This is a genomic window from Streptomyces klenkii (genome assembly GCF_003626645.1).
Classification (GTDB): domain Bacteria; phylum Actinomycetota; class Actinomycetes; order Streptomycetales; family Streptomycetaceae; genus Streptomyces; species Streptomyces klenkii.
On record NZ_RBAM01000005.1, the window covers coordinates 114463 to 345148 of the forward strand.

Consider the following 230686-nt stretch of genomic DNA (forward strand, 5'->3'; position numbering starts at 1 on the left):
ACGGCGGCGAGCCGCTGCTGCCCGGGGCCTTCCCGGTGTTCCAGGCCGCGCTGCGGTGCGGGCCGCGCTGGCTGCTCGCGGCCGCGCCCGCCGCCGACGCGAACGCCCCCGCCGGGACCGGCGGACGGGCGGACGGGCTGCGCGGCATGTTCCGGACCGTCGCGCGGGAGTACCCGGACACCCTCGCCCGGTTCGTCGAGCTGGCCCCGCAGCTGACGGCCGCCGAGATGGCGGCCGCGCTGGTGGGCGAGCTGACGTCCGAGGAGCCGGCCCCGGTGGTGCTGCGGTCGCCGGACGGCGTCCGGTCCGGCCTCGAAACCGTGGCCGCCGGCCTCGGCGCCCTGGGCGACCGCGGCGCGGGCCCGGCCGGGGACGGTACGGCCGAGGCAGCTGCCATCGGCCTGCACCGGGACTCGGTGGTGCTGCTGATCGGCGGGGCCCGGGGCATCTCCGCCCGGGTCGCCGCGACGCTGGCGGCGGCCTCCCGCTGCCGGATCGAACTGGCCGGCCGGACCGCTCTGCCGGACAACGCCCCCGAGGACCTCGAAGACGCAGCCACCCGGCAGGCGCCGGACCGGGCCGCGCTGCGGGCCGTCCTGGCCGGCCGGGGGGAACGCTCCCCGGCCGGCATCGAGCGGGCCGTCTCGGAGATCCTCGCCCGCCGGGAGGTCCGCCGCACCCTCGGCACCCTGCGGGATCTGGGCAGTCCGGTGCGCTACCACACCGTGGACGTCCGGGACCCCGAGGCGGTGCGACGCCTGGTGGCCGACGTCCACGCCGAACACGGCCGGCTGGACGGCGTGGTGTACGCGGCCGGGATCATCGAGGACCGGGTCCTGGCCGAGAAGGACCCGGAGTCCTTCCGCCGGGTCTACGACACCAAGGTCGAGGGCGCGCGCACCCTGCTGGCGGCGCTGGACGAACTGCCGCGGACTTCCCGGTTCGTCGTGTTCTTCGGCAGCGTCGCGGCCGTTCTCGGCAACCGCGGCCAGGCGGACTACGCGGCCGCCAACGACGCTCTGCAGTCCCTCGGCAGCCGGTGGGCGGAGAAGTCCGCGTCCCGCACGCTGACGGTGCACTGGGGGCCCTGGGCGCCGGACGGGGAGCACGCGGGCATGGTGACCCCCGAGCTTGCCCGGGAGTACGCGCGGCGCGGCGTCGGACTCATCGACCCCGAGGAGGGGGCGCTGTGCCTGCTGCGCGAGCTCGCCTGGGGCGAGGAATCGGCCGGCGCCGTGGTCTACACCGCAACGGGCTGGTGAGCATGAGCACGCATCACACGCCGTCCGGCCGGCCGGCCGTCGCCATCGTCGGCATGGCCGTCCTCTTTCCCGGCGCGCCGGACCTCGCGGCGTACTGGCGCAATCTGACGGCCGGAACCGACGCGATCACCGAGGTCCCGGCCGGGCGCTGGGACCCCTCCTTCTACGACCCGGCGGCCGCCCGCGGCCGCTCGGACCGGGTGTACTGCCGTCGCGGCGGATTCGTCGACGAGCTGGCCGAGGTGGAGGCGACCCGGTTCGGGATCATGCCCAGCTCGGTGCCCGGCACCGAGCCGGAACAGCTCATCGCGCTGCACGTCGCCGCTGAGGCGATCGCCGACGCCGGCGGCGAGGAACGGCTGCCGGACCGGGACCGGATCGGGGTGATCCTGGGCCGGGGCGGCTATCTGTCCCCCGGGATGGCGCGGGGCACCCAGTCCGTCCAGACGTCCAACCAGTTGGTGCGCACTCTCGCGGAGCTGCTGCCCGAGCTGGACGCCGGACTGCTGGAACGGGTCCGGCGGGCGTACACGCGGCAGCTGGGACCGGACGAGCCCGAGCAGGCGATCAACCTGGTGCCCAACCTGACCGCCTCCCGGGTGGCCAACCGGCTCGACCTGCGCGGCCCGGCGTACACGGTGGACGCCGCCTGCGCGTCCTCGCTGGTCGCGGTCGACCAGGCGGTCGGCGAACTGGCCTCGGGCCGCTGCGACCTGGTGCTGGCGGGCGGGGTCCACCACTGTCACGACATCACGCTGTGGTCCCTGTTCTCCCGGCTGCGCGCGATGTCGCCGAGCCAGCGGATCCGCCCGTTCCACCGGGACGCGGACGGCCTGCTGATCGGCGAGGGCACCGGCGTGGTGGCGCTCAAGCGCCTCTCCGACGCGCTGCGCGACGGCGACCGCGTCTACGCCGTCGTCCGCGGCACCGGCGTGGCCAGCGACGGCCGCAGCGGCAGCCTCGTCAACCCCGACCCCTCGGGCCAGGTGAAGGCGGTACGGGCGGCCTGGCGCGAGGCGGGGCTGGATCCCGCTGCACCGGGGTCGGTCGGACTCCTGGAGGCGCACGGGACCGCCACCCCCTCGGGCGACGCGGCCGAACTGGCCACCCTGGCCGAGGTGTTCGGCCCGCCGGACGGCAAGGACCGGCCGGTGCTCGGGTCGGTGAAGTCGATGATCGGGCACACCATGCCGGCCGCCGGCGTGGCCGGTCTCGTCAAGGCCGCGCTCGCGGTGCACCACGGCGTACTGCCGCCGACCCTCCACTGCGAGGAGCCGCACCCGGCCCTGGCCCGTACCCGCTTCCGGACGATCGCCGCGGCGCGGGGCTGGGAGACCGGCGACGGGCGGACCCGGCGGGCGGGCGTCAACGCCTTCGGCTTCGGCGGCATCAACGCCCATGTGGTGCTCGAAGCCGCCCCCGGCCCGGACCGTCCGGCGGTGGAGGTCCGCGAACGGGAACAGGTGCTGCGGCTGGCCGCCGGCACCCCGGAGGAGCTCGCCGCGCTGCTGGACGCCGAGGACGCCGCCGTCCGCGCACGACGGCCCGCGCACGACGGACGCACCCGGCTGGGCGTCGTCGCCCCGGACGCCAGGCGCCTCGCCCTGGCCCGGAAAGCGGTCGCCAAGGGCAGCCCGCGGGGGCGCGGCGACATCTGGTTCTCCCCGGAGCCGCTGCTCGGCGGCCCTGCGGGCGGGCGGCTGGCCTTCGTCTTCCCCGGCCTGGAGGCCGAGTTCCGGCCCCGGATCGACGACGTCGTCGAGCGGTTCGGGCTCTCGGCGCTGCTGCCCGCGGGGTTCGGCGGGTCCGGGGCCGATGTGGCGGACGTCGGACGGCACGGGGCCGGAGTCATCGCCGTGGGGCGGGTGCTGGACGCCGCGCTGCGCCGGATGGGCATCGTGCCCGACGCCGTCGCGGGCCACAGCATCGGCGAGTGGACGGCCATGGCCACCGCCGGGCTGTACGCCGGGGACGCGGTCGACGAGTTCACCCGCTCCTTCGACCCGGACCAGGTGCGGGTGGCCGGGCTGTCCTTCGCCGCGCTGGGCGCACCGGCCGAGCAGGTCACCGCCGTGCTCGCCGACCGTCCCGATGTGGTGCTGTCGCACGACAACGCCCCGGAGCAGTCGATGGTCTGCGGCCCGCCCGGCCAAGTGAAGGATCTGGTGAGGCACTTCCGGCAACGCGGCGTCATCGGGCAGGTCCTGCCGTTCCGCTCGGGCTTCCACACCCCGATGCTGGCCCCCTACGTCGAGCAGATCCGGCACTACGCGGGCCTGTTCGAGCTGCGCCGGCCGACCGTGCCCGTCTGGTCGGCGACCACCGCCGCGGAGTACCCCCGCGCTGAGGACGAGGTGCGGGAGCTCTTCGTACGCCACCTGCTGGAGCCCGTCCGCTTCCGCCCGCTGATCGAGGCCATGTACGCGGCCGGCTTCCGCGTCTTCGTCCAGGCCGGTACGGGCCATGTGGGCTCGCTCGTCGAGAACACCCTGCGCGGTCTCCCCCACCTGGTGGTGGCGGCCAACTCCCCGCACCGGGACGGGACCGCGCAGCTGCTGCGGGTCGCCACGGCGCTGTGGACGGCCGGCGGTGACCCGTCCACCGGGGTCCCGGTGGACGGTGGCAGCCACGCCCGCCGGATGCCGCCCTCGCGGCTGGACCTGGGCGGGAAGCTGGTGTCCCTGGACCGGGAGACGGTGGCCGCGGTGCGCTCGGCGCTCGCCGTCCGGCAGGGAACGGACTCCGGCACGGACTCCGGCACGGTGCTGCCCGTCCCGGACGGCTCCCCGCTGGCGGCCGAGCTCCGGGCCCTGCTGAAGGACACCGCCGACACGGCCGTCGCGGTGTCCCGCGCCGCGGCGGCGTCCACGGTCCGCACCGTACTGCGGGTGTCCACGGACGCCATGCCGTACCTGCGCGACCACTGCTTCTTCGCACAGCGCCCCGGCTGGCCCGCCGAGGCCGACCGGTGGCCGGTCGTCCCGGCCACGACCGTGGTGCACCACATGATGGAGCACGCCGAACGGGCCCGGCCCGGGACGACCGCGGTGGCGGTGCGCGAGGTGCGGCTGAACCGCTGGGTGGCCGCGGCCCCCGCCGTCGACGTGCCTGTGACCGTCGAGGCGTCCGGGACCGACCGGGCCGGTGTGACGTTCGGCGCGTACGCGCACGGCGAGGTGGAACTCGCGGACCGGTACCCCGGCGGCGCGCCCCGGCCCTGGCGGTGGGCACCCGAGGAGGAACGGGCCCCCGGGATCACGGCCGGGCAGCTGTACCGGGACCGCTGGATGTTCCACGGCCCGGCGTTCCAGGGCGTCACCGAGCTGACGGCGGTCGGCGACGCGCATGTGCGCGGCGTGCTCACCGCACCGTCCGCGCCGGGCGGCCTGCTCGACAACGTGGGGCAGCTGCTCGGCTACTGGATCCTCACCACCCTGGCCGAGCGGACCCTGGTGTTCCCCGTCCGCGTGCGGCACATCCGGTTCTTCGGCCCGCACCCGTCGCCCGGCACCCGGGTCGAGTGCCTCATCAGGATCGTCTCGGTCACCGACGCCACGGTGGGGGCGGACGTGCAGTTGCTCCTGGACGGTCGTGTCTGGGCGGAGATCCGCGGCTGGCAGGACCACCGGTTCGACAGCCGCACGGACACCAAGGCGCAGGAACGGTTCCCCGAGCAGCACGCCCTCTCCGCGGTGCAACCGGGCGGCTGGGTGCTCCTGTTCGACGGGTGCCACGACCTCGCGTCCCGCGACCTCGTGATGCGGCGGCACCTCGGCACCGCCGAGCGCGAGGACCACGAGCGGCGCCCGCCGTCCGGCCGCCGCCAGTGGCTGCTCGGCCGCATCGCGGCCAAGGACGCGGTCCGCCGGTGGCTGTGGCAGCACGGCGAAGGGCCGGTCTTCCCCGCCGAGATCCGGGTGGGCAACGACGCGTCCGGCCGGCCGCGGGTCACCGGTGCGCACGGCCGGGCTCTCCCCGCCCTCGACGTCTCGCTGGCGCACCGGGCCGAGGCCGCGGTCGCCCTGGTCCGGCCGCGCGGCACGGACGGGCACCCGGCGCCGGTCGGCATCGACGTGGAGGAGGTCGCCCAACGGCCACCGGGGACCCTGGCCGCCGCCCTCGGCCCCGCCGAGCGCGAGCTCCTCGTCGCGCTGTGCTTCCGGACCGGTGAACCGCAGCCGCTGTGGTTCACCCGGTTCTGGGCGGCGAAGGAGGCGGTGGCCAAGGCCGAGGGCACCGGGCTGCGGGGACGGCCGAAGGACTTCGCCGTGACCGAGGCACGGGCGGACGCCCTGGTGGTGGTCGTGGGCGGACGCCGATACCCGGTGCGCTGCCGCACCGTCACCAACCCGCAAGGCCTGCCGGAGAGGGAGTACGTGGTCGCGTGGACCACGGGTCCGGCCCCCGGGGACGCCCGGCAGCAAGACGAACGACAGGAGAGTCAGCAGTACTGCGTTTCCCCGGGGGACAACCCCCGGACCCCCGGCCGGAACCACAGGTCCACGGAGTGCCCTGGACCGGCAACGCGAGGAGAGTCCAAGTGAACAGCAGCGAGGCGGCGCCGACCGCCGCGACCCCCGGGGCCGTGTTCGAGGAGGCCGTGTTCGAGGAGATCACCGGCATGCTCCACACCGTCCTCGGCGAGTACGGGGGCGTGGTGAACGCCGGGATCACCATGGACACCCGGTTCCACGACGACCTGGACCTGGAGAGCATCGACCTGGTCACCCTCGGCGGCCACCTCCGGGCGCGGTACGGGGAGCTGGTGAACTTCGCCGAGTACCTGGCCGGGCTCGGGCTGGAGGAGATCATCGGCCTGACGGTCGGACAGCTCGTCGAGCACATCACCGGCTGCCTGCGGGCCCCCGGGGAGCGGTGACCCATGGCCATGATCGACGCCAACGGCCTTGCCCTGCACGTGGAACGCATACCCGCGCGGACGACGACCGGCACCGCCCCGCCGCCCACCGTAGTGCTCGTCCACGGGATGCTCATCGACAGCCTCGTCAGCTACTACTTCACCCTGGCGCCCCGGTTCGCCGCCGCCGGACTCGACGTGATCATGTACGACCTGCGGGGGCAGGGCCTCAGCGAACGGCCGCCGGCCGGCTACCGGCTGGAGGATCACCTCGACGACCTGGAGGCCCTGCTCGACCGGCTGGATCCGGCGGGCCCCGTGCACCTGGTGGGCAACTCCTACGGCGGCACCATCGCGTTCGGCCACGCGGCGCGGCACCCCGGCCGGGTGGCCAGCGTCTCGATGATCGAGTCGGAGCCGGCCACCGCCGCCTGGGCCCGCAAGATGGCGGCCAACCTCGCGCGCGGGGCGGAGGAGCTCACCCGCGACGGCCTCTTCGAGGAACTCACCGAGAAGCACGGCAAGCACGTGACCAAACGCGTCCGGTCGGCCGCCCGGCTGCTGCACTCCACGAACACGGTGCGGGACGTCCCCGCCAGCCGGGTGCTCGACGAGGACGCGATCCGGTCGGTGGGCACCCCCGTACTCGCCCTCTACGGCGCCGAGTCCGACCTCGCCGCTCAGGAGGGCTGGTTGCGGTCCCTCCTCCCCGTCTGCCGCACCGTCGTGCTGCCGGACCAGGAACACTGGGTCCTCGTCGGCGCCACGGAACCGGCCGGCGACCTGATCCTCGAGTGGATACGGGCGCACACGCCCGTACCGGCGGCCGGGGACGTGATCCGGTGAGCCGCTTCCTGTTCGTGGTGCCACCCCTGGCCGGGCACGTCAACCCCACGGTCGGCGTCGCCGCCGAGCTGGTCCGGCGCGGGCACCAGGTGGCCTGGGCCGGTCTGCCGGAGGTCGTGGGACCGCTGGTGGGCGACGGCGCGACCGTGTTCCGGTGCGCCTCCCCGGACCTGGCCGACCCCGCCCTGCTGCGGCCGCCCACGCTCCGCGGCCCGGCGGCGCTGAAGTTCCTGTGGGAGCGGTTCCTCGGGCCGCTCGCCGAGCACATGGCGCCCGGAGTGCGGGCGGCCGTCGCCGAGTTCCGGCCGGACGTCCTGGTGGCCGACCAGCAGGCCGTCGCCGGCGGCCTCGTGGCCGAGCGGCTGGGGCTGGTGTGGGCCACCTCGGCGGCCACCACGGCGGGCTTCACCTCGCTGTCCGGCCTGCCGAAGGTCGACTCCTGGATCGCCGGGCTGATCGGGGAGCTGCGGCAGCGGATCGGCGACCCCTGGAGCACCGCGGACCCCCGGCTGTCCGGCCGGCTGGTGCTGGCCTTCAGCACCGAGGCCCTGGCCGGGCCGGTCCCGTCCGCGGGCGAGCAGGTCCGGTTCGTCGGACCGTCGCTCGCCTCACGCCCGGCCGCGGACGACTTCCCCTGGCACCGGCTCGACCCCCGCACGCCCACCGTGCTGATCACCCTCGGCACGGCCAATGCCGAGGCGGCGCCCCGCTTCCTCGCCGCGTGCGCCGAGGCGGTGCGCGGACGGCCGGACCGGGCGCAGGCGGTGATCGTCGACCCGACGGGCACGGTGCCGGAGTTCGCCGACCGGGTGCTGGTCCGGCCGCGCGTTCCCCAACTGGCCCTGCTGGAACGGTGCGACGCGGTGATCTGCCACGGCGGGCACAACACCGTGTGCGAGGCGCTGTGGTACGGCCTCCCTCTGATCGTCGCACCCATCCGGGACGACCAGCCCGCCGTCGCCGCCCAGGTGACGGACGCCGGGGCGGGCGTACGGGTCCGGTTCAACCGGGCGACCGCCGAAGTGCTGGGCGCGGCGCTGGACACCGTCCTCCGCGAGCCCGGCTGCCGCGAGGCGGCCGGGAGGGTGCGCGCGTCGTTCCGCGCCGCGGGGGGTGCCACGGCCGCAGCCGTACACCTCGAAGCCCTGGCGGCGCGGGCGAAGTGACCCGCGGGCCCGCGGGCCCTGCCGAATGAGAGGTGTCACCCATGCCCTGACATGGCATGCCCCCGCCATCCCTCTTGCGGGGAGAACAACCTCCTCGCACCGATCCCCCTCACACCAATCCACAAGGAACCACTATGCGCAACCCCCGCAGGAGAGCGGCACTGGCACCAGTGCTGCTCACCTCCCTCGCCCTTGCCCTCGCCGGCTGCTCGCCGTCTGACGGCGGCCCCGCCTCGAATGAGGCGGAGAACAGCAGTGCAGCCGGCGCCCCTCAGGGCGACGTCAGCCTCCGCACGCCCTCCCCCCGGGGAACCGACCCCGGCGCGGTGACCATTCCGGCGGGCGGCGGCGTCAAGGCGCACAAGTCGGCGGTGAAGGTCGACTCCATCGACCGGAACAGCGGGCGCGCCGTCATCTCCCCGACCGCCGCGCAGGCCTCCCCGAGCCCGTCCGGCAAGCCGGGGCCGTCGGCGACGCCTGCCGCGAAGAAGCCCGTCGCCGTGGGCGACATCATCGCCAGCAAGCCCGTGGCCGGCGCGCCCCAGGGCGTCCTGGCCAAGGTCACGAAGGTGGAGAAGGAGACCTCGGCGGGCACCGAGGTCCGTACCGCCCCGGTCGACCTCTCCACGGTGCTGGGCGACTCCAAGGTCAAGAACAAGCTGCCCGTCGACCCGTCCGGCTTCAAGGCCGATTCGCTCGTTCCGGGGGTGAAGTTCTCCTGGGCAAAGCGCGGCAATGTCCACGCCGGGCCCGAGGGCCTCAAGCTGCCCTTCGGCAGCCTGCGCGTCGACGTCGACACCTCGGTCGACACGGAGAAGAGCGCGAAGGGAGAAGGGGTGGAAAGCCCCACCAAGGCGTCGTTCAAGGGCTTCGTCCAGCTCGCGCCCCAGGTCGACTTCACCTACTACGGCCGCGGTTCCGGCGACGGCCCGTCGGGGGCCGGCCTGCGGCTGAGCGGTGACTGGTCCTCGGGGTTCCACTTCAAGGGGCGGACGGCCCCCACGACCAACGGCAAGCCGCTGCGGATACCGTTCGTCGTCCTGCACGCCAACCCGACCTTCTACATCGGTGAACTTCCGGTCACCGTCAACATCGACCTCACCTGCTACGTCCTGATCGACGCCGACGGCAAGGCGAGCCTGGACGTCGAACAGGACCCGGTGAAGGGCGACTTCGCCCTCGGCTCCGCGTTCAGCCTGCGCGAGGGCTGGCAGCCGGAGGCCAAGGCGAACTTCACCCCCGCGACGCTGAAGGCGAGCGTCTCGGCCGCGGTCAACACGAAGGTCCGGTTCGGCACCGAGGCGAACCTCGGTCTCTACGGCAGCGTGGGCGTGAAGGGCGACGTCGCCGCGCCGTACGTGCGCACCGAGGTCAAGGGCCGGGCCGGCGGGTCGACCGAGGGGAAGGCCGCGGCCGAGGCCGACTGGAAGCTGTTCGCGGGAGTCGACCTGGAGGGCTGGGTCATGCCGTATCTGAAGATCGGCGGCGTACAGGCGTTCGCGGTGCGCCTGCCGATGCCCAAGGTGCAGCGCGAGGTGCAACTCGCCCACGGCAAGGGAGCCGTACAGATCCCCCAGCCGCGCACTCCGCAGGACGACACGAAGCCGGGCGACAAGGACCAGTCCGGCGGCAGCAAGCCCCGGCACAACTGACACACCGACACTCAGCCCACCCGTTCGAATCGGCGTGCACCGGACCCGTCGTGCACGCCGCAGAAAGGCATGCCCATGTTCCGCATACGAATACCGAGACCCGCGGCGCTGATCGCAGCGGGCGGCATAGGTGCCTGCATCGCCACCGTCGCCGTACCACCCGCCTACGCGGTCACCCCCACCCCGGCGGACAGCTGCACCGTCCGCCCCGCGGACAAGAACTCCGAAGCGCCGCCGAGCTGTCTCGGCGTCACCGCCTCCCTCGAGCGCCTTCCCGCCATCGGCGAGCGGACCACCCTCACCGTGGCCGTCACGGCGCAGGCCGGCGTCAAGCGCGCCGGCCTCTCCCTCCAGCTGCCGCCCGCCCTGCGGATCGTCGACCGGGACCCGGCCCTCGCCGCGCCCACGACGGACCCCTTCGGCCAGCGCACCAGCCGGACGCTGGCCCTCACGCCGGGCACCCGCACCATCAGGCTCAAGGTCGAGGCCGTCGCCGCGGGCCCCGCCCAGATCCAGGCGGACATCAGTGACATCGACCGCCCCGGCCCGCGCCGCGCCGGTCACGCCTCGGTGGAACTGACCATCGGCAAGGCCAAGGGCTCCACCACCAAGGGCATGTCCGTCACCAAGGCCGACGCGACTCCGGCCGACGGGCCCACGGCACACGACCGCCCGGTGCGCCCGGGCGCCGCCGCCCCGGCCGCACCCGGCACTCCCCCGCAGGCCACCGCCCCCGGCAAGCCCTACGCCCCGGTCTGCGTCAGCGGCACTCTGCGCAACCGCTTCCAGTCCTCCGAGGGCGGCAGCTGGAACCGCAAGGCCGACCGGGACCTGCCGGTCAGCAACGCCAATGTCACCCTCTGGGGCAGAACGACCGCAGGCGGCAGTACGCAGAAGCTCGCCACGGGCCTGACCGGCAACGGAGACGGCACGTTCAAGCTCTGCTACACGCCGAGCGCTTCCGTCACCTCCCGGGTCTGGGCGGAGTTCCAGACCCGGGCCGGCAGCATGTGGTCGGTCGTCGACGGATACAACCGCCACTACTCGACCACCTCGAACGCCCTCAGCAACGTCTCGGGCAACAAGAGCCTGGGCACCGTCTACGCCAACAGCGGCCAGAGCCGCGCCTGGCACGCCTTCGACACCCTCAACAAGCTCTGGTGGGACCGGGGTTCGACCAGCACCTGCTGGACGAGCAACGAGAAGGACGGCCGCTGCTCCCCGATCACCGTCCAGTGGTATCCGGGCTCCCAGGACGGCACGTACTGGACGAACCGCGACGACAAGGTCCACCTCGCGGACAGCGACCCCGACTCCGGCCACACCACCGTCCACGAGGCCGGCCACTCCCTCATGGGCAAGCTCTACAAGGGATGGTGGCCGAACGTCACCAACTGCTCGCCCCACTACGTCAACCGCACCTCCTCCACCACCTGCGGCTGGACCGAGGGCTTCGCCGACGCCGTGGCGTTCCGCGCCTTCAAGGACACCGTCATGACGTGGGGCAACGGCAGCTCCATGAACCTCGCCAACGACCGCACCACACGCGGCATCGACTGGGGCGACGCCTGCGAGGCCCGGGTCGCCACCGCGCTGGCCGACCTGTGGTCCCAGGTCGACGGCGGCTGGACGAAGAGCAACACCATGATGTCCCGCGAGCGCCAGTCCACCTTCCGTGAGTACTTCCTCACCGACCGGCCCGCGTACGGCCTGGACAGCGGAGCGAAGGCCCGCAACATCCTCTACCACCACACCATCCAGTACTGACCCGCCCGATCGGCAAGAGAAGAATTCCCCATGCACAGATTCCGTAGATCAACCCGCATATCAACGCACGCACACGCCGCCCCTGCGTCAAAGCGCAAAAAGGTGCTTCTGGCCACGACGGGCGCCGCCGTCCTGTCCGGTGCACTCCTGCTGAACATCTCCCCCCAGGCCCAGGCCAGTGCTACCGGCACGGTCACCGGCGGACGAGGCAATTTCAGCACCGTCAACCAGCGGTCCCAGCCGTCGCTTTCGGCCGGCATCACCGGAAAGTCGCGGGTCGGCGACCAGATCCCGATGACCTGCCGTACCACCGGCGACGCCGTCGAGAACAACTCCCGCTGGATCTGGTCCGGCAAGTACTACATCGCCGACGCGTTCATCCGGGAGAACACCGGGAAGCTGCCGGTCTGCACCTCCACTCAGCCCACCGATAAGCCCACTGACAAGCCCACCGGCAATCCCACCGGCCGGAAGGCCCTCGACATCAGCATGCAGAAGCAGGTCAAGGACCAGTGGTGCTGGGACGCCACCGGCCTGACCATAGCCAACTTCTGGGGCTACACCCGCTACAACCAGTACGACTTCTGCCGCCTGGCCGCCCAGAACAACCGGCTGGACTGCAACAACCGCCCCGCCACCCTGGGCGACATGGCCAATGCCCTCCGCAACATGGGCTTCCGCAGCAATGGCAACGACCTCTACCGCAACGCTTCCTTCGGCGAGACCCGGACCGAGATCGCGAACGGGCGTCCGTTCGCCGTCCGCATCGGCTGGAACTCCGGCGGCGGCCACATGAACGTCGTCTACGGCTACGACAGCACCAGCAACATGATCGCGATCGGCGACCCCTGGCCCACCACGAAGACCTACACCTGGTGGAACTACTCCGCCTACTCCGGAAACAACTCCTTCCGGTGGACCCACACGCGCATCGGCATACACGGCTAGAACGACCGGAAGAGACGACCCACCGTGCACCACACGACCAGACGCGCCGCCACCCTGTGTGCGGCCACTGCCGTCGCCGCCCTCTGCGGAATCGTTCCCGCGCAGGCCGCCGACGGACCCACCACCCCTGCGGCGACCGACGTCACCGCCGCTCAGAAGGTGCTGCGCTCCGGCCAGCTCCGCGACACCGTCGCCCGCTTCCTGACGGCCGCGGCCGAGCGCGGCGCACCGGAAGGCGGCACGGACGGCGGCACTGACGGCGGCAAGGCCGGCGCCCCGCGCAGCCTCGCGCAGTCGCCCGCCGCGGCACCCGGCTTCGACCTCAAGAAGCCGGTCCCCTTCTACGAGCTGTCGCCCGAGTTCGTCGCCGGCAAGACCGAGGCCACCGCCGGCGCGGCCCTGCGGCTGTCCTACCTCGCCTCCCGCGTCTCGGCCGCCGACGGCCGCCAGGCCGCCGTCCTGCTCGCCCCGGAGCAAGGCGGCCGTGACTGGCAGCTGGCCGGCATCCGCGACGGCGACGCGGACATCAGCGCCGCCGAACGTGGCACGGACCAAGCGCAGACCTTCATGGAGCCGCAGATCCACGGCTGGTACCGGCTGACCGGCAACGGCTCCGTCGAGCCCCTCAACAAGGAAGCCCGGACAGCCCTGCAAGGCAAGCCCCGCGTCCCGCTCGCGGCGTACCAGCAACTCGTCGCCAAGCGCTACGGCGACAAGCTCCCCGGCTCGGCCTACGACCGTAAGGGTCTCGCGGGCGGCTACGCCCTCGCCGAGGAGCAGACCGCCGCCACCGCCCCTTCCCGCTCCTGGCTCCCGGCCGCCTCCGGCGCGGCAGCCCTGGCGGTGTCGGGCGCGGCGGTCCTTCATCTGCGCCGACGCCGACGCTCGGCCTGATCCGGCCCGCAGCCGGGCGCCCGGAATCCTGCCCCTGGCCCGCCTGTGCGCGCCGGGGGCAGGCCGGCGCCGGCGCGGCCGGGCCGGCTAGGACGCCCGGGTTTTCCGGCAGGTGCGCAGGGGGAACACGGCCCGGACGACCGTGCCGGTGGTGTCGGCGGTTCTGGCGCTGAAGGTGCCGCCGTACGCTTCGCAGCGCCAGCGCATGCCCTGCATGCCGTACCCCTCGGTGGCTCTCGGCGGGTTCGGGCCGAGGCCGCGTCCGTCGTCGGTGACGGTGAGGCTGATGTCCTCGTCGCGACATGTGAGGGCAACGGTGATGCGCCGGGCGTCGGCGTGCTTGACCACGTTGGTGAGCGCTTCCTGGGCGACCCGGTAGACGGCAAGGTTCACACCGTTCTCCCCTGTACCCGCGTGGGGCCGGTCGCCCTGGACGTCCACGTCCACCACGAGCCCGTTCTCGGCGGCGATCTGTCCGGCGAGGAAGGTGACCGACTCGGCGAGCCCCAGCCCTTGGACGGTTGCCGGGCTCACGGTGGCGATGATGCGGCGCAGCGTACCGGCCTGTTCGTCGAGGGTGCGGGACGCGTCCTCCATCGCCGCGCGCAGCGCACCGGGGTCGTCCAGTGCGCGGGCCGCGTCGAGCCGCCGCCGGGTCAGCGCCAGCAGCTGGAGGACTTCGTCGTGCAACTCGCCCGCGAGCAGGCCCGCATGGTGCTCCTGCCGCTCCACCATGGCGCTGGCGCGTCCCCGGCTGAGGACCACTTTCATCTCGGGCCAGGCCGGGACGGCGTAGACGGATGCCGCCAGCAGGAACGCGATGGCCGCGTGGTCCGTCGCTGTGGAGTGCGCCAGCCGGTCCACGCTCAGGACCGTGAATCCGCAGCAGATCATGATCAGCAGCCGGCGGGCCCGCCGCAGCCCGCAGGTCAGCAGCGCGAGGACGCCGGTGGCCAGGGCGATGCTCGGGGTCGAGACCGACCTGGGCGGCAAGTGGCCGTCGGTGAGGAGGTTGGCCGTGTAGGACACGGCGCTGACCAGGCTCACCGCGATGCACAAGCCGCCGAGTGTGCCCAGGGCGAGCGACTGTTGTGCGGTGGCCGGCCGGGCGGTTCTGCTACACATCGGCGGAGCGGCTCTGCCGGGCGTACGCGACGAGGTCGGCCCTGGTGACCAGGCCCAGCCGGGCGCGCAGAGCGGCCCTGACGCTCTCCACCGTGCGGACACTGACCGTCAGCCGCGCGGCCACCTCACGGTTGGTGTGCCCCTCGGCGAGCAGGCCCAGGACCTGCCGCTCCCGCAGTTGCAGTTCCGGCTCCCGGCCCTGTGCGCGGGCCAGCCCGGCACCGAGCGAGGGCTGTACGTAGCGTTTTCCCGACGCCACCGTCCGTACCGCCAGGACCAGCTCGGACACGGGGCTGCTCTTCAGCAGATAGCCCGCGGCACCCGCGGCCATTGCCCCGCAGATGATGGCCCGGTCCTCGTAGCAGCTCTGCACGAGAATTCCCATCTTCGGCGCGGCGGCCTGGAATTGGGGAATGGCATTGAGCGCCAGGCCCGACTCCAGCTTCATGTCCAGCATCAGCACATCGGGCTGCTGCTCGGAAACGATCTCCAGCGCCTCGCGTTCGCAGGCGGCCTCCCCGACCACGATGAAGCCCTCAGGCTCCAGGAGCGCCCGGGTTCCAGCTCGTACGGTCGGATGATCCTCGGCCAGGACCACTCGCACGGGACCCCCCACCTTCTGCCTAGCCTTTCGGGCACGGGGAAACATGGCTGCTTTGCCGCCCCCATTGGATGCATTCACCTTCCGATGTAGTGGCCAATTTTGTCAACCGAGGGAATTCCCGCAACGGGAAGTCAAAGGTTCAATTTCCTGCGGCCGACCCGCAGAAATCTTGCGGACTTCTACGGATTTCCCGCAGCGGGCGGGCCGGGGGCGGTCGTTTCGTACTAATCACCCACAGGACATCGGCTTTTCGGGGCGATTGCACCGTCTGCACCCAAGAGTCCGAATATCCCGTCTTGGCGGGAAAAATGCGCTACTGGCGAAGAAAGACTCTCGCTCTCTTCCGGCCTCTCAGACCCACGTAACGCACAGCATATGACTCCTCATCAAAAGTGCATCACGGTAACGCGGCCGGGAGGAATTGCGGGCTATTCCTCATCGGTGTCCGGGCGTCACAGGGCCCCCGCTCGAAGCGTCATGTGGCGCGCAGGCCCAACCCCGAGGGCGGTCTCACGCGGTATCACACACGTCTCACCGGCGGTCAGGGCGTGGTCGTGGACACCACGAAGACCCGGGGGTATTTCGGGTCGTCGAGGTTGGCGGTGATCTCCAGGGAGGGCTTGGGCTTGTCCTGGTCGACGGTGGTGCCCGCCCAGTGGTGGCCCTCGCCCAGGTTCCAGCCGACCTCGGCGGCCTCGTCCTCGTCGATGGTGACTTCGCCGGCTTCCAGGTCGGCGGCGCTGGAGCCGACGTCGGAGAGCCACTTGTCGAACTTCTCGCGCGTGGTGGTGAATTGCAGGAAGAGCGAGCTCGCCTTCCACGCGTTGGTCTCGTAGGAGGCGACGTCCTCGGCGTAGGGCGGGACGGTCACCTCGTAGAGGCGGCGCTGGAGCCGGGTCGGCCAGCCCTCCTCCAGGCCGGACGCGGCGGCCTGTTCCTTCTTGGACTCGCTGCCGCCGCGGCTCTGCATCGCGGAGATGTAGAGGTAGCCGGCGGGGATCGCGATGAGCAGGAAGACGATGACGGACTTGAGGCAGCGGCGGCCGAAGCCGCCGTCCGTCCGCGGGGGGCCGGGCGGCAGCGCCGTGCGCTCGCCGCGGTGGTCGGTGGTGGTCATCAAGCGCGGCCCGCCTTCGCGTAGCGCTCGTAGCGTTCGACGCGGCGCCGGTTGGCGCGGCGGAAGCGGCGGGCGACGAGCCGGGCCAGGTCCGCGGCGCCGACCATGCCGGCCTCGGGGCCGAGCTGGGCCTTGACGATGCGGGCCTCGGGCCGGTAGCCGCGGCCGGTGAGGTGGCGGCGGAAGGCGTCCCGGGCGGGGGCGATCAGCAGGTCGTCGGCGGCGCTGACGCCGCCGCCGATGACGAAGCAGGAGGGGTCGAGGGCGGCGGCGAGGTTGGCGATGCCGACGCCGAGCCACTGGCCGATGTCCTGGAGCAGCTCGACGCACATGGCGTCGCCGGAGCGGGCCAGCTCGGTGATGAGGGGGCCGGTGATCTCGTGGACGTTGCCGCCGACGCGGTCGATGATCCCGTACGCGACGGGGGACTCGGCGGCGGCCAGCTCGCGGGCCTCGCGCACGAGGGCGTTGCCGGAGCTGTACTGCTCCCAGCAGCCGCGGTTGCCGCACGGGCAGCGGTGCCCGCCGGGCACGACCTGCATGTGGCCGAACTCGCCGGCGACGCCGAACTTGCCGCGCTTGACCTGCCCGTCCTCCAGGATCGCGCCGCCGATGCCCGTACCGAGGGTGATCATCACGAGGTGGTCCTCGCCGCGGCCGGCGCCGAACCGCCACTCCGCCCAGGCGGCGGTGTTGGCGTCGTTGTCGACCATGACGGGAACGGCGAGGCGGCCGGCGAGGCGGTCGCGCAGCGGCTCGTTGCGCCAGGACAGGTGCGGGGCGAACAGGACGCGGTTGCGGTCGGCGTCGACCCAGCCGGCCGCGCCGATGCCCACGGCGTGCACGTCGTGCCGGTCGGAGAGGTCGAGGACGAGCTCGACGATGGTGTCCTCGACGACCTTAGGGCTCTTGGACTTGTCCGGCGTCTCGGTGCGGACCTTCTCCAGGATGGTGCCGTCGGCGTCCACGACGCCCGCCATGACCTTGGTGCCGCCGATGTCGATGCCGACGGTGGGGACGCGCGGGGCGGTCAGGTGCGAGCGGCGCTCGCGCGTGCCGACGGTGCGCAGCACGGTGGCTCTCGCGGCGCCCCGGTGGAGCTCGCGGTACATGCTCATGACACCACCGCCACGGCGTGGAGCTGGGCGGTTCTACGGTCGCTCCGGCTGCGTGCTCGCAAGAGTCGTCGTCCCTGCGGTGGTCTCGGGAGGTGTCTGCCTCGTGGATACGGTCGTGGCCGATTGTGCCTCAAGGAAGCGTTCCGTACCGCATCGCCGGAAGCGGGCCCGCGCCCGGCGGGCCCGCCCGGTGAGAGCCCCGTCACTCCCCGCCGGGGCCGACGTGCTTGCCGCCGATCACGTCCGGCGCGGGGGCCCGCTCCAGCTCGTGGCTGAGCTGATCGAGCTCGCTGCCGCCCGCCATCTGGCGGGTGAGCTCGTCCAGGGCGATCTCCGACTTGGCGTGGCTGCCGGCCATCGCGCCGCGCTTGAGCAGCACGAAGCGGTCACCGACCAGATACGCGTGGTGCGGATTGTGGGTGATCAAAACCACGCCCAGGCCGGCGTCGCGCGCGGCCGCCACGTACTTCAGGACGACGCCGGACTGCTTGACGCCGAGCGCCGCGGTCGGCTCGTCCAGGACGAGCACCTTGGCGCCGAAGTGGACGGCCCGGGCGATGGCGACGCACTGCCGCTCGCCGCCGGAGAGCGTGCCGATGGGCTGGTCGACGTCGCGCAGGTCGATGCCCATGCGCAGCAGCTCGCTGCGCGTGGTCTCGCGCATCCGCTCGACGTCGAGCCGCTTGAAGGGGCCCACGCCCTTCGTCGGCTCGGAGCCGAGGAAGAAGTTCCGCCAGACCGGCATGAGGGGGACGACCGCGAGGTCCTGGTAGACCGTGGCGATGCCGCGGTCGAGGGCCTCGCGCGGGGAGGCCAGCTTCGTCTCCTCGCCCTCGATCTCGAAGCTGCCGGCGTCGTGCTGGTGCAGCCCGGCGATGATCTTGATGAGGGTGGACTTGCCGGCGCCGTTGTCGCCCAGCACGCAGGTGATCTCGCCCGCGTGGACCTCCAGGGAGACCCCTTCGAGGGCGCGGATGTTCCCGTAGAACTTGCTGACGTCGGTCAGCTTGACCAGGGCGGCCGCCTCCTGGCCGGCTTCCTGCCCGGCCCCGGCGCCTTGCCCGGCTTCCTGCCCGGCGCCCTGCCCGGCCTCTGCACTCGCGCTCACTTGCTGGCCTCCGCCCGCTTACGGACCCAGGCGTTGAGCAGCGTGGCGAGCAGCAGCATCGCGCCCAGGAAGAACTTGAACCAGTCCGGGTTCCACTGCGCGTAGACGATGCCCTTGCTGGCCATGCCGAAGATGAACGCGCCGACCGCGGAGCCGATGGCCGACCCGTAGCCGCCGGTCATCAGGCAGCCGCCGATGACGGCCGCGATGATGTAGAGGAGCTCGTTGCCGACGCCCTCGCCGGACTGCACCACGTCGTACGACATCAGCAGGTGCTGGCCCGAGATCCAGGCGCAGAACGCCACGGCCATGTAGAGGCCGATCTTGGTGCGCCGGACGGGGACGCCCACGGCGCGGGCCGCGTCCGCGCCGCCGCCGACCGCGAAGATCCAGTTGCCCACGCGGGTGCGGAGCAGGACCCAGGTCGCCACGGCCACGAGGCCGAGCCACCACAGGATGGTGACCTGGATGTCCACGCCGCCGACGGTGAAGTGGGAGGCGAAGACCGCCCGGGCCGACTCGAAGCCCTCCATGTCACCGATCGTCTTGGTGGAGACGGTGCCACTGATGAGCTTGGTGAAGCCGAGGTTGAGCCCGGTGAGCATCAGGAACGTGGCGAGCGTGATGATGAAGCTGGGGAGCTTGGTCCGGGTGAAGACGAAGCCGTTGAAGAAGCCGACCGCCAGGGTGGCCAGCAGCGAGACGCCCACGCCCACCCAGACGTTCGCCGTCATCTGATAGCTGAACATCGACGAGATCAGCGCCGAGGTGGTGACCATCACGCCGGCCGACAGGTCGAACTCGCCGCCGATCATCAGCAGCGCCACCGGCACCGCCATGATCCCGATCGTGGAGGACGCGTAGAGCACCGTCGACAGGCTGGAGGCCTGGAGGAAGCTGTCGGCGACGAAGGAGAAGAAGAGGAAGACGGCGGCGGCGCCGACGACCGCGCCCAGCTCGGGGCGGCCGAGGAGGCGGCGCAGGTACGAGCGGTGCACCAGGCGCTCGTCGGAGGGGTCCTGGACGGGGGCCGTCGCGGGGGCGCTCATCGCGTGCCCCGCTTGGCGTACTCGGCGAGCTGCTTGGCGTCGTCCTTGGTGACGATCTGCGGGCCGGTCAGGACCGGGCGGCCGCCGCCGAGCATGTCGCGGTTGTAGCGGTAGAGCCACAGCAGGTCGACGGCCTCGTAGCCCTGGAGGTACGGGTCCTGGTCGACGGCGAAGCCGAGCTTGCCGCTTTGCAGGGCCTCGGCGACCTGGGCGTTGAGGTCGAAGGTGTCGACCTCGGCCTTGCTGCCGGCCTGCTCGGCGGCCTTGACCGCGGTGGGCGCGAAGGGGGCACCGAGCGTGACGACGGTGTCGATGTCCTTGTCGGACTGGAGCTTGGCCTCGATCGAGGACTGCACGTTCGGCATGTTGGTGCCCTCGACGTAGAGGTTCTGCACCTCGCCCTTGAAGGACTTCTTCACGCCTTCGCAGCGCTGCTCGTGGCCGACGTTGCCCTGCTCGTGCAGCACGCAGACGGCCTTCTTCCGGCCGCGCTCGTTGAGCTGCTCGCCGACGGCCTCGCCGGCGATGACCTCGTCCTGGCCGATGTGGGTGAGGGCGCCGAACTCCTTGGACTTGTCGGAGCCCGAGTTCACCGTGATCACCGGGATGCCGGCCTTCTTGGCCTTGGCCACGACGTCCTTCATGGCGTCGGGCTTGGCGAGCGTGACGATCAGGCCGTCGACCTTCTGGTCGATCATGGCCTGGACGCTCTGCGCCTGCTTGTTGCCTTCGGCGTCGTGGGCGTAGAGGAAGTTGATGTTGTCCTTGACGGCCGCCTGCTTGGCGCCCTTCTGGACGATGTCCCAGAAGTTGTCGCCATCGCCCGAGTGGGTGACCATCGCGAAGGTCCAGCGCGGCGTGTCGACCGCGGCGCGGCCCTGGGCCGCCTTGGCGGCCCGCTCCTCCGCGCGCTTGCCGCCCGTAGCGCTGCATCCCGCCAAGGTGGCGCCGAGCACCGCTGCCAGCACGGCGCTCACCGCACGTACGCCTGTCCGAACCCTTGCCACGAGGAGTTGCCCTTCTCACTGTCTGTCACGGTGCGGCCGGGCCGTTTCGCGGGCCCAACCGCCCAAGTATCCGTCACCATCCGTCACCGCTGACCGCGGGGGCTTCCGGGTTCCCGCCGAGGGCTGCTGCATGTGGGTGGAGTTCTAGTGGCGGGCGCCCCACGGCGTCAAGACTTTGTCCGAACATTCTGACGGCCTGACGTACGGGGTGACGTACGGCCTGACGCACTGCCTGACGTACGGGCTGACGTTACGGGCTCGCCCGGCCCGTCGTACGCCTCCCCCTACGGGCGGACCAGCAGCTGGAACTCGAAGGAGTAGCGCGACGCCCGGTAGACGTGCGAGCCGAACTCGACGGCGCGCCCGGTGTCGTCGTACGTCGTCCGCTCCATCGTCAGCAGCGGCGCGCCTTCGGGCTCGGCCAGCCGGGCGCCCTCCTCGGGGGTGGCGGCGCGGGCGCCGACGGTCTGGCGGGCGCTGTGCAGCGTGATGCCCGCGGCGCGGATGAGCCGGTAGAGGCCGGTCTCCTCCAGCCGTGCGGGGCCGGCGTCGAGGAGGCCGGCGGGGAGGTGGTTGCGCAGGTGGGCCATGGGCTCGCCGTGCGCGAGGCGCAGCCGCTCGACGAGGAGCACCTCGCTGCCCTCGGGCACGCCGAGGGCGGCGGCGACGCGGGCCGTGGCGGGCTCGGTCTCGTGGCGCAGCACCTGGGTGGCGGGGTGCTGGCCGGCCGCTTCGAGGTCGTCGTAGAGGCTGCTGAGCTCCAGGGGGCGCCGGACCTGGCTGCGCAGCACCTGGGTACCGACGCCGCGGCGGCGGACGAGCAGGCCCTTGTCCACCAGCGACTGGATGGCCTGCCGGACGGTGGGCCGGGACAGGCCGAGCCGCGCGGCGAGGTCGATCTCGTTGCCGAGGAGGCTGCCGGGGGCGAGCCCGCCCTGTTCGATCGCCGCTTCGAGCTGCTGGGACAGCTGGTAGTAGAGGGGGACGGGACTGCTGCGGTCCAGGCTGAACTGGAGGGCCGGATGGTTCGCCACGCAGGGAGCCTAGCCCCGGGACCGGATGACGGGAAGTTCGTAGGTCAGGTTGTCCGGACATGCAACGGTACGTATCCGGCATGACCGATACGGGTGACCGGGCCGTCAACCCCGCGCCCCTCGCATGCGTCCTTGCGCAATACAGACGACAGTACTGATATCGCACTGTCACTGATTTCACCCATACCCCCGCCGTTGTGCGGGCGAGTGAGGAAGCTGGGCGGCGTCGTGGAAGAGCTGGCACTGGGGGTGGCGCTCGGCTTCAGCGCGGGGATCAGCCCGGGCCCGCTGCTCGCGCTGGTGCTGTCCGGGACCCTGCGCGGGGGTCTCGGCGTCGGGCTGCGGGTGGCGGCCGTTCCGCTGCTCACCGACCTGCCCGTGATCGTGCTGGCCGTGACCGTGCTCGCCGTGCTGCCCGAGCGGGCGATCGCGGCGGGCGGCGTGGTGGGCGGGCTCTTCCTGGCCTGGCTGGCGGTCACGACGCTGCGCGAGGCCCGGACGGCCGAGGTGCCCGAGGCCCGCGACGGCGCGGAGGCCCGGCTCCAGGGCCGGCGGACGCTGTGGCAAGGCGTGGTGGTCAACCTGCTCAGCCCGCACCCGTGGGTGTTCTGGCTGACGACGGGGGCGCCCCTGCTCGTGGCCGCCTGGCGCCACAGCCCGCCCGGCGCGGGCGGCTTCCTCTTCGGCTTCTACGGGCTGCTGGTCGGCAGCAAGGCCGCGCTCGCGCTCGTGGTCTCGCGGGCCCGGCACCGGATCGGCACCCGCGGCTACCGGATGCTGCTCGGCGGCTCCGGCGTACTGCTGCTGGCGGCCTCCGCCCTCCTGCTGGTGGAGTTCGGCTCTGCACTCACGGCGTAGACGTTCTGGCCACGATGACCGTCCCGTAACACCGCAATAAAGGTATTTTGCCCATATCCCTCAACCGCATGCGTGGTCTGGTCGGTTTTTCCGGTCACAAGGCTCTGTGACCCAAGGGGAACCACGCATGCACCACGGAAACGCGCCGTCCGGCCTCCTCGCCCGTATACGGCTGTGCGACCAGCAGGAGGCCTCCGCCCACGAGCTGCTCCGGCCCGTCGCCGGCTGGATCACCGGGCACGTCGCCCGGCCCCACCCCGGCCTCGGCCGCCGCGGCGCCGTCTGCCCGTTCGTGCCGCTCGCGCAGCGGCTCGGGCTGATCCGCTTCGCCCTCGCCGACCCGCCCGTGCACGACGAGGACGGGCTCGCGGCCGCCGTCGCCGCGCTCAAGGCGCACTGGCTGGCCATGGAGCCGGTCAGCGGCCAGCACACCATCGACAAGACCATCGTGCTCGTCCTGCCCGGGGCGGCCGCGGCGACCGTCGTCCGCGTCCACGACCGCCTCAAACCGGAGTTCGTGGCCGACGGGCTGATGCTCGGGGAGTTCTACCCCGGGCACCCGGGGCCGGGGCTGCACAACCCCGGCTTCCGCCCGCTGCACTGCGACGTCCCGCTGCTCGTCGCCCGCAGCATGGTCGGCAACGACCTGCCGTTCCTCACCGAGCGGCGCTATCCGCCCGCCCGGCGCGCGGGCTTCGTCGAGTCCTTCCTGCGGCACCAGACGGGCGCGAGCACCGGCACCAGGGAACGGGCCCGGGCCGAGCTCGAACACGCCCGCGACGAGCTGGGGCACCCGCTGCCGGAGTGAGGGTGGAAGGCACCGGAACCGGAGTGGGCGCGGAAGGCACCGGGTCGTCCGGTCCGCTCAGAAGCGGATCGGCAGCCGGTGCGGGCCCCTGATGAGAAGGCCCTCGCGCCAGGTGAGGGCGTCCGGGTGGGTGTCCAGGGCGAGCTCCGGACAGCGCTCCAGCAGCGAGCGGACGGCGATCCGGGCCTCCAGGCGGGCCAGCGGCGCGCCGAGACAGTAGTGGATGCCGTGCCCGAAGGCCACGTGGCCGCGGGCGTCGCGCCGGATGTCGAACCGCCCGGCGTCCGGGAAGCGGGCCGGATCGCGGTCGGCGTCGGCGAGCACGGGCAGCACGAGCTCTCCCCCGCCGGGTATGGACGTGCCGCCGATCTCCAGCGGCTCGGTGGTGAAGCGGTACGTGGGGGTCTCCAGCGGCCCGTCGTAGCGCAGCATCTCCTCGACGGCGTTGTCCAGCAGGCCGGGGTCGGCGCGCAGGGCGGCCAGTTGCTCCGGGTGCCGGAGGAGGGCGAGCACGCCGTTCGAGATCAGGTTGACCGTGGTCTCGTGGCCGGCGACCAGGAGCAGCCACGCCGTGCCGAGGAGCTCCTCGGGCGAGAGCCGGTCGCCGTCCTCGTCCGCGGCGCTGATCAGGCCGCTCATCAGATCGTCACCGGGCTGCTCGCGCTTGGCGGCGATGAGCTCGTTCAGGTAGGCGGTGACCTCGCGGGCCACGACCATCTTCTCCTCGGCCGGCCCCGCACCGATGCTGACGTTCGACCAGTGGCGGAAGGCCGCGCGGTCCAGGGTCGGCACGCCGAGCAGGTCGCAGATGACGCCCATGGGCAGCGGGAAGGAGAGGGCCTCCACCAGGTCGGCGCGGCGGCCGGGCGCCGCGAGCATGGCGTCGAGCAGCTCGTCCGTCATCTGCTGCACCCGGGGCGCCATCGCCTCGACGCGCCGCGGGGTGAACTCCTTGGCGACGAGCCTGCGCAGCCTGGTGTGGTCCGGCGCGTCCAGAACCAGCATGTTCGGCCCGGCGGAGGCCCGGATCAGGCTGATGTCGGAGGCGGCCCTCGCCCAGTCCTTCGTCAGCCGGGGGTCGTTGAGCGCGGCGCGCACCTCGTCGTAGCCGACGACGAGCCAGGCGTCTGCGCCCTCGGGCATGTGCACCCGGTGCACCGGGCCCTTCGCGCGCAGTTCGGCGTAGACGCGGTGCGGATGGCGGGCGAACTCCTCCCCCATTGCCGCAAGATCGACGACTGCCTCTGCTCCGGTCACTGCCATGGCGCTCCCCCTCGCTCCGGCTCACTCCGGCCCCACTCCGGGAAGATCATGATGGTTGACGGAGAGTGATCGACTCAAGGGCGATTTCCGGACAGCAGTTCGGAAGAGCTGCCCCGGCCGTCGCTCAGGACCGATTACTCACGCCACCGCTCAAGTCATCGCTCACGTCGTCACTCACGGCCACGCGCGGAGCGTGGCGACCCGGGTCCCGGCGTCGGCCGGGCCCCCGCTGTCGCCGGCGACGTGCCGGTAGGCGCAGTCACCGGCGAGCGAGACGGCGACCATGCTGTGGAGCCGCACGCCGGGCCGGCGCGGCGCCTCGAAGGCGTGGTCGGTCGCGAGGCCGGTCGCGTTGGTGAAGTGGCAGTAGCTGCCCAGGCCCCAGGCCTCGTGCCGGGTCACGGACGGGGCGACCCGGTAGGCGGGCCTGCCCGCGCCGCCGCCCTCGCTCCACGCGGCGCGGCCGGGCGGGTCGTAGGGCAGCTCGTTCTGGAAGAAGTACGTACGGCCTCCCTCGCCGTTCCAGAGGACCTGCTCCCGCTGGTAGTGCTCCGCGAAGAGCCCGTACATGGTGACGTCCCGGCCGTCGACGACGAGCCCGTCCGCCGCCGGGTTGACGGTCCATCCGACGCCGTCGCCGTGGTCGGCCCGCCACAGCCACAGGTCGTCGCCGATGACGTCCGAGCTGTGCACCACGAGGCTCCTGACGGCCCGTGCGGGGCCGGCGCCACCCACGCGGAAGTGGACGTCGTGCAGCGAGACGGGGTCGGCGGCGTGGCGCCGCCGGGCGCCGGGCGGGCCGATCTCCATCAGCACGGGCGAGGCCTTGGGGCCCGCGTCGACGAGCAGGCCCGCGACGCGTACGCCGTCGACGTCGGCGACGGTCAGGGCGGCGGTGCCGCGGTCGGGGACGAGCGTCGCGAGCCCCAGGCCGAGGACGACGGTGCCGGGGCGGGTGACGCGCAGCGCCCGGTCCAGGTGGTGCACCCCGGGCGTGATCAGCAGGTCCTTGCCCGCCGCGAGCGCCGCGTTGACGCGGGCGGCGGTGGTGCCGGGCCGGACGACGAAGAACCGGCTGAGCGGCCGGGAGCCGCCGGGCTGTGCGGCCTTGCCGGACCACGTGGTGCCCCGTGCGGCCCTGCGCAGGGCGGGGACGAAGACGCGGTAGGCGCCCGACCGGTCGACGTACAGGAAGGGCTTCTCGCGGACTACGGGGGTGCGCTCGACGCTCGTGCGGGGCGGGTCGGGGAAGGTCGTCGGCGGGGCGTTGCGGACCCCGGTGAACACCATGTTCCAGGTGGCGCCCGACCAGCCGCCGCGGAGCTCGCTGTCGCGCGTGAGCCACTGCTGCTGCGTTCCGGAGAGCACCTTCCCGTCGATCAGCGAGTCGGCGATGAAGCCGCCGCTGGACCAGCCGCCGTCGTCCAGGTGCAGGTCGCCGCGCAGGTGCATGCGGCGGTACGGGGCGGCCTGGGAGACGGCCCAGCGGTCGGCGCCGGAGGCGGGGGTCACGGAGAGGTTCTCGGCCGCGCGCCAGAAGTTCTGCGTGGCATTGCCGTGCAGCCAGTCGGCTTCGGCGTGCACCGCGCCCCGGACGGTGACGTCGTCGGGGTGCAGGCCCAGGCCCGCGACCTGGGTGTAGAAGCCGACGTTGACGTCGGCGTCGTAGGTGCCCGGCTTGAAGAGCAGTGCCTCGCGGCCGGGGCCGAACTGGGCGCTCTCCTGGCGCCGGAAGACCTCGTCCAGGGTGCGCTGGATGCGCTGCCGGGGCATCGACGGGTCGAAGACGTGGACCCCCGGTCCGAGGTCGGGGGCGCCGGGCGCGGCAGGTGCGGCGAGCGGTGCGGGCGGTCGCTCCGGGGCGCAGCCGAGGGCGAGGCAGGCGGTGACCGCGGCGGCGAGGGCGGCGGCGCCGAGGCGGGCTCGGCACCCCGCGGGCCGGGTTCCGGACAAGGCCCGGGTTCTGGACAAGGGCCGGGTTCTGGACAAGGGCCGGTCTCCTCACGCGTCGGTCGGCTGCCCGGTGATCAGCTGCTCGATGACCGGATCAACTCGTTTCCGAGCGTGAGGAGACGCTTCGCGGGCGGATTCCGCCCGGATGGCGCTTGGGTGACGACTGATCAGCAGGTGAAGTCGATCAGGTTGAACGTCGCGTAGTGGTCGCCGGTGTAGTAGTCCTCGTGGTCGCCCTCGCCGGCGACGATGCGGCGGGCACCGCGGTCGGGCGAGCCGGGGGTGATGACCGTGTACTCGTGGTAGTAGCCCGAGGACTGCTTGGGCAGGACGCCCTCGCGGTTGGAGAAGACGGTGCCGTCCTTCGGGTACGGGAAGGGGCCGCCCTCGTCGATCAGGCGCAGGGTGTCGTCGGCCTGGGAGGGCAGACCGGACTTGCAGACGCTACCGGTGGCCTTCTTGACGGCCGGGGCGTGGGCAGTGGCGGCGACGGGCGCCGCCTGGGCGGTGAGGGGTGCGGCGACGGCCGTGCCGCCGGCGAACAGGGCCGAGGTCAGCGCGGCGAGGACGGCCGCGCGGGCGAAGCGCGAAGAACGCGCCGTGCGATGGGGGGTTGACTTCATGACGCCAGCATGACGCGCGTAGCTAATGTCATGTCAATGACAATCTCGACTGTTTTCCAGGTGTTAACCGGGGGCGCGTTCCAGCCAGGCGGAACCTTTGCTTCAGGCGGGATCTTTGCCTCGTAGGCAAAACTTTTGCCTTTAAGGCAGGAACAGCCCTATACCGGAAGCATGACACCGCTGCCCGACGAGCCCGCGGCCGACCTCCCCACGGTGGCCCCGCGCCTGCGCGACCTGCGCACGCGCAGCGGGCTGACCCTGGAGGCCGCCGCCGCCCGCGTCGGCCTGTCCCCCGCCCACCTGTCCCGGCTGGAGACCGGCCGGCGGACGCCGTCGCTGCCGATGCTGCTCGCCCTGGCCCGTACCTACGGAACGACGGTATCCGACCTGCTGGGCGAGGCGGCGCCGGAGCGCGACCCCGTCGTGCGCGCGGACCACATGGAGCCGCAGCTCGCCGGCGGCTGGACGTACTGGCGGGCCGGCGGCTCGGGCCGCGCCATGCAGGCCCTGCGGCTGCACGTGCCGCCGGAGGCGGGCGGCCAGGCCGAGCTGGTACGCGTCCACCCGGGCGAGGAGTGGCTGTACGTCACGGGCGGGCGGCTGCGGCTCACGCTGGGCGGGAGCACGCACCTCCTGGATCCCGGCGACGCCGCCCACTTCGACTCGCTCACCCCGCACCGCATCGCCGCCGCGTCACGCGGCGGGGCCGACCTGCTGTTCATGCACACGCTGCTGCAGAGCGGCGCGACCGAGCTGTGCCTCGGAGGCGCCGCACCCACCCGGAGGGGAATGCCGTGAACGACGCCGCGCACCGCACCGCGAACGACGCATCCGCACGCACCGCGAAGCGTATGGACGAAGAGGACCGGGCCCCCATGGGGATGACCGTCCGGGTCGTCATCTACCTCGTGGCCGTCCACTTCTTCGCGGCCTTCCTGTTCCTCCTCTTCTTCCTCGCCGGGGGCTGATTTCGTCCTCGCCGAGGAGCTGATTCCTGCCGGGTCCGGGCCGTCCCCGGCGCTACGATCCCGGGAGGCGGCACAGGGCGGCCCGTCCCGGGCCGGGAAGGCGGAGCGATGACCCGTACGGCCCAGGAGGTACTGGCGGAAGCGGTGCGCGGCCTCGCGCCCGCCGAGGGCGCCAACCGGCTCGTCCCGCGGATCGCCGCGGGCGAGGCCCCGCGGGAGGTGTTCGCCGCGTTCGCGCTGGAGCAGCACCGGATCATCACGAGCGACCGCCGCAGCTTCGCGCACCTCGCCGGGCGCGCGGCCGGCGATCCGGCCGCGGCCCGGTTCTTCGAGTCCCTCGCCCAGGGGGAGGACCTGGCCCTGCCCCTGCTGGATCCGCTGGCGCTCGCGTGCGGGCTGGACGAGGAGGCCCTCCGCGACCACGAGCCGCGCCCGGCCTGCCAGGCCTACCCGTCGTACGTGGCCTGGCTCGCGCTCAACGCCGAACCCGTGGACGTGGCGGTCGCCCTGACCGCCAACTTCGCGGCGTGGGGCGGCTACTGCGCGACGGTCGGCGCGGCCCTGCGCGAGCACTACGGCTTCGACAACCCCGCCTGCGGATTCTTCGACTTCTTCGCCGGTCCCGCGCCCGAAGTGGAGGAACGGTCCGTGGAAGCCGTGGAGGCCGGCCTGGCGAACGGGCGGCTGTCCGAACCGCTGGCCCACCGCTACGGACGGCTGCTCCAGGCCTACGAGCTGATGTTCTGGGACGGACTCGCTGTACGGTGAAGCCATGTTGTCCGCCGCACAGCCCGCAGCCGTCGTCTACCGCCCCGCGCTCCCCGGTGAGCACACCGCGGCCGAGGCGATCGACAACTCCTTCACGACGGCGACCGTCCTCGAAGTGACGGCCTCCGACGAGGGGTTCCGGCTCCACGAGACGCCGGTCGACCCGCCCCTGCGCAAGGTCTACCCGGACGAGGACGAGGGCGGCGACGAGGACGCCCACGTCATCGTCGCCCGCTCCGGGGACGGCCTGTGCGGCGCCATCAGCCTCACCCACTCGGAGTGGAACCACCGGCTGGTGATCGCCGATCTCCGGGTGGCGCCCGGGCACCGCGGCCGCGGCATCGGCCCCGCCCTCATGGAGCGCGCCCTGGCCCACGGCCGGGAGCTCGGCGCCCGCACGGCCTGGCTGGAGGTCACGAACGTCAACGCACCGGCCGTACGGGTCTACCGCCGCATGGGGTTCGCGCTGTGCGGCCTGGACACGTCCCTCTACCGGGGGACGGCATCGGAGGGCGAGACCGCGCTGTTCATGAGCCGCTCGCTGTGAGGCTCCGCGCCCCCGCCTCCGTCAGCGAGCCGTACACGCGCAGCCGGGCCACGCCGCCGTCCGGGTAGATGTCGACGCGCACGTGCGTGGCCACCGGGGCGCCCTCCAGGGGGAACCGGTGCACGGTGTCGGGCTGGAGGCGGGTGCGGGGCAGGACCAGCGTCCAGCCGGCGGCGGAATCGGCCGGGTCGGCGCCCGCGGCGGCGTCCAGGACGGACACCTCGGCCCAGCCCGCGGCGTTGCCCTTGTAGCAGCCGGTGTCGATCTCCAGGGCGCGCAGGACGGCCTGCCCGGTGAGGCGGTAGCGGACCCAGTCGTGCCCGTCGTCGCGGCGGCGGCGCGTCTCCCAGCCGTCGTCCATCTTCTGCGAGCGCCCCGGCAGGACGCTGTTGAGCGGGGGCGAGAAGAAGCGGTCCGAGGCGTCCTCGGGGCGGCCGCCGTTCTCCAGCGCGGCGAGGTCGAAGGTGCCGAGGGCGGCGAGCCAGGCCGGGTCGGGGCGCGCCTCGCCGTGCACCCTGAGCCGGGCGATGCCCCCGTCCGGGTACTGGCACAGCCTCAGATGGGTGAAGCGCTCCTCGGCGTGCACGGCGAAGCCGTTGGCCGCGTGGCCGCCGACGGGGGTGCGCGGCACGAGGACCGTCCACTTCACCCCGTCGGCGAGCAGCTCCTCCGGGGAGGGCGTGCCCGGCACGCAGGCGGCCTCGACGGCCACGGACTGCGGGTGGTTGCCGCGGAAGTGGGCGGTGTCGACCACGATCCCGCGGATCACGCCCGGGGCGCCGAGGCGGATCAGGGCCCAGTCGTGGTCGCCGTCGGCCGGATGCGGGTGAGCGGCGTCGGCACCGCGCCTGCGGCGCGTCTCCCAGCCGTCCATGACCTTGCCCTTGTGCGCGAAGAGGTGGGGGTCGAAGTGCGCGGGGGCGGGAGTGAGGAGATTCTCGCGGTCGGCGAAGAACTCGTCGTTGGCGGCGACGACGCTGCCGCCGAGACGGCGGTCGGCGAGGTCGGGAAGACCCGCGAAGGGGAGGTTTGCGGCGCGGTAGTCGGCATACGGATCGCCGCCCGCGTACGGTGCGGCGCCGCCCGTGAAGGCGGGTATGCCGCCGGAGCCGTTGTCCGGGGAGCTGGTCATGCGCTGCGCTGCCTTTCGAGGAGGAGCCCGGCGGGCGGCTCGGCGAGGGCGCCGTCGTGGGCGATCCTGCGGCCGCGCAGCCAGGTGGACCGTACGACTCCGTGGAGGGTGCGGCCCGCGTAGGCGGTGACGTGGTTGCGGTGGTGGAGGGCGGCCGGGTCGACGGTGAAGGCCGCCTCGGGGGCGAGGACGGTGAAGTCGGCGTCGCGGCCGGGCTCGACGGCGCCCTTGCGGTGCAGGCCCGCGAGGGCGGCGGGGCCGGCGGACATCCAGCGGGCGACGTCGGCGAGGGTGTGCCCGCGGCGGCGGGCCTCGGTCCAGACCGCCGGGAGGCCGAGCTGGAGGGACGAGATGCCGCCCCAGGCGGCGCCGAAGTCGGGGACCTTGAGGTCGGTGGTGCAGGGCGAGTGGTCGGAGACCACGCAGTCGAGGGTGCCGTCGGCCAGGGCCGCCCACAGGGCGTCCTGGTTGGCGGCCTCCCGGATGGGCGGGCAGCACTTGAACTCGGTCGCCCCGTCCGGGACTTCCTCGGCGGTCAGCGTCAGGAAGTGCGGGCAGGTCTCCGCGGTGACGGGCACGCCGTCCGCCTTCGCCGCGGCGATCGCGGGGAGGGCGTCCGAGGACGACAGGTGCAGGATGTGCACGCGGGTGCCCAGGCGCCGCGAGACGGCTATGAGCCGGTTCACGGCCTCGTTCTCGGCGGCGCGGGGACGGGAGGCGAGGAAGTCGGCGTAGCGGGGGCCGCCGCGCTGCGGGGCGCGCTCCAGGCGGGCGGGGTCCTCGGCGTGCACGATCAGCAGGCCGTCCAACTCGGCGATGCGGGCCGCGGCGGCCTCCAGGTCGCCCGGGGCGAGGGCGGGGAACTCGTCGACGCCCGACGGCGAGAGGAACGCCTTGAAGCCGAAGACGCCCGCGTCGTGCAGGGGGCGCAGGTCCGCCGTGTTCGAGGGCAGGGCGCCGCCCCAGAAGCCGACGTCGACGTGGGCCGCGGGGCGGGCCGTGTCCTGCTTCACCCGCAGGTGGGCGGCGGTGGTGGTGGGCGGGATGCTGTTGAGCGGCATGTCGAGGAGCGTGGTGACGCCGCCGGCCGCGGCGGCGCGCGTCGCGGTGCGGAAACCCTCCCACTCCGTGCGGCCGGGGTCGTTCACGTGCACGTGGGTGTCCACGAGGCCCGGGAGCAGGGCGTCGTCGCCCAGGTCCGTCACGGCCGCGCCCGGCGGCGGGGCCGCCCCGTACGGGCCCACCGCCGCGATCGTGCCGCCGGTGACGGTGACGGTGGCCGGGCGGGTGCCCGCCGGGGTGACGACGCGCGTCGAGCGCAGGACCAGCGTTCCCGTGGACATGCCGGACACGGCCCCTCCCGGAAATTCAACGTTCTGTTGAAGGCGTGGGGGCAGTCTTCTGTCGCTCCCCTCACCCGTCAAGACCTCCGGCGGGGCGGCGCGGTGGGAGCCCGGTAGGCTCACTGGTTTCCTTACCTAACCTGTCCGTGGCGAAGGTAACTGTGCGGCTGGGGTCTGTGGTTGGGCATCGCGCGTGTACCGGTGCCCTCGGTCCGGTCCGATTGTCGTACGCGTATTCGTGGGTCGAATGCGTGACTTTCTCCTGCTGGGTGTCGTTGATCGGATGACTGCACAGTGCGGGCGTGGAGGGGGCAGGGACGGTGAAACGGAGGCTGCCGCTCGCCGGGGGTGAGACTGCCCGGACCGCCTGCGCGCGGGGTCTGCTGCGTACCGGGGTGGAGGAGAAGACCGGCGAGCTCCTGCCCGCTGCCATGCTGGCGGAACGTGTCAGCTGGTGCGTGGAGTTGGTGTCGGGCATGGCCGGCAGTCTGCTGGCAGAGCGCTGGAACGCAGGCGACGTGGACGTGATCGCCTCCGGCGAGGACGCCGGGGGCCGCAGGCTCCCTTCGCATGCGTGGATGGCCCTGCGCCGCCTGGGCTGGACGGTGACCGTCTCGGACGGTGTGAAGGTCAATGACCGGATCGTGCGGATGGCGCAGGAGCAGGCCGGACGCGTGTTGCGCTCCGTGAAGTGGCGGGCGGACCTTACGTCCGGGGTGCTCGTGACGTGGCCCGCCGAGCCGGGCAAGCGCACCACGCAGGAATGGGATGCCGTTCGTGCGGGGGTACCAGGCGGTGCGCATCTGCCGGGAAGCGTCATCAAGGCCCGTACCCGTCAGATCGCCGCCTTCGCTAAGGTCAACGGGCGTATGCCCGCCGGGGTATTCGAGATGGAGGCCGCGCCCAAGGTGGCGCGGATACTGCTGCTGTCGGCGTGCGACGGGCAGCAGGCCACCATCGAACGCACCGACGCACCAGACCGCGCGCTGCTGCGCATGCAACTGCCCACCCGCCCCGACCCCCGGTCCTACAGGGACTGGACCTGGGTCGCCTGTCCCATTGCGCTGCCGCCGACGATCCCCGCCGGTGCGGTGCTGCACTTGCCCACCCTGCGCATCCACAACGGACGCGTGCGCGCCGACCTTGCCTACTCCCACGCCGTCCCGAAGACCCGCCGCGCCGGCCACACGATCGTTCTTGGTGTGGACTGGGGTCTGAACACCCTGCTCTCCGCCGGGGCTGTCCGCCTGCACAGCGACGGCCGCATCGCCACCCTCGGCGCCGGGGGCATGTTCCGGGCTGCCGGTGTCCTTGCCAAGCAGCACCGACTGCGCCGCCTGTCCGAGGATCTGAACGCCAAAGCCGGCCGCTACCAGCAGCTCATCCGCCGGCACAGCGGTCATCCCCTGGCTGCCAGGCACGCGGTCCTGACCGGCGAGATCCGGGCAGTGTCCGCACGCCGCTTGAACCTCAACCAGGCCCTGGCCCGATCTGCCGCGCGCTGGGCTGTCGATCAAGCCCTCGCCGCCGGGGCAACGGTAATCTATGTCGAGGATCTGCGGTCGATGGAAGCCCGCGGCATGGGCCGCAGCATCAACACCCGCCTCTCCCAGCAGATACGCGGCCAGATCGTCGACCGCATGCGGCACACCGCCGCCGAAGCGGGCATCGCCGTGATCACGGTCCCGGCCCGTAACACGTCCAGGCACTGCCCGCAGTGCCTGACCCCACTACGGCACTCTAAGGCGCCCGACCGGCCCACTGCGCCCGGCTGGAAGTGGGCCCTGTGCCCCTCGTGCGGCTATCAGAGCGACCGTGACACGGGGGCTTGGAAACGCATCGCCGCGCGCGGCCTGACCCACCAGGCCAAGACTGTCACCGACCGTACCGACGCCACCATGGTCATCCGCTCGGTGGTGGACATACTCGAAGCCCGGGCAGTCGTCACACCGGCTGCCGACCAGACTCGCCGGGAGCGGTCCAAGACCGGGCCCACCCGGCGACGAACAGCACGCCCCGCGCCCAGGCGACGCAGGGCACCCTCCCCCGCCAGACTCACGGGTCCGGCGGGCCAGCGTCCGGAGGGACACGCTCACACGGACCGGCAACGGCTGCCCCGCGCAGCCCACCGGCACCAGGGCGCGACCACGATCAGCACACCCACCCCCGAACTCTGTCCGGGGGAATCCCCATCCGGCCACCGGCCACGAGGCGCAGCACTGGGCGCGGGCTTCCACCTGCACACCCACGCCACCTCTCCACGATGGGAGATCTCATGGCCAGACACTACGTCTAGCATGGGGTCACTTAACTGATCAGAGACGCTGCTCCCACCCCGTACCCGAAAGGACCTGCCGTGCCCCCGTCCGCCGAGCCCCGCACCCCCTCTCCCAGTGGAGGCGTCCAGTCCCTGGAGCGCGCCTTCGACCTGCTGGAGCGGATGGCCGACGCGGGCGGCGAGGTCGGGCTGAGCGAGCTGGCCACGAGCAGCGGGCTGCCGCTGCCGACGATCCACCGGCTCATGCGCACGCTCGTCGCCTGCGGGTACGTCCGGCAGCAGCCCAACCGGCGGTACGCGCTCGGGCCGCGGCTGATCCGGCTCGGCGAGAGCGCTTCCCGGCTGCTGGGCACGTGGGCCCGGCCGCATCTGGCGCGGCTGGTCGAGGAGACCGGCGAGACGGCGAACATGGCGCTGCTCGACGGCGACGAGGTCGTCTACGTCGCCCAGGTGCCCTCGCGGCACTCCGTGCGGATGTTCACCGAGGTGGGGCGGCGGGTGCTGCCGCACACCACGGGCGTGGGCAAGGCGCTGCTCGCGCAGAGCCCTGACGACGAGGTGCGGTCGATCCTCGCCCGTACGGGGATGCCGGCCGCGACCGAGAAGACCATCACCACGCCCGAGGACTTCCTGGAGGCGCTGGGGCGCGTGCGCGAGCACGGCTACGCGGTGGACGACAACGAGCAGGAGATCGGGGTGCGGTGCCTGGCGGTGCCGGTGCCGGACTCTCCCACGGTGGCGGCCATCTCCATCTCCGGCCCCGCGGGCCGGGTCACGGACGCGGCCACGGAGCGCATCGTCCCCCTCCTGAAGGAAGTGGCCGCGGCCCTCTCAACAGACCTCGCCGGCGCGGCGTCCGGCTCCGCCTGAGGGTTCCCCGGAACGTCCGGGTCACGCCGCTTCCGGCACCGCGGACGATCCCCTACGGGGCATCTTTCGGCGGCGCGAAATTGTCTACCGCTTGGTGGACCGCCGTCAGGGACGGCGACAGTGCGCTCACCGAGCCCACCGCCCCCGCGACCAGCAGCAAGGACCGCCGAAGGCGGGACAGCTCGGGGGCGCCCTCGCGGGCCATCGCGTCGAGCGCCGCGAGCTCCTCCTCCGCCGCGTCGCGGTCGGGTAACGGCGCGGGGTGCCCCGCGAGCGCCCGGCGGAGGCGGGAGACCGCTTCCCGCAGCTCGCTCACCCTCGGATCCTCGGCCACTACGGCGCCTTCCGCCACGACACTCCCCCTCCCGCCCCTCCCACGCGCTCGCGCGGATCAGTTAACGCCACTTTCCGTACAGAGCGCCATACGCTCAGCGAAATCAAGTCCGGGCGTCGCACGCACGGGTGATGGGCCGTCGTCCGCCCCACGACCGTCAACGATGCGATATGCAGGGGCCATGACACCTACCACGGACAGCGCGCCCGGCACGCCGGTTCCGTACGGCCCCGTCGCGGGCCTGCTGCTCGCCGCGGGCGGCGGAAGGCGCCTGGGCGGGCGCCCCAAGGCCCTGCTCGGCTTCCGCGGCCGCCCGCTCGTGGAGCACGCGGCGCGGGCCCTGTCCGACGGCGGCTGCGCGCCGGTGTGCGTGGTGCTGGGCGCGGCGGCCGCGGAGGTGCGCGTACACGCCGATCTCACCCACTGCACCTTGGTGGACAACCCCGGCTGGCCGGACGGCATGGGCTCGTCGCTGCGTGCGGGCCTCGCGGCGCTCGCCGCGACGGACGCCGCCGCGGTCCTCGTCTCGCTCGTCGACCAGCCGGGCGTCGGCGCGGCCGCGGTGTCCCGCCTGCTGGCCGCCCGCCGCGCGGGCGCCGGGCTGGCGGCGGCCTCGTACGGGGGCGAGCGCGGCCACCCGGTGCTGCTCGCGCGCGAGCACTGGGCGGGCGTGGCCCGGGCGGCCGGCGGCGACCGCGGTGCCCGCGCGTACCTGAGGGCGCACGCCGCCGCCGTCACGCTCGTGGAGTGTGCCGACGTCGCCGATCCGCGGGACATCGACGTCCCGGACGACCTCGGCCTGCTGAGCCGCCCGGACTGACACTGCGGGCCCGCTCACCCCATTGAACTTCCGCAATGAGGAAACTACTCTCCGAAATAGACCGTTCCTACGGCACCCCGTGCCGTTGCCCCGAGGGAGTGACCGCCCATGTCCGCACCCGCTCCGTCCTCACCGGCCACCGTCACCGCCCGGCCCCTGGAGCGGCAGGAGGAGGTCCTCACGCGGCCGGCGCTCGCGTTCCTCGCCGAGCTGCACCGCCGCTTCACCCCCCGCCGCGACGAGCTCCTCGCCCGCCGGGCCGGCCGCAGGGCCGAGATCGCCCGTACGGGCAGGCTGGACTTCCTGCCCGGGACGGCCTCCGTCCGCGAGGACCCGTCCTGGCGCGTCGCGCCGGCCCCGCCCGCCCTGGAGGACCGCCGGGTGGAGATCACCGGGCCGACGGACCGCAAGATGACCGTCAACGCCCTCAACTCCGGCGCCCGCGTCTGGCTCGCGGACTTCGAGGACGCCTCGGCCCCCACCTGGGAGAACGTCGTCCTGGGCCAGCTGAACCTGATCGACGCGTTCGAGCGGCGCATCGACTTCACCGACGCGCGCGGCAAGCACTACGCCCTGCGGCCCGCCGAAGAGCTCGCGACCGTCGTCGTGCGCCCCCGCGGCTGGCACCTGGACGAGCGGCACGTGACCGTCGACGGCCGCGCCGTGCCCGGCGCGCTGGTCGACTTCGGCCTGTACTTCTTCCACAACGCCCACCGGCTGATCGCCCTCGGCAAGGGCCCGTACTTCTACCTCCCCAAGACCGAGTCGCACCTGGAGGCCCGCCTCTGGAACGACGTCTTCGTCTTCGCGCAGGAGTACGCGGGCCTGCCCCGAGGCACCGTCCGCGCCACCGTGCTGATCGAGACGATCACGGCCGCGTACGAGATGGAGGAGATCCTCTACGAACTCCGCGAGCACGCCGCGGGCCTCAACGCCGGCCGCTGGGACTACCTCTTCTCGATCATCAAGAACTTCCGCGACGGCGGCCCCCGCTTCGTCCTGCCCGACCGCAACGCCGTGACGATGACCGCCCCGTTCATGCGCGCGTACACCGAGCTGCTGGTGCGCACGTGCCACCGGCGCGGCGCGCACGCGATCGGCGGGATGGCCGCGTTCATCCCCTCCCGCAAGGATCCCGCGGTCAACGAGGCCGCGTTCGAGAAGGTCAAGGCGGACAAGGACCGCGAGGCGCGGGACGGCTTCGACGGCTCCTGGGTCGCCCACCCCGACCTCGTGCCTGTCGCCCGCGCCTCCTTCGACGCCGTCCTCGGCGACCGCCCGCACCAGAAGGACCGGCTGCGCGAGGACGTCAGCGTGACGGCGGACCAGCTCATCGCCGTGGACTCGCTGGAGGCCCGCCCCACGGCCGCGGGGCTGCGCAACGCCGTGGCCGTCGCCACCCGTTACATCGAGGCGTGGCTGCGCGGCCTGGGCGCGGTCGCCATCTTCAACCTGATGGAGGACGCGGCGACCGCCGAGATCTCCCGCTCGCAGATCTGGCAGTGGACCGCCGCCGGCGTCGTCCTCGACGACGGCGAGAAGGTCACGGCGGAGCTCGTGCGCGCGGTCGCCGCCGAGGAGCTCGCCGCGATCCGCTCCGGGCTGGGCGAGGAGGCCTACGCGGCGGGCCGCTGGCAGCAGGCCCACGACCTGCTGCTGAAGGTCGCCCTCGACGAGGACTACGCGGAGTTCCTCACCCTGCCGGCCTACGAGCTGCTCGGCGACTGACCTCCCCTCACATCAGGGCCCCCAGCGCCACGAAACCGCAGATCAGCACCGACAGAAGCACCAGCAGCGGCCAGACGAACCGCAAGTACTTGTCGTAGCCGACCTTCGCCAGCGCCACGCCGCCCATGATGACGGCGGTCGTCGGCACCCACAGGTTCATCACCCCGCTCGCGGACTGCCAGGCCGTGACGACCACGGCGCGCGGGACGCCCGCGAAGCCCGCGAGCGGGGCCAGGACGGGCATGGCGAGCGTGGCGTGGCCGGAGGTCGAGGGGATCAGGAACGCCAGCGGCAGGTTGACGATGTAGACGAGGATCGCGAAGACCACGGCCGGCGTGCCCGACACCGTGCTCTCCACGGCGTGCAGCACCGTGTCGATGATCTTCGCGTTCGTCATGATGACGGTGACCCCGCGGGCGAGGACGATCACCAGCGCGGGGGCGATGAAGTCCGCCGCGCCCTGCACGAGCGTGGCGCTCAGCCGCTGCTCCCCCAGCCGGGCCAGCAGCCCGACGAGCACGGCGGCGACGATGAACAGCGCCGCGAGCTGGGCGAAGGACCAGCCCAGCTCCCAGCCGTACGGCGTGGCGTCGGCCTTGCCGGTGAGCGCGCTCGCCCACGGGATCACCGAGAAGATCATGAAGGCGAAGACCAGGGTCACCGCCACGAGCACGAGCTTGTGCAGCCGCGTCAGCTCCGGCGGCTCCGCGGCCGCCTCCGCCGCCAGCTCCCGGTCACCCGGCAGGAAACCGGTCAGGGAGCGGTCGGGCGCGGCCCGCACCCGGCGCGCGTACCGCAGCACGTAGCCGATGGTGACGGCCGTGAGGACGATCCACATCGCGAAGCGCAGCGCGATGCCGTCCCCCAGGGAGATGCCGGCCGCCGCGGAGGCCACGCCCGTGGCGAACGGGTTCACCGTCGAGGCGAGCACGCCGACGCCCGCGCCGAGGATGATCGCGCCCGTGGCGACCATGCGGTCGTAGCCGAGGGCGAGCATGAGGGGCACGATCAGCCCGTAGAAGCCGAGGGTCTCCTCGGCGAAGCCCTCGACGGTGCCGAGCAGCGAGAAGACGGTCATGACGCCCGCGATCAGCAGGGCGCCGCGGGTGCGCAGGCGGTGGGCGAGGCGCTCGATGCCGCGGTCCAGGGCGCCGGTGGCGAAGACGACCGTGATGAACGCGCCGATCGCGAGGACGAAGAGGAAGACGGCGGCCGCGCCGTAGAGCGCGCCGGTCGCGTCGGGGGCGACCTCGCCGGTGGCGGTGTCGCGCACTCCGTAGAGGCCGTTGACGGGGGCGAGGAAGAGGTCGCCGAGCCGGTGCACGAAGCCGCCGGGCGCCGGCTCGCGGTGGTAGGTGCCTTGCAGGGGGCGGCCGTCGGCGCTGCGCTCGTACGCGCCGGAGGGGATGACGAAGGTGAGGATCCAGACGGCGACGGTGACGGCCGCGAGGACGGTCAGCGCGCTGGGGAAGACGAAGCGGCGGCGCCTGCCGCCACCCGGCGCTCCGGGGTCGCCGGCTGCGGCGTTCTCGGCTTCGGCCTCCACGGCGGGGCCCCTCTCGGCGCTGAGGGTGAGTCACTTTGCCCCTATTGTCGCTAAGTACGGGGGTGCTCCCTAGCCGCCACGCCTCTCGCCGTCCCCGCGCCTTCCCACATGGTTGAACGCAAGGTTCAGCAGCACCGCCGTCAGGCAGCCCGCGCTCACGCCCGAGTCCAGGAGCGTCCGCAGCGTCTCGGGGACGCCCGCGCCGTCGTAGAACGTCCGCGAGACCACCGGGATCATGCCGACGCCCAGCGAGGCCGCCGCCACCAGCAGGTTGTCGCCCCGGTCCAGGCCCGCGCCCAGCAGGACCTGGATGCCGCTGGCCGCCACCGTCCCGAACAGCACGATGCCCGCGCCGCCGAGCACCGGGCGCGGCACGACCGCGATCAGGGAGGCGAACGCGGGGCTCAGGCCGAGGACGACGAACATCGCCCCGCACGCGGCCACCACGTAGCGGCTGCGCACCCGGGTGATCGCCACCAGGCCGATGTTCTGCGCGAAGGCGCTGTTGGCGAAGCCGTTGAAGAAGGGGCTGACGGCCGTGCCGAGCGTGTCGGCGCGCAGGCCCGCGGCGATGGTCCGCTCGTCCGCCGGGCGGCCGACGACCCGGCCCAGCGCGAGCATGTCGGCCGTGCTCTCCGTCATGCACACCAGCATCAGCACGCACATCGACACGATCGCCGACAGCGTGAAGTGCGGGGTGCCGAAGTGGAACGGCGCCGGGAAGCCGACGAGGCCGGCGTGCTCGACCGGCCCGAGGTCGACGGCCCCGGCCGGTATCGCGATCAGGGTGCCGGCGGCCAGGCCCAGCAGGATCGCGATCTGCCGCAGGAAGCCGCGCAGGACGCGGCGCAGCACGAGCACGATCGCGAGCGTGGTGGCGGCCAGGGCCAGGCCGGTCGGGGAGGCGGGGCGGCCGGGGGTGCCGCCCTGAATCCAGCCGAAGGCCACGGGGAGGAGAGTGAGGCCGATCAGGGTGATGACCGTGCCGCTCACGAGCGGCGGGAAGAAGCGGACGAGTTTGCAGAACCAGGGGGCGAGGAGGAAGCCGAGCGCCCCGGCCACCATGACGGCGCCGAAGATGACGGGGAGGGCGTCGCTCTTGTCGGCCTGCGTGCCGACGATCGCGGTCATCGGCGCGACGCCCGCAAAGGACACGCCGTTGACGAACGGCATCCTCGCCCCCACCTTCCAGAAGCCGATCGTCTGGAGGAGGGTGGCAATGCCCGCGGTGAAGAGGGCGGCGCCGACGAGGAACGTCGTCTGCGCCGGGGGGAGGCCGATGGCCGCGGCGAGGACGAGGGGCGGGGCGACGACGCCCGCGTAGCTCGCGGCGACGTGCTGCAAGCCCCCGGCCAGCAGGCGGCCGGGGCGGAGCACTTCGTCGACGGGGTGCGGGGCGCGGCCTGCGGCGGGGCGGTCGGTGGGGGTGGCTTCGACTTCGTCTGCGGCCACGACGTGCCTCCTTAAACAAATGGGCCCGGGCCCGCCCGGCGGCACCGGAGCGGCATTCCGGCCCCGCCGGTCCCGTCCACCGCGGCGGAGACGGAGGGCCGGGAGTGAATTTCCCGGCCCCGCAGCTTCACTCCGCCGCGACGGCGGTCAACCCCCGCGGCGGGGACCGGCGGTGCCCGGACCACCTGAGGCGAGCTCGGCACCGCCGGACGGGCCGTCAGTGGCCGATCACCGCTGCGGCGGCGAACCCGTGGTGGGCCCGGCCGAGGGCCGTCCCCCTCGGCCGGGGGTGCGGGGCGGGGGCGTCAGGCTCCCCCGGCGATCCGGGCGAGGCGCCGCGCCTCCGCTCGCGCGCCGCGGGCGATGTCGTCCTCGTCGGCGGTCACGAGCCGGCCGCCTTCGACGACGGGGCGGCCGTTGACCAGCGAGAGGGTGACGGGCGCGGGCGCGCCGAGGACGAGCGCGGCGACCGGGTCGGCGATGGACGAGTGGCCGAGGCCGTCGAGCTTCCACAGCACCAGGTCGGCGAGTTTGCCGGCCTCCAGCGAGCCGATGCCGTCCGCCCGCCCGAGCACCTGCGCACCCCCGTACGTCCCGAGCCGCAGCGCCTGCCGTACGGTCAGCGCCTTCTCGCCGCCGGCCAGCCGGTGGACGAGGAGCGCGTTGCGCAGCTCGGTGTGGAGCTCGCCGGACTCGTTGGACGCGGTGCCGTCGACGCCGAGGCCGACGGGGACGCCGGCCCGCAGCAGGTCCGGCACGCGGGCGGTGCCGGCGGCGATCCGGGCGTTGGAGGAGGGGCAGTGGGCGACGCCCGTACCCGTACGGGCGAAGGCGGCGATGTCGGAGTCGGCCATGTGGATGCAGTGGGCCATCCACACGTCGTCGCCGAGCCAGCCCGTGGACTCGAAGTAGTCCGTGGGGCCCATGCCGAACTTCTCCTTACAGTACTGCTCCTCCTCGACGGTCTCGGAGCCGTGCGTGTGCAGGCGCACCCCCTTGCGGCGGGCGAGCACGGCGGCCTCGCGCAGCAGCTCGGTGCTGACGGAGAAGGGGGAGCAGGGCGCGACGCCGACGCGCAGCATGGAGTCGAACGCCGGGTCGTGGTGGGCGTCGATCGCCTCCTCGGTGGCGGCGAGCGCCGCGTCGGTGCTCTCGACCGCGAAGTCCGGCGGCAGACCGCCGTCGGACTGCCCGAGGTCCATCGAGCCGCGCGTGGGGTGGAAGCGGACGCCCATCTCGCGGGCGGCGCGGATCTCGGCGCCGAGGAGGTCGCCCGCGCCCTCCGGGAAGACGTAGTGGTGGTCCATCGCGGTGGTGACGCCGCCGCGGGCCATCATCGCCAGCGAGCCGCGCGCGGCCGCGTACACCATGGGCTCGTCGATGCGGGCCCAGGTAGGGTAGAGGGCGACGAGCCAGTCGAAGAGGTTGCAGTCCTGGGCGAGGCCGCGGGTGATCCACTGGTAGAAGTGGTGGTGGGTGTTGACCAGGCCGGGGGTGGCCAGGTGGCCGGTGCCGTCGACGCGCCGGACGACGCCGGCGAGCCCGGCGGGCGCGGGCCCGGGGCCGACGGATTCGATGCGGTTGCCGGCGACGACGACGTGTCCCGAGGCGTACTCGGTGCCGTCCGGATCGACGGTGGCGATGGCGCAGTTCTCGATGACGAGGCGCTCGGTGCTGCCGGCACCTGCGGCCGGTGCGGGGGGTGCGACCACGGTGATTCCTCGCTGTCGGTTCAGGGAAGGTTCGTCAGGTCCACCGGGACGGCCGCCGTCACGCCGTCGCGCAGGACGGTGGCCTCGATGAGGCCGTACGGGCGGTCGGCCGCGAAGTACACCTCGTTGTCGTTGTCGAGCCCGAAGGGGCGCAGGTCGGCCAGGAAGTGGTGCTTGTTGGGCAGCGAGAGGCGTATCTCGTCGATGCCGGGCTCCTGGTCGACGACGCGGGAGCCCATGGCGTAGAGGGTCTGCTGGAGGGAGAGGGAGTACGTGCCGGCGAAGGCGGCCAGCAGGTGGCCGCGCGCCCGCTCGTAGGACGCGTCCCAGTCCGGCTTGTCCCCCTCGGGCCGGCCGGCGTGCCGCCAGCAGGCATTGACCTCGGTGGCGAGGATCCGGTCGCGGGTCTCGGGGAGGGTGGTGTAGCGGTCCTTCACGTAGCCGTGGAACTCGGAGTCGGTGGTGTTCATGACGACGAGGCCTTTGAGGCCGGAGAGGACCTGCCACTGCTCGCCCTGTCCGCCGTGTCCGTTGCTCTGCCCGTGGTAGGTGACCTGCGCGGTGCGGGTCTCCTGGCCGCGGCGGACGAAGGAGTGCGCGGCGTCGCCGTCCGCCGGTATCCGGTCCCAGCCGTACTCCTCGACGCGGATCCGGGCGGTGTGGATCGTCTCCTGCCCGGAGACGAAGTGGCGCGCGAGCCGCACGGCGAAGTCCTCGGCGGACGCGATGCCGTGCTCCTTGGCGAAGGCGAACACGGTGTTCTTGGTGGTGTCCGTGGGCAGGACGCCGGCGTTGGAGCCCTTGGTGTGGACGTCACTCATGGCGCCGGAGAGGGCGATGGAGACGTTGAGGTCCCTGATGTGGTGGACGGGGCCTTCGCGGGTGACCCGGACGACGCGGGTTTCGGCTTTGCCGTACTGGTTCTGGCCGAGAACGGTGGGCATGGTGGGTGCTAGCTCCCTCGGTACACGGAATAGCCGAACGGACTGAGCAGCAGCGGTACGTGGTGGTGCTCGCCGGGGGCGACCGCGAAGGCCACGGCCACCTCCGGGAAGAACGGGGTGTGCTTCGCGACGTCGAACCGGAGCTGGACGTGCGCCGTCCCCTCCGGCGGCGCGGGGAGCGCGGCGCACCGCCCGTCCGCGTCCGTCACGGCGGTGCCGCACACCGACCAGGGCGCGTCGTCGCCGCTGCGGGCCGACAGCTCGACGGCGACGCCCTCGGCGGGGCGGCCGGCGGCGGTGTCCAGGACGTGCGTGGAGAGGGTGGCGGTGGGCTTCACGGGCGGGGGCCTCCGTGTCGGGGATCCGGCTCGTACGCCTCGGCCGGCTCGTACGCCTCGGCCGGGTCCTCCATCAGACGCGTCAGCCTGATGCGGTTGATCCTGCCCAGTTCCGTACGTACGGTCTCGCGTTCGCGCTCCGGCGTGTTGCCGATCCGGCGGCGGATCGCGTCGAGCATCTGCGCGGCGCCGAGCCCGGTGGCGCAGATCAGGAAGACGTGCCCGAACTTCCGCTGGTAGGCGAGGTTGAGTTCGAGCATCTCGGCCCGGAGCCCGGGCGGCGCCTGCGCCATGCCGCGCTGCTCGCGCGCGGAGGCCGGGTCGTCGGGCTTCGGGCGCCCGATGGGCGGGTGCGCCGCCATGGCCTCGGTCAGGGCGGACGCCGAGAGCGCGGCCGTGGCGGCGTCGCTCGCGGCGAGGAGGGCGTCGGCGCCGGGGTAGGGGCGCCGGGCGAGGAGCGCGTCCGCCCACGCACGACTGGCACAGATGGCGTGCAGTGCGGCGCGGGCCGCGCCGTCCTCGGCTGCGTTGAACCGGGTGAGTCCCGGCGGCGAGCTCGGAGTCACGGGCGCCTCCGTGGCGGTGACGGGCTGCGGACTTCGCTGACGACTGCGCATAGCTAACGCCCCGGCGAACGCCGCGTCAACAGTTTGTTGAAGAAGTCGCCCCGCAGGAGATCCCTTGAGAGGCCCTTGGGAGATCCCTCAGGAGGCCCCGGAACCGCCTTCCCGGTTCAGGTAGTTGTAGATCGTGAAGCGGCTGACACCGAGCGCCGCGGCCACGGTCTCCACGCCGTGCCGCAGGGAGAAGGCGCCGCGCTCCTCCAGCGCGCGCACGACCGACTGCTTGGTGCGCCGGTCGAGTTCGGCCAGGGGTCTGCCGTGCCGGCGCTCCAGGTCGGCCAGCATGTGGTCCAGGGAGGCCGAGAGGCGCGGCAGCCGGACGGCGACGACCTCGCGGCCCTCCCAGGACAGCACCACGTCGCCGTCCGCGGCGCGCTCCGGGTCGATCATCTCCCCGCCCATGGCGTCGACCAGCGGCGCGACGGCCTCCCGGAGGGGGTGGGCGGCGGCTTCCCCGGTCACGGCGCCCCCTCCGCCGGCCCGCCCTCGCCGACCACGCTGACCTGGAGCGACACCCGGGTGGCGCCGGCTTCCAGCGAGGCGCTCAGCACCTGCCGCACGGCGGCGAGCACGGCGGCGCCGGCGCCCTCCGCGGTGTTGCCGAAGGGGCCGACGTCCACGGTGTCGAGGCCGGCGCCGCGCAGGGCGTCCCGGGCGGCCTCGGCGTGGGGCGGCACCCGGTCGAGGTCGAACGGTTCGGTCGTGAATTCCACTCGCAATCGCACGCCGGTCAACCTACTCGCCCTGACGCTCGCCTTGACAGGAGGCGGGAACGGCAGCACGCTTCCGTAAAACAAAATCTCTTTTCCGTAATACGGAACACCGACACGGAAGGAGAGTGCACGGGATGCCCTTCCCCCGGCACCGCTTCGCCGTCAACCTGTCGATGCTCTTCACCGGACTGCCGCTCCTGGAACGGCCCGCCGCGGCGGCGGCCGCGGGCTTCGGAGCCGTCGAGATGTGGTGGCCCTGGCCGGAGACCCCCAATCCGCCTGATCGTGAACTCGACGCCCTGCGTAAGGCGTTGGACGATGCCGGTACGCGGCTGGTGGGGCTGAACTTCTACGCCGGGCGGCTGCCCGGGCCCGACCGGGGCGCCCTCTCCGTCCCCGGCGTGGAGTCCGCCCGCTTCCGCGCCAACCTCGCCGTGGCGGCCGGGTTCGCGGCCTCGCTGGGGTGCACGGCGCTCAACGCCCTGTACGGCAACCGCGTTGCGGGCGCCGATCCGCGGGCCCAGGACGCGCTCGCGCTGGAGAACCTCGTACGGGCCGCGGAGGCGGCGGACCGGGTGGGCGCGCAGGTGCTGATCGAGGCCCTCAACCCCGCCGAGTCCCCCGCGTACCCGCTCACCGGGTCGGCGGCGGCCGTCGCAGTCGTGGACGAGGTCAACAAGGCGAGCGGGCTCGGCAACGCCCGGTTCCTGATGGACCTGTACCACCTGGCGACGGCGGGCGAGGACCTGGCCGCGGCGATCACCGCGCACGGGGGCACGTGCGGCCACGTCCAGCTGGCGGACGCCCCGGGCCGCGGCCGGCCCGGCACCGGCGCGCTGGACGTCCCGGACCTGCTGTCCCGGCTCGACGAGGCGGGTTACGGGGGCTGGGTGGGCCTGGAATACCGGGGCGGGGGCGCCTCCGGCGCGGGGGACTTCGACTGGCTGGACGAGCTGTGACAACGCTCCCAGGAACCAACCCGCCTACAACGTAAGGAGCCCCCTCATGCCCACTCCCACACCCACGACCCTCCCCCGCATCGCCTGGATCGGGCTCGGGATCATGGGGCTGCCCATGGCCTCGAACCTGGTCAAAGCCGGGTACGACGTCACCGGGCACACCCTCGAACAGGCCGGCCTCGACCGGCTGGCCGCCGTGGGCGGCACGCCCGCGCCCTCCGTCGCCGCCGCCGTCCGCGGAGCGGATGTCGTCATCACCATGGTTCCCGCCTCGCCCGACGTGGAGGCCGTGGCCTACGGCGAGGACGGCGTCCTCGCGCACGCCGCGCCCGGCACGCTGTTCGTCGACATGTCGTCCATCACCCCCCGTACGTCCGTCGAGCTCGCGGAGGCCGCGGCCGGCAAAGGCGTCCGCGTCCTGGACGCGCCCGTGTCCGGCGGCGAGGCGGGCGCCGTCGAAGGCGTCCTGTCGATCATGGTGGGCGGGGAGCGGGCCGACTTCGAGCGGGCCCGGCCGCTGCTCGGCGCGCTCGGCACGACGGTCGTGCACTGCGGCCCGCACGGCGCCGGCCAGACCGTGAAGGCCGCCAACCAGCTCATCGTGGCCGCCAACATCCAGGCGTGCGCCGAGGCCGTGGTCTTCCTGGAGAAGTCCGGCGTGGACCTGGAGGCCGCCCTCGACGTGCTCGGCGGCGGGCTCGCCGGCTCCGCCGTGCTCAGCCGCAAGCGGCACAACTTCCTCTCCCGGCACTACCCGCCGGGCTTCCGCATCGACCTGCACCACAAGGACATGGGCATCGTCACGGAGGCCGCCCGGGCCGTCGGCGCGGCCGTCCCCGTGGGCGCCCTCGTCGCGAGCCTGGTGGCCGCGGCCCGCGCCCAGGGCGACGGCGGGCTCGACCACTCGGCGCTCCTGCGCGGCGTGGAGCGGCTGTCCGGCATCGACACCGGGAGGGCCGGAAGGGCCGGAAGGTCCGGGCGCGCCGAAGACGTCGGGCGCCCCGAAGGCGCTGGGCGGGCCGAAAGCGCCGGGCAGGGAGGGCGGCGATGACGACGATGCCCGCCATGCACGCCGTCGTCCACATCCTCAAGGACGAGGGCGTCGACATCGCCTTCGGCTGCCCCGGCGCCGCCGTCCTCCCGCTCTACCGAGCGCTGCAAGCCGTCGGCGGCATCGAGCACTTGATTGTCCGTCACGAGTCCGGGGCCACGCACATGGCCGACGGCTGGGCCCGTACGAACGGCAGGACCGGCGTCGCCATCGCCACCTCGGGCCCGGGCGGCACCAACTTCGTCACCGGCCTCTACACCGCGTACGCGGACTCCGTGCCCATGCTGTGCGTCACCGGGCAGGCGGTCTCGGGAAGGCTGCACCAAGAAGCGTTCCAGGCCGTCGACATCGTGGAGATCGTCCGGCCGGTGACCAAGTGGGCGGTGCAGATCAAGGAGGCGGCACAGATACCGTGGGCGTTCCGGGAGGCGTTCCGGATCGCGAGGTCGGGGCGCCCCGGGCCCGTGCTGATCGACATCCCGGTCGACATCGCGCGCCGCGAGATCCGCTACGACCCGGCCCTGGACACCCCGCTGCCGGTGCCCGCCGCCGCCCCGCACCCGCCGCGCGTCGAGGCCGCGCTGGATCTCCTCCTCGCCGCCGAGCGGCCGCTCGTACTGGCCGGCGGCGGGGTGATCCTCTCGGGCGCGGAGGCCGAACTCCGGGAGCTGGTGGAGCTGCTGGAGGTGCCGTTCCAGGTGACGCTCATGGGCAAGGGGGCCGTCGAGGACGATCACCGGCTCCACATGGGCACCACCGGCATCCAGACCTCGCAGCGGTACGCCAACGCCTCCTTCCTGGAGTCGGACTTCATCCTCGCCGTCGGCGCCCGCTTCGGCGACCGGCACACGGGGGCGGACCTCTCCGTCTACCGGGGGCGGCGGTCCTTCGTGCACGTCGACATCGAGCCGTCGCAGCTGGGCCGGGTCTTCGAGCCGGACCTGGGCGTCGTCTCCGACGCGAAGCTGTTCCTGGCGGCCCTGCTGGAGGCGGCGAAGGCGCGCGCCGCCCGCCCCCGGCACCGCGCGTGGGCCGCCCGCTGCCGCGACCTCAAGAGGACGCTCACCCGCCGCGACGACTACGACGCCGTCCCCGTCAAGGCGCCCCGCGTCTACCGGGAGATCAACGAGGTCTTCGGCGAGGACACGTGGTTCGTCACCGCCATCGGCCTCTACCAGATCTGGGGCGGCCAGCATCAGAAGGCCCACAAGCCGCGCCACTACCAGGTGTGCGGGCAGGCCGGGCCGCTCGGCTGGGAGGTGCCGGCCGCAATCGGCGTCAAGAAGGCGCTGGAGGGCATGGGGCGGGGCGCGGAGGAAGTGGTCGGCGTGGTCGGCGACTACGGCTTCCAGTTCACGGCCGAGGAGCTCGCGGTCGCCGCGCAGTACGACGTCCCCTTCGTGCTGATCATGCTCAACAACGAGTACCTGGGGCTGATCCGGCAGGCCTCGGCCGGCTACGGCATGAACTACCAGGTGGACATCCACTACGACGAGACGGGCACCGACAACGTCAAACTCATGGAGGCGTACGGGTGTTCAGGGCGGCGCGTGACGGAGCCGTCGGACATCCGGCCCGCGATCGAGTGGGCCCGCAAGGAAGCCGTGGCGACGTCACGGCCGGTGCTGGTGGAGGTGCTGATCGAGCGCGAGGCGGACACCCCGCACGGCCCGGACATCAACGCCGTCCGCGAGACCGAACCCGTAGGGCGGGCCGAGCCCGTACGAGAGACCGAGCCCGTACGGCGGACCGAGCCCGCACAGGAGGCCGAGCCCGTGCCGGAGCGCTAGCGCACGACCGGCGCGTGCGCCCTCGCGCTCGGCGGCGACACGGGAGGCGCGGGGGGCGCACCCGCCCTCTTCCGCATTCGCTCCCCCCGCGCGCCCGCATCGTGGACGATGGGCCCCGTACGCATACCTCACGGACCCGTTGCTGGAGCCGAATATGGCCAAGAGCGTGCCGGTTCACTGCCCGACGTGCCGTCGCGAGCACTCCTTCACCCCGCCCACCTTCCCCTGCGCGTGCGGTGCGCCGCTCACGCTGCCGCTCCAGGCGGACGCCTCCCCCGAACCCGTCGCGCACCGCACCTGGCGCGACGCGTGGGTGGCCGTGCGCTGCCCCGCCTGCGACCGGCAGGACCAGTGGCCGCGGCCGGAGTTCGGCTGCGCGTGCGGCACGGTGGTGCGGCTGCCCGTACGGCCTCCCGAGGCCGGTTCCGGATCCGGTTCCGGGTCCGGGGACGGGGCCGAGCCCAGGGGCGGTTCCGAGGCCGGTTCCGAGTCCGGGGGCGGCGGGCCCGGCGCCGGTGACCGGCCCGCCCGGGCGCTGCGCCCCGCCTTCCGGCCGGTCGCCATCCGCACCGCGGGCGACGCGGTCGTGGCCGCCGAACGCTATCTGACGTGGCTGGGGTACGCGGGCGTCACCCGGCCCGGCGACCCCGAGGAGGAGGGCGTCGACCTGCGTGCGGCCGGGCTGGTGGCCCGGGTGGACCCGTCCACCGTGCCGACGTCGCTGCGGGACGTGGAGTGCCTGTGGCTGCACGGGCTGGTGGACGGCGCGCGAGGGGCGTTCTTCTCACTCGCCGGTTACGCGCGCGAGGCCCGCTCCCGCGCGGACGACCTGCGGGTTCCGCTGTTCGTGATGGACCTCACCGGTACTCCGCAGCCGCTGAACGCCCCGGCGGACGAGCTCGTCGAGCTGGGGCCCGCGTGAGCCGCCCGCATCGCCAACCTCAATTTTTCCTCTGAACAACGCCCGGACGATGGCGAGTTGAGGTGGACGGGGCGAGACTTCGTATCGGGCCCGCGAAACGGACGGGGGATCGCGGGCCCCTCCACGTTCCGGGCGGGACCCGGTCGCCTTGCCGTCTCCGACGGATCGGGGGGAGGCGACGGTTCCCGCCCGAGCGCGTGCCGCCGCAAGCGCGAACCCCGCGGCGGCGGAAAGCCGCAACGCCGCACCGCTCAGGCGTCCTGGGAGCCCGCCGCCAGGCGTTCCCGGTCGCGCAGTTCCACCTTTCTCACCTTGCCGCTGACCGTCATGGGGAACGCCTCCAGGATCCGCAGACGGCGCGGGATCTTGTAGTGGGCGAGGCGGCCGCGGCAGAAGTGGGTGAGTTCGTCGAGGCCGAGCGGCTTGGCGGGGTCGCGGAGGATCACGCAGGCCATGATCTCCTCGCCGTACTTCTCGTCGGGCACGCCGACGACCTGCACGTCGGAGATCTTGGGGTGGGTGTAGAGGAACTCCTCGATCTCCCGCGGGTAGACGTTCTCCCCGCCCCTGATGATCATGTCCTTGATGCGGCCGACGATGCGGACGTAGCCGTCCTCGTCCATCACCGCGAGGTCGCCGGTGTGCATCCAGCGCTCGCCGTCGACGGCCTCGGCGGTGCGCTCCGGCTCGTCCCAGTAGCCGAGCATCACCGAGTAGCCGCGCGTGCACAGCTCGCCGGGCTCGCCGCGGCCGGCGGTGTCCCCCGTCTCCGGGTCGACGACCTTCACCTCGATGTGCGGCAGCACACGCCCGACGGTGCCCGTGCGCCGCGCGATGTCGTCGTCGCGCCGGGTCTGCGTGGAGACGGGCGACGTCTCGGTCATGCCGTAGCAGATGGAGACCTCGGACATGTGCATCTCGCCCATGACCCGCTTCATCACCTCGGTCGGGCACGGCGAGCCCGCCATGATGCCCGTACGCAGCGAGGAGAGGTCGTACGTGGCGAAGTCCGGCAGGTCCAGCTCGGCGATGAACATGGTGGGCACGCCGTACAGGGAGGTGCAGCGCTCGCGCTCGACAGCGTGCAGCGTGGCGGTGGGGTCGAAGGCCGGGGCCGGGATGACGGCGCAGGCACCGTGGCTGGTGACGGCGAGGTTGCCCATGACCATGCCGAAGCAGTGATAGAAGGGCACGGGCAGGCAGACCCGGTCGGCCTCGGTGTAGCCGAGCGTCTCCCCCACGAAGTAGCCGTTGTTGAGGATGTTGTGGTGGGAGAGGGTGGCGCCCTTGGCGAAGCCCGTGGTCCCGGACGTGTACTGGATGTTGACCGGGTCGTGGCAGCTCAGCTGCGCCTCGCGCTCGGCGAGCCGCTCGCGGGGCACGTCCGCCCCGGCGCGGACGAGGGCGGTCCACGTGGGGTCGTCGATGTGGACGACGTCGCGCAGCGCCGGGCAGTCGGCGCGGGCTTCCTCGACCATCTGCCGGTAGTCGCTGTTCTTGTGCGCGACGGAGGCGACGAGCACGCTGACGCCGGCCTGGCGGAGCACGTAGCGGAGTTCGTGGACGCGGTAGGCCGGGTTGATGTTGACCATGATCGCGCCGACGCGGGCGGTGGCGTACTGGACCATGACCCACTCGGGGCAGTTGACCGCCCAGATGCCGACCCTGTCGCCCTTGGCCACCCCCTTGGCCAGCAGGCCGAGCGCGATCTCCTCGACGGCGCGGCCGAACTCGGCGTAGGTCCAGCGGCGGCCGCTGGGGACGTCGACGAGGGCGTCGCGGTCGCCGAACCGCTCCACGGTGAAGGCGAGATCGGCGCCGATGGTGTCGTCGATCAGCGGAACGGAGGTGCTCCCGGCCTCGTACGAGGGTGTGGTCACCGGTGGTCTTCCTCTCGGTACTCGTCCGCGCCGCCCGACAGCTCGCCGCGCGCGGTGCGTTCGCGCAGCTCGATGCGGCGGATCTTGCCGGACACGGTCTTGGGCAGCTCGGCGAACTCCAGGCGCCGGATGCGCTTGAAGGGGGCGAGGGTGGCCCGCGAGTGGGCGAAGAGGGCCTTCGCCGTGCCGGGGCCGGGCTCCCAGCCCTCGGCGAGGACGACGTACGCCTTGGGCACGGAGAGCCGCAGCGGGTCGGGGGAGGGGACGACGGCCGCCTCGGCCACGGCCTCGTGTTCGAGCAGGGCGCTCTCCAGCTCGAACGGCGACACTTTGTAGTCACTCGACTTGAATACGTCGTCGCTCCGGCCCACGTAGGTGAGGTATCCGTCGGCGTCGCGGGCGGCGATGTCGCCGGTGCGGTAGTAGCCGCCGGCCATGGCCTCCGCCGTGCGCTCGGGGTCGCCCGCGTAGCCCGTCATGACGCCCACGGGGCGGTCGGAGAGGTCGAGGGCGATCTCGCCCTCGTCGGCCGGCTCGCCCGTGACGGGGTCCAGGAGGACGACGGTGTAGCCGGGGCCGGGGCGGCCCATGGAGCCGGTCTTCACCGGCTGGCCGGGCGGGTTGGCGATCTGCACGGTGGTCTCGGTCTGCCCGAAGCCGTCGCGGATCGTCACGCCCCAGGCCCGCCGGACGGTCTCGATGACCTCGGGGTTGAGCGGCTCGCCCGCGGCGACGGCCTCGCGGGGAGGGGTGCGCAGCGCGCCGAGGTCGGCCTGGATGAGCATGCGCCACACGGTGGGCGGAGCACAGAAGCTCGTCACGCCCGCCCGGTCCATCTCCGCCATGAGGCGGGCGGCGTCGAAGCGCGCGTAGTTGTGCACGTAGACGGTGGCCTCGGCGTTCCAGGGGGCGAAGAGGCTGGACCAGGCGTGCTTGGCCCAGCCGGGCGAGGAGATGTTGAGGTGGACGTCGCCCGGGCGGAGCCCGATCCAGTACATGGTCGCCAGATGGCCGACGGGGTACGAGGTGTGGGTGTGCTCGACGAGCTTGGGCCGGGCGGTGGTGCCGGAGGTGAAGTAGAGCAGCAGGGGGTCGTCGGCGCGGGTGGGGCCGTCGGGGGTGAAGGTGTCGGCGGCGTGGGCGGAGTCGGCGTAGGAGTGCCAGCCGCCCGTGCCGTCTCCCCTGCCACCTCCGCGGTCCGCGCGCTCGCCCACCGCGATCCGTGTGTAGCCGCCCGGCACGCCGGCGAACTTGCCGGTGTCCGCGGCCCGTACGAGCACGTGGGCGGCCCGGCCGCGCTCCACGCGGTCGGCCAGGTCGGCCGTGCCGAGCAGCGGGGTGGCCGGGATGACCACGGCGCGCAGCTTCATCGCGGCGAGGGCGGTCTCCCACAGCTCGGCCTGGTTGCCGAGCATGACGATCATGCGGTCCCCGGCGCGTACGCCCTGCTCGCGCAGCCAGTTGGCGACCTGGTTCGAGCGGCGGCGCAGGTCGTCGAAGGAGTACGCGGCCTCGGAGCCGTCCTCCTCGGCGATCCGCAGGGCGGTGCGGCCGTTGCCCTCGGCGATGGTGTCGAACCAGTCCAGCGCCCAGTTGAACTCCGCCGGGCGGGGCCAGACGAAGCCCTCGCGGGCCGCCTGCCAGTCCTCGCGGTGCGCGAGGAGGAAGTCCCGGGCCGCGCGGAATGCGGTGGCGGGGGCGGGCGTTGCCCCCGTGGCGCCCGGATTCCGCGGCTTCGATGACGTCACATGTCCTCCAGATTGCGGGGCACGTCGCCGACCCGCATGGTTAGCATCGTGCGACGGTGATCTGAGTCTCACCACCCCCGAACGGGGGTGGCCGCATTTCAGGGATACGGAGGTTCCTCCTCCGTATCCGGGACGGGGAGGCAGCGATGGGAGACCCGGGCGGAACGGCCGAGGTACGGGCGGCGCTGATGCGGATGCGCAGGGGGGCCGGGTTGCCGGTCGCCTTCGGCGGTCTGCTCACCGGCGCCCGGCAGTTCCGAATATCGGACATGACGGGAACGACGACGCCGGTCCTGCGCGGGCTGGCGATCCGCACGGGCAGCGGGCTGGGCGGCAAGGCGGCCGCCCTGACCAGGCCGCTGTCCGTGACCGACTACCAGTCCTCGCACGTCATCACCCACGAGTACGACGCGGCGGTGGCGACCGAGGGCCTGCGCTCCGTGCTCGCGGTGCCCGTGGTCGTACGGGGCCGGGTGCGCGGCGTGCTCTACGGCGCGCTGCGGCGGCCGCTCACGCTCGGGGACCGCTCCCTGACCGCCGCCGTCGACGCGGCGCGCGAGCTCGAACAGGCCCTCGCCGTCCAGGACGAGGTCCAGCGGCTGCTGTCCGTGGCCCATCAGCCGACCACCGCCGACCCGGCGATGTGGGAGGAGGTCCGCGAGGCGCACTTCGAACTGCGCGCCCTGGCACAGCGTGTCACCGATCCCCTGCTCCGGCAGGAGCTCCTCGCGGCGTGCGGGCGCCTCGCCGCGGCGTCCTCGGCGGAGCCGGCGGGGCGGCGCGCGGGGCCGGACGTCGGCTTGTCCCCGCGCGAAGTGGACGTCCTCGCGTGCGTGGCCACGGGCGCGACGAACGCCACCGCGGCGGACCGGCTGGGCCTGCGCCCGGAAACGGTCAAGAGCTACCTCCGGTCGAGCATGCGGAAGCTGGGCGTGCACACGCGCCTGGAGGCCGTGGTCGCGGCGCGGCGGGCGGGGCTGCTGCCGTAGCCGTGCGGCCCCCGTCGCGCGCCCCCGGTCCCTTTCGGACCTTTCCGGCCCGTCAACGAAGCGTCAAAGGAGTGGCACTGAGGGTCAACAGGCTGTCAAGGAGGAGCTCGGCGGGGTTCGGTACGGGCATAGCGTGAACGGCGGCGCCACGGCGCCGTCAGCGACGTTCCCATCCGACACCTCCCGAGCTTCCTGAGGACCGTCATGCACCTGAGCCGTACCCCCGCCGAAGCCGCCGCAGTCGCAGCCGTCGAAAGCACGGTCGGCGACAGCTCGGCCGGCGACGGGGAACCGTCCGAACCCTCCGAACCGTCCGAACCCTCGCATCCCGCCGGGCACGCCCCCGCCCCGCCGCTGTACGTCCCCGTACGGCCCTGCGCGTGCGGCTTCGCCCTGCGGGTCTTCCGCTCCCCGCTCGGGGCGCGGACCGCCGTCGCCTTCACCACGGAGCGGCGGCTTTCGGACGTTCTGGGCCCCGATCAGCCGGCCATCCGGCTGGCGCTGCCGGCGGTACGGGCGCTGGCCTCGCCCCTCGGCGTCGAGCTCGTCTCCGTGGACCCCCAGCTGACGGCTCCCCCGGTCTCCACCACCCCACCGGGCACGCCTTTGCCGGCTCTTCCGTCCTGACCCGACCGCGCCGGGTACCCCGGGCGTCCCGGGCGTCCCGGGCGTCCCGGGCGTCCCGGGCGGGGAACTGCTCGGGGCGGCCCTGACCCGACCGCGTCGACCGCTCGGGGCGGGGAACCGCCCGGGGCGGGGAACCACTCGGGGCGGGGGCGGGGTACCACTCGGGGCGGCGTACCACTCGGGGCAGAGGTGATCCCGGCAGCGCCGATCCGCGCCGCGGGGGTTGCTCACCGCGGCGGCGGATGGGCCGGTGCCCGACACGACGGGCGATCCCCGCGGGGGCGACCGGCGGCACCGGGAACAGCCCGGGCGGCTGACGGCGCCGAAGCCGGCCGAAGGCCCGGCGCCACGCCACGCCACGCCACGCCACGCCACCGGAAGCCTCCGCCTCATCTCCTGACCGCAGACAAATCAATCCCGCCGCAACGGCGACCAGCCACAACGGTGCAACCCGGCGGTGCCAAGACCAACCCCAGCCCCCGGCACCGCCAGCAAACCCCCGCTTGCCGCAGGCAAGAAGATCGCCGGCCGCAACGGCCACCAGCCACAACAGCACAGCCCGGCGGTGCCGAAACCGGCCGGGTCGGCGGCACCGCCGGAACCGCCCCGCCCGCGCCCCTTGCCGCAGGCAAGAAAACCCCCGCCGCAACGGCGATCAGCCGCAACGGCGCGACCCGGCGGTGCCGAAATCAGCCCGGCCCCCGGCGCCACCCGGTCCGCCCCCTTGCCGCAGGCAAGAAGACGCCGCCGCAACGGCGAGCAACCCCCGCGGCGCGGACTAGCGGCGCCCAAAGCCACCCAAACACACCCCACCCCGCACATCCCTCCGAAGGAGCCCCCGTGGTCATGTCGACCGCCCCCGCATCCCCTCCCCGCCCGCCGGAGACGCCGGCGGCGCCCCTGTGGCCCGCGTCCGCCCGTGCCGTGCCGGGCGGCGGGATCGCCGTCGGCGGGGTGCCGCTGGCGGAGGTCGCCGACCGGTTCGGCACGCCCGTCTACGTCCTGGACGAGGACGAGGTGCGGGCCCGCGCCCGCGCCTGGCGCACCGCCCTGCCCGGCGCCGACGTCGCCTACGCCGGCAAGGCGTTCCTCTCCCGCGCCATGATCCGCTGGATCGAGGAGGAGGGCCTGTCCCTGGACGTCTGCTCCGCGGGCGAGCTGGAGCTCGCCGTGCACAGCGGCTTCCCCGCCGAGCGGATCGTGCTGCACGGCAACGCCAAGAGCCCCGACGACGTGCGGGCCGCGCTGCGCCTGGGCGTCGGCCGGATCGTCATCGACGGCACGGGCGAGATCGCCCGCCTCGCCGCCCTCGTGCCGCCGGGCACCCGCCAGCGGGTGCTGCTACGGGTCGTGCCGGGAGTGACGGCCGGGGCGCACGCGGCGGTGCGGACCGGGATGGACGGCCAGAAGTTCGGCCTGTCGGTGGCGGGCGGCGAAGCCGAGGAGGCGGTGGCCCGCCTTCTCGGGCAGCCCCGCCTGGAGCTGGTGGGTCTGCACTGCCACCTCGGCTCGCAGATCGCGGGCCTCGGCCCGTACGTGAGCGCCGTGCGCCGCCTCGTCCCGCTGCTGGCCCGGATCCGCGACCGGCACGGGGTGACCTTCCCGGAGCTGGACCTGGGCGGCGGCTTCGCCATCGCCTACCGCGAGGGCGACCCGGCCGTGGACCCGGACACGTACGCCGAGCGGGTCATGGGCGAACTCACGCTGGAGTGCGGCCGCTTCGGGCTGCCGCTGCCCCGCCTGACGGTGGAGCCGGGGCGGTGGATAGCCGGGCCGGCGGGCGTCGCGCTGTACCGGGTGCTGTCGGTGAAGTCCACCGGCGGCCGGACGTTCGTGGCCGTCGACGGCGGCATGAGCGACAACCCGCGCCCGGCGCTGTACGGCGTGCGCTACACGGTCCGGCTCGCGGGCCGCTCCTCCACCGCGCCGGGCCGCTCCGTGACGGTGGTGGGCCGGCACTGCGAGGCCGGGGACGTGCTCGCCGACGACGTGGAGCTCCCCGCGGACCTGCGGCCGGGCGACGTGCTGGCCGTCCCGGCCTCGGGCGCGTACCACCTGTCGATGGCCTCGGCGTACAACCTGGTGGGGCGCCCGCCGGTGGCCGCGGTGTCCGGCGGCCGCGCGCGCCTGCTCGTCCGCCGCGAGACCCTGGCGGACCTGCGCAGCCGGGACGTCGGCGAGTAAGGGTGCGGGTGCGGGTCAGTCGCCGGCCGGCCTGACGAGTACGTCGTGCCCGTCACCCGGCGCCGCCATCGCCAGGACCCGCAGGGCCTCCTCCTCCACCGGTGCGCGGTCCGCCCTGCGGATCTTCTCGAACGGCTCGACCACGAGCGTCGTGGTGCCGGGCCCCTTGTCGAGGCGCCAGACGGCGCGGATGAAGCCGTCGAGGAGGACGGTGGGCGCGGCCCGGTTGACGCGCCGGACGCGGCGCAGGTGGCCGGGGTCGACGATGCGGGCGCGGTCGGCGTGGGAGAGGGAGATGTTGTCGAACTCCGGCAGGAACCGCACCGGGGCGTCGGTGCCGGGGTCGGGCAGCGGGCCGTCCGGAAGGTCGAGGAGCTCGGTGCCGTGCTCGTCACGGAAGGTGCGCAGCCCGGGGCGGAGGCCGTCGACGACCGTGCGCAGCCCGGTCAGGCCGCACCACTTCTGCATGTCCTTGACGGAGGCGGGGCCGAAGGCGGCGAGGTAGCGCAGGAGGACGGCGCCGGGGTCGGGGCCGGGCGCGGGGCCCGGCGGGCCGCCCAGCCAGTGGTCCGCGGTCGTGTGCGCGGCGGGCCCGCTGCGGCCCCACAGCCCGCGCGGGGGCACCTGGACGAGCGGCAGCAGGGCGCGCGCGGCCATCGCGAGGTCCTGCGGGGCGCATTCCGGCCACTCCTCGGCGAGGGCCTGGCCGAGGTGGTGGAAGGTGTACGGACGCTCGGCGACGAGGCGCGAGGCGAGCCCGGCCACGCGCGCCAGGTCGGCGCCGGCGAGGCGCTTGCCGTGGTTGCCGCGGAACGACTGCTCGAGCACGGGCCGGCACAGCGCGCGCAGACCGTGGCAGTCGCGGGCGCTGACCAGGTGGATCGTCGAGCGCATCACGGGGATGCGGACGGCCGCGCGCGAGGCGATCAGCGTGGAGAGCTCCTCGGGGTCGAAGCCGTCGAGGCGGGCGGCGAGCCCGTAGTAGGGGTCCCCGGGCGACTGCGCCTGGAGGCCGACGAGGTGCTCGACGGCGCCGAGGACCGGCATGGCGCTCCTGCGGAGCAGCAGCTGGCGCTCAAGAAGCGCACGATTCAGAGCACGGTTAGCCAGAACAGGCGGACCACTAGCTGTCATGCGACCAAGCTAGGCGGCTTAACGGACAAGATCGAACAAGACCGGTCCTCGACCGCACCGCGGGGCCGAATTCGGCGCGTATATCCTGTTCGCTGGTCCAGCGAACAGCGAGAGGGAGTTCACCCGTGTCCGAAAACCCTCCGCGCCGCCAGCGCCCCACGCCCAAGAACGCTCCCAGGAGCACCCCCCGGAAGCACTCCTGGCTCCGCCCGGCGAACGGCCGTACGGATGGTGACGCCGCCGCCCCGACCGCCCCGCCGGCGGCCGGGTCCGCGGGCGGGGCGGGCAGCGTCGTGCACGCCGCGGTCTACCGCGACGGCCGGCGCGTCGCGACGCCGGACTCCCTGGCGGACACGTACCGCCTCCTGCACGAGCAGCCCGAGGGCATGGCGTGGATCGGCCTCCACCGCCCCAGTGAGCGCGAACTCCTCTCCCTGGCCGAGGAGTTCGGCCTCCACCAGCTCGCGGTGGAAGATGCCCTGGAGGCCCACCAGCGTCCGAAGCTGGAGCGGTACGGCGACACCCTGTTCGTGGTCCTGCGCGCGGCCCGCTACCTGGACGCCCCCGAAGAGGTCGACTTCGGCGAGCTCCACGTGTTCGTGGGCCGCGACTTCGTGATCACGGTCCGGCACGGCGCGGCCCCCGACCTCTCCGCCGTACGCCGCCGCATGGAAGCCACCCCGGAGCTGCTCTCCCTGGGCCCGGAGGCGGTGCTGTACGCGATCCTCGACGCCGTCGTCGACGGCTACGCCCCCGTCGTCGCGGGCGTGCAGAACGACATCGACGAGATCGAGACCGAGGTCTTCAGCGGCGACCCCGCCGTCTCCCGCCGCATCTACGAACTCGCCCGCGAAATGGTGGAGTTCCAGCGCGCGACCCGCCCCCTGGTCGGCATGCTCCACGGCCTCATGGCCGGCTTCGCCAAATACGGCACCGACGACGAACTCCAGCGCTACCTCCGCGACGTAGCCGACCACGTCACCCACACCAGCGAACGCGTCGACGGCTTCCGCTCAGCCCTCACAGACATCCTCCAGGTCAACGCCACCCTGGTCACCCAGCAGCAGAACGCAGAAATGCGCGCCCTGGCGGAAGCGGGCTTCGAACAGAACGAGGAAATCAAGAAGATCTCGTCGTGGGCCGCCATCCTCTTCGCCCCGACCCTGGTCGGCACGATCTACGGCATGAACTTCGACGCAATGCCCGAGCTCCACTGGGCGTTCGGCTACCCGTTCGCAATTCTGCTGATGGCCGTGGTGTGCACGAGCCTGTACTTCATCTTCAAGAAGCGCGACTGGTTGTGAGGCGTCGGGGTGCGGCCGTGTGTCGCCGCACCCCGACGCTTTCTAGCGGGTGATCTGGCCGCCTCGGCCCGCCACGGCGCCTGTGATGCCCATCGGGACGGCCAGGATTACCAGGGCTATCAGGCCCGTCGTCCAGGCGCCGGTCAGGTCGCGGGCCGCGCCGAAGGCTGTGGGGCCCAGGGCTGCCAGGAGGTAGCCCACGCACTGGGACATGGCGGAGAGCAGGCCCGCGTCGTGTGTGGTGCGGGCGCACATGGACATGTAGGCGATGCCCAGGGACAGCACCGCGCCCAGGCCGAGGCCCAGGACGGCGGCCCACAGCACCGCCGCGCCCGTCGGGGCCGCGATCAGGCCGGCGAAGGCGGCCATGCACAGGACGGTGCCGGCCACCGCCAGGTAGCTCTGTCGGCGGGAGCGTTGCGCCCACACCGGTACCAGCAGCGAGGTGACCATGGCCGAGCCCATGCAGACGGCCAGCAGTACTCCGGCGCCGCCCTCGCTCCAGCCGTGGTCGATGTAGAACGACGGCAGCCAGGTGGTCGCGGTGTAGTAGAGCAGCGACTGGAACGCGTAGAACAGGGCCACCGCCCACGCCAGGCGGCTCCGCCAGATCGAGCCGCCCTCCTGCTCCCCCACCGGCGGCTGCGCCCGGCCCCGGCGCAGCTTCGGCGCCCACACCAGCAGGGCCACCAGGGCCAGCACGCCCCAGATCGCCAGTCCGCCGGCCCAGGTCAGCGACAGGGCGTCCCGCAGCGGCACGGTCGCCGCGGCGGTGACGGCGCCGCCGCCGACGAGCATGGTGGTGTGCAGGCCGGACATCAGCCCGACCTGCCGCGGGAAGTCCCGCTTGATCAGCGCGGTGATGACCACGTTGGCGATCGCCACCGCGGTGCCGACCAGGAACGTACCGGCGAACAGGGGGAACAGCTCGGGGGCGAGCCGTACCGCGCTGCCGGCCAGCAGCACCGCCAGCACCGCGACCAGCGTGCGCTCCATGCCCCAGCGGCGGGCCAGCCGGGGCGCGAGCGGGGCGAAGATGCCGAAGCAGATCAGCGGCAGCGTCGACAGCGCGCCGGCGCCGCCGTTGGACAGGCCGGTGACGTGCCGGATCTCGTCGAGCAGCGGGGAGACCGCCACGATGGCGGGCCGCATGTTGATGCCGACCAGCAGCACCGCCAGCGCGTACCAGAGCAGGCGGCGGCTCCCGGGGGCGCCGCGGGCCGAACCGGGCCCTGGCTCGTCCGCCGTCCCGCGGGGCCGGCCCGCCGCGGGTGAAACCGTGGTTTCCGATTCCACCGTGGTTTCCGATTCAGGGGGTGGGGTCACGAACCATCCTTCCGGTTCTGGTCGGGCAGCGGTGTCCGCGGTCAGGCGGCAGCGGCTGCCGCGTACGGCACGGGCTTCCCGTCGCCGGGGGCGATTCCGTTGATGCCCCGGGCCCGGGCGGCCCGCAGGAAGCGCCCGCGTACGTCGTGCTGCTCGGTGTAGTACGGCGGGTTGTTGAAGAGGTCGTAGTGGATCGCGCAGGCGGTCGACGCCTCCAGCACGACCGCCGCCTCGACGGCCTGCTCGGGGGTGAGGGTGGCGGGCTGGTTGGTGGGCGTGATGCCCTCGCGGCGGGCCATCACCCCGGCGATGGGCAGGAACGCGACGTCGAAGGGCCCGTACTCGCGCGCGATCTCCCACCACTTGCCGTGCCAGATGGTGTCGCCGAAGTGGATGACGCGCAGCCCGGGGCCCTCCACGATCCACGCGACCTGGTCGTCGCCTCGCCAGTCGTGGGACGGCACGGGGATGGTGGTGAAGGGCCCGATCTGCCGCCGCTCGCCCATGTTCTGCGCGACGGCGGCCACCCCCATCTTCCCGAGGATGTCCACGATCGGGGTGTGGCAGCCGACGGTGCTGCCCTCGGTGGCGGCGAACTCCGTCAGCAGCAGCCGGTCGCAGTGGTCGGGGTGGAGGTGGGTGATGAACGCGTGGGTCGACACGCCCGGGGGCGCCTCGATGCTGGGCAGGGGGCGCCGGGGCATGCCCTGGAACCCCGCGAGGTCCGCGGGGTTCTTGAGGGCGTCGATGACGATGCGGACGTCTCCGCAGGCCACTTCGACGCCGGCCCAGGCGAGACGCCGCAGGGTTACGGTCTCGGCCGAACTCATGGTGTGCTCCTCACGCTCCTCGTACTCCTCATACGACTCGTGCGACCTGTACGCCTCGTGCCGCTGTCCGTGGTCACTGCCCCGTGACGCCGAGGCCCCGGGAGACCCGGTCGCCCAGGTCCTTGTGGACGCTGCGCCAGTAGTCGACGACGCGCTCCTTGGTCTCCGTGCGCACCTCGGGCGCCGAGGCGTGCGCGACGATGTTGGCCACCAGGTGGTCGCGGTCGGTGTCGGTCATGACCTTCTCCCACAGGGCGCGGGCCTGGCCGAAGTCGTCGTCCTCGGCGTGCAGCCGGTGGGCGCTGCGCACGATCTCGCCGGTGACGTCGTAGTGCTCGCCGGCGAGCAGCAGCGGGTCAGCGACCGGGCCGGCGAAGCTGTTGGGCGCGTAGACGGGGTCGCCGGGGTTGTCGTAGCGCATGGAGCCGTCGCGGTTGTACGAGTGGACCGCGTTCTTGGGCCGGTTGACCGGCAGCTGGAGGTAGTTGGCGCCGATGCGGTAGCGGTGGGTGTCGGGGTAGCTGAACAGCCGCCCTTGCAGCATCTTGTCCGGGGAGGCACCCACGCCCGGGACGAGGTTCGACGGCTCGAACGCGGCCTGCTCGACCTCGGCGAAGTAGTTCTCCGGGTTGCGGTTGAGCGTCAGGGTGCCGATGTCGATGGGCGGGTAGTCCTCGTGCGGCCAGACCTTCGTCAGGTCGAACGGGTTGAACCGGTAGTCCGCGGCGTCCTCGAAGGGCATGACCTGCACTTGGAGGGTCCAGGTCGGGTGGTCGCCCTTCCCGATCGCCTCGTGGAGGTCGCGGATGTGGAAGTCCGGGTCCTCGGCGCCGGCGGCCGCGGCCTCGGTGCCGGTGAAGTTCCTGATGCCCTGGTCGGTCTTGAAGTGGTACTTCACCCAGAACTTCTCGCGGGCGGCGTTGTACCACAGGAAGGTGTGGCTGCCGTAGCCGTTCATGTGGCGCCAGGAGTACGGGGTGCCGCGGTCGGACATCAGGAGCGTGACCTGGTGCGCCGACTCGGGCGAGAGCGTCCAGAAGTCCCACTGCATGTTGTTGTCGTGCAGGTGGTTGTCGGCGCGCCGCTTCTGCGAGTGGATGAAGTCGGGGAACTTCTGCGGGTCGCGGATGAAGAAGATCGGGGTGTTGTTCCCGACGATGTCGTAGTTGCCCTCTTCGGTGTACAGCTTGACCGCGAAGCCGCGCGGGTCGCGGGCGGTGTCCGCGAAGCCGAGCTCGCCGGCGACCGTGGAGAAGCGCAGGAACAGCTCGGTGCGCTTGCCGCGCCGGAAGACGTCGGCCTTGGTGAACTGGCTGACGTCCTCGGTGATCTCCAGGGTTCCGTACGCGCCGCCGCCCTTGGCGTGCACGACCCGCTCGGGCACGCGCTCGCGGTCGAAGTGCGCGAGCTTCTGGATGAGGTAGTGGTCCTGGAGCAGCAGCGGGCCGTCGGCGCCCACGGACTGGGAGAACTCGTCGCTCGGTACCGGGATACCGCTGTCCGTGGTCGTCACGGGACGACTCTCGGTCATGGCACGTTCCCTTCGTTTGACAGGCAGTCAGGAAAATGCCGTGGAGAGGCACGGCCCGGCGGGCCGTGCCTCTCCACGCGTCACAACTAAGCGAGTTCCGCGCGGAGCAGCCAGTTGCGCGCCGCTCCCTTGATCTCGCGGGGCTGGACGGCGTACGGCCAGCGGCCCTCGCCGGCGCCGGGCTCGCCCGGCTCCTTGAGCTCGCGTACGGTCCAGCCGGTGCCGGCCATGAACTCCTCGGGCTCGTCGGTCCCGAAGAGCCAGGGGATCCCGTCCTCGTTGAGGGAGGAGAGGAAGATCTGGGTGGCCGGGCTGCGCAGGAGCGCCTTGCTGAGGATGTCCACCGCGACCTGGCTGCCGGGGGCGGAGTTGGCCGCGAAGGTGCGCATCAGCGTGGCGGACTGCTCCTCGGTCAGGAAGAACAGCAGGGCCTCGGGGATCCACAGCGTGGGCAGGGTGGTGTCGAAGCCGGCGGCGCGCAGCGAGGCGGACCAGTCGCCGGCGAGGTCGGCGCCGACGCGCTGGAGCGTGACGGTCGGGGCCGGGGAGCCGAGCTGGGCGAGGCGCTTCTCCTTCTCGTCGATCAGCGCCTGGTGGTCGACCTCGTACACCGTGACGTCGTCCGGGAGGGACAGCCGGTAGGCGCGGGTGTCCATGCCGGCCGCGATCAGCACGACCTGCCGGATGCCCTTCTTCACCGCGTCGTTGATGGCGTCGTCGAGGTAGCGGGTGCGGACGGCCACGAATTCGACGAGTCCGCCGCCGCCGTAGTGGTCGAGCAGCTCGAACCCCTTCGGCTCGGCGAGCGCCCGGGCCAGCGGGTCGACGAACAGGGCGTCGCTCCGCTCGCTCTCCAGGGCGCGGGCCGCGGCGGTCCACTGCGAGGTGTAGGACACGGTCTCCATGACGGGCTCCGTTCTCGAAGGTGGTCTGGTCAGGCGTGCTTGGGACGGCACCGGAAGCGGGCGTTGAGGATCAGCGTCAGGACCTCGTCCCCGTCCGCGTTCACCAGGCGTCCGCGGTTGCGGACGATGCGGAAGTCGGGTGCGGAGAGCGAGGGGAGGACGGCGGCGATCTCGCAGGTGCCGGTGAGCACGTCGCCCGGGCGGACCGGCTGGAGGAAGCGCACCTCGTCGACGCCGGGCGAGCCCTCGACCGTGCCCTCGGCGGCGGCGTCGGGCAGCAGCGTCGTGACGTACAGGCGCATCCAGATCGCGGCGGTGTTCCAGCCGCTGGCGATCAGGCCGCCGAAGGCGGAGGCGCGCCCCGCCTCCTCGTCGAGGTGGTACGGCTGCGGGTCGTAGGTGCGGCCGAAGGCGGTGATCTCCTCGGCCGTGACCTTGTGCGAGCCGAGGTCGAAGCTGCTGCCGATGGTGTAGTCCTCGGCGTGGATCAGACGGCCCATCAGAAGTACTTCCGCTCGATGGCCTCCAGGGTGCGGAAGTCCTCGAGGTCGATGGCCTCGTGGTCGATCTCCACGCCGCTGGCCTCCTCGACGGTCAGGACGAACTCGACGAAGGAGAGCGAGTCGACGAGACGGGCCTTGATGAGGTCCTCGTCCGCGGCGATGGAGGTGCGCTCGGGGTGCTTGGCCAGCAGCCAGTTCCGCACGGTGTCAAGGTTGGACGAGGTGGTGCTCGGCATGGGGTTCCTCCTTGTGCGGGATGGGCGGGTACGTGTGCGGGTGCGTGTCCGTCTGCGGATACGCATCCACGTGCGGGTACGTGTCCGTGTGCGCGGGCGTGTGCGGGTGCGCGTGCCCGGGGCGTGCCGCCGCCGTGGCTGCGACGGCGACAGCGAAGAGTTCTTCGTGGGAGATGCTGACGTCGACGGCCTCGATGCCGGCATCGGCGGCCCAGCCGCGGGCGGGCCCGGTGAGGTGGACGAACGGCCATTCGCCGGGGCTTTTGAGGATCTCGATGGACTGCCAGGGAAGCGGCCGGCCGGGGACGTGGAGCAGCTTGAACACCGCTTCCTTCGCGGCGAACCGGCCGGCGACTCCGTGGAGGTCCCAGCCGGTGGCGGTCCGGCTCAGGGCGATCTCCGCGGGGGTGAGCATCCGGCGCAGCCGGGCGTCGTCGCCGGCGTCCGTCATGGCCTGCACCCGGGTCAGGGGGACGAGGTCCACGCCGACCCGGATCGCGGTCCCGGTCACGCGGGCGCGGCGTTGACAGCGGCGGCGTTGACGGCGGCGCGGGCCTCCTGGAGGTCGCCGCCGAACCGGTCGCCGAGGACCGCCAGCCACCGTTCGAGGCCGAAGGCGACGCATCCGGTGAAGGCGTGCTCGCCCGTGCCCTCGACGGTGATGGCGCACCGCTCGCCGAAGAAGTTGCGGTGCGTGTTGACGGAGGCGATGGCCAGCCCGTCGGCCTGGAACTCGTGCTTGACGGGGCTGAGCCGCTGGAGGAGGGCCCGGCCGCTGTCCCGTTCGAAGAACGGGTCGCTGGCCGCCTCCTTGTGCAGTTCCAGACCGAGTTCCTTGGCGAACCGCTCGATCCGGTCGGTGAAGCGGGCGATGACGTCCTGGGTGTGCTCGAACGTCCCGATGGCCACGATCTCGCGCATCTGGAAGCTGAGCAGCCGCCTCAGCCCCTCGTACTTCGTCTCGTTGCGGAAGCAGCGGTTGATGAGGGTGATGGTGGTGTCGGGTGCCACCGCCTGCTGCTCGAAGTAGAGGTAGGCGCCGTAGCAGCTGGAGTGCGGCAGCCCGAGGAACGGCGGGTCGACGTCGCGGCTGGCGAAGGCGCCGCCGACCGGGGCCGGCGGGGCACCGGTGACGTCCAGCGGGCCGCCCACGAACTGCAAGTGCGGGAAGTTGGCGTAGACGTCGAACTTCTCCAGGTCGCTCAGCGGGTAGACGGGCGGCGGCATGATCTCCCGCGCGCCGGCCTCGGCGGCCCAGCCGGTGATGGTGCGGTCCAGGTCGCGCAGCAGGTCGGTCTGGTCGGGGCCGAGGATGGTGAGCGCACCGCCCTGGGCGGTCGAGAGGGTCGCGGTCACGCCTGCCCCCGTCCCGCGGTCGCCGGGGCGCCGAAGCCGAGGTCGCGGTCCGGCAGGATCCCGGTCTTGACGAGGTAGTTCAGCGGCTTGCGGAACACCTGCTGCTGGAATTCCGCGCTGCGCGGGGAGGCCAGCAGGCGCCGCCGTACGGCGAACGGCTCGGGAATGCCGGCGTCCCGGTAGACGTGCGGGTTGAACAGGGACTCGAAGCTGTAGTTGAGATAGCGCTTGATGTAGTCCCGGACCCGGCCGAGCTCCTCCTCCGAGGCGTTCGCCGTGAGGTCCTTGAAGAGCAGGGAGACCAGTTCGCGGCCGAAGGCGATGTGCCGGGACTCGTCCTGGTGGTGAATCCGGTTGACCGCCCGGATGGTGTCGTGGAGCCGCTCGTCGGCCGCCATCGTGCTGTTGAAGTGGTCGACGAGCTCCTCGAAGAGGAGGATGCGGAGGAACACCAGGAAACTGGCGGCCTCGTCGGACCACGCACCGCCGTCCCCGGCCGGTTCCAGCTGGCGGTAGATCTTATTGCCGTACCGCAGGCAGAACTCGGCGAAGAACCACATGTGCTCGTTCTCCTCACCAATGAAATGGTGGAAGAACTCGGACGGTATCTCGAAGCCGCGGGTGTGAATGCGCCGGGTCACTTCGACGATGAGCTCGCGAATGCCGTCCACATTCAGACTGTAGAAGTTGATGCTTTCGAAGCGGGACAGCCGGTAGAGCTGTTCCGTGCTCAGTTCGGAGGCGATTTCGGTCCCGAAGGTAGTCGTGAGCTCGGGGCTCATCCACCACCGGTTCTCCGGCAGGGAATCCGGCCAGTCGAACATCCGGTAAGGGTTGTAGTAGTCCTCGACCGACTTGCGGTTGAGGCGCTCCAGGATCTCCTGGAATCGATCGTCCTTGCTGATCAGCTCGCTGATCATCCTACCTCCTGCATCCGAGGGGGGTCACTCCGGGGGCGACTTGGACGGACAGGACGGCTCAGAGTCCGGACACAAAGGAAGTACTGCTCGCATCGAATTCAGTCGGCCTTGCTCATGCCTACTCACTCTTACTCACGGCCTGCTCACTTACGCACGCTGCTGTTGCTCACGCCGCTGCTCGCGCCGCCTGATTTCGGTGCCCGTTTGCGACAGTGACGTTTCCATGCGCGGTCCGAACAGTCCAATAAAGTTGATCTATGGACACATAGACGCTCGCTAACACCGCAGGTCGGATGCCCTCCACACCGTGCTTCCAGTGGCGCGGATCACAAACCGGATGGCCCGCCTTTTATTTGACGCCCCGGCGGGCGAAGGGGCGGCCGGCGAACAAAGTGCCTGCTGAGGCGTTGACCGGGCTTCGTCCCGCGTTGCTACACTCGCGAAGCACCCGGAAAGTAAACTTTCGTAAATGGGAATAACCCTGGCGGGAGGTCGCACGTGCGGGGAGACCAGGAGCCTTTACTCAGCCTCTCCGGTCTATTGCGCCGCCTGGAGTACTTCGTCGTCGTGGCCGACGAACTCCATCTGGGAAGGGCGGCACAGCGCTGCGGGGTGAGCCAGCCCACCCTCTCACATCAGTTGAAGGTGCTGGAAAAGGAGTTGGGAGCCCAGCTGCTGTGCCGCGACAGCCGCCGGATGTCACTGACCCCTCCGGGCCGGGCCCTTCAGGAGGAGGCGCCGCAGCTCTTGCAGCGCACGTACTCCATCAAGGCCCGGATCAGGGAGGCGGCCGCGGGGCCCGGCCGGCCGGTGCGGGTCGCCTTCAGCCGCTCGGGGCACGCCCTGCGCCAGCGGGAGATGGTCGCGGAGTTCCGGGCGCGCAACGCCCTCCCGGTCTCCGTGGAATCCGGCTGGTCGGAGCGGAACATCGAGCAAGTGCGCGCCGGAAAGGCCGACTTCGCCTTCGTCCGGCCGCCCGTCGAGGCGGACGGCCTGCGGATGGCCGTCGTCGGGGAGGTGGAGCTGGTCCAGCTCCTCCCGGGCGAGAGCGTGTCCGGCCGCGCGGCGGAGGACCGGCAGGCCGCCGGAGGCTTCTCGCCCGCCGGAGATCTCTCGTCCGCCGGAGACCTTCCGCTCATCCTGTGGCCGCGCTCGCAGGCCCCCGGGCTCCACGACAAGATCCTCGGCATCGCCCGGCAGGAGCGGTCTCCGCAGGGGCCGCCCCCGTACGTGGCGTGGGAGGAGCCCGACTACATCAACGTGGCCGCGGCCGTGGCCTCCGGCGCCGGCGTCTCGTACATGGACCGCGACATCGCCGAATGGATGAGCCTCAGCCTGGACCTGCGCCTGCGCCCGCTGGGCGCGCCCGGGCCGCGGACGGACGTCGCCGTGGTCTGGCGCGAGGACCAGGACCCCGGCCTGGCGTCGCGGTTCGTCGAAGCGTGCTGCGGCGTCGGGTTCCCCGGCGGCGCGGAAGCGGAAGCGGAATGCGGCTGTCTGGTGCAGTAGGCCGCCACGGCCCGCGCGTCCCACCCCGGCCCGCGCGTCCCGCCACCTCCCGACTCGAAGGGGAACTCGCATGAACTGCTACGACTGCTACACGTCCGAGGGCGCCGAAACCGCCGCTGTCGCCGTGTGCCGCAGCTGCAACTCCGGCCTCTGCCCCGGCCATCTCCGCGTCACCCGCCCCACGGTCCACCGGGTGAACGGCACGGGCGTCTCCCACGCCCCCTCCCCCGCCCGGCAGGTGCTGTGCGCCACCTGCCACGCCGCCGCCCAGGGCGTCGCCCTGCCCGCCCCATCGGCCGAGCGAGCGGAACGAGCCGGGCGGGCGGACCGGGCAGCGGACCGGACCGCCCCGCACAGCCCCGTCACCTGATCTGGCGGCGGACCAGGTCGTGGAAGAGTCCGCCCGTGTCGGCGAGCAGCGCGGCGGGCGGGCCCTGCTGGACGACCCGGCCCTCCGCCATGACGATCACCCGGTCGGCGTCCATGACCGTGGACAGCCGGTGGGCGATCACGATGCGGGTGGCGCGCAGGGCGCGGGTGGACTCGATGACCACGCGCTGGGCCTCGTTGTCCAGCGCGCTGGTGGCCTCGTCCAGGAAGAGGACGCGCGGCTTGCGGACGAGGGCCTGGGCGATCATCAGCCGCTGGCGCTGACCGCCCGAGACGGTGCCGCCGCCGTCGGAGAGCATGGTGTGCATGCCCATGGGCATGGCCTTGATGTCCTCGGCCAGGCCCGCCAGGGCGGCGGCCTCCCACGCCTCCTCCAGGGTGAAGGTCCCGGCGCCGCAGATGCAGTCGAGGATCGAGCCGGAGAACGGCTGGGCGCTCTGGAGGACGACGCCGCACTGCCGGCGGACGGCGGTCTGGTCGAGCGCCGCGAGGTCCTGGCCGTCGTAGAGCACGCTGCCGGAGGCCGGCTTGTCGAAGCCGATGAGCAGGCGCAGCAGGGTCGACTTGCCGCAGCCGCTGGCCCCGACGACCGCGACGAACTCCCCCGGCCGCACGGCGAACGACACGTCGTCCAGGACGAGCGGCCCGTCGTCGGCGTACCGGTAGGACAGGCTCACGGCCTCGACGGCGCCGCCCAGTTCGCCCGGCTGGACGTCGGAGCCGCGCACCTCCGGGGCGGCCTCAAGCACCGGCTTGATCTGTTCGAACATGGGCTGTACGGCGGCGGCTGACAGGAGCGCGCCGGTGAGCTGGGTGACGGAGGACAGCAGCATCGTCACGGCGGTGCTGAAGGTGAGGAAGTCGCCGGCCGTCATGCTGCCCCGGGCCGGCCCGGCCAGCAGCATGAACGTCACGAGCGTGCACAGCGGCAGCGCGACGGCGTTGAGTACGGTGACGACGTTCTTGATGCGGCCGATGCGCTGCTGGAGCTCGCGTGTGCGGGCGAACTCCCGGGCCCAGGCGGCGTAGGCGAAGCTTTCGGCCGCCGCCACGCGCAGCTTGGGCAGCCCGCGCAGGGTCTGGAACGCCTGGTTGTCGAGCTTGTTGCCGAGCTTGATCAGCTGCCGCTGGTAGCGCAGCTGCCACAGCCCGAGGCCCAGGAAGACCGCGGCGATGGCGAGCAGCAGGGCGAGTGCCGCCAGGGCGAGCGGCACGCTGTAGGCGAGCAGCAGGACGAGGTTCACCGTGCCGACGGTGCCCGCCTGGAGCACGACGGGGGTGGTGCCGGACAGGACGCGGCGGATGGCGCTGACGCCCATGGCCGCGCCCGCCAGTTCGCCCGTGGAGCGGCCGGCGAAGAACTTCGCCGGGAGCCGCAGCAGCCGGTCCCACACCGCGGGTTGCAGGGTGGCCTCGATGCGGCCTTCCATGCGCAGGATCGCGATGTTCTGGAGCAGCATGAAGGCGGCCGAGACGATGCCGGCGGCCACGAGGGCCACGGCCGTCTGCACGATGAGGCCGGTCTCGGCCTCGGGCACGTACCGGCCGAGCACCTTTCCGGTGGCGACGGGCACGAGCGCGCCGAGGCCGACGGCGACGAGCCCGCCCAGGGCGAGGCTGCGCAGCTCCCGGCCGGTGCCGCGCAGGGTGAAGCGCAGGAGGGGCAGCAGGCGCGGCTTTCCGGGAGGCAGGGGGCGGTAGAGCATGACGGCGCGCGGTTCGTACGCGTCCTCGCAGGCCTTGCCGAGGCGCTCGCGCCGGCCGGTGGCGGGGTCGACGGCCTCGTACCGTCCGCGCCGCCACAGGAAGGCGACGGGCGCCCCGTCCTCCGCCCGCCGGCCGACCAGGGGGCCGCTGTTGTCGCGCCACCAGCCGCCGCTCAGGCCGACCGTGCGGGTGCGGATGCGGGAGGCGAGCGCGATGCGTTCGACGGGGTCCGTACGGTCGTCGGCGGCGCCCGCCGCGGGCGGTTCGGTCAGGGCGATGCGGGCCTCGTCGGCGACCAGGCGGCACGCGGCGAACGTCGCGTCGTCGTCCCGCGCGCCGCGGCGCGGTGCCCGGCCGGAGCGGCCGATGGAGGCCAGGAGCGCCTGGTCGGCCCGGGTGCGGGCGGCCTCGCCGGCCTCGATGCCGGCGGCCGTGCGGTCCTCGTGGGCGCGCTCGGCCTGCTCGATCCAGCGGTCGAGGGCGTAGAGCAGCCGGTACTGCTGGTCGACCATGCCCTGCCACATCGCCGGGTCGACGAGCAGGCTCCCGGCCGTGCAGCCCTCGTACGGGGCGCCGTACTGCACGCTGCCGGGGGCGAGCTGCATCCACAGGACGTCCTCGTCGGCCCCGCTCCCGCCCGGGGTCGCGCGGTTCTCCAGGGGCGCCTGGTAGAGGACGCGCAGGCCGCGGCCGATGCCGAGGGCGAAGGCGTTCTCCAGGGGGCCGAGCGTCCCGCCGGGGGTGCCGCTGTGCCACGGTTCGCCGTACTGCCAGGCGTCGCCTTGCTGCCAAGGGTCGCTGTGCTGCCGGCCGTACGGGGTGCCCCCGTGGTCCTGCCGGTGCAGCTCGTGCAGGTCGATGCGGCGCAGTGCGCAGCCCTGGAGGGGCCGGCCGAGCAGGGTGTGCTCGGGGCCGTCGGCCGGGCCGAGGAGCAGCGTGCCCGGGGCCAGCCGGCCCAGGAAGTGCCAGTGCCCGGCCCGGGCGGCGTCGACGGCGAACAGGTCGAGCTCGCCGTCCACGACGAGCCACAGGACGAGCGGCCCTTCCAGGTCCAGGCTGCGCAGCCCCGTGCAGTCGACGGGCGTGCCGAGCGCGCCGAGGGCCGCGACGACGGGGTCGGTGACGGGAGGGGCGTGGTGGGAGGCGGGCCCGTGGTGGGGAGCGGTCGCGTGGTGCGGGACGGACGCGTGCTGCGGAGTGGAAGCGTGCTGCGGGGCGGCGTAGTACGGGGTGGTCACGTCAGTGCTCCCTGACCAGTTCGGCGTACGGGCCCCCGGCCGCGGCCAGCTGCTCGTGGCGCCCGCGTTCGACGACCGTGCCGCGGTCGAGGACGAGGATCTCGTCGCTGTCGCGCACGGTGCTCAGCCGGTGGGCGATGACGACGCAGGCGCAGCCGCGGCGGCGCAGGTTGTCCATGACGGTCTGTTCGGTGACGGCGTCGAGGGCGCTGGTCACTTCGTCGAGGACCAGGACGCTGGGGCGGCGCACCAGCGCGCGGGCGATCTCCAGGCGCTGGCGCTGGCCCCCGGAGAAGTTGCGGCCGTCCTGCTCGACGCGGCTGTGGATGCCGCCGGGGCGGCGGGCGACCACGTCGTACACGGCGGCGTCCTCCAGGGCGGCGACCACGGCGTCGTCGGGGACGGAGGGGTCCCACAGGGCGACGTTGTCGCGGACGGTGCCCTCGAAGAGGAAGACGTCCTGGTCGACGAAGGATACGGAGGCGGCGAGCGCGGCGCGCGGGATGTCCTCCAGGCGCATGCCGTCGATGCGGACGGTTCCCTCCCAGGGGGCGTAGAGGCCGGATATCAGCCGGGAGACGGTGGACTTGCCGCTGCCGGAGCCGCCGACGAGGGCGATCTGCTGCCCGGGGCCGGCGGTGAGCGAGAAGTCCTTCAGCAGCGGGGCGTCGAGGGGGCTGTAGCCGAAGGTGATGCCGTCCAGCTCGACGTGGCCCTTGAGGCGGCGGGTGGCGGCCGCGGGCTCGCGGCGCGTGTGGACCGGGTCGACGGGGAAGTTCTCGACGTCCTTGAGGCGGGCGACGTCGGCGGCGAAGTCCTGGACGCGCCCGGCCACGCCGTTGAGGCGGGTGATCGGCGCGGTGAAGCCGGTCACGAGGGCCTGGAAGGCGACGAGGAGGCCGACGGAGAGGTGTCCCTCGACGGCCCGGAGGCCGCCGATCGCCAGGATCAGCGCGCTGTTGAGGGCGGCGAGGGTAGGAGCGGTGACCGCCAGCCAGGCGCTGGGCACGCCGAGCCGCTGCTGCACGTCGAGGGTGACGGCGTGCCGGCCGGCCCAGCGGCGGAAGAAGCCGTTCTCGCCGCCGGTGGCCTTCATCGTCTCGATGAGCTGCAAGCCGCTGTAGGAGGTGTTGGTGAGCCGGGCGCTCTCGGCGCGCAGCTTCTGGGTGCCGGTGGCCCGCAGGCGGACCACGATGCGCAGGGCGACGACGTTGAGCAGCGCGATGCCGACGCCGACGACGGTGAGCTGCGGGTCGTAGGTCCACAGCAGCACGGCGTAGAGGACGACGACGACCGCGTCGACGCCGGCCGCGGCGAGGTCGCGCGCGAGGGTCTCGGCGACCGCGTCATTGGACCGCAGGCGCTGGACCAGGTCGGCCGGGTTGCGCTGGGCGTAGAAGGTGACCGGGAGGCGGAGCAGGTGGCGCAGGAAGCGGGCGCTGCCCAGCGTGGAGGAGATGATGCGGCCGCGCAGCAGGTTGGCCTGCTGGAGGGCGGTGAGTGCGGCCGTGAGCACGAGGGCGGTCGCCATGGCCGCGAAGAGCACGCCCAGCAGGTCGGTCCGGCCGCCGATCAGGTACGTGTCGATGTACGTGCGGCTCAGCGCGGGCACCGCCGCGCCGACGGCCACCAGCAGGAGGCTGGAGAGGACGGCGGCGAGCATGGTGCCGGACGTGCCGCGCAGCCGGGCGGGCACGGCCCCCGCGACGCCGGGGCGGCGGCCGGCGCGGCGGAAGTCCGGGCCGGGTTCGAAGGTGAGCACGACGCCGGTGAAGGCGGAGTCGAACTCCTCCATGGGGACGAACCGGCGGCCCTTGGCGGGGTCGTTGACGTACACGCCGCGGCGGCCGAACCGGCGGCCCGTGCCGTCGTAGACGACGTAGTGGTTGAACTCCCAGAACAGGACGGCCGGGGCGCGCACTCCGGCGAGCGCGGCGAGGTCCATCTGCATGCCCTTGGCCGTCAGCCCGTAGCTGCGGGCGGCCTTGAGGAGGTTGCTGGCGCGGGAGCCGTCGCGGGAGACGCCGCAGGCGATGCGGAGCTCTTCGAGGGGGACGTGGCGGCCGTGGTGGCCGAGCACCATGGCGAGCGCGGCGGCGCCGCACTCGACGGCCTCCATCTGGAGGACGGTGGGGGTGCGTACGGTCTTCTGCTTCTGCCGGCCGGTGCTCTGCCTGCCGGTGGAGCGTGCGGGCGCGGACCGGCGGCGGCGCGCGGCGGTCACGGCAGCAGCCAGTCGACGGGCCGCTGGTCGGCGAGGTGTACGGCGGCGGTGACGGGCGTCGTGGAGTCGACGGCGTACGGGGGGCCGCTCGCCACGGACCAGCTGTAGCCGGACTTCGTGGCGGCCGAGGGCTCCAGCCGTACGAGGACGGCTACGGGGTCTCCTTGCCGGGTGAACCGGTCGGCGAGCCGGTTGTCGCCGAGGAAGCCGCCGATCTGCGCCGCGGTCTGAGGCGCGCGGCCGACGGCCTGGACGCGGCCGCGCAGCACGCCGAACTTCTCCCGGGGGACGGACTGGACGCTCAGGTCGACGGAGGCGCCCACGGGGATCGAGCCGCCGCTGCCGCCCGGCACGTACAGCACGGCGACCAGCGGATCGTCCGGCTTCGTCATCCGTTCCACGGTCGCCACGTCCGCGCCGGTCGTCACGACCGCGCCCGTCCTGGCGACCAGGGACGTCACCCGTCCCGCGGCCACGACGTGCACGGTCCGGTCGCCCCGGTCCGTGCTGACCCGGAGCAGGGGCGCGCCCGCGGCCAGCAGCTGGCCCTCCTCGGCGAGGACTCCGGTGACCTGACCCGCGTACGGGCTCTGGAGCAGATAACTTCCCTCGGCGCGGGTGAGAATGCCCGGCGCGCTCAGCCTGGACGTCACGGATCCGGTGAACGCCCAGAAAGCCGCGGCGATGACGACGGCGAGCGTGACGGCCAGCACGAGCCGCCCCTGCGGGCGCGCGAATCGTACGGGCAGATCGAGTTCTTCGGGCGATTGCAGCTTGGAAAGCGCCTGCTGGCGGAACTGCACGGACTATTCCTTCGACTGCATTCGTGACACGGGTACCGAAAAGGGCGGCGGAAATGCGGGCAGCCGTGAACCCCGGAACAGGGGAGGAGTTCCGGGATTCACGGGCACGTATTTCTGAGCGGTGCTCAGAGACCGGCGACACCGGCGTGCAGGCCGACGATGCCCTCGACCTGACCGACCGTGCCGGGGACGGCCTGAACGGTGTTCAGCGAGGTCACGGTACCGAGCACGTGGTGAACGTCGCCGGTCACGGCGCCGAGCAGGCCACCGGAAATGCTCACACCGCCGGAAACGGCGTCCAGCTCGGCGTCGGCGATCTCACGGGTCTCGAGGTTGTCACGCATGATTGCGCACCTTTCCATTTGTCTGAATATTGCTCGATGTTTCTCACCACCGCGCCGACCCGGCCGGAACCGGCCACCGTTCAAAGAGCCGTCGCGGTGCGGCAGATATAAGCACGCGAACGGGTGGCACGGCCAACCGCGTTGACGTTCTGACGCCCTTTCTGAGCTCGGGCTTTCGGATTCCTTCGCGGGATCATCACACTTCCTTCACAAGATCGAGTAACAGATACAAGGGCCTCAAGATCCCCACGGAACATAAATGGACACACGCCCATCAAGCGCGTCGGGCATAACCGGCATATCGAGGTGCGGCAATGAGGGGCTACCGCGGGTACCCGGCGGTTGTGGAGATTTTCCGGAACGACGGTGAGTGACGCGAGCAGCACCTAGCGGCAGGGCCGAGCAGGACCGAGTTCAGCGGCCCGGTTGGGCTCAGCGGCCCGCCCGGGCTCACCTCCCCGTGAAGAAGTCCCGGACGCGGCGGCGGCTGCGGGGGTCGGCCGCGTAGTCGTCGTCGGCATCGTCGTCGGGCGCCTGGAGGACGGTCCAGCTGACGGCGGAGACGGCGGGTTCGAGGGAGAGGCGGCTGACGGCCTCCTCCAGGAGGCTGTCGTCGCGCCGTTCCGTGGTGAGGTCGGCCGAGACGGTGACCTTGCCGGGGGCCTCGGCGTCCGCGCTGTAGACCGAGCGCAGGCGGAAGCCGGGGCGGGCGACGGCCTGGACGACGAGGGTGCGGACGTGGGCCTCCTCGGGCTCGGTGCACACGACCTCGAAGTGGTAGTCCGTAGCCACTTCCGCGCCGCCGTGCGGGCCCCGGTCGAGGCCCCGGGCCAGCGGCCGGAGCAGGGTGTTGGCGCCGACGACGCCCACCGTGCCGAGCGCGGCCACCACGTACAGCCCGGTCCCGGCGAGGGCGCCGACGGCGGCCGAGCACCACAGGGTCGCCGCGGTGTTGAGGCCGCGCACGCTCAGCCCGTCCCGCATGATGACGCCCGCGCCGAGGAAGCCGATGCCGGAGACGATCTGTGCGGCGACGCGGGAGCCGTCGTAGCCGGTCGTACTCGTCGCGGCGGCGAACCCGTACTGCGAGAGCAGGACGAAGAGGGCGGAACCGGCCGCGACCAGCGCATTGGTGCGCAGGCCCGCCATCCGGGCCCGCCACTGGCGCTCCAGTCCGATGATCGCCCCGAAGCCCAGGCCGGCCGCGATGTTGCCCGCCATGTGCCACTCGTTGACCACAACCATGATCCACCTTCCTCGTCGGTATCCCTATCGGCCGGTCACGGCCAGGTGTTGAGCCCGGTCACGGCCGGACGTCGAGCCCGGTCACAGCCAGGCGTCGAATCGCCGGATGTACCAGGTCTTGACCGCCTGGGTCAGGGCGCAGTACGCGAGCAGGATCGCGATCAGCCAAGGGAAGTAGCTCATCGGCAGCGCTTCCATCGAGAGCGCCGGGGCCAGCGGCGAGAACGGCAGGAGCAGGCCGAACGCCATCACCACGGCGGTCATCACCATCACCGGCGCCGAGGCCCGGGAGCCGATGAACGGCACCTTGCGGGTACGGATCATGTGGACGATGAGGGTCTGGGAGAGCAGCCCCTCGACGAACCACCCGGACTGGAACAGCGTCTGGCTCGCCTCGCTGTCCGCGCCGAACACGTTCCACAGCACCACGAAGGTGGTGATGTCGAAGACCGAGCTGATCGGCCCGATGAAGAGCATGAAGCGGGCGATGCCCTTGGCGTCCCACGTGCGCGGCTCGCGCAGGTACTCCGGGTCCATCCGGTCCCAGGGCGTGGCGAGCTGCGAGATGTCGTAGGCGAGGTTCTGCACCAGCAGGTGGATCGCCAGCATCGGCTGGAAGGGGATGAAGGCGCTGGCCACCAGGACCGAGAAGACGTTCCCGAAGTTCGAGCTCGCCGTCATCTTGATGTACTTGATGGTGTTGCCGAAGGTGGTGCGGCCCTGCTCGACGCCCTGTTCGAGGACCATCAGGTCCTTCTCCAGCAGGATGATGTCGGCCGACTCCTTGGCGATGTCGACGGCCGTGTCGACGGAGATGCCGACGTCGGCGTCGCGCAGCGCGGCGGCGTCGTTGATGCCGTCGCCCAGGAAGCCGACGGTGTGCCCCTCGGCCTGGAGCGCCCGGACGATGCGGGCCTTCTGCACCGGGTTGGTCTTGGCGAAGACCGTGGTGGCACGGACCAGGGTGCGCAGCTCCGCGTCGTCCAGGGCGTCGACCTCCGCCCCGGTGACGACGGCTCCCACGTCGATGCCGACGTCGGCGCAGACGCGCGCCGCGACGAGCTCGTTGTCGCCGGTGACGACCTTGACGGCCACGCCCTTGTCGGCGAGGGCCCGCAGGGCCGCCGCGGCGTCGGCCTTCGGCGGGTCGAGGAAGGCGAGGAAGCCGACGAGGGTCAGGCCGTCCTCGTCCGCGACGGTGTACGCGTCGCGGACGGCGGGGAAGGCGCGGGTGGCGACGGCCAGCACGCGCAGGCCCTGCCGGTTGTTGTCCTCGGCGGTACGGGTGACGCGGCGGCGCAGCTCCCGGGTGAGTTCGAGGCGGCGGCCGCTGTCGGTCATGTGGGTGCACAGCGCGAGGACTTCCTCGACGGCGCCTTTGGTGATGAGGATGTGCTCGGTGGACGCGGGCCCGTCCAGGTCGCCGCGGCTGACTTCGCTGCGGTTGGCTTCGCCGCGGCCGACTTCGTTGCGGCTCAGGACCACCGACATCCGGCGGCGCGCGAAGTCGAAGGGGATCTCGTCGACCTTCGTGAAGCGGGCGTCGACGACAACCTCCTCGGCCTCGAGCACGCGGTCGATGACCGCCCGGTCCATGAGGTTGCGCAGCCCTGTCTGGAAGTGGCTGTTGAGATAGGCGTATTCGAGGACTTCGGCGTCCTCCCGGCCGTGCGCGTCGAGGTAGCGGTCGAGGACGATGCGGTCCTCGGTGAGCGTGCCGGTCTTGTCCGTGCACAGCACGTCCATGGCGCCCAGGTTCTGGATGGCGTTGAGCCGCTTGACGACGACCTTGCGCTTGGACATGGCGACGGCGCCGCGCGCGAGGTTCGTGGTGACGACCATCGGCAGCATCTCGGGCGTGAGGCCGACGGCCACGGCGACGGCGAACATGAACGCCTCGTTCCAGTCGCCCTTGGTGAAGCCGTTGACGGCGAACACGAGCGGCACCATGACGAGCATGAACCGGATCAGCAGGAAGCTGACCTTCTTCACGCCGGTGTCGAAGCTGGTCTCGGGGCGCTCGCCGACGAGCGAGCCGGCCATCGACCCGAAGTAGGTGCCGGCGCCGGTGGCCACGACGACGCCGGTGGCGGTGCCGGAGGTCACCGAGGTGCCCATGAGGCAGAGGTTGTCGGCCTCTACGGGGTCCGTGGTCGTGGACTGCCCGTAGTCGTGGGGGCGGGTGTCGGCCTTGGCGACCGGCAGCGACTCGCCCGACAGCGCCGCTTGACTGACCATCAGGTCCTTGGCGGTGAGCAGGCGCAGGTCGGCGGGGACGAGGTCGCCCGCGGCGAGGCGGACGACGTCGCCGACGACGACCCGGTCCATCGGGATCTCGACGGTGGCCGGGGCCGCGTTGCGGTCGGCGCGCCGCTGGACGGCGGTGGTCGTGGTGACCAGAGCGCGCAGGGCGGCCGCGGCGCCCGCCGAGCGGTGCTCCTGCCAGAACCGCAGCAGGCCGCTGACCAGCACCATCGTCCCGATGATGGGGATCTTGGGGTCGAAGGGCTCCTCGTCGGCGACCTGGAGCCACTGCACGTACATGACCGCCAGGAGGACGACCAGGATCATGATGAAGGGGTTCCAGAAGGCCTTCGCGAGCTGCGCGTACCAGCGGGGGCCGGTGTCGTGGGCGACGACGTTGGCGCCGCCGCGGTCGAGCCGCAGCTCGGCGTCGTCCTGGCGCAGGCCGTGCGGGGTGGCGCGGGCGTCCTGGAGGACCTGAGCGGCGGGCCGGCCGCTGATCCGGGCCAGCCGGTCGCCGGCGGCGCGGGTACGGGCCTCCAGCTCGGCGGCCTTCCGCTCGCGGCGGGTGCGGCCCGGCGGAGCGAGCTTGCCGGGGGTGAGGGTGGTGTTGGTCATGGCGGAACCTCTCTTCCGGGCACGGCGGCATGGCGGCGCGACGGCATGAGGCACGACGGCATGGCGGCATGGCGGCATGGCGGCATGGCGGCATGGCGGCATGGCGCGGCCGCACCGGGGCCCGGAGGGGTGAAGGAACGCGGCAGGGCAGCACGAACTGCCCGGGGCGCGGGAAAGAAACGTCAGTGAGTGTCAGTGGCCGGGAAGGCCGGAATCACTGAGCGTGCACAAGGGGGAAATCCACCGCGAAAGCGGGGGGGGAATCACATCGAACGGCGCGGCCGACGCAGGCCGGACCCGCCACGGGCCCGGCAAAAGCAGGTCAGCTCAGCGCAGCGCATGCGCGAGGACTTCCCTCGGGACTCCGACTGGTCATCCCGATCACCTCCTCGCTCGTACGTACACGATGCGGCACCGCGCCAAATACCCACTAAATGCGGCCGGAGCGGCACCTTCAGCGTCTAGCTTGCCATATGACGTCAAGCCGTCCGCAATCAGAAGGTAATACCGGGGTCAAAACCATGGAGGGGACCGCCTCGGCACCGCCCGGCCCCGAGGGCCCGCCGCCGCGCGTGCGCCGCAAGGCCGCCCGGTGGGGCGCGGGCCTGCTCCTGGCGCTGGTGAGCGGGCCGCTGCTGTGCCGGGCCTGCGACGTGGACGGCGTCACGCCGATGCCCCAACTGCTGGCGTTCCTACCCTGGTTGCTCGCTCCCGCCGGGGCCGCACTGGTGCTCGCGGCAGGCACGCGGTGGGTGGTGGGCTGCGCGTGGGGCCTGGCGGCGGTCCTCGGCACGCTGTACTTCCTGCCCCCGTACGAGGCGGGAGGGGCGGCAGCGTCCGGCCCGGAGGTGGCCCGGCTGCGCATCCTGACCGCGAACCTGGAGTTCGGCGGGGCCACGCCGGGCCTGCTGGAGGCCCTGCGGCGCGAGCGCCCGGACCTGGTCTCGGTGCAGGAGTGCTCCCCGGAGGAGTGCGCACCGGCGCTGGAGAGCCCGGGGCTGCGGGCCGCGTACCCGTACCGGATCGTCGTGGGCGGCGGCAGGGCGCAGGGCTCGGCGCTCCTCAGCCGCTTCCCCCTGGCGCCGGACGGCTCGGTGCGCGGGACGCTGGCGATGCCGCGGGCGCTGGTGCGGGTGGCGGGGGCGCGGCTGCTGTTCCAGGTGGCGCACCCGATGCCGCCGGTGGCGGGCGGGGTGGAGCTGTGGCGCACGGAGCTGGGCCGGGTCCGCGCCATGGCCGCGGCGCGCGGCGAGGCTCCCACGGTCATCGCCGGCGACTTCAACGCCTCGCAGGACCACGCGGCCTTCCGCGCCGTCCTGGACACGGGCGTCCGCGACAGCGCGGCCGCCGTGGGCCGCTCCCGCACCCCCACCTGGCCGTCCCTGACCGCTCCCCCGCTGGGCGCCCAGATCGACCACGTCCTCCTCAGCCCGTCCCTGGAACCCCGCAGCGCCCGCTTCCTGGACCTGACGGGCACGGACCACCGGGGGCTGGTGGTGGACGCGGTGCTGCACAGGTGAGGCGGGGGCCGAGCGGACCCGACCGGTCTCGCCGACGCGGTCCGGCGTTCCGTGGCTCCGGGGCCGCGGAACGCCGGACCGGAGCGCATCAGCCGTTGTTCACCAGCGGCGTCCACGCGCCCGGGCCGTCGGCGTTGAGCCCGTCGTAGCGGGACGTCTCGCCGTCGGACCAGCGGACGACGAGGGCGTCCGGGCGGCCCGAGGCGGTGAGGTCGCCCGTGGTCATGGCGGTGTCCGTCCAGGACGGGTTGGGGGCCTGGAGGCGGGTGCCCTTGCCGAGGTCCGTACCGGTGGTGGCGTACGAGCCGAGGGAGCCGTCGGACCAGCGGACGAGGAGGGCGCTGCGGTCCTGGCCCGCCGGGCGGGGGCTGCTGAGGGCGGTGGCGTACTTCCAGTACGAGCCGGCGTCCATCAGACGGCGCTCCGTGCCGGGGCCGGAGGGGCCGGCACCCGCGTACACGCTGAGGCTGCCGTCGACCCAGCGGACGGCCAGGTCCGCGGAGCGGTCCGTGGAGTCGTAGCGGCCCGCCGTGATCTGGGAGGCGTACTTCCAGAAGGAGCCGCCCGCGCCGAGGGTGTACTCGGGGCCCGAGCCGCCGGCCTGGAAGTCCTCGTAGTACGAGAGCTTGCCGGTGTCCCAGCGGACCATGAGGTCGGGCTTGCCGGAGCCGCTGAACTCGCCCGCCGTGACGGTCACGGCGCGCTTCCAGAAGCTGTCGGACCGCGCGAGCTGCTGCTCGGTGCCGAAGCCGCCGCGGCCGTCGCCCGGGTAGAGGCTGACCTCGCCGTCGCTCCAGATCGTCAGCAGGTCGTCGCGCCCGTCGCCGGTGAAGTCGGCGGAGACCAGGTGCTTGGCGTGCGTCCAGGTGGTGGCGGCGCCGGGGAGGCGGGCGCTGTCGGAGGGCCGCTGGTAGGCGGTGCGGACGGGCGTGCGGTCGGCGATCGCGTCCTGGTAGAGGGCCTGTATCTCGCTGCCGAAGACGGGCGCGTAGCTGATCCAGTCCTCGCCGGTGAGGGTGCCGCCGCCGTTCCAGCCGCCGAGGCTGCCGACGATGTCGCCGGTGCGGGCCGCGGCGTCGTAGTTCGTGATCCACGGGCTGCCGGACGTGCCGCCGTAGAAGCCGCCGCACTTCATCTGGAGCTGGTGCTGACCGGACAGGCGCGACGTCGGCACGGTGCAGCTCAGCGCCCGCTGGTCGGTGTTGTGCGAGCCGGGGTAGCCGACGACGGTGACGGTGCTGGTCCAGCGGGGCGTGGGGGTCAGCCGGAGACCACCGGTGCGGGTCTCGGCCTGCTCGCCGCGGGAGTTGGGGCCGAGGCGGGCGAAGCCGGCGTCCAGGTCGGAGTCGGGGCCGGTGCTGTTGCGGGTGTACCGCGGGTCGCTGAAGACGCGCTCCACGGGGAAGACGCCGTACGGCTGGTGGGCCGCGTCCAGGCCCTTGCGGTACTGCGGCACGAAGATCTGCTGGGTGCGCCCGGCGAGACCCTGGGCGCAGTGCCCGGCGGTGAGGACGAGGTTGCGGCCGGGGCTCTGTACGACGCTCGCGGTGCAGTACGTGGTCCCGGTCGGGTCGCTGCTGAAGAACGTGCCGACCATGGGTATGCCGTCGCCGTACGTTCCCTGGGGCGTGCCGGCCGGTGGCGCCGCGGCGACCGACGTGCGGGGGGCGGCCGTCAGCGCCCGCCCCGCGGACGGCGCCTTCCCCGCGTCGAGGGACTTCCCCGCTTCAACGGGCTTCCCCGCGCCGAGGGGCTTCGCCCCCGCCATGCGCTCGGCCGTCCAGTACGTCTCGGCCTTGCGGGCTGCCGCGGCTGCGGAGGGGGCGGGGGACGGGCCGGCCGGGGAGGGCGCGGCGGATGCCGTGGCGGCCGTGCCGCAGGTGACCAGGCCCACGGCTATGGCGAGGGTCCAGATCCGTCTGGAGGGCGACAACTGTCTGGAGGGCGACAAAGGGCCTCATCGTGCTGGTGGGACAGGAACATGAACAGCTCAAAATGCGACTCATGTTCTACCAGAGGCCTCCGACAGCGGCGCCGGGGCACCGGCCTCAGCACACCGGGTTCAGGACACCAGGCTCAGGCCACCGATCCCAGGCCCCGCCCCTTCCCCAGCTCCCGCTCCCGCCGCGGTTCGTGGTGGATCGGCGTGTGCGCGCCCGTCAGCGGGACGCCCGTGCCGCCGTGCCGGGCGGCGACGATCTCCGCCACGATGGACAGGGCCGTCTCCTCCGGGGTACGCGCGCCCAGGTCGAGGCCGATCGGCGAGCGCAGCCGGTCCAGCGCGCGCTCGGCGACTCCCGCCTCGCGCAGCCGCTCCAGGCGGGCCTCGTGCGTGCGGCGCGAGCCCATCGCGCCGACGTAGGCGACGGGCAGCCGCAGGGCGCGTTCCAGCAGCGGTACGTCGAACTTCGCATCGTGGGTCAGCACGCACAGAACGGTCCGGGCGTCGAGCGCCCCCGCCGCCTGCTGGGCGTCGAGGTAGCGGTGCGGCCAGTCCACGGCGACCTCGTCCGCGCCGGGGAAGCGGCCCGTCGTCGCGAACACGGGCCGCGCGTCGCACACCGTCACGTGGTAGCCGAGGAACTTGCCGGCCCGTACGAGCGCCGCGGCGAAGTCCACCGCCCCGAAGACGATCATGCGCGGGGGCGGCAGGCACGACTCCACCAGGACCGTCACCGGATCCCCGCAGCGAGACCCGTTCACGTCGTCCGTGCCCGCCACGACCGTGCCCGTCCGGCCGGCGGCCAGCAGCGCGGCGGCCTCCGCGGCGACCGTACGATCCAGAACCGTACGGTCCGAATCCGTACGGTCCGAAGAGGCGGAGCGGCCCAGAGAGACGGAGCGGTCCTCCGGCTCCGTCCCCGCCAGCGTTCCCGCGTACGTCCCGTCCGCCCGGACCAGCAGCGCCCGCCCCAGCCACCCGTCCGGCCCGTCGGCCACGCGGGCCAGCGCCACCGGCTCCCCCGCCGTCACCGCTGTCAGCGCCTCGGCCAGGACCGCGCGCCCGCACCCGTCCGGCAGCACCGGGACGACCAGGACGTCGAGGGCGCCCCCGCAGGTCAGGCCCACGGCGAAGGCGTCCTCGTCCGAATAGCCGAATCGTTCCCGCACGCTCTCGCCGCTCTCCAGCGCGGCGCGGCACAGCTCGTACACCGCGCCCTCCACGCACCCGCCCGAGACCGAACCGACCGCCGTGCCCTCGGTGTCGACGGCGAGGGCCGCGCCCGGCTGCCGGGGCGCGCTGCCCTCCACGGCGACCACCGTGGCGACGGCGAACGCCCGCCCTTCCCCGCACCAGCGGTGCAGATCCTCGGCGATGTCCAGCATGACGGCCCACTCCTCACGCGACGTACACGAGCTACACGACGTACCTGACCTACATGACCTACGCGATGTACATGACCTACACGACGTACATGGCTTACGCGATATACATGACCAGCACGGCCTACTTCATGTCGGCACGGCCTACTTGACGCCCAGCCAGCTCTCGATCGGGTGCAAGGCGAAATACGCCGTGAACACCGCCGTCAGCACCCACATGAACACGCCCGGCTCGCGCCACTTCCCCTGCGCCGCCTTGATCGCCGTGAAGGCGATGACGCCCGCGCCGACGCCCGCCGTGATGGAGTACGTGAACGGCATCAGCACCACGGTCAGGAACGCCGGTACGGCGACGGCCCGGTCGCCCCAGTCGACGTGCCGGGCGTTGCTCATCATCATGGCGCCGATGACGACGAGCGCGGCGGCGGCGACCTCGCCGGGCACGATGCGGGTCAGCGGGGTGAAGAACAGGCAGGCGGCGAAGAGCAGCCCGGTCACGACGGACGACAGCCCCGTGCGGGCGCCCTCGCCGACCCCGGTCGCGGACTCGATGAAGACGGTCTGGCCCGACGCCCCGGCGACCCCGCCGATCGCGCCGCCCGCCCCGTCGACGAACAGCGCCGTGCTCAGCCCCGGCAGCCGGCCGCGGTCGTCCGTCAGCCGGGCCTCCGTCGCGACGCCGATGATCGTGGCCATGGCGTCGAAGAAGCCGGCCAGGACCAGCGTAAAAACGATCATCGCGACGCTCATGACGCCCAGCGACCCCCAGCCGCCGAACTCCACGTGCCCGAAGAGGGAGAAGTCCGGCATGGAGACGGCGCCGCCCTTGAGCGCGGGCGCGCCGTTCTGCCAGGCGGAGGGCGCGAGCCCGGCCGCGGAGTTGACGGCGACGGCCAGCACCGTGCCGACGACGATGCCGATGAGGATCGCGCCGGGGACGTCGCGCGCTTGCAGCATGAAGACGGCCAGCAGGGTGACGCAGAAGATCAGCACGGGCCAGCCGGCGAGCTCGCCCGCCGGGCCGAGCGTGACCGGCCCGCCGCCCTTGGAGGCGTGCACGAAACCGGCCTTGACCAGCCCTATCAGGGCGATGAACATGCCGATGCCCATGGTGATGGCGTGCTTGAGGGCGAGCGGCAGCGCGTTCATGATCAGCTCGCGCAGGCCGGTCACGGCCAGCAGCACGATCACCGCGCCGTACAGCACGCACATCCCCATCGCCTGGGGCCAGGTCATGTGGGGCGCCACCTGGGTGGAGAGCACCCCGGAGACGCCCAGCCCGGCGGCCAGGGCGAGCGGGACCCTGCCGAGGAAGCCCATTGCCAGGGTGCAGACCGCGGCGGCGAGCGCGGTGGCGGTGATCAGCCCGGTGTGGCCGAGCCGCTGCCCGGAGGCGTCGGGGCCGGAGAGGATCAGGGGGTTGAGCAGGAGGATGTACGACATCGCCATGAAGGTGGTGATGCCGCCGCGCACCTCCCGGCCGGGGGTGGATCCGCGCGCGCTGATGTGGAAGTAGCGGTCGGGCCAGGACCTTCCGGCGGGTGGCCGCGGGCCCGCGCCCGCGTTCGGCGCCGTGGAGGCCGGCTCCACGGATGGCTGGGTCATGAGCTGCCTTCTCCGGGGTGTGGGTGGGTAGTGGCGTGCACGACCCGGGGGACGGCCCGAGACGAAGGGGCGGCACGGCACCGGCCGCTGGGGGGCGCGCGGCCGGTGGTGCCCTGGGGGGAACTCTCAGGTTCCGGTGAGGTGTTCGGGCCGCACCGGCACCCTGCCCAGCGCCAGCCCGGTCGCCGCCCGGATGGCCGCGACGACGGCCGGGGTGGCGGACAGCGTGGGCGCCTCGCCCGCGCCGCGCAGCCCGTACGGGGCGTGCTCATCGGCGAGTTCGAGGATGTCCACGGGGATGGCGGGGGTGTCGAGGATGGTGGGGATCAGGTAGTCCGTGAAGGACGGGTTGCGCACCCGCCCGTCCGCGGAGACGACGATCTCCTCCATGACGGCGAGGCCCAGGCCCTGGGTGGTGCCGCCCTGTATCTGGCCGGCGACGGCCAGCGGGTTCATGGCCTTGCCGACGTCCTGGGCGCAGGCCAGCTCGACGACCTTGACGAGCCCGAGCTCGGTGTCGACGTCGACGACGGCGCGGTGGGCCGCGAAGGAGTACTGGACGTGGCCGTCGCCCCGGCCGGTGCGCAGGTCGAAGGGCTCGGTGGGCCGGTGCCGCCACTCGCGCTCGACGTCGATCACCTCGTCCTCCAGGACGTCGGCGAGGGCGGCCAGGACCTCGCCCGCTTCGGTGGTCACCTTGCCGCCCTCCAGCAGGAGTTCGGCGTGCGCCCATGCGGGGTGGGAGGCGCCGAACCGGGCGCGGCCGAGGGCGAGCACCTCTTCCCGTACGAGGTGGCAGGCGTGGCGGACGGCGCCGCCCGTGACGTAGGTCTGGCGGGAGGCGGAGGTGGAGCCGGCCGAGCCGACGCGGGTGTCGGCGGGCTCCAGGACGACGCGGGTGACGCCGAGTTCGGTGCGCGCGATCTGGGCGTGGACGGTCACGCCGCCCTGACCGACCTCGGCCATCGCGGTGTGCACGGTGGCCACCGGCTGCCCGGCGACGGTTTCGAGCCGCACCCGGGCCGTCGAATAGTCGTCGAAGCCCTCCGAGAAGCCGACGTTCTTGATGCCGACCGCGTAGCCGACGCCGCGGACGACGCCCTCGCCGTGCGTGGTGTTGGACAGCCCGCCCGGCAGCGCGCGGACGTCGGGGCCGCCCCCGGCGCTCTCCCACGGCCGCTCGGGCGGCAGCGGCCGGGCCTTGACCCGGCGCAGCAGCTCCGCGACGGGCGCGGGCGCGTCGACGACCTGCCCGGTGGGCATGACGGCGCCCTGGGCCATGGCGTTGCGCTGCCGGAACTCCACGGGGTCCAGGCCGAGGCGGTCCGCGAGCCGGTCCATCTGGGCCTCGTACGCGAAGCAGGCCTGGACGGCGCCGAAGCCGCGCATCGCGCCGCACGGCGGGTTGTTGCTGTAGAGCGCGACGGCCTCGACGTCGACGGCGTCGACCACGTACGGGCCGACGGCCAGGGACGCGGCGTTGCCGACGACGGCCGGGGAGGAGGAGGCGTAGGCGCCGCCGTCGAGGACGATGCGGGCCTTGACGTAGAGCAGCCGGCCGTCGCCGCTCGCCCCGTGCTCGTAGTGGAGCCGGGCCGGGTGGCGGTGGACGTGGCCGAAGAACGACTCGAAGCGGTTGTAGACCATCTTCACGGGCTTGCCGGTGCGCAGCGCGAGCAGGCAGGCGTGGGCCTGCATGGACAGGTCCTCGCGGCCGCCGAAGGCGCCGCCGACGCCGGAGAGCGTCATGCGGACCTTGTCCTCGGGGAGGCCGAGGACGGGGGCGATCTGGCGCAGGTCGGCGTGGAGCCACTGGGTGGCGATGTAGAGGTCGACGCCGCCGTCCTCCGCGGGCACGGCGAGCCCGGACTCGGGGCCGAGGAACGCCTGGTCCTGCATGCCCACTTCGTAGTCGCCGGTGACGACGACGGCGGCGCGGGCCCGGGCGGCGGCGACGTCGCCGCGGACGACGGGCTGGCGGTGGACGATGTTGGGGTGCGGGACGTGGGCGGCGTGGCTGTCGTCGCGGCCGGGGTGCAGGAGGGGGGCGCCGGGGGCGGTGGCGCTCTCCTCGTCGTGGACGACGGGGAGTTCCTCGTAGGCGACGCGGATGCGGGCGGCGGCGCGGCGGGCGGTCTCGGGGTGGTCGGCGGCGACGAGGGCGACGGGCTCGCCGTGGTAGCGGACGACGCCGTCGGCGAGGACGGGGGTGTCCTGGATCTCCAGCCCGTAGCGGGTCGCGGCGGGCAGGTCGGCGTGGGTCAGCACCGCGTACACGCCCGGGGTGGCGAGGGCGCCGGAGACGTCGGTGGACAGGATCCTGGCGTGGGCGTGGGGGCTGCGGAGCGTGCAGCCCCACAGCATGTCCTCGTGCCACAGGTCGGAGGCGTAGGCGAACTCGCCGGTGACCTTGAGCGTGCCGTCGGGGCGCGGGACGGACTCGCCGATGCCGCCGAGGGTGCCGGCGGCGAGGCCGGCGGGGGTGCGTGCGGTGGCCATGTCAGCCCGCCTCTCCGGCGCGGGCGGCCGCGAGGCGGACCGCGTCGAGGATCATCTCGTAGCCGGTACATCGGCACAGGTTGCCCGAGAGGGCCTCGCGGATGTCCGCGTCGGAGGGGTCGGGGTTGCGCCGGATGAGCTCGTCGGCGGCGACGACCAGGCCGGGCGTGCAGAAGCCGCACTGGACGGCGCCGGCGTCGGTGAACGCCTTTTGCACGACGGAGAGTTCCGCGCCGTCCTCCCCCGTGGCGAGCCCCTCGACGGTGACGACCTCGCGCCCCTCGACCTGCCCGGCGGCGACCAGGCAGGCGCAGACGGGCACGCCGTCGAGCCGGACCGTGCACGAGCCGCACTCGCCCTGCTCGCAGGCGTTCTTCGAGCCCGGCAGGCCGAGCCGCTCGCGCAGGACGTACAGCAGGCTCTCGCCCTCCCACACGTCGTCGGCCTGCCGCGGCCGGCCGTTGACCGTGAAGTTCACGCGCATCGTTCGCCCCTCTCCCCGCCGCGGTAGGCGTCCCACGTCCAGCCGAGCGTGCGGCGGGCCATGACGGCGACCGCGTGCCGGCGGTAGCGGGCGCTGCCGCGGACGTCGTCGATCGGGTTGCACGCCCCGGCGGCGAGCTCGGCGAACTGCCGGACCGCGGAGGGCGGCAGGGGCCGGCCGGACTCCCAGCACCCGCCCTCCTCCAGGGCGGCCGCGAGGAAGTCCTCCGCGGCGCGGGCCCGCACCGGGGTGGGGGCCGCGGAGCCGATGCCCGTGCGCACCGTGCGGGTGCGCGGGTGCAGCGCGAGGGAGAACGCGCACACGGCGATGACCATGGCGTTGCGCGTGCCGACCTTGGAGAACTGCTGGGGCCCGTCGGCCCGCGCGATCCGTACGGCACGGATCAGCTCGTCCGGCGCGAGGGCGTTGCGCTTGACGCCCGTGTAGAACTCCTCGGCGGGGATCAGGCGCGTGCCCCGCACGGACGCGGCCTCCACCCGCGCGCCCGCCGCCAGCAGGGCCGGGTGGGAGTCCCCGGCGGGCGAGGCGGCGCCGAGGTTGCCGCCGACGCTGCCGCGGTTGCGGATCTGCGGCGAGCCGACGGTGTGCGCCGCGAGCGCGAGGCCGGGAAGCTCCGCCCGCAGCTCCTCCATGATCCGCGTGTACGGTACGGAGGCGCCCAGCCGGACCTCGTCCTCCCCGGTCTCCCATTCGTACAAATCGCCGATGCGGTTCAGGTCCAGCAGGTACTCGGGGCGGCGCTGATCGAAATTGATCTCGACCATCACGTCCGTGCCGCCCGCGAGGGGGACGGCGGCCGGGTGCTCGGCCTTGGCGGCCAGAGCCTCCTCCCAGCTGCGGGGGCGCAGGAACTCCATGGGGGTTCTCTTCTCGATCGGTCTCACCGGGTCGTCGATCGGTCTCACGGGGTCGTCCGAGGGGGGTGAGCCCAGTACAGCGAGCGCCCGGCGCGCCGGTGCAGTCACTGAAACCATGAAGCGGTTGGCTGGTCGGAGCACCCATCTTGTAGATTCGAACGAAAGACGGGGTTGGGAAACCTCACTGCATTCCACTGGTAACAACAAGACAGATCGGCGGCGACCACGATGCGGCTGCGCGCACTCCTGGAGACCGAAGCGCTGGGCCTCCGTCTGCTCGGCGGCGAGGACGAGCTGGACCGCACGGTGCGCGGCGTGATGACGACCGACCTGCGCGACCCGAGCCGCTACCTCTCCGGCGGCGAACTCGTGCTCACCGGCCTCGCCTGGCGGCGGGAGCCGGAGGACTCCGAGCGGTTCGTGCGGATCCTCACGGGGGCGGGCGTGGCGGGGCTCGCGGCGGGCGAGGCCGAGATGGCCTCCATCCCGGACGACCTGATCCGGGCCTGCGCCCGGCACCGCCTGCCGCTGTTCTCGGTGAACGAGAACGTCTCGTTCGCCTCCATCACCGAGCACGTCGTGCGGCAGGTGTCGAGCGAGCGCGCCGGGGACCTGGCGGCCGTCGTGGACCGGCACCGCCGGCTGATGACGTCCGGCCCGGCCGGGGGCGGCCCCGAGGTCGTCCTCGACCTGCTGGGCTCCGACCTGGACCTGCGGGCGTGGGTGCTCTCCCCGACCGGCCGCCCCATCGCGGGCTCCTCGCTCGCGGGCGCCGGGCCCGAGCTGCCCGCCTCGGTCAGCGCGGCCCTGGCCGGCGAGCACCTGGCCGCCGCCCGCACGGGCCGGCGCGGGCCGCACCGCGTGAGCGCCGGCGGCGACACGTACTCGCTGTTCCCCATCAGCCACAGCGGCCGCGCACTGGCCGCCCGTGACGTCCGCGAGACGGTCCTGTCCGACTGGTTCCTCGCCGTCGAGGCCGACGCCGGCGACTGGTCGCCCGAGCGGCTGGACCTGCTCGACGGCGTCACCCAGCTGATCGCCGTGGAGCGGGACCGCCGCGACGCCGCCCGTACGGTGCGCCGCCGGCTCGCCCAGGAGGTCCTCGAACTGGTCCAGACGGGCGCGGCCCCCGCCGAGATCGCCGCCCGCCTGCGCGTCGCGGCCCCCGTCCTGCTGCCGGGCCTCGGCACGGCGCCGCACTGGCAGGTCGTCGTCGCCCGCGTCGAGTGGGAGGACGGCGACATCCCCGGCGGCCCGGTCGCCCAGGCCCTCCTGGAGGAGATGCTGGCCGCCCCCGAGGCGTCCGGGCCCGAGCCGTCCGACCGGATCGCCGTCGCCCACATGGGCGACGAGGCGGTCGCCCTCGTGCCGCTGCCCGCGGTGCCGGCCGGGTCCGAGGGCGACGAGGCGGCGGCCCAGGCCGCCGGGCTGCACGCGGACCGGCTCCTCGCCGCCGTCCGCGAACCGCTCTCCCGCGGCCTCGACGACGACGGCCGGCTCACGCTCGGCGTCAGCGCCGCCGTGCACTCGGCGGAGGGCCTGCGCGGGGCGCTGGAGGAGGCCCGGCACGCCCGCCGGGTCGCCGCCGCCCGCCCGGGCCGGGTCTGCGCGGCGGGCCACCAGGAGCTCGCCTCGCACGTCCTGCTGCTGCCGTTCGTCCCCGACGACGTCCGCCGCGCCTTCACGGCCCGGCTCCTGGACCCGCTGCGCGACTACGACCGCCGCCACCGCGCCGAGCTCATCCCGACGCTGGAGGCCTTCCTGGACTGCGACGGCTCCTGGACGCGGTGCGCGACGCGGCTGCACCTGCACGTCAACACCCTGCGCTACCGCGTGGGCAGGATCGAGCAGCTGACGGGCCGGGACCTGTCGCGCCTGGAGGACAAGCTGGACTTCTTCCTCGCGCTGCGGATGAGCTGACGGCGCCGGGCCGAGGCGGCTGCGGGGACCGGGCTGAGGCGGTCCCGCTGCGGACCTGAGACGCTCCCGCCGCGGGCCTGAGGCGGTCGCTTCGGCGGCATCTGTCCAGGTCAGCGGGGTAATGTTCCCCTCATGGGGGTAGTGATCAAGAACGGGCGGACCCGGCTGCGAATAGCCGGCCGCGAGCTGTTGCAGGAGCGGGGCCGTACGACGACGGCCGTGCCGGGGGCGCAGATCCGGGCGGTCGAGACGGAGGGCGGGATCCTGACCGTCCTCCTCTTCGATCCCGGCGAACCGCCGCTGACCATCCGTCACCGCAATCCGCAGGTCCTCGCCGCGTTCGCCGGGGAGATCCGGGCGATCCGGCCGGACCGCCCCCACGAGGGCGCCCGGCCGCCCGTGCGGCGGGAGACGTCCGCCCCGTGGCCCGCCCGCGCGGCCCGGGCGCGCGCCTTCATGGCATCGGCCCACCCGCTGCTCAAGGCGGCCGTGGCGTATGCGGTGCTGGGCGTGCCGGTCGTGGCCCTGGTCCCGGTCGAACCGCGTTCGGACGGGGCGGGCGCGTGGCTGCTCGGCGGGCTCGGCTTCGGCCTGTTCGCGGTGTGGGCGAAGATGAGGAGCCTGAGGACGCGGTGGGTCGTCCGCCTGCGCGGGGTGACGGTACAGGTGGGCCCGCCGCAGCGGGTGGGCGGCTCGGCCGACACGGAAGCGGACTACCGCTACCGCTTCCGCGCCCTCGACGGCAGCCTCCGCGAGTACACGTCCCTGTGGGCCTCCCGCAACGGCGAGATCCGTTACGACCCGCAGGACCCGTCCCGCGTCGTGGTCCCGACCCGGATCCTGTGGCTCTTCCTGGACGTGGTCACCCTCGTCGGGCTCGGCGCGCCGGCCTGCGGCCTGATCGGGGTCTGGCTGGGGTGGGCGGCGCGGGTGCCGGGGGCGCTGTTCTGAGAGCCCGCCGGGGTTGTGGTGAGGGGCCCGGCGGCCGGGGACGTACGACAAAAGACCGGTGCCGTACGCAGAAAGGAGGAGTCACGCCCAAGTGGCGTACGGCTCCTGCGGCAGGCGCGCATCATCACGGATATGAGTGATCCTGACGAGGCGTGCCCCGGCCCGCACGCCTTCTGCAAGGGCTGCAGAGGGAGCGGCGACTACCACGCGGCCGTGCTCTACCTCGACCAGTCGGGCGAGGGCGGCAACATGACGGGCGCTCACCTCTGCCCCTACTGCACGGGCCGGGGCTTCTTCTGCAAACACCATCCCCCGTGCCGGATCCTGCACGAAGACGACACCCCGGTCATCGGCCCGGACGCGCTGCCGCCCGTATGAGGATCAGGCCCGCACCGCCGTCAGGTGGCGGAGGTACGCCGCGCGGTTGAGGGGGTTGCCGTCCGTGCGCGGGCGCTCCGGGGGGCGGCCCGGGTGGGGGCGGTCGTCGGTGGGGTGGATCCACCAGAGGGCCTCGCCGCGGGTGAGGGCGGGCAGGCGGCGTTCGGCGTCGGCGGCGTGGCGGGCCGGGACGGTGCCTTTGAGGACGCACACCTCCGGGCCGGTCTCCGTGTCGTGGATCTCGGCTCCCAGTGCCGCCAGCGCTCCCGCGACGGCGCTCAAGGTGTCGGCGGGGGCCTCCAGTTCGTAGGCGTGGCAGGGTTCGTACACCTGTGTTCTCGCCCGGGCCAGGGCCGCCATCAGGACGAGCGGGGTCAGGCGGCGGAAGTCGGCGGCGGTGCTGACGGGACCGACGAAGCCGGAGCGGGTCAGGGTGACGGTGCAGTCGGTGACCGGCCAGCCGTACAGGCCCTGGGCGAGGGTGTGGTGGACGGTCTCCTCGACGGCGCGGTCGAAGGCGAGGGGCAGCGCGCCGAGTTCGGTGTCGCGGCGGAAGACCGTGCCCGAGCCGGGGGCGCCCGGTTCGGTGCGCAGGCCGACGGTGGCCCAGAAGGCGTGGCCGCCGTGCCGGTCGATCTCCTCGTACGCCTCGCCCGTGCCGGTGAGCCGCTCGCGGTGGACGGTGCTGCTCGGTTCGAAGACCGCTTCGACGCCGAACTCCCCGGCGAGCGTGGCCGCGATGGTCTCCTTCTGCACCTCGCCGTAGAGCAGGACGGACGTGCCGCCGCCCGCCGGCAGAGTGCGGGTGCCGATGAGCGGGTCCTGGTCGGCGAGCGCGGCGAGGGCGCTGTGCAGCCGGGCGGCGTCCTCGGGGCGTACGGGCCTGACGACGGTCTCCAGGCTCGGCGCGGCGAAGTGCCGGTGGTCCGCGCCGTCGCGGACGGGGCCGAGGCGGTCGCCGACCCGGACCTCGGGCAGGCCCCGGATCCGGGCGATGTCGCCGGCCGCGGCGCGGCGGCGGGCGGCCCCGGGCGGCCCGGTCTCGACCGCCGCGAGGGAGGTGACGCGGCCCGAGTGCTCGGTGTGCGTGCCGCCGGCGTGCTGCCGGTGGAGGGTGATGCGGTCGCGCTCGGAGACCGCGCCCGAGAAGAGGCGCAGGTAGGCGGTCTTCTCTCCGGAGGGGCCGCGGTCGACGGCGAACACCGTGCCGGTGGTCTCCCGGCCGGTGCAACGCGCGGGCGGCAGGTAGCGGACGATGCCGTCGACGAGGTCCGCCACGCCCTCGCCGGAGAGGGCGGAGCCGAAGTACACGGGGTGGACGCGGCCGCGCGCGGTCTGCCGGGCGAGCGTGCGCCGCAGCTCCCAGGGCGTCACGGGCCGGTCCTCGACCAGCTTCGCGAGCAGCGCGTCGTCGTGCTCGGCCAGCGCCTCGGCCATGGCGTCGCGGAAGGCCGGGTCCTCGTACGAGCCGGGCACGGTGCGGGCGCCGGGCGCGCCGATGCCGTGGACGGTGCCCATGGGCACCACGTGCGGTGTCAGCCGGCGGCGGACCGCGGCGAGGGTCTCGGCCCCGCGGGCCCCCGGGCGGTCGGTCTTGTTGACGAAGACGAGGGTGGGCAGGCGCAGCCGGCGCAGCGTCTTCATCAGCACGCGCGTTTGCGCCTGCACACCTTCGACGGCGGACAGGACGAGCACGGCGCCGTCGAGGACGCCCAGGGCGCGCTCGACCTCGGCGATGAAGTCGCTGTGGCCGGGAGTGTCGACGAGGTTGACGCGCAGGCCGCCGACGCGGAAGGGGGCGACGGCGGTGCGGATGGTGATGCCGCGGCGGCGTTCGATCTCGCCGCTGTCGGTGCGGGTGCTGCCGGCGTCGACGCTGCCGAGCCGGTCGATGGCGCCGGCGTCGAAGAGCAGGCGCTCGGTGAGGCTGGTCTTACCCGCGTCGACGTGGGCGAGGATGCCGATGTTCAGAACGGGCTGCGCGGGCAGGGAGAGCCCGGAGAGCAGGGTGTGCGTACGCAAAGAGGACCTCGGGAGGAGTCATCCGGTCAGGGCGCTGGGGGGATCCGGGCCTCTGGCGCATGGCGTGTCTCCTGACGTATCCCGAAGTGCATGGGTGGCGCAGCGCGCACGGAGCGCGCGGCGCCATCGTGACAGGCGGCCGGTCCGGGATCCAGCGAATTTCCGGCAGCGCACGTGAGCACAGCGGGTCGGTCGGACAGCAGCGGGCAGGCCGGACGAGCAGCACAGATGAGCATCTCTGCGCTCAACGACCGCCACCCCCGCTCACTCTTGGTAATCTGCCGGTACCGCTGGGAGAGGCCTTTGTGAATTGATTCACACCTGACCCTTGGCCGGGCCCGCTACTTCGTGCTGAGATGCGGTCACGGCTGCTTCCAGCTCGACGGCGCGCTTGGGGAGGGCACTGTGGCGGACACCGCCATGCGTAATGCGGGGTTGCCGGAGCCACGGGGACCGCAGGGGGCGGACCCGCAGGGCGAGGATCCGCTGGAGCGGGCGGTGTGGCGGCTGCGGTCGCGCGCCTGCTGGGACGACGCCGCGGCCCTGCTCGCGCCGCGCGCCGCCGCCGAGCCCGGGCCGGCCCTGCTGCGGACGGCGGTCCTGACCGAGCGCTGCATGTTCACCGGGGACGGCTGGGGAGCCGCCGAGGACGCACTGCGCGCGGCGGAAGCGCTGGCCGCGGACGACGAGGAGCGGGGCGGGGCGGCCTGCGAGCGCGGCCATCTCGCCTACGCCTCCACCCTCTTGGGCGTCCGCGACCGGGCGGACGAGGCCCGCTCCGCCCTGGGCCGGGCCGCGGCCCTGCTCGCGCCGGGGTCGCCCACGCGCCCGCTGCTGCACTTCCGGCGCGGCCTGATCGCCCAGCACCTGTCGGACAACCCGTCCGACGCGACGGCCGCCTTCGAGCGCGCCCACGCGGGGGCGACGGCCCAGGGGCAGCGCCTGCTGCTCTCCTTCACCTGGCGGCACGTGGCGGCCATGGCCGAGCACGAGGGCAGGTTCGCCGAGGCGCGGTACGGCTTCGGGGAGTCGCTGCGCATCCGGGAGGAGCTGGGCTATCTCGTCGGCATCGCCCCGGCGCTGGCCTCGCTCGCCGCCGTCATCGACGACCCCGGCGAGGCCGCGCGGCTCCGCAGGGAGGCCGCCCGGCTGGTCCGGCTGCTCGGCGGCGTCCCGGGCTGGCTGGCGGAACAGCTGGCGCCGCCGGCGCCGCCGGAGGACTGACAGCCCCCTCCACCCCCGCTGCCCTTACTCCCCTGTCCCGAAGTGCCCCCGCACCAGCACCTCGGCCCGTTCCACGTCATGCGCCGCCAGCGCCTCCAGCAGCGCCACGTGCTCGGCCGCGTCGGCGACGAGGTCGGCCGTGCAGTGCGGCCGGCCGTGCGCCGCGGGCCACTGCGCGCGCCGGTGGAGCTCGTCGGCGACGGCGACGAGCTGGCGGTTGCCCGCGAGGCCGAGGAGCGCGCGGTGGAAGGCGCGGTCGGCCTCGGCGTAGAGGGCGCGGTCGCCGGTGGCCGCCGCGGCGGCCGCCGTCTCGGCGAGCGGGCGGAGCCCGTCCCAGCCGGCGGCCGGCACCGTACGGGCGAGCCGCAGCAGGACCGGGACCTCCAGCATGGCGCGCACCTCGGCGAGCTCGGCGAGATCGCGCGCGGTGCGCGTGGCGACGCGGAAGCCCCGGTTGGGGACGACCTCGACGGCGCCCTCCAGGGCGAGCTGCTGCATCGCCTCCCGGACGGGCGTGGCCGACACGCCGAAGCGCTCGCCGAGCGCGGGGCCCGAGTAGACCTCGCCGGGGATCAGCTCGCCGCTGACGAGGGCCCTGCGCAGGGCGTCCAGCACCTGGCCGCGCACGGAGTGGCGCTGCGGCATCCTGCGTGCGGGAGCGTGCGCGGGGGCGGCACACGGAACCCCGTACTCCTGCTCGCCGTGGACGTGCTCACCGCGGGCGCCCTCGCCGCGGAGGCCGGCAGGGCCGGCGGCGGGAGCGCCGCCGCGGACGGCCGCGCCGCGCGCGACCTGCGGCGGCATCTCGGCGAAGAGCCTCGCGGCCGGCGGCGCGGCGTGGGGTCTTCCCTGCTCCATTGGGGTCCTCCTGATGTCCTTTCTGAACCATAGGCGGCCCCGCGGACAGTTCAAACCCCGATCAACCGGGGTAAGGTAAGCCTAACCTGTAGAACGATCGCGATTCGGTGGTCCGCATGGCCCCAGCCCCCAGTGCCCCGACTGCCGCGCCCCCGCTCACTACGCCCGCCTCGCCGAGGTCTACGCGGGCCTGACCCTCACGGCCGGACCGCCGCGCGACGGAGAGGGCTGGCTGACCGCCGCCGCGCTCGCGGAGGGCGGCGCCGGCCTGGACGCCTTCCTCGCGTGGGACGACCGGCAGATCCTGCGCGAGTTCGGGGAGCGGGCCCGCCCGGACGTCGTCGCGAGCTTCGGCCTGCACCGCTACGCCTGGGCGTCCTGCCTGCTCCTGACCGTCCCCTGGTTCCTGCACCGCAGGGTGCCGCGGCTGCCTCCCGGAGCGGTTTCCTTCCACCGCGGCGAGAGCCGGCTGACGGCCCTCGCGACGGAATTCGCGTGCCTGCCCGCAGACCCCGCCGCGGAACTGCCGGGCGCCCGGGCAGTTCCCTGCGAAGAGACCCTCCGGGTGGAACTGCGCGCCGCCGTGGCCGCGCATTTCACACCCGTCCTGGAAGGCTTCAGGCCACGGATGCGGCGCGGTCCGCGCGCCCTGTGGGGAATGGTGACGGACGAACTGGCCGAATCCTTGTGGTATGTGGGCCGGCTGCTCGGCGAAGAGGAACGCGCCCGCCGCGAACTGCACCTGCTGCTCCCGGGGGTGACGCCGCCGTACGTCGGCGGCGCGGCCTTCCGGATGCTTACCGGCCGCATGGGAGAGCCGATCCCGACCCGCGACAGGGCCAGTTGCTGCCTCTTCTACACCCTGCGTCCGCAGGACACCTGTACGACCTGCCCGCGTACATGCGACACGGACCGGGTGCATCGCCTGTCCGTAAGCTGACCGGCCTCACACCACTCGATCGGGTGAGTTGAAGGGAACGCAATTCCCTCTTCCCTTAACCGCGTTCGATTTTCTTCGCACCTATCCGTATGCCGTTGCCCTCCATTGGCAGGCAGTTGGCGTGAAACCCCTTGGCGAACGGACCGATTCCGAGAGGATGGCGCGCGAAAGGCCGTACAGCTATGCAAGGGACGCAAGATGAGAGTGACCGATATACCGCTGAATTGGATGCTCCCCTGTGTCGTGGCGCTCGCCGGGGTCGTGGTGGCGGTGACGGTGCTCGCACGCGGCCGGCACGGCGTGGACGACTCGGGGGGCGGCTCGGACTCCTGGGAGCGCAACGAGGAGCGCAGGCGGCGCAAGGAGGCCGTCTACGGAAGCGCCTCGTACCTCCTCCTGTTCTGCTGCGCCGCGGTGGCCGCCGCCCTTTCCTTCCACGGTCTCGTGGGCTTCGGGCGGCAGAACCTGGGGCTGACGGGCGGCTGGGAGTACCTGGTGCCGTTCGGCCTCGACGGGGCGGCCATGTTCTGCTCGGTGCTGGCGGTGCGCGAGGCGAGCCACGGCGACGCCGCGCTCGGCTCCCGGATGCTCGTGTGGACCTTCGCCAGCGCGGCCGCCTGGTTCAACTGGGTGCACGCGCCGCGGGGCCTGGACCACGCGGGCGCGCCGCAGTTCTTCGCCGGCATGTCGCTGTCGGCGGCGGTCCTCTTCGACCGCGCGCTCAAGCAGACCCGCCGGGCCGCGCTGCGCGAACAGGGCCTGGTGCCCAGGCCGCTGCCGCAGATCCGGATAGTCCGCTGGCTGCGGGCGCCGCGCGAGACCTTCGGCGCCTGGTCCCTGATGCTCCTGGAGGGCGTCCGCTCGCTGGACGAAGCCGTGGAGGAGGTCCGCGAGGACAAGCGGCAGCGGGCGCAGGCGAGGGCCCGCAGAAGGGAGGCCGGCAAGCTCGAACGCGCCCGGCTCAAGGCGTACAACCGCCAGAACCGGGTGTGGGGCCGGGTCCGCAGCGGCCGGCAGGTGGAGGTCGGCGGGGCCGCGGTGCCGGGCCCCGCACAGCCGGCGCAGATCGGATCGGACCCCTCCATAGTCGACCAGGGACAACTTCCCGTCCGCGCGCGGCCGCTCCAGTCGGTCGGCGGCCCTGACCCGATCGACCTCACCGCGGAGGACGACACCCAGGCGATTCCCCGCCTGGACTCACTCGAAGCGAAGCTCGCCCAGATCGAGCGGCAGTTCGGCTGACGCCCCAGGGCCCTGGGTCGCCGTACGGCGGCGGTTCAGGGCTCCTGGGCGGCCAGCTCGAACCAGACCGACTTGCCCACGCCGTGGGCGCGGACGCCCCAGCCGTCCGCGAGGGCGTGGACCAGCAGCAGCCCCCGGCCCGACGTGGCGGCCTTCTCGATCTCGTTCATGCTCATGTTCTCCAGGCTGACCGGCCCCGTGTCCGTGCCCGGGCCGCGCAGCGCCGGGTGGCCCGCCACGAAGTCCCGGACCTCCACCCGCAGCCGCCCCCGCGCCTGGCCGAACGCGCCGGTGAGCACCGCCTTGACCACGGCGCCCCCGTCGGTGTGCACCAGGGCATTGGTGACGAGCTCGCTCGCGAGCAGCTCCGCGGTCTCCGCCCGGCCCGGCGCGCCCCAGTGGGCCAGCAGGCGGCGCAACTCGGCCCGCACTTCCCGGACTCCGGTGAGATCGCGGCGGCGGAGCCGCCTTTCGAAACGCGGCCCGGAATGCGCCGTGCCGTCGCCGTGCCCGTTCCTGTGGTCCGTACGGCCCTCCCGGTCCCCCGCATGGCCCTCCGCGTATCCCTCAGCGCTCATCCGGCTTGCTGCCTGCCGTTTCATCCTCCCCGCCCCGACCCCTCCCCGGCGCCCCGGCCTCGAACACGCTCGCGCTCACTCACCGCAATGCATGCCCCGGCCCGCCCGGAACGACTCCTGTTGAGCCATCAACATGGTGATATGACCACAATCCCGGAGCCTCTTGTGCGGGCTGCGAATATGCCATTGGCGCGCGGCGGATTAGGAGTTTGTACGGAACCGGCAGCATTCCTGGGGTAACCCCGGCTCCGCCCGGGGCGGACAATCCCCGGGCGCCGGCAGATAAATGTGACTCGCCCGCCGTATCGGGGGCCGGGCACGCGCTACGGAGGTCCGGCGGATTGTTCACCCGCCGGACCCCCGCGCGTACAACGCAATCCGCAGGAAGGGCCGCCTCCGCGCCTACGCCTCCCAGATCGCGCACGCCGTACGGTCGTCGGCGTAACCCTTCACCCGCAGCTGGGTGTCCGCGAGGAACGCCGCGAGCCCCGGCGGCCGTTCGCCCGCCCAGCGCTCGGCCAGCCTGCCGCCCAGCTCCGGCTCGCCGCGCATCGGCTCGGCCAGGCCCGCCGTGCACAGCATCAGGGTGTCCCCCGGCCGCGCGACGGACGCCCGGAAGCGGAAGGGCTCGCCGGGCGCCGCCGGCTCCTCGGGCTCGACGGGCGGGGTGAGGCCCGGCGTCGGGATGCCGAGGTCCACCGTCATCGTGTCGGCGGACGCCGAGCCGTAGCCGGCGGCCGGCTCGCCCGTGCGCTCCGGCGGGGCGTCCGGCTCCAGGTCCTGCCACACGCCCTCGCGGAGGCGGAACAGGCCGCCCGGGCCGACGCCGAAGAACACCCGCGTGCGGCACTGCGGGTCGGCCGTCAGCAGCAGGCAGCGGACCGTCGCCGTGTACTCCTCGGGCCGCAGGCCCAGTTCGGCCGCGCGGGCGCGCAGCCGGCCGTAGGAGCGGTCGGTGAGCCGGTGCAGGCCCGACTTGAGCTCGCCGCGCCGGCCGCCGCGGATGTCGTCGGCCAGCCGGGCGTGGCTGCGGCCGACGGCGCCCGCCAGCCACCTGCACGCGTCCCGCGCCGCGCGGGGCGCCACGTCGGTGCCGCGCAGGCCGCTGGCCATCGCCACGAGCAGCAGCGCGCCGTCCCCGTCGCCGAAGCGCGCCGTCAGCAGGGCGTCCCGCCGGGGCTCGCCGCGGTAGCGCGCGGAGTCGCCGCGCAGCGACAGGGCGCGCAGCGTGACGGCGCCGTACTGCGCGCCGTCCAGGACCGTGTCCGGCACGAGGCCGTCCAGGTCCTGCGGGTCCGCGGCGGGCCAGGCGGTGGGCTCCGCGTCGTACGTCGGCGGCCGCTCCCCCACGAACTCCGCCCCGCGGGCCTCGCGGCGCGGCGGCTGCGGGGGCGCCGCGAGGGGGTGCCGCCGGGGCGGCGTCGACTCGTGGGAGACGACGGGCGGGCGGGAGGCCGGCTCCAGGGACGCCGCCCGGGCGGCGGGCTCCAGCGAGTCGGCGTGGTCGCCGCCGGGCGGGGCGGTGCGGGCCGGCTGGGCGCTCCGGGTCCGCGCGGGGCTCGCCCCGGAAGCCGGCTTCTCCGGCACGGCGGGGAGGGACTGCCCCGGCAGCCCGGGGCGCTCGTACGCATCGGACGGCGCGGCGGGCTCCAGCGGCTGCGGGAGCTCCGGCCTGGGGGGCCTCGGCGCACGTACGGGACGCTCGGCCCGCACGGGCCGGGTCGGCCTCTCCAGGCGGCCGGTACGCCGGATGCGCTCGGGACGCTCCGGGAGCGCGGACCGGTCCGAGCGGTCCGGGGCGCCGTAGCCGTCGTGCGGCTCGGCCGGGGCGAGGGAACGGCCGTCGGCGTTGCTCACGGGACGGTCGTCAGGCTCTGCCGGCAGATCCGGGGCGTCAGCGCCCTCCGGGCGACCGGAACGATCCCGGCGAGCGACGAGTTCGACGCTGCCGTAATTCTCCGCCGGTTCGTCAGCACCTGCCGGGGGGTCCGCGGAATCGGCGGCTTCCAGGCCGCCACCGGAACGATCCCGGCGGGCGACGGGCTCGGCACTGCCGTAACCCTCCACCTGTTCGTCAGCACCTGCCGGGCGGTCCGGGGAACCGGCACGCTCCAGGCCGCCGCCGGGATGATCCCGCCGGGCGACGAGTCCGGCGCGGGCGCGGTCTGCCGGCCGGTCCGGGGCTTCGGCGTCCTCCATGTCGCCGTAATCGGCGCGCCCGGTGCGATCCCGGCGGCCTACGGGCTCGGCGCTGCCGTAGCCCTCCGCCGGTTCGTCACCGCCTGCTGGGTGGTCCGGGGAATCGGTGGCTTCCGGGGCGCTGGAGCGGCCCTGCCGGACTGCGGGCTCGGCGCTCGCGTCGCTCTCCGCGCCGACCGGCTCTTCCGGCAGGCCGTAGCCGGCTTCTTCGCGGTCTTCTGCGCGCTTGGAGTCTTCTGCGTTCTCCGCGTCCTCCGCGCGGTCGGCGCCGTCCGCGTACCGGGGAGCGTTCCGCCCCGTGGAGCGGGCCGGGCGGGTCTTGCCGGAGCCGTCCCGGCCGGCCGGGCGGTCCGCGCCTTCGGCCGGTTCCGGGCGGGGCGGGCGCGGGGTGCGGCCGCCGAAGAAGAGGTCCGCGCCTTCACAGCGGTCCGTGCGCTCGGAGCGGGGCGGGCGTTCCGTGCGGGGCTGGGGGGTGGTGCGGCCCGTGGTCTCGGGCCGGGCCGGGCGCGGGGCGCGGACGGGGGCTTCCGGGCCCGCGCCGTCCGGCGCCGGCCTCCGCGTGACGGGCGCCCTCGTGGAGCCGGGCGGCTGCGCCGCCGCCCCGGTCCGGCGCTCCACACGGTCCGGACGGTCCGGGCGTTCAGGGCGGTCCCGGGGATCCCTCCGCTCCGGCGGAGCCGAATCCTCCGGCTGCCGCGGCACTTCGGACGGCCTGCGCGGGTCGGCCTTCCGCCACTTCTGCGGTTTCTCCAGCAGCTCCGGCAGGAGCCCCGCTCCGTGCAAATCCGGCGGTTTCGGGATCCTCGGCAGGGGCACACGCGCCGCGCGGCCGGGGGCCGGCCCGTCGGAGAGGCGTTCCGCGCCGGAGGGCGGTGGCGGCGGCGTGAATTCCGAAGAACGCCCCGGAACGGGAACGCCCCGTGCCCGCGGCGCGCCGTATCCCTTCGGCAAAGAGGGAAGACCGCTCGGGGGAACGGCGACCGGATCCGGAGGCCGCGGTGGATCGGGAGGCTCCGCTCTCGGCGCCCGCACCGCCCTCTGCGTCCGTTTCGGCCGTTCACCACGGGGTTCCGCTCTCACCACCGCCGAGGCCGAGGTGAATCGCTCGTCGAGGCTGCTCTCGTCCCCGGCGGCGGATCCGATGTCCGGTGCATTCTTGTCGTACAACTCGCCCCACCAGGCGTCCTCTTGGCCGGTGCGCGGGTCCCCCTGCTGACTCATGCCCTTATTGTCCACACTCCGGGGCATACGGGAAGAGTGCACGGCGGACCTCACCCGGGGATGATGACCGAGTCGAAAAGCGGTCGCGGGGAGGGATGTCGTGTGCTTGGCACCATGGGACTGGGCATTGGACCGGAAGCGCCTTCCGCAGTCCGGGAGATGAGCCGCTGCGGGGGGACGGAAAAGGAACGGCCGCGGTCCGCGGGACCCGGTGGTGTGGAACTGGTGACGGGAGCACGCGCTGTTGACGAACGGCTCGTGCGCATATGCCGCGGGGCGACCGTGGAAATATGCGCGCTGCTCGCGGGAAGTCCATCCGCTTCGTCTGACACAGGCTCCGGCATACCCCGCCGCGCGGTCGTCGAACGTGCGGGGCTCGCCGCCCTGCCGGATGCCGGGGATCCCACTCTGATACGTGTTGCGGACCGCATTCCGGCCGAACTGGTGATTGCCGATCGCGCAGTTGCGCTGCTCCCGTTCACGCCCCGTACCGCCGGTAGCGCCGGTCCGGCCGCGCTCGGCGAGGTGCCCGAGCCGGCGGCCCTGGTCGTCCACCGGGGGCCGCTGCTCTCGACGCTGGTGAATCTGTTCGAGGACATCTGGAACGAGGCCCTCCCGGCCCGGGTCTGTGCGGACGCCGCCCGGCGGCGGGCGGTGGACGGCCTTCCCGCCGGGCCCGACGCGCTCGATCTGGAGGTGCTCTCGCTGCTGATGGGCGGCCTGACCGACGCGAGCGTCGCCAAGCAGCTCGGGCTGGGGCTGAGGACGGTGCAGCGCCGGGTGAAGCGGCTGATGGAGCTGGCCGGGGTGACGACCCGGCTCCAGCTGGGGTGGCACGCGGCGGCGCACGGCTGGACGGCCGTCCGCCGGCCGCAGAGCTGAGCGACGGGCCGGGGCGGCGGAGGGACGTACCGGCCACAATGGCCGCAATCATCCGGAAGCGCCGCTGCCCGCCTTCCGGCAACCTTGGTGCATGGGGACGTGGCAGCTTCTCCTCGTCGGCCTCGTGATGCTGCTCGGCCTGTTCGGCGTGGTCACCCCGGGGCTGCCGGGACCGCCGATCGTCTGGGCCGGCGTGCTGTGGTGGTCGATGACCGACCGGTCCGCCCTGGCCTGGGCGGTGCTCGCGGGGGCGACGATGGTGCTGCTGCTGGAGCAGGCCGTCAGCTGGCTGCTGCCGCCCCGCAGGCTCAGGGGCGCGGGCATCACGCGCCGCGCCTTCCTGGTGGCGGGGGCCGCCGGGACCGCCGGCTTCTTCGTGCTCCCGGTGCTGGGGGCGATCCCCGGCTTCATCGGCGGGCTCTACGGGGTGGAGCGGCGGCGGCTGGGCGGGCACGGCGCGGCGTGGGCGTCCACGCGGAACGTGATGCGGGCGCTGGGCACGAGCGTCCTGGTGGAGCTGTTCGCGTGCCTGCTGGTGGTGGGCGGGTGGATCGGCGCGGTCGCCTGGGGCTGACGGGGCGAGGCCCGAATACGAGCCCCGGGACCTGCCCCGCTCAGGCCGTCACCGGCTCCCCCACGCCTTCCAGCGCCAGCAGCACGCGCTTGCGGTCCAGGCCGCCCGCGTAGCCGGTGAGCGAGCCGTCCGCGCCGATCACCCGGTGGCAGGGGCGCAGCACAAGCAGCGGGTTGGCGCCGACGGCCCCGCCGACCGCGCGGACCGCGGCGCGGGAGGCGCCGATCCGGGCGGCGAGCTCGCCGTAGGTGGTGGTGGCGCCGTAGGGGATGGCGTCGAGGGCGTCCCAGACGCGGCGGCGGAATTCCGTGCCCTCCACGGCGTATTCGAGGTCGAAGCCCTCGGCTTCGCCGGCGAAGTAGGCGGTGAGCTGCCGCTCGGCCTCCGCGAAGGCGGCGTGGTCGCAGATGTGGTCCGGTGCCGGGGCGGGGGCGTTCTTCTGGCCCGGTACGGACAGGGAGGCGATGGCGGTGCCGCCGGGGGCGGTGGCGGAGGGCCGGCCGGTGACGAGGAGCGGGCCGAGGGGGCTGGCGATCTCGGTGTAGAGCGTGGTGGTCATGGTTCAGGTGTCCTTGCGGTCGGGGGCGGTGGCGCGGGGCCCGGGAGCCGGGTCGGCCGCCGCCTGCCAGAGGTGGTGGAGGGCGTACGAGCGCCAGGGGCGCCAGGCTTCGGCGGCGCCGGGCTCCGCGCCGAGGGCGGCGAGGCCGTGGCGGACGCCGGCGTCGCCGGGCAGGAAGACGTCGGGGTCGCCGAGGGCGCGCATGCGGACGTAGCCGGCGGTCCAGGGGCCGATCCCGGGGAGTTCCAGGAGGGCCTCGGCCGCCTGGTCGCGGTCGGCGCCGGGGTCGAGGCGGACCGCGCCGTCGGCGAGGGCCGTGGCGGTGGCGCGCAGGGCGCGCTTGCGGGTGTCCGGCATGCCGAGGCCGTCGAGGGCGGCGTCGGCGAGGGTGCCGGGGTCGGGGAAGAGGTGGGTGAGGCCGCCGTCGGGTGCGGGCAGCGGCTTGCCGTAGGCGGCGACGAGGTCCGCGCCCAGGCGCACCGCGGCCGCGACGGTGACCTGCCGGCCGAGCACGGCCCGTACGGCCAGTTCGTCGCCGTCGGCGGCGCCGGGCGAGCGGAGCCCGGGCCGGGCGGCGACGAGCGGGCGCAGCAGCGGGTCGGCGCCGAGGCGCTCGGCAACGGCGTACGGGTCGGCGTCGAGGTCGAAGAGCCGGCGGACGCGCTGGACGGCGGTGGCCAGGTCGCGGAGGTCGGTGAGGTGGAGCCGGCAGTCGAGCCAGGCGCCCTGCCGGCCGCCCGCGGGGCGGGGTTCGCGGACTTCGGCGACGCCGGTGCCGTAGGGGAGCCGCAGGGTGCGGCGGTAGAGCCGGGAGCCGGGGGCGCCGAGGACCTCCTCGACGCCGGGGACGGCGCGCCGCTGGAGGAAGCCGAAGATCTCGCGGGCGGCGTACGGGCCGCGGTGGGCCAGGCGCAGCGGGATGCCGGCGCCGGACCGCCGGGGGCCCTTGCGGACGCGCAGGCCGCTGGGGGTGGCCGCGTAGATCTCGCGCATGGTGTCGTTGAACTGCCGGACGCTCGCGAAGCCCGCGGCGAAGGCGATGCCGGTGACGGGCATGTCCGTGGTCCGGAGGAGCACGCGGGCGGTGTGGGCGCGCTGGGCGCGGGCGAGGGCGATGGGGCCCGCGCCGAGCTCCTGGGTGAGCTGGCGGTGCACCTGGCGGGAGCTGTAGCCGAGGCGGTGGGCGAGGCCCGCGACGCCCTCACGGTCGACGACGCCGTCGCCGATGAGCCGCACGGCGCGGCCGACGAGGTCGGCGCGGACGTTCCACTCGGCGGAGCCGGGGGCGGCATCGGGGCGGCAGCGGCGGCAGGCGCGGAAGCCGGCGCCTTGGGCGGCGGCGGCCGAGGGGTAGAAACGGGCGTTCCGGCGCTTGGGGGTCACGGCGGGGCAGCTGGGACGGCAGTAGATGCCCGTGGTCTTCACGGCGAGGAAGAACTCGCCGTCGAAGCGGGCGTCTCTGCTGTGTACCGCCTGGTAGCGGGACTCGTCGTCCATGCGTCCAGTCTGCGGTATCGCTGCGCGGGCGACTGGCGGAAATCGGACGGGGGCCTCGCGCCCGCGGGGCGCGTTATGGACTCCCCGGGCCGGGGTGGGTTCGGCACCGCCGGAGCGCATCGTCGTGGCTGGGCGCCGTTGCGGCGGGACCTTTTCTCCGCCGCAACGGCGAAACGCCCCGCGGTGGCCGACGACGGTACCGAACCCGCGAGGGGGCGGTGCGGCTCCACGGGCGGGGGCAGGTCAGGCACCGTCGGCCGCCACCGCCGGACGACCCGCCGTCGCGGCGGGGAAGGAATCCCGCCGCGACGGCGCCCAGCCGCGTCGAACCGTCCCGGCGGTGCCGGACCCGCCCGGACCCGTACGGTGCGGTTACCGCCCGCCCCGCTTCCGCGCAGCGGCCTCGCGGCCCTCCGCCGACTTCCGTTTCCAGTCGCGGCGGATCTCCGCCCGGAGCCGGGCGTCCGTGCGGGCGGCGATCCATGCGTTTTCGCGCAGGAGCTTGCGGTAGCTGTCGAGGCGGCGCTCGGCGAGCTCGCCGTCGGCGACGGCGGCCAGCACCGCGCAGCCCGGTTCCCCGGCGTGCCCGCAGTCGTGGAAGCGGCAGCGCGCGGCGTACTCCTCGACCTCGGCGAAGGCCTGCGCGACACCGCCCTCCGCGTCCCACAGGCCGACGCCGCGCAGGCCGGGCGTGTCGATGATGACGCCCCCGTAGGGCAGCCGGAGCATGTTGCGCGTGGTGGTGGTGTGGCGCCCCTTGCCGTCGCGGTCGCGGGCGGCGTTGACGTCCTGGACGTCCTCGCCGACGAGCGCGTTGGCCAGGGTGGACTTGCCGGCGCCGGACTGCCCGAGGAGCACGGTGGTGCCGCCGGCCAGGGAGGCGGCGAGGACGTCGAGGCCCTCGCCGGTCTCCGAGCTGACGGCGAGCACCTGGGCGCCCGGCGCCGCCGCGGCGGTGTCGGCGACGAGGTGGCCCAGGGTGGCGGGGTCGGGCACGAGGTCGGCCTTGGTGAGGACGACCAGCGGTGCGGCGCCGCTCTCCCACGCGAGGGCGAGGAACCGCTCGACGCGGCCCAGGTCCAGTTCTACGGCGAGGGAGACCACGACGACGGCGTGGTCGACGTTGGCGGCGAGGACCTGGCCCTCGGAGCGCTTGGACGACGTGGACCGTACGAAGGCGGTGCGGCGGGGCAGCAGGGCGAGGACGTAGCCGCGGGTGGTGTCGACGGCGGCCCAGTCGCCGGTGCACATGACGGCGAGCGGGTCGCCGGTGGTGACGAGCGCGGCGTCGGCCTGCACCGTGCGGACGCCTGAGCCGTCCGGTGCGGGGACGACGACGTCGCAGCGGCCCCGGTCCACGCGGACGATGCGGCCGGGGACGACGCCCTCGGCGGCGTGCGGAGCGTAGCTGTCAGCGAACCCTTCGTCCCAGCCGTAGGGAGCGAGAGGGTGGGAGAGCGAACTCAAGACGGTGTTCCTTCACGGAGGAGGAGATGGAGGTGATCGACGTCTGGGTGCGGGCCGTGACAGTCATCGGTCCTCGCCTCCTCTCCGTACGTCCTTGCGGACACGCGTCTTTCGCGACGGGGTGAGCTTAGGCAGGGCGGGCAGGGGTGCGCGAACGGTTTTTCGCCGTCAGTCGCGCCGCTTCGCGTGCTTGGCGTGCTTCGGCTGGTGCGGCTCCTTCTGGAGCCGGGAGCGGACGTCCTCCGGGGGGTGGAACTGCGCCCACCGCTCGGGGAACTCCGAGGGCGGCTCGCGGTCCTGGCCGATCACGCCCTCGTCCGGGGCGTCCTCGTCGAGGTCGTCGGCGAGGCTCGCCTCCAGCGCGCGGGCCGCGCGCTCGGCCGCCTCCTGCGCCGCCGCGGCGGCCCGCAGCCGGTCGACGTCGGCGCGCGCGGCGGCGGTGGCGACCGACGGCCACACGCGGTCGAGCGCGGCGTTGACGGCCGCGCCGACGAGCACCGCGAAGGCCGAGACGCCGATCCACAGGAGGACGGCGACGGGCGCGGCCAGGGACCCGTAGATGGTCAGGCCCTCCACCGTGTGGGTGAGGTAGATGCGCAGCAGGAAGCTGCCGAGCACCCACATCGTCAGGGCGACGAGCGCCCCGGGGATGTCCTCCTGCCAGGGCGAACGGACCGGCACGGAGACGTGGTAGAGCGTCGTGAGGAAGACGATGGACAGCAGCGTGACGACGGGCCAGTAGAGGAACCGCACCACGTCGCCGCTCCAGGGCACGACGTCCTCGACGGCCTCGGGCCCGGCGACCATCAGCGGCAGGGCCACCGCGCCGATCAGGAGGGCGACGACGTAGAGGAGGAAGGCGAGCAGGCGGGTGCGGACGATGCCGCGCTTGCCCTCCAGCCCGTACATGATCGTGATGGTGTCGACGAAGACGTTGACGGCGCGCGAGCCGGACCACAGGGCGATGGCGAAGCCGACGGAGATGACGTCGGGGCGGCCCTTGGTGACGTCGCGCAGCAGAGGCCGGGCGATCTCGTTGACGCCCTTGTCGCTGAGGACGGTCGCGGACGCCTTGAGGATGTTCTCCTGGATGGAGCCGATCGTGTTGGTGCCGGTCCATGCGTCCAGGTAGCCGAGCAGGCCGAGGAGGCCGAGCAGCAACGGCGGCAGGGAGAGCAGGGTGAAGAACGCGGCCTCCGCCGCGAGTCCGGTCACGCGGTATTCGACGCAGGAGTTGACGGTGTCCTTCAGAAGGAGCCACGCCATCCTGCGTTTCGAGACATTTCGGTACAGGACGCGAGCCCTGTGCAGCCGGCCGGCCCGACGCCCCGGTGATTCATTTGCTGCCTGCACGGTCTAACCGTATCCGCCCTGGCCACGTCGGATCGCACAGCAGCCGAACAGGCGGGCGACGGGGGCGGGAAAAGCGTCCGGTGGAGGGTGATGCTGCGCCGACTCGGCACCACCCTCCGGCCGCTCTCCCTCACCTTCCGCCCGGGGCGGGGTCCCGCGCAACGGTTGCATGGAGTTGCAATCCTGTGGATGCCCCGGCGGGCGGACCTCCGGGACGGCACCATGGGCAGCGTGAACCGCGGAACCACCGACGAGGCCCTGCTGCCGTCCGTCCGGGAGGCCTGCCTGGGGGACGGGCGTCCCCCGGTTCCTCCGCGCCCGCTGATCGGGCAGTCCTGGCACCGCGTCCGGCTGCGGGGCGTCGACCCGGACAAGGGCGGCTCGTCTCCGTGGCTGGCGGCCGAGGAGGTCGAGGAGCGGCGGCACCGCTCCCCGCTCGGGGGCCTGCTCGCCCACCTGCGCGAGGGCCTGGGGTCGGTGGTGGACGTCGAGCGGCACCTGATGGCCGTCACGGACGCCGAGGGCCGGGTGCTGTGGCGGCAGGGCAACCGGGGCGTGCTGCGCGGCGCCGACCGGCTCGGCTTCGACGTGGGCGCGTCGTGGGCGGAGGAGCTGGTGGGCACGAACGGCATCGGCACGTCGCTGGTGGAGCGGCGCCCGGTGCAGGTGCGGTCGGCCGAGCACTTCGTCCGTACGCACCACGCGTGGTCCTGCGCGGCGGCCCCGCTGCACGATCCGCGCGACGGGCGGCTGCTGGGCGTGCTGAACGTGAGCGGCCCCGCCCCGGCCTTCAACCCGGCCACGCTGCCGCTGGTCACGGCGGTCGCCAAGGTCGGCGAGGGGGAGCTGCGGGCCCGGCACTGGGAGTCGGTGGAGCGGCTGCGGGCGGTCGCGGCGCCGATGCTGGCCCGGGTGAGCGGCCGGGCGCTGGTGGTGGACCGCGACGGCTGGGCGGCGGCCGTCACGGGCATGGGGCCGGTCGGCCGGGTCGCGCTGCCCAAGTCCGTCCAGGCGGGGCGGGTGTGGCTGCCGTCGCTGGGGCTGTGCTCGCTCGCGCCCCTGCCGGACGGCTGGCTGGTGCGGGTGGAGGAGGCGGCCCGGGCCGAGCTCGCGCCCAGCCGCGTGGTGCTGGACGTGCGGGGGCCGCGGCGCTGGACGGTCACGGTCTCCGGCGTGGCGGGCGAGTGGTCGCAGGAGCTCAGCCCGCGCCACGCCGAGCTGCTGTACGTGCTGGCCCGGCATCCCGGGGGGCGGTCCGCGGCGGAGCTCGCGGCGGACCTGTTCGGCGATGCGTCCCGGGCGGTGACGGTACGGGCGGAGATGTCACGGATGCGGCGCACGCTCGCGGGCGTGCTCAGCCACCGCCCGTACCGCTTCGCGGAAAACGTCGACGTCCAACTCCTGCTGCCGACCCATTTGCCGAACCTCCTGCCGCCGTCACGGGCCCCGGTGGTCCTGGCGGACCGCGGTAGCCCTTCGGGGTGACCGTGACGTACGGGCGGGGCGAGCACGGCACCGCCGCACGCCACCACGGTGGCTGAGCACCGCGGCGGCGGAACAAAGAGCCGGGCTCTGCCGCCCCGGCGCGGCGCCCTCTCCCCCGCCGCCGCGGCGAGCAACCCACTGCGACGCGTCCGGCGGTGCCGAACCGACCCCAGGCCGTACGGCACCGCCGAATGCCACCGCGGTGGCTGAGCACCGCTGCGGCGGAATGGAGAGCCCGGCACCGGGCCAGTCCCGAGCCACCTTGGCGCGGGGGAGCCAAGGGCCCGGCATGCCGCCCCGGCGCGGCGCCCTCTCGCCCGCCGCCGCGGCGAGCAACCCGCCACAACCCGCCCGGCGGTGCCCGACCGGCCCAGGTCGTACGGCACCGCCGGCCGCCGCCACGGCGTGGTTGGCTTTAGGGATGAGTGAACGTACGACCACCGTCATCACCTGGTCGCTGGAGCAGACCTCGCCGCAGGACCTCGCGGCCGTCCAGGAGCCGGACGGCGCGTCCGGCATTCGGATTGTCCGGGCCGAGGTGCCCTCGCCCGAGTTCAGCCGCTTCCTCTACACGGCTGTCGGCGGCGACATAACGTGGCTCGACCGCCTGCCGTGGACCTACGAGACGTGGCGCGCGCACCTCGCGCGGCCCGGGGTCGAGACCTGGGTGGCGTACGAACACGGGACGCCCGCCGGCTACGTCGAGCTGGAGGCCCAGGGCGAAGGCACGGTCGAGATCGTCTACTTCGGTCTGATCCCCGCGTTCCGGGGCCGCCGCATCGGCGGGCACCTGCTCTCGTACGGCACGGCCCGCGCCTGGGACCTGGCCGGCCGGTGGCCGGGCCTGGCGCCGACGAAGCGGGTCTGGGTCCACACCTGCAGCCTGGACGGCGAGCACGCGGTCGCCAACTACGAGCGCCGTGGCTTCCGCCTGTTCCGGACGGAGTCCGAGGAGCAGCCGGAGGCCGCGCCTCCGGGCCCGTGGCCGGGCGCCCACGCCTGAGCGAGCACCACCGCACGACCGCCCCACCGACGAACCCGTCCCGCCATCCGGGACGGGTTCGTCCACATTACGGACAATGGTGGACTGGCCGGATCCCGCCGTGCCACGCTGCCGTCATGTCCGGAGCTGGAATCGTCTTGGTGAGTCGGCGTCACGTCGACCTCGTCCGCGTGTCCAGCGCCATCTGTCCGGCGGGCTGACGTCTTCGCACCACAGCGCTCCAGCACTGCCGTTTCCTGACATTCGCCCGCTCTGCCGCCGTCCCCGATGCCGCGGACGAGCGTCCCTCTTGCGCACCCTCGCAGCCCCGCCGCAGCCCGCCGCCCCGCACCCGCGGGGCCGGGCCCCGCGGGCTACCCGCAGGCCACCGAAGGACACACCGCCATGGCTGCCACCTCGCACACACCCCCGGCCGCCGCCCCGACCCGCCGCAAGGCCGGCCGCCACCGCGGCGAGGGCCAGTGGGCCGTGGGCCACTTCACCCCGCTGAACGGCAACGAGCAGTTCAAAAAGGACGACGACGGTCTCAATGTGCGGACACGCATCGAGACGATCTACTCGAAGGCCGGCTTCGACTCCATCGACCCCGCCGATCTGCGCGGCCGGATGCGCTGGTGGGGCCTGTACACCCAGCGCAAGCCGGGGATCGACGGCGGCAGGACGGCGGTCCTGGAGCCGGAGGAGCTGGACGACAAGTACTTCATGATGCGCGTCCGCATCGACGGCGGCCGCCTCTCCGTCGCCCAGCTGCGCGCCATCGGCGAGGTCTCGCAGACGTACGCCCGCGGCACGGCCGACATCACGGACCGGCAGAACATCCAGCTGCACTGGGTCCGCATCGAGGACGTGCCCGCGATCTGGGAGAAGCTGGAGGCCGTCGGGCTGTCCACGACGGAGGCGTGCGGCGACTGCCCGCGCGTCGTCATCGGCTCGCCGGTCGCCGGGATCGCCGCGGACGAGATCATCGACGGCACGCCGGCGATCGAGGAGATCGAGCGCCGCTACATCGGCAGCAAGGAATTCTCCAACCTGCCGCGGAAGTTCAAGTCCGCGGTCTCCGGCTCGCCGGCGCAGGACGTCGTCCACGAGATCAACGACATCGCCTTCGTGGGCGTCGAACACCCCGAGCACGGGCCCGGCTTCGACGTGTGGGTGGGCGGCGGGCTGTCCACGAGCCCCCGGCTCGGCGAGCGGCTGGGCGCCTGGGTGCCGCTGGCGGACGTCCCGGACGTGTGGGCCGGGGTGGCCGGCATCTTCCGCGACTACGGCTACCGCCGCCTGCGCACCCGCGCCCGGCTGAAGTTCCTGATGGCGGACTGGGGCCCGGAGCGGTTCCGCGACGTCCTGGAGAACGAGTACCTGAAGCGCAAGCTCGCCGACGGCCCGCCGCCGGCCGAGCCGAGCAACCGCTGGCGCGACCACATGGGCGTGCACGAGCAGAAGGACGGCCGCTTCTACGTGGGCTTCGCCCCGCGCGTCGGCCGCGTGGACGGCAGCACCCTCACCAAGCTCGCCGAACTCGCGGCGGCGCACGGCTCGGACCGGCTCAACACCACCGTCGAGCAGAAGATGGTCGTCCTGGACGTGGCGCGCGAGCAGGTGGACTCCCTCGTCGCCGGGCTGGAGGCGCTCGGCTTCCAGGTCACGCCCTCCCCGTTCCGGCGCGGCACGATGGCCTGCACGGGCATCGAGTACTGCAAGCTCGCGATCGTGGAGACCAAGGCCCGCGGCGCCTCGCTGATCGACGAACTGGAGCGCCGGATGCCGGACTTCACGGAGCCGGTCACCATCAACATCAACGGCTGCCCGAACGCCTGCGCCCGGATCCAGACCGCCGACATCGGCCTCAAGGGCCAGCTCGTGCTGGATGAGGACGGCCGGCAGGTCGAGGGCTTCCAGGTGCACCTGGGCGGCGCGCTGGGCCTCCAGGCCGGCTTCGGGCGCAAGGTCCGCGGGCTGAAGGTCACCTCCGCCGAACTCCCGGACTACGTCGAGCGCGTGCTCACCCGCTTCGGCGAACAGCGCGAGGACGGCGAGCGGTTCGCGGCCTGGGTCGCGCGCGCCACGGAAGCGGACCTGTCATGAGCGGACGCGCCGCCCCCTTCTACTGCCCCTACTGCGGCGACGAGGACCTGCGCCCCTCCGAGGAGGGGCACGGCGCCTGGGAATGCACCGCGTGCAGCCGGGCGTTCCGGCTGTCGTTCCTCGGGCTGCTGGCCCCGCGCACGCACGGCCGCGGCCCGGAGCCCGCCACCGGGGCACCCGCACCGGCTCCGGCTCCGGCAGACGCACCGGCACCCGTATCCGCTTCCGGCGAAGGGGGCACGACCCCATGACCACCACCGGCCTACAGGAAGTCGCCGAACGGGCAGGCCGCGAGCTGGAGGACGCCCCGGCGCCCGACATCCTGCGCTGGGCCGCCGAGACCTTCGGGAAGAGGTTCTGCGTCACCTCCTCCATGGAGGACGCGGTCGTCGCCCACCTCGCCTCCCGCGCCCTGCCCGGCGTCGACGTCGTCTTCCTCGACACCGGCTACCACTTCCCGGAGACGATCGGCACCCGCGACGCGGTCGCGGCCGTGATGGACGTCAACGTCATCACGCTCACGCCGCGCGCGACCGTCGCCGAGCAGGACGCCGCCCACGGGCCCCGGCTGCACGACCGCGACCCCGACCTGTGCTGCGCGCTGCGCAAGGTCGAGCCGCTGGAGCGCGGGCTCACCGCGTACGACGCCTGGGCGACCGGGCTGCGCCGCGACGAGTCGCCGACCCGCGCGGGCACGCCCGTCGTCGGCTGGGACGCACGGCGGCGGAAGGTGAAGGTGTCCCCCATAGCCCGCTGGACCCAGGACGACGTCGACGCGTACGTGTCCGAACACGGCGTGCTCACCAACCCGCTGCTCATGGACGGCTACGCCTCCGTCGGCTGCGCGCCCTGCACCCGCCGGGTCGAAGCGGGCGAGGACGCGCGCGCCGGCCGCTGGGCGGGCCTCGCCAAGACCGAGTGCGGGCTGCACGGATGACCACGGACGACACGGAGCGGGAGCGAAGGATGAGCGGAGCCACGATCTGGCTCACCGGCCTGCCGAGCGCGGGCAAGACGACCATCGCCCGGGCGCTGGCCGCGCGGCTGAGCGGCGAGGGGCACCGGGTGGAGGTGCTGGACGGCGACGAGGTCAGGGAGTTCCTCTCGGCCGGCCTGGGCTTCTCCCGCGCGGACCGGGACACCAACGTGCGCCGCATCGGCTTCGTCGCGCAGTTGCTCGCCGCGCACGGCGTGAAGGTGCTCGTTCCGGTGATCGCCCCGTACGCGGACTCCCGCGAGGCGGTGCGCAAGCACCACCAGCAGCACGGCACCGGCTATCTGGAGGTGCACGTGGCCACGCCCGTCGAGGTGTGCTCGGCCCGGGACGTGAAGGGCCTGTACGCGAAGCAGGCCGCGGGCGAGCTGTCCGGGCTGACGGGCGTGGACGATCCGTACGAGGTGCCGGCCGACCCGGACCTGCGGATCGAGGCGCACGCACAGACCGTCGAGGAGTCGGCCGGGGCGCTGCACGCGCTGCTGGCGGGAAGGGGGCTGGCATGAGCGCGGGTTCTTCGGACAGCCCGTACGTGTTGTCGCACTTGGACGTGCTGGAGTCGGAGGCGGTGCACGTCTTCCGGGAGGTGGCGGGGGAGTTCGAGCGGCCGGTGCTGCTGTTCTCCGGCGGCAAGGACTCCATCGTGATGCTGCACCTGGCGCTGAAGGCGTTCGCGCCCGCGCCGCTGCCCTTCGCCCTGCTGCACGTGGACACGGGACACAACTTCCCCGAGGTCCTGGCCTACCGCGACCGCACCGCCGCCGAACACGGGCTGCGCCTGCACGTCGCTTCCGTCCAGGAGGCGATCGACGCGGGGCGGGTGCGGGAGCGGCCGGACGGGACGCGTAATCCCTTGCAGACCGTGCCCCTTCTAGACGCCATCACCGGTCACCGCTTCGACGCGGTCTTCGGCGGTGGGCGGCGGGATGAGGAGAAGGCCCGCGCCAAGGAACGTGTCTTCTCCCTGCGCGATGAGTTCGGTGGCTGGGATCCGCGCCGGCAGCGCCCCGAACTGTGGCAGCTCTACAACGGCCGTCACGCCCCGGGCGAACACGTACGGGTCTTCCCCTTGTCGAATTTCACTGAGCTGGATGTGTGGCAGTACATCGCACGGGAGAAGATCGAGCTGCCCTCGATCTACTTCGCGCATCAGCGGGAGGTCTTCGCCCGGGACGGGATGTGGCTGGCTCCCGGCGACTGGGGCGGCCCCCGCGACGGGGAGGCCGTGGTGCAGCGCCTCGTGCGCTACCGCACGGTGGGCGACATGTCCTGCACGGGTGCCGTCGACTCCGCCGCCACGACCGTCGCCGACGTCATCACCGAGATCACCGCCTCCCGCCTGACCGAGCGCGGCGCGAGCAGAGCCGATGACCGCCTGTCCGAGGCCGCCATGGAAGACCGCAAGCGCGAGGGGTACTTCTAGCCATGACCACCACCGACACGACGACGGCCGCGGCGACGTCGCTGCTGCGTTTTGCCACCGCCGGCTCCGTCGACGACGGGAAGTCGACTCTCGTCGGACGCCTCCTGCACGACTCCAAGTCCGTGCTGGCCGACCAGCTCGAAGCCGTCACACACGCCTCCCGCAACCGCGGGGCGTCCGCGCCGGACCTGGCGTTGCTGACGGACGGGCTGCGGGCGGAGCGCGAGCAGGGCATCACCATCGACGTCGCCTACCGCTACTTCGCCACGCCCCGGCGCCGCTTCATCCTCGCCGACACCCCCGGCCACGTGCAGTACACCCGCAACATGGTCACCGGCGCCTCCACCGCACAAGCCGCCGTCGTCCTCGTCGACGCCCGCAACGGCGTCGTCGAACAAACCCGCCGGCACGCCGCCGTCGCCGCCCTCCTGCGCGTTCCCCACCTCATCCTCGCCGTCAACAAAATGGACCTCGCCGGCTACGCCGAGTCGGTCTTCGCACCGATCGCCGCCGAGTTCGCCGCCTACGCGGGCTCCCTGGGGGTGCCGGAAGTCACCGCGATCCCGGTCTCGGCGCTCGCCGGGGACAACGTGGTCACCCCGTCCCCGCACATGGACTGGTACGGCGGCCCCACCGTCCTGGAACACCTCGAAACGGTGCCCGTCGTCACCGACCCCGCGAGCGAGCCGGCCCGCTTCCCCGTCCAGTACGTCATCCGCCCCCGGACCGCCACCCACCCCGACTACCGCGGCTACGCCGGCCAGATCGCCTCCGGCGTCCTGCGCGTCGGCGAGCAAGTGACGGTCCTCCCCTCGGGGCGCACGAGCACGATCACCGGCATCGACGCCCTGGGCTCGTCGGTGGACGTGGCGTGGGCACCGCAATCGGTAACGGTCCGCCTCGCCGACGACCTGGACATCTCACGCGGCGACCTCATCGCCCCGGCCGCAAGCGCACCCGCCACGACCCGGGACGTCGAAGCAACCGTCTGCCACGTAGCGGACCGGCCGCTGCGCGTGGGGGACCGGGTACTGCTCAAGCACACCACCCGTACGGTCAAGGCGCTGGTGAAGGCAGTGCCGTCCCGCCTGACGCTCGACGACCTCTCCCAGCACCCGGAGCCCGGCCGGCTGGCCGCCAACGACATCGGGCGCGTGGTGCTGCGCACGGCCGAACCGCTGGCGCTCGACCCGTACGCCGGCTCCCGGCGCACCGGCTCGTTCCTGCTGATCGACCCGGCCGACGGGACGACGCTGACCGCCGGCATGGCGGGCGAGGCGTTCGCGGCGGGCCCCGGGAAGCCCTCCGACGACTCGGTAGAGGGATGGGACTTCTGAGGATGACCACTTCCTCCCGGGACTTCTTCTCCGGCTTCGGCAAGCAGGGCGGCAGGGTCGGCAGCGGCGACATCGGCAGCGGGCGGGGCGGCACCGGCCGATGTGCGTGCTGAGCACCGGTCCGGCGTCGCCCGCCGGACCCTCCGTTCCCCCCGCCCTCCGCCGCTCCTTACGCCCCTGCAAGTGCCGGGCGTCCCCTTAGTCGCATCCCGGCCCGTTCGAGAGGACCGCCTGTGTCCAGCGTCGCCCGCCCGACCCGCCGCCGTACCCTTATCGCCCTCACAGCCCTCCCCCTGCTGACCCTCGCCCTGGGCGCCTGTGGCTACGGCTCCCAGAAGGACACCGCGCCCGGCACCTCAGCCGGCAAGAACGCGCCGTCGGCGGCCCCGCTGTCGGCCGACACCGTCCGGATCGGCTATTTCCCGAACATCACCCACGCCACGCCGCTGGTCGGCGAGCAGGAGGGCCTGATCCAGAAGGAGCTGGGCGGCACGAAGCTCCGCTCGACCACGTTCAACGCGGGCCCCTCCGAGATCGAGGCGCTCAACGCGGGCTCGATCGACATCGGCTGGATCGGGCCGTCGCCGGCGATCAACGGCTACGTGAAGTCCAAGGGCAAGAGCCTGCGCATCATCTCGGGCTCGGCCTCGGGCGGGGTGAAGCTGGTCGTCGACCCCAAGAAGATCTCCTCCCTGGACGACGTCAAGGGCAAGCGGATCGCCACCCCGCAGAAGGGCAACACCCAGGACGTGGCGTTCCTCAACTGGATCGCGGCCAAGGGCTGGAAGGTCGACCCGCAGAGCGGCAAGGGCGACGTCTCGGTGGTCCGTACGGACAACAAGGTGACGCCCGACGCCTTCAAGTCCGGCTCGGTGGACGGTGCGTGGGTGCCCGAGCCGACCGCGTCGAAGCTGGTCTCCGAGGGCGGCAAGGTGCTCCTGGACGAGTCCGAGCTGTGGCCGGGCGGGAAGTTCGTCATCACCAATGTGATCGTGTCGCAGAAGTTCCTGGACGCGCACCCCGACGTGGTCGAGGCCGTGCTGCGCGGCTCCGTGAAGACCAACGCCTGGATCAAGGCCGAGCCGGAGAAGGCCAAGGCCTCGGCGAACGCGGCGCTGAAGAAGCTCTCCGGCAAGGAACTGCCGGCCGAGATCCTCGACCCGGCCTGGAAGTCCATCGAGGTCCTCGACGACCCGCTGGCCGCGTCGCTGGACGCCGAGGCCGGACACGCCGTCAAGGCCGGGCTGCTGGAGAAGCCCGACCTGGCGGGCGTCTACGACCTGACCCTGCTCAACAAGGTTCTCAAGGCCGAGGGCAGGCCCGCGGTGGACGCCGCGAAGCTCGGCAAGCAGTAGCAGCCGCCCGCCCGTCGTATCCGCCCCATCCCCAGGAGGTGACCGGATGGCCCCGGCACTGACGACCGACAAGACCGGCACGGCCGCGCGCGCGAACAGCGGGTCCGCGGTCAGGATCGACCACGTCCACAAGTCCTTCGGCCGGCCCGGCGCGGCCCAGCCGGTGCTGGACGACGTCTCGCTGGAGGTGCGCCCCGGCGAGTTCGTGTGCCTCCTGGGCGCCTCGGGCTGCGGCAAGTCGACGCTGCTCAACCTGGTGGCCGGCCTGGACCGGCCGACCGCGGGCACCATCGAGGTGCCCGGCGGGCGCCCGGCCCTGATGTTCCAGGAGCACGCGCTGTTCCCGTGGCTCACCGCGGGCCGCAACATCGAGCTGGCGCTGCGGCTGCGCGGCGTGCCGCGCGCGGAGCGGCGGCCGGAGGCGGAGCGGCTCCTGGAGCTCGTGCGGCTCTCCGGGGCGTACGGCAAGCGGGTGCACGAGCTGTCGGGCGGCATGCGGCAGCGCGTCGCGCTCGCCCGCGCCCTGGCGCAGGACAGCCAGGTCCTGCTGATGGACGAGCCGTTCGCGGCGCTGGACGCCATCACCCGGGACGTGCTGCACCACGAACTGACCCGCATCTGGTCCGAGACGTCGCTGTCGGTGCTGTTCGTCACCCACAACGTCCGCGAGGCGGTGCGGCTCGCGCAGCGCGTCGTGCTGCTGTCCTCGCGGCCGGGGCGGGTGGCCCGGCAGTGGGCCGTGGACATACCCCAGCCCCGCCGCATCGAGGACGCGGCGGTGGCGGACCTGTCCGTCGAGATCACCGAAGAACTGCGTGGGGAGATCCGCCGCCATGGCCGGCACTGAGACCGGGCCCCGGAGCGTCTCCGGCAGCCCGCACGACCTCGCCGGCCTGGAGGCCGGGCTCGACGCCCTGGACGCGGTGCGGGTCGAGCGCACCCCCTTCGCGAAGGTGCTGCTCCACAAGGTCCTGCCGCCGGTCACGGCCGTCGTCCTCGTCCTCGTGGTGTGGAAGGTGCTGGTCGTCGCGGAGGTCACCGACGCCTACAAGCTGCCCGACCCGTCGGCGGTCTGGCACAGCCTGAAGGAGCTGTGGCTGCGCGGCACCCTCCTGGACATCGTCTGGACGTCCGTCTCGCGCGGCCTGCTGGGCTTCGCCGCCGCCCTCGCCCTCGGCACGCCGCTCGGCCTGCTCGTCGCGCGCGTGAAGGTCGTACGGGCGGCGCTCGGGCCCCTCCTGTCCGGGTTGCAGTCGCTGCCGTCGGTGGCCTGGGTGCCCGCGGCGGTGATCTGGCTGGGCATCACCGACGGGGCGATGTACGCGGTGATCCTGCTCGGCGCGGTGCCGTCCATCGCCAACGGCCTGGTGTCCGGCATCGACCAGGTGCCGCCGCTGTACCTGCGGGCGGGCCGCACCATGGGCGCCACGGGGCTGAGCGGCGCCCGGCACGTCCTGCTGCCCGCCGCGCTCCCCGGCTACATCGCCGGGCTGAAGCAGGGCTGGGCGTTCTCCTGGCGGTCCCTCATGGCCGCCGAGCTGATCGCCTCCTCCCCCGACCTGGGGCTGGGCCTGGGGCAGTACCTGGAGAACGCGCGCACCGACTCCGACATGCCGGGCGTCCTCCTCGGGATCATCCTCATCCTGTTCGTCGGCATCGCCATCGACCTGGCCGTCTTCAGCCCCCTGGAGCGCCGGGTGCTGCGGACGCGCGGACTGGCCGCGGCGGCCCGATGACCGCGCGGCCGCCCCTGCTCCTCGTCGCCCACGGCAGCCGCGACCCGCGCCACGCGGCCACCGTCCTCGCCCTGCGGGAGGAAGTGGCCGCGGCGCTGCCGGGCGTACGGGTTGAGACCGCGTTCCTCGACTTCTGCGTGCCGGGCGTGCCGCAGGTGCTGGAGCGGCTGGCGGCGGAAGGCGTACGGGAAGTGGTGGCCGTACCGCTGCTGCTGACCCGTGCCTTCCACGCCAAGGCCGACATCCCGGCCGTGCTGCGGGCGGCGACGGCCTGCCTGCCGGACCTGCGGGTGCGGCAGGCCCGGGTGCTGGGGCCGTCGCCCCTGCTGACCGCCGCCCTGGAGCGGCGGCTGCACGAGGCCGGGCTGGCGCCCGGCGACCGGAGTCCGACCGGGGTCGTCCTGGCCGCGGCGGGCTCCTCCGACCCGGAGGCGAGCGCGGTGATCGCAGCAATCGCGCGGGAGTGGCGGCGTACCGGTTGGTGCGCCGTGCGGCCCGCGTTCGCCTCCGCTTCCCTGCCGCGCGTGGCGGACGCCGTGCGGGCGCTGCGCGCCGAGGGGGCCCGCCGGGTGGCGGTCGCCCCGTACGTCCTCGCGCCCGGCCGGCTCCCGGACCGGATCGCGCGGGGCGCCGCGGAGGGCGGCGCGGACGTCCTCGCGGACGTGCTGGGGGCGGCGCCGGAAGTGGCGGAGCTGGTGGTGCGGCGCTACGAGCAGGAGGCGGCAGGGGCTGCCGCCTCCTCCCCGGGCCTGCGGGCGGCCCTCCTCGGCCGCCCGGCCTGATCCCCGGCGGCGGTCCGGCCGGGGACGCCCACGGCCGCCGCGCCCCGTGGGGGTGGGGCGCGGCGGCCGGCCGATGGGCTGTGCTGCTGTCCGGACCGTCCGGACTACCGGGCTACCGGATTACTCGGTGACCTTCAGCAGCTTGTTGGGCGTGCCCGCGCCCGGGTTGGACACCTTGTCCGCCGTGGCGCCCTTGACGAGCCCGGCCGCGACCTGCTCCGGGGTGGCGTCCTTGTGGGCGGAGAGGTAGACCGCGGCGGCACCGGCGACGTGCGGGGTGGCCATCGACGTACCGGAGATGGTCTTGGTGCCGGAGTCGCTGTCGTTCCAGTCGGAGGTGATGTCCGAGCCGGGGGCGTAGAGGTCGACCGCGCTGCCGAAGTTGGAGAAGTCGGACTGCTGGTCGTCCTTGGTGGTGGAGGCGACCGTGATGGCCTCCTTCACCCGGGCCGGGGAGCTGTTGCCCGCGTCCGTGGACTCGTTGCCCGCCGCGATGGCGAAGGTGACGCCGGAGGCGATCGCCTTCTGCACCGCCGCGTCGAGCGCCTCGTCGGCGCCGCCGCCGAGGCTCATGTTGGCGACCGAGGGGCCCTTGTGGTTCTTGGTGACCCAGTCGATGCCCGCGACGACCTGCTCCGTGGAGCCGGAGCCCTGGCCGTCCAGCACCTTGACGGCCACGACCTTGGCCTTCTTGGCCACGCCGTGCGCCGTGCCGGCGATGGTGCCCGCGACGTGCGTGCCGTGGCCGTTGTCGTCCTCGGCCTTGTCGCTCTTGTCGACGGCGTTGAAGCCGAAGGAGGCGCGACCGCCGAAGTCCTTGTGGCTGATGTGGACCCCGGTGTCGATGACGTACGCGGTCACGCCCTCACCGGCACCGTCGGGGTAGGCGTACTTGCCGTCGCCCTTGGTCTCGGTCTGGTCGATGCGGTCCAGGCCCCAGGAGGGTGGGGCCTCCTGGGTGGCGCTGGCCTTGAAGACGTGGTTCTGCACGACCTTGGCGACGGCCGGGTCGGCCGCGAGCCGCTTGGCCTCGGTCTTGTCGAGGCCGCTGGCGGAGAAGCCGTGGACGGCCGAGTCGTACGTGCGGCCGAGCTTGCCGCCGTACCGCTGGGCGAGGTCGCCGCCCTTCGCGGACACGGACTTGGCGCCCACGCCGTCCTCAGCGTCCTTGCCGTCCTTCAGGAGGACGATGTAGCTGCCGTCGATGGCGTCCTTGGACTCGGTGCCGTAGACGGTGCCTTCGGGGGCGGGGGCGGCGCCGGCCGGCAGGGCCATGAGCGTGGCTCCTGCGGTGACGGCGGTCGCGGCGGATATCGCAAGGATCAGCCGTCGCCGGCCGGCGCGCTTGTGTGCTGCCATGACGAGGTTTCCTCCTCGTGCTGTTGTGGGGGGAATTGAGCATGAGTCTGTGCACACCCGGAGTGACGGAAGGGACCACTCCGGGTGCTTCGAAACCCTGTCGGATTTGACGCGGGCAGTTCAACCCCCTCGGGGTTTTGTGACATAGGCAACGTCGTTGCGTAATGCCAAAAGCCTTTGAAGGAAGGCAATTTGGGCACTGACGGAGCATCAATTGAGCGCGGGGTGAGCCCCGATGAGAGAGGCGGGCGAGCGGGCCGGTGCCGAGGCCGTCGAGACGATACGTATCGCCCGCCGGTCACTTTCGGCCATCACTGGCCGGGCCGGGTAGCGTGGCTGCTCAGTGGCAGGTCAGCAAGGTGAACGACGGCGAGCGGGGAGCAGGGGCACAGTGACGGACCCGGTGGAAGGCACGGCATTCACGGAGCAGCGGGCGCGCGCCCTGCTCGCGGCGGCGGTCCCGGAGATGCCGGCGGACGCGGCCCTGCTCGCGCTCGGCGAGAACGCGGTCTTCGCCGGCGGCGGGCTCGTCGCCAAGGTGGGCCGCGACGCGGCGCTGCTGGACCGGGCGCGGCACGAGCTGCGCGTCGCCGCGTGGCTCGCCGGGCACGGCGTCCCGGCGGTGCGCGCCGCCGAGCCCGCGCCGCGGGTGGCCGAGGGCCGGCCCGTGACCCTCTGGCACCGGCTCCCCGGCGCCACGGGCCCGGCGAGCCCCGCCGACCTCGCCGTGCTGCTGCGCGTCATCCACGCCCTGCCGGAGCCGGACTTCGCCCTGCCGCCGCGGGATCTGCTCGGCGGCGTGGAGCGGTGGCTGCGGCTGGCGGGCGACGCGATCGACCCGGCCGACGCCGCGTACCTGCGGCAGCGGCGGGACGCGTTCGCGGCGGAGGCCGCCGCGCTGACCCCGCACCTGCCGCGCGGGCCCATCCACGGGGACGCGCTCCCGCGCAACGTGCACATGGGGCCGGACGGGCCGGTCCTGGTGGACCTGGAGACCTTCTCCGGCGACCTGCGCGAGCACGACCTCGTCGTCCTCGCCCTCAGCAAGGACCGCTACGGCCTGCCCGCCGACGCCTATGACGCGTTCGTGCGCGCGTACGGCTGGGACGTCCGGGAGTGGGCGGGCTGCGCGGTCCTGCGCGGCGCGCGGGAGACGGCGAGCTGCGCGTGGGTGGCCCAGCACGCGCCGGCCGGCGCGGCGGCCCGTACGGAGTTCGCCCGGCGCGTGGCGTCCCTGCGGGAGGGGGATGCGGCGGTGCGGTGGTATCCGTTCTGAGCGGTGTCGCCGTCCGGCGGGGTGGTCGGGCATCGGCGGTGCGGTCTGTCGACTGCGGGCCGTCGGTGGCTGGTCGCGCAGTTCCCCGCGCCCCTAACGGGGCGCGGCCGAGCCGTTGGCGCTGAAAAGCCCGCGCGCCTCACGGGGCGCGCCCGCCGCGGCCTCATTCGGCGCCGCGGCTACCGCAGTGGCCAGCGTGTGTCCACGCTCGCCGTCGTGTCTCCCCTCCCCCGTAGCCAGTCCTCGTAGCCCTTGGCCCAGGTTGCGTACCAGTGGATCTGGTCGCGGTGGAGGTCCCACGGGGTCGCTGATGCCACGTCCGGGTAGCGGTCGGCGAGGGCGCAGGCCACGCGGACCGCTGCCAGGGCGTCCGCGCCCGCCTCGTGGGCGTCGTCCAGGGTGACGCCGTAGACGCCGCAGACGGTCTCCAGATTGCGCTTGCCCCGGCGGTAGCGGTCGAGGGCTCGGTCCATGGTGAGCGGGTCCACAACGGGGCCCGTGCCCGCCGCGGCGCCGGCCGCGTCGCCCTCGGCCGCGAGCCGCTCGCCGAGCGAGGGCAGCCCGTGCCGTCGCAGCTCCGCCGCGAGGATCGTCAGGTCGAAGGCGGCGTTGTAGGCGACGACGGGGGCGCCCGCCGACCAGTGGGCGACGAGGATGCCCGCTATCTCGTCGGCCACCTCGCGCGCCGGCCGGCCGAGCGCCGCGCGCTCGCTGGTGATGCCGTGGATGGCCGCGGCGTCGTCCGGGATGGGGACGCCGGGGTCGGCCAGCCACTCGCGGCGCCCGATCGGCTCACCGCCCTTGGTCTCGACGACGGCCGCCGTGACGATCCTCGCCTCCGCCGGGTCCGTGCCCGTCGTCTCCAGGTCGAAGCCGATCAGCAGCTCCTGATGCCACCCCATCGCGGTCCCCCTTCGTGGTGCTTCCCCCGACTGGTCCCCAGCGTCGCACGCCCCACTGACAGCGCCCCGCGGCGGCCGTCAAGGGGAGGCGTCACGGGGTGCCGTCACGACACCGGACGGGAGTCCGCCCACACGCTCTCGAACTCTTCGCGGTACGTCTCGAAGAGCCCGTGCTCGGGCTCGCGCCCGTCGCGGACGACGGTGCCGCCGCCGCGCAGCACCAGCACGGGGGCCTCCATGCCGCGGGCCTTGCGCAGGTAGGACTGGACGACGGCGAGGCCGTCCGAGCCGTCGCCGTTGACGAGGTAGGCGGTGAAGCGGGGCGTCTCGTCGAAGACGCGGATCTCGAAGGCGGCGGTGTCCCGCAGCCGGTCGCGCACGCGCCGCATGTGCATGATGTTCATCTCGACGGACCGGCTCATCTCGCCCTTCTTGATCCCCAGCTCCCGCTCGCGGCGCCGCACGGCGCTGCTGGCGGGGTTGAGGAAGAGCAGGCGGGCCCGGCAGCCCGCCTCGGCGAGCCGGACGAGCCGGCGCCCCGAGTAGTTCTGGACGAGCAGGTTCAGGCCTATGCCGACGGCGTCGAGGCGGCGGGCGCTGCCGAAGAGGTCCTCGACGGGCAGCTGGCGCTGGAGCCGGACCCGGTCGGGGTGGACGCCGACGACGTCGGCGTAGCGGTCGCCGACGATGTCCTCGACGGCGTCGACGGGCAGCCGGTCGGCGGACCCGGCGCCGGAGCCGGTGCCGCCGCCGAGGATGGCGAGCAGGCGGCCGGCGGCCCGCTCGGCCTGGGCGAGGACGGTCTCGGACAGGGCGCGGTTGCGGGAGACGACGTTGCGCGTGACCTCCAGCTCGTCCAGCGCCAGTTCCAGCTCGCGCCGGTCGTCGAGGTAGGGCTCGAAGCAGGGCCAGTGCTGGACGAGGAGCTCGCGCAGCTGGGGCAGGGTGAGGAAGCTGAGGACGTTGTCGTCGGCGGGGTCCAGCAGATAGCCCTTGCGGCGGCTGACCTCGCGCACCGCCACGGCCCGCTGCACCCACTCCTGCCCGGCGGGGCCGGCCGCGGCGACGACCCATTCGTCCTCGCCGTGCACCGGCTCGTAGACGGGCCGCAGCACGGCGGCGACGACGGCGCGCAGCCGCTGCTCGACGAGGTTGAGCCAGATGTAGGCCCGCCCGGCGCGCCGGGCGCGGGTGCGCACCTCGCTCCACGCGTCGGCGTCCCAGTCCAGTGCGGCGCCGATCTCCACGGGGCGTGCCAAGGACACGGCGCCGGGAGGTGTGTCGGCCGAGCCGTCACCCCCGGGACTTCCGTCTCCAGGGGGCAGCTCCAGCCCGCCCGAGCTCACAGTGCACCGCCTTCCGCCCCCGTCCAACGATCAAGGCAGACTACTGTGCGGGCGGGAGGCCCTGCACCCGGACGCGGCCGCTCCCCCGTCAACTCTGCGGATCCGTTCGCCTGTTGTCCCGGGGCCCGGGGCGGGGAGTGAGCCGTTTCATAGCGGCGGGGGCGCAAAAGGCGCGGTGAGGGCCGTGCGGGCGCGCGTACGGGCGCGGTGGTGAGGGGGTTCCGCGGGCAGTGCGGGCGGGGGCCGGGTCCCGCCGGGTCACCCGGTCGGACGAGCCGAAGAGAGCGGTGGGGGCGCTCCTTTTGGGGAAGATCTGGCGAAAGGGCGGCCCGTCGGCTCCGATTGGGCGAGGATGCCGCTTCGGCCCGTACGCGCGCGAGACCACCGGTACGACAAGACCGGGGGACGACGGAAGAACGGAAGAGTCGATGCAGGTCTGGCCGGGACAGGCGTACCCCCTCGGCGCGACGTACGACGGCGCCGGCACCAACTTCGCGGTCTTCGCGGAGGTCGCCGAGCGGGTCGAGCTGTGCCTGCTGCACGACGACGGCTCGGAGACGGCGGTCGAGCTGCGCGAGAGCGACGCGTTCGTACGGCACGCCTATCTACCGGGGGTGATGCCGGGTCAGCGGTACGGCTTCCGGGTGCACGGCCCGTACGAGCCGGAGCGCGGCCACCGCTGCAACTCCGCCAAGCTGCTGCTCGACCCGTACGCCCGGGCCGTGAGCGGGGCCGTCGACTGGAGCGAGGCGGTCTACGGCTATCACTTCGGGCGGCCGGAGAAGCGCAACGACATGGACTCGGCGCCGCACATGATGACGTCGGTGGTGGTCAATCCGTACTTCGACTGGGGGGACGACCGCCCGCCGCGCACCGACTATCACCGCACGGTCATCTATGAGGCCCATGTGAAGGGCCTGACGATGCGCCACCCCGCGCTGCCGGAGGAGATCCGGGGCACGTACGCGGCGCTCGCCCATCCGGCGGTGCTGGAGCACCTGACGGAGCTGGGGGTCACGGCGATCGAGCTGATGCCGGTCCATCAGTTCGTCAACGACCACCGGCTGGTGGACGCGGGGCTGGCCAACTACTGGGGCTACAACACCATCGGCTTCTTCGCCCCGCACAACGCCTACGCCTCCTGGGGCGACCGGGGCCAGCAGGTGCTGGAGTTCAAGTCGGCGGTGCGGGCGCTGCACGCGGCGGGCATCGAGGTCATTCTGGATGTGGTCTACAACCACACGGCCGAGGGCAGCCATCTGGGGCCGACGCTGTCCTTCCGCGGCCTGGACAACGCCTCGTACTACCGGCTCGCGGACGACCCGCAGTACTACATGGACACCACCGGCACCGGCAATTCCCTGCTGATGCGCAGCCCGCACGTCCTCCAGCTCATCATGGACTCGCTGCGGTACTGGGTGACGGAGATGCGGGTGGACGGCTTCCGCTTCGATCTGGCGGCGACGCTCGCGCGCCAGTTCCACGAGGTGGACCGGCTGTCGTCGTTCTTCGACCTGGTGCAGCAGGATCCGGTGGTCAGCCGGGTGAAGCTGATCGCCGAGCCGTGGGACGTCGGCGAGGGGGGCTACCAGGTGGGGAACTTCCCGCCGCTCTGGGCTGAGTGGAACGGGAAATTCCGGGATACGGCGCGGGACCTGTGGCGCGGCGAGCCGGCCACGCTCGCGGAGTTCGGCTCGCGCCTGACCGGCTCCTCCGACCTCTACCAGGGCGACGGCCGCCGCCCGCTGGCCTCCATCAACTTCGTCACCTGCCACGACGGCTTCACCCTGCACGACCTCGTCGCGTACAACGACAAGCACAACGAGGCCAACGGCGAGGACAACCGCGACGGCGAGAACCACAACCGGTCGTGGAACTGCGGGGCCGAGGGCGAGACCGGCGACCCCGGGGTGCTGGCCCTGCGCGAGCGCCAGATGCGCAACTTCATCGCCACGCTGCTGGTGTCCCAGGGCGTGCCCATGCTCAGCCACGGCGACGAGTTCGCGCGCAGCCAGCGCGGCAACAACAACGCCTACTGCCAGGACAACGACGTCTCCTGGGTGCACTGGCCGCACCCCGATGACGCCTCCTCCACGCGGGCCCGCCGGATGCTCGCCTTCACGCGCGCGATGGTGTGGCTGCGCCGCGACCACCCGGTCTTCCGGCGCCGCCGCTTCTTCCACGGCCGCCCCGTGCAGGGCACGCACGACGAGCTGTCCGACATCGCCTGGTTCACCCACGAGGGTGAAGAGATGCGGGACAGCGACTGGCAGGCCGCCCAGGCCAAGTCCCTGACCGTCTTCCTCAACGGCGGCGCGATCTCCGAACCGGGGCCGCGCGGCGAGCCGGTCGTCGACGACTCCTTCCTGCTGATGTTCAACGCCCACGACAAGCCGCTCGACTTCGTCGTCCCCGCCGACCACGGCAGGCAGTGGCAGGTCGTGGTCGACACGGCGAGCGCGGAGGGCGTGGAGACCAACGGCCCGAAGGTCGGCGCGGGCGACCACCTGACCTTGGCGGACCGCAGCCTGACGGTCCTGCAACGGCCGGCGTAGGCCCTTCCGGCGGACCGAGGGAGTGCGCGCCGGTGCCGGTGACCGCGGGCCGTACGGCGTAGCCGGCCCGGCCCCGCCGTGCGGAAAAGCCTCCTCCGCTGGGTACGTACGTTCCCATGAGGGACCCGCAGCGCAGTGCGCCGACCGCCACCTACCGGCTCCAGCTCCAGCCCGGCTTCCCGTTCCGGGCGGCCGAGGAGGCCGTGCCGTACCTGGCCTCGCTCGGGGTGTCGCACCTGCACCTGTCGCCCGTCCTGGAGGCCGTCCCCGGCTCCACCCACGGCTACGACGTGACCGACCACTCGGCCGTACGGGCGGAGCTCGGCGGCGAGGAGGGCCTGCGGTCGCTCTCGCGCACCGCCCGGGAGCACGGGCTCGGCCTCGTCGTCGACATCGTCCCCAACCACATGGCCGTGCCCGCGCCCGCGACGCTCAACGGCCCGCTGTGGGAGGTCCTACGGGACGGCCCGGCCTCGCGCTACGCCCGCTGGTTCGACATCGACTGGGCCGAGCACGGCGGCAAGGTGCTCCTGCCCGTGCTGGCCGGGCCGCTCGGGCAGGAGCTGCACCGCTTCACGGTCGCGGGGCACTCCGAGCCCGTCCTGCGCTACGGCGACCACGCGTTCCCGCTGCGCCCCGGCACCGAGCGGCTGCCGCTGCCCGAGCTGCTCGACGCCCAGTGGTACCGGCCCGCCTGGTGGCGCCTGGCCCGCACCGAGCTCAACTACCGGCGCTTCTTCACCGTCTCCGAGCTGATCGCGGTCCGCGTCGAGGACCCCGAGGTCTTCGCCGCCACCCACGGCAAGGTCGTCCAACTGCTGCGCGAGGGGGTGATCGACGGGCTGCGCGTCGACCACCCCGACGGCCTCGCCGACCCCGCGGGCTACCTGCACCGGCTGGCCGGGGCCGCGGAGGGCCGGTGGACGGTCGTCGAGAAGATCCTCAGCGGCGAGGAGCGGCTGCCCGCCGACTGGCCCGTCGCCGGCACCACCGGCTACGACGCCCTGCGCCGCCTCGACGGCCTCTTCCTCGACCCCGAGGGCGCGGGCGCGCTCGGCGCCCGCTACCGCGATTTCACCGGCCTGCCGCCCGACCGCGGCGGCGACTGGCCCGCGACGGTGCGGCGCGCCGCGTACAAGGTCATCACCCACGAGCTCGCCGCGGAGTCCGAACGGCTCGTCCGGACCGCCGGCCGGATCTGCGAGGGCTCCCACCGGCTGCGCGACACCGCGCCCTGGGCCCTGCGCACGGCCCTGCACGAGATCCTCGTCCGGCTGCCCGTCTACCGCCCCTACGCCGTGCCCGGCCGGCCGGTCGCCCCCGTCGACGCCGCCCTCCTCGACCAGGCCGCCCAGGACGCGCGCGGCGCCTTCACCGTCCCCGAGGAGGCCGCCGCGGCCGAGGTGGTCCGCGACGCGGCGCTCGGCCGTCTGGGGCAGGGCCCCGACCACCGGGACTTCTGCGCGCGGTTCGCGCAGACCGCCTCCGCGCTGCGCGCCAAGTCCGTCGAGGACACCGCCTTCTACCGGCACGCGCCCCTGCTGTCGGCCACGGAGGTCGGCGGCGACCCCGGCCGGCCCGCAGTCTCCCCCGAGGACTTCCACGCGTACTGCGCCCGCCTCCAGCGCGACTGGCCCGCGACCGGCACCGTGCTCTCCACGCACGACACCAAGCGCAGCGCCGACGTACGGGCCCGCATCGCCGCGCTGAGCGAATGCCCCGCGGAGTGGGGCGACCTGATGGAGCGGCTGGCGGCCGCGGAGCCCGGCGCGCCCGACCGGCACACGGCGTGGCTGGCCTGGCAGACCGCCTTCGGGCTCGGGCCGGCCGGCAGGCCCGCCGACGCGTCCCGGCTCGTCCCCGCCGTGCTGAAGAGCGTGCGCGAGGCGGGCCTGCGCACGACGTGGACCGAGCCGGACGCGCGGTACGAGGCGGCGGTCGAGGCGTTCGTCGCGGGCGGCCCGTGCGGCGCGGCCCGCGCCGCGCTCGCGCCCCTGGAGGACGCGCTGCGGCCGTCCGTACGGGCCAACATGCTCGGCGCCGCCCTGCTGCACCTGACCATGCCGGGCGTCCCGGACCTCTACATGGGCACGGAGCACGCGTACGCCGCCCTGGTCGACCCCGACAACCGGCGGCCGCCGGTCTTCTCCGAAGCCGAGGCCTGTACCGAGGGGCTGTCCGCCGAGAAGCTGCACCTGACCCGCACCGTGCTGCGGCTGCGCCGCGAGCGCCCCGAGTGGTTCGGCGCGGGCGCCTCGTACGAGCCGCTGGCCGCCGACGGCCCGGCCGCCGGGCACTGCGTGGCGTTCGCCCGCTCCGGCGAGGCGGTCACCGTCGTGTCGCGGCTGCACCGCAGGCTCACCCGGAGCGGGGGCCTGCCGGAGACGGTGCTGGCGCTGCCGGGCGGCGGGCGGTGGCGCGAGGTGCTGACGGGGGCGTCTTTCGGGCCGCACCCCGTACTGGCCGAGTTGCTGGAGCGCTATCCGGTGGCGCTGCTCGTACGGGCCTAGCCGCCTGCGGGGCGGTCGACTACGGCGTGCGGCGACCCGGCGGCACCGGCCCCGCGAACGCCAGCTCCTGGCAGAGCTCCACGAACGCCGCCGTGACCCCCGTCAGGCCGACGCGCGTGAAGGCCGTCTGCTCGCGGCGCCACGGCCGGTCGACGGGGACGGTCACGGCGCCGGACACGTCGCGCGCCATGTGCACGGGCGCGGCGACCAGCCCCATGCCGGCCACCGCCATCCGCACGGCGGTCGAGGAGTGCTCCGTCCAGACGGCCGTACGGGGCGTGAAGCCGTCCCGCTCACAGACCCAGTCCAGCCAGCGCTTGCCCTCCACGACCGGTTCGAGGGCGCAGCGCACCCAGTCGCGGCCGGCCAGCTCGGACAGCGTGACCGGGTCCGTACGGGCGGCGAGCGGGTCGCCGGCCGAGGTGATCACCATGATCTCCTCGTGGCCCAGGGGGACGACGGGGCCGTGCCAGCCCTCGGGGCGGGGGCCGACGGCGACGTCGGCGACCCCGCGCTCCATGTGGTCGCGCAGCTCCTCCGTGGTCGCGTACTCGTGGAGGTGGAGGCGGACGGCCGGGAAGGCGCGGCGCCAGCGCGCGAAGACGGGCGGCAGCACGCCGACCGCGAGGGCGTGCAGCGAGGCGATGTGCAGCTCGCCGCCGGCCGCCCCGGCCGCGGCCTTCGCCGCCCGGCGGGCCTGCTCGGCGCTGCGGACGGCGAGTTCGGCGTGCGGGAGGAAGGCGCGGCCCATCGGCGTCAGGCCGATGCCGCGCGGGCGGCGCTCCAGCAGCGGGCCGCCGACGTCCCGCTCCAGGGCCTTGATCTGGTGGGAGAGCGCGGACTGGGTGACGTTGAGGAGCTCGGCGGCGCGGGTGAAGGACTCCTCCTCGACGACGGCGACGAGGTACTCCATCTGCCGCAGGCTCATGCCGGGCCCCCCGAGTGGTCATGAACCCAGGTCATGGGTTCCATCGAAACATTGCGTTGGACTCATAATCCCTGACGGCGCAGGGTGAAGTCATGCGCGAAACAGATGTGATCGTGATCGGCGGCGGCACCGGCGGCTACAGCACCGCCCTGCGGGCCGCGGCGCTCGGCCTCGGCGTCGTCCTGGCGGAACGCGACCTGGTGGGCGGGACCTGTCTGCACCGCGGCTGCATACCCAGCAAGGCGATGCTGCACGCGGCGGAGCTCGTGGACGGCATCGCGGAGGCGCGCGAGCGGTGGGGCGTGAAGGCGACCCTGGAGTCGGTCGACTGGTCCGCGCTGACCGCGACCCGTGACGACATCGTCTCCCGCAACCACCGCGGTGTGGAGGGCCATCTGGCGCATGCCGGCGTACGCGTGGTGCGCGGCTCCGCCTCGCTGACGGGCGCACGGAGCATACGGATCGACTCGGGTGCGGACGCGGGCGCGCAGTGGACGGCCCGCCGGGGCGTCGTCCTCGCGACCGGCTCCCGGCCGCGCACGCTGCCCGGCCTGGAGCCCGACGGCGTCCGCGTGGTGACCAGCGACGACGCGCTCTTCGCACCCGGGCTGCCGGGCTCGGTGCTGGTGCTGGGCGGCGGCGCCATCGGCGTCGAGTACGCGTCCCTGCACCGCTCCATGGGCGCCGAGGTGACGCTCGTCGAGGCCGCGGACCGGCTGCTGCCGCTGGAGGACACCGACGTGAGCCGGTATCTGACGCGGGGTCTGAAGAAGCGCGGCATCGACGTGCGGGCGGGGGCGCGGCTGGAGGAGGCCGCCGTCCACGAGGGCGGGGTGCGGGCCACGCTCCGTACCGCCAAGGGCGGCGTGCACACCGTGGAGGCGGAGCGGCTGCTGGTGGCCGTGGGCAGGGCCCCGGTCACCGACGGCCTCGGTCTCGCGGCCGCCGGGCTCGCCCGCGACGCCCGCGGCTTCGTCCCGCCGGCCGACTGGTCGCGCCTGGAGACGGCGGTGCCGGGCATCCACGTGGTCGGCGACCTGCTGCCGCCGCCGTCGCTCGGCCTGGCCCACGCTTCCTTCGCGGAAGGGCTGCTGGTCGCCGAGACCCTCGGCGGGCGGGCGCCGCGGCCGGTCGACTACGCCGCCGTGCCGCGCGTCACCTACTCCAGCCCGCAGACGGCCTCGGTCGGCCTGACGGAGGCCGGGGCGCGCGAGCGCGGCTTCGACGTCGAGGTCAACTCCATGCCGCTGACGGCCATCGCCAAGGGCATGGTGCACGGACAGGGCGGCGTGGTGAAGGCCGTCGCCGAGAAGGGCGGCGGCCGGCTGCTCGGCGTCCACCTGGTGGGCCCGCACGTCTCGGAGATGATCGCGGAGAGCCAGCTGGCCGTGGGCTGGGACGCGGAGGCCACGGACGTCGCCGAGCACATCCACCCGCACCCGACGCTGTCGGAGGCGGTGGGCGAGGTCATGCTGTCGCTGGCGGGGCGGGGGCTGCACCAGGTGTGACCCGCGCCGCCCGGTGGGGCGGGCCGGGCGGCCCTGATATCCCGTCAGCCAGGAGCGCATCGGCCTGCTTCCGCCGCGGCAGGGCTGACCGGTTATGCCCCGGGCGGACTGACCGGTTCCGCGCCCCGGAAGGGGTGGCCGCAGGGCACCATGGGCAGCACTGCGGTCACCACGGCCGGAAGGAGCCGCCAGTGCTGTTCGAGGTGTGGGCGCCGCGGGCCGGGCAGGTGACGCTGCACGCCGGCGGCGGGGCGTACGCGATGGAGCCGGATCCGGCGCGGGCCGGCTGGTGGCGGCGGGAGGCGCCGGGCGGGGACGGCACCCGCTACGGCTTCGCCCTCGACGGCGGCCCCGTACGGCCCGATCCGCGCTCGCGCCGCCAGCCGGACGGGCCCGACGGGCTGAGCGCGGTCACCGATCCGGGGAGCTTCGCGTGGCGGCACGCGTGGGCGAGCCGGGGGCTGCCCGGGGCCGTCCTCTACGAGCTGCACGTGGGCACGTTCACCCGCGAGGGCACCTTCGACGCCGCGGCCGCGCGCCTGCCGCACCTGGCGGAACTGGGCGTCACCCACGTGGAGCTGATGCCCGTGTGCCCGTTCCCGGGCACGCACGGCTGGGGGTACGAGGGCGTGTCGCTGTGGGCCGTGCACGAGCCCTACGGCGGGCCCGCGGGCCTCGCCCGCTTCGTGGACGCGGCCCACGCGCTCGGGCTCGGCGTCGTCCTGGACGTGGTGCACAACCACCTCGGCCCCTCCGGCAACCACCTGCCCGCCTTCGGGCCGTACTTCACCGACACCCACCACACACCGTGGGGCGCGGCCGTCAACCTCGACGCCCCCGGATCGGACGAGGTGCGCGCGTATCTGACGGGCAGTGCGCTGGCCTGGCTGCGCGACTACCGGCTGGACGGGCTACGGCTGGACGCCGTGCACGCGCTCGCCGACAACCGGCCCAAGCACTTCCTCGCCGAGCTCTCCGGCGCCGTGGACGCCCTGGCCGCCCGGCTGGGCAGGCCGCTGTTCCTCGTCGCCGAGTCCGACCGGAACGACCCGGCCACGGTGACGCCGCGCCGGGCCGGCGGCCTGGGCCTGCACGGCCAGTGGAACGACGACTTCCATCACGCCCTGCACACCGTCCTGACCGGCGAGTCCCAGGGCTACTACGCCGACTTCGCCGCCGACCCGGCCGCGGCGCTCGCCAAAACGCTGCGGGGCGGCTTCTTCCACGACGGCACGCACTCCTCGTTCCGCGGCCGCCCGTGGGGCCGCCCCCTCGACCCGGCGGCCACCGACGCGCACCGCCTCGTCGGCTACGCCCAGAACCACGACCAGATCGGCAACCGCGCCCAGGGCGACCGGCTCGCGGCCCGCCTCTCCCCCGGCCTGCTCGCCTGCGCCGCCGCGCTCGTCCTGGGCGGGCCGTTCACGCCCATGCTGTTCATGGGCGAGGAGTGGGGCGCCCGCACCCCCTGGCAGTTCTTCACCGACCACACGGATCCGCGGCTGGCCGAGGCGGTCCGCACGGGCCGCCGGCGCGAGTTCGCCGAGCACGGCTGGTCCGCGGAGGACATCCCCGACCCGCAGGACCCGGCCACCCGGGACCGCTCCTGCCTGGACTGGACCGAGCCCCGGCGCGAACCGCACCGCGCCCTGCTGGACTGGCACCGCCGCCTGATCGCCCTCCGCCGCGCCGAACCGGACCCGGGCCCGCTCTCCGCCACGTCCGTCGCGGTGGGCCCCGGCGGCACGGCGGTCCTGCGCCGCGGCACCCTGTGCACGGCCGTCAACCCGACGTCCGCCCCGGCCGCCCTTCCCCTGGCCGCCTCCCGGCCGGCCGGGATCCTGGCGGCCTGGCACCCCGTACACCTCCCGGGCCCGGACGGCCTCCTCCACCTGCCGCCCGCGTCGGCGGCGGTGCTGCGTTGCGACGGACCGGCCCCGGAGGGACGCTGAGAGCGGGCGCATCCGCGCCTCAGTGAGCGCGGAGCCGGAGCGCCGGGCGCGGTACGTCGCCCCGAGGGGACGAACCACCATGCGCACCTTGCTCAGGGCCCGGATGGACACCCGCACGTCCAACGAAGCGGTCAAGGACGGCACCATGGCGAAGATGATCGAGGAGGTCGTCCAGCAGCTCGAACCGGAGGCCGCCTACTTCACCGCGCTGGACGGCGGGCGCTCCTGCCTCATCGTCTTCGACATGAAGGACCCCTCACAGATGCCCGGCATCTGCGAGAAGTTCTTCCTGACGGCGGAGGCCGAGGTCGAACTGCACCCGGTCATGAACCTGGACGACCTGAAGAAGGGCCTCGCGGCGCTCAGCTGAGCGCCTCCCTCCGGGCAGCGCTCAGCCCTCCGCGGACTCCGCCGACTCCAGGCGCAGGGCGATGGAGTTGATGCAGTACCGCTGGTCCGTGGGGGTGGGGTAGCCCTCGCCCTCGAAGACGTGGCCCAGGTGGGAGCCGCAGCGGGCGCAGCGGACCTCGGTGCGGACCATGCCGTGGGAGCGGTCGTCGATCAGCTCGACGGCCGCGGAGTCCTTCGGGTCGTAGAAGCTCGGCCAGCCGCAGTGGCTCTCGAACTTCTCCGTGGAGCGGAAGAGCTCCGCGCCGCAGGCGCGGCAGGAGTAGACGCCCGCGGTCTTGGTGTCGGTGTACTCACCCCGGAAGGCGGGCTCGGTGCCGGCCTTGCGGAGCACCTGGTACTCCGCGGGGGAGAGCTCCGTGCGCCACTGCTCGTCCGACTTCTCGACCTCGTACGCCATGTCGCTCGCCTTTCGGGGTTACGGCTTTCCGGTTCAGCTCTCCAGGCGGGCCAGGATCTTCGGACCGAGGTCCGTGACGTCTCCCGCCCCCATGGTCAGAACCAGATCGCCGGGGCGGGCCATTCCCGCGACGACGTCCGGGATGGCGGCCATGTCGTGCTCGGCGCGCACGTCGGCGCCCGCGGCGACCGCGGCGTCGATGATCAGGGCGCTGGTGACGCCGGGGACCGGGTCCTCGCGGGCCGGGTAGATGTCCAGGACCACGGAGCCGTCGGCGAGCGCCAGGGCCCGGCCCATCTCGGTGCCGAGCTCCTGGGTGCGGGAGAACAGGTGCGGCTGGAAGACGACCAGGACGCGGGAGCCGGCGGCGGCGCCGCGGATGGCCTCCAGGTCGGCGGTCATCTCGGTGGGGTGGTGGGCGTACGAGTCGATGACCTGCACGCCGGCCGCCTCGCCCTTGAGCTGGAGGCGGCGCTTGACGCCGGTGTACTTGCCGATCGCCGAGGCCAGGTTGTGCGCGGGGATGCCCAGGGCGATGCCCGCGGCGAGGGCGGCAACGGCGTTGTGCGCGTAGTGGCGGCCGGGGACGGAGACCGTGAAGGTCAGCATCTTGCCGTTCAGGAGGACGGTGACCTCGCTGGTCAGGCCGCGCGGGGTGACCTTCAGGACGCGCACGTCGGCGTCCTCGGCCTCGCCGTAGGTGACGACCTCGATGTCGTGGCGGGCTGCGTTTTCGGCGATTCGCTCGGTGAGCTCGCGGGCGCCCGCCTGGTCCGCGGCGACGACGAGCGTGCCGCCCGGGCGGATCCGGCCCACGAACGTCTCGAACGACTCGTAGATCTCGTCCATCGACGCGTAGTTCGCGTGGTGGTCGAGCTCCACGTTGAGGATGATCGCGACCTCGGGCGCGTACTTGTGGAAACTGCGGTCACTCTCGTCCGCCTCGGCCACGAAGATCTCGCCGGCACCGTGCCGGGCGTTGGAGCCCGGGGCGTCCAGGTCGCCGCCGATGGCGTACGACGGGTCGAGGCCCAGCGCGTCCAGGGCGACCGCGAGCATCGACGTCGTGGTCGTCTTGCCATGGGTGCCGGCGACCGCGATCGGGCGCAGGCCGTCCATCAGGCGGGCGAGGGCGTCCGAGCGGTGCACGACGGGGATGCCGCGCTCGGCGGCCGCGGCCAGCTCGGGGTTGTCCTCGCGGATGGCGCTGGAGACAACGACGCAGGTGGCGTCCTCGGCCAGGTGCCCGGCGGCGTGCCCGATGTGCACCGTCGCGCCCAGGGCGCGCAGCGCCTCGGCGGTCGCGGACTCCTTCGCGTCGCTGCCCGCGACCTGCGCGCCGCGCTGGGCGAGGATCTTCGCGATGCCCGACATGCCGGCGCCGCCGATGCCGATGAAGTGCGGTCGGTCCATCGTCGTGGGGACGGCCGGTGCCATGTGCGGTGCTCCCTGTCGCAGCTTGCTGGGTGTCAGGGACCGATTCTTGCACCCCTCGGTGACACTCCCGCCCTCCCCCGTCACACCGCCCTGATCAGCCCCGCCGCCAGGCCCGCCGCGATCGCCGCCGTGCGGCTGTCCACGCCCAGCTTTCCGTAGATGTGGACGAGGTGGGTCTTGACCGTCGCCTCACTGATGAAGAGGCGGCGGGAGATCTGCTTGTTGGCCAGGCCCTCGGCCACCAGACCGAGGATCTCGGTCTCGCGCTGGGTGAGGGCGGGCCTGCCCCCGGCGCGTACGCGGCCGAGCAGCCGGGCGGCGACGGGCGGGGCGAGGACGGTCTCGCCGCGGGCGGCGGCGTGGACGGCGGCGGCGACCTCTTCGGGCGGGGCGTCCTTGAGGAGGTAGCCGGTGGCCCCGGCCTCGACGGCGGCGAGGATGTCGGCGTCGGTGCTGTAGGTGGTGAGGATGAGGACGGCGGGCGGGGAGGGCAGCGCGGTGATGCGGCGGGTGGCCTCGACGCCGTGCATGCCGTCGCCCATCTGGAGGTCCATGAGGACGACGTCGGGGCGGGTGCCGGCGTCGAGGAGCCGCAGGGCCGCGGCGCCGTCGGCGGCTTCGCCGGCGGCCTCCACGTCGGGGAGGTCGTCGACCATGGCGCGCAGGCCGCGGCGGACGACGGGGTGGTCGTCGACGATCAGCACGCGGATGTGCTCCGCACGGGATGCGTCCGGCGTACTACCGGTTCCACCGGTACGCCCGCTCATGCCGCGGCCCCCTTCGGGGTGGTGGCGGCCGGTTCGGCACCGCCGGACTCCGCCGTTGTGGCTGCGCTCCGCCGCGGCGGGGAGGAAGCAGCGGGCTCTCTCCCGGAGAGGATGCCCCCGCTTCGTGCTTCCTCGGGGCAGGCCCCCGGGTCCGCCGGCGTTTCCCGGGGCAAGGCCGCCGGCCCGCCCGGGCGGGCGCCGGCCCCCGGATCCACCGGAACCGTCGCCGCGATCGCCGTGCCCTCGCCCGGGGCCGACTCCACGGTGAGGGTGCCGCCGAGGGCGGCGATGCGTTCGCGCATGCCGTGCAGGCCGAAGGTGCGGCGGCCGTCGGCGGGGCCGTCGCCGGGGGTGAAGCCGGCGCCGTCGTCGTAGACGTCGAGGGTGACCTGCCCGTCGAGGAAGGCGAGGGTGACGGCGGTGCGGTCGGCGTGCGCGTGGCGGGCGACGTTGGCGAGGGCCTCCTGCGTGAGGCGCAGCAGGGCGACCTCGGTCTCCATGGGGAGGGCGCACGGGTCGCCGTCGAGGCGGAAGACGGCCCCGGGGACGGTGCGCGCGGTGACGCGGCGCAGCGCCTCGGGCAGGGGCGCGTCCTCCAGGGCGGGCGGGGTGAGGGCCTGGACGAAGCGGCGGGCCTCGGCGAGGTTGTCGGAGGCGGTCAGCCCGATCTCGCGGACGTGCTCGCGGGCGGTGACGGGGGCGGCGGTCTCGGCGGCGCGGGCGAGCAGGACGATGCTGGACAGGCCCTGGGCGAGGGTGTCGTGGATCTCGCGTGCGAGCCGCTGGCGCTCGGCGAGCCGGCCGGCCTCGCGCTGGGCGGCGGCGAGCTCGTCGCGGGTGCGCAGCAGGTCGTCGATGAGCTGCTGGCGCTTGCGGCTCTCCCGGTAGAGCGCGGCGTATCCGTAGCCGGTGAGGATGGCGACGGCGGCGCCGGCGGCGGGGCCGATCACCTTGGCGGCGGTGAGCCCGCCGGGCGCGCCGGCCTGGGCGGCCACGACGGCGGCGGTGGCCGCGGCGATGGCGGGGTGCGCCCAGCGGACGGGCAGGGCGCCCTGGAAGAGGAAGAACAGCGGGAAGGCGACGTAGCTGAAGCCGTGGTCCATGGCGAGCAGCAGCAGCCACAGGGCGGTGACGGTGGTGAGCCAGAGCCCGGGGCGGGCAGTGGGCCGGACGACGCCGAGGCCGTAGACGGCGGCGAGCACGGCGACGGGGAACAGGACCACCGAGGAGGGCCCGGTCCCGGCGACGGCGGGTGCGGCGGCGACGGCGAGGAGCACGTAGAAGGAGCCGTGCAGCGCGAGGCGGACCAGGCGCAGGGAGGGCATGTCGGCGCCGGGCGGGGAAAGGGGCGTTCGGCTCACCCCATCGAGCGTACGGGCCCGTGCCGGAGGCCCGCCCGCTTCCGCCCGCTCCCGCCCTCAACCGTTCGATTGATTTTCGGGTGCACCGTACGGACGGGCCGCGGACCAGTCCTTGCCCTGATGGCGGTGGGGCGTCCGCGCGGGAGTGTGGAGGGGTCCTGTTCAGAACCTGGCGCCGCCGGAGGTAGAGGGTCCTTGTTCGTCGCGCTCCGTGACATCCGTTTCGCCCGGGGGCGGTTCGCCCTGATGGGTGCGGTGGTCACGCTCATCACGACCCTCGTGGTCTTTCTCTACGGCCTGACCGACGGCCTGGCCCGGGAGGCGTCGTCGGCCGTGGCGGGCCTGCCGGCCGGCCGGATCGTCTTCGGCGCGCCCGCCGGGGCGGGGCCGGAGGTGTCGTTCTCGAACAGCTCGGTGGACGCCGGGCAGCAGCGGGCCTGGCGCGAGGCGCCGGGCGTACGGTCCGCCGAGCCGTTCGGCGTGGCGATGACGCGGCTGACGGCGGGCGGCAGGGCGTCGTCGGTGAGCGTGTTCGGAACGCCGGACCGGCTGCGGCCCGCCCTGGTCTCGGGCCGGGCGCCGGACGGCCGCGAGACGGCCGTGAGCGAGCGCGTCGCGCGCGAGGCCGGGCTGCGCCCCGGCGACCGCGTCACCCTCGGCACCGAGGAGCTGACCGTCTCGGGCATCACCGAGGACCGCAGCCACGGCCACGCCCCGGCCGTGTGGACGACGCTCGCGGCATGGCAGCGGGTGAGCCACCAGGAGCAGCCGACCGCGCTCGCCGTCGACGGCGGCGGGCGCCCTGCCGGGGACGCCGCGCGGTCCACGAAGGCGGTCTCCGTCGGCGAGGCCCTGGACGGGATCGACGGCTACGCCGCCGAGCACGGCACCCTGCGGATGATCCAGGGCTTCCTGTTCGTGGTGAGCGCCCTCGTCGTGGGCGCCTTCTTCACGGTGTGGACCGTGCAGCGCAGGCCCGACGTCGCCGTGCTCAAGGCGGTGGGCGCGAGCAGCGCCTATCTCGTACGGGACGCGCTCGGGCAGGCCGCGGTCGTCCTGGCCGCCGGGTCCGCGCTCGGCGCCGTGGCGGGCGCGGCCGGCGGGGCGCTCGCGTCGGCGTCGGTGCCGTTCGAGCTGGGCGCGGCGACCGTGGCCGTGCCCGTGGCGGCCATGGTGCTGCTGGGCCTGGCCGGCTCCGCCCTCGCCGTACGCCGCATCACGTCCGTCGACCCGCTGACCGCCCTGGGAGCCTCCCGGTGAACGCCGCACCCGCCCTGTCGCTGAAATCCGTCACTCTCACCTACCCGGACGGCGACCGCCGCCTGACCGCCCTCGACGCGGTGTCCCTGGACGTGGCGCCCGGCGAGCTCGTCGCCGTCGCCGGGCCCTCCGGCTCGGGGAAGTCGAGCCTGCTCGCGGTGGCGGCCACGCTGCTGCGCCCCGACGAGGGGCGCGTGGCCGTGGCCGGGCAGGACACCGGAGCGATGAGCGCCCGGGCCCGGACGGCGCTGCGCCGGGAGCGGATCGGCATCGTCTTCCAGCAGGCGAACCTGCTGCCGTCGCTGACCGCGGAGGAGCAACTGCTGGCGGTGGAGCACGTACGGGGCGGGGCCAGGGGCGTACGGAGCGGAGTGAGGGGCGTGCGGGCCGCCCGGGCGCGGGCCGCGGAGCTGCTGGAGTCGGTGGGCCTGGACGCGGCGAAGCGGCGCCGCCGCCCGCACCAGCTGTCCGGGGGCGAGCGGCAGCGGGTGAACATCGCCCGCGCGCTGTCCGGCGGCCCGTCCGTCCTGCTGGTGGACGAGCCGACGTCGGCGCTGGATCACGAGCGCGGCGAGCGGGTGGTGGAGCTGCTCGCCGCGGTGACCCGGGCGCACGGGACGGCCACGGTGCTGGTGACGCACGACCGGGCGCTGCTCGGCCGCGCGGACCGGGTCCTGACGATGGCCGACGGGCGGCTGCGCTGACGGCTTCCCGCGGGCGGCCGGCGGCTGCGCGCAGGCCCGCCGAGGTGCCGGCGGGCGGGCCGGCCGGCGGGCCGCCCGCCTCACCTCACCCCTCTCCCACGTCGCCCAGGGCGTAGTCCTCCTCGTCGTTGTGGGCGTAGAGCTTGAGGACGGGCACGCCGACCTTGTGCCGGGCCCGGGAGGCCCAGTCGCGGTGGAAGAACTCCTCCACCAGGTGCGGTGCGGTCAGCACGATCACCTCGTCGGCATGGGTCTGCTCGACGACGGACCGCAGCAGGTCCAGCGGGTGGCCCTCGACGAGCTGGCCCACGGCCTCGGAGCCCGCGTCCCGCAGGAGGCGGAGCGAGTGCTCCAGGGCGACGGCGGCCGGGCGGAGGGCCTGCTCGCCCTCCGGTTCGTCGGCCTCGTGCATCGCCCGTTCCAGCTCGCCGAGTGCGACGTCGTCGATGGCGCGCAGGAGCCGGTCCTCGGCGCCTCTGGGCTGCATGAGCACCACGAAGGACATCTGGTCGTCGTGGAGGGTCGTGACGAAGTCGACGTCGGTGGCGGACAGCGGCTGCTCGATCATCAATACGCTCGTGAACACGGTGGGAGCCCTTCTCCTTCGTGGGCCACCGGCCCAACGGCCAACAGAAACCATCCTGCGCGTGCCCCCCTGGGCCCGCCTGTTCTGGTCACGTGCCCCCGCGGGCACGTCCGACTCAATTCTGCCCACCGACGGGTAACCGGAACAGGATATTCCGCCGATTGTCAGATTCTGTGGTACCTGCTGAACAGAAATCCTCCCTCTTCGAGGAGCGAGGCGAGGACGAATCGTTCCGGCACGGGCATCCCGGGACCGTTCACGATCCGGGTCGCCGTGCCGCCCGCGACCAGCGGCGCGAGCGTCAGGCACAGCTCGTCGAGCACGCCCGCCGCCGCGAACTGCCCCAGCAGCCGCGGGCCGCCCTCGGTGAGCAGCCTGGTCAGCCCGCGCGCGGCCAGCACCTGCGGCACCAGCGCGGGGTCCACCCGGCGGCCCTCGCCGGCCACGAGCACCTCGGCCCCGGCCGCGCGGGCCGCGGCGACCCGCTCCGCGGGGGCGTCCGCACCCGTCAGCACGATGGTCGGCACCAGCGGCTCGCGGAACAAGGGCAGGGTGAAGTCCAGGTCGAGCCCCGCGCTCACGATCGCGATCACCGGCGCGGGCCCCTGGCCGAGCGCCGCCCGGCGCGCCGCGAACGCCTCGCGGGCGCGCGCGGGGCGGTAGCCCTCCTGGCGTACGGTCTCGGCGCCGACGACGACCGCGTCCGCGAGGCCGCGCAGGGTGCCGAAGACGCGCATGTCGGTGGCGGAGGACAGCGGCTGCGAGCGCCCGTCGTGGTGGGCCGCGCCGTCCAGGGAGGAGACCATGTTGGCCCGCAGCCATGCCCTCGGCCCGGTGCCGTCGCCGCTCCCGGCCGCCGCCACGGCCTCCGGGTAGGCGTAGGCCTCGGCGAGCTCCTCCAGCTCCCAGGTGCGGTCCTCCGAAGAGTCCGGCGAGTCCGAAGTGTCCGAAGACCCGGCAGGGGAGGACGAAGACGGCAGGGGCACGGGGAACAGGCGTCGCATAGGCCGCAGTGTGACATGCCTCGCTCTTCCGGCGGCCGGCAGCCGGCGTTCAGCGGCTAGGCTGGAGAGCTGTGTCACCCACCACCGCCTCCGCTTCCGGCGCAGCCGCCTCTCCGGCCCCGTCGGCCCCTGCCGACCCTTCGGGCCCGATATCCGGCGCCGGTACCGGCTCCCCGATAGCGCTGACCTCCCGCGCCCCGCATGTGCCGGCCGACCGCCTGGTCGCCGAGATGGTGCCGCCGCCCCGCTTCGGCACGGTCCGCTTCGACAACTACATACCGGCGGCCGACCAGCCCAGCCAGGCCGAGGCCGTCCAGGTGCTCAGCGGCTTCGCGGCGGGCCTCGGCGGCGCGAGCGCCGCCGGCGGGGGCCGCAAGCGCTGGTTCCGGCGCGAGGCGAAGCCGGCCGCGGCCGCCGGCCCGCGCGGCGTCTACCTCGACGGCGGGTTCGGCGTCGGCAAGACGCACCTGCTGGCCTCCTTGTGGCACGCCACCCCGGCCGCCCCGGAGCTGAAGGCGTTCGGCACCTTCGTGGAGCTGACCAACCTCGTCGGCGCCCTGGGCTTCCAGCAGGCCGTCAAGACCCTCAGCGGCCACCGCCTCCTGTGCATCGACGAGTTCGAGCTCGACGACCCGGGCGACACCGTCCTCGTCTCCTCCCTGCTGGGCAAGCTGGTGGAGGCGGGCGTCGCGCTCGCCGCGACCTCCAACACGCTGCCGGGCAAGCTCGGCGAGGGCCGGTTCGCCGCGGCGGACTTCCTGCGCGAGATACAGGGGCTGTCGGCCCACTTCCGCCCCCTGCGCATCGACGGCGAGGACTACCGCCACCGCGGCCTGCCGCAGGCGCCCGCCCCGTACGACGACGCGACCGTCACCCGTACGGCTGAATCCACCGAGGGCGCCTCTCTCGACGCCTTCCCCGCGCTGCTGGAGCACCTCTCCAGGGTCCACCCCAGCCGCTACGGCGCGATGTGCGACTCCGTGCGGGCCGTGTGCCTGACGGGCGTGGAGCCGGTGCCGGACCAGTCCACGGCGCTGCGGCTGGTCGTCCTCGCCGACCGGCTGTACGACCGCGAGATACCGGTCCTGGCCTCCGGGCGGCCGTTCGACGAGCTGTTCAGCGCGGAGATGCTGGCCGGCGGCTACCGCAAGAAGTACTTCCGGGCGATATCCCGGCTCACCGCGCTCGCGCGCGACGCGAAGCGGCTGGCCGAGGCGTAACCCACGGGCTGCGGGCGGTCCGGCGCCGCCGGACCGGTGCCGTCCGCCCGGCACGCTCCGCAAGCGGTGAGCCCGCCCCCCGCGCGCCCTCGCGCCAGCGCCTACGGCCCCCCGCCCAACGCGCCCGCGAGCCGCCCCCGCGGGGCTCCCCCGCGGCGGCCCGGGGCGGGAGGGTGGGGACGGGTCCGGCACCGGGCTCTCCGCCACCGCCAGGAGCACACCATGGCCATCATCGTCACCTTCGACGTCCCCGACGGGGGACAGGACCTCTACGAGGCCGTCGTCAGCCGCGTCACCGACGGGCAGGGCTTCACCCGTCTCGCCGACATTCCCAGCGCCGGGCTCATCGCCCACATCGCCGGCCCGCTGGAGGGCGGCGGGTGGCGGGTGACGGACGTGTGGGAGTCCACCGAGGCGCTGGAGAACTGGGCCAAGACCCTCGGCCCCGTCCTCGCCGACCTCGGCCACGCCGACCTGCGGCCCGCCATCACCCCGGCGCACAACGTCGTCGTCGCCTGACGGCGGCGGCGGGCGCGAGGGCGCGCCGGGTCAGGGCTCCGGGGCAGGGCATACAGTGCCGTGGTGACCCCCCTCCCCACGCCTCGTCGCCGGCACGCCCTCGCGCCCGCCCTCGCCGCGCTGCTGTGCCTGCCCCTCGCCGCGTGCGGCGGCGGCTCCGGCGCGGCCGAGCGCCCCAAGAGCGCGCCGTCCGGGGCCTCTTCACCGGCTGGGACGCCGCCGGCGCGGAGCGGGCCGGACCCCTCCGTCCGGCCCCTGGCCGCGCCCACACTGCCCCCGGGCCCGGGCGGGGCCGCCCCCGTCTTCTCGCACGGCAGGCGCGACGGCGCCAAGCGCGTCGCGCTCACCTTCGACGCCGATATGACGGCGGATCAGGACAAGCGGGCCGCGCGCGGCGAGCGGTTCGACAACCCGCAGCTGATCGCGACGCTGCGGCGGCTGAAGGCGCCCGCCACCGTCTTCATGACGGGCAAGTGGGCCGAGCAGTACCCGGACCAGGCCAGGTCCATCGGCCGCGACCCGCTCTTCGAGGTCGCCAACCACTCCTACTCCCACCACGCGTTCTCCACGCCCTGCTACGGCCTCCCGGCCGTGGCGCCCGGCTCCGCGCGGCAGGACGTGCAGCGGGCCTCCGCCGCGTTCGAGAAGGCCGGTGTGGAGCGCACCGTGCCGTACTTCCGCTTCCCCGGCGGGTGTTACGACGACGCGGTCCTGCGCGAGATCGGGCCCGCGAAGGTCACGGCCGTGCAGTGGGACGTGGTCAGCGGCGACGCGTTCGCCAAGAAGTCCGGGCCGGTCGCCGACCAGGTCCTGGCACAGGTCAAGCCCGGCTCGGTCGTGGTCATGCACTGCACGCACAGCGCGGCACCGGCCACCGAGGAGGCGATCCGGCGCATCGTGCCGGAGCTGCGGGCCCGCGGCTACGAACTCGTCCGCGTCTCCGACCTCATCGCCGGCGGCTGACCGCGGGGCTGACCACCGGCCGGAGCGGGCCGTGCGCTCAGCCTGAGCAGGCGGTGCGCTGCGCCTCCTGCCATTCGCACACGGGGCACAGCGTGATGCCGGGGCGGTCGGCGGGGTACTCGGTGGGCTTCGCGCACTGCACGCAGTCCGCGAACGCCTCGTCGTTGCGGTCGCTCATGCCCCCATCCTCGCCTACGTCCGCCGGGAGGCGAGCGCGCAGGCCACCGCGACGGCTCCGGCCGCCAGGGCGCCCGCGGCGGCGAGCGGCAGCAGCGGTACGTGCACGACGCCCGTACGGGACCCGGTGACCAGGCCGGTCACGGCGGCGTTCGCGGGCGACGCCCCGGCGAACAGCACGACGACCGTGGCGATCAGTGCCGACGGCACGCCCCACGCGGTGCTGCGCAGCAGCGGCCGGTTGCACAGCGCCCCGATCGCCGCCCCGATCAGCGCGCAGGCCGCCGCGGACACCAGCCCGGCGGCCGTCGCGGGCCCCAGGGGGACGACGGCGTGCCGGCCGGTGGCGTGCGGGTCGCCGGCGGCCGCGGCGATCCCGCTGCCGGCGAGGGCCAGCAGCAGCGCCGCGCCCAGGGCGACGGCGATCGCGGCGAGGTGCACGCGCCACGGCCCGGCAGCGGCGGCGGTGCAGTCGCGCGCGGCGGGCGGCTCGTTGGTGACGCAGACCCGGACCAGCCAGGCGGTGACGGGCAGCAGCGTGGCCGCCGCCCATCCGGCGCAGTCCAGGACCGGCTGGCCGCCCTGCACGCCGACGGCCATGGAGCCGGCGTAGAGGAGCAGGGGCGGCAGCCAGCGGTGCGAGCGCAGGAGGAGGGCGGCCTGGTAGCGGAGCAGGGCGGTCACGGGTGCGGGGCCTCCTTCACGGAGCGGATGTGCCACGGGGGTCGGGCGGCGAGGAGGGCGCGGAGGGTGTCGTCCGTCTGTGACCCGGCCACGGTCAGCCTGACGGCGCCGTCGCCGAGTGACTCCGCCGCACCGGGGAGGCCGCGGGGGAGCTCGGCTCCGGCGGCCGGGCCTTCGGCGACGATGTGCACCGTGGCGTTCCGCGCTGAACGCGTGGTGTCCTCAAACGCCGGACGGGCCGAGTGACTGCCGGAACCGGCCGAGTCGTTGCGGCCCCCGAGTTTCATCACCCCGTACGCCTCCCCCGCCAGCCGCCCCGGGTCGTGGTCGACGAAGACCACCCGCGCCCCGGCCGCCACCCGTTCCCGTACCGCGTCGTCGAGGATGCCGCGCGACGTGCGGTCGAGTCCGGTCCACGCCTCGTCCAGGACGAGGAGCCCGGGCGTGCCCATGAGCCCTTGGGCGACGGCGACCTTCTGGCTGGTGCCCTTGGACAGTTCGGACAGCGGCGTGCCGGCGTACGCGGCGGCGCCGAACCGCTCCAGCCACTCCAGCGCACCGCGGGACGCGGCCGCGCGGCTGAGGCCGTGGATGCGGCCGAGGCGCGTGAGGTAGGCGCCCGCCGTCATCGGCAGCGCGGCGGGGAAGCGTTCGGGGACGTACGCGGTGCGCGGGCGTCCGGTGATCCGGCCGGCGCTCGGGGCGTCGATGCCCGCGAGCAGCCGCAGCAGCGTGGACTTGCCGCTGCCGTTGGCGCCCTCGACCCGTAACAGGCTGCCCCCGGGAAGGTCGAGGTCCAGGTCGCGCAGGATCCACGGCCCGCCGAGCCCGTAGCGGCGGCCCACCCCCGTGAGTCTCATCCGGGCAGCTTAAGGGGCGCTGCCGGGCGGCTGGCAGACTGGGGGCCGTGACCAGCCCTGACGCACCCCAGTTCGTCCTGCCCCTCGTCGTACGGATCGAGAAGGACGCCCCGCCCGCCCGGACCGACGCCCTGGAGACCGCGGCGCGCGCCGTGCTGACCCTGCTGTCGGACGAGCGGGCCGGTGCCGGGACCGGGGAGGGCGGCGAGGACGGCGAGTGGGCGCAGGCCGTACGGGACTGGCAGGACTCGCGGATCCGCAAGGTGGTGCGCAGGGCGCGCGGCGCGGAGTGGCGCAAGGCGTCGGCGCTGCCGGGCATCACGGTGACCGGGGAGCGGGCGGAGGTGCGCGTCTTCCCGCCGGTCCCGCTGGACGGCTGGCCCAAGGAGCTCGTGAAGCTGCAAGTGTCGGGGACGGACCTGGACGACCCCAAGGCTCCGGCGGAGCCGGACCCCGCGCTGCCGGTGCTGTGGATGAGCCCGGAGCTTCAGATGTCGGCGGGCAAGGCGATGGCGCAGGCCGGACACGGTGCCCAGCTGGCGTGGTGGGGGCTGGACGACGACGCCCGCGCGGCCTGGCGCAAGGCCGGTTTCGCGCTGGCGGTGCGGACGGCGGACCCGGCGCACTGGCCGGAACTCGCGGCGAGCGGCCTGCCGGTGGTGCGGGACGCGGGCTTCACGGAGATCGCACCGGGCTCGTGCACGGTCGTGGCCGACCACCCCGCCCTCCGTAACAGAAGCGTCCAGAGGGGCTGAAGGGACTCACAGGGAGACCTGTGATACTGGCGGAGAACATCTGTTTTGGCGCCAGGGGGTAAGAAGTTGTCGAAAAGGACCGTGCGCGGCGCGACGGCTCTCGTCACCGCGGGCGCCGTCGCCGCGCTCGCGCTGGGCCTGACCGCCTGCGACGCCGATGAGAAGGACGGGAAGAAGGACGGCGGCAAGAGCTCCGCGTCGGCCTCCTCCCCGGGCTCCGCGCAGAGCCCGGCCGGCGGTGAGGACGACGCCGGGGACGGGAAGAAGCCCGAGGAGAAGTGGGACGGCAAGGTCAAGGTGCTCGGGGACGGTTCGACGTCCTACACGGGCCCGCAGCCGAACCAGCCCAAGCCGGAGAAGCTCAAGCCGGGCGAGAAGCCGCCGCAGTTCGTCGTCTTCTCCTGGGACGGCGCGCTGGAGGGCGACGACCACCAGTTCTCGCACTTCCGCCAGGTGGCGAAAGAGAACAACGCGAAGATGACCTTCTTCCTCACCAGCATGTATCTGCTGCCGAAGTCGAAGGCGTCGATGTACAAGCCGCCGCAGCACAAGCCGGGCGACGCGGCGATATCCTTCGCGACCGACCCGCACATCAAGGACACCCTGGTGCAGCTGCGCGGCGCGTGGCTGGACGGCAACGAGATCGGCACGCACTTCAACGGCCACTTCTGCGGGGGCAAGGGCGGCGGCGACTGGAGCGTCGCCGAGTGGAAGAGCGAGATCGAGCAGTCGTATTCCTTCGTCGAGAACTGGAAGACGAACACCGGCCTGACGAGCCTTCCGCCGCTGCCCTTCGACTTCAAGAAGGAGCTGGTGGGCGGCCGCGCCCCGTGCCTGGAGGGGCAGAAGAACATGCTGGGGGCGGCGCAGCAGTTCGGCTGGCGCTACGACGCGAGCTCGCCCGGCGACTTCCAGATCTGGCCGTCGAAGATCAACAACATCTGGAACTTCCCGCTTCAGCTGCTGCCGTACCCCAAGAGCGAGAAGCAGGTCCTGTCGATGGACTTCAACTTCCTCTACAACCAGTCCGGCGACAACACCAAGGGCGACCCGGCCAAGTACGCGGAGTGGCGGAAGCTGACCCGGGACGGCTACCTCAACGGCTTCGAGCGCGTCTACAACGGCAGCCGGGCGCCGATGTTCGTCGGCAACCACTTCGAGGACTGGAACGGCGGCATCTACATGAAGGCCGTCGAGGACGTCGTGAAGTCGGTCTGCAAGCGGGACGGGGTGCGCTGCGTGTCCTTCAAGCAGCTCGCCGACTGGCTGGACGCCCAGGACCCGAAGGTCCTGGCGAAGCTCCGCGGCCTGGACCCGGCGCAGTCCCCGGACTGGGCCACGCTCGTCAAGTAGACCGGGCATCCGGGCGGGCCGGGGGTGCTCCCCTGCCCGCCCCCCTTTTACTTCTGCTGCACGCCGGCCATGTACTTCGTCCAGATGTCGATCGGGTACGTGCTGCCGGTCGCGTCCTTCGGGGCGCCGCCCAGGCCGTCCAGCGGGAGCAGCTCCTGCGTCTTGGGGTCGATGCGGGAGAGCGAGACGGCGGTCGAGACCTTGCCGCGGTAGCCGGCGAACCACGCGGACTTGTTGCCCTGCCCCGTGCCGGTCTTGCCGGCCACGTCGCCGGCCGCCTTGGCGGTGGCCGCCGTGCCGCGCCGGACCGCCTCCCGCAGGGCGTCGTCCACGGCGGTCGCGACGGTCTGCGGCAGGGTCCGCTCGGCCTTGGGCTTCTCGACGGGCACCTCGTTGCCGTTGCGGCTGAGCCGGTCCACGGAGTACGGCTCGCTGTGCAGGCCCTTGGCGGCGAAGGTGCCGTAGGCGCCGGCCATGCGGATGGCGCTGGGGGTCGCGGTGCCCAGGGAGAAGGCGGGCAGCTTCGTGCCGAGGCTGCTCTCCAGCAGGCCCGCGTCGACGGCGGCCTTGCCCACCCGGTCCAGGCCCACGTCCATGCCGAGCTGCATCACCGGGGTGTTCACGGACTGCGCGACGGCCTCCTTGAGGGTCACCTTCCCCCAGGACTTGCCGCCGTCGTTCACCGCCTTGACGATCTTCCCGGAGCGGTCCCAGTACGGGCCCTCGGGGGTGCGCAGGCTCACCTTGTTGTCGCCGTCGTAGACGGTGGACGGGGAGACGGGCGTACGGGGCTTGCCGCGCTCCAGCTGCACGCCGTCGCGCAGGGCGGCCGCGTAGACGAACGGCGCGAAGGCGGTGCCCGCCGGGACGACGGAGGAGTTCGCGTCGTTGAACCCCTGCTTGAGGTAGCCGGGGCCGCCGTAGAGGGCGACGATGCGGCCGTCGGTGGTGACCGATGCCGCGCCGACGCGCACGTCCTTGTCGGCGTCGCGCTTCTCGGGGTCGAGCCGGCCCTTCACCTCGTCGGCGGCCTTCGTCAGCGCCGCCACGGACGGCTTCTCGAAGGTCGTGCGGATCTGGTAGCCGCCCAGGTCGAAGTCCTTCTCGGTGACGGGCGTGTGGGCGCTCACGTACGCCCGCGCCGTCTCCACCAGATAGCCCGTCTGCCCGGTCAGGCCGGCCGGCTTGGGCGGGGCCTTGGGCTCCGGGAAGGTGGTGTAGCGGGCCCGCTCCTCCTTCGGCAGCTTGCCGGTGGCGACCATCCGGTCCAGGATCCACTTCCAGCGCTCCACCGCCCGCTCGTGGTTCTTCGGGCCCATCGCCGGGTCGTAGAGGGCCGCGCCCTTGAGCAGCGAGGCCAGGAAGGCGCCCTCGCTGGCGTTGAGCTGCGAGACGTCCTTGCCGTAGTAGGCGTGGGAGGCGCGCTGGATGCCGTACGTGCCGCGGCCGAACCAGCTGGTGTTGAGGTAGCCCTCCAGGATGTCGTCCTTGCTCATCCGGTTGTCCAGCTTGATCGCGATGAACATCTCGGTGAGCTTGCGCGTGAAGGTCTGCTCCTGGTTGAGGTAGGCGTTCTTCACGTACTGCTGGGTGATCGTGGAGCCGCCCTGGGTGCTGCCGCCGGTGATCATCTTGGAGACGGCGCGGACCATGCCGCTCGGGGAGACGCCGCTGTCGGAGTAGAACGTCTCGTTCTCGGCGGCGAGGGCGGCCCAGCGCACCTTCTCGGGGACCTTGTCCAGGTCGGTGTCCTGCCGGTTGACCTCGCCGGTGCGGGCCATCTCCGTGCCGTCGGCCCAGTAGTAGACGTTGTCCTGCTGGGTCGCGAAGGCGTTGAGGTCGGCGGGTATGTCCGTGCGCGCGTACATGATCGCCACGAGTACGGCGACGGCGCCCACGACGGAGGAGCAGAGTCCGAGGACCTGGCGCCAGGACGGTATCCAGCGGCGCCAGCCCGGGCGGCCCGGGCGCGGGTACACGGGGCGCAGGCGGTTCAGCCGGGCCGCCCGGGCGAGCCGGCTCAGGCCGGTGAGCCGGCCTTTGCGGGGGGCGGCGCGTCTACGGCGGGCAGGGCCGGAGGACCGGCGGCCGGCCGGAGCGGATGGTTTCCGGGCATGCGTGGCACGCGCCCCTCTTCGTCGCCCTTTTCGTCGTTCGAACACCGCTCGACCCTATGGGGTGCGCACCCATAGCGTAATGTCTTACTTCCTTGTAAAAGCATTAAATCTTGGGTCATACCCCGCGAAACAAGCGAAGGACCGCCGGAACGCCATGGAAACAGCCACACCGCCCGTCGTGGTGCGCCTCCCCCGCCGCCGCGCGAACGGGGCGCTGGAGGGTGAGGTCCTCGCCGCGCTGCAGCGGGCGGAGGGGCCGCTGACCCCGCGCGAGGTGCAGGCGCGGCTGTCCGGCGAGCTCACGTACAGCACGGTGGTGACGATCCTCTCCCGGCTCCTCAGCAAGGAGGTCCTCACCCGGACCCCGCGGGGGCGCGCCTACGCGTACGCACCGGTCACGGACGAGGCGGGGCTGGCGGCGCGCCGCATGTGCCGCATCCTCGACGGCGTCCCGGACCGCGAGGTGGTCCTCGCCCGCTTCGCCTCGGAGCTCCCCCCGGAGGACGCCCTCCTCCTCCGGGCGGTCCTGACGGACGGCATCGTCATCCCGGCACCGAGGTAGGGGACCCGGCCCCGGGGCCGGGTCAGGCCGTGCGTCGTGCGCGGCGGCGCAGCAGCAGCGCCGCCGCCCCGCAGGTCGCCGCGCTGCTCGCCGCCAGGGCGACCGGGTCGACGGGGTCGTCGTCCGGGGCGTCGCCGTCGACGATCTCCGTCATCACCGGATCGACCCTGCGGATGCTGCCGACCGACCGCACGGAGCCGTCCGCGTTCAGCAGGACCCGCTTCCCGTTCGGGTGGGCGAAGTCGAACATGCCCAGCAGCGAGCCCGCGCGCGTGTCGAACGACGAACCACCGACCGGGTCGGTGTCCCAGTTCCACTCGATGAACTTCAGGACGGACGTCTGCTCGGTCGGCGTGTGGTCGATCGCGTTGACCTTGCTGTAGGGCGAGATCACGAGCAGCGGCTGCCGCGGCCCCGGCCCGCACCGCCCCCCGTGCCCGCCGGCCGCCGCGGGCGCCGCCCGGCAGGCGGGCCCGTCCAGGGGCTTGCCGTGCGGGCCCTTGCCTCCGAGCCGGGAGCCGTTGCGCGGCGCCGCGTAGGCGTGGTCGTACCAGCCGTCGGAGTCGTCGTAGGCGACGACGACCGCGGTGTCCTTCCACTGCGGCGCGCTCTGGATCTTGTTGATCCACTCCACGAGGAACCGCTGTTCGTCGAGGGGCCCGGAGTAGCCCGCGTGCCCGTCCCGCGCGGCGGGGGCCTTGAGGAAGCTGACGGCGGGCAGCCGCCCCGCGCGCAGGGCGGCGTCGAAGTCGGTCAGGTCGTACTGGTGGTTCGCCCGCCCGGCGTGGCCGATCTCGGCGACGGAGCGCGGCGGGAGGTGGTGCGGGTTGGCCGTGGAGCGGTAGTACTGGAACGGCTCGTGGTGCGGGCTGTAGTCGATCACGCGCGCGCCGCCGGCGTTGGTGTGCGTGCGGCCGGAGCACCGCGCGTGGTGGCCGGGCCTGCCGTCCCAGGGGGTGCTGGGGCGGAAGCCGCCCTGGAACCAGCCCCAGGAGACGTCTTCGTCGGTGAGCACGTCCCCGATGGTGCGGCCGGTCATCTCGGCGAGGGGGCTGTGCCCGCTGCCGTCCTTGTTCGAGCAGTCGTCGTAGGCGGGCTCGGGGTCGGCGAGGACCGTGCCGACGCCGTCGGCGTCCGGCGCGGTCACGACGCGCGGGTCCGGCTCGGCGGTCCGCTCGGGCCGCTCCGTGCCGGAGGCGGGGTCGGTGGAGACGACGCCGTGGGTCTGCCCGGAGACGAGGTTGATCGCTCCGGGCGTGGACGGCCCGTACGTGGTGCTGAAGGAGCGGTCGTTCAGGGCGTAGTGCTGCGCGTAGTTCCACAGGGCGGTGACGGTGTTGCCGTCGTAGTAGTCCATGACGAGGCCGGGCTCGCCGAAGAGACGGCCCGAGCACTTCCCGGAGTCGGTGTTCTGCACGTAGCGGTCGGCCTTCCCGCCGTTGGCGGCGTACTGCTCCGGGCCGTAGGAGTGGTTCTGGTCGCAGGTGAGGGCCTGCCGGGCGGACAGCCGGCGCGGCGGGTACTGGTTGGGGTTGCGTTGCAGGAGCCCGGCCGTGCGCAGGTTGTCGACCTTGGCGGGGGTGTCGCGGGCGGGGGTGAAGCGCGTGCCGTCGGTGTTCGCGGCGCGCGGGTACGTGGCGAAGTAGTGGTCGAAGGAGACGTTCTCGTCGAAGACGACGACGAGGTGCTCGACCGGTGACTCGGTCGCGCTCCAGTCGCCGGGGAGCGGGGAGCGGGCCGCGGCGGGGGACGCGCCGAGGACGGCGGTGGTGGCGAAGGCGGCGGCGAGGGCGGCGCCTCTTCTTGTACGAGTACGGGTACGGGTACGGGTGCTCATGCGTGGTGGTCCTCCGGTTCAGGCCAGCAGGGCGCGGCCGTACCAGTCGGCGCGGTCCCGCACACCGGGCAGGGCGAAGAAGTACCCGCCGCCGAACGGGGTGACGTAGTCGGTCAGCGGCTCTCCGGCGAGTCGTTTCTGCACGGCGGTGAACTGGCGCACGGGGTCGCGCTGGTAGCAGCAGAAGAGCAGCCCCTGGTCGAGGGTGCCGTTGCTGTCGGTGCCGCGGTCGTAGCTGTACGAGCGGCGCAGCAGCCGGTGCGCCTCGCTGCCGGGGGTGCGGGGGTGGGCCAGGCGGATGTGGCTGTCGAGGGGGGTCACCTCGCCCGTGGGGTCGTGGGCGTAGCGGGGCGCGTCGTTCTCGTGGGCGCCGTCGAGGGGCGCGCCGGTGTCGCGGCTGCGGCCGATGACGCGCTCCTGCTCGGAGAGCGGGATGCGGTCCCAGAACTCGGTCAGCATGCGGATGAGCCGGACGACCTGGTAGCTGCCGCCGGCGGCCCACGGCGGCTCGCCGGAGTCCGGTCCGGTCCACACGAGGCGGTCCATGAGGCGGGCGTCGCGGGGGTCGGGGCCGGAGGTGCCGTCCTTGAAGCCGAACAGGTTGCGGGGGGCGCCCGTGGGGCGGGGCGGGGCGGTGTGGCCGTTGATGCGCCAGCGGATCTGGAGCGCGCCGCGGGTGTGGCGGGTGAGGTCGCGCAGGGCGTGCAGCACGGTGTCGGGGCTGTCGGCGCACAGCTGGACGGCGAGGTCGCCGTGGCACCAGGCGGGGTCGGGGTCGTCGTCGGGGAAGACGGGCATGGGGCGCAGCAGGCGCGGGGCGCGGCCGGCGAGTCCGTAGCGGCCGTCGAAGAGGGAGGCGCCGGCGGAGAGGGTGACGGCGAGTCCGCCGTCGGCGGGGAGGTCCGGGCCGAGGAGGCCGGAGTCGGGGGGCGGGGCGGTGATGCCGGTGGGGTCGGGGGTGCCGCCGGTGGTCAGGAGGCGGGCGCGGTCGGTGAGGGTGCGCAGGAGGTCGGCGAGTTCGCGCCGGTCGGCGGCGGTGACGTCGAAGGAGGTGAAGGCGGTGGCGCGGGCGGGCGGGGTGAGGACGGCGGCCTGGTGGGGGCCGTGGAAGCGGGGGGCGGCCGGGGGGCGGGGGGCGGTGGCGGCGGCCGGTGCCGCGAGGGCGCCGGCGGCGCCCGCGGCGAGTGCGCCGCGCAGGAGGCCGCGGCGGGGGACGGGCCTCACGGCGTCCTCCGTACGTCGCAGAGCGCGGCGACGGACGCGAGGCGCTCGGTGAGGTCGCCGACGGCGGCGTCGATGCGGGCCCGTTCCGTACGGCTGAGGCGGGCCAGGGGCGTCCAGCCGCCGTGGTGGGCGTGCGCATGGGCGTCGAGGGCGCGGGCGAGGCCGCCGAGGCGGCGGTCGAGGGCCGGGAGGCCCGGGTAGCGGGTGCGGAGGAAGGGGCGGAGGCGGTCCAGGACGGCGCGGGTCGCGTCGACGTGGGCGCGGGCGGTGGCGAGGCCGGAGCCGCTGCCGTAGTCGGTGCGGCCGGTCAGCTCGGCGCGCAGGGTGTCCTCCAGGATTTCGTGCGCGCGGCGGCCGAGGTCGGCGGGGTCCATCCGGGTGCCGGCCCAGGCCGTGCGCAGGGCGCGCACGTCGCGGGCGAGGCGGTCGGTGGCGGGGACGAGGCCGGCGGGGCGCTCGTGGTGCCAGAGGCCGTGCTCGACGCGGTGGAAGCCGGTGAAGCCCGGGTCGCGCAGGCCGCGGGGCAGGCCGGCGGTGGTGCGGTCGACGGCTTCGCCCGCGTCGCCGAAGGCGTCGTAGGCGGCGCCGAGGCGGGCGTAGGCGAGGTGGGCGGCGAGCCAGCGGGTGCGGGCGGCTCGGAGGTCGCCGGTGCGGACGGCCGCGCGCAGGGCGTCCGTCGCCGCGGCGAGGCGGGTCATGCGGGTGGTCACCCAGTGCTGGTAGTCCAGGGTGGGCGGGATGAGGTCGTGCGCGGTGAGGGGGACGGCGGCGGGGACGGCGCCGGCAGCCGTGCGGCCCCGGATGCGGACGGCGGGGCCGGTGACGGGGTCGGCGTCCTCGCCGAAGCACACGAACGCGTACGTGCCGGCGCCGAGCCGCGCCCTCATCGTCCGGACGGCCCCGGGCGCGATCCCTTCGGCCTCGCCGAACACGGCTCCCGTACGGGGGTCGGTGAGCTGGACCTCGGCGGCGGTGCCGGAGGTGTTGTGCAGGGTGAACGTGTGCGTACCGGGGCGGGGGTGCGGGCCCCAGCCGTGGCCGCAGCGGTGCGGCGACGTGTCGACGCGGTCGGCGGGGGCGGAGTGGGGGGCGGGGGGCTCCGCCGCCGCGCACCCGGCGAGGGCGAACACGGCACCGCCGACGGCCGCGGCGGCAACGACGTGCGTCGAGCGAACGCCCGGACTACGCCTCATCGACCGCCTCCTCCGTCCCGCCCACCCGGCACCGCCGGGCACCACCACGGTGGTTACGCGCCGCCGCGGCGGCTGGTTGTTGCGCGGCAACAGCGGGCGCTCGGCCCGGCGCAGCGATCGAGAGCACCCGCACCTCTCAACCGCCGCAACGGCGCGCAACCGACAACCACCATCCCGGCGGTGCCGAACCGGCCGAGCCCGCCGAGCCCGCCGGGCACCGCCGGACACCGCCGCGGTGGTTGCGCGCCGCCGCGGCGGAAGGATGTTGCCACCGCGGCAGCGGATACGGCCGCTGGGCCGTATCCGTCACCCACCCGCACAAAAGCAAACGCGGCCGAGTTACAGGGCGGCAGCCGCGCGAGAGCGCGTCCGGCGGTGGGGCGCCCCGGAGGGAACCCCTCATCCCCGAGCGTCCGCCGGACACGACGTACCGCACCGCAGCCACCCCGCGGTCCTCGACCGCATGATCAAGGCTAGGGGCGGATCGCCGCCCTAGTCGGGAAATACGCCCATACGTCACCCGTTTGACACGCCGTCACGCCCACAACCACACCCGCCGGTTCCGCGCGACCGTATGGACGCGCCGGGAGCGGTCGGGGTGCAGGACCCCGCCGAACGCGCCCAGCCCCGGCACGTCCCGCTCCTCCAGCACCCGGACGTCGTCCAGCTCCGGCGAGACGTCCACGCTCCGCGCACCCACGAGCACCAGCACCGGCCGCACCTGCACCAGGAACCCGCAGCCGCGCGAGAGGACGAGCGACGCCCGGGCCGCGTCGTGCCGGGCCTCGCGGACATACGGCTGCGGATGCCGCTCGCGGTCCGTCCGCACCTCCGACACCCCGGCCCGCACCCGCGCCCTGGCCGCCGGCCTGGAGGCGATGCCGAAGACCCCGCCGGGCCCGATCAGCAGGTGGGAGACGATCGCGTCCCCCGGAAGGACGATGGAGTGCACCACGTCCCAGCCGCCGCTTGCGAGCCCTTCGAGCGCCGCGCCGACGCACTGCTCCGCGGCCAGCGCCCGGCGCCACGCGTCCTCCACGGGCCGCCGCCCGAGCAGCCGGGCGAGCGCGAGGCGCGCGCGGCCGGACGGCCCGGCCGCGCCGGAGCCGTCGAGCCGGGCGCGGAGCGTCTCGCCGGGCCGGTTGGGCGCGAGGTCGTCGTCGGGCGGCAGGAACAGCCGCTCGGGGTCGAACTCCTTGCCGTTCGCGCTCCTCTTGCCGTCCGGCCGCTCCCGCACGCAGACCACCCCCTCCGCCATACTGCCGCAGAAGCGCGGGAACCAACCCGTCCGGCGGACCGTTCCCCTGACAGAGGCCCCGCGACATCCCCCCGATCGCGGGGTCTCGTCCATTCCCGCCCCGGCGCGCGCCCTTGGCCCGTCCGGGCGCACCCCCTGGTCCGTCCGGCCGCGCCCCCTTGGCCCGTCCGGCCGTATCCGGCCTCATCCGGCCCCATCGCGGCGACACCCGCCCCCGGTGCTTTACATCGCCAAACACCCCACCAATCATCCCTTTTGTCACATTAAATGCCGGGAAGGGATGGTCAGTGAGAGCACTCACCTTGTACGGAGCCCTGGGATCGCTGGTCCTCACCACGCTCGCCGTCGTCCCGGCCGACGCCATCGCCCCGGACCGCACCCACGCGCCCGGCGGCTACGCCGAAGCGCTCGGCGCGGAGGAAGCCGCCGAGGAAGCCGCCTCGGAGGGCATCCGCTTCGGCGCGTGCCCCGAGGCGGAGGGCCTGCCCGAGCCCTTCGAGTGCGGCACCGTCTCCGTCCCGCTGGACTACGCCCACCCCCACGGCAAGCACATCAGCCTCACCGTCAGCCGCGGCCGCGCCACCGGCCCGGACTCCGGCCGGCAGGGCGCGCTCGTCTACAACCCCGGCGGGCCGGGCGGCTCCGGCATGTTCTTCCCGCTGCTCGCCGCCATCCCCCAGTGGCAGAACCTGGCGAAGGCGTACGACTTCGTCGGCTACGCGCCCCGCGGCGTCGGCCGCTCCGCGCCCCTGTCGTGCGTGTCCCCCGCGAGCTTCGTGAAGGGACCCACCGAGGCGCCGGAGCACCCCACCCGCGCGTACAAGCGCAAGAAGGTCGCCGAGGCGCGCGCCTACGCGGAGAGCTGCGCGCGCCGCGGCGGCTCCGGCCTCCAGCACTTCACCAGCCTCAACAACGCCCGCGACCTGGACGTCCTGCGCGCCGCGCTCGGCGAGCGGCGGCTCACGTACATGGGGGCGTCCTACGGCACGTACTTCGGCGCGCTCTACGCCACCATGTTCCCGGGGCACGTGCGCCGCATGGTCTTCGACAGCGTGGTCGACCCCGACCCCAAGAAGATCTGGTACGGCAGCAACCTCAGCCAGTCCGCGGCGTTCGAGACCCGCTGGAGCGACTGGCGGCGCTGGGTCGCCCGGCACGACGCCGTCTACCACCTGGGGCGCACCGCGAAGCAGGTGCACGCCTCCTACGAGCGGGCGAGCCGCCGGCTGGCCCGCAAGCCCGCCGGCAAGGTCGGCCCCGGGGAGCTCCAGGCCGCGTTCCTCCAGGTCGGCTACACCGACAGCTACTGGGCGCGCAGCGCGAGCGCCCTCGCCACGTACCTGCGCGGGGACGCGAAGTCGCTGCGCGCCATCGCCGAGCCGGACGTGAACGGCGCGGTGGCCAGTGAGAACTCCAACGCCGTCTACACGGCCGTCGAGTGCAACGACGTGCGCTGGCCGCGCTCCTGGAAGAAGTGGGACCGCGACAACACGCGGCTCGCGCGGCGGGCGCCGTTCGAGACGTGGCAGAACGCGTGGATGAACCTGCCGTGCGCCTTCTGGAAGGCGCCGTCGCAGCGGCCGCTCGACGTCCGCGCCGCGCGCGGCGCGCTCCCGCCGACGCTGCTGCTGGCGGCGGAACGGGACGCGGCCACGCCCTACTCCGGCGCCCTGGAGCTGCGGCGGCGGCTGGCCGGCTCGGCCCTGGTGACCGAGCGGGGCTCGGGCACGCACGGCATCGGCGGCGGCCCGAACCACTGCGTCAACCGCCACCTGGAGAACTACCTGCTGACGGGCGCGGTCCCGGCCCGCGACGCGGCGTGCGCTCCGCGCCGGGAACCGACGGCAAGAGCGGGCAAGGACCCGGCCCGCCTGCCGGCCGCCTAGCGGCCTCCGGCCCGGCGGCACACCGCCGGGCCGCACGCCCCCGGTGCGGGGCTACGCCAGCCCCGCCACCAGCTCCGCGACCGCCTTGCGGCGGCCCGTGTAGAACGGGACTTCCTCGCGGACGTGCATGCGGGCCTCGGACGCGCGGAGGTGGCGCATGAGGTCGACGATGCGGTACAGGTCGTTCGCCTCGAAGGCGAGGATCCACTCGTAGTCGCCCAGGGAGAACGAGGCGACCGTGTTCGCCCGGACGTCCGGGTAGCCGCGGGCCATCTTGCCGTGGTCGGCGAGCATGCGGCGGCGGTCCTCGTCGGGCAGCAGGTACCAGTCGTAGGAGCGGACGAAGGGGTAGACGCTGACGTAGTCACGCGGGGTCTCGTCGGCGAGGAACGCCGGGATGTGCGACTTGTTGAACTCGGCGGGGCGGTGCAGCGCCATGTTGGACCACACCGGCTCCAGCGCACGGCCGAGCTTCGTGCGGCGGAAGAGGTTGTACGCGTCCTGGAGGGCGTCCGAGGTCTCGGAGTGCCACCAGATCATGACGTCGGCGTCGGCGCGCAGCCCGGAGAGGTCGTACGTGCCGCGCACGGTGACGTCCTTCTGCGCGAGCTGCGCGAACAGCTCCTCGACCTCGTCGGCCCAGCCGGCCCGGTCCTGCGGCAGGACGTCGCGGAGCTTGAACACCGACCAGAGGGTGTAGCGGATGACCTCGTTGAGGTCCTTGGCCTTCTTGCCGGCGTTCGGGATCTTCTGCGCGTCGTCAGTCATGGTTCCTATTCTCCCCTGCGGTCCCCGGCGCCCTCGGCCAGGGTGGCGAGTACGGCGAGTACGGCGTCGGCCGCCCGGTGGGCGCTGGAGACGCAGGCGGGGATGCCCACGCCGTCGTAGACGGCGCCGCACACGGCCAGGCCGGGCACGCGGCCGACGGCCTCGCGGATGCGGGCGACGCGGTCCAGGTGCCCCACGGGGTACTGCGGCAGGCCGCCGTCCCAGCGGGTGACGCGCGTCTCGACGGGGGCGGCCGCGAGGCCCACCGCGTCGCCGAGGTCCTTGAGCGAGGCCGACACCAGCTCGGCGTCCTCGCGCTGCAAGAAAGCCTCGTCGCCGTACCGCCCGATCGAGGTCCGCAGGACGAACAGGCCGGGGTCGGCGTCGGCGTTCCAGCGCCACTTGTTGCTGCTGAAGGTGGAGGCCTTGATCGTCCGGCCGTCGACGGGCGGGACGAGGAAGCCGCTGCCGTGCAGCAGCCCCTCCGCGTCGGAGCGCCGGAAGGCCATGGTGACCAGGGCCATCGAGGCGTACTCGACGGCGGCGAGCCCGTCGGCGGCCGCGGGCGCGGCGCCGCGCAGGAGCCGTGCGGCCTCCGCGGCGGGCGCGGCGAGGACGACGGCGTCGGCGGTCAGGGTCCGCTCGCCCGCGCGGACGGTCCACCCCGCGCCGTCGCGGCGGAGCTCGTCCGCGCGGGTACGGGTGAGGATCTCGCCGCCGGCGGCCCGCACGGCGTCGGCGACCGCGAGCGGAAGCCGTCCGATGCCGCCTTCGATGCCCATGAAGACGGGGCCGGTCTGCTGCCGGGCGGCGGCGCGGGCCTGGAGGTCGCGGACGCCCTCGCCGAGGGAGCGGTGGGCGCGGGCGGCCTCGAAGAGCGGCGGGGCGGCGGCGCGCATGGAGATGCGGTAGGCGTCGCCCGCGTAGACGCCGCCGAGGAGCGGCTCGACCAGCCGGTCAACGACCTCGCGGCCCATGCGCTCGGCAATGTACGCGCCGATGGCGACGTCCTCGCCGGGGTCGGTGTGCGGCAGCTCGGCGTCCTGGGCGACGCGCGCGAGGCCGTCGGCGGACAGGATGCCGGAGGCGGCGAGCGGGGCGAGGTCGCCGGGGACGCCCATGGTGTGGCCGGTGGGCAGGGGGCGCAGCTCGCCGCGGGTCCAGAGCATGGCGGTCGCGGCGGGCGGCTGGAGGTGGTCGCCGAGTCCTGCGGCTCGGGCGAGCTCGACGGCTTCGGGGCGCCGGGCGAGCATCGACTCGGCGCCGAAGTCGACGGGCATGCCCGCGATCTCGCCCGCGTGGAGCTTGCCGCCGACGCGGTCGCTGCTCTCCAGGAGCGTGACGCGGACGCCCGCGCGCGCGAGCCGGAGGGCCGCGGCGAGGCCCGAGATCCCGCCGCCGATGACGACCGCACGAGGGGTGGAGGAGGCCGCCGCGGAGACGGCCGGGGAGTCCGCTGCACTCATGGGACCACTCTCTCAAACGGCCTCAAACGCCCTTCCGCCGCCCTCTGCGATCCGCCTCTCAGCCCTCCCGACCGACCGATCGGGCGGTTGCCCATTGACAGCGGCCGGAGGCAGCCCGAAGACTCGGCAGCGGCCGGCCAGGACAGCAGTTCAGGAACAGCAGTTCACACGGCGGCCCCGGTCGCGGGGCCCCGCGGGAGGAGTGCCATGAACGACCGCATCCGGGACGTCTACGTCGTCGACGCCGTGCGCACCCCGGTCGGCAAGTACGGCGGGGCGCTCGCCTCCGTGCGCCCCGACGACCTCGCCGCGCACGTCGTCCGCTCGGTCGTCGGCCGCAGCCCCGCCCTCGACCCGGCCCGGATCGACGACGTCGTCTTCGGCAACGCCAACGGCGCCGGCGAGGAGAACCGCAACGTGGGCCGGATGGCCGTGCTGCTGTCGGGGCTGCCGGTGACCGTGCCGGGCATGACGGTCAACCGGCTGTGCGCCTCGGGCCTGGAGGCCGTCGTCCACGCGTACCGGGCGATCGCCCTCGGCGACGCGTCGGTGGTCGTGGCGGGCGGCGTGGAGTCCATGACCCGCGCGCCCTACGTCCTGCCCAAGCCCGAGCGGGCCTTCCCCTCGGCCCACCAGGAGCTGTACTCGACCACGCTCGGCTGGCGGATGACCAACCCGGCGATGCCGGAGCGGTGGACGACGCCGCTGGGCGAGGGCGCCGAGCTGATCGCGGACAAGTACGGCATCACGCGCGAGCGGCAGGACGCCTACGCGCTGGCCAGCCACCGGAAGGCGGCGCGGGCGTGGGCGGAGGGCGCGTACGACGCCGAGGTCGTCCCGCTGCCGGGCGTGGAGCTGCCGCGGGACGAGACGATCCGCGACACCACCTCCCTGGAGGCCCTCGCCCGCCTGAAGCCGGCCTTCCGTAAGGCCGGGGGCACGGTCACGGCGGGCAACGCCTCGCCGCTCAACGACGGCGCGGCGGCGCTGCTGCTGTGCGATGAGGAAGGGCTGCGCGAGACGGGCCGCGAGCCGCTCGCGCGGATCCGGGCGTCCGCGGTCACCGGCACCGAGCCGGAGCTCTACGGGCTCGGGCCGGTGGAGGCCGTGCGGCGCGCCCTCGCCAAGGCCGGGCGCTCCTTTGCGGACGTGACATATTTTGAACTCAACGAGGCCTACGCGGCCCAGGTCCTGGGATGCTTCGAGGAGTGGCCGGACCTCGACACCGGGATCGTCAACCCCCGTGGCGGCGCGATCGCCATCGGCCACCCGCTGGGCTGCTCCGGAGCGCGCCTCGCGGGGTCGGTCGCCCACCAGCTCGCCGCGGCGGGCTCGGGCACGGGGCTGGCCGCACTGTGCATCGGCGTGGGGCAGGGACAGGCACTGGTCCTCGAACGCTGAGGGCCGCGGTCTTCGGACAGCCGGGGCCTCGGCCTTCGGGTGCTGAGGGCCGCCCGCCCGGAATCGCGCGCACGCCGAGGACGCGTACGGCGCTCGCTCTCCGGGGAGGTTGCCCGCACATGCGTACCACCGTCGGCATCATCGGGGCCGGCCCCGCCGGCCTGCTGCTCGCCCGGCTGCTGCACCGGGCGGGCGTGGACTGCGTCGTCCTGGAGGCCCGCGACCGCGCGTACGTCGAGCGGCGGCAGCGCGCCGGGATCCTGGAGCAGGGCTCGGTGGACGTCCTGCGGGCGTGCGGCGCGGGCGACCGCCTGGACCGCGAGGGGCTGACCCACCGCGGCTTCGAACTGCGCTTCGAGGGCGAGGCGCACCGCGTGGACCTGCCGTCCAGGACCGGCGGCCGCACCGTGACGATCTATCCGCAGACCGAGGTAGTCAAGGACCTGATCGCCCTTCAGCTGGCGGGCGGGCCGCCCCTGTTGTTCGACACGCGGGTGGTCGCCATTGAGAAGGCCGACGGCGAGCAGCCGCTCGTCCGCTTCGTCCGGGGAGGCCACGAGGGGCGGGGCGGCCAGGAGGGCACGCTGGAGTGCGAGTTCGTGGCGGGCTGCGACGGCTCGTACGGCGCTTCCCGGCGCGCCCTGCCCGCGGGCGCGGTGCGGATGCACGCGCGCACGTACCCGTACTCGTGGCTCGGCATCCTCGCGGACGTGCCGCCCTCCAGCGACGAGCTGCTGCTCGCCGGCCACGAGCGGGGCTTCGCGCTGCACAGCATGCGCTCCCCCGCCGTCTCCCGGCTCTACCTCCAGGTGCCCAACGGCACCGACCCCCGCGCCTGGCCGGACGACCGCATCTGGGACGAGCTGGACGTCCGGCTGGCCGCCGGGGACTGGCGGCTGCGGCGCGGCCCCGTCCTCGCCAAGTCGGTGAACGGCCTGCGCAGCCAGGTGATCGAGCCGATGCGGTACGGGCGGCTGCTGCTCGCCGGGGACGCGGCGCACATCGTGCCGCCGAGCGCCGCCAAGGGCCTCAACCTGGCTTTCGGGGACGTCGTCACCATGGCGCGGGCGTTCACGCACTGGCACCGCACCGGCTCGGCCGCGCTCCTCGACCGGTATTCGGACAACTGCCTGCGGCGCGTGTGGCAGGCGCAGTTCTTCTCGCACGAGCTGACGACGATGCTGCACGCGGCGCCGGGCGCCGACGCGTACGACCGCGCCATGCAGCTGACGTGGCTGCGCCGGGTCACGGGCCCCACGGCGGCCGCGGCGGAGCTGGCCGAGAACTACGCGGGGGCGCCGCTGGTCTGACCTGGCGGCAGGCCGGGCGGGATCACCGGTGGCCCCCCGGGGTAGATCAGGGCCATGGCCCTCTCTGAACCCGCACCTCATCCCGCGCAGGAACAGATACGCCCCGCAGCCGCCGGGGACAGCGCCTTCGCCGCCGCCGCGCGGGCCGTCGCCCTCCGCGCCCCGCTCAAGCCGGCCGTGCCCGTGCCCCTGCCCGCCGCGCCCGAGGCCGCCGAGCTGACCGGCCCCGTCTTCGGGACCGCCGACGTCGGGCCCCTCGACCACGACCTCACCCGGCAGCACCACGGCGAGCCGATCGGCGAGCGCATCGTCGTCGCCGGGCGGGTCACGGACCGCCGGGGCCGCCCCGTGCGCGGCCAGCTCGTGGAGCTGTGGCAGGCCAACGCCGCGGGCCGCTACGCCCACCCCCTCGACCGCCACCCCGCCCCGCTCGACCCCCACTTCACCGGCGCGGGCCGCTGCCTCACCGACGGCGACGGACGCTACCGCTTCGTCACCATCCGGCCCGGCGCCTATCCGCTGGGCAGCCCGGACGACGCCTGGCGCGCCTCCCACCTGCACTTCTCGCTCTTCGGCACGGCGTTCACGCAGCGGCTCGTGACGCAGATGTACTTCCCCGGCGACCCGCTCCTGCCGGCCGATCTGATCCGGAACGCCGTCAGCGACGCGGCGGCCCGCGCCCGGCTGGTCAGCGCCCTAGACCGCACGCTGGGCGAGCCGGGCCGCTCCCTCGGCTACCGGTGGGACATCGTCCTGGACGGCCCGTCCGCCACCTGGACCGAAACCGGAGGGGCCCGCTGATGCTGCTGCCGCCGACCCCGTCCCAGACCATCGGCCCGTACTACGGCACCGCCCTGCCCTTCCCGCGCGGCGGCGACGCGGCCCCGGCCGGGCACCCGGCCGCCGTGGCCCTGCACGGCCACGTCCGCGACGGGGAGGGCGCGCCCGTGCCCGACGCGCTCCTGGAGTTCTGGCAGGCCGCCCCGGACGGCTCGCTCACCGGCGCGCCGGGCAGCCTGCGCCGCGACGGGGAGACGTTCACCGGCTGGGCCCGCGTGCCCACCGACCGGGACGGGCACTACGTCCTGCGCACGCTGCTGCCGGGCGGCGCGCCGTACCTGGCCCTGTGCGTCCACGCCCGCGGGCTGAACCGGCACTTGTTCACCCGGGTGTACGTCACCGACCCGCCGCCCGGCGACGCCCTGCTGGCCGCGCTGCCGGCGGACCGGCGCGCCACGCTGCTGGCGCGGCCCGAGGCCGGGCGGCGGGACACGTACCGCTTCGATGTGAAGCTTCAGGGGGAAGGCGAGACGGTCTTCCTGGACTGGAGTGCCGGAGACTGAAGGAAACTCCACGAGGATGTCGGGACCGGGAGGAGCGGGGTATGGCCGCACAGCGGCTGGTGGTCGTCGGAGGCGACGCGGCGGGCATGTCCGCCGCGTCCCGGGCGCGCAGGCTCACGAAGCCGGACGAGCTGGAGATCGTCGCGTTCGAGCGCGGCGGTTTCACGTCGTACTCCGCGTGCGGCATCCCCTACTGGGCGGGCGGCGTGGTGGACGGCCCGGACGAGCTCGTCGCCCGGACGCCGGAGGAGCACCGCGCCCGCGGCATCGACGTGCGGATGCGCACCGAGGTGACCGGGCTCGACCTCGGCGGGCAGCACGTCCTCGTGCGCGACCTGGAGTCCGGGGAGGAGCGCCGGCACGGCTTCGACCACCTCGTCCTCGCGACGGGCGCCCGCCCCGTCCGGCCGCCCCTGGAGGGCATCGACGCCCCGGGCGTGCACGGGGTGCAGACCCTGGACGACGGCCGGGCGCTCGTCGACGCGCTGGACGGCGGCGCGGGGGACCGCAGGGCGGTGGTGGTCGGTGCGGGGTACATCGGCGTGGAGGCGGCGGAGGCGCTCGTCCGGCGCGGCTGGGCGGTGACGGTGATCGAGCGGTCCGCGCAGCCGATGGCGACCCTCGATCCCGACATGGGGGCGCTCGTGCGCGACGCCATGACCGGCATGGGCATCGAGGTGGTGACGGACACCGAGGTCACCGCCGTACGGACCGGCCCGGACGGGCGGGTCCGCGCCGTCGCCACGGCCGGCCGCGAACACCCCGCCGACGTGGTCGTCCTCGGCCTCGGCGTACGCCCCGAGACGGCGCTGGCCCGGGAGGCGGGCCTGCCGCTGGGCACGTCGGGCGGGCTGCTCACCGACCTGGCGATGCGGGTGCGCGGCCACGAGAACGTCTGGGCGGGCGGCGACTGCGTGGAGGTCCTCGACCTCGTCTCCGGCCGCACCCGCCACATCCCCCTCGGCACGCACGCCAACAAGCACGGCCAGGTCATCGGCACGAACGTGGGCGGCGGTTACGCGACGTTCCCCGGCGTGGTGGGCACGGCCGTCAGCAAGGTCTGCGACCTGGAGATCGCCCGGACCGGGCTGCTGGAGGCCCAGGCGCGGGCCGAAGGCCTGCGCTACGTGACCGCCACCATCGAGTCCACGAGCCGCGCCGGCTACTACCCCGGCGCGCGCCCGATGACGGTGAAGATGCTCGCCGAGCGCGGCACGGGGCGGCTGCTGGGCGTGCAGATCGTCGGGCGCGAGGGCGCGGCGAAGCGGGTGGACGTCGCGGCGGTGGCCCTCACGGCCCGCATGACGGTGGATCAGATGACGGCCCTGGACCTGGGATACGCCCCGCCGTTCTCACCCGTGTGGGACCCGGTGCTGGTGGCGGCCCGCAGGGCGGCGGCGGCCGTCAAGGGCGACTGAGGGGGCCTGAGAGGCCGGGAGGAGCCGTTGGGAGCGCAATTCGACACGCACGAAGGCCGGGAAAATTCACCCGATTGTGCGTAAGGCCGGACACTTGCGCATTCCGGAATTACGGCGCGATGCTGGCGACAGGCCCCAAAGGGAGGCCTGAACTCCGGTCAGGACCGAGGTGAACCCCGTGGACGAGAAGAAGACCTACGAATCGCCCGAGCTCATCGAGATCGGCACCTTCGAAGAGGACACGCAGGGCTGGTGGGGCCATTGGTGGGACGGCTTCAACGGCTGGCGTGACTGGTAACCGGTAACCGGTAACTGGTAACCGGTAAGGGCGGACAGCGGGATGTCCGGTTGCGGTGCGCGCTGGTTCGCGGTGTTGCCCGACAGCGAAGCCGGCAGCACGGCGGCCGGGCTCCTGCGCCCCCTCGCCGCCCGGTCCGTCCAGCACGCCTCGGGACGGCCGTGGCTGCTGGGCCACTGGAGCGCGGACGAGGTCGTGGTCGGCGAGGCTGGCGGCGCGAGGCTGGCGGTGATCGGGCAGTGCCCGGTCACCGCCGGCCGGCTGAACCGGCTGGCCGCGGGGCTCGGCACGGGCGTGGCGTACCTGGACCGGATCGGCGCGATCCTGCCGGGAAGCTTCCACGCGGTGGCCGCGGCGGGCGGCAGGCTCCGGGTCCAGGGCAGCGCGTCGGGGCTCCGGAGGGTCTTCTACGCGCCGCTGGCGGGCACCGTGGTGGCGGCCGACCGGTCCGACGTCCTGGCCCGCCTGACCGGAAGCGGCCCGGACCGGCAGTGGCTCGCGGCCCGGCTGCTGGACCAGCCGGTGCCGCACCCGGCGGCCGACGCCCCGCCGTGGCAAGGAGTGCGGGCGGTGCCGCCGGGACGCTGCCTGCTGATCGAGGCCGACGGGCGCAGCCGTACCGCGCGCTGGTGGTATCCGCCCGAGCCGGAGCTGCCCCTGTCCCGGGGCGCCCCGCTCCTGCGCGACGCGCTGGCCACGGCGGTGGCGTTCCGGGTTGAGGCCGCGGGGGCTGCTGGGACTGCGGGGGCTGCGGGAACGTCGGGGACTGCGGGAACGACGGGGCCCGCCCCCGGCATCGGCTGCGATCTGTCCGGCGGCCTGGATTCGACGTCGCTGTGCTTCCTGGCCCACCGGCACCGGCCCGGCCTGACCGCGTTGACGTGCGCCGGAGCCGACGAGAGCGACGACGACGCGGCGTGGGCCGACCTCGCCGCCCGCGACCTGCCCGGCGCCCGGCGGCTCGTCGTGTCCGCCGGGCAGCGCCCTCCGCAGTTCGCGGACCTCCTGCGCTCCGCCGGCACGGACGAGCCGAACCCCGGCCTGCGCGGCCAGGCCCAAGTCCTCGCGCTCGCCGGGCTCCTGGCGGCCGAGGGCTGCCGCGTGCGGCTCAGCGGGCACGGCGGCGACGAGGTGGTGTGGGCCCGGGGCGCGTACCTCCACGACCTGGCGCGCAGCCACCCGCACACCTGCTGGCGGCACGCCCGCGCCCACCGGATCCTGCGCCGCTGGTCCGGCCGCTCCCTCATGGACATGCTGCTGGACCGCCGGGACTACGGCACGTGGCTCGGCGACCAGGCCGCGGCCCTCACCTCGCCGCCCGGCCGGGACGGCCCCGCCGGCTGGGGCCCGGACCTGCGCATGGCCCCGTGGGCCACGGCGGAAGCCGCCGAGGCGACCCGTGCCCTGCTCGGCGCGGCGGCGGAGGACGCCCGGCCGCTCGCGGGCTCGCGCGGCCGGCACGAGGCCGTCGCGCTGGCGCAGACCGCCGGCCGCTGCTCCCGCATCGACGGGCAGGTCGTCGCGGGCACCGGCCTGACCGCGGCCTACCCCTTCCTCGACGACCGCGTGCTGGAGACGTGCCTGGCCGTGCGCCTGCACGAGCGCACCACCCCCTGGCGCTACAAACCCCTGCTGACGGAAGCGATGCGCGGCATCGTCCCCGACGCCGTGCTGCGCCGCACGACCAAGGCGGACACGGGCCCGGAGGTCTCCGCGGGGTTCCGCCGCCACCGCGGTGAACTGCTCGCCCTGTGCGACGACCTGCTGCTCGCCCAGTACGGCCTGGCCGACGCCGCCCGGCTGCGGGCGGCCGTCGCCGAAGCGTGCGCCGAGGGCGTCGTACGCCCCGCGCTCGTGCAGACCCTCGCCACCGAGGCGTGGCTGCGTTCGGCGGCGGGCCGCACGGGCAGGGCGCGCGCCCCCGGCGTCGCGGGTCCGGGGACGGTGCGGGCGTGAGCGGCCCCGTCGTCCTCCCCCGGGAGCCGAAACCGCCGCTGCGCGAGCGGGCCGCGGCGCACGTGGCGATCGGCGCGGCCCGCCTGATCGCCCGCCTGCCGCCCCGTCACCTCCGCGCCCTGCTGGGCGCGTTGCGCACCGGGGCCGTCCCCGCGACGTACGACCAGGCGCTCGCCGCCCGCACCGCGGTCACCGGCACCAGCGCGCACTGCGCCGGCCCGTACTGCGTGCCCCGGTCCGTGGCCACGGCGCTGCTCTGCCGGCTGCGCGGCACGTGGCCCACGTGGTGCACCGGGGTCCGCACGGGCCCTTTCGCCGCGCACGCCTGGGTCGAGGCCGAGGGCCGGCCCGTGGGCGAGCCGGCCGGCTCGGGCTGCTTCAGCACCCTGCTCTCGGTCCCGCCGCGGGAGCGCGAGAGGTGATCGCGCGGACGGCAGTGCGCCCCGGGCGGGGATCCCGCCCGGGGCGCACCGGATCGCCTATCGGCGTCCTAGTCCAGCCTGTGCCCTAGGTCAGCGCCACTGCTTGATGCAGGCGCTGGGGACCCAGCCCCGGTGCCCGCCATAGCTCAGGATGACCCAGCTGTTGTCCTTCTTCCCGCAGAGGTTGTAGGACTGGCCGCTGATGCCGGTGCCGGTCGGGTCGCAGCCGCGGCCGGACTTGCCCTTGGGGAGCAGGCCGACGGCGGTGGCGCCCAGCTTCCGGTCCGTGCGGATCTTCACGCTCTCCAGCGCCGTCAGCGTGTCGTAGCTGCAAGACGCGGCGGCGGAGACGCGCGCGTCGGCCGCGGCAGCGACGCCGCCGCCGGTCAGGACGGCGCCGCCGGCGAGAACGGCGGCGGTGACGGCGGTGGCCGCCAACTTCCTTATGTGCATGATGGTTCCCCGTCGTGGTAGGTAACGGTGATCACCACGCTATCCAGGCATGTACATGACATGCAAAGCGGCGCGAGCCCGTGCGCGGACGATCTCCGGCGTTGACGTGCGCCGGACCGGCCGCTGTAATGGGCGGCGTGGCGCGTGGCGCCGGCCAAAGAGAAGTGGGCCGGCCGGCAGCCGGGCGACCACCCGTAGTGCAGGGGTCCGTCCCGTGAATTCACCCTCCGCAGGCTGAGCCTGACGCAGGCGAACGCTCTCGTACGCGTACGCCCGGCGCTCCGCGCGCCCTTTTCTTCCCCCTCTTCTTCCCTTCCTCCGCTTCACGCGGATCCTCATCTTCAGGAATTCGCACGCCGGTTGACGCGGCCGCGGTCCTGTATTTCCCGGAGAGCCCACACGCATGTCTTCCTTCAACCAATCCGTCATCGACGAGTTCCGTGCCAACGGCGGAAAGGTCGGCGGCCCGTTCGAGGGCGGCGATCTGCTCCTGCTGACCACCACGGGCGCGAAGTCCGGCGCGGAACACACCACGCCGCTCGGCTACGTGCGCCACGGCGAACTACTGCTGGTCGTCGGCTCCGACATGGGAGCGCCCCGGCACCCCGACTGGTACCGGAACCTGCTGGCCCACCCGCTCGTCCAGGTGGAGATCGGGGCCGAACGGTACGCGGCGGTGGCGGTGCCCGCCGAAGGGGCGCGGCGCGACCGGCTGTTCGCCCACGTGGTGAGCGCAGCGCCCGGGTACGGCGAGTACCAGGCGAACACCCCGCGCGTCCTGCCGGTCGTGGTCCTGGAGCGCACCGGCGACACCGAGGCGCCGCCCGTCCGGACGCTCGCCGACAAGGTCATGGAGGTGCACACCTGGCTGCGCGCGCAGCTGAAGCACGTACGCGCCGAGGTCGAAGCCCACTTCGCCGCCGCGCCGGGCGACGAGCGGCGGATGCCGGGGCTGGGGTTGCAGATCCGGCAGCACTGCCTGGCGTTCTGCCAGTCGCTGGAGTTCCACCACACGAGTGAGGACCAGCACCTGTTCCCGGCGATGGAGGCCCACCACCCGGAGCTCGGCGCCGCCTTCGAGCGGCTCCGGTCCGAGCACAGGACCGTGGCGCGGTTGCAGCAGGAGCTGGGAGCGCTGCTGGCGGACATCGCGGGCGCCGACCCCGTACGCTTCCGCGCCGAACTGGAGCGGATGACGCAGGAGCTGACGGCGCACCTCGCCTACGAGGAGGAGATCCTGCTCCCGCCGCTCGCCGGGATCCCCTTCCCGCCACAGGCGGCGAAGCCGTAGCGGCCGCGGTTTCCGGAGCGGCCGCCATTTCCGGAGCAGTCGCCATTCCGGCCCACCCGCCGTCACACGGCTGCTAGAAAACCCGGGTGACGACTCCCGACCCTGCGCGCCCTGCGCGCTCTCTTTCCCCCGCTTCGCGCCGCCGCTTCCTCTCGGGGGCGGTGGCCGCCGGCGGCGGTCTGCTCGCCGCGGCGCCCGGGGCCCGGGCCCTGGACCGCCCCCGTCCGCACGTGCGGACCGGCACCTGGCCTCCGGGCCTGGAGGCCGCGGCCCGCCGCGCCATGCCGGCCGCCGTCGACTACGCCCGCGCCGCCGGCCGGTGGCCCTACGGCGCGGTGCTCGTCGACGTCGCCGGCGGGCACGTCGTGACGGGCGCGAGCAACGACTCCGGCCACGACCCCACGGCGCACGCCGAGGTCGCCCTGCTGCGCAAGGCCGCCGCCGCGGGCCTGCACCTCCCGGACCACGCCGTGGTCACCACGGCCGAGCCGTGCGCGATGTGCGCGGGCGCGCTCCTGTGGAGCAAGGTGCGGGCCGTCGCCTACGGGACCTCCGTGGAGAAGCTCATCTCGTACGGGGTCCCGCAGATCGACATGTCCTTCGCCGAGATCGCCGGCAGGTCGCTCCTGCCGCGTCCCCCGGCGCTGGCCGGTGACGTCCGCTGCGACCTCACCGACCCCCTCTACCGCGGCCTGATGCGATAGCCGGCCTCGGCCGGCAGGTCAGCGGGCCGTGCGCTCGTGCACGTACTCCACGAGGCGCGTCAGCGCGTCCGGGTCCGTGTTCGGCATGACGCCGTGGCCCAGGTTGAAGACGTGGCCCTCCAGGCCGGACGCCGCGTCCAGCACCTCCTGGGCCTTCATCTCGACCGCGCTGCGGCCGGCGAAGAGCACGGCCGGGTCGAGGTTGCCCTGGAGGGCCTTGCCCGGGCCGACGCGGCGGACGGCCTCGTCCAGCGGGACGCGCCAGTCGACGCCGACGACGTCCGCGCCGGCCTCGCCCATGAGGCCGAGGAGCTCGCCCGTGCCGACGCCGAAGTGGATGCGGGGCACGCCGTGGTGGGCGACCGCGTCGAAGACCTTGGCGGAGGCCGGCATGACGAAGTTGCGGTACTCGGCCGGGGCGAGGGCGCCCGCCCACGAGTCGAAGAGCTGGACGGCGGAGACGCCGGCCCGGATCTGGACGTCCAGGAAGGCGGCCGTGATGCCGGCCAGGCGGTCCACGAGGTCGGCCCACAGCTCCGGGTCGCCGTACATCATGGCCTTGGTGTTCTCGTACGTGCGCGAGGGCCCGCCCTCGATGAGGTAGCTGGCCAGGGTGAACGGCGCGCCCGCGAAGCCGATCAGCGGGGTCGCGCCGAGCTCGCCGGTGAGCTGGCGGACGGCCTCGGTGACGTAGGGGACGTCGGAGGCGTCGAGCGGGCGCAGGCGCTCCAGGTCCGCGCGGGTACGGACCGGCTCGGCGACGACCGGGCCGACGCCCGGCTTGATGTCCAGGTCGATGCCGACGGCCTTGAGCGGCACCACGATGTCGCTGAAGAAGATCGCGGCGTCGACGTTGTGCCGGCGGACCGGCTGCAGAGTGATCTCGGTGACGAGGTCGGGCCGCATGCAGGAGTCGAGCATCGCGATGCCCTCGCGCACCTTGCGGTACTCGGGGAGCGAGCGGCCCGCCTGCCGCATGAACCAGACCGGAGTGTGGGGCACCGGCTCGCGCCGGCACGCCCTCAGGAACGCCGAGTCGTGTGCGGCGATACGGCCTGTCTGCTGCTGGCTGCGCTCACTCATGCCCCAAATCTTCGCACGGGCCGAACGAGTGACCCGCCCGTGTGGGTGTCCTACCCGGAACCGCGCTTCGTTCCGCCTAGTCTTCCGGGCATGGCTGCGGCGCAGGGACACCTCTCGGACGGTCCGGACGACGCGGATGGGGAGGGCTCCCCGTCCGTCTTCCGGCAGGCGGTCGCCGGGCTGCAAGGGGTGCGCCTGCGGCCGGAGATCGAGCTCGACGCGACGCCGCCGCCCCAGCGGCTCGCCCCCTTCTCGTACGCGCTGGAGGCCGCGGTCGTCGTCGACGACCAGGAGCTGGCCGACGGCCGGCTGATCCTGCTCCACGACCCCGCCGGGCACGAGGCCTGGGGCGGCACGTTCCGGCTCGTGACGCTGGTGCACGCGGACCTGGAGCCGGAGATGGCGGCGGACCCGCTGCTCCCCGAAGTCTGCTGGTCCTGGCTCACGGGCGCGCTGGAGGCACGGCGCGTGCCGTACGCGGCGCCGAGCGGGACGGTCACGCGGGCCGGGTCCCACTACTTCGGCGGCCTCTCCGACCGGGAGCCGTCGACGCGCATCGAGATCCGGGCCTCCTGGTCGCCGGTCCCGCCGGCGGCGGCCAAGCCCGTACGGGCGGTCCGGGGCGGGAAGGGGGGCGGCGGCCCGGCCGCGGAGCCGCCGGAGGAGGCGGGGGTGCCGGACACCGCGGCGCACCTCGCTGCGTGGTGCGACCTGCTGTGCCAGATCGCGGGCCTCCCCCCGGGCGGCGCCCCGGACGCGGGCGTGGTGACCCTCCCCCAGAGACGGGACCCCCAGGGCCGCCGGTAGCGCTGCGCGCGCTTTCGCCGTACGAGGGCGAGGCGAGTCCGGCACCGCCGGATACGTCCGCTGCGGCTGATCACCGCCGCGGCGGGCTTGAAGGGGCCGGGCCCCTTCACGGCCGGTACCGGCCGGTTCCAGCCGGTTCCAGCCGGTTCCAGCCGGTCAAGGATGCCCGCATCCTTGAATCCGCCGCGACGGCGCTCAGCCGAAGCGGCGCTGTCCGGCGGTGCCGTACGGGCTCAGGTGGGCCCGGCACCGCCGGATACGTCCGCTGTGGCTGAGCGCCGCCGCGGCGGGAATGAAGGGGCCGGGCCCCTTCACGGCCGAGCGCGGCCGGGACCGGCCGGTCAAGGACGCCCCGCGTCCTTGGAACCGCCCCCGCGGCGCTCAGCCGCACCGCCGCACCCCGGCGGCGCCGAACCCGCCCCGAGCCGTACGGCACCGCCGAGCCCCGCGCCGCGGAACGGTCACCCGGATGCCGTATCCATGACCGAATTCGCCCGCCCCCGGGCACCGTTTCGGTCGGCAACCTGATCGGTTGCCGACCGTTCGCATCCGAATTGCCCGAATTGTTACTCACCAATTCGTGATCATTCCCTAAAGCCGGGACGCTTCGGTGCCGAAGAGGCTTGTGACCCTTCCCATACGGATTACCCCGGCTTACCCCCAAAGCCGGACCCGTCCCCCCGCCACTCCCCCCTGGAGGCTTGGTGTCCGTTCTCCTCGAGCAACCTGCGAGCCTCGCCTACCGCCCCAATAAACCGACGGCCATGGTCGTCGTAGCCGACCCCCGTGTCCGCTCCACCGTCACCCGGCACCTGTGGGCGCTGGGCGTGCGAGACGTGATCGAGGCGTCGTCCATCGCGGAGGCCCGCCCCCGCGTCGGCAACCCGCGCGACATCTGCGTGGCCGACGTCCACCTCCCCGACGGCTCCGGGCTCACCCTCCTGTCCGAGACCCGCGCCGCGGGCTGGCCGAACGGCCTGGCCCTGTCCGCCGCCGACGACATCGGCGCCGTGCGCAACGCCCTCGCGGGCGGCGTGAAGGGCTACGTCGTCACCGGCACCCGCACCAACCTCGGCGTTCCGGGCCGCCCCGGCGCCGCCCCCATCGGCTCCGCGGCCGCTGCCCGGCTGCACCGCCGCCCGCCCGGCGCCCCCGGCCACCCCGGCGGCTACCGCGAGCTGTCCGGCCGCGAGGTCGAGGTGCTGCGGCTCGTCGCGGAGGGGCAGTCCAACAAGGCGATCGGCGTGTCGATGGGCCTGTCCGCCCTGACCGTCAAGAGCCACCTGGCCCGGATCGCCCGCAAGCTCGGCACCGGCGACCGCGCCGGCATGGTCGCCGTCGCACTGCGCACCGGCATCATCCACTGACGCCCGCGCCCCCGGCCGCACCGCACCACCACCCCCTCACCCTCCCCCTCATCCCCTCACCCACCCCCTCTCCCCCGCCGGCCCCACACGCCGCGCCCGTCGACGGGACGTTCCGTCGGCGGGCGCTTGCCATACACAGATACCCTTGACCGGTGACCGACGCCCAAGAAACCGCAGCAGACACACCACTGCGAACCACCGGGGGCGGCCCCCCGGACGACGTCGTTTCGGCGCCGATCCCCCTACTGGAGCCACGCGAAGGCATCCCGCCGGTCGTCGCTGACAACGATGCCCTCGCGGCGGTCGTCGCCGCGTTCGCCGCCGGCACCGGCCCCGTCGCCGTCGACGCCGAGCGCGCCTCCGGATACCGCTACGGCCAGCGCGCCTACCTCGTACAGCTGCGCCGCGAGGGCGCCGGCAGCGCGCTCATCGACCCGGTCGGCTGCCCCGACCTGTCCGCGCTCGGCGAAGCCATCGCCGACACCGAATGGGTGCTGCATGCAGCCACCCAGGACCTGCCGTGCCTGCGCGAGATAGGGATGACGCCGACGCGGCTGTTCGACACCGAGCTGGCCGGACGGCTCGCCGGGTTCGCACGGGTGGGTCTCGGAGCCATGGTGGAGAACGTCCTGGGGTACGCCCTGGAGAAGGGCCACTCCGCCGTCGACTGGTCGACCCGCCCCCTGCCCGACCCCTGGCTGCGCTACGCCGCCCTCGACGTGGAGCTCCTCGTCGACCTGCGCGACGCCCTGGAGGCGGAGCTGGAGCGGCAGGGCAAGCTGGAGTGGGCCCGCCAGGAGTTCGACGCCATCGCCTCCGCGCCGCCCGCCCCGCCCCGCAAGGACCCCTGGCGCCGCACGTCCGGGATGCACAAGGTGCGCAGGCGCCGCCAGATGGCGGTGGTGCGCGAGCTGTGGACCGCCCGTGACCAGGTGGCGCAGCGGCGCGACGTCTCGCCGGGCAAGGTGCTCGGTGACGCCGCGATCGTCGAGGCCGCGCTGAACCTGCCGCCGAACGCCCATGCGCTGGCGGCCCTGCCCGGCTTCGGGCACCGCATGAGCCGCAAGCAGCTGGAGCAGTGGCAGGCGGCGGTCGACCGCGCCCGCGCCCTGCCGGACGCCGAGCTGCCGCAGCCCGGCCAGCCGCTCACCGGCCCGCCGCCGCCGCGCGCCTGGGCCGACAAGGACCCGGCGGCCGCGGCCCGGCTCACGGCGGCCCGTACGGCCGTGTCCGCGCTCGCCGAGCGCCTCACGATGCCGCAGGAGAACCTGATCACGCCGGACACGGTGCGGCGGCTGTGCTGGGAGCCGCCGAAGGCGGCGACGCCGGAGTCGGTGGCGGAGGTCCTCTCCGCGCACGGCGCCCGCCCGTGGCAGATCGAACAGGTGACCCCGGTCCTGGTCGAGGCCCTGACGGAGGGCTCGGCCTGATTTCCGGTACGGGGCAGCCCCGGCATGCACGTGCGGGGCACGGCCGGTCCGGCACCGCCGGACCGGCCGGCTGCGGCTGATCACCGTCGCGGCGGGGGAGAGCCCCGGCCCGTCCTTTCACCGTTCCTCGGGGCCGCGCCCCCGGCCCGCCCGGGGCCGGGGGCGCGGCCCCGCGTCCTTCCCGCCGCAGCGGCGACCTGCCCCTCACCGGCCGGTCCGGCGGTGCCGCACTCGCCGCGGCCGCCGCACTCGGCGAACCCGCGGTAGGCGCCCCCGTACACGGAATGTGACCTTCGCCGCTCCCCGCCAGGGGACTGGGCAACATAGTTACCCGTAAGTAGCATGACCGTGAGCCCCGCGCCGTGGCGTAGCCCGTGTTTCCGGCATGCCCAAGCGCAGCGATCCCGCACATGGAGGAGAGCCAACGTGCCTCGTACCGCTAGGGACGTCGTATTCGTCGACGGCGTCCGCACCCCGTTCGGCAAGGCGGGCCCGAAGGGCATCTACCACGAGACCCGCGCCGACGACCTCGTCATCAAGTGCATCCGTGAGCTGCTGCGCCGCAACCCGAACCTGGACGCCGCCAAGATCGACGAGGTCGCCATCGCCGCGACCACGCAGATCGGCGACCAGGGCCTGACCCTGGGCCGCACGGCCGGCATGCTCGCGGGCCTGCCGCAGACCGTGCCCGGCATGTCCATCGACCGCATGTGCGCCGGCGCGATGACCGCCGTGACGACCGTCGCCGGCGGCGTCGCCTTCGGTGCGTACGACATCGCCCTCGCGGGCGGCGTCGAGCACATGGGCCGCCACCCGATGGGCGAGGGCGTGGACCCCAACCCGCGCTTCCTCTCGGAGCGGCTGGTCGACGACTCCGCCCTCGTCATGGGCATGACCGCGGAGAACCTGCACGACCGCTACCCGCAGCTCACCAAGGAGCGCGCGGACGCGTACGCGGTCCGCAGCCAGGAGAAGGCCGCCAAGGCGTACGCCGACGGCAAGATCCAGGCCGACCTCGTGCCGATCTCCGTGCGCCGCACCACGCCCGAGGGCGGGGAGCTGGGCTGGGGCCTGGTCACGGCCGACGAGCCGATGCGCCCGGGCACCACCATGGAGGGGCTGGCCAACCTCAAGACGCCGTTCCGCCCGCACGGCCGGGTCACCCCCGGCAACGCCTCCGGCCTCAACGACGGCGCCACCGCCTCGCTGATCGCCGCCGAGGACGTCGCGCGCGAGCTGGGCCTGCCGGTCCGGATGCGCCTCGTCTCGTACGCCTTCGTCGGTGTCGAGCCCGAGGTCATGGGCTACGGCCCGATCCCGGCGACGGAGAAGGCCCTGGCCAAGGCCGGCCTGACCATCGACGACATCGGCCTGTTCGAGCTGAACGAGGCGTACGCGGTGCAGGTGCTCGCGCTCCTGGACCACTACGGCATCGCCGACGACGACCCGCGCGTCAACCAGTACGGCGGCGCCATCGCCTTCGGCCACCCGCTGGCCTCGTCCGGCGTGCGCCTGATGACGCAGCTGGCGCGCCAGTTCGAGGAGCAGCCGCACGTCCGCTACGGCCTCACCTCGATGTGTGTCGGCCTCGGCATGGGCGGAACGGTCATCTGGGAGAACCCGCACTTCGACGGAGGCAACAAGTGAGCACCACCGCTGAACTTCTCAAGGGTGCGGCGGAGCTGTTCCCCGACGAGGTCGTGACGCAGGCGCACGTGCGCCACTTCGACCTCCCCTTCGGCGCCGGGCGCTTCGCGCTCATCACGCTGGACAACGGCCTTGACCACACCAAGCCGACCACCTTCGGCCCGCAGTCGCTCGCGAACCTGAACGCCGCGATCGACCAGGTCGAGAAGGAGGCCGCCGAGGGCTCCATCACCGGCATCGGCCTCACCGGCAAGCCGTTCATCTTCGCCGTCGGCGCCGACCTCAAGGGCGTCGAGCTGCTGAAGAAGCACGAGGACGCGCTCGCCATCGGCAAGGGCGGCCACGACGTCTTCAAGCGCCTGTCCTCCCTCGCCGTCCCGACGTTCGCGTACTACAACGGCGCGGCCATGGGCGGCGGCGTCGAGGCCGGTCTGCACTGCACCTACCGGACCGTCTCGCGGGCCATCCCGGCCTTCTCCCTGCCCGAGGTCTTCCTCGGCCTGGTCCCCGGCTGGGGCGGCTGCACCCTGCTGCCGAACCTCATCGGCGCCGACCGCGCGGTCTCGGTCATCATCGAGAACTCGCTCAACCAGAACCGCCAGCTCAAGGGCAAGCAGGTCTTCGAGCTCGGCATCGCCGACGCCCTCTTCGACGGCGCCGACTTCCTGGAGCAGTCACTGCTGTGGACCGCCCGCGTCCTCAAGGGCGACGTCCAGGTCGACCGCGCCGAGATCGACCGCGGCGAGGCCTGGGACCAGGCCGTCGAGCGCGGCCGCTTCATCGCCGACTCCAAGGTGCACGGCGCCGCCCCGGCCGCCTACCGCGCCCTGGAGATCATCTCCGCGGCGAAGAACGGCGACCTGCGCCAGGGCTTCGACGCCGAGGACCAGGCCCTCGCGGACCTGATCATGGGCGAGGAGCTGCGCAGCGGCATCTACTCCTTCAACCTGGTGCAGAAGCGCGCCAAGCGCCCGGCCGGTGCCCCCGACCGCTCGCTGGCCCGCCCCGTCACCAAGGTGGGCGTCGTCGGCGCCGGCCTGATGGCCTCCCAGCTCGCGCTGCTCTTCGCGCGCCGCCTGGAGGTCCAGGTCGTCCTCACCGACATCGACCAGGAGCGCATCGACAAGGGCGTCGGCTACGTCCACGGCGAGATCGACAAGCTCCTCGCCAAGGGCCGCATCGGCAACGACAAGGCCAACCGCCTCAAGGCCGCCGTCACCGGCTCCCTCGACAAGGCCGCCGGCTTCGGCGACGCGGACTTCGTCATCGAGGCCGTCTTCGAGGAGATGGGCGTCAAGCAGCAGGTCTTCGCCGAGGTCGAGGCGGTCGTCCCCGCCCACACCATCCTCGCCACGAACACCTCCTCGCTGTCCGTCAGCGAGATGGCGTCCAAGCTCAAGCACCCCGAGCGGGTCGTCGGCTTCCACTTCTTCAACCCCGTCGCGATCCTCCCGCTGCTGGAGATCGTCCGCGGTGAGAAGACGGACGACGCGTCGCTCGCCACGGCCTTCGCCGTCGCGAAGAAGCTGAAGAAGACCGCGGTCCTGGTGAAGGACGCCCCGGCGTTCGTCGTCAACCGCATCCTCACCCGCTTCATGGGCGAGATCCAGAACGTCATCGACGAGGGCACGCCCGTCGCCGTGGCGGAGAAGGCCGTCGAGCCGCTCGGCCTGCCGATGTCCCCGCTGGTGCTCCTGGAGCTCGTCGGCCCCGCGATCGGCCTCCACGTCTCCGAGACGCTGGCCGGCGCGTTCCCCGACCGCTTCAAGGTCTCCCCGAACCTCGCCGCGGTCGTCAAGGCCGGGAAGCGCGGCTTCTACGTCTACGACTCCGGCAAGCCGGAGCTGGACCCCGAGGTCGCCGCGCTGCTCGTCCAGGGCGACTCCGTCCTGACGGAGGAGCAGGTGCGCGCCCGCGTCCTGGAGGCGGTCGCGCAGGAGATCGGCCTCATGCTGGACGAGGGCGTCGTCGCCGAGGCCCAGGACATCGACCTGTGCCTGATCACCGGCGCGGGCTGGCCCTTCCACCTGGGCGGCATCACGCCGTACCTGGACCGCTCCGGCACCGCCGAGAAGGCCAACGGGAAGCGGTTCCTGCCGGTGGGTGTTGCTTCCGTTCCCGCGTAGCGGGACGTAAGCCTGAGGGCCGTACGGGGTTTCCCCGTACGGCCCTCGTTTGCGTTGCGGCTACGGTCGGCCCATTGGTGCCGGGTAAGCCAAGGGACCGTACTCATCGGGCAAGGTGTCCAGGACCGACTGAATGAATGCCGCCGATTCCGACGGCGACAAGGCGCAGGACCTCAGCAGATCGTAGGAACGCCGACGGGCAGTGGCCCTTTCGAGATCTTCCATCAGCGTCCCGCTGTCACTGCCCTCCTCCCAAGCCACTTGAGCACCGTCATCGAGGGTGAACAACGCCAGGGAGCCGCCCACCAGAGGATGACCTCCGTAGGCGAACGGCAGCACCTGCACCACGCCCGTGGAATTCAGCATGAAGTGGATCAGGCGGGTCAGTTGCGCCCGCATGACGGCGGGCCCGCCGAAGCCGCGGCGCAGAACCGCCTCATCGAGGATCGCGGAGTAGTCCGGCGGATTGTCACGCAGAAACACCCCCTGCCGGATCATCCGCCTGTTCACCATCTCCTCGATCGTGTCCTCCGTCGCACGCGGGTAATGCGCCTTGAAGAGGGCGCGGGCAAAGTCCGCGGTCTGTACGAGGCCCGGAACCACCTGGCATGTGTACTCGGCGATGACGCACGCCTGCGCTTCCAGCTCCATCCGCCTCTGGAGCTGATCCGGAAGGCTCTCATTCCGTGCGAGCTGGTACAGCTCACCGAAGATCCCGTCCGTGTCGAACGCGGCGTCCAGCAACGCCGGGAGCTCCGGCGGCGGCATCGAATCCGCCGTCTCCACCCGCGCAAGGTGGCTCTTGCTGAAGTTCACGATCTCGGCGAGCCGCTCCAGGCTCATACCGCCGCGATACGCGCGCATCTTCGCACCGAACAAATGCCGGGCGGACCGCGTAGGCGTCAGCGGGCGTGGTCGTGCAGGCACGTGTGCACCTCCCATCTCCCCTGCTTACACGGGAGACATCCAGTCCTGGTGGTCGGGTTTCCGCCTCGGCAACTCTAGTTCTCTGAACATGAGTTGCCCGCTACAACAAGCAAGACGAACCGGAGGCCGGACATGATGAACGCCCGTGCGAATGCCCACCCGTACGACGAAGAAGAGGGCAGCCGGACGGCGGCAACCGCCTCATGCCTCACCTGCGCCGTCCTCGTCATGAAGCGCGCCGCAGCCCTCCGGGAGAGCCCCACCGCGGTGGAGGAGGTCGAGCGCAAGCGCAGGGAACACGTCCGGAACGGGCACCGCTGAGGCTCAGCCCGCGCGGGTGCCCACGAGCTGGTAGTCAAGGCCGGACACGTTCATCGTGAGCGTGTACGACGGTGAACCGTTCGTACCGCTGGTGAACTTCCCGCTCAGCTTGTAGCTCCCGGACGTCCGGGAGTTACTGCCGGGCGTGGTGTCGGTAATGATGGTCCAGGGGTTGTAACCGGTTTCCTTGACCGTGCCGTCCTGCTGGAGCCAGGCATCCATCGGGCCGATCTTCATGTTGATCACGCTGGCCACGCCCGTGGACGCCGGCGTCCAGTTCACGGCGGTGAAATTCACGGTGATCTTCCCGGCATTGTCGGCGCCGGGCCCGCTCGGGTCGCTCACCTTCGTCACGGTGACATAGCACTGGGGCTTCGCACACGCCGCTCCGTTCGCGGTCCCGTTGTAGTCCCCGTTGATGTCGAAGGAGGCCGGCTGTGTAGCCGTGGGAGAGGACGGAGACGACGCCGGCGGCGAGGTGAAGTGGTTGTAGGCCCAGTAACCGCCTATCGCCACACCGGCGATGATCACAAGCCCCACGAGCACCCTGCCGAGCCGCGAGGCGCCCACGACTTCGGCTCCGGCGCCCGCGGCCGCGTCACTGCCCGCGATGACTTCTTCGCCCGCGGCGACAGGTGCGACCGGCGGAGGCTCCGGGGCCGCGCCGATGCCGCCCGGTACCTCGGCGGCCTCCGTGGCGGGAAAGCCTCCCGTGGGAACCTCCTGCCCCACGCCGCCGCCGGGCTTCCGTACCAACCCTTGGCGAGGAGGTTCCGCCGGAACGTCGGGGGCCAAGTCGGCACCGCCGGGTTCCGGTGCGGCCTGCGGCTCGGGAGGAACGACGTTGTCGCGCATCCTCCCGAACGCCCGGCGGAACATGTCCTCCTCGGCCGCTCTCTGCTGGAGCAACGAACGGCAGGCATCCGGCCCCCGCGACAGCGCTGCCCGCACCTGTTCGATCCTCTGCTGGAGCTCCGCCATGCCCTCCCGGAGGTGCTGGACCCAGACCTTTGTCTCTTCCGCGGTCATGCCGGAGTGGAAGCTGCCCTCCGCGAGCTGCGCCTCCTTATTCGCCAGGATCGCTCGTTTGGCAGCCAGCCCCTCCTCGTACCCCCTGATCAGATCCTGCGCCTTTTCCATCTGCATGAGGTCGTCGAAGCCCCGCGACAAGTCCTTCATGACTGCTCCTCGCGCCCCTCAGCGCGCCCCCGCCCGGCATCCGAGCGGCCCTCGGCCGACAGGTCCATCTGGCGCAGGCCGACGCCGTCGTAGCAGTGCCAGCCGCTCGCGAAGTCCCACATCCACGCTTCTTCGTCGCGCAGGACGAGCCCGGCGCGGAACGACCGGCTGCGGAAGGATCCGGCGTCGATCCGCCCGTCCTTCAAATCCTCAAGCAGTTGCGAACAGGTCGACAGCGCGCCCTGCAACTGCGCGATCAGCTCCATGGCGTCGGCATCGACGGACTCGTCGGGCGGGACCGCCTCCAGATGGCGACCGTCGGTCCAGCCGGGCGGGCCGCCGCGGGTCGTGAGGCGTACCCAGCCGTCGGGCCGTCGCTCGACGACCTGCACTTCCGTGCCGCCGGGGAGTTCGGCGACGGGCTGCTGCTCCGGATCCGGCAGGCTCCACAGATCCGCGCCCCACGCGGGGACCGTATGGGTGGCGACGAATTCGTCATTCGCGCTGGTCATGGCATGGACCCTTCCGAGGGGTCCCCTGAATTCAGCCTCGCACCGCGGGCCCGGCGGATCAAGGGGGTGCGGATGAGGCGAACCCCGGCCCGGCGGCGCAGTATGGAATCAGGGATCACGAAGGGACGCACCGTGAGCGGGCAGGGCGGTCCCGGAACCGGTGGGAGCCCCGGGCCGGGCCCCGGAGCGGAACGGCTACTGGCCGGCCGCTACCGGCTGGGCGAGACGCTCGGCGGCGGCACGACGGGCACGGTCCGGCGGGCGACGGACACCGTGCTCGACCGCGAGGTCGCGGTCAAGGAAGTGACCGTCGGCGGTCTGCCGCCCGAGGAGCTCGCCGCGCTGTACTCCCGCATCCTGCGGACGGCCCGGGCGGCGGCGGCCGTCCGGCACGCCAACGCCGTCACCGTCTTCGACGTGCTGGAGCAGGACGGGCGGCCGTGGATCGTAATGGAGCTGGTAGACGGGCGTTCCCTGGCCGACGTCCTCTCCAAGGAGGGGACGCTGCGGCCGCGTGATGCGGCCCGCCTGGCCCAGCCGCTGCTGGGCGCCCTGCAACAGGCCCACCGGGCCGGCGTGCTCCACGGGGACGTGACACCGGCGAGCGTGCTGCTGGAACACAGCGGCAGGGTGGTGCTCACCGGCTTCGGCCTCGCCGCGTTCGAGGGCCCGGCCGACCTGGCCCGCATCGTCAGTGCCGTCGGATCGGCCGCGTACGTGGCGCCGGAGCTGGCCGCGGGCCCGCCCGGCCCGCCGTCGGACCTGTGGTCACTGGGCGCCACGCTGTACAGCGCCCTGGAAGGCGAGCCCCCGTTCCGGCGCGCCACGAATGCCGAAACCCTGCGAGCGGTGGCCGCCGACCCACTGCCGCCGCCCCGGCACGCCGGCTCCCTGGCCCCGGTGGTCGAGGCGCTGCTGAGCAAGGACCCGGATCAGCGGCCCGACGCCGAGCAGGCCCGGCGCATGCTCGCCGACGTGGTGGCCAGACCGTCCGTCACGGCGACACAACCGATCACTCCGCCCCCGTCTCCACCTCCGCCCCCACCTCCGCCTCCGCCTCCGCCGGGCGCACCGAGTGGCAGCCCGCCCCGGCGCAAGGCGCGCGTGCGTGCGCTGATCACCGCGGTCTCCCTGGTCCTGGGCCTCCTCGGCGGCGGTCTCGCGGTGTGGAAACTGACGAGCAGCCCGCACCCCGCTCCGCAGCCCGTACCGTCCACGGCCCCCAGCACCCCGCCGTCCGCACCACCTGCACCACCTGCACCACCCGCACCGGCCCAACCGCCCAACGGCACGCCCGCCGCCGCTCCCCAGCAGGTGGTGCAGGACTACTACGCCGCCATCAACAACCATGACTACGCCCGCGCCTGGGAGCTCGGGGGCAAGAACCTCGGTGGTTCCTACGGGGAGTTCGTCAAGGGTTTCGCGACCACCGCGTCGGACTCCGTCACCGTCACCTCCGTGTCCGGCGACACCGTGGGCGTCGAGCTCGACGCGACACAGACCGACGGATCTCACCGGTACTTCTCCGGCACGTTCACGGTGAACAACGGCGAGATCGTCTCGGCCGCCGTGCAGCGCCGCTGAGCACACGGCGCCCGGCGCGCACCGCCGACACGACAGCCCCGCCCGTCCCCCCGCTCGTGACGCATCGCCTCATTCTCCTGCCAAGCCGCATAGCAGATCGCTAGGATTCCGCTATGGCTACGACCCAGCTGAACGCGCGAGTTCCTGAAGATCTGGCCGAGCAAGTGCGGGCCGCTGCCGCCCGCGCCGGCATGAGCATCGGCGATTACGTAAGCGATGTGCTCGCAGCCGACCAAGCCGCGGCATCCGGCAGTCCGGCACTGAGGGAAGCCCGCGCACAGATGCATGCCCTCGCGGCCTACAAGAAGTGGAAGACCACCGGCGAATCCGAAGAGGGCGCGATGGACATGAGCGAGGTCTTCGGCACGTGACGGCCATCCCCGCACGGTTCGCCGCAAGCGTAGGCGAGACCATCAAGGCCTTGCCGGTCACTGTCAGGCAGGAACTGCACAACGCAATGCTGCGGGCCTGCTCCGACCCTTGGTCCTGGCCGCAGGCCGACAAGTACGAGATGGACGACACGGTGCGCATCGTCACGACGCCCGCGGCCATCGTCCACTACGCAATCATCATGGGCCCCAACCCTCACCTCTGGGTCTTCGCCATCACCGTCTGACCTCCACCACCCGCAATGCGCCTGCGCGTCAGCTGGGCCACCATGCGCTACGTGGAACAAAGGCCGGCCCCGAGGCCCGCGCCCGCAAGCGCGAGGCGGGCGTACCGCAGTGTGAAGACCTTGCGGAAGCCCTGGGCCGACAGGAACCGGTCGCCGAGCGATCCGGCCCCGGCCTGCGCGACGACGCAGCGCCGGGATCCGTCCCGGGCAGCCGCCACGGCGGCGCCGAGGAGCCGGAATCCGATGCCGCTCCGCCGGGTGGACGTCAACCGCCAGTTCGGCCAAGTGATCCCGCCCGGCGTCGGTGAACAGAAGAGTTTTGCGCCCGGTGTAGCGGTGTCCGCCGTCGGCGTCGCGAGCGTGGCGTACTCGGTGATGTACGTGGCGACCGATCAGCCGGTCGCCCAGCTCCTGCACAAGGCCGGGAAGTAACCCGGGAACGGGATCCCCGCGCCACGTCCGGAAGGGGTGCGCGTGACGCCGGGCGCCGCCCCACGAGCGCCCGCGCCGCGCCCTGCGAGCGGCCGCAGTAGCGCTTCCGGGCCCCGCAGACGCATGGAACGCGGATTGGCCCACGATCCACGGAGGGAATTGGACCTGACCGACGGTCCACCTCCCCCGTACGCTCATGGTCATGACACACAAAGTCGACTTCTACTTCGATCCCGTCTGCCCCTTCGCCTGGATCACCTCCCGCTGGATCCTGGAGGTCGAGCGCCACCGCGACATCGACCTGCGCTTCCGCGTCATGAGCCTGTCCGTGCTCAACGAGGGCCGTGACGGCCTGCCCGAGCGCTACCGCCGCCTGCTGGACACGGGCTGGGGTCCCGTGCGCGTGTGCACCGCCGCGGCGCAGGCGCACGGGGAGGGCGTGCTGCGCGACCTGTACACGGCCCTCGGCACGCGCATCCACAACGATGACGGCGAGGTCTCGGACGAACTGATCAGAAAGGCGCTGGCCGACGCCGGCCTCCCGGAGTCGCTGGCGGACGCGGCTCACTCGGCCGACCATGACGAGGCGCTGCGCAAGAGCCACCACGAGGGCATGGACCCCGTCGGGGAAGAGGTGGGCACGCCCACCATCCACATCGACGGGGTCGCCTTCTTCGGACCCGTCCTGACCGCGATCCCGCGGGGCGAGGAAGCCGCCAGGATCTTCGACGGCGTGCGGCTGCTGGCCGGTTACCCGAACTTCTTCGAGCTCAAGCGCACCCGTACGGGCGGCCTGGACTTCAGCTGACCCGGGGTCTTGGCGTTCACACCCCTATCCCGTTGTGCGAAGCGGCATTTCGTGCCCTCCCCCACAAGCCCATACGGTCGGATTCATGGAGTTGAATTTTCCGACAGCCGAACAACTCGCGGCTGCCTTGCGTGCCGGTGAAGTGACCTCGGCGGAACTGACCGATGAAGCGATTGCCCGTATCGAGCGCGACGACGAGGTGATCAACGCGATCTGTGTGCCGGACTTCGACCGGGCGCGGGCCGCCGCGCGCGATGCCGACCAGGCGCGCGCCCGCGGCGAGGACCGGCCGCTGCTGGGCATTCCGGTGACGGTCAAAGAGTCCTACAACATGGCTGGGCTGCCCACGACCTGGGGCATGCCGCAACACCGGGACTATGTGCTGGCCGAGGACGCGGTACAGGTGTCGCGGCTCAAGGCCGCGGGCGCGGTGGTGCTGGGTAAGACCAATGTGCCGGTGGGGCTGCAAGATATCCAGAGCTTCAACGAGATCTACGGCACCACCAATAACCCGTGGGATCACGATCGCACGTCGGGCGGATCCTCCGGCGGCTCGGCGGCGGCCCTGGCGTCCGGGTTCGGCGCGCTGTCCATCGGCTCCGACCTCGCCGGCTCGTTGCGTACCCCCGCGCATTTCTGCGGTATCTACGCGCACAAGCCGACACTCGGACTTGCGGCAACCCGCGGCATGGTCGCGCCGCCGGCACCGCCGTTGCCGGTCGACCTCGACCTCGCCGTCGTCGGTCCGATGGCTCGCACCGCCCGCGACCTCACGCTCCTGCTCGACGTCATGGCCGGACCGGACCCGCTGACGCACGGTGTGGCGTACGACCTGACGCTGCCGCCCGCGCGCCACGAGCGGCTCGGCGACTTCCGGGTCCTGATCATCGACGAGCATCCGCTCATTCCGACCGGGTCCGCCGTGCGGGCGGGCGTGAACCGGGTGGCCGACGCCCTTGCCGACGGCGGCGCCCGCGTCGAACGGCACAGTCCGCTGCTGCCCGATTTGACCGAAGCCGCCATGCTTTACCGACAGTTGCTGTTTTCGGGCTCCGTTGCCCGTTTTCCCGTCGACTCCTACGAGCAGCTGCGGACCCGCGCCGCCGGACTGAGCGCGGACGACCAGAGTCTGGATGCGGCAGTACTGCGCGGGATGGTGTTGAGCCACCGCGACTGGCTGGAGGCGAACAGCCGTCGCGAGCTTCACCGTCACGGCTGGCGGCAGCTCTTCGCCGAGTTCGATGCCGTGGTGTGCCCGATCACGCCGACTCCCGCGTTCCCGCACGACCACAACCCCGATCCGAGGGAACGCCGGATCGACATCGACGGCGTCGAGTACCCGTACTTCGACCAGCTCGTCTGGGCCGGTCTGGCCACCATGCCCGGCCTGCCCGCCACCGCCGTGCCGACGGGCCGGTCCCCCGAGGGTCTGCCGGTGGGAGTGCAGCTCATCGGTCCGATGTTCGAGGACCGCACCCCGCTGCGGCTGGCCGAACTGCTTGAGCAGAAGATCGGCGGCTTCCAGGCACCGAGGTAGGGCGTACGTCGCCTCAGCAGCCGGATCGTGTTCGCTTCAGACGCGAAGGCTTCGCGTCTGAAGCGAACACGTCTGAAGCGAACACCGAAGGTCCACCACCGGCGGCGGGCTCGGCGCGGCTCAGCGCGAGCCCGCGCCCCACGTCTTCGCGATCTCCACCAGCGCCCGCACCGCCTTCGCGACCAGCCCGTCGTCGTCCCGTACGCGCCGGTTGTGCTCGACGTGCACGAAGGGCACGCCGGCCTCGCCCGCGTACTCGCCCTCCACGTTCGTGCGGCCTTCGAGGCGGCCGCAGTAGCGCTCCCAGACCTCGCAGACGCGCATGCCCTGCGCGCGGTACGCCGCCGCGAGGCGCCGCGCGGAGGGGAGGCCCGCGTCGCCGCTGCCCGGGGAGACGACGACGTCGTGGTCGGGCAGGCTGCTGTCGGCGAAGCCGTGGACCTGGACGGCGGGGAGGCGGCGGTCGGCGAGGGCGTCGGAGACGGCCGCGAAGACGGAGTCGCGGCGGTGGGCGACGTCCGCGGCGTCGGGGCCGGCGCCGGAGTCCGCCGCGCGGTGGGCGCCGGCGAGGACGAGGACGCCGCCGGGGGCGCCCCGCAGCAGGCCGATGCCGAGCTGCTCGGTGCGCTGGTCGGCGGACGGGTGCGGGACCTGGACCTGCCAGCGCGCCGGGCCGCCGCGCAGGTCGGCGTAGATGCGGCCCCAGCCGCGCCGGACCTCGCCCTCGCGCGTGGCGTCGGCGATCTCCGCGTAGCGGGCGCCGTCGCCGCCGCTGTCGACGAGGGTGTGGACGGCGTACCCCACGCCGGAAAGGCGGCGCGCGGCCGCGGCGCGGTCGCCGTCGAGGAGGGCGCGGACGCCGTCGGCGATCGCCCGGCGCTCGCGCTCGGTGGGGACGCGGTAGCTGCCGTCGGCGGTCATGCCAGCGGCGTAGTCGGTGATCCGGCGGCCGAGGTCGACGGTCCCGGCGGCGTCGGGGGCCGCCTTGCGCGCGGCGGGGGCGTCCCCGCGCCCGTCCGCCGGGGCCGCCGCCGACCCGCCGCAGCCGGTGGCCCCGGCGAGGGCCAGCGCGCCGAGCAGCACGCAGGACAGCACGCCGCGTGCGGTACGTGCCGTGCGGGCGGCGCTACGGGGGGCCGGCTGGGTCGTCATGCGGGCAAAAGTACCCCGGGAGCGACCCCGCCTCTCCGCCTGTACTCCAACTGCGTCCGCAGCGCACGCATATGACACACACGTCGTCAAGATTTTGTCGATACTTTAACTTCCACTTAGAATTCTCCGGTTCCCCTTAGTTCATCCTGATGAGCGGCAAGTAGAACAAGGTATTCCGCCGACCCGGCAATGCCGAGCCGCGGCCGAAAGGAATGCCCAGGAATGCCGCTGTCCGCTCCGCGCGGCGCGCGCCGGCGCAAGCTGCGCCGTCGTGCAGACATGCCTCTCCTCGGCGGCGCCCGCCCGCCGATCGCCGCACTCCTGGCGCTCCTGCTGCTGGTCGCGGGCGCGACCGCCCTCGTACTCGGCGATCACGACCGGTCCGCCGTCGACAAGGCCGTCCTCTCCTCGCAGCAGCGGGTCGCGGAAGACGGCGCGGTCGCCCTGCGGGCCTCCCTCGACGAGAGCGTCACCGACCTCCAGCGCGCCGCCGCGCTCTTCGCCGGCCCCGAGGCCGTGCCCGCCGACACCGTCCTGGACAAGCTCGGCAAGGTCTACAACAAGTGGCGCGGGCTCGCCGTGATCGACCCCGGGAGCGGCGCCCTCCTCGCCGCCCGCGGCGAAACGATTCCGCTGGCCGACAGCCTGGCCGACAAGACCGGCAAGGCCGATCAGAGCTCCGGTAAAGACCAGGGCTCCGGCAAGAAGGACGGCGCCCCCGCGCCCCGCCTCGTCAAGCTCCCCTCCGGCGACACCCGCATGCTCGTGACCGCCGCCCTCCGCGGCGGCGACAAGCCGCGCCTCCTCGTCGCCTCCGGCACCCTCAACGTGCCGGGCATCTCCACCGGCGAGAACCGCTCCCTGCTCGTCGTCGACTCCGCCGGCACCGTCCTCGCCAAGGACGGCCCGTCGATCTCCCGCACCGCGTGGGCCAAGCGCGCCGCGAAGACGGCGGCCGCGGCCTCCGGCAAGACCCCCGAGCCCGGCGGCCACCCGGGCGCGAGCGGCAACCTCATGGGCGGCACGGACAAGCACCGCACGGCCGTGGGCTACGCCGCCGCCGGCCGCGCGCCCGGCGAGAGCAGCCCCGCGGGCGGCCTCGGCCTGTCCGTGGTCACCTCGGTCAAGGTCACCGAGGACGCCAAGGCGGTGCGCACCCAGGCCTTCGGCCTCGTCGCCGCCGCCGTCCTGCTGCTCCTCGCCGTGCTCGTGACCTGGATCCTGGTCCGTACGGTCCAGCGCCCGCTGATCCACCTGTACCTGGAGAGCCGCCGCCTCGGCCGCGGCGAGCTCGACCGCCCCGTCCGCTCCTTCCGCGGCCGCGAACCGGCCCGCGTCGGCGCCGCCCTGGAGAGCCTGCGCGGCCAGCTCCTCGGCGGGCGCCCCACCCGTACCGGCCGGGCCCGCGGCGGCATCGGCACCCGTACCACCGTGATCGTCTGCGGCGTGGTCCTCCTCGCCTGGGCCGCCCCGCTCCTGCTGCTGCTCAACCGCGCCGGCAGCGGCGTCACCGTGCCCAAGCAGCTGGTCGAGGACCAGCGGCGGCGTACGGACACCGCCGCCGACCGCGTCCGCAAGGCGCTGAACGAGGGCTGGGCCGACGTCGCCTCCGTCGCGCAGATCGTCGGCGCGGGCGGCGACAAGGAGAACGGCAAGGAGAGCGGTAAGGAGCAGGCGGACACGAGCAGCGCCGCCAAGGCCGTCCTCCAGACCACCCTGCGCGAGCACCCCCGCTACCGCTCCGTCTACGTCCTCGACGCCGACGGCAAGGTCCTCACCCGCGCCGGGGCCGCACCGCGCCACCCGGCCGGGCGGAAGCCGTACGCGGACTCCGTGGCCCAGCTCAACACCTCCGGCAAGGAGCCGGCCGTCGCCGCCTACGCGGCCGTGCCCGGCGGCAAGGGCCGCACCGTCGTCGGCGAGTACGACCCGCAGTTCCTGATCTCCATGGTCACCCGGCCCGGCCTCGGCCAGGTCTGGCTCGTGGACGACAAGCACCGCGTCCTCGCCGCCGACCGCCAGCACGGCTTCCGCGCCTTCTCCAGGCTGCCCGGCGGCCACCTCGACGACCTCGCCACCAAGGCCCGCAAGGACACCAACGGCACGTCCCTGCTGCACCGCACGAGCGGCGGCTCGTCGCTCGCGGCCGCCGCGGCCTTCACCGGCGGCGGCGCCGTACGCGACCTGGGCTGGCAGGTCGTCAGCGAGCAGCCCGCCTCCTGGCTGGAGCTGCCCGAGTACACCGCGCAGCGCCACACCATGCTCGCCGGCCTGCTCGGCGTGACCGCCGCCGTCGCCTGCCTGGGCTGGCTGCACATCATCGTCGTCCGCCCGCTGCGCACGCTCGCGGACCAGGCCGAGGCGCTGGCCGGCGGCGACCGCAAGACCGTGCTGTTCCCGCAGCACCACGACGAGGCGGGCGCGGTCGTCCACAACCTCGAACTGATCCGGCAGCAACTGCGCACCGCCGAGCGGCCCACGGCCGGAAGGAACTGACGCGTGCTCTTCCTCTACACGGTCCTGGTGATCTGCTGTGCGATCGTCCTGGTCGCGGGCGTGATCGAGCAGCGCCGGCACTTCACCAACCTCGACATGATCCCCACCCGGGTGCTCATCAACGGCATCCGCGGCAAGAGCTCCATCACCCGGCTGTGCGCGGGCGCGCTGCGCGGCGGCGGGCTGGTCACGGTCGCCAAGACCACCGGCACCGCGGCCCGCTTCATCCACCCGGACGCCACCGAGGAGCCCGTCTACCGCAAGTTCGGCATCGCCAACGTCGTCGAGCAGATCGGCATCGTGCGGCGCGCCGCCGCGTACCGGCCGCACGCGCTGGTGATCGAGTGCATGGCCGTCATGCCGGCCCTGCAAGAGGTCAACCAGACGAAGCTGATCCGCTCCACCATCGGCGTGCTGTGCAACGTCCGCGAGGACCACCTGGCGGAGATGGGCCCCACCCTGGACGACGTCGCCCGCTCGCTGAGCCGCTCCATGCCGCACGGCGGGATCTGCGTCACCGCCGAGCGCGACCGGCTGCACATCCTGCGCGAGGAGGCCGCCAAGCGCGACTGCCGGCTGATCGCCGTGGACCCGGAGACGGTGACCGACGCCGAGCTGCGCGGCTTCAGCTGGTTCACGTTCAAGGAGAACGTCGCCATCGCGCTCGCCGTCGCCGAACTCCTCGGCGTCGACCGGGCCACCGCCCTCCAGGGCATGTACGACGCGCCGCCGGACCCCGGCGTACTGTCCGTCGAGCGGTACCGCACCCCCGAGGGCATGCCCTTCCGCTTCGCCAACATCTTCGCGGCCAACGACCCCGAGTCGACGCTGATGAACGTCGAGCAGCTGCTCAGCCTCGGCGCGATCGACCGGCCCCTGCACGTCCTCATCAACTGCCGCCCGGACCGCGTCGAGCGCAACGGCCAGATGGGCGAGCTGATCCCGCGCCTCGCCCCCGAGTCGGTCTTCCTCATCGGCCACCCGACGAAGAGCGCCGCCGACGCGATCCCCGCCGAGTGGCGCTCGCGGATCGTCGACCTCGGCGGCGACCGCCGCGACCCCGCCGAGCTCGAACGGGAGATCCTCGGCCGGCTGGGCCCGGGCGCGTCCCTGATCGCCATCGGCAACATCCACGGGCAGGGCGAGCTGCTGCTGGAGCGGCTGGCGGAACTGCCGGCGGACGAGGAGCCGGAGCCGTCCCGGGTGCAGCATCCGGAGGAGCCCCAGGTGTACGTCCCGACCTACATAGACCACACAGACCACATAGATCACGTAGATCGCACAGGAGACTTCCGTTGATCCCCGCCGTCCTCACTCCGGAGATCGCCGCCATCGGGATCGCCCTGGGCCTGCTGTTCTCCCTGGTCTGCTACCTCACGACCAACCTCTCCCCCGGCGGCATGATCACCCCCGGCTGGCTGGCCCTCACGCTCGTGGAGAGCCTCCAGCGCGCCGCCATGGTCGTCGGCATCACCGTCCTGACGTACCTGGCCACCCTGCTGCTCCAGCGGTACGTGATCCTCTACGGCAAGCGGCTGTTCGCGGCGGTCGTGCTGACCGGTGTCGTGCTCCAGGCGACGCTCTACGTGATCCTCCAGCAGCAGTTCCCGCTGATGTACGCGAACCAGACGCTCGGCTTCATCGTCCCCGGCCTGATCGCGTACCAGCTGGTGCGGCAGCCGCGCGGCGCGACCCTGCTGGCCACCGGCACGGTCTCGCTCGCCAACTACGTCGTCCTGACCGCCGGCATCCTGCTGGGCTTCATGCCCACCGCCTGAGCCTTCCCGACCCACGGAGCGCAGCATGACAAAGGCCCGGAACAAGGCCCGGAACAAGGCCCGGAAGAAGAACCGGAAGGTCACCGGCCGCCACGCCCTGCACACCCTGGTGGTGCTCGGCCTGCTCGGCACCAGCGCGTACCTCACGGTGGAGCTGCGCGAGCAGCAGGACGGGACGGCGCCGCCGGTCCAGTCCGTCTCCGGCACGGGCACGGGCACCGGAGCGGCGTCCGGCGGCAAGCCCGCCGCGGGCGAGCGCCGCTTCGAGCGGCTGGCCAGCCCGGCCCGCACGGTGGTGCGCGCGGCGGACGGCGGCGTCCTCGCCACGTTCACGGACGGCGCCCGCACCGCGGTCCTGACCGGCGCGAGCCGTACGTTCACCGAGCCGAAGTACACGGACGCGAAGGTGACGACGGACAGCTGGGTGCGGCTGCTGCCGGAGGCGTGGAAGGAGGGCGGCGAGAAGGCGGCCTGGTTCAAGGACTGGTTCAGCACGTCCCTGGGCAGCAAGGAGCCCGACATCTTCGCCTTCGCCATGGAGTACATCGAAGGCGCCCCGCAGAAGAAGGACGCCCGCGGCGTTCCGTACTCCGGCGACGCCCAGTTCGGCCCGCTCAACCCCAACGGCTCCGTCGCGGGCGACCTGCGCCTCGAACAGTCGGACTTCTACGACTACCTCGGCATCCCGTACCGCTTCCGCGACGGCACCGTGGAGCAGCCCGAGGCGGCGCGCTTCCGGGCGATGGACTGCTCGGGCTTCGTCCGCACCGTCTACGGCTACCGCGCGCGCTACCCCCTCCTGGCCAAGGACATCAAGGGCGACGGCCTCCCCCGCACCGCCAACGGCATGGCCCGCCTCTCCCCCGGCGTCCCCGTCCTGGAACTGACCGGCAAGCGCCCCGACGCCACGGACCGGTTGCAGCCGGGCGACCTGGTCTTCTTCGACATCGACAAGCGCACCGGCGAACGCCTCGACCACGTCGGCATCTACATGGGCCTCGACACCGACGGCAAGCCCCGCTTCATCTCCAGCCGCGAAGAAGCCAACGGCCCCACCTTCGGCGACAAGGGCGGCACGGCCCGCCTGGACGGCAACGGCTTCTACGCGGCGGGACTGCGCAGCGCGAAGCGTCTCTGACGCCTTCTCAGCAATATCTGCACAAATATTCCGTTTGCCGGAACTCCGTGTCAGACTTGCCCGGTTCACAGGTGGTTCGCGAGAGAAGTGTGAGACCGTGCCCCAGCAGGTGAAGTCCTCGTCCGGAGAACGGAGTGCAGGAGAACGGATCGGCCGCGCGGCTCACGGCGCCCGCACGCGGCTGTGGTCGACCCGCAGGCGCCGGCTGACCACGATCGGCACCTCGGCCGCCCTGGTGGCCGCCGCCGTTACCGGCGTCCTGGTCTTCTGGGACAGCGACCCCGGAGCGGAGCCCGGGGCCAAAGGTGCTCGCAAGCTCGTCATGGCGTACATCGACGCACTCGCCGACGACGACATGCGCGAGGCGTGCCGTCTGCTGCATCCCAAGGTGGTCTCCTCCATGGCTCAGGCCGAGGGCGGTTGCCCCGGAGCCATGCGCGCGCAGATCGGTGACCGGCTCGGCGGCAAGGAACAGCGCAAGGTCGGCGACATCGACGTCAGCGCGGCACGGGTCGAGGGCGGGGGCAAGGTCGCTCACGTCGAGGTCAGCGCCGGGGCGAAGGGCGCCAGGAAGAGCAGCGTGACGGTGGAACGCGTCGACGGGCACTGGCGCATCCTGGAGGACTGAAACAAGCGGTGCGAAGAGTGGGCGGGAGGCGTGCCTCCCGCCCACCGCCGCTACCGGCCTTCCGTCACCACCGGCTTGCCGTTGTGGGACTTGGCGGTGACCCCGCCGGTGAACACCGGGTCGGCCGGGGTGCTGCGCTTCCCCCTGGCCAGGGACCGGGGCTGGGCGCTGCCGCTGTCCGCGTCGGAGAGCCAGTACATCCGCTCCAGACCGTCGGTGTCGATGTAGAACACGGCCCACTGGCCGTCGGCGAGCTGGACCACCGCGGGGTCGGTCGCCGCCTGCTTCGAGGCGACGAGGCTCCACCGGCTGAAGTCTCCGTCCGGGCCCAGCTGGCGAGCGTAGTGGACGTAGCCCTTGTCATCCCGGACGACCACCCCGAGCGACTTGTCCTGGTTGACGGCGACCGCGGGCGACCCCGCCGTCTTCACGCCCGACAGTACGGTTCCGTCGCCGAAGAAGCCGTTGAGCGGAAGCTTGCTGTCCGCGTCAGTACGGGTGGACTCCTTGGCCGTCCAGATCTCGCCGTCCTTGGTGCGGGCGAAGGCCATCACCTTGCCGTCGGCCCCGCGCGCCGCGGCCGGGGTCCCGCCCAGGCCGCTCGTGTCGGAGGCCCCCCACACCCACCAGCCCTCGCGCTTGGCATCCGCGCGGTTCATGCCGAGACGGCCTTGCTTGTCGATCCCGAGGATGAACGGGCGGTCGGCCTCCTTGTCCACCGAGGCGGCCTGGCCCGCAGCGAGGAAGGACGACTTCTCGTACCCGGCGGGCATGGAAGAGTAGGCGTCCCGGGTGCGCCACGGGATGAAGTTGTCGCTGTTCGGGCTCTGCTGGTTCAGGTACCACATCTTGCCGTCGCGGTCGAAGGCGTGGACCCCGACGATGCCCTGAGGGTTCCTGGTGACGGTGGGCGCGCCGGTGAAGTCGCCGCCGAAGTCCTTCAGCGCTGACCAGGTCCCGCCCGCTTGACGCTTCGTCATCCAGATGTGGCCGTCCTTGCCGAGGGCGAAGGCCATCGGGGTGCCGTCGGCCTGCTCCGTGATGACGGGCTGGTCGACGATGTCCCGCGCGCCGGGCACGGTGCTGTAGGCCACGGTGCCCAGGTCCCTGGGGTCGCGCTGGACGCCGTTGACCAGCCAGCCGCGCTCGTCGACGTAGAACTGCTGGATGAGCTTGTCGCTGCTCTGCCGGATCGCGGCGGGCATGTTGGGCCGCGGGGCGACGGGGGGCTTCGCGGGCTGAGCCGGGGTCTTGCAGGCGTCCGTGGACAGGGATATCCCGTGGAACGTCTCGAAGTTCCAGCCGGCCTTGCGGCGGCCGGTGTCGACCCAGGCACCGGCGTTGACGTCGTAGCGGTACCAGAACAGCGAACCGTCGGCGTGCAGGCCGTAGAGGGTGCCGCCGCCCGCCGAGCGGATGTCGCGGAGGTACTGCCAGCCGCTCGTCCACGCCTGGCTCTTGATTTCCAGCCACTGCTGGCGGTCGACGTCGTAGCGGTAGCGGTACATGTCCCCGCCCTGACGGGCGAAGAGGAGGCCGTCGCCCGCGGCGACGATGAGGTTGTACCCGCCCCAGCTGCCGGTGTCGATCACGCGGCCGTTGCCGGGCATCGGGGCCCCGGTCTTCTCGTCGTAGCGGTAGATCCGCAGGGTGCCGTCGTCATGGATGGCGAAGATGTTGCCGCGGTCATCGATGGTGACGCGATTGCGCCTCGCGGCACCGTCCAGGAAGGTCCCCCAGCCGCTGTCGATCTTCTCGCCCGGAGGCGTCCCCCAGGTGTTGGTGGCCGGATCGTAGCGGTGGCGGTACAGGCCGCCGTCGGGGTTGATGCTGTAGATCCAGTTACCGGGGCCACCGAGGGTGATGCGGGGAGAGCCCCACCCGCTCCCGTCGATCCGCTTGCCGATCACAGGCCAGTTGAAGGACCCCTGCGCGGCGTCGCCGTGGGTGAAGAGCTCCAGCTTCCCGTCGGCGGTCGCACCGTACAGCTGGGCCTGGGGACGGCAGCTCACCTGGGCGGTGGGGGCGGGCGTGGACGGCACCGCGTCCGCCACGGCGGCGGGTGCGCACACCAGACCCAAGGGCAGGGCCGTGACGGCCGCGAGGGTCAGTGCCGCCATGCGGGCGGCAGACGGGCGGGGGCGACTCAGAGGCATCGAGGGGCACTTTCTGACGGGGCGACAAAGCCCGGCCGGGGCCGAGGTCCCGGCCGGAGGACGGCGGGGCGGGATGCATGTAATCACACCCCATGTACCTAGCTTTGGGGTAGTTACGCTCGATGAGCGCCGATGGCGGCAAATCCCCCATAAGCCCCGTTCCCGATTTCAGAGTGTAGTCACCACCGTTCCAACTGCCCCAACCTCTTGCATACCTGATCTTTACTCAGATAAAACATCGTCTCAATGCCCGCCATCTCATGGTTGTGGCTTCCTGTGGCGACCTATGCCCATATGGCGACGCATGTCCATATGCAGGTTCGCCACCTCCAGGTCGATGGGTGGGGTGTGTTCTCCGTGTTCCTTGGCAGTCGGCGCACCGGGTCTTCCGGTGCGCGTCGCCGCCGCGGCGCCTTCAGGCACCGCGGCTTCTTCGCTACGAGACCGGGGGCACGCAGAGCGGTCGCGTTGACGGCCGCGATGCTGGTGTTCGCCGCCACGGCACCTTCGGAGGCCGTGAGCCGGCCGGAGTCCGAGCCCTCGCTGCCGGGCGTCAAGGGCCACACCAAGCGCCCCGACGGCCAGCGCTGGGGCAGCGCGGCAGACCTCGATCACCTCGACGGCGCCTCCGGGCCGGTCAAGGCCCGCGGCCCGCAGACCCTCCACGGCAAGTACGCCGTGGAGCACCCGGAGATACCCAAGACCACCACCCGGAACGAGGCCAAGGTCGAGGCCGCCCCCGGCAAGGAAGTCAGGGGCTACGACCCGAAGAGCAGCAGCGAAATCACCGGCAAGCGCTCGGAGTTCGAGCGCACCTTCAGCAACCGGGACGGGTCGCAGACGACCCAGTTCTCCAAGGAGCGGCTGAACTACCGGACGGCCGACGGCAGCTGGAAGCCCATCGACGCAACGCTCGTCCCCACGGGCGACGGCAATGCGGGTGGCTGGCACAACGCCGCCGACAGCCTCGGCATCCGGCTCGCGCCTCAGGCCGACGCCAAGGACCTGGCCCGGCTCGTCGTGGACGGCGACCACGAAGTCTCCTTCGGCCTCGACGGAGCGCAGCGCTCGGCCGGCCGGACCGACGACAAGGACAAGTCCGCCGTCACCTACCCCGGCATCCTCAAGGACGCCGACCTGGAGCTGATCTCCAGGCCGGGCGGCCTCAAGGAGGTCATGGTCCTGCGGTCCAAGGACGCACCGCGCACCTGGCTCTTCCCGCTGCGGACCAAGGGCCTCACGGCCTCGCTGGACAACGGCGACGTCGTCCTCAAGGACGCCGAGGGCAAGCAGCGCGTGCGGATCCCGCACGGCTACATGGAGGACTCCAAGGTCCACCCGGAGTCCGGCGACGGTGCGATATCCACCAAGGTCGACTACCGCCTCGTCGAGCACGGCGGCGGGCAGGCCCTGCGTGTGGACCTCGACGGCGACTGGCTCTCCGCACCGGAGCGCACGTTCCCCGTCCGGGTCGACCCGCCCATGGTGGATCCCGTCGGCGCCTCGTCGAGCATGTACGTCGAGAAGTCCGGCAGCAACAACTGGAGCTCGGGCTCCGAGGACACCCTCAAGGTGGGCGCCGTCAGCGACGGCGGCACCAGCCGGGCCGCGAGCTACCTCGCCTTCCCGAACGTGGCCTCCAAGCTGCGCAACCACAAGATCTTCGGTGCCTCGCTCAACGTCCTCAACTACTGGTCGGCCTCCTGCCGCCCCCGTGAGGTGAGCGTCCACCCGGTCACCGAAGCGTGGACGGCCGGCAAGGGCCACACCTACCCCGGCCCCTCCTTCGGCGGGAAGATCGCCGGCTCCTCCTTCGCCCACGGCTTCATCGGCGAGGGCCAGTCCAGCTCGGCCTGCCCCGCCGCGTGGGAGGCCATGGACCTCGGTGCCAAGGGGCGCGACCTGGTCGAAGAATGGGCCAACGGCTCCCGCCCCAACTACGGCCTGACCCTGCGCGGCTCGGAGTCCGACACGGCGAGCTGGAAGAAGTTCTCCAGCACCAACAGCGCCAACCCGCCGTCCCTCTACGTCACGCACTCGCCGTACGACGCCAAGTACTCCGTCGAGCGCGCGAACCCGGAGCCGGCTGTCAGCCGGAGCCAGGACGGCAAGGTCAAGATCAAGGTGACCAACCTGGGCGCCGAGACCTGGACCCCCAGCACCTACGAGCTGGGCTACCGCGCCTACAAGGGCGGCAAGCTCGTCAAGGAGGTGTCCGCGGCCCAGCTCCCCAAGGACGTGCCCCGCGGCGCCGCCGTCACCCTCGAGGCGACGGTCCAGAAGGGCGACCCGGGCGAGTACCTCATCGACTTCTCGATGATCCGCAAGGGTCTGGGATTCTTCACCGACTACAACATCGCGCCGGTCCGCATCGGCCTCAACGTGCTGGCCATCCCGCCGGTCGTCGACGCCTTCCATCCGGCCAACGGCTACCAGTCCCAGACGCTCACGCCGGAGCTGTGGGCCAACGCCCGGGACATGGATAAGACCGGGCAGACGCTCCAGTACCGCTACGAGGTCTGCGAGTCCGGCAAGGACGGCAAGCCGAAGGACTGCTTCTTCTCCGACTGGTCCCCCGACCGCAGCTGGGTCGTCCCGGCGGGCAAGCTCCGCTGGTCCAAGACCTACCTGTGGCGCCCCTGGAGCAGGGACAACGCGGCCGTCAGCCCCGAGCTGCCGTACGCCACCCTGCTGACCGCCGTGCCGCAGCCGGTCATCACCTCGCACCTGGCGGGCTCGCCTTACGGCTCCTCGGACAAGCCCTTCGACCCACAGGTCGGTAACTTCGCCAGCGCGGCGGTCGACGCGTCGGTGGCCACCATCGGCCCGGAGCTCACCGTCGCCCGCACCTACAACAGCCTCGACCCGTCCAGGAACCACGTCTTCGGCGCGGGCTGGGCCTCGCGCCTCGACATGAGGGTGACGCCGGACGACGACGGAACCGGCAATGTCGTCGTCACCTACCCCGACGGCCAGCAGGTCCGCTTCGGCCGCAACCCCGACGGCTCCTTCGCCGCCCCCATGGGCCGTGACGCCGTCTTCACCACCGTCAAGGACGGTGGCTGGCAGCTCACCGACAAGAACGGCGTCCGCTACGCCTTCCGCGCCGACGGACTGCTCGGCACGGTCACCGACGCGAGCGGGCTGACCCAGACCTTCACCTACACGGACGGCAAGCTCGTCCAGCTCCGCAACGACGCCAGCAAGCGAAGCCTGTTCTTCCAGTGGACGGGTGAGCACATCACGGCAGTCGGTACCGACCCGCTGCGCACCAGCCCGCTGACCTGGACGTACGAGTACGACGGGGACAAGCTCGCCAAGGTCTGCTCCCCCGAGAAGACCTGCACCCGGTACGAGTACGGAAAGGGCTCGCACTACCGCAGCGTGGCCCTGGACTCCGGCCCCTACGCCTACTGGCGCTTCGGTGAGGACGGCGGCGACGATGCCGTCAGCCAGGTCACCGTCAACCAGGGCAAGGACCGGGCCCAGTACGTCGACGTCACCCACGACGCCGCCGGCCCGCTGAGCGGCACCTCCGACAACGCCGCCTCCTTCAACGGCACCTCATCGCGCGTCGACCTGCCCGAGAACCTGCTGAACCTGCAGCGCAGCCTCGCGGTCAGCATGTGGTTCCGCACCTCCGGCAACGGCGTGCTGCTGAACTACCGCTCCGACAAGCACAACGACAGCAACGACGGGACCAGCGCGCCCGTGCTGTACATCGGCGCGGACGGCAAGCTGCGCGGACAGTTCCGCATCGGCCGCATCTCCCCCATCACCACGGGAACCGCCGTCAACGACGGCCAGTGGCACCATGTGGTGCTGTCCTCGGACGGCGCCCGGCAGACCCTGTTCCTGGACGGCAAGCGCCACGGCAGCCTGGACGCACCGGTCAACCACGGCAACCAGCGGTTCGCCGAGATCGGCTCCGGCTACGCCTACGACTGGCCCTCCCCGCCCGCCAAGGGCTCGGTCTACTTCAAGGGCGACATCGACGAGGTCGCCGTCTACCACAAGCCGATCGGCACCGCCGCCGCGCAGTCCCTCTACGCCGCCCGCGAGCAGGCCGACCAGCTCACCAAGGTGACCACGCCCGGCGGCCGCGCGGCCGTGGAGGTCTCGTACGACACCTCCGTCGACCGCGTCGACAAGCTGACCGACAACAACGGCGGCCAGTGGCAGCTGGGCGTCCCCGTCACCGGTCTGTACGGCAAGGAGCTCATCCGCACCGTCCAGGTGACCGACCCCAAGAACCGCCGGCACTTCTACGACTACGACCCCCTGGCCGGGCGTGTCATCCGCTACGTGTCGCCCCTGCGCGACAAGCCGGTGGAGCCCCAGAAACCCAAGCCCACGACCTCCCCGACCCCCGGCACCGATGGCGGCATCTTCGAGGGCGGTGTCGTCGGCGACGGCAAGCCCCCGATGGACTACCCCGACCCCGAGTTCGTCGGCGGAGCCGTCAACGCCATGGGCGTGCGCAGCTTCGGCTACGACGACAAGGGCTTCCAGAACCGGGTCATGGACGAGAACGGTCATGCGCTCGACATGACCTACGACGACCAGGGCAACGTCGCGACGCGCAAGACCTGCCGCGACCTCAACGACTGCCAGACCACGTACTACGCGTACTACTACGACGAGAAGAACCCGCTCGACCCGCGCAACGGCAAGCTCACCGAGTCCCGTGACGCGCGTTCCGCGGGCGCTCAGGACAACACCTACAGGACGACGTACTCCTACGACGCCCGAGGTGAGCTCCTCGAGCAGACCGCACCGGACGGCCGCAAGGCCACCCGCACCTTCACCACCGGATCGGACCCCGCCTTCAACAACGAGGGCACCGCTCCGGCAGGCCTGCTGGCGTCCATGACCGACGCCAAGGGCAAGACGACCAAGTACACCTACTTCGCCAACGGTGATCTCGCCGAGACCACCGACCCGGCGGGCCTGGTCACCCGCTACACCTACGACCGGCTGGGCCGCAAGCTCACCGAGACCGACATCAGCGACTCCCAGCCCAAGGGCGTGACCGTCAGCTACACCTACGACGGGCTGGGCCGGACCGTCACCACGACCAAGCCCGGGGTCAAGAACCAGGTCACCGGCGTCACGCACACCGCGTTCACGACCATCGAGTTCGACCAGGACGGCCTGGTGCTGCGCTCCGAGGTCGCCGACACCACGGGTGGCGACCCCACCCGCGTGACCCGCACCGAGTACGACGACTCCGGCCGCCCGGTGCGGGTGACGGACGCCGAAGGCGCAGAGACCAGCTTCGGCTACGACGCTCTGGGCAACCGTGCCTGGCAGGTCGACCCGAGCGGCACCCGGACCGAGTACACCTACACCCCGCGCAACAAGGTGGCCGAGGTACGGGTGCGCGACTGGAGCGGAGACCCGGAGGAGGCGCCCAAGGACGCCGACGAGAAGGTCCTCGTGACCGACTCCTACGCCTACGACATGGCCGGCCGCATGACCCGGCACGCCGACGCCATGGGCCGCATCCGCGCGTTCAGCTACTACGACGACGGTCTCAGCAAGGCCGTGCGCGCCCTCGGCGTGCGCCAGCCGGACGGGTCCACCCGTGACATCGAGCTCGAACGGAACGCCTACGACGCCCTCGGCAACCTGACGCGCAAGACCACCGGCAACGGCACCACCGTCACCGCCTATGACTACGACGTCTCGGGCCGCACCCAGACCATCACTACGGACCCGGGCAGGCTCGACCGCAAGGTCAGCTACACGTACGACGACGCGGACAACGTGACGCGCGTCGTGCACACCGGCAAGAGCTCCAACGTCGGGTTCTCCAGCAGCAGCTCCGAGGTCGTCGACTACACCTACGACGCCGCCGGCCGGGAGCTCAGCGAGACCACCCTCAACGGCAAGGACCGGCTGACTACGACCTTCAAGCGCGACCAGCGCGGACTGCTGCTCGCGGAGACCGAGCCCCGGGGCAACGCCGAAGGCGCGGACGCGGAGGCGTTCACCACCACCTACACCTATGACGAGCTCGGCCGTCAGGTGACCGTCACCGAACCGGCCGCCGACGTGGAGAACGGCGGGGGCGACGCTCCGGCGGTCAGGACCCGTCCGGCCACCACCACCGGGTACAACGCCTTCGACGAGGCGACCCAGAGCAAGGACCCGCAGGGCCGCGTCTCCTCCGTCACCTTTGACAACGCCGGCCGCCCGACGGTCAGCACCTCTCCGTCCTACACCCCGCCCGGGGCCTCCGAGCCGATCACCCCGGTGAGCCGCAACGAGTACGACGCGGCGGGCCGGATCACCGCGACCACGGACGCGCTCGGCAACGTCCAGCGCTTCCGCTACGACCAGCTCGGCCGGATGGTCCAGCGAGAGGAGCCGCGCGCCTCGAAGCTGCTCAGCCTGGTGACGGAGCCCGGCAAAAACGTTCCGGCAGGTGCCGGTGCCGTGTGGTCCTACACCTACTCCCGCACGGGCGAGACCCTCTCGGTGACGGACCCGACCGGAGCCCGCGCCGAGAACACCTACGACGACCTCGGTCGTCAGCGCACGGCGACGGCGGTGGAGCGCAAGTCCGACCAGACCCGCTACTTCTCCACCACCTTCGCCTACGACGACGCCAACCAGCTCGTGGCACAGACCGCGCCCAGCGGCGACACCACGCACTTCAGCTACGACGCGCTCGGCCAGCTGACGGGCACCGAGGACGCCGCCGGCGTGAAGACGCAGACCGGCTACGACATGGCCGGCCGCGTCATCCGCAACAGCGACGCCCTGGGCCGCACCGTGCGGCAGGACTACGACCAGGCCGGCCGGATGACCGGTCAGCTCTGGCTGGACAAGGACGACCGCCCGCTGCGCAACCGCAGCTTCCGCTACGACCAGGCGGGCAACCCCACCAAGTCGACCGACGCCAAGGGCAAGACCACCAGCTACACCTTCGACCCGCAGAACCAGCTGGTGAAGCAGGACGAGCCGGTGTCCGCCGGCAAGACGATCACGACCAGCTTCGGCTACGACCTGAACGGCAACCGCACCCGCTTCACCGACGGTCGCGGCAACACCACCCGCTACACCTTCAACAGCCTCGGCCTGCCCGAGTCGGTGATCGAGCCGGAGACCAAGGACCAGCCGGCCCTTGCCGACCGCACCTGGACGACCTCCTACGACGCCGAAGGCAACCCGGTCCGGCTCACCGAGCCCGGCAAGGTGGAGCGTCAGCGCACCTTCGACCCCAGCGGTCTGCTGCTACAGGAGACCGGCTCCGGGGCCGAGGTCTCGACCGCCTCGCGCGTCTACGAGTACGACGCGGCCGGCCGGATGACCTCCGCCAGCGCGCCGAAGGGGGCCAACACCTTCGAGTACAACGACCGCGGCCTGCTGACCTCCGCGAAGGGCGGATCCGGCGACGCCACGTTCGGCTACGACGAGAACGGCCGTCTGCTCACCCGGGTCGACGCCGCCGGAACGGCGGTGTTCTCCTACGAGAAGGGCCGGCTGAAGTCCCTCAAGGACGCGCGGTCGCAGCAGCTGTTCTCCTACCGCTACGACAAGACGGGCGCGCTGGAGGGCATCGACTCCCCCGGGCTGAACCGCACCTTCGGCTACGACGCACTGGGCCGTCAGGTCTCCGACGTCACCAAGTCGACCGGCGGGACGACGCTGGCCTCGTTCGAGTACGCCTTCGACGACAACGACCGTGTGGTCTCGAAGAAGACGACGGGCACGGCCGGCGCGGGTGAGCAGAAGTACGCCTACGACGACGAGGGCCGCCTGACCTCCTGGACCGACAAGGACGGCAAGACCACGGGCTACTCGTGGGACGACGCCGGCAACCGGGTCCAGGCGGGCGAGCGGAAGGCGACGTACGACGCGCGCAACCGGATGCTGACGGACGGTGAGGCCACCTACGCCTACACCCCGCGCGGCACCCGCAAGTCCTCCACGACGTCCGGCCTGGCCGAGGAGAGCCGCTTCGACGCCTTCGGCCAGCTGGCCAAGCAGGGCGAGATCTCCTACCAGTACGACGCCCTCGGCCGCCTGGTCGACCGCGACGGCACCCAGCACACCTACGCCGGCCTCGACGACGAGGTCGTCACCGACGGCCGCGGTGTCTACAGCCGGGGCCTGACCGGCGAGCTGGTCTCCGTCACCCAGGACGGCTCCACGCGCCTCGCGATGAACGACCGTCACGGCGACGTCGTCGGCACCCTGGACGTCAACGACACCAACCCGACGAAGCTCACGTCCTCGACCGCCTTCGACCCCTTCGGCCGCACCACGGCCACCCAGGGCAACCAGGTCTCCATCGGCTACCAGGGCGACTGGACCGACCCGTCCACCCAGCAGGTCAACATGGCCGCCCGCTGGTACGACGCCGGCTCCGGCTCCTTCACCTCCCGCGACAGCTACACCCTCGACCCGAACCCCTCGTCCATCCGGGCCAACCGCTACACCTACGGCGACGGCGACCCGGTGGACAACGCGGACCCGACGGGGCACTGGAGCATCGGCGGGGCCCTGAAGAAGATCGGCCGGAAGGTCGCGTCCGCCGGCCGCTACATCGAGCGGAAGGCATCGCAGGTCTACCACTACGTGGAGCAGAAGGCCTCACAGATCTACCACTACGTGGAACAGAAGATCTCCTCCGGCGTCAACTGGATGGTGCAGAAGGTCTCCTCCGGCGCGCGGTGGCTCGGCAACAAGATCTCGTCCGGAGCGCGGTACATACGCAACCAAGGCGCACGGATCTACAAATCCGCGGCCCAGATCTACCGCGAGAGCAAGCGCTACATCAGCGACACGGCCCGGGCGGCGAAGAAGTACGTCGCCACCCACAACCCCATTCCGGTCCTCGCCAAGGCGCTTCGCCCCGTCTACGCAGGCATGAAGATGGTCGTCGCGGCGGCGGCTCACGCACCCGCGCTGATCGTCCAGGAGACCAAGCAGATCGTCCAGGACGTCGCCAAGGTCGCGACCGAAGTCACGAAGATCGTCGCCGACGTGAGCGCCAAGATGGTCTCGGCCGTCGACACGGCGATCACCGCGGTCTCGGAGTTCGCCCAGACGGCGGCGCCCTACCTGAAGGCGGCACTGGACTTCGCGGCCGAGGTCACGGGCGTCAACGACGCGATCGCGTGCGCCACGAAGGGCGACGTCGAGGCGTGCCTCTGGACCATCGCAACGGTCGGCAGCATGTTCGTCCCGGGCGCCACGGCGGGAGTCCGCGGCGCGAAGGCCGCGCGAGCCGGCATGAAGATGGAACACGCGGCGAAGACCGCGTTCGTTTCCGAGAAGGGCGCGACCACCGCGGGGAAGGGCACGAAGCTCGCGGAGAAGGCCGAGGACCTGGGCGAGGCCACCTGCAAGGTCCCGAACAGCTTCACTCCGGAAACCCCGGTGTTGATGGCCGACGGCACGAGCAAACCCATCAGGGACGTCAAGGTCGGCGACAAGGTCCTGGCGACCAATCCGGCAACCGGAAAGACGGAAGCCCAGACAGTCGGTGATGTCATCGTCGGTAACGGCGAGAAGCACCTCGTCAAGCTGACTGTCGACACGGACGGCGACAAGGGCGAGGCCACCGACACCATCACCGCGACCGAAGGCCACCCGTTCTGGCTGGAGGACCAGAAGACTTGGTCCAAGGCTGGCGAGATCAAGCCGGGAGCACTGCTTCGCACTTCCGCCGGCACATGGGTCAAGGTGACGGCAACTCGGGCGTGGACCGCGGTGCAGCAGGTGTTCAACCTGTCGGTCAGCTCGATCCATACGTACTATGTGCAGGCCGGGACCACACCGGTACTCGTTCACAATTGCAACGCGAACGGCGAAGCCGAGGTAAGAATCCCCGAGTGGGCCACAGATGAAGAGGCACAGCAGTTCGCGGCCTACGTAGATGCAACCAACGACGCCATCGCCCGGGGGCAGATGTCACCGACGGGCCGAGTTTCCACTAAGGGTGCAATCAGGAAGGAAGCAGCTCGTGAGGCAGCGGCAGAGAGGAAGCGTGCAGCGGCAGCCGGAACCCCCTACTCTGGTGTAGCCGGACATGCACCCGATGCGATGTGGCTGGGTCATGGAAAGCCGCCAACCTGGATCGATATGGCGAAACGAGTAAACAGTAGTCTTTCTGCCCAGGGGCAACGCTGCCCCGTGGGGTGCAGCCCTACGAGATTCGTACTGGTGGATAACAGGGGTGGCGGTGTCTGATTGGTCAGCGCTTTTCGCGGAAATGGAAACGGCAAAGCGTAGGTTGGCAGCCAGCGACCGTGACGAGCTCTGGCGCCATGAGTCGCGTCGGCCTCCGGCCACGCCTGAGCGAATTACAGAAATCACCATGGTGACGCACTGCCCTGTAGACCCTGAGTATGCCAATTTCCTGCTACATGCGGATGGCTGGCCGGCCATCTTGCAGGACATCGACCTCTTCGGGACAGCCGACTTCGGTACCGCCGCATACACCGAAGCAGAGGAACTGGTGCGTGTGATCGAGGACGAATTGGTGATCGAGCGGGGAAAAAACTTCTCCCGCCTGATTCCTATCGGCGCGTCACAGACAGACATCGACGTCCTCGTCATGCCGTGTGGGAAAGGTTCGAATCAACCAGCCCAGGTTATCTGGCTCGCGGGCGGAGAAATCGAAAGGTATCCATCCTTCTCTGACTTCTTCCGAGGAATGATCTACGAAAACATCACAGAGGCGGATTCTCTGGCATGAACTCGCGGATGAGCCACTCCGCGTCGAGCCGGAACTTTCCTCGCAGATTCAGAGTCTGATAGATCCTTTCCGGGATAAGCTCCGGCTCCGGCGTGGACTGCTGGAACCATGAGATAGACCGGACACACCGAGCGGTACCCACTTCCAAGGGGCTGCTGGGTGGACGGGCATTGCCTGTCCACCCAGCAGCCCTTCGGCGTTGAATGCGGTGACGCCCACGCAGTAACCGGAGTCGCTACACCCGCTGCCACTCGCCCAGAGTGAGTCCGCTCTCACCGGTGCGCTGGCGCGCCACCCGCAAGTGACCGTCGGTGCCGAGCACCGCGACTGTCACCCGGCCGTTGCCGTCGACGGCCAGCGCCGGCGCCCCCGCGAACTCCTCGCCCGTCTCCGACCACTGCGCCGACAGCGTCTCGTCGCCGCTGGGGCACACCGCGACGGCCGGCAGGCCGGAAGCGGACCGCTGGGCCAGCACCGTGCACTCGTGCCCGTCGAGGACGGCCCGCAGCACGGCGAGGGGGCCGGTGCCCGTGCCGCCCACGGACGTGACCGACGGCTCGTCGTCCTCCCCGGCGTCCGGCAGGAGCGTCTGCAACCCCCCGTCCGCCGCGTCCCGCCAGAAGTGCGTGACGCGGTCGTCGCCGGTGACACCCGAAGCGGAGGAACCGGACGCCGGCTTCGCGGGGACGTTGCGCACGCGCCGCACCGGCCCGCCCGCCTGGTCCTGCCGCCAGCGCAGGACGAATTCGGCCGCGGGGGCGATCAGTTCGACACGCCCGGCGGGCGTGGCGACGGCGGTCAGGCCGTCGAGGACGTGACTGCCCTTCATATCGGCCCAGGGGCCCCAGATGCCGCGCGCGTCCTGCCGGCGCCCGCACACCCCGCCGCCGGAGTTGCGTACGAAGACGTGCAGGCCGGCGGAGTCGACGGCCGCCGCGGGGGCGCCGATCTGGGCCGAGCGCTGCCAGTCCTGGCCGTGGGGCGAGCCGAGGGAGCGCCAGTTCGTCAGCGGGCGGCCGGACTGGAACTGGGTGGCGTAAACGATGTCGGTCTCAGTGCGTCCGTCGACGTCACGGCACCGCACGCCGACCAGGTGGACGTAACCCTTCGGGCCTTGCGCTATGGACAGGCACGGCTCCAGGCCGGGCACCGCCAGCAGCTCCGGGCCCGTCCAGTCGGGGCCGCCGGGCCGGGTCTCGGTCCAGCGCACGACACCGCCCTCGGCCGGCGCGTAGGCCGTCAGGCGGCCGTCGCTCCCCCTCAGTAGCCAGCCGGTGACCGGGGTGGCCGTACGCACTGCCATGACTCGCTGCCAGCCTTTCTCGCCTGCGGCTCTCGCATCGGCCTCGGTCGCGCTGCGCTCGGAGCCCGTTTGTCGACCCTCGACAATAACATCGTGGCCGGTCAGGGCATCCGGCCACGGTGGCCGTGGGCCGTGCGAGGCTGTGGCCATGACCATGAACACTCTGCTCGTCGTGGATGCCGCGAACGTCGTCGGCTCGGTGCCGGACGGCTGGTGGCGCGACCGTCGCGGCGCGGCCGAGCGGCTGCGGGACCGCCTCGCGGGGTACGCGGCGGCCGGTTCGCCCGCGCTGTTCGCGGAGGCGCCGGAGGTCGTCCTGGTGGTCGAGGGCAAGGCGCGCGGCGTCGCCCCGGTGCCGGGGGTACGGGTCGAGGAGGCGTCCGGCAGCGGCGACGACGAGATCGTCGAGCTGGTGGCGGGGCGGGAGCCGGGCCGGCGCTGCGTGGTCGTCACGGCCGACCGGGAGCTGCGGGAGCGCGTGACCGCGCTCGGCGCGGAGGTGACCGGGCCGAGCGCGGTGAACCCCTGAGACCCTGAGGCCTTACGGGACCCGGCTGTGCCGCTTCCCGTACACGAAGTACAGGACGCAGCCGAGGACCATCCACGCCGCGAACCGCAGCCACGTCTCCGCGGTCAGGTTGAGCATCAGCCACACCGAGGCGACGACCGACAGGACGGGCACCGCGGGCACCAGGGGCGTGCGGAAGGCGCGGGGCAGGTCGGGCCGGGTGCGGCGGAGGATGACGACGCCGAGGGCGACGACGACGAACGCGAAGAGCGTGCCGATGTTGACGAGTTCGGCGAGGACGTCGATCGAGGTGAAGCCCGCGAGGACGGCGACGACCACGCCCAGCAGGATCGTGGAGCGGTAGGGCGTGCCGTACTTCGGGTGGACCCGGGAGAAGATCCGCGGCAGCAGCCCGTCGCGGCTCATCGCGAAGAACACCCGGCTCTGGCCGAGCAGCAGGATCATGCAGACGGTCGTGAGGCCGACGGCGGCGCCGAAGCTGATGAGCCCGGCCCAGAACGGGTGCCCGGTGGCTTTGAAGGCGTCGGCGAGCGGGGCGTCCGTGGACAGCTCGCTGTACTTCTGCATGCCGGTGACGACGACGGACACGGCCACGTAGAGCAGCGTGCAGATGGCGAGGGAGCCGAGGATGCCGCGCGGCACGTCGCGCTGCGGGTTGCGGGTCTCCTCGGCGGCGGTGGCGACGATGTCGAAGCCGATGAAGGCGAAGAAGACCACGGCGGCGGCCGAGAAGATGCCCATGACGCCGAAGTTCGACGGGGAGAAGCCGAACATCAGCTGCACCAGCGGCGCCTTGATGTCGCTGCCGGCCGTGGTGCCCTGGGACTTCGGGATGAACGGCTCGTAGTTGGCGCCGTTGATGAAGAAGGCCCCGACGATGATCACGATGAGGACGACGGTGACCTTGACGGCGACCACGACCGCGGTCACGCGCGAGGACAGCTTCATGCCGAGCACGAGGATCACGGTGAGGGCGAGGACGAGGGCGCAGGCGAGGATGTCGAAGCCGAAGTGCCCCTCGTGCGTGCCCTGCAAGCTCACCGGCAGGTGCCAGCCCGCGTTGTCCAGCAGCGAGCGGATGTAGCCCGACCAGCCGACGGCGACGACGGCGCAGCCGAGCGCCAGCTCCAGGATCAGGTCCCAGCCGATGATCCAGGCGGGCAGCTCGCCGAGGGAGGCGTACGAGAAGGTGTACGCGGAGCCGGCGACCGGCACGGTGGAGGCGAACTCGGCGTAGCACAGCGCCGCGAGCCCGCAGACGACGCCGGCGAGGACGAAGGCCAGCGAGACCGCCGGGCCGGCGTTCTCCTTGGCAACCTTGCCGGTCAGGACGAAGATGCCGGTGCCGATGACGACACCGACACCGAAGACGGTGAGGTCGAGGGCGGTGAGGGACTTCTTGAGCGCGTGCTCGGGCTCCTCGGTGTCCCGGATGGACTGCTCTACGGATTTGGTACGGAAGACCCCGCGCTTGCCGCGGCGCTCCCCGAGAGGTTGCTGTTCGCTCGTGCTCATCGGCCCACCTCCACCTGCTCGCGTCTCATGGCCGTCTCGTGCTCCTGGCCGTCGCCCACCGGGAACTGAGCGAGTGTCCGCGATGATCCGGGCCGGACAGGGGCCTGACCGGCCACCACCCTCAGGATTCACCCGATGGGACGCACCGGTCCATATGCAGACGGGCCGGTCGTACCACCCGGATAGGTGGTACGACCGGCCCGTCTGTAAGGGGCGCGGGGCGCGGGGACAGGACCGGCCGGAGGCCTCGGACTCCTAGTCGCGCGCGGGCTCCGCGGCGGCAGCCTCGCCGGCGGCCTCGGGCACCTCAGACGCCTCAGGCACCTCAGGCGCGTCCTCGAAACGCCCGTCCAGCTTCGCAACGAGCCCCGTGACCTGCCGGGCGATGTCCGGCGCGGTCAGCCCGATCTCGGCCATGACCTCCTTGCGGGAGGCGTGGTCGAGGAAGCGCGGCGGGATGCCGAAGTCGCGCAGCGGCAGGTCGACGCCGGCGTCGCGCAGCGCCTGGGCGACGGCCGAACCGACACCGCCGACGCGGCTGTTGTCCTCGACGGTGACGACGACGCGGTGCTCGGCGGCGAGGCCGGGCAGGGCGGGGTCGACCGGCTTGACCCAGCGCGGGTCGACGACCGTCGCGGAGATGCCCTGCTTGTCGAGGAGGCCGGCGATCTCCAGGCACATCGGGGCGAGCGCGCCGACGGAGACGATGAGGACGTCGGGGCGCTCCACGCCGTCGGCGGGCTTGCGCAGCACGTCCATGCCGCCGACGCGGCCGACGGCCTCGACGGCCGGGCCGACGGTGCCCTTGGAGTAGCGCACGACGGTGGGGGCGTCCTTGACCTCGACGGCCTCGCGGAGCTGGGCGCGGACCTGGTCGGCGTCGCGCGGGGCGGCGATCCGCAGGTCGGGCACGACCTGGAGGATCGACATGTCCCACATGCCGTTGTGCGAGGCGCCGTCGTCACCGGTGACGCCGGCGCGGTCCAGGACGAACGTCACGCCGCACTTGTGCAGGGCGACGTCCATGAGCACCTGATCGAAGGCGCGGTTGAGGAACGTGGCGTAGACGGCGAAGACCGGGTGCAGACCGCCGGTGGCCAGGCCGGCCGCGGAGGTGGCCGCGTGCTGCTCGGCGATGCCGACGTCGTAGACGCGGTCGGGGAAGGCCTTGGCGAACTTGCCGAGGCCGACCGGCTGCATCATGGCCGCCGTGATGGCGACGATGTCCTCGCGCTCCTTGCCGAGCTCGACCATCTCGTCGGCGAAGACGGACGTCCAGCTGGCGCCGGAGGAGGCGACCGGGAGGCCCGTGTCGGGGTGGATGGCGCCGATGCCGTGGAAGCGGTCCGCCTCGTTCTGCTCGGCGTGCTTGTAGCCGCGGCCCTTCTGGGTCAGGCAGTGCACGAGGACGGGGCCGCCGAAGCGCTTGGCGCGCTGGAGGGCGGACTCCAGGGCCTCGATGTCGTGGCCGTCGATCGGGCCGACGTACTTCAGGCCCAGGTCCTCGAACATGCCCTGCGGGGCGATGAAGTCCTTCAGACCCTTCTTCGCGCCGTGCAGCGTCTCGTACAGCGGCTTCCCGACGACCGGGGTGCGCTCCAGGATGTCCTTGCCACGGGCCAGGAAGCGCTCGTAGCCGTCCGTGGTGCGCAGGGTCGCGAGGTGGTTGGCGAGGCCGCCGATGGTGGGCTCGTAGGAGCGCTCGTTGTCGTTGACGACGATGACCAGCGGGCGGTCCTTGGCGACGGCGATGTTGTTCAGCGCCTCCCAGGCCATGCCGCCGGTGAGCGCGCCGTCACCGATGACGGCGACGACGTGGTCCTTGCGGCCCCGCACCTGGTTGGCCTTGGCGAGGCCGTCGGCCCAGCCGAGCACGGTGGAGGCGTGGCTGTTCTCGATCACGTCGTGCGCGGACTCGGCGCGCGAGGGGTAGCCGGACAGGCCGTCCCGGGCGCGCAGCTTCGAGAAGTCCTGGCGGCCGGTGAGCAGCTTGTGGACGTACGCCTGGTGCCCGGTGTCAAAGAGGATCTTGTCCTTGGGCGAGTCGAAGACCCGGTGCATGGCGATGGTCAGCTCGACCACACCGAGGTTGGGCCCGAGGTGACCGCCGGTCTTGGAGACGGCGTCGACGAGGAAGGTGCGGATCTCGGCGGCGAGCCGGTCGAGCTGCTCCGGGCTGAGCCGGTCCAGGTCGCGCGGTTCCCTGATGCGGGTCAGCAGGGCCACCCGTGCCTCCTCTTCGTCGAGCTGTCGGCTTGTAGAGCGTGTAGAAGTCTTGAGGAACCTCTAGATCCGTCGAGTCTAATGTTCCGCCCGGCGTGGCGATGAACGGGTGATGCGACCTGAGTCACCCGACCGGACGTACGAGCGACCGGCGACACGGCAAAACGCCCTATAGGGCACGGGACGGACGGGCCGGCGGGGCGGGGACGGGCCCTATCCGGCCGGATTCGTACGTACGGCTGTATGACGGTGGGCGACGCGACCGCGCACGTAAGCCGGGCCGGTCCTCTTCGTACGTACGGCCACGTGGGCGGGCGGCGGCACGACCACGCCTCGCAGGAGACGCGGGCACGCACGACCGCGCCCCAAAGGGGCGCGGGGAACTGCGCGACCAGCCACGACGGACCGGGAGACCCGTACGGCGGGGGGAAGGCCCGTACGGGCAGGAGACCCGCACCGCAAGGGGAAGGCGCACCCCGCACACAAAGGCGCCGCCGCCCGCCGCCCAGACGGGCGGCGAACGGCGGCGCCCCACGGGCAGAGCGCACCCCGCAGGGGCTACGCGCGGCCCGCCGTCTTCTGCGTCCGCCGCGAGACGGAGTCAATGACGACCGCAGCCAGCAGCACCGCGCCAGTGATCATGTACTGGACCGCCGAGGCGATGCCCAGCAGCGCCATGCCCGACGCGATCGACTGGATCACCAGCACGCCCAGCAGGGCGGACCAGGTCTTGCCGCGCCCGCCGAAGAGGCTCGTGCCGCCGATGACGGCCGCGGCGATCGCGTTCATCAGGAGGCTGCCGGCCCCGGAGGACTGGTTCGCGGCGTTGATCTGCGACGCGAGGAACATGCCGCCGACGGCCGCCATCGTCCCGGAGAGGGCGAAGACGGAGATCCGGACCGCGGCGACGTTGATGCCGGCGCGGCGCGCCGCCTCGACGCTGCCGCCGAGGGCGAAGACCTTCCGCCCGTACGAGGTGCGGCGCAGCACCAGGTCCAGCGCCACGACGACCCCGAGGAAGATCACGACGGCCAGGGGCAGGCCCTTGTACTGGTTGAACAGCCACGCCACCACGTACGCGGGCACGGCCAGCGCCACCGTGCGCAGCACGATCTCGCTGAGCGGCCGGCTGGGCACGCCCGCGGCCTCGCGGCGCCTGCTGTCGCGGAAGGACACCAGGAAGAACGCGGCCACGGCGACCGTCGCCAGCCCGTACGCGGCGGCGATGTCGGTGAAGTAGTGGTTGGTGAGGCCCGCGACCAGCCCGGAGTCGTCCAGGTTGATCGTTCCGTTGGAGCCGAGCACCTGGAGCATCAGGCCGTTCCAGCCCAGCAGGCCGGCGAGGGTGACAACGAACGCGGGGACGCCGATCCGGGCGAAGAAGAAGCCGTGCAGGGCGCCGATGACGGTACCGGAGAGGATCGCCAGGACGAGCGCGAGCCACTCCGGCATGCCGTGGCTCACGTTGAGTACGGCGAAGACGGCGGCCGCGAGCCCGCTGACCGAGCCGACGGACAGGTCGATCTCGCCGAGGATCAGCACGAAGACGATGCCGACCGCGATGAGGCCGGTGCCGGCGGCGGTGACGAAGAGGTTGTTGAGGTTCTCCGCGCCGAGGAAGGCCGGGTCCCGCAGCTGGAAGACCAGGGCGATGACGATCAGGCCGACGACGACGGGGAGGGAGCCGAGCTCGCCGCTGCGCATCTTGCGGCGGAATTCGCCCCAGTAGCCGGCGAAGCCTTCTTCGCGGACGAGGAGGCGGGGGTCGACGGCGGGGAGGGCGTCGTGGGCGGGGGCCTGGCCGTTGGTGGGGCCGGCGGCGTTGGCGGCAGGCTCGGTGGACGACGTGGGCAGATCGGTGCTCATGCGCCGGCCTCCTTCTCGGGCTTGCCGACCTCGGGCTTGCCGACCTCGGGCTTGCCGACCTCGGGCTTGCCGACCTCGGGCTTGCCGACCTCGGGCTTGCCGACCTCGGGCTTGCCGGCCTTGCCGGCCGGGGTGGCCTCGGCGCTCTCGTCCGCCTCGGCTGCTTCAACGGCGTCGACGGCGTCGACAGGCTCGCCGGCCGGGGCGGATTCCTTGCCGGCTTCCTTGCCGTCCTGGGCGGCCTGGGCGGCCTTGACGGCGTCGGCAGGCCCGGTGACCTGGGCGGCCGGGGCGGCCGGAGCCGCCTCGGCGGCACCGGTGGCCTCCACAGCCCCGGGAACCCCGGAAACCCCCGCGGAGCGGTCCCGGCGCCGGGTGACAGCGTTGTCGGTGGCGCCGGTGATGGCGGAGATGATCTCTTCCTGGGAGGTCGACCGGACGTCGAACGTGCCGTTGTTCCGGCCGAGGCGCAGCACGGCGACGCGGTCGGCGACGGCCTTCACGTCGGCCATGTTGTGGCTGATGAGGATGACCCCGAGGCCGCGCTCGCGCAGCCGCTCGACCAGGTCCAGGACCTGCGCGGTCTGCTCGACGCCGAGCGCCGCGGTCGGCTCGTCCAGAATGACGATCTTGGGCTCGCCGAGCAGCGAGCGGGCGATGGCGACGGTCTGCCGCTGCCCGCCGGAGAGCGAGGCGATGGGGATCCGGACGCTGGGGATCCGGATGGACAGGGTGGAGAGCAGCTCACGGGCGCGGCGCTCCATCTCGACCTCGTCGAGCACCCCGGCGCGGACGATCTCGCGGCCGAGGAAGAGGTTGCCGACGACGTCGAGGTTGTCGCAGAGGGCGAGGTCCTGGTAGACGGTCGCGATGCCGAGCTCCTGGGCGGCGTGCGGCCGGTCGACGGTGACCGGCTTCCCCTCCCACTCGACGACGCCGTCGTCGGCGGGGCCGACACCGGCGATGGTCTTGACCAGGGTGGACTTGCCGGCGCCGTTGTCACCGACGAGGGCGACCACCTCACCGGCGCGGACCTCCAGGTCGACGTCGGTGAGCGCCTGGACGGCACCGAAGCGCTTGGAGATGCCGCGCAGGGCGAGGACGGGGGTGGCTGACGCGGCGGGGGACGTGGTGGCGGACTGGGTTTCGGGCATCTGCGGAATCCCTACTTGATCCCGGCGGAGTCGCACTGGGACTTGTACTTGTCCGTGCAGATCTCGTTGCGGTTGAAGAAGCCTTCCTGGCCCACGTACTTCGCGATGTCGCCCTTGGTGAGCGCGAAGGGGGTGACGATGATGGAAGGGATCTTCTTCTCGGTACCGCTGTCGACGGTGCTCTTGGCGATGCCGTCGAGAGCCTTCCCCTTGGCAAGCGCAACGGCCATCTCGGCAGCAGCGTCGGCCTCGGGCTTGTAAGGCTTGTACACGCTCATGAACTGCTCGTCGGAGAGGATCCGCTGGACGGCGGAGAGCTCGGCGTCCTGGCCGGTGACGGGCGGGAGCTTGTCGAAGCCGGCGCTCTTGAGGGCGGTGATGATGCCGCCGGCCATGCCGTCGTTGGCGGAGTAGACGCCGACGATGTTGTCCTTGCCCAGCGAGGAGATCGCGCCCTTCATGTTCTCGTTGGCGTTCTCCGGCTTCCACTCCTTGGTGTCGTACTCCTTCCCGATCTTGACCTTGCCGTCGAGGACGGAGTGGGCGCCGTCCTTGTACATCTTGGCGTTCGGGTCGGTGACGGAGCCGTTCATCATGACGATCTGGCCCTTGGAGGCGTTGTCGCCGAGCTCCTTGAGCAGCGACTCGCCCTGGATCTTGCCGACGCGCTCGTTGTCGACGGAGGTGTACGCCTTGACCGGGCCCTCGGCCAGCCGGTCGTACGCGACGACGGGAATTCCCTTGTCGTTCGCCTTCTTCACCGAAGAAGCTATCGACTTCGCGTCCACCGAGTCGACGATCAGCGCGTCGACCTTCTTGGTGATCATCGTGTCGACCTGCTGCTGCTGGACGGAGGCGTCCTGCTTGGCGTTCTCGTAAAGGACGACGGTGTCCGCCCCCGCCAATTCCTTGATCTTCTTCTCGATCAGCGGCTTGTCGAAGCGCTCGTAACGCGCGGTCTGGTTCTCCGGGAGGAGGAGCCCGATGGTGAGGGGGCCCTTCTTCTCCTTCTTGGACTCTCCGCCGCCGGCTTCCTTGGCGCTGCCGCAGGCGGCGAGCCCGGCGGCCATCGAAACGGCCGCCACGGCCACGGCTGCACGACGCATATGCGTGTTCACTTGCAGAAACCTCCCTGACGAGGCCGCGTCATTGCGGCCGAGGTGGCTGGAAGTCAACTCGGCCGCCAAGGGGCCGTCAAGAAGTAAATCCTTAACGAGATGGCAACGGTGCCATTCGTTATCTACCTGAACTCAAGGAGCGAGCTCGCCCCCCATGGGCGTAGCACGGGGATCAGGCGGGCAACGGAGCCCCGACCGAAGCATGCCCGTCGAGCAGCGTGGAATCACCCATCTCGCTCAGCACGAGCGCGAGCGCCCCCAGCACCTCCGCCCGCCCGCCGAGCGCACCGGGGACGACCTCCAACTGCCGGGCGGCGCTGGGGATGGCGTACCGGGAGACGGACTCGCGGATGGGCCCGAGGATGAGCTCACCGGACGGCGCGAGATCACCGCCGAGCACGACGCGTCGGGGATTGAGCAGGTTGCACAGATTGGCCACGCCGCTACCGATATGCCGCCCGACATCCGAAATGACCCGCCGGCAGCCGGGGTCGCCTTCACGCGCGAGCTGGACCATACGGGCGACGGTGAGATCGGGCCCATGGGCCGAATGGAGCAGAGGAAGGACATACCGGGCAGCGGTAAAGGTTTCAAGACACCCACGGTTGCCGCACCGGCAAACGGGCCCGGACTCGTCGAGCGTAATATGCCCGATTTCGCCGGCAGTGCCCCCGGGCCCCCGGTAGATCTTCCCGTTGATGACAAGCCCGGCCCCGACGCCACTGGCGACCTTGATGTACGCAAGATCGGAGGCCCCGCGCCCGGCGCCCCACACGAGCTCACCGAGCGCGCCGAGGTTCGCATCGTTATCGACGTGCACGGGCACGCTCAGCCGGGCGGCCAGCTCATCCCGCGGATTAGTCCCGGCCCACCCGGGGAGGATGGCGGTGGACCCGAGCGTTCCGGTCTCGACGTCGATGGGCCCGGGCACGCCGAGCCCCACTCCGATGATCTTCCCGGGATCGATCCCGGCATCGCCGATCAGCCGCCTGACCAGCTGCTCGGCCCGGTCGAGCCCCTGCGCGGCGGAGGCGTCCACGTCGAGCGGCTCAGCGTCCTCGGCGAGGACGCGCTGGGCGAGGTTCCCGATGGCGACCCGCAGATGCGTGTGCCCGAAGTCCACCCCCACCACAACCCCGGCGTCCCCGGACAGCGACACACTCCGCGCCCGCCGCCCCCCGGAAGAGGTGGGCGTGACCTCGACGGTCCCGCCCTCCTTCAGCTCCCGCACGATGTTGGAAACGGTCGCGGCCGACAAACCGGTGGTCCGGGCGATCTCGGCCTGTGTGAGCGACCCGGCCGTCCGCACAGCCCGCACGACCCGCTCAAGATTGGCCCGGTGCAGCGACGACTGCGACCCCGGAGTCTCCACGCCCATCCACTCCCGCCTAGCCGGGCCACGGCACGCCGGCCGTCCCCGTACCGGACCACAGCTCTGGAGCCCGGCATCCATACAACATATGAACTCTAAGCTGAGCCGTCCGGCGGAGCCCCCGTCAAGGCCTAGAACCACATCGAGGCCTCCATGGTATGGAAGGCGTCACACGGAGAAGGGGCGCCTCGGCGGCAGGCAGGGACCATGTGTATGCAGCCTGCGGCGGCAAAGAGCAAGATCACTCTTGTGGATCCGATGGCCTTGTTGATCCGATGGCCGGGCTCAGCGTGAACATGACCTACAGGGGTGGCATGTGCGATCAGTGAACGGCCACGTCGTGCCCGCCGACACCCGTCTGTGCAGGTCCGCCCCTCGAAGGGATCCGCTCAGGCCGCATTCATGAAGGCTTGAAGCCCCGTCAGTTCCTGGCGGGGCTTCAAGTGAGTTCAGTCGACTTCTACTTCTGAGCCTTCTTGTCCTTCGCGCGCGCCTCGAACTGGCCGTCCGCAAGGAAGGCGAAGACGCTTTGCTCCACCCATTAGATCGGGCGTCCGGCACCCGCCGAAACGCATAAGAGAAGGAGATCCAGACCTGCAATGACCGACCGCGCGTCACCGCCAACTGAGCCCCGGAGCCGGGCAACCGATGGCCCGCAACCTCAATCTGCGACGTACGGTCCGACGACGCCGCCCCTTACCCTCGGAAACCGCCGCGCGCCCGAGGCCCGACGGCCGGCAACTTACGGGAGAGCGGCTGGAGGCCGGTCGGACGGCACGGATTGCCGCAATCCAATCAGAAGGCAAGCACAGCCGTGTACATGACACTTCATCACGTGCGCCGCACGAACTCCCCCTGACATGCCTGCGCCCCGATTCAGACTGTATGGTATGTTCACCCGTATCGCCTGTCACCGCGGCACTACTCGCAGCTACTGCGGCGGAGAAAAACCCTTGGAAGGATTCCTAGGTGATGTCACGTGCGCGCAAACTCCTGCTCACAGGAGTCGTCGCCGGGGAATTGCCCCGGCCGACAGGGCACCTGACCCCTGGAAACCCCCGAGGCCGTCCGCGTATCGTCGGGTGACTGCAGCCTCCGCCCCTAGGTGAACATAGACGGCGGGGCCACAAAGTCCGTCTCGGAATGAACAAGGGCGCGAGAGTCGGGGCCCAGAGGGCCGGGCCCTCCGGCCGCAACGACGGCAGTACCACGCAGGCTCTCGAGCTCGTACCGCGCGCGACCGTGACGGATACCGGGCCAGGCTCTCCCGGCCGACCGTGAACACACGCCTTTCTCGGGCCGCGGCAATAGAGCGCCGTCCGGCCTTGGTTGCCACGAGAAGCCATCCCTTGCATCGCGAGGAAGCATTCCTGGCTCCCCAGAAACGGATATGACAGAGAGTCATTGATTTGAAGAGCAGAAATCGCCTCAGACCGTCGTCGCCGCGGCTGGTCGCACTCACGCTGGCCGCGGCGCTCGCAGGAAGCCTGATAGCGGCTGATGCCGTCGTCGCCGACCCGCAGCCTCCGTACGCCGCACCCGACGGTCGTACAGTCGCGGCCACTGCCGCCGCGAAGGACTGGAAGGTGCCGCGCCTGACCGTGATGCCCCTGGGCGACTCGATCACGCACGGCGCCGGCAGTTCGACCGAGTCCGGCTACCGCGGCGAACTGTGGAGCCGGCTGGCCCCGCACACGGACCAGCTGGACTTCGTGGGTTCCGAGCGGCACGGCAAGCTGCCCGACCTCGATCACGAAGGCCACTGGGGCTGGAAGATCGGCGGTCTCTCCACAAACATCGAGCAGTGGCTGCCGGCAGCGAACCCGAACGTCGTACTCCTGCACATCGGCACGAACGACCTCAACGACAACTACCACGTGGACACGGCACCTCGCCGCCTCGGTGATCTCATCGACAAGATCACGTCAGCCGCTCCCGGCATGACCGTGCTGGTCTCTTCCCTGGTCCCCTCCACGACGACCGAGACCCAGAGGCGCATCGAGCAGTTCAATGCCGTGGTGCCCCAGCTGGTGGCGGAACGGCGGGCCAAGGGCTTGCGCTTGGGATACGTCGACATGAGCGCGGTCACCACGGACGACCTTGCCGACGACCTCCACCCCAAGGACAGTGGCTACGTCAAGATGGCGGAGGCCTTCGCCGCCGGAGTGGCCCGGGCCGCGGAAAGCGGCTGGATACAGCAGCGAGTGGACGTCAAGCCGGCCCCGGCGCGCCGGGCGGCCCCGCCCGGTGACTACCGAGTCGACATCGACGGCGACGGCAAGGCCGACTACCTCACCGTCCAGGACAACGGCTCTGTGAAGGCCTGGATCAACAACGGCGGCACCGATCACGGCAGCTGGAGCGGACGCGGCACGTTCGCCACCGGAGTCGGCGAACCCGGCAGCAAAGTCCGCTTCGCCGACATCAACGGCGACGGCAAAGCCGACTACCTGGTCCTCAACGACGACGGCACCGTGAAGGCCTGGATCAACAACGGCGGCACCGGCCACGGCGGCTGGAGCGAGCGCGGCACGTTCGCCACCGGAGTCGGCGAACCCGGCAGCAAAGTCCGCTTCGCCGACATCAACGGCGACGGCAAAGCCGACTACCTCGTGGTCCACAAATACGGGGCAGTGCAGGCCTGGCTCAACAACGGGGGCACCGGCCAGGGAAGCTGGATCGGGCTCGGCACCATCATCGGCGGCGTCGGCGAACACGAGGACAGCATCCGTTTCGCCGACATCAACGGCGACGGAAGAGCCGACTACCTCGCCGTCCAGGACGACGGCTCCGCGCGGGCCTGGATCAACAAGGGTCCCGACGGGCGCGGCCGCTGGAGCGAACTCGATTCCTTCATCCCCGGCGTCGGCGAACCCGGACACAAGATCCGCTTCGCCGACATCAACGCCGACGGTAAAGCCGACTACCTCGTCCTCCAGGACAACGGAGTCGTTCAAGCCTGGATCAACACCATGGGCGACAGCCAGGGCAGTTGGGCCGAGCGCGGCACCTTCGCCACCGGAGTAGGCGAACCCGGCAGCAAGGTCCGGATCTAGCGCACGCCCCGGCGACGGGTGGGGAACTGCCCTCCCCGCGCCTTCGGTGTACCGGAACCGTGGGTTACGGAGTTCGCGGACGAGTCGTGATGCTCCGACTCGGCAAGTCTGTGACCGAAGCACCTCGTGTAGTGACCACCTTGCATATAAGATGGGCGCTTCGTGCTCATTCGTTCTGTAGCCGGTGACCGCATTCCCGCGGCCCCGGCCACCCGCAGTACGGCCTGTGTCCCCTGCCCGCGACCACCGGGCGGGACACAGGCCTTTCCGTGGACCCCGGGGGCGCTTCACCCAGGGCCCGCGCCACGCCCTCGCACGGCTCCTCGATGTGACCCACGTCGCGGAACTCGCCTGCTCTTCACCTGGGATAGCCGACAGTGAGTCTGATAACCCCCACCACCACCGAGGTGTCCAGCAAATCCCCCGTCGCACGGGTGCGGCTGGACTCGCTCACAGGCCTCCGGTGGTACGCGGCGCTTCTCGTCGCCTGTTTTCACTTCGCCTACGAGGAGACGTCGACCGGAACCTCTCTGCACGTCTTCCGGTTGAAAGAGGTCGTCTACGCCGGTCCCTCGGCGGTGTCGTTCTTCTTCATACTCTCCGGATTCGTACTCGCCTGGTCGGCCCGTCCGCGCGACACCGTGACCGGGTTCTGGCGGCGCCGCTTCGCCCGCATCTACCCCAGCCACCTGGCGACCTTCGCCGTCGCCGTCCTGACGATGGTCTGGATGGGCAAGGCCCTCGACCCCCGCATCGGGCTGGTGAATCTGAGCCTGACCCAGTCCTGGATACCCAACCGCAAGGACTGGTGGTTCGGGTTCAACGGCGTCTCGTGGTCGCTCAGCTGTGAATTCCTCTTCTACCTGACGTTCCCCTTCGTAGTGAAGGTCATCAGGCGGTTCTCCACCCGCGGCCTGTGGGCGACGGCGGTTCTCGGCAACCTGTGCGTGGTCCTGGCGCCGCTGGCCGCGAGCCACATCGCGAAGGCGAGCGGCTGGGACCCCAAGTTCATGCTCTACATCTTCCCGCCCGTGCGCCTGCTCGAGTTCGTGATCGGCATCGCCGTCGCACTGCTGGTCAAGAGCGGCTCGTGGCGCGGTCCGGGCCTGACCGCCAGTCTTGCCCTTTCCGTGTTCGCCGTCCTCGGGCCGTCCCACCTCCTGCCCTTCGACTACCACTGGGCCGCCGACACGGTCATCCCGTACACCCTCACCATTGCCGCGGCCGCGCGCGCGGACGTCCGCGGGGAGCCCTCGCCGTTCAGGAACCGGATCAACGTCTACCTGGGCGAAGTTTCCTTCGCCTTCTACCTGGTGCACGAGATCGTCATCTTCAGCGTCGACCACTTCCTCACGACGCACCACTTCACCGTTCCCTTGGCCCTGCACCTGGGTCTGGTCCTGTCGATCTCGTTCATCGGCGCGGTGCTCCTGCACGAATACGTGGAGAAGCCCGGTGTGAAACTCCTGTCCAGTAGCCGGCGAAAGCAGCGGCCCGCCGCGACCTGACCATAGGGTCTGAGCGCCCCCGACCGGCCGTCCGAGGCCGTCCGGCTCGACGCGGTCGGGGGCTCAGTGCTACTGGGGCCTCATTCAGACCGGGACGGGGAGGTCCTGGTGACGGAGGTTGTCCAGCATCGGGGTGAAGCAGTTCTCTGCGTGGGCGCCGTCAGTACGGAGAAACTCGGTCAGCGGTCCGCCCTTGGCTATGAAGGTCCAGCCGGGAATCGGCCGCTCGCCGTCCGCCTTGAGGAAGACGGTCACGCCCTGCTCCACCAGCCAGTCCAGGACCAGCATTCCCATCCCCTCCATGCTGTTCTCCGGCTCAAGATCCGGCGCCCATGGGCTCTCGTCCATGGGCAGCCCCGCGTCCCTCAGCCGGGGCAGGGCAACGCGCATGCATTCCGCCACGGTGGCCTCCTCTGCCAGGACGCTTTGGCGCAAATCCGTGGAGACGCTGGGACCTGAGAAGAAGCGGAACGTCCACTGTGGTGTGTGGGCGGGAGACGGACGGCCACTGGCCGAGACAGTGGCAACCACCCCCTGCTCGGCCAGCCACTGCATAAGACGTAGCGTTTCGTCCTTGTCGAAGGCCGGAGCTGTTTCCGGCATTTGCCAGCACGTCGGCCACGGTCGATTCCTCCGGCGGTCACCCATCTGCCGATCTCCCCTCATCCCCTGCTGAACACTCATACACATATGGCGTATAGCGCACCAGAATACGCATTCGTGTGGTTTGGTATTGATACGTCACAGACGACCGCCTTTCCTTCGACATCGTGGGTCATCCAGGGTCGCAGGATGGCGCGGCCCATCGATGAAGGGCGATCCGAATGCGAAATGTTGTGCGTGCAGCGCTGGTGGTTCTCTGCGCGACCGGGGCCGCGCTGCCTGTCCTCCCGGTGGCGCAGGCGGCTGCTCCCTCGACCCCCGCCGACTGCCGGTACGTCTATACCAACGGGCGTCCCGGGCCGAACGGGGAGAGCAGAGGCAGTGGCGTCTACGACGAGGGAGATCGTGACGCCGAGGGCCGCGTCTGCCGCAATGGCTGGTGGGTACATCCGTACGAGGTCCACCACCACGACGACGACCGCCGCGATGACGACCACGGCCGGGACGATCACGGCCGGGATGACCACGGTCGGGACGATCACGGCCGCGACGACCACCGGCGCGATGACGACCACCGCTGGGACAACGATCACCGCCGCGATGACGACCACCGGCGTGACGACGACCACGGCCGGGGCGATCACCGCCGCGACGATGATCACTGGCGGGACGACGACCACCGCCGCGACGACAACCACCATCGCGACGACGACCGCCGCGACCACGACCATGACCACGATCGCGACCACGATCACGACCGGGACCACAACCACGGGCGCCGCCCGTAGACGGCGCCGCGGACTGAAGGAGCCGAAGGAGCTGAAGGAGAAGCCTCCCCGGTGCCCTCCGGAGGGTGCCGGGGAGCTACTTCAGGGCCCCCGCCGTCAGGCCCGCCTGGACCTGCCGCTGGAAGACGATGTACGCCGCCAGGACCGGGAGCATGGCGATGACCAGGCCCGCGAAGAGGCCCGACCAGTCGCCCTTGTAGCCCTGGCTGACGGCCAGCGCCACCAGGCCCTGGGGCAGCAGCTTCTTGTCCTCGTCACCCACGTTCAGGACCGCCGGCAACAAGTACTGGTTCCACTGCCCCAGGAAGTTGAAGATCCCGACGCTGATCAGGCCCGGCTTGGCCATCGGCAGCATCACCTGGAAGAACGTACGGGTGTGCGAAGCGCCGTCGATCAGGGCCGCCTCCGCGACCGACGACGGGAGCGTGCGGAAGAAGCCGCTCAGGAAGAAAATCGTGAACGGTAGCGAGTACGCGATGTAGACCAGGATCAGTCCGTGGTACGTGTCCAGCAGCTGCATGTTCTTCATGACGAAGAACAGGGGAACCAGGGCCAGGATCACCGGGAAGCTCATCCCGCCCACGAACAAGTAATAGATGAAGCGGTTTCCCGGGAATTCGAACCTCGCCAGGACGTACGCCGCCATCGAGCCCAGCAGCATCGTGCCCAGCAGCGAACCCGCCACCACCACGACCGAGTTGAAGAAGTACTCGCTCATGTGCGCCTGCGACCACGCCCTCGACCAGTTGTCGAAGTGCAGGCTCGTGGGCAGCGCCCAGGGCGACGTGAAAATGGACTTGTCGTCCTTGAGGGCGCTCATCACCGCCCACAACAGCGGCAGCGTGACCATCAGGGCCCACAGGATCAGCACCCCGTGCGAGAAGACGTTGAGGACCCGTCCCTCGGTGCCCATGCGCCCTTCGGGGGAATCGACGACCGGGGGCACTGGCGCCGCCGGGGCCGCCCTGGTCACCGCATCGTCCGCCACGCCGCTCTCCGCGCTCTTCTCCGCGCCGCCCATCTCAGAACTCCAGCCGTTCGCGCCGGCCCAGCTTCATCACGATGCCGGCGAAGATCATGGTGACGATGAGCAGGGCGACCCCGAGCGTGGTCGCGTATCCGGCCTGCCCGTCCCGGAACGCCTTGGTGTAGAGGAGATAGGCGAGCACTTCGGTCGAGTAGTCCGGACCGCCGGGGCCCACCGTCATGATCTGCACGACCGCGAATCCGTCGAGCGCCATGATGCCCATGTAGACCCAGCCGGTCTGGACCGTGTCCCACAGCAGGGGAAGCGTGATCCGGAAGAAGGTCTGGATGCGGTTCGCGCCGTCCAGCAGCGCCGCCTCGTAGAAGTCCTTCGGAATCGAGCTCATGCCCGCCGAGAACAGGACGACGTAGAAGCCGACGTTGCTCCACACCATCACCGCCATCACGCACCACAGCGCGAGATCCGGGTCACCGAGCCAGTTCGGCTGTACGGAATCCAGGCCCACGGCGCTCAGGAAGGAGTTCAGCGCGCCGCTGTTGGGGTTGTACGCGAACTGGAACAGCAGGGCCACGATGGCGATCGACAGCACCTGCGGGAAGAAGTACACGACCTTGTAGAAGCCCGAGCCGCGGACGCCCGCCACCGCCGCGTTCTTCCTCCTCCGCCCGCCCACGTTGAGCATGAAGGCGAAGAACAGTCCCAGTCCGAGCGTCACCAGTGGCAGCACCAGCAGCAACAGGACATTGTGGCCGACCGACGTCCAGAACACGTCGTCGGCGAACATCTTCCGGTAGTTCGCGACCCCGACCATCTTGAAGTCGGGACTGAGACCCGTCCAGTCCGTGAACGAGTAGTAGATCGCCTGGAGGAACGGCGAGATCACGAACACCGCGTAGATCGCCAGGGGTACGGCCAGGAACCCCACGATGAAACGGTACTTACCGTGCTGCATTGCCTTTCGACCCCGATCTCCCGCGGGCGCGGAGCGGCGGACGCGGTCCCATCCCGTTCCCGTACGCGCCGCCGCCGGTGACGTGCCTCAGTGCGTGCGTTCAGTGCATGCGGCTTTTAGTGCGTTCCTGCGTTCAGCGCACGCCGCCGCTCGCCCGCTCCTACTTGTGCCGGTACTTCTTGATCGAGTCATCCGCGCGCACACCGTCCGCGAATTTCTGGATCTTGGCGATCGTCTCGTCCGGGGTCATGCGGCCGGCCATCATCTCGCCCAGCGCCGCCACGCCGATCTTCTCCTTCTGGAGGGCGACGTACCAGTCCTGGATCCGCGGATTGACCACGTTCTCCCCCGCCTTGGCGAGCGCCTCCTGCGAGGAGCTGAGGCCCGGAGGCAGCGTGAGCCCCTCCGTCCCCCCGTTCAGCGACGTCAGCGACGAGACCTGCTTGATGAAGTTCTGCGACGACTTCTTGCCGAGCATGATGCGCAGCAGTTCCATGCCGCCCTGCGGGTTCTTCGCGTTCTTCGGCACGATGAACGGCTCGCCGCCCGAGGCCCAGATCGTGCCGAACGGCATCTTGTCGCGCTTCGCGTCCAGGCTCGAAGGCGCCCCGACCGCCATCTTGAAGTCGGCCGGCGTGGTCTTCTTCGACTCGTTCTCCACCCACGACCCGTTGGGGATGAACAGCGCCTTGCCCTGGTTCCAGGCCGTCTGCGACTCGATGTGGGTGAGGCCGGGGGTGCCCTGGAGGATGTAGCCCTTCTTGTAGAGCTCGTAGTACGCCTCGAAGGCCGCCTTGACCGCCGGGTCCTTCCAGGCGTTCGGCTCCAGGTTGTCAATCCGGTCGATGACCTCCCGGCCACCGATCTTGGCGATGAAGGGGTAGAGGCTGAACGGCAGGTAGTAAGGGAACTTGCCGGGGTACGTCCAGCCGGCGATGCCCTTCTTCTTCGCCTTCTCGCAGACGGCGAGCATCTCGTCCCACGTCTCCGGGTACTGCGCGTCCAGCTTCTCCAGCGCCGTCTTCGAATACCAGACGCCGTAGACCGTGTACGCGTAGTAGAGGATCCAGGTCTCCTCGCCCTCGAACCGGCCCATTTCGACGACGCCCGGCCGCAGCGTGTCCCGTACCTTCTTCGACGGGTCGTCGATCGACGGCGCGTCCAGCAGCGCATTGAGGTCGGTCAGCTGCTTCTTCCCCACCAGAGTGCCCATGTCCATTTGCTTGGCACCGGAGTTGTCGATCAGGTCCGGCGGTGTGCCGCCGTTGAAGCGGGGCTGGAGCTGGGTCTGGATCTCCTGGGTGGCCGCGTGCTTGATATCGGCCTTGGGATACGCCGCCTTGTACTCGGCCTCGGCGTCCTTGGCGTACTGCTGGCCGAAACCGCCGTCGAAGATGACGACGTCGAGCTGCGCGGACTCATTGACCGCGAGCGGGTTCTTCTCGCTCTTCGTCCCCTTGTCGACCTTGTTGTCGTCGCTGCCGCCGCCCGACGCGCAGGCGCT

191 protein-coding genes and 1 pseudogene (2 of these 192 running past the window's edge) are annotated in these 230686 nt (G+C 72.8%); 98 read left to right on the forward strand and 94 right to left on the reverse strand.

Features of this window, described 5'->3' with window-relative positions; genetic code table 11:
• The 9 genes from D7231_RS13715 to D7231_RS13755 form a co-directional block, all read left to right on the forward strand.
• A protein-coding gene (locus D7231_RS13715; RefSeq protein ID WP_241999700.1) for a type I polyketide synthase crosses the window boundary here: on the forward strand, positions 1-1262 show its final stretch. The gene continues 5647 nt to the left of window position 1, outside the view; the window shows 1262 of its 6909 coding nt (coding positions 5648-6909); its start codon lies off the left edge, out of view; the stop codon is at positions 1260-1262.
• A 2-nt stretch (positions 1263-1264) separates the two neighbouring features.
• The gene (locus D7231_RS13720) at positions 1265-5806 is read left to right on the forward strand and encodes a type I polyketide synthase (protein ID WP_120755701.1); all 4542 of its coding nucleotides are present in this window, start codon (positions 1265-1267) and stop codon (positions 5804-5806) included.
• Positions 5803-6141 carry an acyl carrier protein gene (locus tag D7231_RS13725; protein ID WP_120755702.1) on the forward strand — a complete coding sequence of 113 codons (339 nt, stop codon included), beginning with the start codon at positions 5803-5805 and terminating at the stop codon, positions 6139-6141. Before D7231_RS13720 ends, D7231_RS13725 begins: the two co-directional genes overlap by 4 nt.
• 3 nt (positions 6142-6144) lie before the next feature.
• Positions 6145-6966 carry an alpha/beta fold hydrolase gene (locus tag D7231_RS13730; RefSeq protein WP_120755703.1) on the forward strand — a complete coding sequence of 274 codons (822 nt, stop codon included), beginning with the start codon at positions 6145-6147 and terminating at the stop codon, positions 6964-6966.
• Positions 6963-8132, forward strand: coding sequence for a glycosyltransferase (locus D7231_RS13735; protein ID WP_120755704.1), 1170 nt, complete (start codon positions 6963-6965; stop codon positions 8130-8132). The genes D7231_RS13730 and D7231_RS13735 overlap by 4 nt, the downstream gene beginning before the upstream one ends.
• A gap of 134 nt (positions 8133-8266) precedes the next feature.
• Positions 8267-9784, forward strand: a complete 1518-nt coding sequence (locus D7231_RS13740; RefSeq protein WP_199739356.1) for a hypothetical protein — start codon at positions 8267-8269, stop codon at positions 9782-9784.
• A 75-nt stretch (positions 9785-9859) separates the two neighbouring features.
• A complete protein-coding gene (locus D7231_RS13745; RefSeq protein WP_241999701.1) occupies positions 9860-11551 on the forward strand; it encodes a mycolysin in 1692 nt (563 codons plus the stop codon).
• Positions 11552-11653: 102 nt separating this feature from the next.
• Complete coding sequence (locus tag D7231_RS13750; RefSeq protein ID WP_158673746.1) at positions 11654-12499, forward strand: papain-like cysteine protease family protein; 846 nt, start codon at positions 11654-11656, stop codon at positions 12497-12499.
• Between the two features lie 24 nt (positions 12500-12523).
• Positions 12524-13393 carry a hypothetical protein gene (locus D7231_RS13755; RefSeq protein WP_120755706.1) on the forward strand — a complete coding sequence of 290 codons (870 nt, stop codon included), beginning with the start codon at positions 12524-12526 and terminating at the stop codon, positions 13391-13393.
• Between the two features lie 87 nt (positions 13394-13480).
• On the opposite strand, the gene D7231_RS13760 is transcribed toward D7231_RS13755, so the two are convergent.
• The 8 genes from D7231_RS13760 to D7231_RS13795 all read right to left on the reverse strand — a co-directional run bounded on the left by D7231_RS13760 (position 13481) and on the right by D7231_RS13795 (position 21525).
• Positions 13481-14518 carry a sensor histidine kinase gene (locus D7231_RS13760; RefSeq protein ID WP_120755707.1) on the reverse strand — a complete coding sequence of 346 codons (1038 nt, stop codon included), beginning with the start codon at positions 14516-14518 and terminating at the stop codon, positions 13481-13483.
• A complete protein-coding gene (locus D7231_RS13765) occupies positions 14511-15122 on the reverse strand; it encodes a response regulator (protein ID WP_158673747.1) in 612 nt (203 codons plus the stop codon). Before D7231_RS13765 ends, D7231_RS13760 begins: the two co-directional genes overlap by 8 nt.
• A 541-nt stretch (positions 15123-15663) precedes the next feature.
• Positions 15664-16239, reverse strand: a complete 576-nt coding sequence (locus tag D7231_RS13770; RefSeq protein WP_228775066.1) for a hypothetical protein — start codon at positions 16237-16239, stop codon at positions 15664-15666.
• Positions 16239-17357 carry an ROK family glucokinase gene (locus tag D7231_RS13775; protein ID WP_120755709.1) on the reverse strand — a complete coding sequence of 373 codons (1119 nt, stop codon included), beginning with the start codon at positions 17355-17357 and terminating at the stop codon, positions 16239-16241. Before D7231_RS13775 ends, D7231_RS13770 begins: the two co-directional genes overlap by 1 nt.
• 202 nt (positions 17358-17559) lie before the next feature.
• A complete protein-coding gene (locus tag D7231_RS13780) occupies positions 17560-18372 on the reverse strand; it encodes an ATP-binding cassette domain-containing protein (protein ID WP_120756023.1) in 813 nt (270 codons plus the stop codon).
• A gap of 89 nt (positions 18373-18461) precedes the next feature.
• A complete protein-coding gene (locus tag D7231_RS13785; RefSeq protein WP_120755710.1) occupies positions 18462-19514 on the reverse strand; it encodes an ABC transporter permease in 1053 nt (350 codons plus the stop codon).
• Entirely contained in the window at positions 19511-20521 is a 1011-nt protein-coding gene (locus D7231_RS13790) for a sugar ABC transporter substrate-binding protein (protein ID WP_449336173.1), read from the reverse strand. The genes D7231_RS13785 and D7231_RS13790 overlap by 4 nt, the downstream gene beginning before the upstream one ends.
• 284 nt (positions 20522-20805) lie before the next feature.
• Positions 20806-21525, reverse strand: coding sequence for a GntR family transcriptional regulator (locus D7231_RS13795; RefSeq protein ID WP_120756024.1), 720 nt, complete (start codon positions 21523-21525; stop codon positions 20806-20808).
• A gap of 258 nt (positions 21526-21783) precedes the next feature.
• Between D7231_RS13795 and D7231_RS13800 the strand changes: the two genes are divergently transcribed.
• Both D7231_RS13800 and D7231_RS13805 read left to right on the forward strand, forming a co-directional pair.
• On the forward strand, positions 21784-22413 hold the full coding sequence (locus tag D7231_RS13800; RefSeq protein WP_158673748.1) for a LysE family translocator: 630 nt from the start codon (positions 21784-21786) through the stop codon (positions 22411-22413).
• 127 nt (positions 22414-22540) lie between these two features.
• Complete coding sequence (locus D7231_RS13805) at positions 22541-23221, forward strand: DUF6875 domain-containing protein (protein WP_120755713.1); 681 nt, start codon at positions 22541-22543, stop codon at positions 23219-23221.
• 57 nt (positions 23222-23278) lie between these two features.
• Here the strand turns inward: D7231_RS13805 and D7231_RS13810 are convergent, their stop codons facing one another.
• The 3 genes from D7231_RS13810 to D7231_RS13820 form a co-directional block, all read right to left on the reverse strand.
• A complete protein-coding gene (locus tag D7231_RS13810; RefSeq protein ID WP_120755714.1) occupies positions 23279-24484 on the reverse strand; it encodes a cytochrome P450 family protein in 1206 nt (401 codons plus the stop codon).
• A 174-nt stretch (positions 24485-24658) separates the two neighbouring features.
• A complete protein-coding gene (locus D7231_RS13815; protein ID WP_120755715.1) occupies positions 24659-26437 on the reverse strand; it encodes a coagulation factor 5/8 type domain-containing protein in 1779 nt (592 codons plus the stop codon).
• A gap of 167 nt (positions 26438-26604) precedes the next feature.
• Positions 26605-27060, reverse strand: coding sequence for a guanyl-specific ribonuclease (locus D7231_RS13820; RefSeq protein WP_120755716.1), 456 nt, complete (start codon positions 27058-27060; stop codon positions 26605-26607).
• Positions 27061-27231: 171 nt separating this feature from the next.
• Here D7231_RS13820 and D7231_RS13825 point away from each other — a divergent pair, with 171 nt between their 5' ends.
• The 4 genes from D7231_RS13825 to D7231_RS13835 all read left to right on the forward strand — a co-directional run bounded on the left by D7231_RS13825 (position 27232) and on the right by D7231_RS13835 (position 29343).
• On the forward strand, positions 27232-27858 hold the full coding sequence (locus D7231_RS13825; RefSeq protein WP_120755717.1) for a helix-turn-helix domain-containing protein: 627 nt from the start codon (positions 27232-27234) through the stop codon (positions 27856-27858).
• Positions 27855-28028: a DUF6126 family protein gene (locus tag D7231_RS36480; RefSeq protein ID WP_158673749.1), complete on the forward strand. Its 174-nt coding sequence runs from the start codon at positions 27855-27857 to the stop codon at positions 28026-28028. Before D7231_RS13825 ends, D7231_RS36480 begins: the two co-directional genes overlap by 4 nt.
• Positions 28029-28136: 108 nt before the next feature.
• Complete coding sequence (locus D7231_RS13830) at positions 28137-28796, forward strand: thiaminase II/PqqC family protein (RefSeq protein WP_120755718.1); 660 nt, start codon at positions 28137-28139, stop codon at positions 28794-28796.
• 4 nt (positions 28797-28800) lie between these two features.
• On the forward strand, positions 28801-29343 hold the full coding sequence (locus D7231_RS13835; RefSeq protein ID WP_120755719.1) for a GNAT family N-acetyltransferase: 543 nt from the start codon (positions 28801-28803) through the stop codon (positions 29341-29343).
• Here D7231_RS13835 and alc read toward each other — a convergent pair.
• The gene (gene alc / locus D7231_RS13840; RefSeq protein WP_120755720.1) at positions 29324-30475 is read right to left on the reverse strand and encodes an allantoicase; all 1152 of its coding nucleotides are present in this window, start codon (positions 30473-30475) and stop codon (positions 29324-29326) included. The genes D7231_RS13835 and alc overlap by 20 nt on opposite strands.
• Positions 30472-31818 carry an allantoinase AllB gene (gene allB, locus D7231_RS13845; protein WP_120756025.1) on the reverse strand — a complete coding sequence of 449 codons (1347 nt, stop codon included), beginning with the start codon at positions 31816-31818 and terminating at the stop codon, positions 30472-30474. Before allB ends, alc begins: the two co-directional genes overlap by 4 nt.
• Before the next feature lie 395 nt (positions 31819-32213).
• On the opposite strand from allB, the gene D7231_RS13850 reads away from it, so the two are divergent.
• Positions 32214-34133 carry a zinc ribbon domain-containing protein gene (locus D7231_RS13850; protein ID WP_241999703.1) on the forward strand — a complete coding sequence of 640 codons (1920 nt, stop codon included), beginning with the start codon at positions 32214-32216 and terminating at the stop codon, positions 34131-34133.
• A gap of 41 nt (positions 34134-34174) precedes the next feature.
• Positions 34175-34966 (forward strand): IclR family transcriptional regulator, encoded by a 792-nt coding sequence (locus D7231_RS13855; RefSeq protein WP_120755721.1) that lies wholly within the window; start codon positions 34175-34177, stop codon positions 34964-34966.
• Positions 34967-35018: 52 nt separating this feature from the next.
• Here D7231_RS13855 and D7231_RS13860 read toward each other — a convergent pair whose 3' ends face one another.
• Positions 35019-35318 (reverse strand): DUF5955 family protein, encoded by a 300-nt coding sequence (locus D7231_RS13860; RefSeq protein WP_120755722.1) that lies wholly within the window; start codon positions 35316-35318, stop codon positions 35019-35021.
• A 163-nt stretch (positions 35319-35481) separates the two neighbouring features.
• Between D7231_RS13860 and D7231_RS13865 the strand changes: the two genes are divergently transcribed.
• Both D7231_RS13865 and aceB read left to right on the forward strand, forming a co-directional pair.
• Positions 35482-36120: a nucleotidyltransferase family protein gene (locus tag D7231_RS13865; RefSeq protein ID WP_120755723.1), complete on the forward strand. Its 639-nt coding sequence runs from the start codon at positions 35482-35484 to the stop codon at positions 36118-36120.
• Between the two features lie 108 nt (positions 36121-36228).
• Positions 36229-37848, forward strand: coding sequence for a malate synthase A (aceB, locus tag D7231_RS13870; protein WP_120755724.1), 1620 nt, complete (start codon positions 36229-36231; stop codon positions 37846-37848).
• 7 nt (positions 37849-37855) lie between these two features.
• Here aceB and D7231_RS13875 read toward each other — a convergent pair whose 3' ends face one another.
• The 8 genes from D7231_RS13875 to D7231_RS13910 form a co-directional block, all read right to left on the reverse strand.
• A complete protein-coding gene (locus D7231_RS13875; RefSeq protein ID WP_120755725.1) occupies positions 37856-39394 on the reverse strand; it encodes a YfcC family protein in 1539 nt (512 codons plus the stop codon).
• 69 nt (positions 39395-39463) lie between these two features.
• Positions 39464-40846, reverse strand: coding sequence for a nucleobase:cation symporter-2 family protein (locus D7231_RS13880; protein WP_120755726.1), 1383 nt, complete (start codon positions 40844-40846; stop codon positions 39464-39466).
• A 305-nt stretch (positions 40847-41151) separates the two neighbouring features.
• The gene (locus D7231_RS13885; RefSeq protein ID WP_120755727.1) at positions 41152-42558 is read right to left on the reverse strand and encodes an 8-oxoguanine deaminase; all 1407 of its coding nucleotides are present in this window, start codon (positions 42556-42558) and stop codon (positions 41152-41154) included.
• Positions 42559-42578: 20 nt separating this feature from the next.
• Positions 42579-43502: a factor-independent urate hydroxylase gene (gene pucL, locus D7231_RS13890; RefSeq protein ID WP_120755728.1), complete on the reverse strand. Its 924-nt coding sequence runs from the start codon at positions 43500-43502 to the stop codon at positions 42579-42581.
• Positions 43503-43510: 8 nt separating this feature from the next.
• Positions 43511-43840: a hydroxyisourate hydrolase gene (gene uraH / locus D7231_RS13895; protein WP_120755729.1), complete on the reverse strand. Its 330-nt coding sequence runs from the start codon at positions 43838-43840 to the stop codon at positions 43511-43513.
• Positions 43837-44406 carry a 2-oxo-4-hydroxy-4-carboxy-5-ureidoimidazoline decarboxylase gene (uraD, locus tag D7231_RS13900; RefSeq protein WP_422396708.1) on the reverse strand — a complete coding sequence of 190 codons (570 nt, stop codon included), beginning with the start codon at positions 44404-44406 and terminating at the stop codon, positions 43837-43839. Before uraD ends, uraH begins: the two co-directional genes overlap by 4 nt.
• Positions 44407-44544: 138 nt before the next feature.
• The gene (locus D7231_RS13905) at positions 44545-44865 is read right to left on the reverse strand and encodes a helix-turn-helix domain-containing protein (protein ID WP_120756027.1); all 321 of its coding nucleotides are present in this window, start codon (positions 44863-44865) and stop codon (positions 44545-44547) included.
• 56 nt (positions 44866-44921) lie between these two features.
• On the reverse strand, positions 44922-45188 hold the full coding sequence (locus D7231_RS13910) for a hypothetical protein (RefSeq protein ID WP_120756028.1): 267 nt from the start codon (positions 45186-45188) through the stop codon (positions 44922-44924).
• A gap of 122 nt (positions 45189-45310) precedes the next feature.
• Between D7231_RS13910 and D7231_RS13915 the strand changes: the two genes are divergently transcribed.
• From D7231_RS13915 to D7231_RS13930, 4 genes are all read left to right on the forward strand, one after another.
• On the forward strand, positions 45311-46135 hold the full coding sequence (locus tag D7231_RS13915; RefSeq protein WP_120755731.1) for a TIM barrel protein: 825 nt from the start codon (positions 45311-45313) through the stop codon (positions 46133-46135).
• 46 nt (positions 46136-46181) lie between these two features.
• The gene (locus tag D7231_RS13920) at positions 46182-47186 is read left to right on the forward strand and encodes a 2-hydroxy-3-oxopropionate reductase (RefSeq protein ID WP_120755732.1); all 1005 of its coding nucleotides are present in this window, start codon (positions 46182-46184) and stop codon (positions 47184-47186) included.
• 5 nt (positions 47187-47191) lie between these two features.
• Positions 47192-48976 carry a glyoxylate carboligase gene (gene gcl / locus D7231_RS13925; RefSeq protein WP_277875594.1) on the forward strand — a complete coding sequence of 595 codons (1785 nt, stop codon included), beginning with the start codon at positions 47192-47194 and terminating at the stop codon, positions 48974-48976.
• 154 nt (positions 48977-49130) lie between these two features.
• A complete protein-coding gene (locus tag D7231_RS13930; protein ID WP_120755734.1) occupies positions 49131-49898 on the forward strand; it encodes a hypothetical protein in 768 nt (255 codons plus the stop codon).
• A gap of 251 nt (positions 49899-50149) precedes the next feature.
• Here the strand turns inward: D7231_RS13930 and D7231_RS13935 are convergent, their stop codons facing one another.
• Together D7231_RS13935 and D7231_RS13940 are read right to left on the reverse strand one after the other, a co-directional pair.
• Entirely contained in the window at positions 50150-51778 is a 1629-nt protein-coding gene (locus tag D7231_RS13935; RefSeq protein ID WP_120755735.1) for an AMP-binding protein, read from the reverse strand.
• Positions 51775-53526 carry an AMP-binding protein gene (locus tag D7231_RS13940; protein ID WP_120755736.1) on the reverse strand — a complete coding sequence of 584 codons (1752 nt, stop codon included), beginning with the start codon at positions 53524-53526 and terminating at the stop codon, positions 51775-51777. The genes D7231_RS13935 and D7231_RS13940 overlap by 4 nt, the downstream gene beginning before the upstream one ends.
• 146 nt (positions 53527-53672) lie before the next feature.
• Here D7231_RS13940 and D7231_RS13945 point away from each other — a divergent pair, with 146 nt between their 5' ends.
• From D7231_RS13945 to lysA, 3 genes are all read left to right on the forward strand, one after another.
• Positions 53673-54515, forward strand: a complete 843-nt coding sequence (locus D7231_RS13945) for a helix-turn-helix transcriptional regulator (RefSeq protein ID WP_120755737.1) — start codon at positions 53673-53675, stop codon at positions 54513-54515.
• Positions 54516-54719: 204 nt separating this feature from the next.
• A complete protein-coding gene (locus D7231_RS38335; protein ID WP_324197016.1) occupies positions 54720-55142 on the forward strand; it encodes an SAV_915 family protein in 423 nt (140 codons plus the stop codon).
• An 846-nt stretch (positions 55143-55988) separates the two neighbouring features.
• Positions 55989-57326, forward strand: coding sequence for a diaminopimelate decarboxylase (gene lysA, locus D7231_RS13955; RefSeq protein WP_120756030.1), 1338 nt, complete (start codon positions 55989-55991; stop codon positions 57324-57326).
• Positions 57327-57341: 15 nt separating this feature from the next.
• On the opposite strand, the gene D7231_RS13960 is transcribed toward lysA, so the two are convergent.
• Positions 57342-58373, reverse strand: a complete 1032-nt coding sequence (locus D7231_RS13960; protein ID WP_241999704.1) for a winged helix DNA-binding domain-containing protein — start codon at positions 58371-58373, stop codon at positions 57342-57344.
• Positions 58374-58585: 212 nt separating this feature from the next.
• Between D7231_RS13960 and D7231_RS13965 the strand changes: the two genes are divergently transcribed.
• Positions 58586-59764, forward strand: a complete 1179-nt coding sequence (locus D7231_RS13965; RefSeq protein WP_120755739.1) for a magnesium and cobalt transport protein CorA — start codon at positions 58586-58588, stop codon at positions 59762-59764.
• Positions 59765-59806: 42 nt separating this feature from the next.
• Here the strand turns inward: D7231_RS13965 and D7231_RS13970 are convergent, their stop codons facing one another.
• From D7231_RS13970 to D7231_RS14010, 9 genes are all read right to left on the reverse strand, one after another.
• Positions 59807-61060: a CynX/NimT family MFS transporter gene (locus D7231_RS13970; RefSeq protein WP_147449718.1), complete on the reverse strand. Its 1254-nt coding sequence runs from the start codon at positions 61058-61060 to the stop codon at positions 59807-59809.
• 71 nt (positions 61061-61131) lie between these two features.
• The gene (locus D7231_RS13975) at positions 61132-61920 is read right to left on the reverse strand and encodes an MBL fold metallo-hydrolase (protein WP_120755741.1); all 789 of its coding nucleotides are present in this window, start codon (positions 61918-61920) and stop codon (positions 61132-61134) included.
• Positions 61921-61993: 73 nt separating this feature from the next.
• Entirely contained in the window at positions 61994-63451 is a 1458-nt protein-coding gene (locus tag D7231_RS13980) for a catalase (RefSeq protein ID WP_120755742.1), read from the reverse strand.
• Between the two features lie 86 nt (positions 63452-63537).
• Positions 63538-64356: an SAM-dependent methyltransferase gene (locus D7231_RS13985; RefSeq protein ID WP_120755743.1), complete on the reverse strand. Its 819-nt coding sequence runs from the start codon at positions 64354-64356 to the stop codon at positions 63538-63540.
• Between the two features lie 29 nt (positions 64357-64385).
• Positions 64386-64856, reverse strand: coding sequence for a MaoC family dehydratase (locus D7231_RS13990; protein WP_228775064.1), 471 nt, complete (start codon positions 64854-64856; stop codon positions 64386-64388).
• Positions 64856-65095 carry a phosphopantetheine-binding protein gene (locus D7231_RS13995; protein WP_030367940.1) on the reverse strand — a complete coding sequence of 80 codons (240 nt, stop codon included), beginning with the start codon at positions 65093-65095 and terminating at the stop codon, positions 64856-64858. The genes D7231_RS13990 and D7231_RS13995 overlap by 1 nt, the downstream gene beginning before the upstream one ends.
• Entirely contained in the window at positions 65067-65606 is a 540-nt protein-coding gene (locus tag D7231_RS14000) for a holo-ACP synthase (RefSeq protein WP_241999705.1), read from the reverse strand. The genes D7231_RS13995 and D7231_RS14000 overlap by 29 nt, the downstream gene beginning before the upstream one ends.
• Positions 65603-66451 carry an aminoacyl--tRNA ligase-related protein gene (locus D7231_RS14005; protein ID WP_120755745.1) on the reverse strand — a complete coding sequence of 283 codons (849 nt, stop codon included), beginning with the start codon at positions 66449-66451 and terminating at the stop codon, positions 65603-65605. The genes D7231_RS14000 and D7231_RS14005 overlap by 4 nt, the downstream gene beginning before the upstream one ends.
• Positions 66448-67371 carry a diiron oxygenase gene (locus D7231_RS14010; protein ID WP_120755746.1) on the reverse strand — a complete coding sequence of 308 codons (924 nt, stop codon included), beginning with the start codon at positions 67369-67371 and terminating at the stop codon, positions 66448-66450. Before D7231_RS14010 ends, D7231_RS14005 begins: the two co-directional genes overlap by 4 nt.
• A gap of 540 nt (positions 67372-67911) precedes the next feature.
• Here D7231_RS14010 and D7231_RS14015 point away from each other — a divergent pair.
• Together D7231_RS14015 and D7231_RS14020 are read left to right on the forward strand one after the other, a co-directional pair.
• Positions 67912-68880 (forward strand): LysR family transcriptional regulator, encoded by a 969-nt coding sequence (locus D7231_RS14015; RefSeq protein ID WP_158673750.1) that lies wholly within the window; start codon positions 67912-67914, stop codon positions 68878-68880.
• A 70-nt stretch (positions 68881-68950) separates the two neighbouring features.
• Entirely contained in the window at positions 68951-69250 is a 300-nt protein-coding gene (locus D7231_RS14020) for a DUF2180 family protein (RefSeq protein WP_120755748.1), read from the forward strand.
• Here D7231_RS14020 and D7231_RS14025 read toward each other — a convergent pair.
• From D7231_RS14025 to mgtA, 6 genes are all read right to left on the reverse strand, one after another.
• Positions 69243-72215 carry an NHLP bacteriocin export ABC transporter permease/ATPase subunit gene (locus D7231_RS14025; RefSeq protein ID WP_120755749.1) on the reverse strand — a complete coding sequence of 991 codons (2973 nt, stop codon included), beginning with the start codon at positions 72213-72215 and terminating at the stop codon, positions 69243-69245. The two genes, D7231_RS14020 and D7231_RS14025, sit on opposite strands and share 8 nt — an antisense overlap.
• 1 nt (position 72216) lies before the next feature.
• A complete protein-coding gene (locus D7231_RS14030) occupies positions 72217-74334 on the reverse strand; it encodes an NHLP family bacteriocin export ABC transporter peptidase/permease/ATPase subunit (protein WP_338419859.1) in 2118 nt (705 codons plus the stop codon).
• A 101-nt stretch (positions 74335-74435) separates the two neighbouring features.
• A complete protein-coding gene (locus D7231_RS14035) occupies positions 74436-75242 on the reverse strand; it encodes a biotin/lipoyl-containing protein (RefSeq protein ID WP_120755750.1) in 807 nt (268 codons plus the stop codon).
• 125 nt (positions 75243-75367) lie between these two features.
• Entirely contained in the window at positions 75368-75586 is a 219-nt protein-coding gene (locus D7231_RS14040; protein WP_120755751.1) for a hypothetical protein, read from the reverse strand.
• A 450-nt stretch (positions 75587-76036) separates the two neighbouring features.
• Positions 76037-76831 carry an MgtC/SapB family protein gene (locus tag D7231_RS14045; RefSeq protein ID WP_228775063.1) on the reverse strand — a complete coding sequence of 265 codons (795 nt, stop codon included), beginning with the start codon at positions 76829-76831 and terminating at the stop codon, positions 76037-76039.
• Positions 76832-76912: 81 nt separating this feature from the next.
• Positions 76913-79693 carry a magnesium-translocating P-type ATPase gene (mgtA, locus tag D7231_RS14050; RefSeq protein ID WP_120755752.1) on the reverse strand — a complete coding sequence of 927 codons (2781 nt, stop codon included), beginning with the start codon at positions 79691-79693 and terminating at the stop codon, positions 76913-76915.
• A gap of 521 nt (positions 79694-80214) precedes the next feature.
• On the opposite strand from mgtA, the gene D7231_RS14055 reads away from it, so the two are divergent.
• Positions 80215-81213: an endonuclease/exonuclease/phosphatase family protein gene (locus tag D7231_RS14055; RefSeq protein ID WP_120755753.1), complete on the forward strand. Its 999-nt coding sequence runs from the start codon at positions 80215-80217 to the stop codon at positions 81211-81213.
• An 88-nt stretch (positions 81214-81301) separates the two neighbouring features.
• Here D7231_RS14055 and D7231_RS14060 read toward each other — a convergent pair whose 3' ends face one another.
• The 6 genes from D7231_RS14060 to D7231_RS14085 all read right to left on the reverse strand — a co-directional run bounded on the left by D7231_RS14060 (position 81302) and on the right by D7231_RS14085 (position 90003).
• Positions 81302-83164, reverse strand: a complete 1863-nt coding sequence (locus D7231_RS14060) for a trypsin-like serine peptidase (RefSeq protein ID WP_158673751.1) — start codon at positions 83162-83164, stop codon at positions 81302-81304.
• A 125-nt stretch (positions 83165-83289) separates the two neighbouring features.
• Positions 83290-84540, reverse strand: a complete 1251-nt coding sequence (locus tag D7231_RS14065; RefSeq protein ID WP_120755755.1) for an XdhC family protein — start codon at positions 84538-84540, stop codon at positions 83290-83292.
• A 141-nt stretch (positions 84541-84681) separates the two neighbouring features.
• Entirely contained in the window at positions 84682-86142 is a 1461-nt protein-coding gene (locus D7231_RS14070; protein ID WP_120755756.1) for an NCS2 family permease, read from the reverse strand.
• Between the two features lie 126 nt (positions 86143-86268).
• The gene (gene pucD, locus D7231_RS14075) at positions 86269-88641 is read right to left on the reverse strand and encodes a xanthine dehydrogenase subunit D (RefSeq protein WP_120755757.1); all 2373 of its coding nucleotides are present in this window, start codon (positions 88639-88641) and stop codon (positions 86269-86271) included.
• 1 nt (position 88642) lies between these two features.
• Positions 88643-89125, reverse strand: coding sequence for a (2Fe-2S)-binding protein (locus D7231_RS14080; RefSeq protein ID WP_120755758.1), 483 nt, complete (start codon positions 89123-89125; stop codon positions 88643-88645).
• Entirely contained in the window at positions 89116-90003 is an 888-nt protein-coding gene (locus D7231_RS14085) for an FAD binding domain-containing protein (RefSeq protein ID WP_120755759.1), read from the reverse strand. The genes D7231_RS14080 and D7231_RS14085 overlap by 10 nt, the downstream gene beginning before the upstream one ends.
• Positions 90004-90231: 228 nt before the next feature.
• On the opposite strand from D7231_RS14085, the gene D7231_RS14090 reads away from it, so the two are divergent.
• The 3 genes from D7231_RS14090 to D7231_RS14100 all read left to right on the forward strand — a co-directional run bounded on the left by D7231_RS14090 (position 90232) and on the right by D7231_RS14100 (position 93252).
• Positions 90232-91923 carry a PucR family transcriptional regulator gene (locus D7231_RS14090; protein ID WP_120755760.1) on the forward strand — a complete coding sequence of 564 codons (1692 nt, stop codon included), beginning with the start codon at positions 90232-90234 and terminating at the stop codon, positions 91921-91923.
• 132 nt (positions 91924-92055) lie between these two features.
• Complete coding sequence (locus D7231_RS14095) at positions 92056-92874, forward strand: hypothetical protein (protein WP_147449720.1); 819 nt, start codon at positions 92056-92058, stop codon at positions 92872-92874.
• 132 nt (positions 92875-93006) lie between these two features.
• On the forward strand, positions 93007-93252 hold the full coding sequence (locus tag D7231_RS14100; protein ID WP_120755762.1) for a hypothetical protein: 246 nt from the start codon (positions 93007-93009) through the stop codon (positions 93250-93252).
• Positions 93253-93255: 3 nt separating this feature from the next.
• Here the strand turns inward: D7231_RS14100 and D7231_RS14105 are convergent, their stop codons facing one another.
• Positions 93256-95274, reverse strand: a complete 2019-nt coding sequence (locus D7231_RS14105; protein WP_241999706.1) for an elongation factor G — start codon at positions 95272-95274, stop codon at positions 93256-93258.
• A 420-nt stretch (positions 95275-95694) separates the two neighbouring features.
• Between D7231_RS14105 and D7231_RS14110 the strand changes: the two genes are divergently transcribed.
• A complete protein-coding gene (locus D7231_RS14110; protein ID WP_120756034.1) occupies positions 95695-96498 on the forward strand; it encodes a hypothetical protein in 804 nt (267 codons plus the stop codon).
• Between the two features lie 24 nt (positions 96499-96522).
• Here D7231_RS14110 and D7231_RS14115 read toward each other — a convergent pair whose 3' ends face one another.
• On the reverse strand, positions 96523-97356 hold the full coding sequence (locus D7231_RS14115) for a GntR family transcriptional regulator (RefSeq protein WP_120755763.1): 834 nt from the start codon (positions 97354-97356) through the stop codon (positions 96523-96525).
• A gap of 190 nt (positions 97357-97546) precedes the next feature.
• On the opposite strand from D7231_RS14115, the gene D7231_RS14120 reads away from it, so the two are divergent.
• Together D7231_RS14120 and D7231_RS14125 are read left to right on the forward strand one after the other, a co-directional pair.
• Positions 97547-98296, forward strand: coding sequence for a (2Fe-2S)-binding protein (locus D7231_RS14120; protein WP_120755764.1), 750 nt, complete (start codon positions 97547-97549; stop codon positions 98294-98296).
• 198 nt (positions 98297-98494) lie between these two features.
• On the forward strand, positions 98495-99538 hold the full coding sequence (locus tag D7231_RS14125; RefSeq protein ID WP_120755765.1) for a DUF2637 domain-containing protein: 1044 nt from the start codon (positions 98495-98497) through the stop codon (positions 99536-99538).
• Positions 99539-99573: 35 nt separating this feature from the next.
• On the opposite strand, the gene D7231_RS14130 is transcribed toward D7231_RS14125, so the two are convergent.
• Both D7231_RS14130 and D7231_RS14135 read right to left on the reverse strand, forming a co-directional pair.
• On the reverse strand, positions 99574-100116 hold the full coding sequence (locus D7231_RS14130; RefSeq protein ID WP_120755766.1) for an ATP-binding protein: 543 nt from the start codon (positions 100114-100116) through the stop codon (positions 99574-99576).
• A gap of 402 nt (positions 100117-100518) precedes the next feature.
• On the reverse strand, positions 100519-102933 hold the full coding sequence (locus D7231_RS14135; protein WP_241999707.1) for a protein phosphatase 2C domain-containing protein: 2415 nt from the start codon (positions 102931-102933) through the stop codon (positions 100519-100521).
• 1047 nt (positions 102934-103980) lie between these two features.
• Here D7231_RS14135 and D7231_RS14145 point away from each other — a divergent pair.
• Positions 103981-104418 carry a helix-turn-helix transcriptional regulator gene (locus D7231_RS14145; protein WP_120755767.1) on the forward strand — a complete coding sequence of 146 codons (438 nt, stop codon included), beginning with the start codon at positions 103981-103983 and terminating at the stop codon, positions 104416-104418.
• Positions 104419-104509: 91 nt separating this feature from the next.
• Positions 104510-104992, forward strand: a complete 483-nt coding sequence (locus D7231_RS14150; protein WP_120755768.1) for a DUF456 domain-containing protein — start codon at positions 104510-104512, stop codon at positions 104990-104992.
• Positions 104993-105032: 40 nt separating this feature from the next.
• Here D7231_RS14150 and D7231_RS14155 read toward each other — a convergent pair whose 3' ends face one another.
• The 4 genes from D7231_RS14155 to D7231_RS14170 all read right to left on the reverse strand — a co-directional run bounded on the left by D7231_RS14155 (position 105033) and on the right by D7231_RS14170 (position 109868).
• Positions 105033-105551, reverse strand: coding sequence for a methylated-DNA--[protein]-cysteine S-methyltransferase (locus D7231_RS14155; RefSeq protein ID WP_120755769.1), 519 nt, complete (start codon positions 105549-105551; stop codon positions 105033-105035).
• Positions 105552-105554: 3 nt separating this feature from the next.
• Positions 105555-107048: a DNA-3-methyladenine glycosylase 2 family protein gene (locus D7231_RS14160; protein ID WP_120755770.1), complete on the reverse strand. Its 1494-nt coding sequence runs from the start codon at positions 107046-107048 to the stop codon at positions 105555-105557.
• A gap of 372 nt (positions 107049-107420) precedes the next feature.
• Positions 107421-108515 (reverse strand): ribosome small subunit-dependent GTPase A, encoded by a 1095-nt coding sequence (rsgA, locus tag D7231_RS14165; RefSeq protein ID WP_120755771.1) that lies wholly within the window; start codon positions 108513-108515, stop codon positions 107421-107423.
• A gap of 168 nt (positions 108516-108683) precedes the next feature.
• Positions 108684-109868 carry a YihY/virulence factor BrkB family protein gene (locus D7231_RS14170; protein WP_120755772.1) on the reverse strand — a complete coding sequence of 395 codons (1185 nt, stop codon included), beginning with the start codon at positions 109866-109868 and terminating at the stop codon, positions 108684-108686.
• Between the two features lie 222 nt (positions 109869-110090).
• Here D7231_RS14170 and D7231_RS14175 point away from each other — a divergent pair, with 222 nt between their 5' ends.
• From D7231_RS14175 to D7231_RS14230, 13 genes are all read left to right on the forward strand, one after another.
• Positions 110091-111353 carry a helix-turn-helix domain-containing protein gene (locus D7231_RS14175; protein ID WP_120756036.1) on the forward strand — a complete coding sequence of 421 codons (1263 nt, stop codon included), beginning with the start codon at positions 110091-110093 and terminating at the stop codon, positions 111351-111353.
• Between the two features lie 421 nt (positions 111354-111774).
• On the forward strand, positions 111775-112356 hold the full coding sequence (locus D7231_RS14180) for a GNAT family N-acetyltransferase (protein WP_120755773.1): 582 nt from the start codon (positions 111775-111777) through the stop codon (positions 112354-112356).
• Positions 112357-112472: 116 nt separating this feature from the next.
• The gene (locus tag D7231_RS38480) at positions 112473-112556 is read left to right on the forward strand and encodes a putative leader peptide (protein WP_353620284.1); all 84 of its coding nucleotides are present in this window, start codon (positions 112473-112475) and stop codon (positions 112554-112556) included.
• 184 nt (positions 112557-112740) lie between these two features.
• The gene (locus D7231_RS14185) at positions 112741-114441 is read left to right on the forward strand and encodes a nitrite/sulfite reductase (protein ID WP_120755774.1); all 1701 of its coding nucleotides are present in this window, start codon (positions 112741-112743) and stop codon (positions 114439-114441) included.
• Positions 114438-114692 carry a hypothetical protein gene (locus tag D7231_RS14190; RefSeq protein ID WP_120755775.1) on the forward strand — a complete coding sequence of 85 codons (255 nt, stop codon included), beginning with the start codon at positions 114438-114440 and terminating at the stop codon, positions 114690-114692. Before D7231_RS14185 ends, D7231_RS14190 begins: the two co-directional genes overlap by 4 nt.
• Positions 114689-115378, forward strand: coding sequence for a phosphoadenylyl-sulfate reductase (locus tag D7231_RS14195; protein WP_120755776.1), 690 nt, complete (start codon positions 114689-114691; stop codon positions 115376-115378). The genes D7231_RS14190 and D7231_RS14195 overlap by 4 nt, the downstream gene beginning before the upstream one ends.
• A gap of 29 nt (positions 115379-115407) precedes the next feature.
• The gene (gene cysC, locus D7231_RS14200; protein WP_228774379.1) at positions 115408-115941 is read left to right on the forward strand and encodes an adenylyl-sulfate kinase; all 534 of its coding nucleotides are present in this window, start codon (positions 115408-115410) and stop codon (positions 115939-115941) included.
• On the forward strand, positions 115938-116858 hold the full coding sequence (gene cysD, locus D7231_RS14205) for a sulfate adenylyltransferase subunit CysD (RefSeq protein WP_120755778.1): 921 nt from the start codon (positions 115938-115940) through the stop codon (positions 116856-116858). Before cysC ends, cysD begins: the two co-directional genes overlap by 4 nt.
• A gap of 2 nt (positions 116859-116860) precedes the next feature.
• Positions 116861-118195, forward strand: coding sequence for a sulfate adenylyltransferase subunit 1 (locus tag D7231_RS14210; protein WP_120755779.1), 1335 nt, complete (start codon positions 116861-116863; stop codon positions 118193-118195).
• Positions 118196-118428: 233 nt separating this feature from the next.
• Positions 118429-119550, forward strand: a complete 1122-nt coding sequence (locus D7231_RS14215; protein ID WP_120755780.1) for an aliphatic sulfonate ABC transporter substrate-binding protein — start codon at positions 118429-118431, stop codon at positions 119548-119550.
• 46 nt (positions 119551-119596) lie between these two features.
• Positions 119597-120397 (forward strand): ABC transporter ATP-binding protein, encoded by an 801-nt coding sequence (locus D7231_RS14220; protein ID WP_120755781.1) that lies wholly within the window; start codon positions 119597-119599, stop codon positions 120395-120397.
• Complete coding sequence (locus D7231_RS14225; protein WP_120755782.1) at positions 120384-121286, forward strand: ABC transporter permease; 903 nt, start codon at positions 120384-120386, stop codon at positions 121284-121286. Before D7231_RS14220 ends, D7231_RS14225 begins: the two co-directional genes overlap by 14 nt.
• A complete protein-coding gene (locus D7231_RS14230; protein ID WP_120755783.1) occupies positions 121283-122068 on the forward strand; it encodes a sirohydrochlorin chelatase in 786 nt (261 codons plus the stop codon). The genes D7231_RS14225 and D7231_RS14230 overlap by 4 nt, the downstream gene beginning before the upstream one ends.
• Positions 122069-122188: 120 nt before the next feature.
• On the opposite strand, the gene D7231_RS14235 is transcribed toward D7231_RS14230, so the two are convergent.
• Positions 122189-123427 carry a S8 family peptidase gene (locus D7231_RS14235; protein WP_120755784.1) on the reverse strand — a complete coding sequence of 413 codons (1239 nt, stop codon included), beginning with the start codon at positions 123425-123427 and terminating at the stop codon, positions 122189-122191.
• A gap of 466 nt (positions 123428-123893) precedes the next feature.
• Here D7231_RS14235 and D7231_RS14240 point away from each other — a divergent pair, with 466 nt between their 5' ends.
• Positions 123894-124703: a phosphotransferase enzyme family protein gene (locus tag D7231_RS14240; RefSeq protein ID WP_120756037.1), complete on the forward strand. Its 810-nt coding sequence runs from the start codon at positions 123894-123896 to the stop codon at positions 124701-124703.
• Positions 124704-124882: 179 nt separating this feature from the next.
• Here the strand turns inward: D7231_RS14240 and D7231_RS14245 are convergent, their stop codons facing one another.
• Together D7231_RS14245 and D7231_RS14250 are read right to left on the reverse strand one after the other, a co-directional pair.
• Positions 124883-125605 carry a 3'-5' exonuclease gene (locus D7231_RS14245; RefSeq protein WP_120755785.1) on the reverse strand — a complete coding sequence of 241 codons (723 nt, stop codon included), beginning with the start codon at positions 125603-125605 and terminating at the stop codon, positions 124883-124885.
• A gap of 104 nt (positions 125606-125709) precedes the next feature.
• Positions 125710-126951: an SAV2148 family HEPN domain-containing protein gene (locus D7231_RS14250; protein WP_194960325.1), complete on the reverse strand. Its 1242-nt coding sequence runs from the start codon at positions 126949-126951 to the stop codon at positions 125710-125712.
• Positions 126952-127379: 428 nt separating this feature from the next.
• Between D7231_RS14250 and glgX the strand changes: the two genes are divergently transcribed.
• Both glgX and treY read left to right on the forward strand, forming a co-directional pair.
• Positions 127380-129506, forward strand: a complete 2127-nt coding sequence (gene glgX / locus D7231_RS14255) for a glycogen debranching protein GlgX (RefSeq protein ID WP_120755787.1) — start codon at positions 127380-127382, stop codon at positions 129504-129506.
• A gap of 116 nt (positions 129507-129622) precedes the next feature.
• Positions 129623-132016 carry a malto-oligosyltrehalose synthase gene (gene treY, locus D7231_RS14260; protein ID WP_120755788.1) on the forward strand — a complete coding sequence of 798 codons (2394 nt, stop codon included), beginning with the start codon at positions 129623-129625 and terminating at the stop codon, positions 132014-132016.
• Positions 132017-132035: 19 nt separating this feature from the next.
• On the opposite strand, the gene D7231_RS14265 is transcribed toward treY, so the two are convergent.
• A complete protein-coding gene (locus D7231_RS14265; RefSeq protein WP_241999708.1) occupies positions 132036-132944 on the reverse strand; it encodes a LysR family transcriptional regulator in 909 nt (302 codons plus the stop codon).
• A gap of 92 nt (positions 132945-133036) precedes the next feature.
• Between D7231_RS14265 and lpdA the strand changes: the two genes are divergently transcribed.
• From lpdA to D7231_RS14280, 3 genes are all read left to right on the forward strand, one after another.
• Entirely contained in the window at positions 133037-134452 is a 1416-nt protein-coding gene (gene lpdA, locus D7231_RS14270) for a dihydrolipoyl dehydrogenase (RefSeq protein WP_120755789.1), read from the forward strand.
• 191 nt (positions 134453-134643) lie between these two features.
• A complete protein-coding gene (gene treZ, locus D7231_RS14275) occupies positions 134644-136404 on the forward strand; it encodes a malto-oligosyltrehalose trehalohydrolase (protein ID WP_120755790.1) in 1761 nt (586 codons plus the stop codon).
• 79 nt (positions 136405-136483) lie between these two features.
• Complete coding sequence (locus tag D7231_RS14280; protein ID WP_120755791.1) at positions 136484-136774, forward strand: hypothetical protein; 291 nt, start codon at positions 136484-136486, stop codon at positions 136772-136774.
• A 21-nt stretch (positions 136775-136795) separates the two neighbouring features.
• On the opposite strand, the gene msrB is transcribed toward D7231_RS14280, so the two are convergent.
• From msrB to D7231_RS14300, 4 genes are all read right to left on the reverse strand, one after another.
• Positions 136796-137212, reverse strand: a complete 417-nt coding sequence (msrB, locus tag D7231_RS14285; protein WP_120755792.1) for a peptide-methionine (R)-S-oxide reductase MsrB — start codon at positions 137210-137212, stop codon at positions 136796-136798.
• A gap of 33 nt (positions 137213-137245) precedes the next feature.
• The gene (gene murC, locus D7231_RS14290) at positions 137246-138649 is read right to left on the reverse strand and encodes a UDP-N-acetylmuramate--L-alanine ligase (RefSeq protein WP_120755793.1); all 1404 of its coding nucleotides are present in this window, start codon (positions 138647-138649) and stop codon (positions 137246-137248) included.
• A gap of 80 nt (positions 138650-138729) precedes the next feature.
• Positions 138730-139416: a response regulator gene (locus tag D7231_RS14295; RefSeq protein WP_120755794.1), complete on the reverse strand. Its 687-nt coding sequence runs from the start codon at positions 139414-139416 to the stop codon at positions 138730-138732.
• Positions 139413-140777, reverse strand: coding sequence for a sensor histidine kinase (locus D7231_RS14300; protein ID WP_338419856.1), 1365 nt, complete (start codon positions 140775-140777; stop codon positions 139413-139415). The genes D7231_RS14295 and D7231_RS14300 overlap by 4 nt, the downstream gene beginning before the upstream one ends.
• A gap of 195 nt (positions 140778-140972) precedes the next feature.
• On the opposite strand from D7231_RS14300, the gene D7231_RS14305 reads away from it, so the two are divergent.
• Positions 140973-142037, forward strand: a complete 1065-nt coding sequence (locus D7231_RS14305) for an ABC transporter permease (protein WP_120755796.1) — start codon at positions 140973-140975, stop codon at positions 142035-142037.
• Complete coding sequence (locus tag D7231_RS14310; RefSeq protein ID WP_120755797.1) at positions 142034-142741, forward strand: ABC transporter ATP-binding protein; 708 nt, start codon at positions 142034-142036, stop codon at positions 142739-142741. The genes D7231_RS14305 and D7231_RS14310 overlap by 4 nt, the downstream gene beginning before the upstream one ends.
• Before the next feature lie 85 nt (positions 142742-142826).
• Here the strand turns inward: D7231_RS14310 and D7231_RS14315 are convergent, their stop codons facing one another.
• Together D7231_RS14315 and D7231_RS14320 are read right to left on the reverse strand one after the other, a co-directional pair.
• Complete coding sequence (locus tag D7231_RS14315) at positions 142827-143327, reverse strand: indole-3-glycerol phosphate synthase (protein ID WP_120755798.1); 501 nt, start codon at positions 143325-143327, stop codon at positions 142827-142829.
• Between the two features lie 164 nt (positions 143328-143491).
• A complete protein-coding gene (locus D7231_RS14320; RefSeq protein WP_120755799.1) occupies positions 143492-144331 on the reverse strand; it encodes a pyrimidine reductase family protein in 840 nt (279 codons plus the stop codon).
• Between the two features lie 149 nt (positions 144332-144480).
• Between D7231_RS14320 and zapE the strand changes: the two genes are divergently transcribed.
• The 3 genes from zapE (at position 144481) to D7231_RS14335 (ending at position 147033) form a co-directional block, all read left to right on the forward strand.
• Positions 144481-145551: a cell division protein ZapE gene (gene zapE / locus D7231_RS14325; RefSeq protein WP_241999729.1), complete on the forward strand. Its 1071-nt coding sequence runs from the start codon at positions 144481-144483 to the stop codon at positions 145549-145551.
• A 222-nt stretch (positions 145552-145773) separates the two neighbouring features.
• Positions 145774-146070, forward strand: a complete 297-nt coding sequence (locus tag D7231_RS14330) for a hypothetical protein (RefSeq protein ID WP_120755800.1) — start codon at positions 145774-145776, stop codon at positions 146068-146070.
• Between the two features lie 63 nt (positions 146071-146133).
• Positions 146134-147033, forward strand: coding sequence for a polysaccharide deacetylase family protein (locus D7231_RS14335; RefSeq protein WP_416385366.1), 900 nt, complete (start codon positions 146134-146136; stop codon positions 147031-147033).
• Between the two features lie 37 nt (positions 147034-147070).
• On the opposite strand, the gene D7231_RS37020 is transcribed toward D7231_RS14335, so the two are convergent.
• Genes D7231_RS37020 through D7231_RS37490 form a run of 3 tightly spaced genes read right to left on the reverse strand, consistent with a single transcriptional unit; the run spans position 147071 to position 148754 of the window.
• Entirely contained in the window at positions 147071-147211 is a 141-nt protein-coding gene (locus tag D7231_RS37020; protein WP_189383256.1) for a hypothetical protein, read from the reverse strand.
• 14 nt (positions 147212-147225) lie between these two features.
• Positions 147226-147894 carry an ABC transporter gene (locus D7231_RS37485; RefSeq protein ID WP_194960317.1) on the reverse strand — a complete coding sequence of 223 codons (669 nt, stop codon included), beginning with the start codon at positions 147892-147894 and terminating at the stop codon, positions 147226-147228.
• Positions 147891-148754: an ATP-binding cassette domain-containing protein gene (locus D7231_RS37490; RefSeq protein ID WP_241999709.1), complete on the reverse strand. Its 864-nt coding sequence runs from the start codon at positions 148752-148754 to the stop codon at positions 147891-147893. Before D7231_RS37490 ends, D7231_RS37485 begins: the two co-directional genes overlap by 4 nt.
• A gap of 47 nt (positions 148755-148801) precedes the next feature.
• Between D7231_RS37490 and D7231_RS14345 the strand changes: the two genes are divergently transcribed.
• Both D7231_RS14345 and D7231_RS14350 read left to right on the forward strand, forming a co-directional pair.
• Positions 148802-149509: a peptidyl-tRNA hydrolase gene (locus tag D7231_RS14345; RefSeq protein WP_241999710.1), complete on the forward strand. Its 708-nt coding sequence runs from the start codon at positions 148802-148804 to the stop codon at positions 149507-149509.
• Positions 149510-149575: 66 nt separating this feature from the next.
• Positions 149576-150862 (forward strand): polysaccharide deacetylase family protein, encoded by a 1287-nt coding sequence (locus tag D7231_RS14350; RefSeq protein WP_228774378.1) that lies wholly within the window; start codon positions 149576-149578, stop codon positions 150860-150862.
• A gap of 47 nt (positions 150863-150909) precedes the next feature.
• On the opposite strand, the gene D7231_RS14355 is transcribed toward D7231_RS14350, so the two are convergent.
• Complete coding sequence (locus D7231_RS14355; RefSeq protein WP_120756041.1) at positions 150910-152850, reverse strand: transglycosylase domain-containing protein; 1941 nt, start codon at positions 152848-152850, stop codon at positions 150910-150912.
• A 283-nt stretch (positions 152851-153133) separates the two neighbouring features.
• On the opposite strand from D7231_RS14355, the gene D7231_RS14360 reads away from it, so the two are divergent.
• The gene (locus D7231_RS14360; RefSeq protein WP_120755803.1) at positions 153134-153541 is read left to right on the forward strand and encodes a BlaI/MecI/CopY family transcriptional regulator; all 408 of its coding nucleotides are present in this window, start codon (positions 153134-153136) and stop codon (positions 153539-153541) included.
• 22 nt (positions 153542-153563) lie between these two features.
• Here the strand turns inward: D7231_RS14360 and D7231_RS14365 are convergent, their stop codons facing one another.
• From D7231_RS14365 to D7231_RS14380, 4 genes are all read right to left on the reverse strand, one after another.
• Positions 153564-155378 carry a phospholipase C gene (locus D7231_RS14365; protein ID WP_120755804.1) on the reverse strand — a complete coding sequence of 605 codons (1815 nt, stop codon included), beginning with the start codon at positions 155376-155378 and terminating at the stop codon, positions 153564-153566.
• Positions 155379-155396: 18 nt separating this feature from the next.
• Positions 155397-156602 (reverse strand): iron uptake transporter deferrochelatase/peroxidase subunit, encoded by a 1206-nt coding sequence (efeB, locus tag D7231_RS14370; RefSeq protein WP_120755805.1) that lies wholly within the window; start codon positions 156600-156602, stop codon positions 155397-155399.
• Entirely contained in the window at positions 156599-157795 is a 1197-nt protein-coding gene (locus D7231_RS14375) for a peptidase M75 family protein (RefSeq protein WP_120755806.1), read from the reverse strand. The genes efeB and D7231_RS14375 overlap by 4 nt, the downstream gene beginning before the upstream one ends.
• A 535-nt stretch (positions 157796-158330) precedes the next feature.
• Positions 158331-159053 carry an NERD domain-containing protein gene (locus D7231_RS14380; protein ID WP_120755807.1) on the reverse strand — a complete coding sequence of 241 codons (723 nt, stop codon included), beginning with the start codon at positions 159051-159053 and terminating at the stop codon, positions 158331-158333.
• A 287-nt stretch (positions 159054-159340) separates the two neighbouring features.
• Between D7231_RS14380 and D7231_RS14385 the strand changes: the two genes are divergently transcribed.
• Positions 159341-160939 carry an alpha/beta hydrolase gene (locus D7231_RS14385; protein WP_120755808.1) on the forward strand — a complete coding sequence of 533 codons (1599 nt, stop codon included), beginning with the start codon at positions 159341-159343 and terminating at the stop codon, positions 160937-160939.
• 51 nt (positions 160940-160990) lie between these two features.
• Here the strand turns inward: D7231_RS14385 and hemQ are convergent, their stop codons facing one another.
• Together hemQ and hemG are read right to left on the reverse strand one after the other, a co-directional pair.
• The gene (hemQ, locus tag D7231_RS14390; RefSeq protein WP_120755809.1) at positions 160991-161707 is read right to left on the reverse strand and encodes a hydrogen peroxide-dependent heme synthase; all 717 of its coding nucleotides are present in this window, start codon (positions 161705-161707) and stop codon (positions 160991-160993) included.
• 5 nt (positions 161708-161712) lie between these two features.
• Complete coding sequence (hemG, locus tag D7231_RS14395) at positions 161713-163173, reverse strand: protoporphyrinogen oxidase (protein WP_120755810.1); 1461 nt, start codon at positions 163171-163173, stop codon at positions 161713-161715.
• Between the two features lie 207 nt (positions 163174-163380).
• Here hemG and D7231_RS14400 point away from each other — a divergent pair, with 207 nt between their 5' ends.
• From D7231_RS14400 to D7231_RS14435, 8 genes are all read left to right on the forward strand, one after another.
• Entirely contained in the window at positions 163381-164574 is a 1194-nt protein-coding gene (locus tag D7231_RS14400; RefSeq protein ID WP_120755811.1) for a thiolase family protein, read from the forward strand.
• 119 nt (positions 164575-164693) lie between these two features.
• Positions 164694-165884, forward strand: coding sequence for a 4-hydroxybenzoate 3-monooxygenase (locus D7231_RS14405; RefSeq protein ID WP_120755812.1), 1191 nt, complete (start codon positions 164694-164696; stop codon positions 165882-165884).
• Positions 165885-165938: 54 nt separating this feature from the next.
• Positions 165939-166685, forward strand: coding sequence for a protocatechuate 3,4-dioxygenase subunit beta (gene pcaH / locus D7231_RS14410; RefSeq protein ID WP_120755813.1), 747 nt, complete (start codon positions 165939-165941; stop codon positions 166683-166685).
• A complete protein-coding gene (gene pcaG, locus D7231_RS14415) occupies positions 166685-167227 on the forward strand; it encodes a protocatechuate 3,4-dioxygenase subunit alpha (protein WP_199739360.1) in 543 nt (180 codons plus the stop codon). The genes pcaH and pcaG overlap by 1 nt, the downstream gene beginning before the upstream one ends.
• Before the next feature lie 41 nt (positions 167228-167268).
• Positions 167269-168645: an FAD-dependent oxidoreductase gene (locus D7231_RS14420; protein ID WP_120755814.1), complete on the forward strand. Its 1377-nt coding sequence runs from the start codon at positions 167269-167271 to the stop codon at positions 168643-168645.
• 169 nt (positions 168646-168814) lie between these two features.
• A complete protein-coding gene (locus D7231_RS14425; RefSeq protein WP_120755815.1) occupies positions 168815-168943 on the forward strand; it encodes a lasso RiPP family leader peptide-containing protein in 129 nt (42 codons plus the stop codon).
• 75 nt (positions 168944-169018) lie between these two features.
• Positions 169019-170899, forward strand: a complete 1881-nt coding sequence (locus D7231_RS14430; RefSeq protein ID WP_158673752.1) for an asparagine synthase-related protein — start codon at positions 169019-169021, stop codon at positions 170897-170899.
• The gene (locus tag D7231_RS14435; protein WP_120756043.1) at positions 170896-171321 is read left to right on the forward strand and encodes a lasso peptide biosynthesis B2 protein; all 426 of its coding nucleotides are present in this window, start codon (positions 170896-170898) and stop codon (positions 171319-171321) included. The genes D7231_RS14430 and D7231_RS14435 overlap by 4 nt, the downstream gene beginning before the upstream one ends.
• A gap of 90 nt (positions 171322-171411) precedes the next feature.
• On the opposite strand, the gene D7231_RS36485 is transcribed toward D7231_RS14435, so the two are convergent.
• Positions 171412-171774: a hypothetical protein gene (locus D7231_RS36485; protein WP_158673753.1), complete on the reverse strand. Its 363-nt coding sequence runs from the start codon at positions 171772-171774 to the stop codon at positions 171412-171414.
• Between the two features lie 403 nt (positions 171775-172177).
• On the opposite strand from D7231_RS36485, the gene D7231_RS14445 reads away from it, so the two are divergent.
• Together D7231_RS14445 and D7231_RS14450 are read left to right on the forward strand one after the other, a co-directional pair.
• Entirely contained in the window at positions 172178-173065 is an 888-nt protein-coding gene (locus D7231_RS14445) for a nitroreductase/quinone reductase family protein (protein WP_120755817.1), read from the forward strand.
• Between the two features lie 86 nt (positions 173066-173151).
• Complete coding sequence (locus D7231_RS14450; RefSeq protein WP_147449722.1) at positions 173152-173769, forward strand: nucleoside deaminase; 618 nt, start codon at positions 173152-173154, stop codon at positions 173767-173769.
• Between the two features lie 18 nt (positions 173770-173787).
• On the opposite strand, the gene hemE is transcribed toward D7231_RS14450, so the two are convergent.
• Positions 173788-174852 carry a uroporphyrinogen decarboxylase gene (gene hemE / locus D7231_RS14455; protein ID WP_120755819.1) on the reverse strand — a complete coding sequence of 355 codons (1065 nt, stop codon included), beginning with the start codon at positions 174850-174852 and terminating at the stop codon, positions 173788-173790.
• A 90-nt stretch (positions 174853-174942) separates the two neighbouring features.
• Here hemE and D7231_RS14460 point away from each other — a divergent pair, with 90 nt between their 5' ends.
• The 5 genes from D7231_RS14460 (at position 174943) to D7231_RS14480 (ending at position 182229) form a co-directional block, all read left to right on the forward strand.
• Positions 174943-175659, forward strand: coding sequence for a DUF3000 domain-containing protein (locus D7231_RS14460; protein ID WP_120755820.1), 717 nt, complete (start codon positions 174943-174945; stop codon positions 175657-175659).
• 704 nt (positions 175660-176363) lie between these two features.
• On the forward strand, positions 176364-177026 hold the full coding sequence (locus D7231_RS14465) for a response regulator transcription factor (protein WP_030369345.1): 663 nt from the start codon (positions 176364-176366) through the stop codon (positions 177024-177026).
• A 152-nt stretch (positions 177027-177178) separates the two neighbouring features.
• Positions 177179-178456, forward strand: coding sequence for an HRDC domain-containing protein (locus tag D7231_RS14470; RefSeq protein WP_120755821.1), 1278 nt, complete (start codon positions 177179-177181; stop codon positions 178454-178456).
• A gap of 426 nt (positions 178457-178882) precedes the next feature.
• A complete protein-coding gene (locus D7231_RS14475; RefSeq protein ID WP_120755822.1) occupies positions 178883-180103 on the forward strand; it encodes a thiolase family protein in 1221 nt (406 codons plus the stop codon).
• Complete coding sequence (locus D7231_RS14480) at positions 180100-182229, forward strand: 3-hydroxyacyl-CoA dehydrogenase NAD-binding domain-containing protein (protein WP_120755823.1); 2130 nt, start codon at positions 180100-180102, stop codon at positions 182227-182229. Before D7231_RS14475 ends, D7231_RS14480 begins: the two co-directional genes overlap by 4 nt.
• Before the next feature lie 60 nt (positions 182230-182289).
• Here the strand turns inward: D7231_RS14480 and D7231_RS14485 are convergent, their stop codons facing one another.
• Positions 182290-183093: a helix-turn-helix domain-containing protein gene (locus tag D7231_RS14485; RefSeq protein WP_422396710.1), complete on the reverse strand. Its 804-nt coding sequence runs from the start codon at positions 183091-183093 to the stop codon at positions 182290-182292.
• A 195-nt stretch (positions 183094-183288) separates the two neighbouring features.
• On the opposite strand from D7231_RS14485, the gene D7231_RS14490 reads away from it, so the two are divergent.
• Entirely contained in the window at positions 183289-183477 is a 189-nt protein-coding gene (locus tag D7231_RS14490) for a hypothetical protein (RefSeq protein WP_120755825.1), read from the forward strand.
• Between the two features lie 3 nt (positions 183478-183480).
• Here the strand turns inward: D7231_RS14490 and D7231_RS14495 are convergent, their stop codons facing one another.
• Positions 183481-184656, reverse strand: coding sequence for a hypothetical protein (locus D7231_RS14495; RefSeq protein ID WP_120755826.1), 1176 nt, complete (start codon positions 184654-184656; stop codon positions 183481-183483).
• Entirely contained in the window at positions 184653-185168 is a 516-nt protein-coding gene (locus D7231_RS36490; protein WP_158673754.1) for an SH3 domain-containing protein, read from the reverse strand. Before D7231_RS36490 ends, D7231_RS14495 begins: the two co-directional genes overlap by 4 nt.
• 132 nt (positions 185169-185300) lie before the next feature.
• Here D7231_RS36490 and D7231_RS38115 point away from each other — a divergent pair, with 132 nt between their 5' ends.
• The 3 genes from D7231_RS38115 (at position 185301) to D7231_RS14510 (ending at position 187368) form a co-directional block, all read left to right on the forward strand.
• Positions 185301-186752, forward strand: coding sequence for a protein kinase domain-containing protein (locus D7231_RS38115; protein WP_158673755.1), 1452 nt, complete (start codon positions 185301-185303; stop codon positions 186750-186752).
• A 113-nt stretch (positions 186753-186865) separates the two neighbouring features.
• Positions 186866-187123 carry a hypothetical protein gene (locus D7231_RS36160; protein ID WP_147449723.1) on the forward strand — a complete coding sequence of 86 codons (258 nt, stop codon included), beginning with the start codon at positions 186866-186868 and terminating at the stop codon, positions 187121-187123.
• A gap of 50 nt (positions 187124-187173) precedes the next feature.
• Positions 187174-187368, forward strand: a complete 195-nt coding sequence (locus D7231_RS14510; protein ID WP_147449724.1) for a hypothetical protein — start codon at positions 187174-187176, stop codon at positions 187366-187368.
• A gap of 47 nt (positions 187369-187415) precedes the next feature.
• On the opposite strand, the gene D7231_RS38340 is transcribed toward D7231_RS14510, so the two are convergent.
• On the reverse strand, positions 187416-187586 hold the full coding sequence (locus tag D7231_RS38340) for a hypothetical protein (protein WP_158673756.1): 171 nt from the start codon (positions 187584-187586) through the stop codon (positions 187416-187418).
• 25 nt (positions 187587-187611) lie between these two features.
• Here D7231_RS38340 and D7231_RS38345 point away from each other — a divergent pair, with 25 nt between their 5' ends.
• The 3 genes from D7231_RS38345 (at position 187612) to D7231_RS14525 (ending at position 190145) form a co-directional block, all read left to right on the forward strand.
• Positions 187612-187800: a hypothetical protein gene (locus D7231_RS38345; protein ID WP_120755830.1), complete on the forward strand. Its 189-nt coding sequence runs from the start codon at positions 187612-187614 to the stop codon at positions 187798-187800.
• 202 nt (positions 187801-188002) lie between these two features.
• Positions 188003-188608 carry a mycothiol-dependent nitroreductase Rv2466c family protein gene (locus D7231_RS14520; protein WP_120756044.1) on the forward strand — a complete coding sequence of 202 codons (606 nt, stop codon included), beginning with the start codon at positions 188003-188005 and terminating at the stop codon, positions 188606-188608.
• A gap of 85 nt (positions 188609-188693) precedes the next feature.
• Positions 188694-190145 (forward strand): amidase, encoded by a 1452-nt coding sequence (locus D7231_RS14525; protein WP_120755831.1) that lies wholly within the window; start codon positions 188694-188696, stop codon positions 190143-190145.
• 120 nt (positions 190146-190265) lie between these two features.
• On the opposite strand, the gene D7231_RS36165 is transcribed toward D7231_RS14525, so the two are convergent.
• Positions 190266-191297: a hypothetical protein gene (locus D7231_RS36165; protein ID WP_147449725.1), complete on the reverse strand. Its 1032-nt coding sequence runs from the start codon at positions 191295-191297 to the stop codon at positions 190266-190268.
• A gap of 222 nt (positions 191298-191519) precedes the next feature.
• On the opposite strand from D7231_RS36165, the gene D7231_RS14535 reads away from it, so the two are divergent.
• From D7231_RS14535 to D7231_RS14555, 5 genes are all read left to right on the forward strand, one after another.
• A complete protein-coding gene (locus tag D7231_RS14535) occupies positions 191520-193793 on the forward strand; it encodes a HAMP domain-containing protein (protein ID WP_241999711.1) in 2274 nt (757 codons plus the stop codon).
• A 3-nt stretch (positions 193794-193796) separates the two neighbouring features.
• Positions 193797-195092, forward strand: coding sequence for a poly-gamma-glutamate synthase PgsB (gene pgsB, locus D7231_RS14540; RefSeq protein ID WP_120755832.1), 1296 nt, complete (start codon positions 193797-193799; stop codon positions 195090-195092).
• Positions 195089-195571: a poly-gamma-glutamate biosynthesis protein PgsC/CapC gene (locus D7231_RS14545; RefSeq protein WP_030365939.1), complete on the forward strand. Its 483-nt coding sequence runs from the start codon at positions 195089-195091 to the stop codon at positions 195569-195571. Before pgsB ends, D7231_RS14545 begins: the two co-directional genes overlap by 4 nt.
• 25 nt (positions 195572-195596) lie before the next feature.
• On the forward strand, positions 195597-196709 hold the full coding sequence (locus tag D7231_RS14550; protein WP_120755833.1) for a C40 family peptidase: 1113 nt from the start codon (positions 195597-195599) through the stop codon (positions 196707-196709).
• Positions 196710-196806: 97 nt separating this feature from the next.
• On the forward strand, positions 196807-197337 hold the full coding sequence (locus D7231_RS14555; RefSeq protein ID WP_120755834.1) for a nuclear transport factor 2 family protein: 531 nt from the start codon (positions 196807-196809) through the stop codon (positions 197335-197337).
• A 50-nt stretch (positions 197338-197387) separates the two neighbouring features.
• Here D7231_RS14555 and D7231_RS14560 read toward each other — a convergent pair whose 3' ends face one another.
• Positions 197388-199457 carry a tachylectin-related carbohydrate-binding protein gene (locus D7231_RS14560; protein ID WP_158673757.1) on the reverse strand — a complete coding sequence of 690 codons (2070 nt, stop codon included), beginning with the start codon at positions 199455-199457 and terminating at the stop codon, positions 197388-197390.
• 504 nt (positions 199458-199961) lie between these two features.
• On the opposite strand from D7231_RS14560, the gene D7231_RS14565 reads away from it, so the two are divergent.
• Together D7231_RS14565 and D7231_RS14570 are read left to right on the forward strand one after the other, a co-directional pair.
• On the forward strand, positions 199962-209699 hold the full coding sequence (locus D7231_RS14565) for a DNRLRE domain-containing protein (RefSeq protein WP_147449726.1): 9738 nt from the start codon (positions 199962-199964) through the stop codon (positions 209697-209699).
• A gap of 22 nt (positions 209700-209721) precedes the next feature.
• Positions 209722-210207: an SMI1/KNR4 family protein gene (locus D7231_RS14570; protein ID WP_338419860.1), complete on the forward strand. Its 486-nt coding sequence runs from the start codon at positions 209722-209724 to the stop codon at positions 210205-210207.
• A gap of 235 nt (positions 210208-210442) precedes the next feature.
• On the opposite strand, the gene D7231_RS14575 is transcribed toward D7231_RS14570, so the two are convergent.
• Complete coding sequence (locus tag D7231_RS14575; protein WP_120755838.1) at positions 210443-211510, reverse strand: PLL family lectin; 1068 nt, start codon at positions 211508-211510, stop codon at positions 210443-210445.
• Between the two features lie 154 nt (positions 211511-211664).
• Here D7231_RS14575 and D7231_RS14580 point away from each other — a divergent pair, with 154 nt between their 5' ends.
• On the forward strand, positions 211665-212039 hold the full coding sequence (locus D7231_RS14580) for a PIN domain-containing protein (RefSeq protein ID WP_120756046.1): 375 nt from the start codon (positions 211665-211667) through the stop codon (positions 212037-212039).
• Positions 212040-212051: 12 nt separating this feature from the next.
• Here the strand turns inward: D7231_RS14580 and D7231_RS14585 are convergent, their stop codons facing one another.
• From D7231_RS14585 to D7231_RS14610, 6 genes and pseudogenes are all read right to left on the reverse strand, one after another.
• A complete protein-coding gene (locus tag D7231_RS14585) occupies positions 212052-213554 on the reverse strand; it encodes an amino acid permease (protein ID WP_120755839.1) in 1503 nt (500 codons plus the stop codon).
• Between the two features lie 255 nt (positions 213555-213809).
• Entirely contained in the window at positions 213810-215780 is a 1971-nt protein-coding gene (dxs, locus tag D7231_RS14590; RefSeq protein WP_120755840.1) for a 1-deoxy-D-xylulose-5-phosphate synthase, read from the reverse strand.
• 555 nt (positions 215781-216335) lie between these two features.
• Positions 216336-217643 (reverse strand): sugar ABC transporter permease, encoded by a 1308-nt coding sequence (locus tag D7231_RS14595; protein WP_120755841.1) that lies wholly within the window; start codon positions 217641-217643, stop codon positions 216336-216338.
• A 353-nt stretch (positions 217644-217996) separates the two neighbouring features.
• A pseudogene (locus D7231_RS14600) lies at positions 217997-218797 on the reverse strand (ATP-binding cassette domain-containing protein); the annotation flags it as partial.
• Between the two features lie 11 nt (positions 218798-218808).
• Entirely contained in the window at positions 218809-219915 is a 1107-nt protein-coding gene (locus D7231_RS14605) for a substrate-binding domain-containing protein (protein ID WP_194960286.1), read from the reverse strand.
• Between the two features lie 172 nt (positions 219916-220087).
• Complete coding sequence (locus D7231_RS14610; RefSeq protein WP_324196829.1) at positions 220088-221287, reverse strand: ROK family transcriptional regulator; 1200 nt, start codon at positions 221285-221287, stop codon at positions 220088-220090.
• 1409 nt (positions 221288-222696) lie between these two features.
• On the opposite strand from D7231_RS14610, the gene D7231_RS14615 reads away from it, so the two are divergent.
• On the forward strand, positions 222697-224343 hold the full coding sequence (locus D7231_RS14615) for an FG-GAP-like repeat-containing protein (RefSeq protein WP_147449727.1): 1647 nt from the start codon (positions 222697-222699) through the stop codon (positions 224341-224343).
• Positions 224344-224720: 377 nt separating this feature from the next.
• On the forward strand, positions 224721-225851 hold the full coding sequence (locus tag D7231_RS14620; protein ID WP_120755845.1) for an acyltransferase family protein: 1131 nt from the start codon (positions 224721-224723) through the stop codon (positions 225849-225851).
• A gap of 84 nt (positions 225852-225935) precedes the next feature.
• Here the strand turns inward: D7231_RS14620 and D7231_RS14625 are convergent, their stop codons facing one another.
• From D7231_RS14625 to ngcE, 5 genes are all read right to left on the reverse strand, one after another.
• Complete coding sequence (locus D7231_RS14625; protein ID WP_147449728.1) at positions 225936-226253, reverse strand: hypothetical protein; 318 nt, start codon at positions 226251-226253, stop codon at positions 225936-225938.
• Positions 226254-226531: 278 nt separating this feature from the next.
• Positions 226532-227209 (reverse strand): hypothetical protein, encoded by a 678-nt coding sequence (locus tag D7231_RS14630; RefSeq protein ID WP_147449729.1) that lies wholly within the window; start codon positions 227207-227209, stop codon positions 226532-226534.
• A gap of 109 nt (positions 227210-227318) precedes the next feature.
• Positions 227319-228263 (reverse strand): carbohydrate ABC transporter permease, encoded by a 945-nt coding sequence (locus tag D7231_RS14635; protein ID WP_120755848.1) that lies wholly within the window; start codon positions 228261-228263, stop codon positions 227319-227321.
• Position 228264: 1 nt separating this feature from the next.
• Complete coding sequence (locus D7231_RS14640; protein WP_120755849.1) at positions 228265-229182, reverse strand: carbohydrate ABC transporter permease; 918 nt, start codon at positions 229180-229182, stop codon at positions 228265-228267.
• Positions 229183-229342: 160 nt separating this feature from the next.
• A protein-coding gene (ngcE, locus tag D7231_RS14645; RefSeq protein ID WP_120755850.1) for an N-acetylglucosamine/diacetylchitobiose ABC transporter substrate-binding protein crosses the window boundary here: on the reverse strand, positions 229343-230686 show its 3' portion. The gene runs 162 nt beyond the window's last position; 1344 of the gene's 1506 nt are visible here — the last part of the coding sequence; the start codon falls outside the window, past its right edge; it ends in the stop codon at positions 229343-229345.

Coding starts and splice junctions, on each gene's coding strand:
- D7231_RS13720 (WP_120755701.1), top strand. CDS start 1,265: ATGAGCACGCATCACACGCCGTCCGGCCGGCCGGCCGTCGCCATCGTC.
- D7231_RS13730 (WP_120755703.1), top strand. CDS start 6,145: ATGGCCATGATCGACGCCAACGGCCTTGCCCTGCACGTGGAACGCATA.
- D7231_RS13740 (WP_199739356.1), top strand. CDS start 8,267: ATGCGCAACCCCCGCAGGAGAGCGGCACTGGCACCAGTGCTGCTCACC.
- D7231_RS13745 (WP_241999701.1), top strand. CDS start 9,860: ATGTTCCGCATACGAATACCGAGACCCGCGGCGCTGATCGCAGCGGGC.
- D7231_RS13760 (WP_120755707.1), bottom strand. CDS start 14,518: ATGTGTAGCAGAACCGCCCGGCCGGCCACCGCACAACAGTCGCTCGCC.
- D7231_RS13770 (WP_228775066.1), bottom strand. CDS start 16,239: ATGACCACCACCGACCACCGCGGCGAGCGCACGGCGCTGCCGCCCGGC.
- D7231_RS13775 (WP_120755709.1), bottom strand. CDS start 17,357: ATGAGCATGTACCGCGAGCTCCACCGGGGCGCCGCGAGAGCCACCGTG.
- D7231_RS13785 (WP_120755710.1), bottom strand. CDS start 19,514: ATGAGCGCCCCCGCGACGGCCCCCGTCCAGGACCCCTCCGACGAGCGC.
- D7231_RS13805 (WP_120755713.1), top strand. CDS start 22,541: ATGCACCACGGAAACGCGCCGTCCGGCCTCCTCGCCCGTATACGGCTG.
- D7231_RS13810 (WP_120755714.1), bottom strand. CDS start 24,484: ATGGCAGTGACCGGAGCAGAGGCAGTCGTCGATCTTGCGGCAATGGGG.
- D7231_RS13820 (WP_120755716.1), bottom strand. CDS start 27,060: ATGAAGTCAACCCCCCATCGCACGGCGCGTTCTTCGCGCTTCGCCCGC.
- D7231_RS13825 (WP_120755717.1), top strand. CDS start 27,232: ATGACACCGCTGCCCGACGAGCCCGCGGCCGACCTCCCCACGGTGGCC.
- D7231_RS13830 (WP_120755718.1), top strand. CDS start 28,137: ATGACCCGTACGGCCCAGGAGGTACTGGCGGAAGCGGTGCGCGGCCTC.
- D7231_RS13835 (WP_120755719.1), top strand. CDS start 28,801: ATGTTGTCCGCCGCACAGCCCGCAGCCGTCGTCTACCGCCCCGCGCTC.
- alc (WP_120755720.1), bottom strand. CDS start 30,475: ATGACCAGCTCCCCGGACAACGGCTCCGGCGGCATACCCGCCTTCACG.
- allB (WP_120756025.1), bottom strand. CDS start 31,818: ATGTCCACGGGAACGCTGGTCCTGCGCTCGACGCGCGTCGTCACCCCG.
- D7231_RS13865 (WP_120755723.1), top strand. CDS start 35,482: ATGACACCTACCACGGACAGCGCGCCCGGCACGCCGGTTCCGTACGGC.
- aceB (WP_120755724.1), top strand. CDS start 36,229: ATGTCCGCACCCGCTCCGTCCTCACCGGCCACCGTCACCGCCCGGCCC.
- pucL (WP_120755728.1), bottom strand. CDS start 43,502: ATGCCCACCGTTCTCGGCCAGAACCAGTACGGCAAAGCCGAAACCCGC.
- D7231_RS13905 (WP_120756027.1), bottom strand. CDS start 44,865: ATGGGCGGGGAGATGATCGACCCGGAGCGCGCCGCGGACGGCGACGTG.
- D7231_RS13915 (WP_120755731.1), top strand. CDS start 45,311: ATGCCCTTCCCCCGGCACCGCTTCGCCGTCAACCTGTCGATGCTCTTC.
- D7231_RS13920 (WP_120755732.1), top strand. CDS start 46,182: ATGCCCACTCCCACACCCACGACCCTCCCCCGCATCGCCTGGATCGGG.
- gcl (WP_277875594.1), top strand. CDS start 47,192: ATGCCCGCCATGCACGCCGTCGTCCACATCCTCAAGGACGAGGGCGTC.
- D7231_RS13930 (WP_120755734.1), top strand. CDS start 49,131: ATGGCCAAGAGCGTGCCGGTTCACTGCCCGACGTGCCGTCGCGAGCAC.
- D7231_RS13945 (WP_120755737.1), top strand. CDS start 53,673: ATGGGAGACCCGGGCGGAACGGCCGAGGTACGGGCGGCGCTGATGCGG.
- D7231_RS38335 (WP_324197016.1), top strand. CDS start 54,720: ATGCACCTGAGCCGTACCCCCGCCGAAGCCGCCGCAGTCGCAGCCGTC.
- lysA (WP_120756030.1), top strand. CDS start 55,989: ATGTCGACCGCCCCCGCATCCCCTCCCCGCCCGCCGGAGACGCCGGCG.
- D7231_RS13960 (WP_241999704.1), bottom strand. CDS start 58,373: ATGCCGGTCCTCGGCGCCGTCGAGCACCTCGTCGGCCTCCAGGCGCAG.
- D7231_RS13975 (WP_120755741.1), bottom strand. CDS start 61,920: ATGAGTTCGGCCGAGACCGTAACCCTGCGGCGTCTCGCCTGGGCCGGC.
- D7231_RS13980 (WP_120755742.1), bottom strand. CDS start 63,451: ATGACCGAGAGTCGTCCCGTGACGACCACGGACAGCGGTATCCCGGTA.
- D7231_RS13985 (WP_120755743.1), bottom strand. CDS start 64,356: ATGGAGACCGTGTCCTACACCTCGCAGTGGACCGCCGCGGCCCGCGCC.
- D7231_RS13990 (WP_228775064.1), bottom strand. CDS start 64,856: ATGGGCCGTCTGATCCACGCCGAGGACTACACCATCGGCAGCAGCTTC.
- D7231_RS13995 (WP_030367940.1), bottom strand. CDS start 65,095: ATGCCGAGCACCACCTCGTCCAACCTTGACACCGTGCGGAACTGGCTG.
- D7231_RS14010 (WP_120755746.1), bottom strand. CDS start 67,371: ATGATCAGCGAGCTGATCAGCAAGGACGATCGATTCCAGGAGATCCTG.
- D7231_RS14020 (WP_120755748.1), top strand. CDS start 68,951: ATGAACTGCTACGACTGCTACACGTCCGAGGGCGCCGAAACCGCCGCT.
- D7231_RS14030 (WP_338419859.1), bottom strand. CDS start 74,334: ATGGAGGCCGTCGAGTGCGGCGCCGCCGCGCTCGCCATGGTGCTCGGC.
- D7231_RS14040 (WP_120755751.1), bottom strand. CDS start 75,586: ATGCGTGACAACCTCGAGACCCGTGAGATCGCCGACGCCGAGCTGGAC.
- D7231_RS14045 (WP_228775063.1), bottom strand. CDS start 76,831: ATGGTTGTGGTCAACGAGTGGCACATGGCGGGCAACATCGCGGCCGGC.
- mgtA (WP_120755752.1), bottom strand. CDS start 79,693: ATGACCAACACCACCCTCACCCCCGGCAAGCTCGCTCCGCCGGGCCGC.
- D7231_RS14055 (WP_120755753.1), top strand. CDS start 80,215: ATGGAGGGGACCGCCTCGGCACCGCCCGGCCCCGAGGGCCCGCCGCCG.
- D7231_RS14065 (WP_120755755.1), bottom strand. CDS start 84,540: ATGCTGGACATCGCCGAGGATCTGCACCGCTGGTGCGGGGAAGGGCGG.
- D7231_RS14070 (WP_120755756.1), bottom strand. CDS start 86,142: ATGACCCAGCCATCCGTGGAGCCGGCCTCCACGGCGCCGAACGCGGGC.
- pucD (WP_120755757.1), bottom strand. CDS start 88,641: ATGGCCACCGCACGCACCCCCGCCGGCCTCGCCGCCGGCACCCTCGGC.
- D7231_RS14080 (WP_120755758.1), bottom strand. CDS start 89,125: ATGCGCGTGAACTTCACGGTCAACGGCCGGCCGCGGCAGGCCGACGAC.
- D7231_RS14085 (WP_120755759.1), bottom strand. CDS start 90,003: ATGGAGTTCCTGCGCCCCCGCAGCTGGGAGGAGGCTCTGGCCGCCAAG.
- D7231_RS14090 (WP_120755760.1), top strand. CDS start 90,232: ATGCGGCTGCGCGCACTCCTGGAGACCGAAGCGCTGGGCCTCCGTCTG.
- D7231_RS14095 (WP_147449720.1), top strand. CDS start 92,056: ATGGGGGTAGTGATCAAGAACGGGCGGACCCGGCTGCGAATAGCCGGC.
- D7231_RS14100 (WP_120755762.1), top strand. CDS start 93,007: ATGAGTGATCCTGACGAGGCGTGCCCCGGCCCGCACGCCTTCTGCAAG.
- D7231_RS14110 (WP_120756034.1), top strand. CDS start 95,695: ATGCGTAATGCGGGGTTGCCGGAGCCACGGGGACCGCAGGGGGCGGAC.
- D7231_RS14115 (WP_120755763.1), bottom strand. CDS start 97,356: ATGGAGCAGGGAAGACCCCACGCCGCGCCGCCGGCCGCGAGGCTCTTC.
- D7231_RS14125 (WP_120755765.1), top strand. CDS start 98,495: ATGAGAGTGACCGATATACCGCTGAATTGGATGCTCCCCTGTGTCGTG.
- D7231_RS14130 (WP_120755766.1), bottom strand. CDS start 100,116: ATGAGCGCTGAGGGATACGCGGAGGGCCATGCGGGGGACCGGGAGGGC.
- D7231_RS14150 (WP_120755768.1), top strand. CDS start 104,510: ATGGGGACGTGGCAGCTTCTCCTCGTCGGCCTCGTGATGCTGCTCGGC.
- D7231_RS14155 (WP_120755769.1), bottom strand. CDS start 105,551: ATGACCACCACGCTCTACACCGAGATCGCCAGCCCCCTCGGCCCGCTC.
- D7231_RS14160 (WP_120755770.1), bottom strand. CDS start 107,048: ATGGACGACGAGTCCCGCTACCAGGCGGTACACAGCAGAGACGCCCGC.
- D7231_RS14175 (WP_120756036.1), top strand. CDS start 110,091: ATGGGCAGCGTGAACCGCGGAACCACCGACGAGGCCCTGCTGCCGTCC.
- D7231_RS14180 (WP_120755773.1), top strand. CDS start 111,775: ATGAGTGAACGTACGACCACCGTCATCACCTGGTCGCTGGAGCAGACC.
- D7231_RS38480 (WP_353620284.1), top strand. CDS start 112,473: ATGTCCGGAGCTGGAATCGTCTTGGTGAGTCGGCGTCACGTCGACCTC.
- D7231_RS14185 (WP_120755774.1), top strand. CDS start 112,741: ATGGCTGCCACCTCGCACACACCCCCGGCCGCCGCCCCGACCCGCCGC.
- D7231_RS14190 (WP_120755775.1), top strand. CDS start 114,438: ATGAGCGGACGCGCCGCCCCCTTCTACTGCCCCTACTGCGGCGACGAG.
- D7231_RS14195 (WP_120755776.1), top strand. CDS start 114,689: ATGACCACCACCGGCCTACAGGAAGTCGCCGAACGGGCAGGCCGCGAG.
- cysC (WP_228774379.1), top strand. CDS start 115,408: ATGAGCGGAGCCACGATCTGGCTCACCGGCCTGCCGAGCGCGGGCAAG.
- cysD (WP_120755778.1), top strand. CDS start 115,938: ATGAGCGCGGGTTCTTCGGACAGCCCGTACGTGTTGTCGCACTTGGAC.
- D7231_RS14210 (WP_120755779.1), top strand. CDS start 116,861: ATGACCACCACCGACACGACGACGGCCGCGGCGACGTCGCTGCTGCGT.
- D7231_RS14220 (WP_120755781.1), top strand. CDS start 119,597: ATGGCCCCGGCACTGACGACCGACAAGACCGGCACGGCCGCGCGCGCG.
- D7231_RS14225 (WP_120755782.1), top strand. CDS start 120,384: ATGGCCGGCACTGAGACCGGGCCCCGGAGCGTCTCCGGCAGCCCGCAC.
- D7231_RS14230 (WP_120755783.1), top strand. CDS start 121,283: ATGACCGCGCGGCCGCCCCTGCTCCTCGTCGCCCACGGCAGCCGCGAC.
- D7231_RS14235 (WP_120755784.1), bottom strand. CDS start 123,427: ATGGCAGCACACAAGCGCGCCGGCCGGCGACGGCTGATCCTTGCGATA.
- D7231_RS14240 (WP_120756037.1), top strand. CDS start 123,894: ATGCCGGCGGACGCGGCCCTGCTCGCGCTCGGCGAGAACGCGGTCTTC.
- D7231_RS14245 (WP_120755785.1), bottom strand. CDS start 125,605: ATGGGGTGGCATCAGGAGCTGCTGATCGGCTTCGACCTGGAGACGACG.
- glgX (WP_120755787.1), top strand. CDS start 127,380: ATGCAGGTCTGGCCGGGACAGGCGTACCCCCTCGGCGCGACGTACGAC.
- treY (WP_120755788.1), top strand. CDS start 129,623: ATGAGGGACCCGCAGCGCAGTGCGCCGACCGCCACCTACCGGCTCCAG.
- D7231_RS14265 (WP_241999708.1), bottom strand. CDS start 132,944: ATGAGCCTGCGGCAGATGGAGTACCTCGTCGCCGTCGTCGAGGAGGAG.
- lpdA (WP_120755789.1), top strand. CDS start 133,037: ATGCGCGAAACAGATGTGATCGTGATCGGCGGCGGCACCGGCGGCTAC.
- D7231_RS14280 (WP_120755791.1), top strand. CDS start 136,484: ATGCGCACCTTGCTCAGGGCCCGGATGGACACCCGCACGTCCAACGAA.
- msrB (WP_120755792.1), bottom strand. CDS start 137,212: ATGGCGTACGAGGTCGAGAAGTCGGACGAGCAGTGGCGCACGGAGCTC.
- murC (WP_120755793.1), bottom strand. CDS start 138,649: ATGGCACCGGCCGTCCCCACGACGATGGACCGACCGCACTTCATCGGC.
- D7231_RS14295 (WP_120755794.1), bottom strand. CDS start 139,416: ATGAGCGGGCGTACCGGTGGAACCGGTAGTACGCCGGACGCATCCCGT.
- D7231_RS14320 (WP_120755799.1), bottom strand. CDS start 144,331: ATGCGACGCCTGTTCCCCGTGCCCCTGCCGTCTTCGTCCTCCCCTGCC.
- D7231_RS14330 (WP_120755800.1), top strand. CDS start 145,774: ATGGCCATCATCGTCACCTTCGACGTCCCCGACGGGGGACAGGACCTC.
- D7231_RS37020 (WP_189383256.1), bottom strand. CDS start 147,211: ATGAGCGACCGCAACGACGAGGCGTTCGCGGACTGCGTGCAGTGCGCG.
- D7231_RS37490 (WP_241999709.1), bottom strand. CDS start 148,754: ATGAGACTCACGGGGGTGGGCCGCCGCTACGGGCTCGGCGGGCCGTGG.
- D7231_RS14360 (WP_120755803.1), top strand. CDS start 153,134: ATGGAAACAGCCACACCGCCCGTCGTGGTGCGCCTCCCCCGCCGCCGC.
- D7231_RS14365 (WP_120755804.1), bottom strand. CDS start 155,378: ATGAGCACCCGTACCCGTACCCGTACTCGTACAAGAAGAGGCGCCGCC.
- D7231_RS14375 (WP_120755806.1), bottom strand. CDS start 157,795: ATGAGGCGTAGTCCGGGCGTTCGCTCGACGCACGTCGTTGCCGCCGCG.
- D7231_RS14380 (WP_120755807.1), bottom strand. CDS start 159,053: ATGGCGGAGGGGGTGGTCTGCGTGCGGGAGCGGCCGGACGGCAAGAGG.
- hemQ (WP_120755809.1), bottom strand. CDS start 161,707: ATGACTGACGACGCGCAGAAGATCCCGAACGCCGGCAAGAAGGCCAAG.
- hemG (WP_120755810.1), bottom strand. CDS start 163,173: ATGAGTGCAGCGGACTCCCCGGCCGTCTCCGCGGCGGCCTCCTCCACC.
- D7231_RS14400 (WP_120755811.1), top strand. CDS start 163,381: ATGAACGACCGCATCCGGGACGTCTACGTCGTCGACGCCGTGCGCACC.
- D7231_RS14405 (WP_120755812.1), top strand. CDS start 164,694: ATGCGTACCACCGTCGGCATCATCGGGGCCGGCCCCGCCGGCCTGCTG.
- pcaH (WP_120755813.1), top strand. CDS start 165,939: ATGGCCCTCTCTGAACCCGCACCTCATCCCGCGCAGGAACAGATACGC.
- pcaG (WP_199739360.1), top strand. CDS start 166,685: ATGCTGCTGCCGCCGACCCCGTCCCAGACCATCGGCCCGTACTACGGC.
- D7231_RS14420 (WP_120755814.1), top strand. CDS start 167,269: ATGGCCGCACAGCGGCTGGTGGTCGTCGGAGGCGACGCGGCGGGCATG.
- D7231_RS36485 (WP_158673753.1), bottom strand. CDS start 171,774: ATGCACATAAGGAAGTTGGCGGCCACCGCCGTCACCGCCGCCGTTCTC.
- D7231_RS14445 (WP_120755817.1), top strand. CDS start 172,178: ATGTCTTCCTTCAACCAATCCGTCATCGACGAGTTCCGTGCCAACGGC.
- hemE (WP_120755819.1), bottom strand. CDS start 174,852: ATGAGTGAGCGCAGCCAGCAGCAGACAGGCCGTATCGCCGCACACGAC.
- D7231_RS14460 (WP_120755820.1), top strand. CDS start 174,943: ATGGCTGCGGCGCAGGGACACCTCTCGGACGGTCCGGACGACGCGGAT.
- D7231_RS14485 (WP_422396710.1), bottom strand. CDS start 183,093: ATGCGCGCGTATCGCGGCGGTATGAGCCTGGAGCGGCTCGCCGAGATC.
- D7231_RS14490 (WP_120755825.1), top strand. CDS start 183,289: ATGATGAACGCCCGTGCGAATGCCCACCCGTACGACGAAGAAGAGGGC.
- D7231_RS14495 (WP_120755826.1), bottom strand. CDS start 184,656: ATGAAGGACTTGTCGCGGGGCTTCGACGACCTCATGCAGATGGAAAAG.
- D7231_RS36490 (WP_158673754.1), bottom strand. CDS start 185,168: ATGACCAGCGCGAATGACGAATTCGTCGCCACCCATACGGTCCCCGCG.
- D7231_RS36160 (WP_147449723.1), top strand. CDS start 186,866: ATGGCTACGACCCAGCTGAACGCGCGAGTTCCTGAAGATCTGGCCGAG.
- D7231_RS38345 (WP_120755830.1), top strand. CDS start 187,612: ATGCCGCTCCGCCGGGTGGACGTCAACCGCCAGTTCGGCCAAGTGATC.
- D7231_RS14520 (WP_120756044.1), top strand. CDS start 188,003: ATGACACACAAAGTCGACTTCTACTTCGATCCCGTCTGCCCCTTCGCC.
- D7231_RS14525 (WP_120755831.1), top strand. CDS start 188,694: ATGGAGTTGAATTTTCCGACAGCCGAACAACTCGCGGCTGCCTTGCGT.
- D7231_RS36165 (WP_147449725.1), bottom strand. CDS start 191,297: ATGACGACCCAGCCGGCCCCCCGTAGCGCCGCCCGCACGGCACGTACC.
- D7231_RS14535 (WP_241999711.1), top strand. CDS start 191,520: ATGCCGCTGTCCGCTCCGCGCGGCGCGCGCCGGCGCAAGCTGCGCCGT.
- D7231_RS14550 (WP_120755833.1), top strand. CDS start 195,597: ATGACAAAGGCCCGGAACAAGGCCCGGAACAAGGCCCGGAAGAAGAAC.
- D7231_RS14560 (WP_158673757.1), bottom strand. CDS start 199,457: ATGGCGGCACTGACCCTCGCGGCCGTCACGGCCCTGCCCTTGGGTCTG.
- D7231_RS14570 (WP_338419860.1), top strand. CDS start 209,722: ATGGAAACGGCAAAGCGTAGGTTGGCAGCCAGCGACCGTGACGAGCTC.
- D7231_RS14575 (WP_120755838.1), bottom strand. CDS start 211,510: ATGGCAGTGCGTACGGCCACCCCGGTCACCGGCTGGCTACTGAGGGGG.
- D7231_RS14580 (WP_120756046.1), top strand. CDS start 211,665: ATGAACACTCTGCTCGTCGTGGATGCCGCGAACGTCGTCGGCTCGGTG.
- D7231_RS14585 (WP_120755839.1), bottom strand. CDS start 213,554: ATGAGCACGAGCGAACAGCAACCTCTCGGGGAGCGCCGCGGCAAGCGC.
- D7231_RS14595 (WP_120755841.1), bottom strand. CDS start 217,643: ATGAGCACCGATCTGCCCACGTCGTCCACCGAGCCTGCCGCCAACGCC.
- D7231_RS14635 (WP_120755848.1), bottom strand. CDS start 228,263: ATGGGCGGCGCGGAGAAGAGCGCGGAGAGCGGCGTGGCGGACGATGCG.
- D7231_RS14640 (WP_120755849.1), bottom strand. CDS start 229,182: ATGCAGCACGGTAAGTACCGTTTCATCGTGGGGTTCCTGGCCGTACCC.